208 protein-coding genes, 2 pseudogenes and 2 riboswitches (2 of these 212 running past the window's edge) are annotated in these 230,686 nt (G+C 61.9%); of the genes and pseudogenes, 119 read left to right on the top strand and 91 right to left on the bottom strand.

The genetic code is table 11. The features are described from left to right. Positions 1-329 carry the end of an FAD-dependent oxidoreductase gene (locus GH665_RS34100; protein ID WP_217361925.1) on the top strand. It extends 850 nt beyond the left edge of the window, so 329 of the gene's 1,179 nt are visible here — the last part of the coding sequence; the start codon falls outside the window, past its left edge; its stop codon occupies positions 327-329. Between the two features lie 72 nt (positions 330-401). Here the strand turns inward: GH665_RS34100 and GH665_RS34095 are convergent, their stop codons facing one another. Then, entirely contained in the window at positions 402-776 is a 375-nt protein-coding gene (locus tag GH665_RS34095; RefSeq protein WP_153141484.1) for a VOC family protein, read from the bottom strand. 492 nt (positions 777-1,268) lie between these two features. On the opposite strand from GH665_RS34095, the gene GH665_RS34090 reads away from it, so the two are divergent. Further along, positions 1,269-1,718 carry an ester cyclase gene (locus GH665_RS34090; RefSeq protein WP_153142435.1) on the top strand — a complete coding sequence of 150 codons (450 nt, stop codon included), beginning with the start codon at positions 1,269-1,271 and terminating at the stop codon, positions 1,716-1,718. 15 nt (positions 1,719-1,733) lie between these two features. On the opposite strand, the gene GH665_RS34085 is transcribed toward GH665_RS34090, so the two are convergent. Then, positions 1,734-2,255 (bottom strand): cupin domain-containing protein, encoded by a 522-nt coding sequence (locus GH665_RS34085; protein WP_174771773.1) that lies wholly within the window; start codon positions 2,253-2,255, stop codon positions 1,734-1,736. Continuing rightward, positions 2,255-2,989: an NAD-dependent epimerase/dehydratase family protein gene (locus tag GH665_RS34080; RefSeq protein WP_153141483.1), complete on the bottom strand. Its 735-nt coding sequence runs from the start codon at positions 2,987-2,989 to the stop codon at positions 2,255-2,257. Before GH665_RS34080 ends, GH665_RS34085 begins: the two co-directional genes overlap by 1 nt. Positions 2,990-3,130: 141 nt before the next feature. Here GH665_RS34080 and pdxR (GH665_RS34075) point away from each other — a divergent pair, with 141 nt between their 5' ends. Both pdxR (GH665_RS34075) and GH665_RS34070 read left to right on the top strand, forming a co-directional pair. Next, positions 3,131-4,666 carry a MocR-like pyridoxine biosynthesis transcription factor PdxR gene (gene pdxR, locus GH665_RS34075; RefSeq protein ID WP_153141482.1) on the top strand — a complete coding sequence of 512 codons (1,536 nt, stop codon included), beginning with the start codon at positions 3,131-3,133 and terminating at the stop codon, positions 4,664-4,666. 257 nt (positions 4,667-4,923) lie between these two features. Next, on the top strand, positions 4,924-6,036 hold the full coding sequence (locus GH665_RS34070) for a hybrid sensor histidine kinase/response regulator (RefSeq protein WP_153141481.1): 1,113 nt from the start codon (positions 4,924-4,926) through the stop codon (positions 6,034-6,036). 48 nt (positions 6,037-6,084) lie between these two features. Here the strand turns inward: GH665_RS34070 and GH665_RS34065 are convergent, their stop codons facing one another. After that, positions 6,085-8,634 carry a response regulator gene (locus tag GH665_RS34065; protein WP_153142433.1) on the bottom strand — a complete coding sequence of 850 codons (2,550 nt, stop codon included), beginning with the start codon at positions 8,632-8,634 and terminating at the stop codon, positions 6,085-6,087. 17 nt (positions 8,635-8,651) lie between these two features. Then, positions 8,652-9,878, bottom strand: a complete 1,227-nt coding sequence (locus GH665_RS34060) for a hypothetical protein (RefSeq protein ID WP_153141480.1) — start codon at positions 9,876-9,878, stop codon at positions 8,652-8,654. A gap of 334 nt (positions 9,879-10,212) precedes the next feature. Here GH665_RS34060 and GH665_RS34055 point away from each other — a divergent pair, with 334 nt between their 5' ends. After that, positions 10,213-10,446 carry a hypothetical protein gene (locus GH665_RS34055; RefSeq protein WP_153141479.1) on the top strand — a complete coding sequence of 78 codons (234 nt, stop codon included), beginning with the start codon at positions 10,213-10,215 and terminating at the stop codon, positions 10,444-10,446. A gap of 99 nt (positions 10,447-10,545) precedes the next feature. On the opposite strand, the gene GH665_RS34050 is transcribed toward GH665_RS34055, so the two are convergent. Both GH665_RS34050 and GH665_RS34045 read right to left on the bottom strand, forming a co-directional pair. Next, positions 10,546-11,304, bottom strand: a complete 759-nt coding sequence (locus tag GH665_RS34050) for an SDR family oxidoreductase (protein ID WP_153141478.1) — start codon at positions 11,302-11,304, stop codon at positions 10,546-10,548. A gap of 90 nt (positions 11,305-11,394) precedes the next feature. Continuing rightward, positions 11,395-12,144 carry an SDR family oxidoreductase gene (locus GH665_RS34045; protein WP_153141477.1) on the bottom strand — a complete coding sequence of 250 codons (750 nt, stop codon included), beginning with the start codon at positions 12,142-12,144 and terminating at the stop codon, positions 11,395-11,397. 120 nt (positions 12,145-12,264) lie between these two features. Here GH665_RS34045 and GH665_RS34040 point away from each other — a divergent pair, with 120 nt between their 5' ends. Continuing rightward, the gene (locus GH665_RS34040) at positions 12,265-13,197 is read left to right on the top strand and encodes an AraC family transcriptional regulator (protein WP_153141476.1); all 933 of its coding nucleotides are present in this window, start codon (positions 12,265-12,267) and stop codon (positions 13,195-13,197) included. Between the two features lie 103 nt (positions 13,198-13,300). Here GH665_RS34040 and GH665_RS34035 read toward each other — a convergent pair whose 3' ends face one another. Beyond that, on the bottom strand, positions 13,301-14,458 hold the full coding sequence (locus GH665_RS34035) for a pyridoxal phosphate-dependent aminotransferase (protein ID WP_153141475.1): 1,158 nt from the start codon (positions 14,456-14,458) through the stop codon (positions 13,301-13,303). A gap of 62 nt (positions 14,459-14,520) precedes the next feature. Here GH665_RS34035 and GH665_RS34030 point away from each other — a divergent pair, with 62 nt between their 5' ends. After that, on the top strand, positions 14,521-15,147 hold the full coding sequence (locus GH665_RS34030; protein WP_153141474.1) for a GntR family transcriptional regulator: 627 nt from the start codon (positions 14,521-14,523) through the stop codon (positions 15,145-15,147). 394 nt (positions 15,148-15,541) lie between these two features. Here the strand turns inward: GH665_RS34030 and GH665_RS34025 are convergent. After that, positions 15,542-16,507: pseudogene (locus GH665_RS34025) on the bottom strand (D-2-hydroxyacid dehydrogenase family protein); the annotation flags it as partial. 302 nt (positions 16,508-16,809) lie between these two features. Between GH665_RS34025 and GH665_RS34020 the strand changes: the two are divergent. Then, the gene (locus tag GH665_RS34020) at positions 16,810-17,715 is read left to right on the top strand and encodes an NAD(P)-dependent oxidoreductase (protein ID WP_153141472.1); all 906 of its coding nucleotides are present in this window, start codon (positions 16,810-16,812) and stop codon (positions 17,713-17,715) included. A gap of 186 nt (positions 17,716-17,901) precedes the next feature. On the opposite strand, the gene GH665_RS34015 is transcribed toward GH665_RS34020, so the two are convergent. Further along, complete coding sequence (locus GH665_RS34015; RefSeq protein WP_153141471.1) at positions 17,902-18,972, bottom strand: helix-turn-helix domain-containing protein; 1,071 nt, start codon at positions 18,970-18,972, stop codon at positions 17,902-17,904. A 25-nt stretch (positions 18,973-18,997) separates the two neighbouring features. Continuing rightward, positions 18,998-19,387: a hypothetical protein gene (locus GH665_RS34010; protein WP_153141470.1), complete on the bottom strand. Its 390-nt coding sequence runs from the start codon at positions 19,385-19,387 to the stop codon at positions 18,998-19,000. Positions 19,388-19,431: 44 nt separating this feature from the next. Next, positions 19,432-19,536, bottom strand: a riboswitch (SAM-I-IV-variant riboswitch). A gap of 144 nt (positions 19,537-19,680) precedes the next feature. Here GH665_RS34010 and GH665_RS34005 point away from each other — a divergent pair. Beyond that, a complete protein-coding gene (locus GH665_RS34005; protein WP_153141469.1) occupies positions 19,681-20,043 on the top strand; it encodes a translation initiation factor Sui1 in 363 nt (120 codons plus the stop codon). 24 nt (positions 20,044-20,067) lie between these two features. Here GH665_RS34005 and GH665_RS34000 read toward each other — a convergent pair whose 3' ends face one another. Further along, on the bottom strand, positions 20,068-20,961 hold the full coding sequence (locus GH665_RS34000; RefSeq protein WP_153141468.1) for a LysR substrate-binding domain-containing protein: 894 nt from the start codon (positions 20,959-20,961) through the stop codon (positions 20,068-20,070). A gap of 101 nt (positions 20,962-21,062) precedes the next feature. Here GH665_RS34000 and psrA point away from each other — a divergent pair, with 101 nt between their 5' ends. From psrA to GH665_RS33965, 7 genes are all read left to right on the top strand, one after another. Continuing rightward, positions 21,063-22,154 carry an iron-containing alcohol dehydrogenase PsrA gene (gene psrA, locus GH665_RS33995; protein ID WP_153141467.1) on the top strand — a complete coding sequence of 364 codons (1,092 nt, stop codon included), beginning with the start codon at positions 21,063-21,065 and terminating at the stop codon, positions 22,152-22,154. Positions 22,155-22,334: 180 nt separating this feature from the next. Further along, entirely contained in the window at positions 22,335-23,639 is a 1,305-nt protein-coding gene (locus GH665_RS33990) for an MFS transporter (RefSeq protein ID WP_153141466.1), read from the top strand. 101 nt (positions 23,640-23,740) lie between these two features. Next, complete coding sequence (locus GH665_RS33985) at positions 23,741-24,424, top strand: MgtC/SapB family protein (RefSeq protein WP_028193965.1); 684 nt, start codon at positions 23,741-23,743, stop codon at positions 24,422-24,424. 5 nt (positions 24,425-24,429) lie between these two features. Further along, positions 24,430-24,693 carry a hypothetical protein gene (locus GH665_RS33980; protein ID WP_246216457.1) on the top strand — a complete coding sequence of 88 codons (264 nt, stop codon included), beginning with the start codon at positions 24,430-24,432 and terminating at the stop codon, positions 24,691-24,693. Positions 24,694-24,757: 64 nt separating this feature from the next. Further along, a complete protein-coding gene (locus GH665_RS33975; RefSeq protein ID WP_153141465.1) occupies positions 24,758-26,929 on the top strand; it encodes a phosphocholine-specific phospholipase C in 2,172 nt (723 codons plus the stop codon). Between the two features lie 159 nt (positions 26,930-27,088). Next, the gene (locus tag GH665_RS33970) at positions 27,089-28,027 is read left to right on the top strand and encodes a S1C family serine protease (protein WP_153141464.1); all 939 of its coding nucleotides are present in this window, start codon (positions 27,089-27,091) and stop codon (positions 28,025-28,027) included. Between the two features lie 34 nt (positions 28,028-28,061). Then, positions 28,062-28,715, top strand: a complete 654-nt coding sequence (locus GH665_RS33965; protein WP_246216456.1) for a response regulator transcription factor — start codon at positions 28,062-28,064, stop codon at positions 28,713-28,715. Positions 28,716-28,764: 49 nt separating this feature from the next. Here the strand turns inward: GH665_RS33965 and GH665_RS33960 are convergent, their stop codons facing one another. Continuing rightward, positions 28,765-29,883 (bottom strand): ParB/Srx family N-terminal domain-containing protein, encoded by a 1,119-nt coding sequence (locus GH665_RS33960; RefSeq protein ID WP_153141463.1) that lies wholly within the window; start codon positions 29,881-29,883, stop codon positions 28,765-28,767. Between the two features lie 192 nt (positions 29,884-30,075). On the opposite strand from GH665_RS33960, the gene GH665_RS33955 reads away from it, so the two are divergent. Both GH665_RS33955 and GH665_RS33950 read left to right on the top strand, forming a co-directional pair. After that, the gene (locus tag GH665_RS33955) at positions 30,076-30,885 is read left to right on the top strand and encodes an AraC family transcriptional regulator (protein WP_153141462.1); all 810 of its coding nucleotides are present in this window, start codon (positions 30,076-30,078) and stop codon (positions 30,883-30,885) included. 108 nt (positions 30,886-30,993) lie between these two features. Continuing rightward, the gene (locus GH665_RS33950; protein ID WP_153141461.1) at positions 30,994-32,031 is read left to right on the top strand and encodes a threonine aldolase family protein; all 1,038 of its coding nucleotides are present in this window, start codon (positions 30,994-30,996) and stop codon (positions 32,029-32,031) included. 90 nt (positions 32,032-32,121) lie between these two features. Here the strand turns inward: GH665_RS33950 and GH665_RS33945 are convergent, their stop codons facing one another. Continuing rightward, positions 32,122-32,409 carry a DUF1488 family protein gene (locus tag GH665_RS33945; protein ID WP_153141460.1) on the bottom strand — a complete coding sequence of 96 codons (288 nt, stop codon included), beginning with the start codon at positions 32,407-32,409 and terminating at the stop codon, positions 32,122-32,124. A 362-nt stretch (positions 32,410-32,771) separates the two neighbouring features. Further along, positions 32,772-34,073: a UDP-N-acetylglucosamine 1-carboxyvinyltransferase gene (locus GH665_RS33940; protein WP_153141459.1), complete on the bottom strand. Its 1,302-nt coding sequence runs from the start codon at positions 34,071-34,073 to the stop codon at positions 32,772-32,774. A gap of 116 nt (positions 34,074-34,189) precedes the next feature. On the opposite strand from GH665_RS33940, the gene GH665_RS33935 reads away from it, so the two are divergent. Next, positions 34,190-34,993: a lipid II flippase Amj family protein gene (locus GH665_RS33935; protein WP_046571404.1), complete on the top strand. Its 804-nt coding sequence runs from the start codon at positions 34,190-34,192 to the stop codon at positions 34,991-34,993. 24 nt (positions 34,994-35,017) lie between these two features. Here the strand turns inward: GH665_RS33935 and GH665_RS33930 are convergent, their stop codons facing one another. Continuing rightward, on the bottom strand, positions 35,018-35,926 hold the full coding sequence (locus GH665_RS33930) for a LysR substrate-binding domain-containing protein (protein WP_153141458.1): 909 nt from the start codon (positions 35,924-35,926) through the stop codon (positions 35,018-35,020). Positions 35,927-36,173: 247 nt separating this feature from the next. Here GH665_RS33930 and GH665_RS33925 point away from each other — a divergent pair, with 247 nt between their 5' ends. Together GH665_RS33925 and argH are read left to right on the top strand one after the other, a co-directional pair. Beyond that, on the top strand, positions 36,174-37,667 hold the full coding sequence (locus GH665_RS33925; protein ID WP_343038779.1) for a YfcC family protein: 1,494 nt from the start codon (positions 36,174-36,176) through the stop codon (positions 37,665-37,667). A gap of 230 nt (positions 37,668-37,897) precedes the next feature. Continuing rightward, positions 37,898-39,418, top strand: a complete 1,521-nt coding sequence (gene argH, locus GH665_RS33920; RefSeq protein WP_153141457.1) for an argininosuccinate lyase — start codon at positions 37,898-37,900, stop codon at positions 39,416-39,418. A gap of 20 nt (positions 39,419-39,438) precedes the next feature. Here the strand turns inward: argH and GH665_RS33915 are convergent, their stop codons facing one another. The 4 genes from GH665_RS33915 to GH665_RS33900 all read right to left on the bottom strand — a co-directional run bounded on the left by GH665_RS33915 (position 39,439) and on the right by GH665_RS33900 (position 45,690). Further along, positions 39,439-39,843 (bottom strand): PPC domain-containing DNA-binding protein, encoded by a 405-nt coding sequence (locus tag GH665_RS33915; RefSeq protein ID WP_153141456.1) that lies wholly within the window; start codon positions 39,841-39,843, stop codon positions 39,439-39,441. A gap of 8 nt (positions 39,844-39,851) precedes the next feature. After that, positions 39,852-42,905 (bottom strand): efflux RND transporter permease subunit, encoded by a 3,054-nt coding sequence (locus tag GH665_RS33910; protein WP_153141455.1) that lies wholly within the window; start codon positions 42,903-42,905, stop codon positions 39,852-39,854. A 12-nt stretch (positions 42,906-42,917) separates the two neighbouring features. After that, a complete protein-coding gene (locus GH665_RS33905; RefSeq protein WP_153141454.1) occupies positions 42,918-44,069 on the bottom strand; it encodes an efflux RND transporter periplasmic adaptor subunit in 1,152 nt (383 codons plus the stop codon). A 115-nt stretch (positions 44,070-44,184) separates the two neighbouring features. Continuing rightward, complete coding sequence (locus GH665_RS33900; RefSeq protein WP_153141453.1) at positions 44,185-45,690, bottom strand: efflux transporter outer membrane subunit; 1,506 nt, start codon at positions 45,688-45,690, stop codon at positions 44,185-44,187. A gap of 447 nt (positions 45,691-46,137) precedes the next feature. Here GH665_RS33900 and lpxA point away from each other — a divergent pair, with 447 nt between their 5' ends. Continuing rightward, positions 46,138-46,932, top strand: a complete 795-nt coding sequence (gene lpxA / locus GH665_RS33895) for an acyl-ACP--UDP-N-acetylglucosamine O-acyltransferase (protein ID WP_217361923.1) — start codon at positions 46,138-46,140, stop codon at positions 46,930-46,932. Between the two features lie 78 nt (positions 46,933-47,010). Here lpxA and GH665_RS33890 read toward each other — a convergent pair whose 3' ends face one another. Together GH665_RS33890 and metE (GH665_RS33885) are read right to left on the bottom strand one after the other, a co-directional pair. Beyond that, complete coding sequence (locus GH665_RS33890; protein ID WP_153141452.1) at positions 47,011-48,942, bottom strand: TonB-dependent receptor domain-containing protein; 1,932 nt, start codon at positions 48,940-48,942, stop codon at positions 47,011-47,013. A 348-nt stretch (positions 48,943-49,290) separates the two neighbouring features. Next, a riboswitch (cobalamin riboswitch) is annotated at positions 49,291-49,492 on the bottom strand. A 68-nt stretch (positions 49,493-49,560) separates the two neighbouring features. Then, the gene (gene metE / locus GH665_RS33885) at positions 49,561-51,879 is read right to left on the bottom strand and encodes a 5-methyltetrahydropteroyltriglutamate--homocysteine S-methyltransferase (protein WP_153141451.1); all 2,319 of its coding nucleotides are present in this window, start codon (positions 51,877-51,879) and stop codon (positions 49,561-49,563) included. Positions 51,880-52,022: 143 nt separating this feature from the next. On the opposite strand from metE (GH665_RS33885), the gene GH665_RS33880 reads away from it, so the two are divergent. Continuing rightward, a complete protein-coding gene (locus GH665_RS33880; RefSeq protein WP_153141450.1) occupies positions 52,023-52,946 on the top strand; it encodes a LysR family transcriptional regulator in 924 nt (307 codons plus the stop codon). Positions 52,947-53,034: 88 nt separating this feature from the next. Further along, the gene (gene cobF, locus GH665_RS33875) at positions 53,035-53,799 is read left to right on the top strand and encodes a precorrin-6A synthase (deacetylating) (RefSeq protein WP_153141449.1); all 765 of its coding nucleotides are present in this window, start codon (positions 53,035-53,037) and stop codon (positions 53,797-53,799) included. Positions 53,800-53,913: 114 nt separating this feature from the next. Here the strand turns inward: cobF and metE (GH665_RS33870) are convergent, their stop codons facing one another. Further along, on the bottom strand, positions 53,914-56,205 hold the full coding sequence (gene metE, locus GH665_RS33870) for a 5-methyltetrahydropteroyltriglutamate--homocysteine S-methyltransferase (protein ID WP_153141448.1): 2,292 nt from the start codon (positions 56,203-56,205) through the stop codon (positions 53,914-53,916). A gap of 107 nt (positions 56,206-56,312) precedes the next feature. Here metE (GH665_RS33870) and GH665_RS33865 point away from each other — a divergent pair, with 107 nt between their 5' ends. Continuing rightward, positions 56,313-57,227, top strand: coding sequence for a LysR family transcriptional regulator (locus tag GH665_RS33865; RefSeq protein WP_153141447.1), 915 nt, complete (start codon positions 56,313-56,315; stop codon positions 57,225-57,227). Between the two features lie 72 nt (positions 57,228-57,299). Here the strand turns inward: GH665_RS33865 and GH665_RS33860 are convergent, their stop codons facing one another. Continuing rightward, positions 57,300-58,145, bottom strand: a complete 846-nt coding sequence (locus GH665_RS33860; RefSeq protein WP_425496062.1) for a helix-turn-helix transcriptional regulator — start codon at positions 58,143-58,145, stop codon at positions 57,300-57,302. A 111-nt stretch (positions 58,146-58,256) separates the two neighbouring features. On the opposite strand from GH665_RS33860, the gene GH665_RS33855 reads away from it, so the two are divergent. Then, on the top strand, positions 58,257-59,156 hold the full coding sequence (locus tag GH665_RS33855; RefSeq protein ID WP_153141445.1) for an SDR family oxidoreductase: 900 nt from the start codon (positions 58,257-58,259) through the stop codon (positions 59,154-59,156). Positions 59,157-59,183: 27 nt separating this feature from the next. Here the strand turns inward: GH665_RS33855 and GH665_RS33850 are convergent, their stop codons facing one another. From GH665_RS33850 to GH665_RS33835, 4 genes are read right to left on the bottom strand one after another with little or no spacing between them, the layout of a single operon-like run. Further along, the gene (locus GH665_RS33850) at positions 59,184-60,476 is read right to left on the bottom strand and encodes an NAD(P)/FAD-dependent oxidoreductase (RefSeq protein WP_153141444.1); all 1,293 of its coding nucleotides are present in this window, start codon (positions 60,474-60,476) and stop codon (positions 59,184-59,186) included. A gap of 8 nt (positions 60,477-60,484) precedes the next feature. After that, on the bottom strand, positions 60,485-61,231 hold the full coding sequence (locus tag GH665_RS33845) for an amino acid ABC transporter ATP-binding protein (protein ID WP_153141443.1): 747 nt from the start codon (positions 61,229-61,231) through the stop codon (positions 60,485-60,487). Further along, positions 61,228-61,884, bottom strand: a complete 657-nt coding sequence (locus GH665_RS33840) for an amino acid ABC transporter permease (RefSeq protein ID WP_153141442.1) — start codon at positions 61,882-61,884, stop codon at positions 61,228-61,230. The genes GH665_RS33845 and GH665_RS33840 overlap by 4 nt, the downstream gene beginning before the upstream one ends. A 34-nt stretch (positions 61,885-61,918) precedes the next feature. Further along, a complete protein-coding gene (locus tag GH665_RS33835) occupies positions 61,919-62,683 on the bottom strand; it encodes a substrate-binding periplasmic protein (protein ID WP_120347238.1) in 765 nt (254 codons plus the stop codon). Between the two features lie 154 nt (positions 62,684-62,837). Here GH665_RS33835 and GH665_RS33830 point away from each other — a divergent pair, with 154 nt between their 5' ends. Next, positions 62,838-63,662 carry an IclR family transcriptional regulator gene (locus tag GH665_RS33830; protein ID WP_153141441.1) on the top strand — a complete coding sequence of 275 codons (825 nt, stop codon included), beginning with the start codon at positions 62,838-62,840 and terminating at the stop codon, positions 63,660-63,662. Positions 63,663-63,692: 30 nt separating this feature from the next. Here GH665_RS33830 and GH665_RS33825 read toward each other — a convergent pair whose 3' ends face one another. Continuing rightward, on the bottom strand, positions 63,693-64,202 hold the full coding sequence (locus tag GH665_RS33825; protein WP_153141440.1) for a DUF1269 domain-containing protein: 510 nt from the start codon (positions 64,200-64,202) through the stop codon (positions 63,693-63,695). A gap of 56 nt (positions 64,203-64,258) precedes the next feature. Beyond that, the gene (locus tag GH665_RS33820) at positions 64,259-64,468 is read right to left on the bottom strand and encodes a hypothetical protein (protein ID WP_153141439.1); all 210 of its coding nucleotides are present in this window, start codon (positions 64,466-64,468) and stop codon (positions 64,259-64,261) included. Positions 64,469-64,896: 428 nt separating this feature from the next. Here GH665_RS33820 and GH665_RS33815 point away from each other — a divergent pair, with 428 nt between their 5' ends. After that, positions 64,897-65,301: a hypothetical protein gene (locus GH665_RS33815; RefSeq protein ID WP_153141438.1), complete on the top strand. Its 405-nt coding sequence runs from the start codon at positions 64,897-64,899 to the stop codon at positions 65,299-65,301. A 5-nt stretch (positions 65,302-65,306) separates the two neighbouring features. Here GH665_RS33815 and GH665_RS33810 read toward each other — a convergent pair whose 3' ends face one another. After that, positions 65,307-66,245 carry an AraC family transcriptional regulator gene (locus GH665_RS33810; RefSeq protein WP_246216455.1) on the bottom strand — a complete coding sequence of 313 codons (939 nt, stop codon included), beginning with the start codon at positions 66,243-66,245 and terminating at the stop codon, positions 65,307-65,309. 130 nt (positions 66,246-66,375) lie between these two features. Here GH665_RS33810 and GH665_RS33805 point away from each other — a divergent pair, with 130 nt between their 5' ends. Then, positions 66,376-67,155, top strand: coding sequence for an SDR family NAD(P)-dependent oxidoreductase (locus GH665_RS33805; RefSeq protein ID WP_153141437.1), 780 nt, complete (start codon positions 66,376-66,378; stop codon positions 67,153-67,155). 113 nt (positions 67,156-67,268) lie between these two features. Here GH665_RS33805 and GH665_RS33800 read toward each other — a convergent pair whose 3' ends face one another. The 4 genes from GH665_RS33800 to GH665_RS33785 all read right to left on the bottom strand — a co-directional run bounded on the left by GH665_RS33800 (position 67,269) and on the right by GH665_RS33785 (position 71,001). Continuing rightward, positions 67,269-68,186, bottom strand: a complete 918-nt coding sequence (locus GH665_RS33800; protein WP_153142427.1) for a sterol desaturase family protein — start codon at positions 68,184-68,186, stop codon at positions 67,269-67,271. Between the two features lie 118 nt (positions 68,187-68,304). Beyond that, the gene (locus GH665_RS33795; protein ID WP_153141436.1) at positions 68,305-69,021 is read right to left on the bottom strand and encodes a LytR/AlgR family response regulator transcription factor; all 717 of its coding nucleotides are present in this window, start codon (positions 69,019-69,021) and stop codon (positions 68,305-68,307) included. Continuing rightward, the gene (locus GH665_RS33790) at positions 69,009-70,091 is read right to left on the bottom strand and encodes a sensor histidine kinase (RefSeq protein WP_246216454.1); all 1,083 of its coding nucleotides are present in this window, start codon (positions 70,089-70,091) and stop codon (positions 69,009-69,011) included. Before GH665_RS33790 ends, GH665_RS33795 begins: the two co-directional genes overlap by 13 nt. A 49-nt stretch (positions 70,092-70,140) precedes the next feature. Continuing rightward, entirely contained in the window at positions 70,141-71,001 is an 861-nt protein-coding gene (locus tag GH665_RS33785; protein ID WP_153141435.1) for a class I SAM-dependent methyltransferase, read from the bottom strand. A gap of 234 nt (positions 71,002-71,235) precedes the next feature. Between GH665_RS33785 and GH665_RS33780 the strand changes: the two genes are divergently transcribed. From GH665_RS33780 to GH665_RS33735, 10 genes are all read left to right on the top strand, one after another. Beyond that, positions 71,236-71,745 carry a DUF1993 domain-containing protein gene (locus tag GH665_RS33780; RefSeq protein WP_153141434.1) on the top strand — a complete coding sequence of 170 codons (510 nt, stop codon included), beginning with the start codon at positions 71,236-71,238 and terminating at the stop codon, positions 71,743-71,745. Between the two features lie 210 nt (positions 71,746-71,955). Next, the gene (gene ampC / locus GH665_RS33775; protein WP_153141433.1) at positions 71,956-73,125 is read left to right on the top strand and encodes a class C beta-lactamase; all 1,170 of its coding nucleotides are present in this window, start codon (positions 71,956-71,958) and stop codon (positions 73,123-73,125) included. A 15-nt stretch (positions 73,126-73,140) separates the two neighbouring features. Beyond that, positions 73,141-73,539, top strand: coding sequence for a cupin domain-containing protein (locus GH665_RS33770; RefSeq protein WP_153141432.1), 399 nt, complete (start codon positions 73,141-73,143; stop codon positions 73,537-73,539). 107 nt (positions 73,540-73,646) lie between these two features. Beyond that, positions 73,647-74,129 carry a cupin domain-containing protein gene (locus GH665_RS33765; RefSeq protein ID WP_153141431.1) on the top strand — a complete coding sequence of 161 codons (483 nt, stop codon included), beginning with the start codon at positions 73,647-73,649 and terminating at the stop codon, positions 74,127-74,129. A gap of 140 nt (positions 74,130-74,269) precedes the next feature. Further along, on the top strand, positions 74,270-74,911 hold the full coding sequence (locus tag GH665_RS33760; protein WP_153142425.1) for a DsbA family oxidoreductase: 642 nt from the start codon (positions 74,270-74,272) through the stop codon (positions 74,909-74,911). A 501-nt stretch (positions 74,912-75,412) separates the two neighbouring features. After that, a complete protein-coding gene (locus GH665_RS33755) occupies positions 75,413-75,766 on the top strand; it encodes a hypothetical protein (protein WP_217361922.1) in 354 nt (117 codons plus the stop codon). A gap of 417 nt (positions 75,767-76,183) precedes the next feature. After that, positions 76,184-77,695: a sugar ABC transporter ATP-binding protein gene (locus tag GH665_RS33750; protein WP_153141429.1), complete on the top strand. Its 1,512-nt coding sequence runs from the start codon at positions 76,184-76,186 to the stop codon at positions 77,693-77,695. A gap of 19 nt (positions 77,696-77,714) precedes the next feature. Further along, a complete protein-coding gene (locus GH665_RS33745) occupies positions 77,715-78,740 on the top strand; it encodes an ABC transporter permease (protein ID WP_028193939.1) in 1,026 nt (341 codons plus the stop codon). 110 nt (positions 78,741-78,850) lie between these two features. Then, positions 78,851-79,792, top strand: a complete 942-nt coding sequence (locus tag GH665_RS33740) for an ABC transporter substrate-binding protein (RefSeq protein ID WP_153141428.1) — start codon at positions 78,851-78,853, stop codon at positions 79,790-79,792. A gap of 164 nt (positions 79,793-79,956) precedes the next feature. Then, positions 79,957-81,255, top strand: a complete 1,299-nt coding sequence (locus GH665_RS33735; protein ID WP_153141427.1) for an L-fuconate dehydratase — start codon at positions 79,957-79,959, stop codon at positions 81,253-81,255. Positions 81,256-81,578: 323 nt separating this feature from the next. Here GH665_RS33735 and GH665_RS33730 read toward each other — a convergent pair whose 3' ends face one another. The 6 genes from GH665_RS33730 to pdxR (GH665_RS33705) form a co-directional block, all read right to left on the bottom strand. Next, a complete protein-coding gene (locus tag GH665_RS33730; RefSeq protein WP_153141426.1) occupies positions 81,579-82,181 on the bottom strand; it encodes a helix-turn-helix transcriptional regulator in 603 nt (200 codons plus the stop codon). A gap of 399 nt (positions 82,182-82,580) precedes the next feature. After that, positions 82,581-83,027 (bottom strand): SRPBCC family protein, encoded by a 447-nt coding sequence (locus tag GH665_RS33725; protein ID WP_153141425.1) that lies wholly within the window; start codon positions 83,025-83,027, stop codon positions 82,581-82,583. A gap of 269 nt (positions 83,028-83,296) precedes the next feature. Beyond that, a complete protein-coding gene (gene zigA, locus GH665_RS33720) occupies positions 83,297-84,496 on the bottom strand; it encodes a zinc metallochaperone GTPase ZigA (RefSeq protein WP_153141424.1) in 1,200 nt (399 codons plus the stop codon). 220 nt (positions 84,497-84,716) lie between these two features. Next, positions 84,717-86,120 (bottom strand): GGDEF domain-containing protein, encoded by a 1,404-nt coding sequence (locus GH665_RS33715; RefSeq protein ID WP_153142424.1) that lies wholly within the window; start codon positions 86,118-86,120, stop codon positions 84,717-84,719. Between the two features lie 239 nt (positions 86,121-86,359). Continuing rightward, positions 86,360-89,116, bottom strand: coding sequence for a UPF0182 family membrane protein (locus GH665_RS33710; protein ID WP_153141423.1), 2,757 nt, complete (start codon positions 89,114-89,116; stop codon positions 86,360-86,362). 209 nt (positions 89,117-89,325) lie between these two features. Then, positions 89,326-90,864 carry a MocR-like pyridoxine biosynthesis transcription factor PdxR gene (pdxR, locus tag GH665_RS33705; protein ID WP_153141422.1) on the bottom strand — a complete coding sequence of 513 codons (1,539 nt, stop codon included), beginning with the start codon at positions 90,862-90,864 and terminating at the stop codon, positions 89,326-89,328. 93 nt (positions 90,865-90,957) lie between these two features. Here pdxR (GH665_RS33705) and GH665_RS33700 point away from each other — a divergent pair, with 93 nt between their 5' ends. Then, positions 90,958-91,596, top strand: coding sequence for an FMN-binding negative transcriptional regulator (locus GH665_RS33700; protein WP_153141421.1), 639 nt, complete (start codon positions 90,958-90,960; stop codon positions 91,594-91,596). 64 nt (positions 91,597-91,660) lie between these two features. On the opposite strand, the gene GH665_RS33695 is transcribed toward GH665_RS33700, so the two are convergent. The 4 genes from GH665_RS33695 to eno form a co-directional block, all read right to left on the bottom strand. Next, positions 91,661-92,389, bottom strand: a complete 729-nt coding sequence (locus tag GH665_RS33695; protein WP_153141420.1) for a hypothetical protein — start codon at positions 92,387-92,389, stop codon at positions 91,661-91,663. Between the two features lie 229 nt (positions 92,390-92,618). Continuing rightward, positions 92,619-92,825 (bottom strand): hypothetical protein, encoded by a 207-nt coding sequence (locus GH665_RS33690; RefSeq protein ID WP_153141419.1) that lies wholly within the window; start codon positions 92,823-92,825, stop codon positions 92,619-92,621. An 8-nt stretch (positions 92,826-92,833) separates the two neighbouring features. Continuing rightward, positions 92,834-93,229, bottom strand: coding sequence for a hypothetical protein (locus GH665_RS33685; RefSeq protein ID WP_153141418.1), 396 nt, complete (start codon positions 93,227-93,229; stop codon positions 92,834-92,836). 279 nt (positions 93,230-93,508) lie between these two features. Continuing rightward, positions 93,509-94,801, bottom strand: a complete 1,293-nt coding sequence (gene eno / locus GH665_RS33680) for a phosphopyruvate hydratase (RefSeq protein ID WP_153141417.1) — start codon at positions 94,799-94,801, stop codon at positions 93,509-93,511. 178 nt (positions 94,802-94,979) lie between these two features. Between eno and GH665_RS33675 the strand changes: the two genes are divergently transcribed. Further along, positions 94,980-95,849: a LysR substrate-binding domain-containing protein gene (locus GH665_RS33675; protein ID WP_246216453.1), complete on the top strand. Its 870-nt coding sequence runs from the start codon at positions 94,980-94,982 to the stop codon at positions 95,847-95,849. A 158-nt stretch (positions 95,850-96,007) separates the two neighbouring features. Here the strand turns inward: GH665_RS33675 and GH665_RS33670 are convergent. The 4 genes and pseudogenes from GH665_RS33670 to GH665_RS33655 all read right to left on the bottom strand — a co-directional run. Further along, positions 96,008-96,154, bottom strand: a pseudogene (locus GH665_RS33670) (MFS transporter); the annotation flags it as partial. Further along, positions 96,151-96,480, bottom strand: coding sequence for a hypothetical protein (locus GH665_RS33665; protein ID WP_153141415.1), 330 nt, complete (start codon positions 96,478-96,480; stop codon positions 96,151-96,153). The gene GH665_RS33665 and the pseudogene GH665_RS33670, both read right to left, overlap by 4 nt. A gap of 66 nt (positions 96,481-96,546) precedes the next feature. Next, the gene (locus GH665_RS33660; RefSeq protein WP_153141414.1) at positions 96,547-96,999 is read right to left on the bottom strand and encodes a MarR family winged helix-turn-helix transcriptional regulator; all 453 of its coding nucleotides are present in this window, start codon (positions 96,997-96,999) and stop codon (positions 96,547-96,549) included. 141 nt (positions 97,000-97,140) lie between these two features. Further along, positions 97,141-97,716 (bottom strand): TetR/AcrR family transcriptional regulator, encoded by a 576-nt coding sequence (locus tag GH665_RS33655; protein WP_153141413.1) that lies wholly within the window; start codon positions 97,714-97,716, stop codon positions 97,141-97,143. Positions 97,717-97,864: 148 nt separating this feature from the next. Here GH665_RS33655 and GH665_RS33650 point away from each other — a divergent pair, with 148 nt between their 5' ends. After that, positions 97,865-98,566: a glutathione S-transferase gene (locus GH665_RS33650; protein ID WP_174771772.1), complete on the top strand. Its 702-nt coding sequence runs from the start codon at positions 97,865-97,867 to the stop codon at positions 98,564-98,566. Between the two features lie 227 nt (positions 98,567-98,793). Continuing rightward, complete coding sequence (locus tag GH665_RS33645) at positions 98,794-99,255, top strand: CHRD domain-containing protein (RefSeq protein WP_153141412.1); 462 nt, start codon at positions 98,794-98,796, stop codon at positions 99,253-99,255. A gap of 57 nt (positions 99,256-99,312) precedes the next feature. On the opposite strand, the gene GH665_RS33640 is transcribed toward GH665_RS33645, so the two are convergent. Further along, entirely contained in the window at positions 99,313-100,005 is a 693-nt protein-coding gene (locus GH665_RS33640) for a cytochrome b/b6 domain-containing protein (RefSeq protein WP_153141411.1), read from the bottom strand. Between the two features lie 268 nt (positions 100,006-100,273). Between GH665_RS33640 and GH665_RS33635 the strand changes: the two genes are divergently transcribed. Next, positions 100,274-101,125: an urea carboxylase-associated family protein gene (locus GH665_RS33635; protein ID WP_153141410.1), complete on the top strand. Its 852-nt coding sequence runs from the start codon at positions 100,274-100,276 to the stop codon at positions 101,123-101,125. Positions 101,126-101,143: 18 nt separating this feature from the next. On the opposite strand, the gene GH665_RS33630 is transcribed toward GH665_RS33635, so the two are convergent. From GH665_RS33630 to GH665_RS33620, 3 genes are all read right to left on the bottom strand, one after another. After that, on the bottom strand, positions 101,144-101,956 hold the full coding sequence (locus tag GH665_RS33630) for a class I SAM-dependent methyltransferase (RefSeq protein WP_153142422.1): 813 nt from the start codon (positions 101,954-101,956) through the stop codon (positions 101,144-101,146). 454 nt (positions 101,957-102,410) lie between these two features. Next, on the bottom strand, positions 102,411-103,649 hold the full coding sequence (locus GH665_RS33625) for an NAD(P)/FAD-dependent oxidoreductase (RefSeq protein ID WP_153141409.1): 1,239 nt from the start codon (positions 103,647-103,649) through the stop codon (positions 102,411-102,413). Positions 103,650-103,740: 91 nt separating this feature from the next. Beyond that, a complete protein-coding gene (locus tag GH665_RS33620) occupies positions 103,741-105,111 on the bottom strand; it encodes an MFS transporter (RefSeq protein ID WP_153141408.1) in 1,371 nt (456 codons plus the stop codon). 386 nt (positions 105,112-105,497) lie between these two features. On the opposite strand from GH665_RS33620, the gene GH665_RS33615 reads away from it, so the two are divergent. Both GH665_RS33615 and GH665_RS33610 read left to right on the top strand, forming a co-directional pair. After that, positions 105,498-107,156, top strand: coding sequence for a serine hydrolase domain-containing protein (locus GH665_RS33615; protein ID WP_153141407.1), 1,659 nt, complete (start codon positions 105,498-105,500; stop codon positions 107,154-107,156). Next, positions 107,153-108,613 (top strand): M81 family metallopeptidase, encoded by a 1,461-nt coding sequence (locus GH665_RS33610; RefSeq protein WP_153141406.1) that lies wholly within the window; start codon positions 107,153-107,155, stop codon positions 108,611-108,613. Before GH665_RS33615 ends, GH665_RS33610 begins: the two co-directional genes overlap by 4 nt. 148 nt (positions 108,614-108,761) lie before the next feature. Here GH665_RS33610 and GH665_RS33605 read toward each other — a convergent pair whose 3' ends face one another. After that, a complete protein-coding gene (locus tag GH665_RS33605) occupies positions 108,762-109,427 on the bottom strand; it encodes a helix-turn-helix domain-containing protein (RefSeq protein ID WP_167531040.1) in 666 nt (221 codons plus the stop codon). A gap of 217 nt (positions 109,428-109,644) precedes the next feature. Between GH665_RS33605 and GH665_RS33600 the strand changes: the two genes are divergently transcribed. From GH665_RS33600 to GH665_RS33555, 10 genes are all read left to right on the top strand, one after another. Continuing rightward, on the top strand, positions 109,645-110,280 hold the full coding sequence (locus tag GH665_RS33600; protein WP_246216452.1) for an energy transducer TonB: 636 nt from the start codon (positions 109,645-109,647) through the stop codon (positions 110,278-110,280). A 69-nt stretch (positions 110,281-110,349) separates the two neighbouring features. Beyond that, complete coding sequence (locus tag GH665_RS33595) at positions 110,350-111,309, top strand: MotA/TolQ/ExbB proton channel family protein (RefSeq protein ID WP_153141404.1); 960 nt, start codon at positions 110,350-110,352, stop codon at positions 111,307-111,309. A gap of 11 nt (positions 111,310-111,320) precedes the next feature. Next, positions 111,321-111,749, top strand: coding sequence for an ExbD/TolR family protein (locus tag GH665_RS33590; protein ID WP_153141403.1), 429 nt, complete (start codon positions 111,321-111,323; stop codon positions 111,747-111,749). 10 nt (positions 111,750-111,759) lie between these two features. Next, the gene (locus GH665_RS33585; protein WP_153141402.1) at positions 111,760-112,191 is read left to right on the top strand and encodes an ExbD/TolR family protein; all 432 of its coding nucleotides are present in this window, start codon (positions 111,760-111,762) and stop codon (positions 112,189-112,191) included. Between the two features lie 22 nt (positions 112,192-112,213). Then, a complete protein-coding gene (locus tag GH665_RS33580) occupies positions 112,214-113,440 on the top strand; it encodes a tetratricopeptide repeat protein (protein WP_153141401.1) in 1,227 nt (408 codons plus the stop codon). 24 nt (positions 113,441-113,464) lie between these two features. Then, positions 113,465-114,997, top strand: a complete 1,533-nt coding sequence (locus GH665_RS33575; protein ID WP_153141400.1) for a M81 family metallopeptidase — start codon at positions 113,465-113,467, stop codon at positions 114,995-114,997. A gap of 131 nt (positions 114,998-115,128) precedes the next feature. Further along, positions 115,129-116,286 (top strand): DSD1 family PLP-dependent enzyme, encoded by a 1,158-nt coding sequence (locus tag GH665_RS33570; RefSeq protein WP_153141399.1) that lies wholly within the window; start codon positions 115,129-115,131, stop codon positions 116,284-116,286. Between the two features lie 129 nt (positions 116,287-116,415). After that, on the top strand, positions 116,416-118,047 hold the full coding sequence (locus GH665_RS33565; protein ID WP_153141398.1) for a serine hydrolase domain-containing protein: 1,632 nt from the start codon (positions 116,416-116,418) through the stop codon (positions 118,045-118,047). A 128-nt stretch (positions 118,048-118,175) separates the two neighbouring features. Continuing rightward, entirely contained in the window at positions 118,176-119,804 is a 1,629-nt protein-coding gene (locus GH665_RS33560) for a serine hydrolase domain-containing protein (protein WP_167531039.1), read from the top strand. Positions 119,805-119,948: 144 nt separating this feature from the next. Beyond that, the gene (locus GH665_RS33555; RefSeq protein ID WP_167531038.1) at positions 119,949-120,881 is read left to right on the top strand and encodes an alpha/beta hydrolase; all 933 of its coding nucleotides are present in this window, start codon (positions 119,949-119,951) and stop codon (positions 120,879-120,881) included. A gap of 25 nt (positions 120,882-120,906) precedes the next feature. Here GH665_RS33555 and dsdA read toward each other — a convergent pair whose 3' ends face one another. Next, a complete protein-coding gene (dsdA, locus tag GH665_RS33550; RefSeq protein WP_153141395.1) occupies positions 120,907-122,217 on the bottom strand; it encodes a D-serine ammonia-lyase in 1,311 nt (436 codons plus the stop codon). Between the two features lie 152 nt (positions 122,218-122,369). Continuing rightward, positions 122,370-124,727, bottom strand: a complete 2,358-nt coding sequence (locus GH665_RS33545; RefSeq protein ID WP_246216451.1) for a TonB-dependent receptor — start codon at positions 124,725-124,727, stop codon at positions 122,370-122,372. A 338-nt stretch (positions 124,728-125,065) separates the two neighbouring features. On the opposite strand from GH665_RS33545, the gene GH665_RS33540 reads away from it, so the two are divergent. Further along, entirely contained in the window at positions 125,066-126,538 is a 1,473-nt protein-coding gene (locus GH665_RS33540; protein WP_153141394.1) for a M81 family metallopeptidase, read from the top strand. 58 nt (positions 126,539-126,596) lie between these two features. Then, the gene (locus GH665_RS33535) at positions 126,597-127,694 is read left to right on the top strand and encodes a M14 family metallopeptidase (protein ID WP_153141393.1); all 1,098 of its coding nucleotides are present in this window, start codon (positions 126,597-126,599) and stop codon (positions 127,692-127,694) included. Between the two features lie 81 nt (positions 127,695-127,775). Here the strand turns inward: GH665_RS33535 and GH665_RS33530 are convergent, their stop codons facing one another. Next, complete coding sequence (locus GH665_RS33530) at positions 127,776-128,987, bottom strand: ROK family transcriptional regulator (protein ID WP_167531037.1); 1,212 nt, start codon at positions 128,985-128,987, stop codon at positions 127,776-127,778. A gap of 194 nt (positions 128,988-129,181) precedes the next feature. On the opposite strand from GH665_RS33530, the gene GH665_RS33525 reads away from it, so the two are divergent. The 5 genes from GH665_RS33525 to GH665_RS33505 all read left to right on the top strand — a co-directional run bounded on the left by GH665_RS33525 (position 129,182) and on the right by GH665_RS33505 (position 136,292). After that, positions 129,182-130,654, top strand: a complete 1,473-nt coding sequence (locus GH665_RS33525; protein WP_153141391.1) for an APC family permease — start codon at positions 129,182-129,184, stop codon at positions 130,652-130,654. Continuing rightward, positions 130,644-131,663 (top strand): ROK family protein, encoded by a 1,020-nt coding sequence (locus GH665_RS33520; RefSeq protein ID WP_153141390.1) that lies wholly within the window; start codon positions 130,644-130,646, stop codon positions 131,661-131,663. The genes GH665_RS33525 and GH665_RS33520 overlap by 11 nt, the downstream gene beginning before the upstream one ends. A gap of 248 nt (positions 131,664-131,911) precedes the next feature. Then, complete coding sequence (locus GH665_RS33515) at positions 131,912-133,936, top strand: LamG-like jellyroll fold domain-containing protein (protein WP_167531036.1); 2,025 nt, start codon at positions 131,912-131,914, stop codon at positions 133,934-133,936. A gap of 13 nt (positions 133,937-133,949) precedes the next feature. Continuing rightward, positions 133,950-134,156, top strand: a complete 207-nt coding sequence (locus tag GH665_RS33510) for a hypothetical protein (RefSeq protein ID WP_153141388.1) — start codon at positions 133,950-133,952, stop codon at positions 134,154-134,156. Between the two features lie 108 nt (positions 134,157-134,264). Continuing rightward, positions 134,265-136,292 (top strand): phosphocholine-specific phospholipase C, encoded by a 2,028-nt coding sequence (locus GH665_RS33505; protein WP_153141387.1) that lies wholly within the window; start codon positions 134,265-134,267, stop codon positions 136,290-136,292. Between the two features lie 88 nt (positions 136,293-136,380). Here GH665_RS33505 and GH665_RS33500 read toward each other — a convergent pair whose 3' ends face one another. After that, the gene (locus GH665_RS33500; protein ID WP_246216450.1) at positions 136,381-136,662 is read right to left on the bottom strand and encodes a hypothetical protein; all 282 of its coding nucleotides are present in this window, start codon (positions 136,660-136,662) and stop codon (positions 136,381-136,383) included. A gap of 13 nt (positions 136,663-136,675) precedes the next feature. Further along, positions 136,676-137,548, bottom strand: a complete 873-nt coding sequence (locus GH665_RS33495) for a transcriptional regulator GcvA (protein WP_153141386.1) — start codon at positions 137,546-137,548, stop codon at positions 136,676-136,678. A gap of 134 nt (positions 137,549-137,682) precedes the next feature. On the opposite strand from GH665_RS33495, the gene GH665_RS33490 reads away from it, so the two are divergent. The 5 genes from GH665_RS33490 (at position 137,683) to GH665_RS33470 (ending at position 141,756) form a co-directional block, all read left to right on the top strand. Next, a complete protein-coding gene (locus GH665_RS33490) occupies positions 137,683-138,291 on the top strand; it encodes a LysE family translocator (protein WP_153141385.1) in 609 nt (202 codons plus the stop codon). 340 nt (positions 138,292-138,631) lie between these two features. Continuing rightward, complete coding sequence (locus tag GH665_RS33485; RefSeq protein WP_153141384.1) at positions 138,632-139,405, top strand: ABC transporter substrate-binding protein; 774 nt, start codon at positions 138,632-138,634, stop codon at positions 139,403-139,405. Positions 139,406-139,551: 146 nt separating this feature from the next. Then, the gene (locus GH665_RS33480; RefSeq protein WP_153141383.1) at positions 139,552-140,241 is read left to right on the top strand and encodes an ABC transporter permease; all 690 of its coding nucleotides are present in this window, start codon (positions 139,552-139,554) and stop codon (positions 140,239-140,241) included. Further along, positions 140,238-140,951 (top strand): ABC transporter permease, encoded by a 714-nt coding sequence (locus GH665_RS33475; protein ID WP_153141382.1) that lies wholly within the window; start codon positions 140,238-140,240, stop codon positions 140,949-140,951. The genes GH665_RS33480 and GH665_RS33475 overlap by 4 nt, the downstream gene beginning before the upstream one ends. Positions 140,952-140,988: 37 nt before the next feature. Further along, positions 140,989-141,756, top strand: a complete 768-nt coding sequence (locus tag GH665_RS33470; RefSeq protein ID WP_153141381.1) for an ABC transporter ATP-binding protein — start codon at positions 140,989-140,991, stop codon at positions 141,754-141,756. Positions 141,757-141,770: 14 nt separating this feature from the next. Here the strand turns inward: GH665_RS33470 and GH665_RS33465 are convergent, their stop codons facing one another. The 6 genes from GH665_RS33465 to GH665_RS39300 all read right to left on the bottom strand — a co-directional run bounded on the left by GH665_RS33465 (position 141,771) and on the right by GH665_RS39300 (position 148,883). After that, positions 141,771-142,745: an SGNH/GDSL hydrolase family protein gene (locus tag GH665_RS33465; RefSeq protein ID WP_246216535.1), complete on the bottom strand. Its 975-nt coding sequence runs from the start codon at positions 142,743-142,745 to the stop codon at positions 141,771-141,773. Positions 142,746-143,178: 433 nt separating this feature from the next. Further along, positions 143,179-144,783 (bottom strand): TolC family protein, encoded by a 1,605-nt coding sequence (locus GH665_RS33460; RefSeq protein ID WP_153141379.1) that lies wholly within the window; start codon positions 144,781-144,783, stop codon positions 143,179-143,181. Continuing rightward, entirely contained in the window at positions 144,770-146,836 is a 2,067-nt protein-coding gene (locus GH665_RS33455) for an FUSC family protein (protein WP_153141378.1), read from the bottom strand. Before GH665_RS33455 ends, GH665_RS33460 begins: the two co-directional genes overlap by 14 nt. Continuing rightward, the gene (gene mdtN / locus GH665_RS33450) at positions 146,817-147,866 is read right to left on the bottom strand and encodes a multidrug transporter subunit MdtN (RefSeq protein ID WP_153141377.1); all 1,050 of its coding nucleotides are present in this window, start codon (positions 147,864-147,866) and stop codon (positions 146,817-146,819) included. The genes GH665_RS33455 and mdtN overlap by 20 nt, the downstream gene beginning before the upstream one ends. Beyond that, positions 147,863-148,192 (bottom strand): hypothetical protein, encoded by a 330-nt coding sequence (locus tag GH665_RS33445; RefSeq protein ID WP_153141376.1) that lies wholly within the window; start codon positions 148,190-148,192, stop codon positions 147,863-147,865. The genes mdtN and GH665_RS33445 overlap by 4 nt, the downstream gene beginning before the upstream one ends. A gap of 211 nt (positions 148,193-148,403) precedes the next feature. Next, complete coding sequence (locus tag GH665_RS39300; protein ID WP_246216449.1) at positions 148,404-148,883, bottom strand: hypothetical protein; 480 nt, start codon at positions 148,881-148,883, stop codon at positions 148,404-148,406. Here GH665_RS39300 and GH665_RS33440 point away from each other — a divergent pair. Continuing rightward, a complete protein-coding gene (locus tag GH665_RS33440) occupies positions 148,882-149,484 on the top strand; it encodes a hypothetical protein (RefSeq protein ID WP_246216448.1) in 603 nt (200 codons plus the stop codon). The two genes, GH665_RS39300 and GH665_RS33440, sit on opposite strands and share 2 nt — an antisense overlap. Before the next feature lie 160 nt (positions 149,485-149,644). Here GH665_RS33440 and GH665_RS33435 read toward each other — a convergent pair whose 3' ends face one another. The 6 genes from GH665_RS33435 to GH665_RS33410 all read right to left on the bottom strand — a co-directional run bounded on the left by GH665_RS33435 (position 149,645) and on the right by GH665_RS33410 (position 158,442). Beyond that, on the bottom strand, positions 149,645-150,664 hold the full coding sequence (locus tag GH665_RS33435; protein WP_153141374.1) for a DMT family transporter: 1,020 nt from the start codon (positions 150,662-150,664) through the stop codon (positions 149,645-149,647). Positions 150,665-150,695: 31 nt separating this feature from the next. Continuing rightward, positions 150,696-151,325, bottom strand: a complete 630-nt coding sequence (locus GH665_RS33430) for a TetR/AcrR family transcriptional regulator (protein ID WP_153141373.1) — start codon at positions 151,323-151,325, stop codon at positions 150,696-150,698. A 106-nt stretch (positions 151,326-151,431) separates the two neighbouring features. Beyond that, positions 151,432-154,080: a fused MFS/spermidine synthase gene (locus tag GH665_RS33425; protein WP_153141372.1), complete on the bottom strand. Its 2,649-nt coding sequence runs from the start codon at positions 154,078-154,080 to the stop codon at positions 151,432-151,434. A 117-nt stretch (positions 154,081-154,197) separates the two neighbouring features. Further along, the gene (locus GH665_RS33420) at positions 154,198-155,880 is read right to left on the bottom strand and encodes an arylsulfatase (protein ID WP_153141371.1); all 1,683 of its coding nucleotides are present in this window, start codon (positions 155,878-155,880) and stop codon (positions 154,198-154,200) included. A 120-nt stretch (positions 155,881-156,000) separates the two neighbouring features. Continuing rightward, positions 156,001-157,113, bottom strand: a complete 1,113-nt coding sequence (locus GH665_RS33415) for an HAD family hydrolase (protein ID WP_153141370.1) — start codon at positions 157,111-157,113, stop codon at positions 156,001-156,003. A gap of 87 nt (positions 157,114-157,200) precedes the next feature. Further along, on the bottom strand, positions 157,201-158,442 hold the full coding sequence (locus GH665_RS33410) for a formylglycine-generating enzyme family protein (RefSeq protein WP_425496061.1): 1,242 nt from the start codon (positions 158,440-158,442) through the stop codon (positions 157,201-157,203). Positions 158,443-158,741: 299 nt separating this feature from the next. Here GH665_RS33410 and GH665_RS33405 point away from each other — a divergent pair, with 299 nt between their 5' ends. From GH665_RS33405 to GH665_RS33375, 7 genes are all read left to right on the top strand, one after another. Beyond that, entirely contained in the window at positions 158,742-159,701 is a 960-nt protein-coding gene (locus GH665_RS33405) for an AAA family ATPase (protein ID WP_153141369.1), read from the top strand. A gap of 58 nt (positions 159,702-159,759) precedes the next feature. Beyond that, on the top strand, positions 159,760-160,740 hold the full coding sequence (locus GH665_RS33400) for a DUF58 domain-containing protein (protein ID WP_153141368.1): 981 nt from the start codon (positions 159,760-159,762) through the stop codon (positions 160,738-160,740). Next, entirely contained in the window at positions 160,737-161,267 is a 531-nt protein-coding gene (locus GH665_RS33395) for a DUF4381 domain-containing protein (RefSeq protein ID WP_153141367.1), read from the top strand. The genes GH665_RS33400 and GH665_RS33395 overlap by 4 nt, the downstream gene beginning before the upstream one ends. Next, positions 161,254-162,291, top strand: a complete 1,038-nt coding sequence (locus tag GH665_RS33390; protein WP_153141366.1) for a vWA domain-containing protein — start codon at positions 161,254-161,256, stop codon at positions 162,289-162,291. The genes GH665_RS33395 and GH665_RS33390 overlap by 14 nt, the downstream gene beginning before the upstream one ends. Further along, a complete protein-coding gene (locus GH665_RS33385; RefSeq protein ID WP_153141365.1) occupies positions 162,281-163,873 on the top strand; it encodes a vWA domain-containing protein in 1,593 nt (530 codons plus the stop codon). Before GH665_RS33390 ends, GH665_RS33385 begins: the two co-directional genes overlap by 11 nt. Then, a complete protein-coding gene (locus GH665_RS33380; protein WP_153141364.1) occupies positions 163,870-165,219 on the top strand; it encodes a BatD family protein in 1,350 nt (449 codons plus the stop codon). The genes GH665_RS33385 and GH665_RS33380 overlap by 4 nt, the downstream gene beginning before the upstream one ends. Positions 165,220-165,445: 226 nt before the next feature. Beyond that, positions 165,446-166,237: an MHYT domain-containing protein gene (locus GH665_RS33375; RefSeq protein WP_153141363.1), complete on the top strand. Its 792-nt coding sequence runs from the start codon at positions 165,446-165,448 to the stop codon at positions 166,235-166,237. Between the two features lie 15 nt (positions 166,238-166,252). Here the strand turns inward: GH665_RS33375 and GH665_RS33370 are convergent, their stop codons facing one another. Beyond that, positions 166,253-166,444: a hypothetical protein gene (locus tag GH665_RS33370; RefSeq protein WP_153141362.1), complete on the bottom strand. Its 192-nt coding sequence runs from the start codon at positions 166,442-166,444 to the stop codon at positions 166,253-166,255. 133 nt (positions 166,445-166,577) lie between these two features. On the opposite strand from GH665_RS33370, the gene GH665_RS33365 reads away from it, so the two are divergent. Next, complete coding sequence (locus GH665_RS33365; protein WP_153141361.1) at positions 166,578-168,416, top strand: ABC transporter transmembrane domain-containing protein; 1,839 nt, start codon at positions 166,578-166,580, stop codon at positions 168,414-168,416. 49 nt (positions 168,417-168,465) lie between these two features. Here the strand turns inward: GH665_RS33365 and GH665_RS33360 are convergent, their stop codons facing one another. The 3 genes from GH665_RS33360 to GH665_RS33350 form a co-directional block, all read right to left on the bottom strand. Beyond that, on the bottom strand, positions 168,466-169,776 hold the full coding sequence (locus GH665_RS33360; RefSeq protein ID WP_408327878.1) for an MFS transporter: 1,311 nt from the start codon (positions 169,774-169,776) through the stop codon (positions 168,466-168,468). Positions 169,777-169,828: 52 nt separating this feature from the next. Continuing rightward, the gene (locus tag GH665_RS33355) at positions 169,829-171,385 is read right to left on the bottom strand and encodes an amidase (protein ID WP_153141359.1); all 1,557 of its coding nucleotides are present in this window, start codon (positions 171,383-171,385) and stop codon (positions 169,829-169,831) included. Between the two features lie 151 nt (positions 171,386-171,536). Next, positions 171,537-172,232, bottom strand: a complete 696-nt coding sequence (locus GH665_RS33350) for a GntR family transcriptional regulator (RefSeq protein WP_153141358.1) — start codon at positions 172,230-172,232, stop codon at positions 171,537-171,539. Between the two features lie 335 nt (positions 172,233-172,567). On the opposite strand from GH665_RS33350, the gene GH665_RS33345 reads away from it, so the two are divergent. Next, a complete protein-coding gene (locus tag GH665_RS33345; protein WP_153141357.1) occupies positions 172,568-174,118 on the top strand; it encodes a hypothetical protein in 1,551 nt (516 codons plus the stop codon). An 88-nt stretch (positions 174,119-174,206) separates the two neighbouring features. Here GH665_RS33345 and GH665_RS33340 read toward each other — a convergent pair whose 3' ends face one another. From GH665_RS33340 to GH665_RS33330, 3 genes are read right to left on the bottom strand one after another with little or no spacing between them, the layout of a single operon-like run. Next, positions 174,207-174,485 (bottom strand): 2Fe-2S iron-sulfur cluster-binding protein, encoded by a 279-nt coding sequence (locus tag GH665_RS33340; protein WP_153141356.1) that lies wholly within the window; start codon positions 174,483-174,485, stop codon positions 174,207-174,209. Positions 174,486-174,534: 49 nt separating this feature from the next. After that, on the bottom strand, positions 174,535-174,855 hold the full coding sequence (locus tag GH665_RS33335) for a hypothetical protein (protein WP_246216446.1): 321 nt from the start codon (positions 174,853-174,855) through the stop codon (positions 174,535-174,537). Next, positions 174,852-175,157: a 2Fe-2S iron-sulfur cluster-binding protein gene (locus GH665_RS33330; RefSeq protein ID WP_153141355.1), complete on the bottom strand. Its 306-nt coding sequence runs from the start codon at positions 175,155-175,157 to the stop codon at positions 174,852-174,854. Before GH665_RS33330 ends, GH665_RS33335 begins: the two co-directional genes overlap by 4 nt. A 366-nt stretch (positions 175,158-175,523) precedes the next feature. Between GH665_RS33330 and GH665_RS33325 the strand changes: the two genes are divergently transcribed. The 5 genes from GH665_RS33325 to GH665_RS33305 all read left to right on the top strand — a co-directional run bounded on the left by GH665_RS33325 (position 175,524) and on the right by GH665_RS33305 (position 180,382). Next, entirely contained in the window at positions 175,524-176,255 is a 732-nt protein-coding gene (locus GH665_RS33325) for an iron-containing redox enzyme family protein (RefSeq protein WP_153141354.1), read from the top strand. A gap of 107 nt (positions 176,256-176,362) precedes the next feature. After that, complete coding sequence (locus tag GH665_RS33320) at positions 176,363-177,823, top strand: aldehyde dehydrogenase family protein (protein ID WP_153141353.1); 1,461 nt, start codon at positions 176,363-176,365, stop codon at positions 177,821-177,823. A gap of 33 nt (positions 177,824-177,856) precedes the next feature. Then, positions 177,857-178,336, top strand: a complete 480-nt coding sequence (locus GH665_RS33315) for a GlcG/HbpS family heme-binding protein (protein ID WP_153141352.1) — start codon at positions 177,857-177,859, stop codon at positions 178,334-178,336. 45 nt (positions 178,337-178,381) lie between these two features. Then, positions 178,382-179,395 (top strand): 2Fe-2S iron-sulfur cluster-binding protein, encoded by a 1,014-nt coding sequence (locus GH665_RS33310; RefSeq protein WP_153141351.1) that lies wholly within the window; start codon positions 178,382-178,384, stop codon positions 179,393-179,395. 42 nt (positions 179,396-179,437) lie between these two features. Beyond that, complete coding sequence (locus tag GH665_RS33305) at positions 179,438-180,382, top strand: ornithine cyclodeaminase family protein (protein WP_153141350.1); 945 nt, start codon at positions 179,438-179,440, stop codon at positions 180,380-180,382. Positions 180,383-180,502: 120 nt separating this feature from the next. On the opposite strand, the gene GH665_RS33300 is transcribed toward GH665_RS33305, so the two are convergent. The 3 genes from GH665_RS33300 to GH665_RS33290 all read right to left on the bottom strand — a co-directional run bounded on the left by GH665_RS33300 (position 180,503) and on the right by GH665_RS33290 (position 182,348). Further along, a complete protein-coding gene (locus GH665_RS33300; RefSeq protein ID WP_153141349.1) occupies positions 180,503-181,522 on the bottom strand; it encodes a MerR family transcriptional regulator in 1,020 nt (339 codons plus the stop codon). Positions 181,523-181,640: 118 nt separating this feature from the next. Further along, entirely contained in the window at positions 181,641-182,039 is a 399-nt protein-coding gene (gene copM, locus GH665_RS33295; RefSeq protein WP_153142416.1) for a CopM family metallochaperone, read from the bottom strand. A 111-nt stretch (positions 182,040-182,150) separates the two neighbouring features. Beyond that, positions 182,151-182,348, bottom strand: coding sequence for a heavy-metal-associated domain-containing protein (locus tag GH665_RS33290; RefSeq protein ID WP_046571345.1), 198 nt, complete (start codon positions 182,346-182,348; stop codon positions 182,151-182,153). Positions 182,349-182,531: 183 nt separating this feature from the next. On the opposite strand from GH665_RS33290, the gene GH665_RS33285 reads away from it, so the two are divergent. The 13 genes from GH665_RS33285 (at position 182,532) to GH665_RS33225 (ending at position 194,304) form a co-directional block, all read left to right on the top strand. Further along, entirely contained in the window at positions 182,532-182,957 is a 426-nt protein-coding gene (locus GH665_RS33285) for a hypothetical protein (RefSeq protein ID WP_153141348.1), read from the top strand. Positions 182,958-183,050: 93 nt separating this feature from the next. Beyond that, on the top strand, positions 183,051-183,374 hold the full coding sequence (locus GH665_RS33280) for a hypothetical protein (RefSeq protein WP_246216445.1): 324 nt from the start codon (positions 183,051-183,053) through the stop codon (positions 183,372-183,374). Beyond that, positions 183,371-184,804 (top strand): TolC family protein, encoded by a 1,434-nt coding sequence (locus GH665_RS33275; RefSeq protein WP_153141347.1) that lies wholly within the window; start codon positions 183,371-183,373, stop codon positions 184,802-184,804. The genes GH665_RS33280 and GH665_RS33275 overlap by 4 nt, the downstream gene beginning before the upstream one ends. Before the next feature lies 1 nt (position 184,805). Next, complete coding sequence (locus GH665_RS33270) at positions 184,806-186,098, top strand: copper oxidase (RefSeq protein WP_153141346.1); 1,293 nt, start codon at positions 184,806-184,808, stop codon at positions 186,096-186,098. A gap of 181 nt (positions 186,099-186,279) precedes the next feature. Beyond that, positions 186,280-187,248 carry an O-fucosyltransferase family protein gene (locus GH665_RS33265; RefSeq protein ID WP_153141345.1) on the top strand — a complete coding sequence of 323 codons (969 nt, stop codon included), beginning with the start codon at positions 186,280-186,282 and terminating at the stop codon, positions 187,246-187,248. A 331-nt stretch (positions 187,249-187,579) separates the two neighbouring features. After that, the gene (gene kdpF / locus GH665_RS33260; RefSeq protein ID WP_028193906.1) at positions 187,580-187,675 is read left to right on the top strand and encodes a K(+)-transporting ATPase subunit F; all 96 of its coding nucleotides are present in this window, start codon (positions 187,580-187,582) and stop codon (positions 187,673-187,675) included. After that, positions 187,672-189,480 carry a potassium-transporting ATPase subunit KdpA gene (kdpA, locus tag GH665_RS33255; protein ID WP_153141344.1) on the top strand — a complete coding sequence of 603 codons (1,809 nt, stop codon included), beginning with the start codon at positions 187,672-187,674 and terminating at the stop codon, positions 189,478-189,480. The genes kdpF and kdpA overlap by 4 nt, the downstream gene beginning before the upstream one ends. 13 nt (positions 189,481-189,493) lie before the next feature. After that, positions 189,494-191,629, top strand: coding sequence for a potassium-transporting ATPase subunit KdpB (gene kdpB, locus GH665_RS33250; protein WP_153141343.1), 2,136 nt, complete (start codon positions 189,494-189,496; stop codon positions 191,627-191,629). Positions 191,630-191,647: 18 nt separating this feature from the next. Beyond that, on the top strand, positions 191,648-192,229 hold the full coding sequence (gene kdpC / locus GH665_RS33245; protein ID WP_153141342.1) for a potassium-transporting ATPase subunit KdpC: 582 nt from the start codon (positions 191,648-191,650) through the stop codon (positions 192,227-192,229). Between the two features lie 104 nt (positions 192,230-192,333). Next, on the top strand, positions 192,334-193,032 hold the full coding sequence (locus GH665_RS33240) for a response regulator (RefSeq protein ID WP_153141341.1): 699 nt from the start codon (positions 192,334-192,336) through the stop codon (positions 193,030-193,032). A 119-nt stretch (positions 193,033-193,151) separates the two neighbouring features. Further along, entirely contained in the window at positions 193,152-193,367 is a 216-nt protein-coding gene (locus GH665_RS33235) for a hypothetical protein (protein ID WP_030098922.1), read from the top strand. Positions 193,368-193,373: 6 nt separating this feature from the next. Continuing rightward, a complete protein-coding gene (locus GH665_RS33230; protein ID WP_028193900.1) occupies positions 193,374-193,721 on the top strand; it encodes a hypothetical protein in 348 nt (115 codons plus the stop codon). 166 nt (positions 193,722-193,887) lie between these two features. Further along, positions 193,888-194,304, top strand: a complete 417-nt coding sequence (locus tag GH665_RS33225; protein WP_153141340.1) for a universal stress protein — start codon at positions 193,888-193,890, stop codon at positions 194,302-194,304. Positions 194,305-194,371: 67 nt separating this feature from the next. Here the strand turns inward: GH665_RS33225 and GH665_RS33220 are convergent, their stop codons facing one another. Further along, complete coding sequence (locus tag GH665_RS33220; RefSeq protein ID WP_153141339.1) at positions 194,372-194,992, bottom strand: ABC transporter ATP-binding protein; 621 nt, start codon at positions 194,990-194,992, stop codon at positions 194,372-194,374. A gap of 304 nt (positions 194,993-195,296) precedes the next feature. Here GH665_RS33220 and GH665_RS33215 point away from each other — a divergent pair, with 304 nt between their 5' ends. After that, a complete protein-coding gene (locus GH665_RS33215) occupies positions 195,297-196,607 on the top strand; it encodes an MFS transporter (protein ID WP_153141338.1) in 1,311 nt (436 codons plus the stop codon). On the opposite strand, the gene GH665_RS33210 is transcribed toward GH665_RS33215, so the two are convergent. Continuing rightward, a complete protein-coding gene (locus GH665_RS33210) occupies positions 196,525-197,646 on the bottom strand; it encodes an AraC family transcriptional regulator (RefSeq protein WP_153141337.1) in 1,122 nt (373 codons plus the stop codon). The two genes, GH665_RS33215 and GH665_RS33210, sit on opposite strands and share 83 nt — an antisense overlap. Before the next feature lie 925 nt (positions 197,647-198,571). Here GH665_RS33210 and GH665_RS33205 point away from each other — a divergent pair. Further along, positions 198,572-200,476: an AAA family ATPase gene (locus GH665_RS33205; protein WP_153141336.1), complete on the top strand. Its 1,905-nt coding sequence runs from the start codon at positions 198,572-198,574 to the stop codon at positions 200,474-200,476. 5 nt (positions 200,477-200,481) lie between these two features. Here the strand turns inward: GH665_RS33205 and GH665_RS33200 are convergent, their stop codons facing one another. From GH665_RS33200 to GH665_RS33190, 3 genes are all read right to left on the bottom strand, one after another. After that, positions 200,482-200,676 (bottom strand): hypothetical protein, encoded by a 195-nt coding sequence (locus GH665_RS33200; RefSeq protein ID WP_153141335.1) that lies wholly within the window; start codon positions 200,674-200,676, stop codon positions 200,482-200,484. 86 nt (positions 200,677-200,762) lie between these two features. Beyond that, on the bottom strand, positions 200,763-201,557 hold the full coding sequence (locus GH665_RS33195) for a sulfite exporter TauE/SafE family protein (protein ID WP_153141334.1): 795 nt from the start codon (positions 201,555-201,557) through the stop codon (positions 200,763-200,765). Between the two features lie 187 nt (positions 201,558-201,744). After that, the gene (locus GH665_RS33190) at positions 201,745-202,965 is read right to left on the bottom strand and encodes an acyltransferase family protein (RefSeq protein WP_153141333.1); all 1,221 of its coding nucleotides are present in this window, start codon (positions 202,963-202,965) and stop codon (positions 201,745-201,747) included. A gap of 41 nt (positions 202,966-203,006) precedes the next feature. Here GH665_RS33190 and GH665_RS33185 point away from each other — a divergent pair, with 41 nt between their 5' ends. The 7 genes from GH665_RS33185 (at position 203,007) to GH665_RS33155 (ending at position 210,109) form a co-directional block, all read left to right on the top strand. Continuing rightward, entirely contained in the window at positions 203,007-203,213 is a 207-nt protein-coding gene (locus GH665_RS33185) for a hypothetical protein (RefSeq protein WP_153141332.1), read from the top strand. 141 nt (positions 203,214-203,354) lie between these two features. Beyond that, positions 203,355-204,461 carry an OpgC domain-containing protein gene (locus GH665_RS33180; protein WP_153141331.1) on the top strand — a complete coding sequence of 369 codons (1,107 nt, stop codon included), beginning with the start codon at positions 203,355-203,357 and terminating at the stop codon, positions 204,459-204,461. After that, entirely contained in the window at positions 204,458-206,137 is a 1,680-nt protein-coding gene (locus tag GH665_RS33175) for a tannase/feruloyl esterase family alpha/beta hydrolase (protein ID WP_153141330.1), read from the top strand. Before GH665_RS33180 ends, GH665_RS33175 begins: the two co-directional genes overlap by 4 nt. A 138-nt stretch (positions 206,138-206,275) precedes the next feature. After that, positions 206,276-207,202, top strand: a complete 927-nt coding sequence (locus GH665_RS33170; protein WP_153141329.1) for an ABC transporter ATP-binding protein — start codon at positions 206,276-206,278, stop codon at positions 207,200-207,202. Next, positions 207,199-207,960 carry an ABC transporter permease gene (locus tag GH665_RS33165; protein ID WP_028193891.1) on the top strand — a complete coding sequence of 254 codons (762 nt, stop codon included), beginning with the start codon at positions 207,199-207,201 and terminating at the stop codon, positions 207,958-207,960. Before GH665_RS33170 ends, GH665_RS33165 begins: the two co-directional genes overlap by 4 nt. Before the next feature lie 72 nt (positions 207,961-208,032). Then, entirely contained in the window at positions 208,033-209,448 is a 1,416-nt protein-coding gene (locus tag GH665_RS33160) for an amidase (protein ID WP_153141328.1), read from the top strand. A 370-nt stretch (positions 209,449-209,818) separates the two neighbouring features. Next, positions 209,819-210,109: a hypothetical protein gene (locus GH665_RS33155; RefSeq protein WP_028193889.1), complete on the top strand. Its 291-nt coding sequence runs from the start codon at positions 209,819-209,821 to the stop codon at positions 210,107-210,109. A gap of 91 nt (positions 210,110-210,200) precedes the next feature. On the opposite strand, the gene GH665_RS33150 is transcribed toward GH665_RS33155, so the two are convergent. The 4 genes from GH665_RS33150 to GH665_RS33135 all read right to left on the bottom strand — a co-directional run bounded on the left by GH665_RS33150 (position 210,201) and on the right by GH665_RS33135 (position 214,163). Continuing rightward, on the bottom strand, positions 210,201-211,067 hold the full coding sequence (locus GH665_RS33150) for an SDR family NAD(P)-dependent oxidoreductase (protein WP_153141327.1): 867 nt from the start codon (positions 211,065-211,067) through the stop codon (positions 210,201-210,203). 11 nt (positions 211,068-211,078) lie between these two features. Beyond that, positions 211,079-212,299, bottom strand: a complete 1,221-nt coding sequence (ribBA, locus tag GH665_RS33145) for a bifunctional 3,4-dihydroxy-2-butanone-4-phosphate synthase/GTP cyclohydrolase II (RefSeq protein ID WP_153141326.1) — start codon at positions 212,297-212,299, stop codon at positions 211,079-211,081. A gap of 77 nt (positions 212,300-212,376) precedes the next feature. Beyond that, a complete protein-coding gene (locus tag GH665_RS33140; protein WP_153141325.1) occupies positions 212,377-213,180 on the bottom strand; it encodes an enoyl-CoA hydratase/isomerase family protein in 804 nt (267 codons plus the stop codon). Between the two features lie 20 nt (positions 213,181-213,200). Beyond that, positions 213,201-214,163, bottom strand: a complete 963-nt coding sequence (locus tag GH665_RS33135) for an alpha/beta hydrolase (protein WP_153141324.1) — start codon at positions 214,161-214,163, stop codon at positions 213,201-213,203. 284 nt (positions 214,164-214,447) lie between these two features. Between GH665_RS33135 and GH665_RS33130 the strand changes: the two genes are divergently transcribed. Next, complete coding sequence (locus GH665_RS33130; protein WP_153141323.1) at positions 214,448-215,629, top strand: helix-turn-helix transcriptional regulator; 1,182 nt, start codon at positions 214,448-214,450, stop codon at positions 215,627-215,629. A gap of 58 nt (positions 215,630-215,687) precedes the next feature. On the opposite strand, the gene GH665_RS33125 is transcribed toward GH665_RS33130, so the two are convergent. Further along, positions 215,688-216,038 (bottom strand): VOC family protein, encoded by a 351-nt coding sequence (locus tag GH665_RS33125; RefSeq protein ID WP_028193884.1) that lies wholly within the window; start codon positions 216,036-216,038, stop codon positions 215,688-215,690. Positions 216,039-216,392: 354 nt separating this feature from the next. Between GH665_RS33125 and GH665_RS33120 the strand changes: the two genes are divergently transcribed. The 13 genes from GH665_RS33120 to GH665_RS33060 all read left to right on the top strand — a co-directional run. Further along, entirely contained in the window at positions 216,393-217,547 is a 1,155-nt protein-coding gene (locus tag GH665_RS33120) for an LLM class flavin-dependent oxidoreductase (protein WP_153141322.1), read from the top strand. A gap of 133 nt (positions 217,548-217,680) precedes the next feature. Next, a complete protein-coding gene (locus GH665_RS33115; RefSeq protein WP_030098905.1) occupies positions 217,681-218,874 on the top strand; it encodes an acyl-CoA dehydrogenase family protein in 1,194 nt (397 codons plus the stop codon). Between the two features lie 11 nt (positions 218,875-218,885). Next, positions 218,886-220,655, top strand: a complete 1,770-nt coding sequence (locus tag GH665_RS33110; RefSeq protein ID WP_153141321.1) for an FAD-dependent oxidoreductase — start codon at positions 218,886-218,888, stop codon at positions 220,653-220,655. After that, positions 220,652-221,179 (top strand): flavin reductase family protein, encoded by a 528-nt coding sequence (locus GH665_RS33105; protein WP_153141320.1) that lies wholly within the window; start codon positions 220,652-220,654, stop codon positions 221,177-221,179. Before GH665_RS33110 ends, GH665_RS33105 begins: the two co-directional genes overlap by 4 nt. A gap of 16 nt (positions 221,180-221,195) precedes the next feature. Then, positions 221,196-222,893, top strand: a complete 1,698-nt coding sequence (locus GH665_RS33100) for an FAD-binding protein (RefSeq protein WP_153141319.1) — start codon at positions 221,196-221,198, stop codon at positions 222,891-222,893. A 20-nt stretch (positions 222,894-222,913) separates the two neighbouring features. Beyond that, a complete protein-coding gene (locus GH665_RS33095) occupies positions 222,914-223,678 on the top strand; it encodes a glucose 1-dehydrogenase (protein ID WP_030098901.1) in 765 nt (254 codons plus the stop codon). A gap of 11 nt (positions 223,679-223,689) precedes the next feature. Continuing rightward, positions 223,690-224,838, top strand: a complete 1,149-nt coding sequence (locus tag GH665_RS33090) for a ferredoxin--NADP reductase (RefSeq protein WP_153141317.1) — start codon at positions 223,690-223,692, stop codon at positions 224,836-224,838. A gap of 114 nt (positions 224,839-224,952) precedes the next feature. After that, entirely contained in the window at positions 224,953-226,629 is a 1,677-nt protein-coding gene (locus tag GH665_RS33085) for a FadD3 family acyl-CoA ligase (protein WP_153141316.1), read from the top strand. A gap of 76 nt (positions 226,630-226,705) precedes the next feature. Beyond that, a complete protein-coding gene (locus tag GH665_RS33080) occupies positions 226,706-227,602 on the top strand; it encodes a VOC family protein (protein WP_153141315.1) in 897 nt (298 codons plus the stop codon). A 93-nt stretch (positions 227,603-227,695) separates the two neighbouring features. After that, positions 227,696-228,580, top strand: a complete 885-nt coding sequence (locus GH665_RS33075) for a CoA transferase subunit A (protein WP_153141314.1) — start codon at positions 227,696-227,698, stop codon at positions 228,578-228,580. Between the two features lie 10 nt (positions 228,581-228,590). After that, positions 228,591-229,388, top strand: a complete 798-nt coding sequence (locus GH665_RS33070) for a CoA-transferase subunit beta (protein WP_153141313.1) — start codon at positions 228,591-228,593, stop codon at positions 229,386-229,388. An 8-nt stretch (positions 229,389-229,396) separates the two neighbouring features. Next, the gene (locus tag GH665_RS33065; RefSeq protein WP_153141312.1) at positions 229,397-230,287 is read left to right on the top strand and encodes an enoyl-CoA hydratase; all 891 of its coding nucleotides are present in this window, start codon (positions 229,397-229,399) and stop codon (positions 230,285-230,287) included. Next, positions 230,284-230,686 carry the beginning of an NAD(P)H-dependent flavin oxidoreductase gene (locus tag GH665_RS33060; RefSeq protein WP_153141311.1) on the top strand. Its footprint extends 680 nt past the window's final position, so only the first 403 of its 1,083 coding nucleotides appear in the window; its start codon is at positions 230,284-230,286; its stop codon lies beyond the right edge, outside the window. Before GH665_RS33065 ends, GH665_RS33060 begins: the two co-directional genes overlap by 4 nt.

The following is a 230,686-nucleotide window of genomic DNA, read 5'->3' as shown; positions in this document are numbered from 1 at the left end:
TGCGCGAATTCACTCATCCGCGTGAATTGCAGGCGCTGCCCGAGCGCACTTTGATCAATGCCACCGGCTACGGCGCCAGGGCTCTGTTCAGCGACGAGTCGATCATTCCCGTGCGCGGCCAGACCGCGCGTCTGATTCCGCAGGCCGAAGTGAATTACGCGCTCAGCACCAGCACCTTAAGCATGGTGCCGCGCCGTGACGGTTTGCTGGTTCAGGTGATCGGCGACACGGGCAATTTCAACAACAGCGACCTCACGCCCAATCGTGCGGCCTCCGAAGCCGCGGTGCGGCAGCTTGCCGAAGTCATGGCGACAATGCGCGGTACTTGACGATCAGCTTATGCCCGACCTCGACCTCGACCTCGACCTCGCCGTCAACGCGCCTTGCTCGCGCTGGAAGGTCTAGGCCTCGGGCTGATGGCAAACCACTTCGAGGTTGTGCCCGTCTGGACCAATGACAAAAGCCGCATAGTAGTTCGGGTGGTAGTGCGGGCGCGGACCAGGCGCGCCATTGTCTTTGCCACCCGCCTCCAGAGCCGCGCGATAGAAAGCGTCGACCTGCTGGCGATTTTCGGCCACAAACGCCAGGTGAAGATGCGCCGGTTTCTCTTCGGTCTGGTACAGGCACAATGAAGCCTTACCCGGTGGGCTGAGTTCGACACCGTAGGTTGGCGACCCCTCCGAGACAACAGCTACGCCGAGTGGTTCGAGCGCCTTGAGGAAGAACGCTTTGCTCGCGGCATAGTCGCTGACGCCGAATTTGACGTGGTCGAACATGAGTTCTCCAGAAGTGTATGAACCTGCGCGAGGTCTGACGTGGTTGAGAGATCACGGCGATGTTGCCACACGCAACCACAAGTGGCCACCGGTGGCGGTCGGTGGCATTCGGGGTATGGCATTCGATGGGATCAATCCGCGAGAGACGTTGGAAGCGACTGCCAGTAACTGGGTAAATCTGCCGGGAGTGGATTATCACAAAGATTCCTCGCGGCCGGTCGGCCTTTTCCAAAGCGGTCACCCGAACGATGAATTCAATCGATTGAGGGTTACTCACCCGGGAAATTTTTCGCCGACCTTGCCGACCGTGCAATCGCACGCATAAGACAACGCAGTGAGTCGAACGCGAGTGACCGCCGTCACCATAATCCGCCTGTCGATCGAGTATCTCGGCAAGAAACGGGGGGCGGGTGACTGCTTGCATCGATATTGTTGGTGCAGAGGGAAGCGATTGCGTTTCCCCTTCTCAACTACATCGATGAGGAATTCACCATGTCCAAGGAAGATGACAACAAGGCCGTTGTGGGTCGCTGGTTCACTGATTTCTGGGGCAAGACATGCAACATCGGCATCGTCGACGAACTTGCCGCCCCCGACATGCTTCTTCAATACTCGCTGCACGAACCACGCCGCGGCCGCGAGAACATCAAGGCCTTCATGACCGGTTTTCGCGAAGCTTTCCCGAACCTCAATTTCTGGGGCGCAGCCGATCTCATTGCCGAGGGAGACTATGTAGTGGGTCGCTGGGAGGGTGGCGGCACACACACCGGTCCGGCATTCGGCGATTTCCTTATTGGATCGTTGCCCGCTGCGACCGGCCGGAAAATGCACTTCACCGGCACGACCGTGCTACGTCTCAAAGACGGCAAGATAGTTGAGGAAATCGGGCTGGACGATGGCGTGACCGCGCTGCGACAGCTTGGACTCATCAACGCAGCGTGATCGACGGCGACTGGCTCAAGGGTTCGGCGGCAACACCAGCGGCCCGCAACCGGTGTCGGTGACGAAAGTCGCAAGCAGCCTCGCCGGGTGGGTCGGATCGGGATTCTCGGCGAACAGATGGAGCGCGCGCGGCGGTTCGAACCACGTTTGTCCGCTCACGTAGTCGAGGGGCGCGCCGCCCTCCAGTTGCGAGCGGATCGTCCCCTCCAATACGACGGCCGTCACCGAACCCGGGTGACGATGCGCCGGCGTAAAGCCGAGCGGTGGAAAGTCGACGATGGCCGTCGTTATCGACTTGCCCGGTGCGTCAGGCAGTGCTTCGCACGATAGAACCTTGACCGTCGAAGCAGGACGGCGCGTGGTGCGGGCATCCGGCGACACGCCAGACAGCAACGGTGCCGCGCCGCCCGCGCATAGATTCGCAATCCAGTCGATCGCTGAACGGGGCGCCGCCGGGCCGGCCATCAGCACGGACGCTACGATCGCGGCAAGCATCGTGGGCCTGCCCGACAGGTCCGGCAAAATGCGCGGGGTCATCAATGCTGCACCGATCGCCAGTCCGGCGACCACGCCAATTCACGCTTCGCCTTTGCGCTGCTGACTTCGGCGGCATCCTCCGCGATGTTGTACACGCCTGCCTTGCCCCGTTGAAGGGCAAGCATCGCCGCATACGCTGCGGCTTCAACGTGCAGCGGGCTCGACCCGGCCGCAGCATCGGCTCCGGTGCCAGGCCCGTAAATCTGCCCATACCTCAGGACTGTGCCAGTCAGCGATCTCGCCTCCAGCACATGTTGCTCGAGTGCGGCGACACCCCGCACGCTCGTACCGCGCGTACCTTGCGCGTCGATGTCGAGCGGGCAGCTTTCGTCGTAAGGCGTCGCGCCGGGCCGATATGCCCACGCAATGCTTTGCGCAATCATGCGGCTGCTGCCGGCCGAAACTGCGGCGGCGACCAGGTTTCGCGTTCCCTCGTCACGTATCCTGGCGTTGGCTGTCACCGCCTGAGCCATCCGGGCAGGGTCGAGGCCCGGGGGCAAGTCGGTCAATTGATGAATCACGGTTTGCGGCGCGATGTGAAGCAGCGCGTTGCGTAAGGCGAGTGCGTCGAATACATCGGCAACCACTGGCGTGGCACCTGCGTCCTCGAGTTTTTTAGCCCGCTCCACGCGCCGCGTGCTGCCGAACACCGTATAGCCGGCGGCAATCAGGAGCGGCACAAGCGCGGTGCCAATTGCGCCGCTTGCACCCGCTACAAAAACCCTATCTGCCATTTATCTTCTCCTCCTGTCTGCAATGGTGAATGTCTGCCACGGTATGGCGTGCTTTCGATAAAGACGACGATATGGCTTTTAATGGTCACAAAAAAGATCCATTATTACGAAATTGATTGAGCCAATCTGGAAAGAGTGACGATGCGCCGAGCCGAACAGATTGAACTTGCACTGGCGCCGCGACCGGCCGGTATGTCGCTGCAACGCTGGCTATATGACGAACTGCGCTCGGCGATCCTGACGGGCCGTCTGCTGCCGGGCGCGCGCTTGCCGTCGTCGCGCGATCTCGCCGTCCGATTCGGTTTGTCACGCGGAACGGTACTGGGCGTGTTTTCGCAACTCGACGCTGAAGGCTATCTGACGGGCGCCGTAGGACGAGGCAGTTTCGTCGCGCCGGAACTGCCCGAACTGTCCGGGCGGCATACCGATAGCGGCGATCGCTTGTCGAACAGGAAGCGCGACGGACGGTCGGTCGCTCGCGACCGCCATCGCGATACCGATGGCGGCGCTCAAGCGCGTGCCGTCGCGCTCTCGATCCGTGGCCGTCTGCTCGCGCGAAGCGCTTTTGATGTAAGCGGCCGCCCCGGTCCCGCCAGGGCTTTTCGTTCCAGTCAACCTGATCTCGATGCGTTCCCGTTCGAACTGTGGGCACGGCTGGCGGCAAGACGCGTACGCCGCACCCGGCGAGATCTGCTGGGCGACGGTGAAGCACAAGGATACCGGCCGCTGCGCGAGGCGATTGCCGGCTATGTGGGGATATCTCGTGGTATCCGGTGTACCGCCGGAAATGTCGTGATGCTAGGCAGTGTCCAGCAGGCCATCGATCTGGGCGCGCGTTTACTGCTCGATCCGGGCGACGCAGCGTGGATTGAAGATCCGGGCTATCAGGGCGCGCGTTTCGTGCTCGAAGCAGCGGGTGCGCGGGTTGTCGGCGTGCCTGTCGATGCCAGCGGTATCAATGTGGACTGGGCGCGGCAGCACGCCCCCGACGCACGTCTGGCCTATGTCACGGCCGGGCGGCAGGCGCCGTTGGGGCCGTCGCTCGCGCTCGAACGGCGGTTGTCGCTGCTCGAGTGGGCGCGGGATCGAGGCGCCGTTATCATCGAGGACGACTACGACAGCGAATACCGCTTCGAGGGCAATCCTCTGGCCGCAATGAAGAGTCTCGACGACGATGGACACGTGATCTACTGCGGCACCTTCAGCAAATTGCTGTTTCCCGCGCTGCGGACCGCGTACGCGATCTTGCCCGACCGCCTGGTCGATCCGTTCGTGGCCGCATTGTCGTTGACGGCGCGGCATGTTCCACTGGATCAGCAATCGGTCCTGCATGAATTCATCGCGGAAGGCCATTTTGGCCGGCATATCCGGCGCATGCGCATGCTGTACGGCGAACGCGCCGAAGCACTGAAGGTGGCCGCCGACCGGCATCTTTCCGGACTCCTGCATGTTCCGCGAATCATCGCGGGCCTCGATGCGCCGGCGTTTTTTCAACCCGGTACCGACGACGCCGACATGGCGCGCCGGGCGGCGCGCGCGGGCCTCGAGACGCGCCCGCTGTCGCTGTATGCGATCGACCGTCCGGCGCCGCCGGGGCTGGTGCTGGGCTTTGCGTCTGTCGACAGCAAAGCAATCGAGTCGGGGATTGTCGCTCTTGCGCGTGCGCTGGAGCGTTGACCGGCGATCCACCTGGCTGCATCGACCGATTTGCGGCATCGCGGCCGGCCAGATAGATCAGTGATATTTACCAATCGTGCCGGTTCGATCCTGCTGTGCGTCTTGCATGCCTTGCTCGATTCTGAAAATCGCTTACGATAGCCGCTGGCTTTACCCTTCAAGGGCGGCTACGCCAGGGTGCCCAATCCGGCGTATCTGATCTGATTGTTTTATTACCCGCGAATGGCTCTGTTCAAATTCGATCTGCCGGGAATTCGATGAGCGACACCATGCAAGCGCCGTTTTCCATCCTGTTCGTCGATGACGACGAGATGTCGCGCAACCACTTCGCCCGCGCGATCCGTGAGGACTACCACGTGCGTATCGCTCGAGGCGCAGACGAGGCGATGGCCGTACTGAGTGAGTACGCAGCGGAGATCGCCGTACTGGTGACCGATTTCCGCATGCCGGAGCGGCGTGGAGACGATCTGTTGCGTCAGGTAGCGCAGGAACATCCGCAAATCGTGCGGATCCTTGTGACCGCCTATGCGGACAAGGACATGCTGTTGCAGACGGTCAATACCGGTGACGTATTCCGCATTCTCGAAAAGCCGCTTCGGGTCGAAACGGTGCGCGAGGTCCTGCGGCAGGCCACCGCGCGCTACGCCGAGCGGGAAACGCGCCAGCAGCGCCTGTTGGCAATGGATGAGACGCTTGCTTTCCTCGCCCATGAACTGAATACGCCATTGGCAACGATCTCGCTCTTTGCGCGTGCTGTCGAAACCGACGTTGCCGAGCAATACGATCCGGAGCGTCAAAGGGCGATCGGCCAGGCGGCAACGTCAATGCAGAACAATGCGCAATACTGTCTGACGCTGATCTCATCTTTCTGGGCGGCCGTGCACCAGAACGGAGGCCAGCCGTTTGCGTCGGGCGCTGGAACGCGCAAGGTCAAGGCGACACAATTGATCGCAACCTTGCTCGATACCTATCCGTTTACCGCCTCGCAGGGTGACTGGATACAGGTCGACGTACAAGGGGATTTCGTCGTGCACTCAATGCCCAATTGCGTCGCACTCGTACTCTCTTCGCTGCTCTCCAACGCGTTGCGTGCGCTCGACGGTGCAACCGCGCCTTCGTTACGCTTCGAGGTCGTGGATGCCCCCGAACCGGAGATCCGCATTCGCGACAACGGTCCGGGGATTGCGCCGGAGATCAAGGCGCGTCTGTTGCAGGACCCCGTCACAACCTACGCGGGGTCTGGCGGCCACGGCATGGGCATGATTTTTTGCAACCGCATCATGCAATCTTTAGGTGGACGCCTCGGGATCGAATCCACCCTGGGTGCGGGTACGACGATAACGATGAGTTTTCCCCGTTTCAGAAGTTGAACACGCACCGCAGATACCGGGGAGCCACCCGACGGCTACACTCGGCCGCTATCCACCGCTTAGCACGTCCCGATGATCGCGACGTGCGTTCGCCGAAACGAAATACGTCTGCAGTGCGTCAGCAGTGCGTTCACCCAACATGCAAACCCATTCAAGCCAGTCAGGTTCTGAAGGCCATTCGCCTCCTACCACCCGCGGATAAATCTGCCTCGTGAACTGATACAGCGCCTTTGCCCCGATATTGCCGCTGATGCCAAGAAGGCGGTGCAATGCATCGTGTGTCGATTCGAGGTCACGAGCTGCCACACTGGCCGGGAGTCGCGCCACGAGCAAGCGAATCTGTTCAATGCCATTGAGGAACGACTGATCCAGCAAATCAAGCGTTACCAGCTCTTCGAGATGTTTCTCGTCAAGCAGACTGTCTTCCGCGATCGTTGCAGGTTTTCTGATCGGGCCAGCCGATGTTTGCGATAGATCCGCCTTCGCTGAAGCGTTCAACGCACGTTGCTGGGCAAACTGTCTGGCAAGCGACGCATACAGCGAACTGACCTGCACCGGTTTGATCATGACCTCGTTCATTCCTGCAGCGAGGCATGCCTGTACGGCGTCCATATCGGATTGACTGGTCAAGGCAATGATGGGGACGTTGACATATGAGTCGGCACGATTACGAATCAACGCAGTGACTTCCACACCGCCCATGCCAGGCATATTCAGATCCATCACGATGGCATCGATGGCGTCGTTCTCCTCCAGCCCGGCGAGCACCGCCTGCCCATGTTCGGCCTCGACGACGCTCGCGCCGCATCGCTCCAGATAGCCTTTGGCAACCAGCCTGCTGTAGGTGTCGTCGTCCGCTACCAGGATCGTCTTGCCGTCGAAGCCGTCGAATCTCTCGTTCAGATGATGCCGGCTGCCGTTTTCGAAGAGCGTCTGCAGAGTGTTGATCAATTCCACCACGCTGCAGGATTTGCTGATGAGTTCGTCCATGCCCGCTCGCCGTGCGAGGACGCGTGCCACATTGCTGGGCTCTACCGTGTAGGCCGCGATCAGAACATTCCAGTTAGGATCCTGACGGCCCGCGCGGATTTTTTCGCTGGTCGTGTAGCCGTCCAGACCCGGCATGTTGATGTCCATCAGCACGAGATCCCACAGCGTTGCCTGCCGAAGCATGCCCAGCGCCGTCTCGCCGTTTGCGGCCTCGCTCACGTTCGCGCCCAACTTCGATAGCGCGCGACGGATTCTCGCCCGTTGACCGGCATCGTCGTCGACGATGAGAATGCGTTTCCCGCTGAAAAATGGCGCGGCACGTTCAAAGATCCTGTGCTCGTGCTCCGCAACCTCGCTCTCCTGAACGGCCGGAAACTGCAGCGTGAATTGCGTAAATTTGCCGACTTCCGAGCGGCAACTGATCGTGCCGCCAAAAGCGCGCATCGCGCGCTGGCAGTAGGCCAGTCCCAATCCTGTGCCAGTCGAATTTCCCGCTGTACGGAAGGGCTCGAACAGATGCGGCAGAATGTCGGGCGAAATCCCCGGGCCGGTGTCGTGAACGATAACGGACTGCCGGTCGATCGTGAGTGTGAGCGTTGCCAATGGATGCGTGGCAATGTGATGAAGCGCGTTCTTGATCAGATTGAACAGGGTGAAAAGATAGACGGTTTCGTCGACCTTGAAAGTGAAATCTTCCAGCACCGCGAGTCTGACCTTGCTGCGTTCCTTTTCATCGCCGAAGCCGTATTCGTCCAGCGCTTTACGTGTGGTATTCGCCGCACTCAGATAGGCGCGGTAATCCGAGCGAATCGGTTTTGCGCTGACTTCGTCCAGTGTCATTGCGATAATGCGCAGGCCTCGCTCAATCGACAACTGGCCGTGAGCCACATGACGATAAAGCACGGCCGCCTGGTCGTGCGGCAACGCCGGCGACCGGTCGGATTCCGTCGTGGCGGGCAGCGCTTCTTCCACGCGATCCAGAACGTGTTTCAGCTGGCTGAGGGGATTACGCATTTCATGGGCGATCGAGCCCGCGAGGGCCTGCAAAGCCCGGTTTCGTTCGACAAAGATGCGTCCTTTGCTGATTGCATAGCTGAACGCCATGCTGCACAGAACGACAACGGGCAGCACGGCGAGATCCGACTGATTGGCCGCGCTCAGAACGATCGGAGCCGGTGAGGTGGCCACCGCGGCCAGCGTGCCGGAAAAAATACCGATGCCTATGCAGGCCATCAGCAAAAGCGGATTGTCGATACACAGGGCCATGATGAAAAGCATCATGACCTCGGTCATCATCCACATGGTGGAGAATGAATTTCTGATCGCGAGGAATGTACAAACAAACGGCAATACGTAGATCAGGCAGCAATGCCAGTAGATCAGCAGGGCGTTGTTAAAGCGCTTGGGCCAACGCGCCTGAAAGATCAACGGAATGCAGATGGCCGCCGCACTCAATCGAAGCCAGAGGTTGTCGTACGGCTGCGGCAGGACATAGGTCCAGACGACGTAGTAAATGGGGTGGCACAGGAGGCCGAGTATGCCTCCCCATCGAATTGCAAGCCGGCTTCGTTCCAGCAAATCCCGCATACTCTCGCGCGGCATCACCATCTGGCCTCCAATGACGTTCACGACCCTATCAGTTCATGTTTGCCACGACGTTGGCTATTCAGGGCGATCGTCGAACCATCTTTGCCGTGAAAAGGTCCGACCGAAAACCCGTACTTCTTCAGAAGACCGTGAGTATATGAAACAGACCACACAGGAGGGCTGCCGATGATGAAATCGGAAGCGATGCCTTCCTGCCAGGCCGCGTAGCCTTCGGCAAAACAGGTATAGCAATCGCGGGTGGTCGGCAGTCTGAACGGAAAGATGGTGTTGAGTCCGGCCGGGCCACGGGCGAAGCACTCAATATATAACGTGTGGGCGCGTGATGCGAGTTCAGCCTCGGTGCTTGCTGCCCGGGGGTGAGAATCGTCAATCCAGAACTGTGCCCGCTTGAGGTCGGAAGACGTGAGGTAGGGCACGCTGGTACTGCTGACGAGAATTGCACCATCGAACTGTGGCAATGGAGTGTCCTGACTGAATGTGTGCACCGAAACCCGGATGCGTCCCGACAGATCCGCGGCCATCAGTTCCTTGGCCTGCTCCGTCAGCAGGTTCACCTTGTCCGGCAAGTCGATCAGAACAAGCTCCTTCGGTGCATCTTTATAGAGCAGGTATTTAGCCGCGGTAATGCCGAGCCGCCCGGCAGCACCGAATAGCGCGAGCTTCGTCTTGCCGAATTCGAGCGCAAGTTCATTGCAGCAGTGGACGGCCCAGTCTTTCAGCATCGCTGCGGTGGCGGCATGTCCCGTGGTGATATGAGGCGGCTTTGTATGGCGGGGGAGTGCTCCGTAGTTGCAGGCATAGGGCGTGGAGGCGCCCATCGCCACCATGCTCAATCCCGCTTGTCTTGCCAGTTCCAGCGCGGGAAAAAATTGCGTCTCCCGAAATCGCTTGATACCGCGTGGACTCCCAAGCCACAACTCGAGAGGAACTGGACACGCAATATTGGCCCCTATGAGCTGGGAGTCCGAATAGATAGGCGATGCAATAAAAGGCTTCGCATTCCAAAGTTCCTCTTCGAATGACGCCTGTCGGTGTTTCACATTATGAAATGAAAATGAAAGCGTATCCCAGTCCGTCGCGTGAAATAAAAATCCGATGCCGCCTTGACCGGCGGGCAGGTTGTCCCGTATCTCCTCGGGATGAATGATGTGTTTGAGTGTCAAGGGCGCACTATTGGCGGGCAGGTTCAGCTTGGCCCGCTCATTGAAATGGGGTGAGATTTCCTTATGAAGAGACGTTCTCATTTGTTTTTCCTTAGGTTGAACTCACGCTGAATGGCCAGCGCAGCGTCGTAAGTCAGGATTGACCGACGATCCGTCAACTCTAGAGAAATCCGCTGCGGTGTGTCCGTCTGTTCGGTCGCATCGAGAAAGTTGCCTGAGCCTTCCGTGCATGCAATCGACGAATCGACGCTAAGCGAGCAACCGTCAACGAGTGGCGTGGAGCCTGATGGGTTTTCCAGTCTGCGAGGTCGGCACTGGATGGCAGCATCTTTGCTGCATTTCGCGATTTGCGATGATTTTTTGGCAGATAATCCGCCGTGGGGTATCCGTTCAAAATCCTGAAGAGGACGTTGCCATGAGAGTCATGCTCGGCTTGCTCGGTGTAGCTGCATTCGGCGCAGCGCTCGGTCCACTCGGCTGGCTGGTATGGCTTGCCCATACCCATGCGCTCACAACTATCCTGACCTATCAACTCGTGATTGCGGTGCTGGTCGCCTTATTGATAGGGGCGTGCTGTCTGGCGGCCAACTGCTCGTTGAATCGCCGCTCCCCCGTGCCCCCTGTCGCCCAGACTTTGCAGCGCAGGTAGGCAGCGAGCGGCGGGGAGCACGTCACCTGGCAAAACCCCGCAATCCGCGAATCATGCTCCCCGCCGGCCATTGCGACGGAACCTGTATTTCAGGTTGCATCACCACGGGATTGTTTCATTTTCCCAGCGCGTGAAGGTCCCTGTGGGGCTGTCCGGGCCCAGCAGCGCGACACGCACCGCTTCGCGAGCGCCTGCCTCGACAGGCTCTGTGCCGGCATATCCATTGAGATTCGTTCTGGTAAAGCCCGGGGAGACAGCATTGACCTTGATTCCGTCCGGCTCGAGTTCAATCGCCATGGCTACGGTCAAAGCGTTGAGAGCCGTCTTGGAGGCCGGATAGACGGGGCCGAAGATCGCACGGTAGGCGAAGGCCGGGTCCGAGTTCGCCGTCAACGAGCCAACGCCACTCGACACGTTGACGATGCGGGCACCGGGCGTCTCGCGCAAGACCGGCAGCATTGCCTGATAAACGGCGAGAACGCCGAACACATTGGTGTCCCACACCGCGCGCATTTCATCGAGCGACACATTGCTCGGGCGCGTCGTTTTGACGTACTCCTCGACGGACTGGCCAGGCAGCCTGCTCGTATTCGAAATGGCCGCATTCTGGATGAGCACGTCGAGGCGGCCAAACTCCTTGCTCACGCGTCCGGCCGCGGCTGTGATCGAAGCCTGGTCCGTCACGTCGAGTTGAAGTGCGTGGGCGTTCGGCCCAACCTCCTTAGCCGCAGCCTCGCCGCGTTCGAGATTGCGCGAGCCGACCAGCACAGTGAAGCCATGTGCCGCGAGATCCCTGGCAATCTGAAGACCGATTCCTTGATTGGCGCCGGTGACCAGGGCGACGGGTTTGTCCTGCATGGCAATCTCCTTGTGGTATTCCTTGTGTTATTGCGCTATCGCGCGCAGAAGCCATTGCCGATTTCAGTTCAGGGCAATGGCACGGGTCGGTCAGCGAACCTCGGCTGCCCATGCCTCGGCGTCGGCACCGGCGGGAATGCGCAGCGGGGACGACGGGTCGGTCGCCGCGCGCCACACGGCTTCGGCGACGTCCTGTGCTTGCGTGATCGGGGCAGAGGTATCCCCCATCCTCGCAACAACGTCTTTGGCAAGGCCGGCATAGGCTTCGTGATCGAAGCCGTGTATATGGGCGCGCGCGTTCTCGCCAAAACGGGTGTCGGGCGCACGGCCCGGCAGCACCAGGTGCGTCCGCACGCCGAACGGTTCGAGTTCCAGCGCCATCGATTCGGTGAAAGCATTCACTGCCACCTTGCTCGCGCGGTACGCGGCGAGCAGGGGCAGCGCCTTTAGCGTCACACTCGACGTTACGTTGACGATGACGCCGGCCTTGCGCTGCCGAAACTGCGGCAATACGGCTTGCGTCACGGCGATCGTGCCGAAGGTGTTGGTCTCGAAGAGCTCACGTACCGTCGCGATCGGGACCAATTCGGCCGGGGCCGCCGCACCGAAGCCCGCGTTGTTGACGAGAACGTCGATTGGGCCCGCGGCCTCGACGGCCGCGCGAATGCTTTCGGGATTCGTGACGTCGAGCGCCAGCACGCGCAGGCGGTCAGAGGGTGGCAGCAGGTCGGTGCGCGGCGTGCGCATCGTGGCGACAACCTGCCAGTCGCGAGCCAGGAAGAAGCGGGCGGTCTCGAGGCCGAATCCGGAAGAGCAGCCGGTGATCAATACGGTTTTCATAGGAATTCCGGTTACCGGCAACAGGGTTGCCGGGGTTGTGGGTATGTGTCCATACGATAGATCGCCGATCCCGTACTTGCTACAATAAAAAATCCGAATTTCATTTGCAGGAGTCCGGTGATGATCGATCCGTTAGCCGACGTCGTGATGCTGCTGCAGCCGGGTGCCCGGTTCTCCAAACTCGTCCTCGGCGCTAGCCCGTGGCGCATCAGCCGCTCGGATGCCGGCCAGCCGTTCTATTGCGCGATTCTCGAGGGCGGCTGCCGCATCGCGATTGACGGGCACGAGCCGATCGAACTCCTCTCGGGTGATTTCGTCCTGATTCCGGCGGCCTATGGCGTCGCGATGTCGAGCCTCGAGCCGCCACAGCCGGGGATCGAGACGGCGGCCCCCGTCGCTTTGGGCAACGGCGAATTCAGAATTGGCGCCCCGGGCGGCCCGATCGACGTGCGCATGATGGCGGGTCACTGCAGCTTCGGTTCGCCCGATGCGTCGCTGCTGGTCTCGCTGTTGCCGCAACTCGTGCACGTTCGCGGCGAACAGCGGCTCGCCACGCTCGTGGAGCTTGTGCGGGAGGAATCACGCGAGCAGCGGCCGGCGCGCGAAGTCGTGTTGTCGCGGCTGCTGGAAGTGCTGCTTATCGAGGCGCTGCGGTCCATGGCAGGAACGGATGCGTCGCCGGGTCTGGTCCGGGGGCTATCCGACAGCCGTCTCGCGGTCGCGATCCGCGGAATGCACGAACGCCCGACGCACGCGTGGACGGTGGCTGAACTCGCGAAGGAGGCCGCGCTCTCCCGCTCGACCTTTTTCGAACGCTTCAGTCGCGCGGTGGGCGTTGCGCCGATGGAGTATCTGCTCACCTGGCGCATGGCGCTCGCGAAGAACTTGCTGCGCCGTAACGAAGGCCGGGTCGCCGAGATTGCGCAACGCGTCGGCTACAGCTCCGCCAGTACCTTCAGCGTTGCCTTCACGCGGCACGTCGGCCGTCCGCCGACGCAGTATGCGCGCGAGGAGCAGGCGGCCGCGGCCGGGCTGCCTGGCCCGTATCAATGAACGGCTCCGTGCGGCGAGACTCCGATCGTGCGAATGATGTGGAATGCAGATTAATAGGTGACTGGCGCACGCGCGCCGTACTATTCGGCTTTATCTGACCGCCTCATGTCTGCCACGACCGGCGTACGCGCTCGCGAATGTCATGCAGGCGCGCAACGGATTCGTTGGAGAAAACGAAACGCAGATAGCGGTCCGCCCCGGGTCCCCAATTCGTCATCGGGGTAGCGGCGACCTTGCCGCGTTCGAGCAGCAGCTTCGATGCATCGGCCGGCTCCAGACCCAGCTTGCGGGTGTCGATGAGCATCGACCAGCCGCCATGCGGACGGATCACCGGCAGATCAGCAAGCGCGCTCATCAGGAAGTCGCGACGGCGCTCCCATTCCGCGACCGCTGCGGCCACGCCGTCGTCGGTTGCCGTCAGCGCGGCGGTGGCGCCGGGCATCGCGATTCCAACCTGGCACACCACGTTAGAGAGGCTCACGAGACGTACGTCGTTCATGATCGACGCGGGTCCGACGATCCAGCCGACGCGCCAGCCGATCATCCGGTACTCCTTCGAAACCGCGCCGATAGTGATGGTACGTTCACGCATGCCGGGCAAACCGGCGGGATGAATGACCTCGCGCCCGTCGAACAGGATGCGTTCCATCGCTGCGTCATAAACCAGCCAGATGCCATGGCGCTCGCAATGTGCCGTTATCGCGAGCCATTCATCCCGCGATGCGACGTAGCCGCCCGGCATCGAAGGCGACATGATCAGCAGCGCTTTCGTGCGCGGCCCGATCGCCGCGGCAAGACTGTCGAGGTCGAGCCGCCAGCCGTCGGCACCGGGTTGCAGCCGCGCGAATCTCGGCACGCCCGCGGCCAGATGCACCCGGTTGATCAGGCCGGCGTAGGTGGGATCCGTCAGCACGACCTCGTCGCCCGGCTCGAGAATCGACAGCAGCACATTGAAAATCCCCGCCAGACCGCCGGCAGAGACGATGCATTCGCTCGCCGCGTCATATGCGACGCCTGCAGCGCGGCCGACCCGGCCCGCGGCCGCCGCGCGCAATGCAGCCTGGCCGGTAAAGGGCAGGTAGCTGTTGGCCGCGTCGTCGTCGATGGCCTCGTGGGTAGTGGCCAGCGCCTGCGCCGGCGGCCGCAGGTCGGTATCGAGATTTTCAAGCCTTAGAATGTCCGCGTCGCGCAGGGAATCCGCGGCGTCGCCGATCCGGTCGACTCCAATACCAGGGATATTTCTTAGGCGAGATACCGTCACGTGGACCTCCAATATAGTTTTAATATATTAAAGTGAAAAAATCTGCAGATGGCAAGCTCTCTTTGACTTCACTCGCCGATCGCCTGCGCGAGCGCATCGCGGACGGCACCCTGGTGCCGGGGACGCAGTTGCGGCAGGATCTGATTGCGAAGGAATTCGGCACCAGCCACATTCCGGTGCGGGAGGCGTTCGTGCAGTTGCAGGCCAGCGGGTTTGTCACGATCGTGCCGAACCGTGGCGCATTCGTCTCCGCGATGACGAGGCTCGAAGCGGCCGAGTTGACGGAAATGCGGATCGCGCTCGAGCTGCTGGCACTCGACTCCGCTATCGACGCGTTCGGCGCGGACGACGAAACCGCAGTCCGCGCCATCCTCGAGCACGACGAGAATGCGCACGAGGTCGAGCACTGGTCGATCGACAACTGGGCATTTCATCGGGCTATCTATCAGCCGTGCGGCAAGCGGCATCTGCTGGAGACGCTGGAAGCAATCTGGCGCAAGACCGACCGGTATCTGCGGCTCGTCTGGCAACTGGAACGCTACCAGCGCATCTCGCTCGCGGAGCATCATGCGATCCTCGATGCCGTGCTTGCCCACGACCGGCGCACCGCGAAGCGCCTGACGAAAGCGCATATCGAGGCAGCCGGCGTCGTGATGCAGGACGCGCTGCGCGAAGCCCGGCAAGGCTGAGGCGACGAGCGGGTTCGAGCTAGCCGGGCCGGTTCGCGCCCGTTGTCGTTTCGCAGAACGTAACCAGGTCGAACTGCTTATTTTCCGTGGCTCAATTGGCCGGCGGCGAGTCCGTCCCCGGTATGCCGCGGCTGGCGCGCAGATAGGCGACGCCGGCCGGGCTGACCGTCACCTCGGCCACGCTGCCGGGTGAATGCGTGCGCGTCAGATAACCGCGCGCGCAGGCATCCTCCCAAACCGGCAGCCGTGGGCACGAGGTGCGCCAGACTTCCATCGCTTCACTGTAGGGGCGGGCGCCGGACCCAATCCATTCCAGCAGGTCGAGGATCAGCGGTTCGACCGGATCGTGCGTGTCCGTTCCGGGGTTGACGGCGTCGCGGGATACGGCTCGCGGCAGCACCTCCGGATTGACTACGTGGATGGGTTGCCCGGCTGCATAGGAGACGATCTGATCGAAGATGTCGGAGAACTGGACCTCATATTCGTCCTCCGTGACATAGCCAATATGCGGCGTGCAGACCACGTTAGGCATGCGCAATAGTGGATGCCGGGAGTCGCGCAACGGTTCTTCTTCATAGACGTCCACCGCCGCCATGCCGGGCCGGCCCGCGTGTAACGCCTGTTCCAATGCGCCCGGCGCAATCAGGCCGGCGCGACTGGTGTTGACCAGCAGTGCGGAGGGTTTCATCCTGGCCAGGTCTTCGGCCGTCACGATGCCACGGGTGTCGTTCACGAGGCGCATGTGCAGCGAGAGCACGTCGCAGGCCTCGAAGAAAGCGTGCTTGTCCGGCGCGACATCCCAGCCGTCTTCACGGGCCCGTTGCAGCGAAGCCTCCCTCGCCCAGACCAGCACCTTCATGCCGAACGCGGCGCCGTAGCGCGCGACCTCGGCGCCGATGCGGCCGTATCCGTAGATGCCGAGCGTGCGCCCGCGCAGGCTGCGGCCCACGCCCATCTGCCAGCGGCCGGCCTGCAGCGCCTGCATCTGCTGCGGAATCTGGCGCATGGCCGCGATCACCAGACCCCAGGTCAGTTCGGCCGCGGCATAGGAAGGGCTGCCGGCGTGCTGGTTCGACGACACGATCACGCCGCGTTCGGTGCAGGCGCCAATGTCGATATGCGGATAGACGCTGCGCTGACTGATCAGCCGCAGCTTCGGCAACCGGGCGATCAACGGCGCGCGGATCTGGGTGCGCTCACGGATCAGCACCAGCACCTCGGTGTCACGCAGGCGTTCGGCCAGCGCATCGACCTCCTGCACATGGTCGTTCCATACGGTGACGGTATGGCCGTCCAGTTTGTGGAAGCACGGCAGGCCCCGCAGTGTGTCGAAATAATCGTCCAGAATCGTGATGTTCATGGTGACCCCTTCTCTTGCCATCCTCTTATCCTGAGCGCCGCAGCGTGAACAGTAAAATGAAATTATTTGAGGAATTGGTGCATTTTTCTTATGAAAATCGGCTGCCCCGGCGGCAGGCATGATGGTGGCGATTTAGATAGACTGAGCGGCGTCGCCCGGCTCAAGCGACACCGTCCGGAGAGCGCGCCACAGGGTAGGTCGCCAAAGCGGCCACCCTGCTGTTGTGCCTGCGCGCTGCATCCGCAGGCGCACCGATCCACCCAACCGTGGCCACAAGCCATGGATAAGAAACGGAGACACGCATGAAAACAGGATTCATCGGCCTTGGCGTGATGGGACAACCCATGGCGCTCAACCTCGCCCGCGCGGGTACCGGACTGATCGTGTGGAACCGCACGCCGGAACGTTGCACTGCGTTGCGCGACGCGGGCGCGCAGGTTGCGGAGAGTGCCGGCGACGTGTTCCGGCAAGCCCGCATCGTGATCCTGATGATGGCGACGGATACGGCGCTCGACGCGGTGCTCGGGCGCCATACCGCGGACTTCGCGGCGAACGTCGCGCAGCACACGATCGTGCACATGGGAACGACCTCGGCCGACTATTCGCGTGGACTCGAAGCCGACATCCGCGCCGCGGGAGGGCGCTATGTCGAAGCACCTGTTTCGGGTTCGCGCAAGCCGGCCGAAGCGGGGCAACTGGTGGCGATGCTGGCGGGCGAGCCCGCAGCCGTCGAAGAAGTGCGTCCGCTCCTCAAGCCGATGTGCCATGAAACAGTGGTCTGTGGGGCGGTGCCGACGGGGCTTCTGATGAAGCTGTCGGTCAACACGTTTCTGATTCCGATGGTGACCGCGATTGCCGAGGCGTCGCATCTGGCGCGGCGCTATGGACTCGATATGAAGCAATTCCAGGCCGTGCTCGACGCGGGGCCGATGGCGAGCAACGTTTCGCGTGTGAAGGTCGACAAGCTCGTGAACGAGGATTTCACGGTGCAGGCGTCGATCCTCGACGTGCTGAAGAACAACCGGCTCGCGGCCGAAGCGGCGCGCAGTGCGAACCTCGCGTCGCCGCTACTGGATGTCTGCTTTGACCTCTATACCGAGACCGTCGAGCTTGGTCACGGTCAGGCCGATATGGCGGCCGTCGTGCACGCGATCGAAGCGCGCACCGAGGCGAGAAACAACGCCGGCAGCACAGAGGGTCAAGCCTAGTTGATGGGCGCGAACGTCAGGCCTGGCCAGGCCGGTTTGAATCACGGCCGGCCATGCCGTAGCCGTACCAAGCTGTACATCATGCGCTGCTGCTATCCGCTATCGCGGCGCTCAACGCATGATGCACAAGAGCAGGATCAACCGCGATCCGATCCGACCAGGCATGCGCTATCCGCCGGTGCACATCTATCTGAAACGCTCCTGCGCTGTTTGCCCGCGCTGGAGCAAGGGCGCGTACGCGTGCAATTCCCTTGGCGCGATGTCGAACGCGCGCCGGAATGCACGCGTAAAGCTCGACGCATCGTTGAAACCCAGCCCCGCGGCAATGTCCTGGACTTCCAGATGCGGAAAGCGCACCAGTTCATCGGCCGCCATGCGCAGCCTGCGGCGGCGGATATAAGCGGCGAGGCCGCCCTCGTGTTCAAAGAGGCGATACACGCTGGCGCGCGATAGATGCAGCGACGCCAACACGCTGTCGGGTGACAAAGCCGGATCGTGCAGATTGGCTTCGACATACCGTCGAACCTGTCCATAAACAGCAGCACGCACTGCTGCGCGGCCATTGCCGGAAAGACCCGCTTCACGGCCGAACGCTGCGGCGAGCAGTTCTATCGCAGTGACGAAGGACTGATGCGCTGCCTCCTTGCTCAGTCCGACGATTTGTTGCTTCAGCGCCACCAGATGGTCGATCAGCATCCGTGTCAGAGGTGTGGTGGCGTGAATCGAGCGGCCATGCAGCGAGGCGGCATCCGGGAACGATCTTTCCACCAGGGCGCGCGGCACAAAAAGGAGCAGTAGCCGGCCATGAAAACTCTGGATGGTGCACGGCTGATCCATATCCAGCGCGAGGATACTGGGCACTTGTGGTGTGTGCGGCGCGTCGCAGCGCGGCTTGCCGCCGAGGAACTGCGCCGGCAGTCCTTCAAGAAACACGCTGAAGCTGATGTCGCGAACGCTTTCGGTCGACACCCGGCCCAGCGACCGCACAGCCACGTTCGGCCCGGTGCGGAAGTCGAAGAAGCTCAGATTGTCGATCGTGTAGCGAGACAGCGAGGCCGCGAACGTATCCTCAGCGTGGCTGGAGGAAGGCCTTATGTCGTAGACAGGACTCATCCGCTCCTGCCAGGCCAGAAAACTTTGACTGGCGTCGCCTTGAACGCTGAACGTACTGTGCACGATGCCGGCAGCAAGCGTTGGTGGCTCCGGCAACAACAAGCGGCCAGGCGACAGGGCAGTATGCAGCGGGTCGTTGTTCAAGGCGGCGCTCGTTGCTGATTTTCATCTAGCATGTACACGCTAATTCGCGCGTGGAGCGACCGGACGGCCGATCATTTTCTACCGCCTTGCTGGAATCCGGCCGAACAAACAGGTGTTCCAGGCGAATCCGCAATACGCCGTCGAGAGCCAACAGTTTCTCGCGCAGCAATTGGGCTTGCCGTTCGCCGATATCGTCCAGAACGATCTTCTGGTCCAGGATATTGCCGCTTCGCAGCACCACGAAACTGCTGACGGAAACCTGCTGGTCTTTCAGATGTGCGGCGACCCGTGACACCACGTCCATGCTTGCAATGGAGACGAGATGGATGACGTGGGTGAGCTGGAAACCCGGCAGGTGGCGCGACCAGTTTTCTGCGTGGTCGACCGCGGGTGGTGAGGAGAGATCTTCGCGCATACAAGCTCCGGAAAGTAAGTTGGTTCGAACCGGTGCAAGCTATGCCGCTCCCGCTTCGTTGCCGTCAATCGGCCGCATCGCCCTTAAGGCTTCCACCTTGCCCGGGAAGGCAGGTTGGCGTCGGACTCGTCCGACTCTGGATGCAGGGCACATAATAGCAAAAGTGCGCAAATCAGCCAATTGGCCGCGCGCGCTCCTTGGCGTTCAATGCCGGAGCTGGCAAGAAGCGGCTCAGTCGCATTTGCTAAACTCGTTGCGGTTCCTGACCTTTCGTGTCTTTCAATAAGCCAATCATGAAGAGCAGTTCAAAAGGCGGCCTTGTCTATTCCACCGACGGCGGCCGGATGTGTCCCGAATGCAGGCAGGCGCTCGCGGAATGCATCTGCAAAACGGTTGCGAAAGCACAAACCGCGGGCGATGGCGTAGTGCGCGTGACGCGCGAGACCAAGGGCCGCGGCGGCAAGAGCGTGACGATCGTTAAAGGGTTGGCGCTGGATCCTCTGGCTCTCGCGTTGCTAGGCAAGCAGTTGCGCACAGCCTGCGGTTCCGGCGGAACGGTCAAGGACGGTGTGATCGAAGTGCAGGGCGATCATTGCGACCGGGTCGTCGAAGCGTTGAAGAAGTACGGCCACAGCGCGAAGCGGGCCGGAGGCTAGCCGCTTCATCGGCCGCTATCGCGTTTAACGCAGGGCGCCCCCAGCGTCTTTTTCGATCAGTACCTGATTGACCACCTCAAGGAACGCCTGCACGAGCCGCGCGGTTTTACGCTCGGCGAGGCAGGCGACATGCGCGTGGGTCACCACCTGCTCGCCGTGGATCGTCAGCTTGCGCAGCCGCGAATCGTCGACGTGTTCGCGCTCCGACACCGCGGCTATGCCGAGTCCGAGTATGACCGCTTCGCGTACGGCCTCGCGGCTGCCCACTTCCAGCGAAAAGTTCGGCGCGATGCCGTGCTGACGTAGTGCGTCTTCGAGTGCCTTGCGGGTCGTGGAGCCCGGTTCGCGCATGATCATCGCTTCGTCGCGCAGTTCTTCCAGACGGACGCTGCGCCGGCGCGCCAGCCGATGTGCCGCCGGCACGATGATGACCAGCGGGTGCTGCCGATAGGGCACGTAATGGAGCAGAGGGTTGGCGCCGTATTGCGCCAGCACCGCGACGTCCGTTTCATACGACAACAGGCCGCGCACGGTTTCCTCCGAGTTGCCGAGCCGGATCGATACGCGTAATCCCGGATAGCGCAGATGGAACGCTGCGACGATTTCCATGGCGTGGAGTGGTCCGACCGCGCCCACGCGGATGATCCCGGTGCTCAGACCCGCTGATTCCTTCAGAAAGTCGATGGCCTCCTGTTCGTTGCCGAACATCCGCTGGGCAATCGCGAACAGGGTCTCCCCAGCCGCGCTCAGCATGATTCGCCGGCCGCTGCGGTGGAACAACTCCACCCCGTAACTTTCCTCCAGATCCCGCACCTGGGTTGTGACAGTCGGCTGGCTGACGTGCAGCGCCCGGGCGGCGCCGGTCACGCTGCCGTGCTTGCCGACGGCGTAGAACGAGCGCAATTGAGTAAGTCGCATAGGTTGGCTCAATACATCGATCGAAAAATTTGTATTTTTACTATACATCGATGTTTCCCATAATTCATCCGTAACGAACACCCACCAAACGAGGGGAGACGATGAACGGTGTTTTCTGGAATCCAGTAGAGGTGAATTTCGGCCCCGGTTGTATCGAGCGGCTGCCCGAAATTCTCAACGGCCGCCGCGCGGTGGTCGTGACTTTCGCCGAGGCGGCGCAGCTCGGGCTCGTGCAACGTGTGCGCGAGTTGTGTGGCGATAGCGTGGTCGCGGTGATCGACGACGTGCAACCGAACCCGGACGTCACCCATATCGCCGGCATGTACCGCGACTTCTGGCGCAGGCACGAGAACTGCCCCGTGGTGGTCGCGATCGGCGGCGGCAGCGTGCTCGACACGGCCAAAACGCTGATGGTCGGTACGCAAAGCAATGAGTTCGACGAACTGCTGGCCTTGCTCGACACGGGCAAGCCGTTCACGCCGCCGCGCGTGAAATCGCTGATCACGGTGCCGACTACCGCGGGCACCGGCAGCGAAGTGACGCCGTGGGCGACGATCTGGGATCGCACGATCAAGCAACGCAAGTATTCGCTGCAACTTCCGCAGACGTGGCCGGAAGCCGCGATCGTCGATCCGGATCTCACGCTGTCGCTGCCGCACTCGGTCACGGTGCAGAGTGGCCTCGATGCGCTGTCGCATGCGCTAGAAGCCATCTGGAACGTCAATGCGAATCCGATTTCCGACGAATTCGCCGTGTCCGCAGCGCGCGACATGCTTGCCACGCTGCCGGCGCTGGTCGCCAATCTGCAGGACCGGACGCTACGCGAGCGCGCTTCGCTCGCCGCGCTCAAAGCCGGGCTCGCGTTCTCGAACACGAAGACCGCACTGGCTCATTCCATTTCGTATGAGATGACGATCCATCACGGTCTGCCCCATGGCATCGCCTGTTCATTCACGCTGCCCATGGTGCTGGATCTCGCGCTTGGAAAGAACGCGTCGCGCGATGCCGTGCTCGCGAAAGTCTTCCCGTGTCCGCTGGCCGATGCGCGCGACTACCTGACCGGTTTTCTCGAAGCACTCGGCGTGCGTACCTCGTTTTCGAGCTATGGCGTGAGCGCCGAGGAATCGGACCGGATGATCGCGCACGCCTTGAGCGGCCCACGCGGACGCAATTTCATCGCTGCCGCGGCCTGACGTTCTGGCAGCAGCGAGATAACGGGAGCAGCATCACCATACGGTGAGTGAGGAGGAAAAGAATCATCCGGTCTGGCACCGGCGTATCTTGCAGCACAACAAAAGCCGCATGAACGGCATGTGCCGAGGCAGCGGACGTCAGACGACGTCACGGGCCCGGCAACTATCAGGAGACAAGCAATGGAAGCAGTGGAAATTGCAGGAGGCGGCGCGGTGAGCGTCGACGCCAGGTCTGTAAAGTCGGTTGCCTTGGCCAGTCTGATCGGCACGACTGTCGAGTGGTACGACTTTTTCCTCTACGGCACGATTACCGGGCTCGTATTCGACAAGCTTTTCTTCCCGACCGGAAACGCTTTCGTTTCCACCATGCTGGCCTATACGGTGTACGCGGTCGGCTTTGTCACCCGGCCGCTCGGCGGAGTGATCTTCGGCCATTTCGGTGATCGCTTCGGACGCAAACCATTGCTGGTGCTCACGCTTTCCATCATGGGCGTGTCCACGTTTCTGATCGGCGTGCTGCCAACCTATGCGTCGATCGGCGTCTGGGCGCCTGCCTGCCTGCTCCTGTTGCGGCTGCTGCAGGGCATTGGGCTGGGCGGCGAATGGGGCGGCGCGGTGCTGATGGCTTTCGAGTACGCGCCTCGCAAACAGCGTGGCCTGTACGCGTCATATCCGCAGATCGGGCTCGCAATCGGTCTGTGTCTGAGCAGCGGCGTGGTGGCCGCACTGACCACCTGGCTGACGCCTGACGCCTTCCTGCAATGGGGCTGGCGGGCCGCTTTCATGGCCAGCATCCTGCTCGTCGCCGTGGGCATGTTTATCCGTTTGCGCATCGTCGAGACGCCCGCATTCACGAAGATTCGCGACACGCATGCGGTTGCGAAAGTACCGGCGCGCGAAGTATTCACCGATTACCGCAAGAACGTGTTCCTGGGTTGGGGCGCGCGCTATATCGACGGTGTGATTTTCAACATCTACGCGGTGTTCGCGCTGAGCTATCTGATCGGCATCCACCACTATGCGAAGTCGGCGATCCTCGTGGCCGTGACGCTTGCAGCGCTGGTGCTGATGTTCATGATTCCGATCGCCTCGCGCCTGTCGGACCGGATCGGCCGTCGCAAGGTGTTCGGCTGGGGCGCGCTGGCCTGCGGCCTGAGCGCATGGCCGGCCTTTGCGGTCTTTCATTACTCGACCAGTCTCGCCGCCGTGACCGCCACCATCGTGATCGTGCTCGGTGTGATCTACGCGTTCGTCTACGGACCCGAAGCCGCGATGTTCTGCGAACTGTTCGATACGCGGGTGCGCTATAGCGGCATCTCGATCGTGTACCAGGTATCGGGCATTGTCTCCAGCTCGATCACACCGCTCGTCGCAACGGCGCTTCTGCACTACGGCAATTTGCAGCCGTGGTGGATTGCCCTCTATATCGCGTGTGTTGGCCTGCTCAGCTCGGTTTGTACGTACTTTATCCGGCGCACGTTCTGAGCATCCGATCTTCACAGGACGCGATATGAATCCAGTTTCAGCCGTGGCAGTCAACGGCCGACGCTATCGGGCTGACAAAAAAAGCTAACGAGGAGGATGCGATGCCGGGCAATATCGAACTGATCGCAAGGCTGCTCTTTGCCGCGGTGCTGGGCGGCGTAATCGGATTCGAGCGGGAGCGGTTTGCGTTTCCGGCCGGCTTGCGCACGCATATGCTGGTGTGCGTGGCGTCCGCGCTCGTGATGATCGTCTCGGCGTTCGGCTTCGAGGACACCCGCTCGATGCCGAACGTCGCGCTCGATCCATCGCGTGTAGCCGCACAAGTGGTGTCGGGAATCGGCTTTCTCGGCGCTGGCGCAATCCTGCTGCGCGGCGAAGTGGTGCGAGGGCTGACAACGGCAGCGAGTGTCTGGGCCGTCGCGGGCATCGGGCTCGCGGCGGGTGGCGGACTTTACGTACTGGCGCTAGCGGCCACGGTGATCATTCTGACGACGCTCACCTGGGTCAAGCCGGTAGCGCGCCAGTTGCGCACGAAAGGCAAACTGCGCCGGGCACTGCGCCTTCAGGTGGATCGGGGCGCGATCACGCTGCCGGTGCTGTGCCGCCTGTTCGGCGAGGACGGCCCCCGGCTCAAGCACATCAGCGTTCACGAGGACAGCGACGAACAGCGGGACCTCGTGACGATTTCGCTGTCACGCATGTCCGCGGACGAATTCGTTGCTTACCGCAACATGCTCAGCGAACTGATCGGCGTGCGCGAGGTCGAGGAGATCGAAGTGCACTGACAGGCGTGATCCTGCGACTACCTCAGGCTGTCGGCGCGAGTCTGCTGATCTCCGGCTGTGGTGACGGCGGCTCGGGTAATCCGACGGCGACCTCGAGTGCGCAGCCCGCCAAGCAGGCGGTGGACGGCAGCACGGCGCCGTTGGGCGCGGGCGGAGCCGCCAGCGCGGTGCCCATCGTGCTGATGCCGGCGCCGGGACCGTGCGCGGCTTCGGGTACGACCGCGCTGCAATCGCCGCTACTGAATTCGCAGATCGACTGCGCGCCTTGAGGCAAGGCCAGAGAGCGATGACCAGCCTTGACACCTCGACGACCCACTTCACTTCGAATCGACCATGATCAGAATGAATCGCCGCACCTTCCTGCACGCCGCCGCAGCCGGAGCCGCGCTGAGCGCATTTCCTCCGGCTATCCAGCGCGCGCTCGCCATCCCGGCAAACAACGCGACCGGTACAATCAACGATGTGGAGCACGTCGTCATCTTCATGCAGGAGAACCGGTCGTTCGACCATTATTTCGGCACCTTGCCGGGCGTGCGCGGCTATAGCGACCGCTTCACGATTCCCATGGCCTCAGGCAATCCCGTCTGGATCCAGCAGGGGACCTCGGGTACCGTGCAGCCGTATCACCTCGATCCTGCTCTCGGCAACGGACTCTACGTGGGCGGCGCGCATTCCTGGAGCGATCAGCAGGCCGCATGGGACGGTGGACGCATGTCGGCCTGGCCGAAGGCGAAGAGCATTGCTGCGTCGATGGGTTATCTGGAGCAGAACGACTTGTCGTTCCACTCGGCGCTCGCCAATGCGTTTACGCTGTGTGACGGGTACCACACGTCGACGCATACCGGCACATTCCCGAACCGGATTTTCCTGTGGAGCGGCACGAATGGCGCGAACGTGGTGGGCCACCCGGTAACCAGCAACACCGGTTGGGGCTACACCGTTTCGGGCAACACGATCGGCTCGTCGAGCACGGGCCTGCCGTGGACCACGTATCCGGAGCGCCTGCAAGCGGCAGGCGTCAGCTGGAAGGTCTACCAGAACCCGACCAATAACAGCAATAACAATCAGCTGGGCGCGTTCGCGAGCTACCGCGCCGCGGTTGAGGCAATGGCAGCGAAGGGTTATACCGTCAACACGCCATACTCGTCGCCGGTGATGGAGCCGATTTCCCCGTTGCTCAAAGGCGTGGGCAACACCATGCCGGATGGCGGCTATTTGCAGGCGTTCGCCGACGACATCGCGGCCGGTACCTTGCCGCAGGTCAGCTGGATTGTCGCGCCGGCAGCCTACAGCGAACACCCGATCTTATCCATTCCGAATCAGGGTGCCTGGTATATCCAGACGCTGCTCGACATGCTCACTGCGAATCCGGATATCTGGAGCCGCACGGTTCTCCTCATTCCCTACGATGAGAACGATTGTTTCTTCGATCATGCTCCGCCTCCCGATCCGCCGTGGCGAAACAGCGACGGCACCTACCTGGGCAAGTCCACCGTCGACATCTCGAGCGAATACTTCACGATGCCGCACCTGCCGTTCGACGCCGACTCGACCTTGCCGGACGGGCGGCCCTTCGGCGCGGCGGCACGCGCGCCGATGCTGGTGGTTTCGCCATGGAGTGCCGGTGGCTGGGTCAATTCGCAGGTGTTCGATCACACGTCCACGTTGCGCTTTCTCGAGCAGCGGTTCGGGGTAGTGGAAGAGAACATCAGTCCGTGGCGGCGCACGGTATTCGGCGACCTGACTTCGTGCTTCAATTTCAGCAATCCGAACAGCGCCACGCCGACACTGGTCGCCGCGCCGACCAAGGCGCAAGCCGACGCGACCTATTCACAGCAGCAGGCTGCCGCGGGCGTACCCGTACCCACGGTTGGATCGGTGCCGTTACCCACGCAGCAATTGACATCGCGTCCATCGCGCGCGCTGCCGTACCGGCTGCACACCAGCTCAAATGTCGACACGAAGGACGGGACGGTGTGGCTGACCTTCAGCAACACCGGTACTCAGGGCGCGGTGTTCCACGTCTACGACAGGTTAAATCTTGCTGCTTATCCGCGTCGCTACACCGTGGAAGCCGGCAAGGAGATCGCCGATTCATGGAATGTCGCCGCTAACGCGCCGGCGGCCCAGTACAGCCTGTGGGTGCTGGGTCCCAATGGATATCACCGGTTGTTCGAAGGAAACGCCGCAACGGTGGCAAGCGGGCCGAACCCGGAGGTGCGGGTCCGCTACGACCATGACAACAACGCCGTCTATCTGACGATCATGAATGCCGGCAACGCGTCGGCGCAAGTCACCGTCACATCCAATGCTTATCGCAGCGACGGTCCGTGGGTCTATGCGGTTGCTGCCGGCATGCAGGTGGAACCGCACTGGACGCTGTCGCAATCCGGTGGCTGGTACGACTTCACCGTCAGTGCCGCAGAGCAGTTCGTGCGGCGGTTCGCCGGACGCCTCGAAACCGGCAGGGATGGTATTAGCGATCCGGCGATGGGGGTGGGTTGATCTCCGCACTGAATCCAGCCGACTACCCGTTCGGGTGGTGTGCGTCCGTTGTCATCCTGTCATTCTGAATGCGCTCGCCGGCAGCTTGCCGGCGCAGCATCGTGCCTGCATGGGTGCGATGCACGAACCTGGCGCGTTCCAACTGGCAGGAGAACTCACATGGAAACCTCAAGCTCCAGCGGAAATCCATTGCAGGACCTTTCCGACAATCTGGCGGGCATCGTCGAGCGCGTAGGGCAGCGTGTTGTCGCCGTGCACGGCCGGCATCGCATTCCTTCAAGTGGCGTAATCTGGCGGCGTGGTGTTGTCGTCACGGCGGCGCACACGCTCAGACACGAAGACGGGATCAAGGTCACGCTGGCCGATAACCGGACCGTCGGCGCGGTCCTCGCGGGGCAGGACCCGGGTACCGACCTCGCCGTGCTCAAACTGGACGGTGTCGACCTCGATCCGGTCGAGTCCGGCGATGCCGGCTCGCTCAAGGCCGGCCATCTGGTACTCGCGGTCGCCCGGTCCGACGGGCTCGGCGCCAGTGCGGATTTCGGCGTGGTCGGCGCTGTGGGCGGCTCCTGGCGCACCTGGCGGGGCGGCCAACTGGATGCCTTCGTGCGGCTCGACGGCGGCCTGCGTCCGGGTTTCTCGGGCGCGGCGCTCGCGGATATGCGCGGACAGGTCATGGGTATCTGCACCTCGGCGCTCGCGCGTGGCGCCGGCATCCTGATTCCGTCGGCAACCGTGGCGCGCGTCGCCGACGAACTGCTGGCTAAAGGACATGTATCGCGCGGCTACCTCGGCGTCGGCACGCAGCCCGTGAATCTGTCGGACGCATGGATCAGGAAAATGAACCTGTCGTCCGATCGCGGCTTGCTGATCGTTTCGCTTGCCGCGAACGGTCCTGCAGAACAGGCAGGCGTGCTTATCGGCGACGTGCTGATCGAACTGGATGACGAGCCGTGCCGGGACATCGAAGACCTGCACGCCGCGCTCAGTTCCGGTCGTATCGGACAGCCGTTGAAAATCGCGCTGATTCGCGGCGGCGAGCGTCAGGCGTGTGCCGTCACGCTCGGCGAACGCCCGCAACGGAATGCGTGCCGGTGAGGGTAAGTCAGGCAGTCAGGCGTCGGGTGGACAGATGGCACAGATGAGCTCGGTCCGGGTCGCGGTTATCGCCGATGCACCACAGGTGCGCGCGCGCCTGCAGGCGCTTGTCGATGCGACGCCGGCATTCGGGCTGGTGCGCAGCGCGGCCGACGGTGAAGCGCTCGCTCACGATCTGACCGGTTCGTTGCCTGATGTGATCGTCATCGACCTGGAGCCGGAGGCGAGCGACGCGCTCAGGTCCGAGTTCGATGCGGATCAGGCGCCGCCGGCACTCGTCCTGTTGACCGACGAGGCAGACAGCGACGGAATTCACGAGGCGTTGCCAGGCAACGTGATGGCGATCCTGCCGCGAGACGCGACGGCGGCCGAAATCGTCGCCGCGATCGGCGCGGCGGCCGCAGGGCTTTGCGTATTGCCGTCGGAGATCTTTGCGAGGCTGCTGAGCGGGCGCAAGCCGGCTCGTTCGATGGCCTCCTCGGTGCAGGTCGAAACGCTGACCCTACGCGAGATCGAAGTGCTGACGATGCTTGCCGAAGGGCTTGGCAACAAGGAGATCGCGCGCCAACTCGCCATCTCCGAGAACACCGTGAAATTCCACGTCTCGTCGATTTTCGGCAAGCTGGGCGCGACGAGCCGCACCGAAGCGGTGATGCTGGGCATGCGGCACGGATTCATCATGGTGTAGTACACCATGTGCGATGCCCCGCGAATCCGGGACTGGCGGAACGGGGGCGTTACTGAATGCTATGGCGCGTTTTGTAGTCGAGCGCGTAGGCAATCTTGCCGGGACTCGACGCCGTTATCGGCTGCAGCAGATCGCCGAAGGTGCCCTTCGTGTACTTCTTGCCCGCGTTGATCTGCGCGAGGCGGCCGAGATCGGTGCCGGTTTTGCCGTCGATCACCGGATCGGCCGACGCAACCATCTGCTGCGATGCATTCCACACCGCGTTCAGGTAGCCCGTATCGGCTGTTGCCGGATCGGGATCGGTCGTGCCCAGATTCGTCAGCGTGTAGCTAGAAAGCGGGAACGATGCACGCAGCCAGTCGGCCCAGTAGAACTCGAGGAAGTCCGTCGACGGCGTCGGCTTGCTGTAGCCGACGTCACGCGTGAAGTAGACGAGCGAACGGAATTTGTCGTTCTGCATACCGAGCTTCAGCCCCAGACCCGTCGGCAGTTGCGCCGGCTTGATCGCGGCGCCGTTGCCGTCCTTCAGCCGCGTGTAGCCGCGGTTTTGCATCTCCGCCCAGAACGTGTCGCCCGAGTAGGCACTCAGGTTGGCCTTCACCACTACGTGCACATGCAGTTTCGGGCCGCCGTCCGGCACCTCGTAGTATGTCGACAGGCCGTGATGGCCGTCTGTCAGGTACAGCGAGTCGCCGTTCGGGCCGATCACGACCGGGTTGAGTACCGTCGTGTCGCGCTTCGTCACATCCGTCGTCGTGCAGGTGAAGCTGGTGGAGTCGGTCAGTGTCGACGTCGCCGAATAGCCGGTCGCCGCCACACCGCCGAGACCTTCGTCTGCGCAGAAGTCGTCGAATTTCTTGTTCGGTTTGAGCTCGTAGCGGCCGAGCTTGTAGTAGATCTGGTCGTAGCCGAGTGCGGCTTGAGTCGGATGCAGATCGCCGAGCGCCACGTCGAGCATGTCGCCTGTCGAAGCTGCTTGCCATTTGCCGGGTTGAGTTGGGGGCGGCGTTGGCGTTGAGGGCGGCGTGGGTGCCGGTGCGGGCTTTGATGCCTCATCCGACGCACTGACCGGGGTAGGGGACGACACGCCACTGCCGCCGCAGGCGGCAAGGCCGAGTAATGACGACAGCGTCGCAGCTAGGGCAAATCTCGCAAGCGTGTGGGGCATCGAAGAATCGGTCAGATAGGAAGAGGCGCGCCGAGCGCGGAAGTCCGCCAGTCTGCCGATCATTTATGACAGGAAATTGAAAGTGAACTGAATGGAAAAACAAAGACGCTCGATGCTGGGATAATGAACGCTTCCCAGCGCAGCTTTCGGGGGCTGGTCTCCAGGATGCCGGCGGCGAACCCGAGGTGAGTTATGCCCGAAGAAGTCCAGTACAGCCACTCAACCGAGATCCCCGGTTTGATTCTCGGCACGGCCCGATTTGCCGAGTTTCGCTTTGAGCCGCACTATCATCTCGACTGCCATATCGCACTCGTTACCAGCGGGGTGCAACGTCAATCGTTTCGTGGGGAAGCCCTGTTGCTCACGCGTGGCGCGATCCAGCTTATGCCCGCGGGCGAGGTTCACGACGGGGTTGCTGGTGCCGACGAGTCGTACACGCTTCGAACGTTCCGGCTGTCGCCGGCGCTGCTGAACGGTCTCGGGGAGGAGATCACGGGCAAGCACTACTTTCCTTCCCAGGCCGCAGCGGTGCTGCAAGACAGCCGCCTCGCCGAGCAACTGCTCAACATGCACGCAACCCTTCAGCAGGGGATGAACGATCCGATCAGGAACGAAAGCTACGTTCTGGAATTGCTGGAGTCGCTGTTTGCCCGTTTGAAGCAGCCATCCCCCCAAACTATCGCCGGAGCTTTATCGTCGCAGCAACTGCGAATTGTTCGGGAATTCATCGAGGCGCATATTGCCGACAAAATCGTCCTGGAAGATCTGGCTCTTCTCGTGGGCCTCGGTCGATTCCGGTTCTTGAAACTGTTTAAACGCACTATCGGTATGACGCCGCATGCCTGGTTACTGCGCATGAGGCTGGAAAAGGCAGTGGCCTTGATCAATGCGAACAGGAACATGCCCATCACCGAAATTGCGCACGCCGTCGGCTTTTTTGATCAAAGCCATTTCACGCGGGCCTTTCGTGACGCGTACGGCGTTACTCCGGCTCGCTTCTGACGGCGGCGCGGCAACTTTTTACAAGGCGTTTGAGTAGCAGATCGGTAGCCTTCGGTTTTTGGCCTCGCGCCCGTCCTGGGCGGCCTCCATTTAAGGCAGAAGCACCGAATGACTACTTTCAGCTTTCTTGACGACTACAGCGAAGGCGCACATCCCGACATTCTCCGCGTGCTGACGGAATCCAATTACGTCCAGCAGGCGGCCTATGGAGAAGACTCATACTCCGCCGAGGCAACGACACTGATCAAGGCACGCCTGGGGAACACGTTCGATGGGGCGATCCATTACGTCGCGAGCGGGACCATGGCCAACATCGTTTCGATATCCAGCTGCCTGCGTCCGCACGAAGCCGTTATTGCAGTGGCCTCGGGGCATATCGTCGTCAGGGAGGCCGGTGCGATCGAGGCGACTGGCCACAAACTCATTGTTGTTCCCCCGGTAGACGGGAAGCTCACGCCCGCCAACATTGAGGCCGCGCTGGCCAGCAATGCGCATTTTCCGCACATGGCAAAGCCGCGACTTATCTATCTGTCGAATGCAACCGAAACGGGCACTGTCTACTCGCTTGCGGAGCTGCGGGAGATATCGGCGCTCGCAAAGCAACGAGGCCTGATTTTATTCCTCGATGGCGCACGCCTCGGCGCGGCATTGGCGTCCAGCAGGAGCGACGTGACATTGGCCGATATTGCTTCCCTTGTCGATCTTTTCTGGATCGGCGGAACCAAGTTGGGCGCGCTTCTGGGTGAAGCAATTGTGGTTTGCAATCCGGCGTTGACGGAAGATTTTGCTTTTCATATCAAGCAGCGCGGCGGCATGTTGGCCAAGGGGCGGCTACTGGGTATCCAGTTTCAGGCGTTATTTGGCGCTGGGAACCTGTTCCTCGACAATGCGAAGCACGCTAACGCCATGGCGGCAAAACTTGCCTCCGGGATCGTGTCAGGCGGTTACGCGCTCGAGGCCGAAACGGCTACCAATCAGGTATTTCCAGTACTACCCGATTCTGCCATTTCCGCTTTGACGCAGCACTTTGCTTTCTACGTTTGGAGAAAATCGGATAACGATCATTCCGTGATTCGCCTGGTAACGTCCTGGGCCACACCGGAACATCAGGTCGACGCCTTTTTGACGCGGCTCGCCCAACTTTGAAGTCGCGTATTCGCTCTTAAGGGTGTACAGGGCGCTTCACAAGGCTGGGAAATCGCAGATCCGGGCGCATTCTCGCGACCCGGCCGTCGCTCACGAAATCAAATACCGATTCTGTGGACCGCTGACATACTGCTTCTTGGCGATTTCGAGAACCTTTTCGCGCAACTTGTCAAAGGCGCCGAGCACCGACCGCTCGTCGGAGCCCACGTCGGGCTGCAGGTTTCTGAGCATCGCGTCGTCGACCATGAAAGTGATTTCGCGCGAGTCGTCGTACCCCCAGAAACATACGCAATGCCGGGAGGCATCGTAGCTACGGCTGGGGTTGGGGAATTGAAGCACGGCGATCAGCTTTTCTCGCACACGGCCGAGTAGCGCCACTTGCTGGCGCTGGAGTCGATCGTGGCGTAATTGGCGCGTCTTTTCTCCGCTCTCAAAGCATCCGCTGTGTCGAGGATATGAGCGCGCGTCCTGCGTTCGATGGCGTACTCGCTCTCGCTGCTAACGGCAGCCGAAGTACGTTTGAGTGGTGATCGCATGTTGGAGCCCCGAAGCAGGAGGCCGCTCATTGGCGACCGACCTCCCCACTGTATACCCTTTGGCTGGTGCCGACGTCTTTATTTGCCCGTGCGCGAGGGCGCTCAGTCTTCCGAAGCAACGATCTTGTCCGCCGGATTTCCCCGCTATGGCATTGCGCCCATGCGGTTGGTGTTAACCCGCTTGCCTGACGCTCCCTCCTTAACTCACTCGCTGCTGGTCCACTCGACATTTGCGCCCACCGAGCGCAGGTTTTCGACGAAACGCGGATGCGCGCGCCGGATCGGCAGCGCATTCATGATCTCGGAGCGTCCTTCGATGCTGGCCGCGACCATCAGCAATGCAATCGCCACACGAATAATGTAGGGGCTCTCGACGCGTGCCGGACTCAGTGTCAAGCCGCCGAACGTGATCAGCCGGTGCGGATCGGACAGGAACACATGCGCGCCGAACTTCGACAACTCGCTGGTCCAGCCCATTGCACCGTCATAGACCTTGTTCCAGAACATCGCACTGCCTTCGGCTTTTACGCCGAGCGCGACAAAGATCGGCAGCAGGTCCACCGGCAAATAAGGCCACGGCGCCGCTTCGACCTTGGTGAGAATATTCTGTGTGAACGGGCGGCGCACGTGCAGCGGGCCGTCGCTTAACGCACGCGACCAACCGTTACGATGCTCGACGTTGACGCCGAACTTCGCGAATGTCCTGTCGATCAGCGGGAACTGCTCGGGTGCGGAATTCCTGACGACGATGTCGCCACCGGTGATGGCGCCGAGCGCGAGAAACGTGGCAATCTCATGAAAATCCTCGCTGAAGCGGAACTCGCCACCGCCGAGCCGCCGGCCGCCCGTTACGCTGAGCCGCGACGTACCGATACCTTCGATGCCCACGCCGAGCATGGCGAGAAAGCGGCAGAACTCCTGCACGTGGGGTTCCGATGCTGCGTTGACGAGGGTCGACGTGCCTTGCGCGGCCGCCGCGCACAACGCAAAGTTCTCGGTTGTCGTGACCGATGCGTAGTCCAGCCAGTGATCGTTTGCAACCATGCGCCGGTCGTTACGCACGATCAGCGAATCGTCGGTGCGCGTGAGGTGGGCGCCAAACCGCTCGAACACCTCGACGTGCGGGTCGATCTCGCGCACGCCGAGCGTACAGCCCTTCACGTCGCTCTCCAGCCGCGCCACGCCGAAACGCGCGAGCAGAGGAGGGACCAGCATGATCGACGAGCGCATCTCTTCGGGCAGCTTGTGCGTTGCCGGATCGAAGGTGGTCGCATGGTGATGCAGGTCGAGAATGCCGGTTGAAAAATCCACCGACACCTCGCTGCCGAGCGTGCGGAAGATCTCGAGAATTTTCTTGACGTCGGTGATCTCCGGCACGCCGATCAGCCGCACCGGTTGATCGGTGAGCAGCGTGGCGCAAAGGATCGGCAGAACAGCGTTCTTGTTGGCGGATGGCGTGATTTCGCCGCGTAACGGGACGCCGCCGTGGACGATCAGGTTGGACATGTTCGGGAGGGTTCGAAAAGTGAGGACGTGAGGGCGATATCATGCCATTGAGCGACTGTACGTGCTGGCGAATGCCCTCCGGTAGACTATGTGCTCGCCCAACTCGCCGCGACAGCATGGACACTCAGCTTTGGATCATCTGTGGGCTTACCTTCGTCATTCATGTGATCGCGACACTGGCGTATGCGGTGCGGATCGCCGGCGTTCGCACCCGCCGGATAGCCGTGTCGTTTTCTCTATTCGGGATCATCGCTCTTGTCTCCCGAACGGCGAATTCCTTTCAGGGGCCCTTCATAGCGAAGCGGGTAGAGCTTGATATTGCCCGTCACATGGAAGGTGGCCTGCTGGGCGACTTTCGCCTTTTCCTGCTGTCCGCCACCGTGGCGAGCGTAGTGGGTGCCTGCCTGATTCCCACCTTCCAGCGTTATTTCAGCCGGGCGGTCGAGCATTTCCAGGTCAATCGCTCGGTGCCGCGTTTGCTGCTCCATATCTTCAGCCGCGGCGGCGTCAACTATATCCGGGACGGCGCGCGGTTCCCGTCCCGGCACAACGTCACCCAACTCGCAACCGGCGCCGGCGTCTCCTGGAAAGTCATCGGCCTGAACGTTTTCGCCATGGCAATCTGGACGGTCGGCGTTTTTGCGTCGCTCTATGCGGGATACCTGAAGCCGGAATTGCGTGTGACCTGTGCGAATCTGTCGTCGGTGATCAACGGTTTTGCGACTGTCGTCCTGGCGGTTGTCATCGACCCGCAAGTTTCAGTCATGACGGACGACGTGATCGAAGGCCGCGTTTCAGAAAACAGCTTCCGGCGAGCGATTACCACGCTTGTCGGGGCACGCGTTCTCGGAACGCTATGCGCGCAGGCGGTGCTGGTGCCGGCGGCATTTCTCATCGTTCGCGTTGCGGAGTTGATCTAGCGCGGCGGGCAGTGGTATTTGCCGTCATGGCAACACGATACCCGGGCCGAGTTGCGCCAACGCGAATTCCCGTACGTGGGATACGAAGGGTTTCGCCAGCAATGGGGCAGGCCGCTGAGCAGGTGTCAGCACGGCAAAGTCAGTGAGAAGTGCCGGCTCGAAGCGTTTGAACACTACGCCGGTACCACGATAGCCCCAGGCGCTGATGGCATCTATGACGGCGACCCCCGCGCCCGCTTCCACAAAAGAACAGATCGCGTGTCCAACCGGGCTCTCTATCTGAACATTGAGTTCGACTCCATGCGCCGCAAACAACGCGTCTATTTGCAGGCGTGAAGTCACGCTGCGTGGATGTACAACAAAACGCTCGCCTGCGAGATCCACCGGTGTGACCGTTTCCGTCGCGCATAGCCGGTGTCCGGCGGGTAAAGCGCAAACCATGCGCGTGGACATCAAACGCTCTCCATGTGAACTGGTGTGGTTCATCGAAAGAACGGCGAAACCGATATCGCAGCGCTGTCCCATCACCATATCCACCACAGTTCGCGACGAATGAGACGCGAGGGACACGTGAGCGTCCGGCTTGGACTTCAGGTAATCCGCGATTGCATGCGGTAGCAAAGACAGCGCAATCGAGGGCGCGGCCGCAATCTGCAGCGTGCCCCGACGAAGGTTTCTGATGTCGTCCGCCGCGCGCGAGATTCGATCGACGCCTGCCAGCGATCGCTGCACCTCTTCAAAGAGCGCCTGTCCTTCCACCGTTGGATGCAGGCGCCCCTTCACACGATCAAACAGTTTGAACGCGACCGAGCGTTCCAGATCGGCCAGCAGCCGTGTAGTTGCCGGCTGCGAAATATGAAGCATCTCGCTTGCGAGCGTTACGGTCTGGTAGAGCATCACTGCCCTGAAGGCTTCCAGCTGGCGAATCTTCATGTCAGGCTCTATAACAAAATGCTATCGATTTTGAAACAAAAAGCATTGTACAGCGCAGTTTCGACTTCGTAATCTACAGTCAATCCAACACCATCAAGGTATTGGGGCAAGAGATCGAGCTATAGCATTTTGTGCCAGACCTGCGGGTTTACCCAGAATCAATGGATCGTCTCTTCGTCAGAGCTGCGTCGCCGGGAGACAGGCGGCTTTCAGGCAAAAGGGCTTCATTCAATATTCACGGCGGTGTATGCATGCTCAAGAACACGGTAGGTCGACAGCGGATATTTCATCCGTGTCTCATCTCACTTCACAACGTGGTCACGCAATGAGTACCACCGAAATGACGAATACGGCGGATGCGCCCGGATCGAAGTCACACGGTCGTTTGCACCCAGTGTTGATCGCATTGGCCGTGATGCTGGCCGCCGCCTTGTTGACCCACCTGATCCCGGCGGGCAAATTTCAACGCGAGGGGACGCATGTGGTCCCCGGTACCTATCAGGTCATACCGAAGGAGGGCGGCCTCGCGGCGCTTTTGTCGCCGAGTGTTCCGAAGGCGAACGAATCGCCCGCTCATGCCGCCGGCGCGGTCAGTCTGTTCGCGGCCATTCCGTCAGGCTTCGTTGCGCAGGCGCCCCTGATTTTCATGTTGATGTTCGCCGGCGGCACGTTTGGCGTGTTGCGTGCCACAGGCGCACTCGACGCCGCGATCGACGACTTGCTGCATGTTTCGTCCGGAAATGCGTACGTGCTGGTGACGGGCGCTATTTTGTTGATCGCATGCGGGGCGACCTTTATGGGGTTCAGTTCCGAATATGTGGCCATCATGCCCATTGTCCTGTCGCTGACAAGGCGCCTTAAATTCCCGAATCTCGTTGCGGCAGCCATCGTCGTGCTCGGGGCCGACATCGGCTATATCGCGTCCGTCACCAATCCCAATGCGCTTGCCGTTGCACAACCGTTGGCCGGTGTGCCGATCTTCAGTGGCATCCCTTCAAGACTGGCAATTTTTGTCGTGATGCTGGGACTTGGACTGGGCTACGTCATGTTCTATCTGCATCGTCTGCCGAAGGCCGATTACATTCCAGGCGCAAAGCGGATGACGGTGCGCCAGACCCGGGTACTGATCGCACTTGTGCTGGGCGGTGGCGCGCTGGTGGCCGGCACGAGCATCTGGGCGTGGAGACATACCGAACAGGCGGCAGCCTTTCTTGCCTTGAGCCTGCTGATCTCCATGGCGGGCGGAATGCGCCTGAGTAACGCGGCGGACGCGCTGATCGACGGCATGAAAAGCATGGTGCTACCGATCATCATGATCGGTCTTGGCGGTGCCGTGGGCGTTATTCTGGAGTCGAGCCAGATTCAGGACAGCATCGTCCAGGATCTGGCAAACCTGATCCAGGGGCAACCTCATGCCGCGGTGACGGCCGGTTTGATGATTTCGGAAATGATGTTTGGGATTCTTATCCATTCCGTCTCTGCAAAGGCCGCCGTCAGCATTCCGATTCTGGCGCCAATAGCCCATCTGTCAGGCGTGAGCGGGCAGCTCACCGTAACCGCCATGCTGCTCGGCTCCGGTCTGATCAACATCGTATCGCCGACCAACGGCTTGCTACTGGCGTTTCTCGCCGCCGCCAAAGTGAACTACGTTGTCTGGCTTAAGTTCGTCCTGCCGCTGTTCATTGTTTTATGTGTTGTCGGCTTTACGGCGCTTTTCCTGCTGACGGCTTTGGGAGGATAAGACGGGACAATCATCTTCAATCGAATTGCAGCACGGCACGTTTATGTGAAGTGGCGAATCCCCTGGCTAATAAATGGAGGATAACCATCATGCACCGCGACCGCCTGCCCTGAAATAGCACACCGACCTCAATCAAGGTCCGACCACCTCTTTACCTTCCCGTCGATGCGGTTACTCGACTGCGGGCGCTCGTCGGCGGGAATCATTTCTGTACTAATGGAGTTCGAAAAGTGGAATCAAAAGTTAGCCGCCGGTTAAAACAGCCGCCCGCGAAAGAAATTATTCAGTACATTTTCCTGCCGCGTCTGAATCGCGAATTCTTTGCGAATTTCGAGCTGTTGAATCAGATCAACCTCGCACATCTGGTGATGCTCGAAGAACAGGGCATTCTCGATAAGGATGCCTCGGAACGGCTCGCGCAAGCAGTGTTGAAGATGCAACAGGATGGTCCGAACGCAGTCGAACTGGATCCCGCTAGGGAGGAGGCGTACTTTAACTATGAAGCTCATCTCATGAAGCTGGTCGGGCACGATCTGGGTGGCCGATTGCACACCGCTCGCAGCCGCAACGACATGGGCGCGACGATAGACCGGATCCGGGCTCGAAATTTCTGCCTGCGGCTTGGCACGGCATTGGCCGACGTCGCCGACGCCGCGTTGGAGCGCGCCCAGGCATTCGCCGGGTACGTTATGCCTGGTTATACCCATATGCAGGCCGCTCAGCCGATCACGTACGGATACTATCTGTCGGCACTGGTGGATGCATGGTCGCGCGACATCGAACGGCTTGTGCACGTGCTCGATACGACGGACGGCTCTCCGTTGGGTGCGTGCGCATTGGCGGGTACCTCGTTCCCCATCGACCGTTTTTCTACGAGCCAGATGCTCGGATTCAGCTACCCGCTGGCGAACTCACTCGATGGCGTTGCGTCGCGAGACTTCGCACTGGAACTGAGCGCTACGCTCTCTATTCTGATGATCACTTGCAGCCGGATGGTTCAGGACTTTTACATCTGGTCGACCCCCGAGTTTGGCTATCTGTCGTTTCCCGATAGCGTGGCGAGCACGTCGAGCATCATGCCGCAGAAGAAAAATCCGGTGGTACTCGAGTATCTGCGAGGAAAGACGGGCCACTTGATCGGCTTGACGTCGGCCGCCTTCACAACGGTCAAGTCGACGCACTTCAGCCACGCGGGCGACAGCAGCCGCGAGAGCACGAGAACCTGCTGGGAGGGGTGCGAAGAGGCACTGAAGGCACTCGAATTGATGAAGTTGCTCGTTCTGGATGTCGAGCCGAATCGGGATCGCATGGTGTCGAGAGCGGCCGAAGACTTCTCAACGGTGACAGATCTGGCCGACCTTCTGGTTCGCCGGGCCGGCACGTCGTTTAGAGATGCTCACCATATCGTTGGCAGTATCGTACGGGACGTGCTGGATCAGCGGCTCTGCGCCAGCAGTATCACGTCCGCCATGGTAAACGCGGCAGCGAGTCAGCAGCTTGGGCGGAAAGTTTCTCTCGATGAAGACGAGGTGCGGGCGTGCATGGACCCTGTGCGCAACGTCGCCGCGCGGCGATCTTATGGAGGCCCGGCTCCCGAGCTGGTATTGGCACGTATCGAGGTGCAGAAAGCGAGACTGGTGGAACAAAGGCAGGTATTCGAGGCGACGTCGAAACGCCTGAGCGACGCCGGGAATCTGTTGAAAATGCGAGTCGAGGCGCTAGTCTCCAATCGGGACCGGGTGTTGGTCTAGGTATCTGTTTCACCGATCGATCACGGCTGCGGTCCGTTTCGTATCGCCAGTTCCAGGAACCCTGAAGCCGGGTCGTGCTCCCGGGAGAAGCGATGGTCGGGAAGCAGCGCCAGCAATATCTCGGCGGTTGTACGGACCGTGCAGCCGCGCGCCACATGACCACCGGACACGCGACCGCGCGGATCGGAAACCGACATATGCAGGTGTGCTCCATCCGTTGATAGAGACCCGGCCAGCGTCAGGATTTCCAGGTCGTCGCGCAGTTCGGTCGATTCGTCGTTCCCGGCAAAGCGCAACTGGGCAACGCTGAGGCTCCCGATGCCCTGAATCACGAAGGCCGCCTGCACGCCGAGCTGGCGCAGGACGTCTTCGAGGGCGGCACGCAGGTCGTCGCCGGGAGAGAGGCGTAGAGGATGGGCTTGCATCGCGTGGTTCAGCTCGCCTCCGGCACACCCGCTTCCCGATGATGATCGGCGGCGAGAAACATATACATCGCGGGCACCACGAACAACGTGAAGAGGGTGCCGATCGACAAGCCCGTGAAGATCACCAGCCCCATCGCGTTGCGGCCCGCCGCGCCCGCACCCGAGGCGATCACCAGCGGCACGACGCCCAGCACCATCGCCGCCGTCGTCATCAGAATCGGGCGCAGCCGCACACCCGCCGCTTCTTCGAGGGCCTCGCGCTTCGATTTGCCGGCGTGTTGCAGTTCGTTGGCGAACTGCACGATCAGGATGCCGTGCTTGCTGACGAGCCCCATCAGCGTGACGAGGCCGACCTGCGTGTAGATGTTCAGCGTCGTCAGACCGACGTTGATGAAGATGAGCGCGCCGAACAGCGCCATCGGTACCGACACCAGGATCACGATCGGGTCACGGAAACTTTCGAATTGTGCCGCGAGCGCGAGGAACACGATGATCGTCGCGAACAGCAGCGTGATGACGAAACCGCCGGACTCCTGCACAAATTGCCGCGATAGCCCGGAGTAATCCGCCGAATATCCCGACGGAGCGGCTTCCGCCGTCGCCTTGCGCAGAAACGCGAGCACTTCGCCTTGCGACACGCCCGGCACGGTCACGCCTGAGATTGTCGCGGAGTTGAGCTGCTGGAAGTGGTTGATCGATTCCGGTACGACGTTGTGTTCGATATGCGCAATCGTCGAAGCCGGAATGACACTGCCGTCCGGCGTGCGCAGGTAGTAATCGAGCACCTGTGATGGATTCAGGCGGTCGGTCTGCAGGACCTGCGGAATCACCTTGTACGAGCGCCCGGCAATCGAGAAGTAGTTCACGTAGCCGCCCCCGAGCGCCGAACCGAGCGCTTGCCCAACGTCGCTCTGCGAGAGCCCGAGCGAGGCAACCTTGTCGCGGTCGACAACGAGCGTTGCCTCCGGCTTGTCGAGCTTGAGATCGCTGTCGACAAAGAAGAACATCCCGCTCGCACGGGCTTTTTGCAGGACGGCTTGCGACACTTCATCCAGGTTCTCGAAAGGCTCCGTCGTGCTGATGACGAACTGCACCGGCAAGCCCTGTGAGCCCGGCAACGGCGGAAACTGGAACGCCGCGACGCGCGCCCCGGCAATCTGATTCCATTTCTGCTGCAATTCCTGCTGTAAAGCGGTTGCGCCCTTGCTGCGCTGGTCCCATGTCTTGAACAGCACCCCGCCGATCCCCTGGTTCAGGGTTGGCGCACCGGTAAGCTGGAACATCTGCGAGTATTCGGGCAACGCTTTGGAGATGTTGAATACCTGATCGGCGTACGTCTGCATCTGCTGAATGGTCGCGTTCGGCGGCCCCTGGATCTGCGACAGGACGATCCCCTGATCTTCCTGAGGCGCGAGCTCCGATTTCGACGTCATGAACAAATAGACCGTGCCGGCGAGCAGCAACGCGCCCATCACGATAAACACGGACCAGGTGTCGAGCGTCGCGTGCAACAAGCGGCCGTAGCCGCGATGAACGCGTTCGAACTGGCGATTGACGAAGCGCGCGAAGCGCCCCGACTCCTGCTCCGCGCGGAAGAAGCGCGAGCACATCATTGGCGACAACGTCAGCGCGATCACGCCGGACACCGTCACCGCGCCGGCGAGCGAGAAGGCGAATTCGGTGAAGAGGGCGCCGGTCAGGCCGCCCTGAAAACCGATCGGCACATACACGGCGATCAGCACGACGGTCATCGCGAGAATCGGGCCGCCGAGTTCGCGCGCGGCGATCAGCGCCGCTTCGAGCGGCGTCTTGCCTTCCTCCATCATGTGACGATCGACGTTTTCGACGACGATGATCGCGTCGTCCACGACGAGCCCGATGGCGAGCACGAGCGCGAGCAGGGTCAGCAGATTGATCGAATAGCCGAGCAGTTGCATCACGAAGAACGTGCCGATCAGCGACAAGGGCATCGCGATCAGCGGGATGATGACCGCGCGCAAGCTGCCGAGGAACAGGAAAATCACCACGGTGACGATCAGCAATGCCTCGACCAGTGTCTTGATGACCTCGTAAATCGCCGTGTTGACGAAGTCGGTCGCGTCATAAACGATATCCCCCGTCATGCCGGTCGGGAACTGCTTCTGCAAGCCGGGAAAGATGGCTTTCACGCGCTTGGCCACATCGAGAATGTTGGCGTCCGGCGCGACCTTGATGCCGATGAACACTGAACGTTTGCCGCTGAACGCGACGTTGAAGTCGTAACTGTCGGCACCGAGCACGACGTTCGCGACGTCTTCAAGGCGCACGATCGCGCCGTTCTTCTGTTTGATGACGAGCTGCTTGAAGTCGTCGACGGTGTGCAGGTCGGTGCCCGCGTTCAGGTCGACGCTAACCATCTGCCCTTTCGTCGTGCCGAGTGTCGCGAGGTAGTTATTGTTGCCGAGCGCCGTAAAGACGTCGCTCGCCGTCACGCCATGGGCGGCGAGCCGCGTCGAATCGAGCCAGGCGCGCAACGCGAACTGCCGCCCGCCGAGAATTTCGGCGGTTTGCACGCCTTCAACCGAATCGAGCTTGGGCTTGACGACACGCAGCAGGTAATCCGTGACGTTATTGCTCGGCAGCACGTCGCTGTAAAAACCCATGTACATCGCGTCTGTGGTCTGCCCGACCTGCACCGTCAGCACCGGCTGTTGCGCCTGCGGCGGCAACTGGTTGCGCACCGACTGGATCTGCGTGTTGATCTCGGTCAGCGCGCGGTTCGCGTCGTAGTTCAGGCGCAGCGTCGCGGTAATGGTCGACACGCCGGTAGTGCTGGTCGAGGATAGATAGTCGATGCCCTGCGCCTGGGCGATCGCGGCTTCGAGCGGCTGCGTGATGAACCCGGCGATGGTGTCGGCATTCGCGCCATAGTAAGCGGTGCTGATCGTCACGACGGCGTTCTCGGTCTGCGGATACTGGCTGACTTTCAGGGCGGCGAGCGAGCGCAGTCCGAGCACGAGGATCAGCAGGCTGACGACCGATGCAAGCACGGGCCGCCGGATAAAGAGATCGGTGAATGTCATCGCGCGGTCTCTCTATTGTTCCTGAGGCGCCGGATTCGGATTGTCCGCCGGCTGCACGCTGTTGTTGACGATGAGCGGCGAGCCGTTCTTGAGCTTGAGCTGCCCGCTCGTCACGACCTGCATGCCGGCCTCGACACCTTTAAGAATCGCAACCTGATCGCCGCGCGTCGGCCCCGGTGTGACGAACACCTGCTGCGCGACGGGTAGCGCCTTGCCCTGCGCGTTGGGTTGCGCACCCTGCTTGACGATGAACACGGTCGCGCCGTAGGGGTTGTAGGTGATGGCCGTTTGCGGCAGCGTCAGGTAGCGCTGCGCGGTGCCCGCGTCGATCTTCACGTTCGCGTACATGCCCGGCAGCAGCTTGCGATCGCGATTGTCCACGGTGGCTTCGATCTGGATGTTGCGCGTGGCGCTGTCGACCCGCGGGTTCATCGACTGGATCTTGCCCGTGAAGGTCTGCCCGCTATACGCATTGGTATCGACCACGATGGTCTGGCCGATCGCGAGCTGGCCGAGCTGTTGCTGCGGCAGATAGAAATCGGCATAGATCGGATCGATCGCTTGCAGCGTGACGATCGCGTCGCCCGGATTGAGGTACTGCCCCGGATTGATAGTGGTGATGCCGAGGCGTCCCGCAAACGGCGCGCGGATCGTCTTCTTGTCAACCAGCGCGGCCTGTTGCGCGACCTGCGCCTTCTTGCCCTTGAGGTCGGCGGCGTCCGCGTCGAGCTGCGCCCGGGCGATGGCCTTGATGTCGTATTGCGCCTTGTCGCGCGTGTAGACCGTCTGGGCAAGTTCGGCCGCGGCCTGCAATGACTGGAGCAGCGCGACGTCGCTGTCGGCATTGAGCCGGACCAGAACTTGCCCGGTTTTCGCTTCCTGGCCCGAGCTGAACGCCACCTCGCGCACGAGGCCCGCGACTTCGGTGGTGACGTCGACGCCGCGCACGGCGCGCAAACTGCCGACCGCGGCAAGCTGCGGTTGCCAGGACTGATAGCCGGCGACGATCGCCGAGACGGTGGAGGGCGGCGCCGCGTTGCTCGCCATGAACTTGCCGATCATGTACGAGCGGAACTGGTTGAAGCCGACGAGCGCGGCCAGCAGCAGGCCGACACAGATCAGCATGATCACCATCCGCTTTGTCATCGGTTTTCTTTCGGTCATCGTTGTGTCCTTGCACGGCATGGGGCGAAGCGCCGGACGGTTCGTATCTTCGTGCCTTCGTTTCTGACTGCGGGTGTTGCCAGAAGCGGTGCAGCGAACGTTCTGCCGGATTACGTCAATGCGTTGTTGCGGCGGTGGCCGGCACGGGCTCGTTCCACCAGCCGCCACCGAGCGCCTGGAAGAGAGCGGCCGTGTCGGCGTAGCGGGATGCCTGGGCCTGCGCGAGACTGACCACCGTTTGCTGATACTGGCGTTGGGCGTCGAGCAGCGACAGATAGCTCACGCCGCCGACGCGGTACTGCCCGCGCGTGAGGTCCAGCGAATCGCTGGCGGACTGCCAGGCGTCCGTCTGCGCTTTCAGGCCGGTCGCGTCGTGATCGAGCGCGCGCAGCGAATCCGCGACGTTCTGGAACGCCAGCAGCACGGTTTCGCGATATTGCGCGTCGGCCTGTTCGTACGCCGCCTCGGCCGCGCGCTTCTGCGCACTCAGTTGGCCGCCGTGGAAGACCGGTTGCAGCAGGCCGGCACCCAGGCTCCAGATCGTGCTGCCGGCCTTGAACACCTGCGCCGGCGTCAGGGCTTCGGCGCCGTAGCTCGCGGACAGCGTGATCTGCGGATACATCGCCGCGGTCGCTACGCCGACTTGCGCGCTGGCCTGATGCAGCAACGCGTCGGCGGCGAGAATGTCGGGCCGCTGCCGCACCAGTGCCGACGGCAGGCTCACGGGCAGCGAGTCGGGCAACGAGAACATCTCGAGCCTGAATTCGGGCAATCCGGCGTCGCTGGGTAGTTTGCCGGCCAGCACGGCGAGCTGATGACGGACCTGGTCGAGTTGCTGTTGCAGCGGCGGCAGCGTGGCGCGGGTTTGCGCCAGCAGGGTTTGTTGCGCGAGTACGGCCGTGCGGCCCACGCCACCCAGTTCGAACTGTTTGCCGAGTACGCCGAGTTGCTCGTCTTCTTCCGTGGCGATCCGCCCGGTTGCGTCGATCTGTGCGCGCAGCGATGCTTCCTTGACGGCCGCGGTCACAATGTTGGCGGACATCGCGAGATAGGCGGCCTGCAACTGGAAATCCTGGTAATCGATTTGCGCGTGCAACGCTTCGAGTTCGCGCCGCGCGCCGCCGAACACGTCGAGCTTGTACGACACATTCACCGATGCGTTGTAGAGATTGAACTCATCGACGACGCCAGGCTCGCCGAACGAGATGCCGTTCAGTTTTTCGCGCGTGGCGCCGAGTTGCGCGTCGACGCTGGGCAGGAGGGTGCCGCCGGCTTGCGCCTTGAAATTTTCGCGCGCCTGCCGCAAGGCGGCTTGCGCCGCGGCGATGTTCGGGCTGTTGACGATGGCCTGGCGGATCAGGGTGTCGAGCGGCTCGCAATGAAAGAGCGCCCACCAGGCCGCGGGAATGTCCTCGCCCGGCACAAAGCGCTGGGGTAAGCCGGCAGCCCCCGGAGAAGAGGCCGTCTGCTCGGGCAGCGGCGTGGCGGTGTACGTGTCCGTAGCAGGGGCGGCAGGCGTGCGGTAGTTGGGACCGACCATGCAGCCGGTCACCGCGGCGCAGCCGCAAAGCACGACGTACAGGCGCCGCCGCCCGACAATACGCTGGTTCACGTCGATCATCGATCCACCTTATATCGCCTGCGTTTAGCTTAAGCGAGGGGAGCGGATGGGATTATGCGGACCACCCGAACTTCGATGTTTCTTGTCCTGACGGCGGAATTTATACCATGCGGCAAGAAATCTACGCGTAGCCTAGCATGGCCGATTGCTGCACGTGACGCGCGGGATGCACGAGATCACGTAGTCAGTTCGCTCGACGAGCTTTCAGACAGCAATCTGTAAGGAAGGGGCTCTGAGGGCTGGCCGAATACGGAACCCGCGAGGTGGATTGCGACGCTGGCAAAGTCGTTCACATTCATATTCGCATGGCGCGATAAGAGGTTCCGATGGCCGATCGGCAAGCGCCAATAAAGACCCATATAATCGATCGCTGAAATGAATTGGGGCTCGCTGCTCCGGCATTAAATCTGAACTGCAAGACCACGAGAGTGGCATTCCTGAGAGGTTATGTTTGTGATCGATAAAACGGCTGTCATCCATCCGACCGCGGTGATTGAAGAGGGCGCTGTGATTGGTGCCGGCGTTCGCATTGGCCCCTACTGCTGCGTTGGCGGCGATGTCGAGATTGGTGAAGGCTCCGTACTGAAGTCGCACGTTGTCGTAAGCGGCCATACCCGCATTGGCCGGGACAACATCATCTACCCGTTCGCCACGATTGGAGAGGACAACCAGGACCTGAAGTACGCCGGCGAGCCGACGCTGGTGGAAATAGGTGATCGGAACAGAATCCGGGAGAGCGTCACGATCCATCGCGGCACAGTCCAGGGTGGCGGCATTACCCGGGTTGGAAACGACAATCTTCTGATGGTCAACGCTCATGTTGCCCACGATTGCATCGTGAGCAACCATTGCATTCTGGCAAACAATGCAACGCTAGGCGGTCACGTAATTCTGGACGACTACGTAATTATTGGCGGGATGGTTGCGGTTCATCAATTCTGCATTATCGGCGCGCACGTCATGGTGGGGGGCTGTTCGGGCATCGCCCAGGACGTACCGCCGTTCGTGATTGCCCAGGGCAATCACGCTTCGCCGGTTGGTGTGAACACCACGGGGCTGCAGCGCCGGGGGTTCAGCAAAGAGGCAATACAGGCCATTCGAAATGCCTACAAGCTGCTGTACCGGAGTGGCAAGACGCTTGATGAAGCGAAGCCGGAGATCGCGGAGATCGCCTCCGCTCACGCCGAAGTCAAACCGTTTTACGAGTTTCTGACTCGCTCGACTCGCGGTTTGATTCGATAAGGTCCTGTGCGGCAATACGCAGGCTACGTCGTCGGGAGAATTGTCGCCCGACGACAGAAAGCGTGAGCCTGTTTCCGCCTAGAACGTATACGCCACCTTGCCGAATGCCGTGCGGCCGAGCGAGTTGTAACCGTATGCGGTGACGTACTGCCGGTTAAACAGGTTCGACAGGTTGGCGGAGACGGTGAGGTGCGAATTGATCTTGTAGGCGGCGCGCAGATCGACTCGCGTGTACGACGGCAGATAGGTCGTGTTGTACTGGTCGTCGAAGGTCGAGCCGCCATAAAGCAGCGAGACACCGGTGCTGAGCGCGTGCAGGTGGAATTCGTCCCACATGTGATCTACGCTCAGACTAATCGTCTGGCGCGGACGGCGGGGGAGCCACGTCTGATCGGTGACGTCCTGCGGATTCATCACGCCGACCGCGACACTAACCGGTGTCGATTTGCCGATGGTGCCCTTGTAGGACAGATCGATGCCCTGGATGTGCGCCCGCCCGATGTTCACGGGCATATTGAGCGCGGGGTTGAACGAGATCAGATCATGGACCCGGGTGTCATAAACGGCGGCCGTGAAGGTGCCGATCGAGGTCGACGCGTCCAGCGCTGCCTCCACCGTGTCGCTGCGTTCGGGCAACAGGTTCGGATTCGAATAGCCCGGATAGTACAGATCGTTAAACGTCGGCAGGCGGAAAGCATTGCCATACGAAAGCCGCGCCGTATAAACCGGCGTGATCGCATAGGCCACGGCGACATTGCCGGTATTGACCGACACCCCCTGGACAACGTCGTGGCGACCCGCGAGGAACACCGTCAGCGCGCCGAGCGTGGCCGACTGATGGAGCGAGAAAGACGAATCGTTGCGGGCCGGCAAACCTTGAGGCGCATCCACCGGCAGGAACGCCAGCTCGCGGCTGAAGTCGTACGCAACTTTTGACTCTCCGGACAGCGGCAGACCGAACAGCGTCAGTCCGCGCTCCTGATGCGTCAGCGAGGTCGTGGTGCTTAAGCGCGTCGAGTCGAACTCATCGGACGGGATGGTCGGGTTGTTCGCGTAGACGAACTGGCGGTCCGTCGCGTAGCCCACCGACTGGTCGAACTGGGTGGTCGGCGTAACGTCCAGATGAAATGCGAGGCCCGTCGTCAGTTGATGATCGAGTTGCCGGTCGGCGCCGCCTGCATTGTCGTACGACAGATCGGACTTGTGATACAGAGCGAACGCGGAGAGCGACCAGTTGTCGTGTGCGTAGCCGAGTCGCGCGTCCACGTCCTGCGCGTGGTACGGATTGCGGCCGTCCTCGTGACCATAGGCGTACGGCTGGGTCGCATCGATCCCGGCAGTGTTGTAGTCGTGCAGGCCGAGCGAGTAGGTCAGCCCCGAGAGTGCGGAGAGCGGACCCGTGGACGGGATACTGCCCGACGTGCGGAGCTGTGTGTCGAAGGTCTTGTTCGAACCGCCGCCTACCGAGACCGTGGTCCGATTCGGCTGATTGGATGCATGGTTGGTGAATAACTGTATGACGCCGCCCATCGCGTCCGCGCCGAACGAGGCGGCCGCCGGTCCCGAGATCACCTCGACGCGGTCGAACGCGGAGGTTGGCAGATCGGCCCACGCAGCTTGCCCGGTGGTCGAGGAACCGACCCGGATGCCGTCGATAAACACCGCGACCTGACTGGCCGACGAGCCCCGGATGCTGACCGCGGCGGAAGAACCTGGTCCGCCGCTTTGCGAAATGGTGACGCCAGGCAGCGTGGCGAGGGCCTGCGTGATACTCGGATCGGCTGGCGACAGACGGTCGAGATCGGCGCGCGTCAGGACCTGAGTGGTGGCGAAGCGTCGGTCGAACGATTGCGGCAGATGTTGCGTGTCGCCGCTGACGAGAATATTCGGCAGCGTGGTTTCTGCCGGAGTCTGCTCCGGCTGCTGCAACGACGTGCCGTCCGCGGCCTGTGCAACCTGCCATGCCGAGACGGTCAGGGCGGAGGTGATGATGAGTTGGCGGAACTTCATGATGAGATGTGTTCGTTCTTGCAGATTTCTGTGGGTAGAGGGCTACGGGGCTAGGGGGCCAGCAGGCCGTTTAGCCGCGTTCAAAGGTTTAACGTCTGGCGCAACAGGCTTCCAGTTCGTCGTAGCGCTTCATGCGATAGGGGACGAACGAGCCAGGCCAGGCGGCAATCCTGAAGGCGGCGAAAGCGCTATCAATGGCGATGACGCGCCAGCGCGAGGTTCCCCTTGTAGGGAACCGGGTTGAACAGCAGTGGACATGACAGATCCTGAGGCTTGGGCTGTCTTTGCAGCGGGCGACCGCTCAAGAGCGGTGCTTGCACATCGGGACACCCCGCCCGGTGCGGCTGCGCAGACCTCGGTTCGATGGCAGGTCTCCTGGCTCACGGGTCAATGTCACGTGCCGACCTTCCCGGTGCTCTGCTCCAGTGGTCATGAATGGCACGGACTCGCCGCTTACAGTTGCGGGGGCAGCCGCAGATTCGGAGCATGGCTGCTCGTACTGCGTTCCCTTTTGATCCCGGTAACGGGAACCATCAGCGCGAAGCGTACCGATGCGTCGTGGTGGCCGTCAATCACTACGGCGTTGGCGGTACGCTTCCTGTTGTTATTACGTCTGGCTTACTGGGTTGCGAGCCTTTGCCGCAGTGCCCTGGCGGCCAGCACCATGTTGGACAAGGCGGCTTCCGTCTCCGGCCAGCCCCGGGTTTTCAGGCCGCAGTCGGGGTTGACCCACAGACGCTCGGCGGGGATGACCTCGCATGCGCGTTCGAGCAGCCGCTGCATGGCTTCGACGCTCGGCACGCGCGACGAATGGGTGTCGTATACGCCGGGTCCGATTCCGTTCGGATAGGCGAACTCGCCGAAGCCGTCGAGCAACTCCATCGAAGAGCGGGATGTCTCGATCGTAATCACGTCCGCATCCAGCGCGGCGATCGACGGCAGAATGTCGTTGAACTCCGAGTAGCACATATGGGTGTGGATCTGCGTGGCGTCGGAGACGCCGCCCGCTGAAATCCTGAAGGCCCGGGTCGCCCAGTCGAAGTAGTCGGACCAATCCGCCTTATGCAGCGGCAAGCCCTCGCGGAAGGCGGGCTCATCGATCTGAATGATGCGGATGCCGGCCTTTTCGAGGTCCACGACTTCGTCGCGAATGACGAGCGCCAGTTGGAGCGCCGTGGTTGAGCGCGGCTGGTCGTCACGAACAAACGACCATTCGAGCATGGTGACCGGTCCGGTCAGTACGCCTTTCACCAGGCGGTCGGTCAACGACTGCGCATGACAGGCTGCGTCCACGATCATCGGCTCGGGCCGGTAGATGTCGCCGTAAATGATCGGCGGCTTGACGCATTGCGAGCCGTAGTTCTGGATCCATCCGTTTTCGGTGAGCGCATACCCCCAGAGCTTGTCCGCAAAGAATTCGACCATGTCGTTGCGTTCGACTTCGCCGTGCACCAGCACGTCGAGCCCGAGTTCTTCCTGTCGCCGGACGACGGTCGCCGTTTCGGCTCGCATACGTTCGAGGTACTCAAGCGCGCGCATTTCGCCGCGACGATGGGCGGCGCGAGCTTGCCGGATCGCCGGCGTTTGCGGAAACGAACCGATTGTCGTGGTGGGCAGGAGCGGCAGCTTGAGCGAGTGACGCTGCACACGGCTGCGGTCGGCGAACGGACTCTTGCGGCTAGCCATGGTATCGGTGATAGCGGCGACACGCCGCTGAACCAGCACATTGAATACCGCTCCGGAGTGGCGGCGCGACTCGAGTGCGCTGCTTGCTGCCGCGAGCGCCGACCCGGCTGCTGCCGGCAGCCCGGCGCCCGGCAGCCCGGCGCCCGGCAGCCCGGCGCCCAGATGATGCAGCGCCAGCGCAATCGTGCTCAGTTCATCGAGTTTTTCGGTCGCGAAGGCAAGCCACGATTTGAGTTCGGCATCGAGTTTCTTTTCGGACGCGAGCGTGACCGGCACGTGGGCCAGCGAGCAGGACGGCGCGATCCACAGCCGTTCGCCGCGTTGCGCGTAAAGGCTCTTGAGCGAAGCGGCAATGGCAACCAGATCGGCGCGCCAGATGTTGCGTCCGTCGATGACACCGACCGACAGGACCTTGTCCGCCGGCAGCGCCGAGCACCAGGCCTCCAGTTGCTGCGGCGCCTTGACCAGATCGATATGCACACCGTGCACAGGCAGCTTTGCGACGGTTGGCGCGTGCTCGGCGGCGGTGTCGAAATAGGTCGCCAGCAGCACCTTGATGCCCGAGTCGCCCAGCACGTTGTACACGGCGGAAAACGCTTCGAGCCAGTCCGCTTCGAGATCGAGGCAGAGCGCGGGTTCGTCGAGTTGAACCCACTCGATACCTCGCGCTTTCAGTGTGTCGAGAATGCGCAGGTAACGGATGACCAGCCTGGGCAGCAACGACAGGCGGTCAAAACCCGCCACGCGGCTTTTGGATAGCCACAGATAGGTGATGGGTCCGATCAACACCGGCTTGACCGCGAGATCCAGCGCGAGTGCCTCGTCGATTTCCTCGAAGAGCCAGTCGACGCCGCCGTCGAATGTCGTGTCGGGACCGAGTTCCGGCACCAGGTAGTGGTAGTTGGTATCGAACCACTTGGTCATTTCCATAGCCGGCTGCGCCTTGTTGCCCCGCGCCAGTTCGTGATACTGGGCGAGCGACAGGGTCTTCGGCTCGAAGCCGAAGCGCTCCGGCAACGCGCCGAGCAGGGCGGTCAGGTTCAGCATCGGGTCGTACCACGCGAAATCGCCGGCCGCGACGAAATCCAGCCCGGCGGCGCGCTGCAATTCCCAGTGACGGGCGCGCAACTCTTTTCCGACCTCACGCAGATAGGTGTCGTCGGATTCTCCGCGCCAGAAAGATTCCTGGGCGAACTTGAGTTCGCGATGTGCGCCGATGCGCGGAAAACCAGATATGTGAGTGCGGGCCATGCGGAATCCTTGAGTGAATGCCGCGTAGTGTGCAAGTCACGCTATGATTCATCAAGCGACATGTTTTCATCATCATATGAACCACATTCATATCAAGTTTTTCTCTCCTTTTCTGTACTGCCATGGCCGGCGCGGGCGGTGCCATGCTTGAACTGCGTCATCTCCGTTCGCTCATTGCGATCTCCGAATCGGACAAGCTGGTGAGCGCTGCCGAGCGGGTCAATCTCAGCCAGTCCGCGCTGTCGCATCAGATCCGCGATATGGAGGCTCACTACGAGGTGTCCTTGTTCGAACGCACCCGGCACGGACTGCGTTTTACGGCCGCCGGCGAGCGGCTGCTTGCGCTGGCGCGGGACACGGTGGCCGCGGTGGCCACCGCCGAGCGCGATCTGGTTCGCCTGAAGGGCGACGTGCGCGGCGAGCTTCGAATCGTGCTGGAATGCCACACCTGCTTTGACTGGCTGATGCCGGTCATGGATGAATTTCGCCGGCGATGGCCGGAAGTCGAAGTCGACCTGGTCGCCGGGTTCCATGCCGACCCGATGAAACTGCTGAACGAGGGCAAGGCAGACGTGGTGATCGGCTCGAAGCCCGCCACGCGGCGCAATCTGCACGTCGCACCGTTGTTCCGGTTCGAGATACAGGTCGTGATGGCCAATGAGCACCGGTTGCGCAACAAGCGGCGCGTCGGTCCCGACGACCTGCAAGGCGAGACGCTGATCACCTATCCTGTGCCGGAATCGCGTATCGACCTGATTCGCGAAATTCTGGAACCGGCGGGGATCAAGCTCGAACGGCGAACCGCCGAACTGACCATCGCGATCATGCAGCTCGTGGCGAGCCGCCGTGGCATTGCGGCGCTGCCGAACTGGGGCGTGAAGAATTACGTCGACCACGACTACGTGCTCGCGAAGCGTGTTGGCGCCGGTGGACTGTGGAGCGAACTCTATGCGGTCGCACCCAAAGGAATCGCGGGGCGGCCGTACTTCGACGATTTCGTGAGGATCGTTCGGGACATCTGCGCGGCCCAGCTCGACAGCATTGAACTGATATCCGGCAATCCGTGAGCGCCTGCGGGCGCGTCCAGCATCAATTGACATCAGCCGCGGGTGTGCTCGATCGAGACGCCCGCCGCTTTAGCCAGGAGTTGAAGTGATGAAAAAGATCCTGATCATCGGAATTGGAGCCGGGGATCCTGATTACATGACCGTTCAGGCGATCAACGCGCTCAATCGGGTCGACGTGTTTTTCGTGATGGATAAAGGCGTCGCGAAGGAGAAACTCGTCGCGCTGCGCAAGCAGATCATCGAGCGATTTATCGACGGCGACGATTATCGGATTGTCGAGGCCACCAGTCCTGAACGCAGACGCGACGACACCGATTACCGGTCGACAGTCGATGAGCTGAACCGCGACAAGCAACGCCTGTTCGAAGGCCTGATTACGGACGAACTGCACGACGGCGAAGTCGGCGCTTTCCTGGTGTGGGGCGACCCATCGCTCTACGACAGTACGATCCGCATCATCGAGGCCATTGCGCAAGACGGCCGGCACGCGTTCAACTATGACGTGATTCCCGGGATCAGCAGTGTCCAGGCGCTGGCCGCACGGCACAAGGTCCCGCTGAACCTGATTGGCCGATCGATCGCGATCACCAACGGCCGCGTGCTCGCCGAAGGCTTCCCCGCGAATGTCGATAGTGTCGTCGTGATGCTGGACTCACAGAATGCCTACCGGCATCTCGCGCATGAAGACCTGGACATCTACTGGGGAGCGTACGTGGGCACCCCCGACGAGATTCTTATTTCGGGAAAGCTGCGCGACGTGATGGACGAGATCGAGCGCGTCAGAGCGGAGGCTCGCCGCACCCACGGCTGGATCATGGACACGTATCTGCTGCGTAAGCGCGACGGCAAATGAAAGATGGCCACCGGAAGGTGGCCATCTTTCATACAACCGGCTTGCCGGTTGCGGCGCCGGCCAGTTGTTTCACGCGGTAAGCGCGGCTTGCACGGAGCGGACCGCGCATGCGCGTTAGACGCAAGCGCGCAGCTTCCTCGCCGCCGCCACCATGTTGGTCAGCGCCGGAATGACCTCTTCCCACTGGCGCGTCTTCAAACCGCAGTCCGGGTTCACCCAAAGGCGCTGTGCCGGAATGCGTTCAGCGGCCTTCTTCATCAGTTGAACGATGTGTTCTTCGGTCGGGATGTTCGGCGAGTGAATGTCGTACACGCCCGGTCCGATTTCGTTCGGGTAGTTGAAGTTGTCGAACGCGTCCAGCAGTTCCATATCCGAGCGCGAAGTCTCGATGGTGATCACGTCGGCATCCATGTCGGCGATCGACGAGATGATGTCGTTGAACTCCGAATAGCACATATGCGTGTGGATCTGCGTTTCGTCATCCACCCCATTGGCGGTGATACGGAACGACGTCACTGCCCAGTCCAGGTATTCCTGCCATTGCGATTTGCGCAGCGGCAGACCTTCGCGCAAGGCTGCTTCGTCGATCTGGATCACGCGTACGCCGGCCTTTTCGAGGTCGAGCACTTCTTCACGGATCGCCAGCGCCAACTGGTAGCACGACACCGAACGCGGCTGGTCGTCGCGCACGAACGACCAGTTCAGGATCGTGACCGGTCCCGTCAGCATGCCCTTCATCGGCTTGCTGGTGAGCGACTGCGCGTACTTGATCCATTCCACCGTCATCGCCTTCGGGCGGCTGATGTCGCCGAACAGAACAGGCGGCTTCACGCAGCGCGAACCGTACGACTGCACCCAGCCGAACTGGCTGAACGCATAGCCGTCGAGCTGTTCGCCGAAGTATTCCACCATGTCGTTACGCTCGGCTTCACCGTGCACCAGCACGTCCAGCCCCAGCGTTTCCTGCTCGCGCACGCTGCGTTCGATCTCGGCCTGCATCGCTGTCCTGTAGCCGGCTTCGTCCAACGCGCCGCGCTTGAACTCGCTACGTGCATGACGGATCGCGCCGGTCTGCGGGAACGAGCCGATGGTCGTGGTCGGGTAGGCCGGCAGCTTCAACAGGGCAGCCTGCTTGTCGGCGCGCGCCGGGTAGGTGTTCTTGCGCTGACCGAGGGCCGGGCTGATCTTCGCGAGGGCAGCCTTGACCGCCGGGTTGTTCACACGCGGTGACGCGCGACGCGCGGCAATGGCGGCGCCGTTAGCGGCCAACTCTGCCTGGACGGCGTCGCGGCCATTGTTCAACGCGCTCGCCAGCACCTTCAGTTCGCCCAGCTTTTGCAGCGCGAAGGCGAGCCACGAGCGGATTTCCGCATCCAGCTTCTGTTCGCTTTCCAGGTCCACCGGCACATGCAGCAGCGAGCACGACGGTGCAATCCAGAGGCGCTCGCCCAGTTGCTTCGCGACCGGCTCGAGCCAGTCGAGCACGCCGTTGAGGTCGGTCTTCCAGATGTTGCGGCCGTTGATTACGCCGAGCGACAGCACGCGGTCCTGCGGCAATTGTGCAATCACGGCAGCGACTTCAGCGCGCGCATTGATTGCATCCAGATGCAGGCCTTGCACCGGCAGCTTGCAAGCCAGCGGCAGGTTGTCGAGCAACTGGCCGAAGTACGTCGCCAGCAGCAGCTTGACCTTGCTGTTCGCCAGCGCGTCGTATGCGGTGACGTACGCCTGTTGCCATTCGGCGGACAGTTCGGTAACGAGGACCGGTTCGTCGATCTGCACCCATTCGACGCCTTGCGCCGCCAGCGTGGCCAGCAGTTCGGCGTAGACCGGCAGCAGGCGCGGCAGCAGGGCCAGCTTGTCGGAGTCGTCCTTGGCCTTGCCCAGTGCCAGGTAGGTCACGGGGCCGACGATCACCGGTTTGGCCTTGACGCCTTGTGCGTTGGCCTCAGCCAGTTGTTCGAGCAGGCGCGACGGGTCGAGCTTGAACTCGGTGCCGGCGCTGAATTCGGGGACGATGAAGTGATAGTTGGTGTCGAACCACTTGGTCATCTCGCCGGCAGCAACGCCGCCGCAGCACGCGCCGTGCTCTTCGGCGCCTTTGGCCGAACGGCCGCGGGCGACGCGGAAGGTGTTGTCGAGCGCATCGCCATGGAAGCCACGCACGCGTTCGGGCAGGTTGCCCAGCGTGAAGCTCATGTCCAGCACCTGGTCGTAGAAGGCGAAATCGCCCACGGCGGCGAGGCCGAGGTCGGCCTGGTGTGCCCAGTGACGCTGGCGCAACTGGGCGCCCAGCGCTTTCAGTTCGCCGAGCGAGGACTCACCCTTCCAGTAGGACTCGAGCGCGAATTTCAGTTCGCGCTTCGCGCCGATGCGGGGGAAGCCCAGATTATGTGTGGTTGCCATGGTGTCGCCTTGATTCGGTCAGGTTGCGGATCGAGGCATGCTAGCGAAGGCGTCTTATGAAGTAAAATGGTGTTAATTCAACGAACCATTAGTTTTGTTCATATACCATGCTTGAGAGAGTTCACCTGGCGATTGTTCAGGCGGTGGATAAGCACGGCTCGCTTACCGCCGCAGCAGAAATCCTGTGTGTGACGCAATCCGCCCTCAGCCACTCCATGAAGAAGCTGGAGCAGCAACTGGGTACGGATATCTGGTTGCGCGAGGGCCGCAGCTTGCGCTTGACCCAGGCGGGCCAGTATCTACTGGCGGTTGCTAACCGCCTGCTGCCCCAACTGGATCTGGCCGAGGAGCGTCTTAAACAGTACGCACAGGGCGAGCGTGGGGCACTGCGCATCGGCATGGAATGCCATCCCTGCTATCAGTGGTTGCTCAAGGTGGTGTCGCCGTATCTCGCGCGCTGGCCGGACGTGGATGTCGACGTCAAGCAGAAATTCCAGTTTGGCGGCATTGGCGCGCTGTTCGGCTACGAAATCGATCTGCTCGTCACGCCGGATCCGCTCTACAAGCCGGGCTTGCGCTTCGAACCGGTGTTCGATTACGAGCAGGTGCTGGTGGTGAATCGCGAGCATCCGCTGGCGGGCGTCGAGTATGTGAAGCCGGAACAATTGACCCGGGAGGTGCTGGTCACTTATCCGGTCGAGACAGACAGGCTCGATATCTACAATCAGTTTCTGATGCCCGCGGGCGTAACGCCCCGGCGTCACAAGGCGATCGAAACCACCGACATCATGTTGCAGATGGTGGCCAGCGGCAGAGGCGTCGCGGCACTGCCGCGCTGGCTGGTGGAAGAGTATGCCAACAAGATGAACCTGGTCCCGGTACGGCTGGGGCGAAAGGGCATCGCCAAGCAGATTTTCCTGGGCGCCCGCGAAACCGATACGGAAATTGACTACCTCAAGGCCTTCATCGAACTGGCGCGCATGCCGGCGGCTGCCTCGATCGAAGCCGGGCAAACACCGTAGTCCGAGCGGTTTGCTGCATGCCTGCCGCATGCCTGCTGTGGGCCGTGTTCGAGCGATAAAGAATGCACCGGCTCACTTCCCGGCAATGGCCGGCGTTCTCTCGATCAGTGAGCGGATCAGTTCCTGATCGACCGGGGTTGCCGGGTTGTAGACCACCATCCGAAGATCCGGCCGCCCGTCGACCGCGAACGACGAGTATTCCAGCGAGATCGGCCCCAGCACGGGGTGGCGCACACGTTTGATGCCGTCGCCGTGACTCTGCACTTCATTGTCCTGCCACATGGCGGCGAACTCAGGGCTTGCCCGGCACAGTTCGTCGACGAGCGGCGCCACCTCGGCGTCGGCGCCCGCGCGCGCGGCATCGACCCGGAAGGCGCCCACCACCATGCGGGCCACGCTGGTCCAATCGAATTGCGCGGCGCGCACGCGAGGGTCGCAGAAGATCATGCGCAAAATGTTGCGCCGTTCAGGGGGCAGGGTGGCGTAGTCGGTGAGCACGGCCGCGGCTGCGCGATTCCATGCAACCACGTCCCACGTCGCAGTCCTTAGGATCGCCGGGCTGTAGGGCAGCGCTTCGAGCAGGCGTTGCAGCCGGGGCGTGATCGCGTCGCTGCCGCGATAGCGGACTTCAGGCGGATGGCCGAGGCCGAGCAGGAATACATGTTCGCGCTCGACCTCGGTCAGCATCAGCGCTTTCGCGATGCGGTCCAGCACGTCCGCCGACGGATTGCCGCCGCGCCCCTGCTCCAGCCAGGTGTACCAGGCCGCGCTGATATTGGCGCGCTGCGCCACCTCTTCGCGACGCAGTCCGGCCGTGCGCCGCCGGCCGCCGGAAATACCGAAGGAGGCGGGATCGAGCTTGGTGCGCCGGTTCTTCAGATAGCTGCCGAGCCGGTTGCCGCTTTCTTCGTCGTTCACTTGAGCCATGCTTAACCTGTTAAGACGTATACCCGGATAATCTCACCACTTTAACAGGATGATTTTGCCTCGTAGATTGCTCCCAATCAACCTGATTTGGGAGTGTTTCACATGCGAGTCTTTGTCACGGGAGCGACCGGTTTCGTCGGCTCCGCTATTGTTCGCGAGCTGCTCGCGAACGGCCATCAGGTCCTCGGCCTGACCCGCTCGGCAGAGGGCGCGGCGGCGCTCGCCGCGGCCGGCGCCGAGGCGCACCATGGGTCGCTGACCGACTTCGACAGCTTGCGCCGGGGCGCGGCGGCGGCTGATGGGGTCATCCACACTGCGTTCAATCACGATTTCTCCCGCTTTGCGCAGAGCGCGGAGGAAGACCGGCAGGCGATCGAAGTACTAGGCGGCGTGCTCGAAGGCAGCGAGCGTCCGTTGCTCGTCACGTCCGGCACGGCGTTGCTGAGGCATGACGCCGACGCGGCGACCGAGACGGATCGTCCCCCCGTACCGTCCGACAGTTTTCCTCGTGCGTCGGAGGCGGCGGCAGAAGCGCTTGCCACGCGCGGCGTGCGGGCGAGCGCCGTGCGGCTGGCGCCGTCCGTTCACGGTGAAGGCGATCATGGGTTTGTCCCTCGGCTCATCAGCATCGCGCGCGAGAAGGGCGTGTCGGCGTACGTGGGCGACGGTCTCAACCGCTGGTCCGCCGTGTATCGGCTGGATGCCGCCCGCGTTTTCCGGCTCGCGCTCGAGCGTGGCGCCATCGGCGGTCCCTATCATGCAATCGCTGAAGAGGGAGTGCCGTTCAAGGCGATTGCCGAATTGATCGGTCAGCGGCTCGGGGTACCGGTCGTCGCCAGGTCAAAGGACGAGGCGCTGGCCCATTTCGGATGGTTCGGCAGGTTCATCGGCATGGATTTGCCGACCTCGAGCGCACGGACTCGCGAAGTGTTGGACTGGACGCCGACCGGTCCGGACCTTCTCACCGACATCGGCCAGCCGGGCTACTTCGCGCATCCCTGATTGTCAGCGCCGAATGGCTCGCCAATCTCAAGACAGCGCATCGAGCAGTCCGTACCACGCCACGCCCGCACTGATATAAAACCGCTGCAGCGCGTGAAACGGAACGGGCTCGATCGACGTGGGCGGCAGCGGTAAACCGCGTGTCGTCCCGCCGATCAAGGCAGCCAGATGCTTGCCCAAGGTCGTCGCCATCGCAATGCCGCGTCCGTTGTAACCGAGCGCGATCGTCATGCCCTCCGCCGGCAGATGCACGTGCGGCAGGAAATTGCGTGTAATGGCGATGCGGCCGGCCCAGCGGTATTCGTAGCCGATGCCCTTCAGCTGTGGAAACATCAACTGGGTGGCCCGCTCGAGATGGGCCCAGTCGGCTGCGCTGCGCGGCTCGCGAAACGGTCCACGACCGCCCATCAGCAGACGCCCATGCGCATCTTTGCGGAAATAGAGCAGCAGGCGCCGTGAATCGGAAGCCACTTCGCCACCGGGCAGAATCGTGGCGCCGACATCGTCGGGCAGCGGTTTTGTCGCGACGATAAAGCTATTCGCCGCGATCACCGATTGGGCGAGACGTGGCCACAGGCCGTCGGTATAACCGTTGCTTGCCAGCAGGATCTGTCTGGAATCGATCAGCGGGCCATGCGCCGTGCGAATTCGCCAGCCTGCCGTGCCGCGCTCGACGCTCGCGGCACGGGTTCCGCCGTGGACCGCCGCGCCTGCCGTTTGCGCCGCGCGCGCGAGGCCGCGCGCGTAGCTCAACGGCTGCACGCTGCCCGCGCGCCGATCGACCCAGCCGCCTACGAATGCGCCCGTGCCGAGCCGCCTCGATACCTGCGCACGGTCGAGCAGTTCGACCGGCGCACCGCGCGACGCCCACTGTTGCGCCCGAGCGTGCAGCATGCCGAGCAGCTTGCTCGAATGAGTAGGTTGAATCCAGCCGGCGCGCGTCGCGTTGCATTGAATGCCGTGGCGCTCGATCAGATCGAAAACCGTATCCGCGGCGCCGCCCGCCATCTGTATGAGCGCGGCACCGTCGCCTGGGCCGTAGCGCCGGATGAGTTCGTCGGGATCGTATTTCAGACCCGGTATCACCTGGCCGCCGTTGCGGCCAGAGGCACCCCAGCCGGGCTCATTGGCGTCGATCACGCAGACGCGCAGGCCCTGTTCCGCCAGATGCAAGGCCGTCGATAAACCCGTATAACCGGCGCCGACGATCGCCACGTCCACCGTGACCGAGCCGTCGAGCGGCGGCGCGTCGACAGCGGGTTCCGCCGTTGCCGCCCAGAGCGAGGGGGGCAGCGGTTTTGCAACTTCAACCAGGCTCATAGTGGTACTCAAATCCGGGATGCTTCGGTAAGCGCAGGCATCTTGCCGAGAAACTCGCGTGTGCGCGGATTGCGCGGACGTTCGAACAGATCGGCGGCAGACCCTTCCTCATGGATCATGCCGTCGTGAAGAAAGCAGACCCGGTCCGCCACTTCGCGTGCAAATCCCATTTCATGCGTGACGACGATCATGGTCATGCCGTCGTCGGCAAGCTGGCGCATCACGCCGAGCACTTCACCGACCAGTTCCGGGTCCAGTGCCGAGGTCGGCTCGTCGAACAGGATCGCTTTCGGTTCCATGGCCAGCGCGCGTGCAATCGCCACGCGCTGTTGCTGGCCGCCCGACATTTCGGCCGGGTAAGCGTCCATCCGGTGCGAGAGACCGACCTTGTCGAGCAGATGCCGGGCCCGCTCACGGGCCTCGGCACGCATTTCCTTCTTGACGAACACGGGACCCTCGAACACGTTTTCCAGCGCGGTGCGATGCGGAAACAGATTGAAGCGCTGGAACACCATGCCGATCTGCGCGCGCAGGTTATGGATCTGCTTTGACTTCGCATCGACGGGGTTGCCTTCGACGGTGATCGTGCCGGCGTCGTGCCGCTCCAGTCCGTTGATGCACCGAAGCAGTGTCGATTTGCCCGAGCCCGATGGACCGATCAGGCACACCACCTGAGCGCGTTCGACGCTCAGGCTGACACCCTTCAGCACGTGCTGATCGTGAAAGCGCTTGTGAATGGAGTCGACCTTGATCATCGTTTTCCCTTCAATCCGAGGCGGCGTTCGATTCGCCGCAAGCCATAGACGAGCGGCAGGCTGAGCGCGAGGTAGAGCAGCGCGACCAGCGTGAATACCGTCATGTTCTGAAATGTCGACGAGGCGATCAGTTGTCCGGCGCGCGTCATTTCGGCGACGGTGATCGTCGAGGCGAGCGACGAGTCCTTGAGCATCATCACGAGGGTATTGCCATACGGCGGCAACGCGATCCGGAACGCCTGCGGCAACACCACGCGCCGCATGATCATCGCGCCGCGCATGCCGATGGACTGCGCCGCTTCGATCTGCCCGTGGTCGATCGCCTGGATGCCCGCGCGAAAGTTCTCCGCCTGATACACCGAATAGGCGACGCCGAGACCGATGAAGCCCGCCTGGAACGCCGACAACTGCACGCCGAGATCGGGCAGCACAAAGTAAATGTAGAAGAGCTGAACGATAATCGGCAGCCCGCGAATCACGTTGATGAAAGTCGCGGCGGCGTTCGATACGACGCGGTTCTGCGACACGCGCATCAGCGCGAGCGCCAGGCCGAGCACGGTGCTCAGAACGAACGAGCAGAACGTGATCTCGATCGTGACGACCGCGCCTTTCAGCAGGATGGGCAGAAACTCGATGGCGTTCTGGAGGAACATGGCGAAGCGTCCTTATTCTGACAATGACGTCACGTCATTCCACCTGCCATTTCTTGATGATCTGCGTCAGCGTGCCGTCGGCCTTGATCTTTTTGATGCCGGTGTTCAGTTGCTCCAGCATCGCCGTGTCGCCCTTGCGCACGACGAAACACAACTGGCCTTTCACCGACGGCTGGTATCCGGCGACGAGACGCAATTGCGGATTCGGATTGTGCTGAAGCTGGTAGGCCAGAATCGGTTGATCGCCGAAGCCCGCCTTGATGCGCCCGAGTGCGACATCGCGCATGATGTCGGCGACTGAGTCGTAGGTCCGCACTTCCTTGTAGATGCCTTTCTTGTTCAACGCGTCGACGAACGCGGTGCCGACTTGCGCGCCCACGACTTCGCCTTTGAGGTCGTCCATCGACGTGTACTGGCCTTTGTCGTCGGCGCGCACGATCAGGCCTTCGCCGTAGGAGTACACGGTGTCGGAGAAATCGACGACCTGCTGGCGCGCCGGCGTCTTCAGCATGGCCGCCGAGATGATGTCGATCTTCTTCGTGGTCAGCGACGGAATCAGCGAGGAGAAAGTGGTTTGCTGGATCTTCACGTCGAAGCCGGCAGCTTTGCCGGTTGCGGTAATCGCATCGACCAGAAGGCCCTGGATCGAATTGCTCTTCACGTCGAGAAAGGTGAACGGCACACCGGTGGCCGTTGCGCCAATCTCGTAAGTGGGGGCGGCCACCGACAAGGCCGGCGCACCGGCGAGCAGCAATCCTGTTGCAAAGACACTGGCGAAGCGTTTGGCGAACTGGAACATGAGGTCTCTCCACGAGTTGACGACGGCCGATGGAAGTATCGGTACCCATCATTTAAAACATGATATTCGAATCAAAAATATCGACCAACGAAATTTGCGTATCGATATTCGATATGATAGAGTCAATATCAGGCTAGAACAATTGGGTGAATCCATGACACGCAAGACGCTCGGTGCACCGCCGGAAACACCCCAGGAGCCGGAAGAAACGCCGGACGCGCTGTTCAATCAGTCGCTGGAGAAGGGGATTGCGGTGCTGCGCGCGTTCAGCGCACAGCGCAGGTCGATGACGCTGCCGGAAGTCGCGGAGGCCACGTCCATTACCAAAAGCTCCGCGCAGCGCATGATCTATACGCTGGAGAAGCTCGGCTATGTGAGAAAGCATCCACGTACCCGGCGCTATCAACTGGCGCCGCGCGTGATGCAGATCGGTTTCAACTATCTGGCCGCCGACACGCTGATCGACGTCGCCAATCCTTTTCTGTCCGAGCTCACCAATGTCACCGGCGAGACGACCAATCTGACCGAGCCGGACGGCGCCGACATGGTCTACGTGGCGCGCTTCGTGTGCATGAAGTTCGTGCCGATTCACATGCCGATCGGCAGCCGTATTCCCATGTACTGCACGGCGTCGGGGCGGGCCTATCTTGCGGCGCTCCCGGAAAACGAATCACGCGCGCTGCTGCTGGGCAGCGATCGGGTCGCGCATACGCAATACACCGTGACGGATCTCGGCGAGATCGAGGCGCGGCTCGCGCTTGGGCGGCGCAATGGCTACGCGTCGAACCGCGAGGAACTGTTCATTGGGGATATGACGATTGCTGCGCCCGTGCTCGACGGGGAACGTCGGCCGGTTGGCGCGGTGCACGTCGTTGCGCCGACCAGCCGTTGGACGCCGGCGGAGGCGGAGGCGCGCCTCGCGCCCGCGGTGATCGATTGCGCGCGCGGAATCAGCAACTCGATCAGGACGCTCGCCTGAAGGCGGACGCTGCCGGTTGATCGCGAAGGCTCAGGGAAACGCAGGAATAGTCGGATCCGTTCCCTCTATATCCGCTTCCGGATGATGGCTCTTAACCAGTTCTTCGATTTCGTCGACACGGTCCTTGCCGACGTCGACCATCATCAGTAACTCCCCCTTTTCGATCGCGCTTTCAAAGCGCTTCAAACGGGTGCTTGGGATGCCGATCCCGATCATGGTCGCGGTCCATGCGCCGAACCCTGCGCTCGCCAGCGTCATCAGAACCACGACGCCGCCCGCGATCGTCAGCCCGGAGGGTGGAAAAGCCATCGCGACGAGTCCCGCGAGCATGCCCGTCACGCCACCCGCGGCAGTGCCGCGCGCCAGCGCGGGAAGCAGATCGCTGCGCTGCGTAAGCGTGGCCTCCGGCAACTGCTCCAGATGCACGTCCGGACGCGCAAGCACGTGGATATGGCGCCATTCGACGCGCTTCAGCAACAACTCGTCGATGATCGACTTCCCGCTTTGCACATCGGGCAATAGGAAATAAATGCGCCGCATGTCGGGCCTCCTATCGGAAATAATCGCCGCTCGATCCGGGGCGGCTCCGCCTCTTGCTACCGGTCCGCGGCCAGCCCCTTCAGATAGGCTTCGCCGGCGTCCTGGGCCGCGGCGCGCAGGGCGAATGTGTCGTCCGAAACCAGTGAACGTTTGACTTTTTGTGCCCCGAAGTCGACCAGCGTAATGACCCAGACATACTCGCCGGCCTGCTCGGCGGTTTGCACGAAGGCGCGTACGTCTTCACTGTTGTTTGCGTTTGCGTTCATTGCGATCTCCTGAGTAAGCGTCACGGAAAGAAAACGGCTCATGTTCCTGATGACGGCCTGTTTTATGGGAGTTTGCCGATAATCGCGCTGCCTTCTTCCTTCGCGAACGCTCGGAGCGTTTGCGTGCGGACAGTGCCGGCAGACCCAGCGCGCAGCCCCAGGCCGCGAAGCTGTGTTCATCCGGTGCTTCGACGCGCGTGATCTGAGTGTAGGCAATGCAGGCGCGGGTGGCGCCACAAAAAGTGTTTTCGTGTCCCGCGTTGCTTGCTGTTAGAACAGCACCAGGCGGCACCATAGCGTGTCCGGTTTTTCGGAAAATGTTGCAGCCTGTTTTGTGCAAGAATCGCGATTAGCCTCAATCGCAGAGGCTCAACATGCGAAACGACGATGCGACTCTTAACGCCAGGTTAGAAGTCAAGGAGACGTTCATGGAAACTGCGAGCACCCCGGAAAGACCCCAATCCGTTCGCACTGCAATGAATTGCCTTTGGTTATCGGTGGCCATTGGAGCGGTCAAACTGTTGATGGAGCTTCCCTACCTCAAGACTATCGCGCCGGCACCGTTTACGGATTTTGTGCTGATTGTTGTGTTTGCCTTGATGGTTTTCCTGATCTTCAGGATTTATGCGGGCAAGAACTGGGCGCGAGTCACCTTCCTGGTTCTGTTCGTCATTGGTATTCTGCCGACGCTTCCCACCATGCAGAGCGAGTTCGTGCGTTCGCCACTTCTTGGCACGCTGTCGATCGTTCAGGCGGGACTGCAGATTTATGCGCTTTTCCTTCTGTTCCGCAAGCCGGGCAGCGGCTGGTTTCGAAAAACCGCCGCTGCATAAAAACGCTAGGCCGTGGCGGTTTTCAATGTCTCTATGTCGCGCCGGGGCGGCGCGCCAAACATGCGCGAATATTCGCGGCTGAATTGCGACGCGCTTTCATAGCCCACCTGATAGGCCGCCGTTTCGGCGTTGGCCGTTCCTGCGGCCATCAGGTGGCGCGCTTCAAGCAGGCGAAGCTGCTTCTGGTATTGCAACGGTGTCATCGAGGTCAGCGCCTTGAACTGCCGGTGAAATGCCGACGGGCTCATTTGTGCAATGGCTGCCAGATCGTCGATGCGTATGGTCTCGGTGAATTGGTCCCTGAGCGCGTGGATCGCGGTAACGATTTTCTGCACATGACTGTTCGCCAGCACTACCGTGGCGACCTCGTTGCCGTGAGGCCCCGCCAGCATCCAGTAACAGATTTCCCGCATGATCATCGGCGCGAGAATGGGAATAGCGTCAGGCGTATCGAGCAGCCGCACCATGCGAAGCACGCAGTCAGAGAGCGGGCCGTCAAAGTCGGTGACGAAAACGCCGTGCCCGAGATGGTCTGCCGGCGTGGGCGGCGTATCGAGACATGCCATGACTTCGCGCATGATGGCCAGGTTGAATTCAATCACAACAGCGAGGTACGGTTCGGCCGGGCTGGCTTGCACGACCTTGCTGAATGCCGGCATCTCGACGCTCACGACCAAAGCTTGTCCTGCCCGGTAGTCGTAGCGCCTGTCACCGAATAGCGTCCACTTGGCGCCTTGAATGACGACACAAAGAGCCGGCTTCATGATCAGATGAGCGGGGTGCTTTTCATGATCCGAGCGGAGAACGAGTAGTCCCTCGATAGCGGTCGCGAACGGGCTCTCCTTTCCGGCCTGCTTGTCGGTATAGCGTTTGACACTTTCGATTAAAGCATTCGACATAGGAATTCCCTTTGCGCCCGCGTTGGTTCGTCCGCGTTGGTTCATGTTACTGCCTCTCGTCTCGCACGGTGCAAGCCTGAGCAGGATCAGGCAAGAAGTAGGGGAGTTAGGGCATTAAACCTCGCTGTCGGCCGGAATAAGCTTGCGTCCACTTACACCTGACGTGGAGCGCAACATGACAGCAGGACAATCAGCAGACGCCGTTTCGAAGATCGCAATCGTGACCGGCGGGAGTCGCGGCTTGGGGCGCAATACCGTGCTCCATCTCGCGAAGCGCGGTGTCGATTCCCTATTCACTTATCGCGCCAATCAGGCAGAAGCCGAAAAGCTTGTCGGCCTGGTGGCGGAGGAAGGGCAAAGAGCGATTGCGCTGCCGCTCGATACCGGAAAAGTGGCGACGTTCGATTCGTTCGTAGAGCAGGTTCGGGCGTCGCTCGCCCAGTTGGGCGCTGAGCGTTTCGATTATCTCGTCAACAACGCCGGCATTTCGCACCACGCGCCGTTTGACAAGACAACCGAGGAAGAACTGGACGCGCTCTACAACGTCCATTTCAAGGGCGTGTTTTTTCTGACGCAGAAACTCCTGCCGCTTATCAATGACGGCGGCCGCATCGTGAATATCTCCTCGGGCCTGACCCGTATCGCTTTTCCGGGCAGTGCGCCGTATGCGTCCATGAAAGGCGCGCTCGAGGTTCTGACACGTTATCTGGCGAAGGAACTCGGTCCTCGTCGAATCGCTGTCAATACCGTCGCGCCGGGCGCAATCGCCACGGATTTCAGCGGCGGCATGGTTCGCGACAATCCTGAGATCAACAAGCTCGTGGCGGATGCGACGGCGCTCGGCCGTGCGGGTCTGCCCGACGATATTGGACCGATGATTGCGGCGCTGCTGTCCGAAGATAACCGCTGGGTTAATGCCCAGCGTATTGAAGTATCGGGTGGCCTGTCAATCTAGGCGTGAATAAGGGGCGGTGAAGTCGTTTCATGACGACGCGGTTGCTAGTTATACGACCTGGGCGGATGCAGCCTGCAACTTCTTTCCGTCATCGGATACCCAATCGCTGGGTTTTACGGGGAAAGCGTGATTTCGCGGCTGGCGCCCGGTTCTGCGCGGCGCCTGAGATCTTCGGTCGTTTCGCCATTCTGATCGGGCCGCCAGCCAGGCGGCTTGACGATATAGCCCGCTGCCTCGCGCAAGGAGCGGGCGGCCAGGAGATCGCGCCATAGTGCGCGCCAGTGAGCGAATTCGACGGTCAGCAGGTTATATGTCGTCATCGGCTGGACCAGACCGTAGCGGCACGGTACGTCACGCCGTTCCGCGATGTAGGTCCCAAATAGCCGGTCGAACACGATCAGCACGCCGCCGTAGTTTCCATCGAGATATTCGAGGTTGGCCGCGTGATGCACGCGGTGTGAGGAAGGCGTGTTGAGAATCCATTCCAGCGGTCCGAGGCGGGGAATCCAGGTGGCGTGCAGCCAGAACTGATAGAGCAGGTTGAGCGAAAGAATCATCAGCACAATCCGGGGCGGCATGCCGAACAGCGGCGCGAGCAGGAAGAACAGCGTTGAACCGGTAAGACGGCCGGTCCAACCGATGCGGTACGCCGCGGACAGGTTGAGTTGATTGGGGGAATGGTGGATGGCGTGGGTGCACCAGAACCAGCGTGTGCGGTGAGCGGCGCGGTGATACCAGTAGTAGCAGAACTCCTGACCCACGAAGCACGCCAGCCAGCCGCTCCAATGATTCATCGGCAAGGTCCAGAATCTGTGTTGCCAGAACCAGTGCATTGCATTGCCCCAGAACGCCAGCGGCAGCAACCACTGCAACGGATATTCCCGAACGAGAAGGTCGATCACCGAGACCCCGGTCGCCCGCCAGTCGTAGCCGCGCCAGCCGTTGCGCACGGACAGCACCAGTGCTTCGGCCAGTGAGGAGACGAGAATCAGGGCGACGGAGAATTTGAGCAGGGTGAGCAACGCAGCCATAGCGGGATCATCCATATCGTGATGCTGGCTAGCGTAGGGTGAGGCCCGGCGATCCGCAATCGAACTGGGACGAGCCGGGTCCGCCGCGGGGCGGGTTGGCCAATCGGGCGGCCGGCAGCTATTGCTGCAAGCGTTGCATTAGCAATTCCCGATGCTGCCTGCTGCAGGGCACCTCGACGCCGCTGCGCAGAACGACGGTGGCGTCGCCCTTTCCCCGTGGCCGCACGCTGAGCACGGCAGTCAACGCCACGGCGGCGCCGCGGTGCGTACGGACAAAGGCCGGCTCGAGGTCGTTGAGCAGGGCGGCGAGCGTGCGGCGTATCAGCAGGCTTTTGCCGGGCAGATGAAGGTTGACGTAGTTGTCGGCGGCCTCCAGCCACTCGATATCGGCGCAGCGCACGATATGCGTTTGCCCGCGCTCGGTGATCATCAGTTGGGCGGGCATGCCGACGCTCGGGCGTGCCGTGCCGCGCACCGACTTGCGCAAGCGCTGCACGGCGCGCGCGAGGCGCTCGGGGTCGACCGGTTTCAGCAGATAGTCGACCGCGTGGGCGTCGAATGCCTGCAACGCGTACTGGTCGAATGCGGTTACGAAGACCACGGCGGGCGCGTCCGCCGTGGCGTCATCGGGCAGCGAAGCCGCCACGTCGAAACCGCCGACCTCGGGCATCTGCACGTCGAGGAAGATCACGTCCGGCCGCAACTGGGCAGTCAGCGTCAACGCCGTGGCACCGTTGGCGGCTTCGCCAATCACCTCGACATCGGGGAAGGCGTGAAGCATGCGCAGCAGCTTGCTGCGGGCGAGCGCCTCGTCGTCGACGATCAGTACGCGCATGGCAGCGTCATTCCAGCGATCAGGCCGCCGCCCGGCCGCAGTTGCAGGGTGAGACTTGCTTGCGTGCCGTACAGCGATTGCAGACGGTCCTCGAGGTTGCCCAGCCCCACACCGCGCCGCTCGGGCAGACGCTGCAAGTCTCCGTCGTCTTCAATCTCGATTCGCAACTGGTTCGCACTACGCTGTATGCGTATCGCGATGTGCGTGAACGCGCTGCGTTGCTCCACGACGTGGCGGAAGCAGTTTTCCAGCAGCGGTTGAAGTCCGAGCGTGGGCACACGGCAAGTCTGCGCGCTCGCATCGACATCCCAGGTAATCTGCACCCGGTCTGAGAAACGCCGCACCATGATGTCCGCATAGGCGTGGAGCAAAGTCAGTTCGTCGGCCAGAGACTGTTCGGGATGCTGGCTTGCGTCGGTGGCCGCGCGCAACAAGGTCGCGAGGCGCGTGAGCAGCATGTCGGCCGTGTCGGGATCGCTGTGGATCAGTGATGAAATGGTGTTCAGCGCGTTAAAGAGAAAGTGCGGCTGCAGTTGCTGGGTCAACTGCGCAAGCTGTGCCTGCCGTGCCAGATTCGCCTGCTGTGCGGAGCGCAAGCGCTCGGCGGCCCACGCCCGGTAGGAGCGCAGGCCGAATTGAATTCCCCCGAGCAACGCGTAAAACAGCACGAATTGCGTCACCTCGTAAGCGATGACCTCCGCCCACGGTCCGTGCCGGAACCGTACGCCAGCGAGTGCGTAGAGACCGATCCGCAACGCATACACCGCAGTGACGTAGACGGGCAGTTGCAGCGGCAGCCATGCCCAGACGCGCAGAAACCATTGCAGTGGCTGGTTCAGAAGACTGTCGAACCGGTCGGCGCGCCGCTTCTGTATGACAGCCAGCACAGTGGCTCCGAGTGCTGACGAGCCGTTGTTGACGAGCGGCTGCCACACAAGCAGTTTGCCGGACCACAAGCTTTCCTGCATCCCAACCGCCAGCATAAGCAGCCAGAACGCGATCCAGAGCCATAGCAGGCGTCGCACGCGGGGTGCGGGTCTGGATTCGCCGACGAGGTAGCTAGTGTTCACCTGAGTGGCTCATTCGCGTGATCGTGCTGGTCGGAAAGTGTGCGGGCGGCTAGGTATGCGCGACCAGCAGTTCCTCGGCATTGTTCGGCGGGCGCAGGCCATCCGTCCTGCCCTGGAAGTAGCGCTGGGTCAGATCCGCCGCCGAGACGTGCCGGGCTTCTTTAAAGCCTGCTTCACGGGCCAGCGCCTGGATATCCGGCGGAGTGAAGAAGCTGAGGAACGGCGTGCCACTTGCCCGCGCGCCTTTCTCCGCCATCTCGAGTCCGGGGCGTACTTCGGGATCGGCCAGTTCGAGCGGCAGCAGGAACGTCATGGCGAGCGTCGAGCCTGGGGCGAGGGCGGCGACTTCGCGCAGCGTGGCCGCGTTTGCCTCCCTCGTGAGATACATGCTGACGCCCGTGGAGACCACGATTGCCGGCTTGCTCTCATCGAAGCCGGCGCTTACCAGTTCGTCCCGCCAGGAACCGCCCGCCTCGAAATCGACCGGTACGAAGCGCAGCCAGTCCGGCACGCCGAAGCCGAGTTCGATCAGGCGCTCCCGCTTCCATGCCTGGGGGCCGGGCGGGTCGACCTCGAACACCTTGAGGAGGGACGCGAGCTCCGGTCTGCGTTGTGCGAAGGTGTCGAGGCCCGCGCCAAGGATCACATACTGGCTCACTCCGCGAGCCGCCTGCTCCACGACCAGATCCTCGATGAAGCGCGCCCGGGCCACGATGGACGCGCGAAACGGCCGCGTGAACTGCGGGTCCATGTCTCCGCGGGCGCGCCAGCCCTCGTCCGGGGCCAGCAGCTTAAGGCCGATGGTGTCGTCCAGCACATGCGGCAGGGAATCGGCCTCGACATGCAGCGCGCGCCACAAGGCGACGCGTGCTGCGGTGCTGTCTGGCGCTGCATCTTGCTTGTCGTTCATGAGTATCGATCCTGTTTGCTGGTTTGTCCTGGCGTGAAGCCGACCTGCCGGTACTGCCGCCGCTTGCCGCCTGGCGCCTGGTGCAGACGTGCCGCGCTCCCGCATGAGTATTCCCGCGAGGACAATGGTAATCTTCCGCCGCTCCAGTCAACAAGTTTAACGACCGGCCAGAGATTAAACCGACCGGCGCGGCATTTTCCGCGCCGGCATCCCACATCGATCGAAAGAGTGACCATGACAAGTTCCATCTACAGCGCATCCGTTCCGGTTTTCAAGCAAATGCTGACGGCATTGTCCGACGTGCTGAAGAAAGCCGAAGCCCACGTCACCGAAAAGAACATCGAGCCGAACGCGCTGCTGCAGGCGCGCCTGTTCCCGGATATGTTCCCCCTCGTGCGCCAGGTGCAGATCGCTGCCGATTTCGCCAAAGGCGTGAGCTCGCGGCTGGCTGGCGTCGAAGTGCCGTCGTGGCCCGACACCGAAGTCACGTTTGCCGACCTGCAAGCGCTCATCGCCAAGGCGTTGACATACATCGGCTCGCTCGATGCCGCGCAATTCGACGGTAGCGAGAACAAGGAAATCGTTTTGCGTCCGGGTACGCCGAAAGAGAAGAAGCTGGTCGGCAGCGCCTATCTGCAAAACTACGGTTTGCCGCAGTTCTTCTTCCACGTGACGACGGCCTACGCGATTCTGCGCCATAACGGCGTCGAAATCGGCAAGCGCGACTATATGGGTTCGTACTGATCGTAAGCGCAGGGGGCGGGCAGAAGGAAGAAGGAAGCCCGGGCGGCCGGTAGGCGGTGGAGGAGGGGTATCGCATATCACGCGATAGATTTTCTTCCCCCAGGGACAAGATATCGTCGCTAGTCGGCGGGTCGGCGAGCACGCATACTCCTTTCCCGGTGAGTCCGCCCGGACGTCACACCCCCTGCGCAAAATTGACATATTAGGGACATGAACCTCAGAGCCATCAGCGTTATCGCAACAACCCTCTTTGCCTGTGCAATCACCACCGTTAGCCGCGCGGCCGATGATCAGCAAAGCAGAATCAGTCAGACAGTGACCCGTGCCATACAACCGGTCATGGCGAAAGACAATATCGCCGGCATGGCAGTCGGGATCGTCGACGGTGACAAACACTTCGTATTCAACTATGGCCTCGCGTCGACGGAAACGAAGCAGCCAGTCACGCGTGACACCTTGTTCGAACTCGGTTCTGTCAGCAAGACCTTGACGGCGACACTGGCTTCATACGCCCAGGTGCGCGGCGATCTGTCTTTGTCGGATCAGTCGGACAAGTATCTCCCGTCTCTGCGCAATAGCCAGTTCGGCAAGGTCAGTCTGCTCAATCTGGGTACACACACGCCTGGCGGGCTCCCTTTGCAGGTGCCGGACTCGATCCACAACAACGATCAGTTGATGCAGTATTTCCAGCAATGGCAGCCCACTTATGCGCCTGGAACCTATCGGACATATGCCAATCCCGGTATCGGCGCGCTCGGTCTGATAACCGCAAAGAGCATGGGTCAGGATTTCAGCCGGTTGATGGAGAATCAGCTGTTTCCCGCACTCGATATGAAGCGCAGCTACATCAAGGTTCCCGCCAGTGCCTTGAACGACTACGCTCAGGGCTACACGAAACAGGGCGCGCCGATCAGAATGGCACCCGGAGTGTTGTCCGAAGAGGCCTACGGTGTGAGGACCACGGCTGCCGACATGATTCGCTTCGTGCAAGCCAATATGAATCTGATTCCGTTGGACCCGAAGTTCCAGCGTGCGGTTACGGACACCCATACCGGATACTTCAAAGCCGGGGCGATGACCCAGGATCTGATATGGGAACAATATCCGTATCCCGTCAAACTGCAGACACTCCTGGACGGCAATTCACCCGCGATGATCTTCAACGCAACGCCGGTCACTGCAATATCGCCGCCGCAGGCGCCTCGTGAAGACGTCTGGATCAACAAAACCGGCTCGACCAACGGCTTCGGCGCGTACATCGCATTTATTCCGCAGAAGCGGCTGGGGATCGTCATTCTCGCCAACAAGAACTTCCCCATCGAAGAACGGGTGAGCGCTGCATACCGGATTCTCACGGCGCTGGCCAACGGCCAACAATGACCAGGAAGATCTTCGATGAAAAACGCTCGCTGCCTTCTTCTCCTTCCTGCGCTCATGTGCGTTCAAGCGGTCAACGCTGCGGACAGCGCGCCGGCGGCGAAAGACACGGTTGTTCTGCAACGGGTTCCCGTTCCTGGAACCGATCGCGAAATGGGCATGGGGATTGCTGAATTTCCGCCGAACGCGTCGAAGCCGTGGCATAAGGCGACCGGCCCGGAGGTCGCGTACGTGCTCGAGGGCGAGGTGACGGTGCAGGCCGACGGTCAACCCACCCAGGTCGTTCGTGCGGGCGAGAGCTACCGGATGCCTGCCGGTGTCGTGCACGTCACCACGGCCGGACCGAAAGGCGCGAAGGTCATTGCGACCTGGGCCTGGGTGCCGGGGAAACCGTTCAATATCCGCGTGTCTAAATGACTTCGAAGTGACCTCGGAGCGACGGGAGTTTTGATTGCGAAACCGAAGACGTATCGTGCTTTGTGCAAGCCGTTGTTATCGACCGTAGTCCTTAAGGAGAGCAAGCGATGAGCCGTCCGGATTTCATCAAACACTGGACTGAACTGGAAGAACCGGATGCGCATTCCTATCGCGGCGATACCGAGAAAATGGCGCTGGACGCACCGCTTTCCGCCGCGCTTGGCATTACGCGTATCGGCATTCATCACGTGAGGCTTTTACCTGGCCGGCGGACCTCCTATCCGCACGCTGAGAGCACCGAGCAGGAGTTTGTGTACGTGCTCGAAGGCAAGCCCGATGTCTGGATCGACGGTGTGCTTCATGCACTTGCGGAAGGCGATTCCGTCGCATTTCCGGCAGGCACCGGCATCTGCCACACCTTTATCAACAATACGCAGGACGAAGTCAGGCTGATGGTGATCGGCGAACGTCCGCGTGACGACAACCGCATTCGTTACCCGCTCAACGAAGCGTACGAACGGTCTCGCGCGGACCGCTGGGTGGACTGGCCCGCAAGGCCAATCGGAGAGCATGACGGGATGCCGGACTGAAGCTTGCGCGCAGACGCGCTTCGGCTGAGGGCCGCGGCGCAGTCCTGCAAATATTGGCGATTCAGGCTAGGCTACCCTGTGGGCCGTTTTTGGGTGGTACCGAGGCGGCCGTGTCACAGGTTATTCCCGTCAGGAAAGTCATGAAACAACCGCTAACTATCGATTTTGTCTCCGATATCGCCTGCCCGTGGTGCGCGATCGGCCTCTCGTCGCTTCAGCTTGCCCTGTCGCGCTTAGGCGATACGGTCGACGCGCAGGTCACCGTGCATCCCTTCGAACTGAATCCGGAGATGGGGCCGGACGGCGAGACCATTGTTGATTATCTCGGCAAAAAGTACGGACGCACGCCGGAGCAGATCGCCGAAACGCAGGCAGCAATCCGTGAGCGTGGCGCGAGTGTCGGGTTTGATTTCGGCGCGCGCACGCATGTCTATAACACCTTCGATGCACATCGCCTGCTGCATTGGGCCGGCCTCAAAGGCAAACAGTTGCCGCTCAAACTGGCGCTGCTGCGGGCCTATCATTCCGACGGCAAGGATCCGGGCAATCACGAGGTGCTGGCGGAAGCGGCTCGATCCGTCGGGCTCGATGCCGGCGAAGCCAGTGAGGTGCTGCGAAGCGGAGCCTATGCCGACGAGGTTCGTGCGGAAGAACAGGAATACCACGCGAAGGGTATCCAGTCCGTGCCGGCGATCATCTTTAACGGTCGCTATCTGGTGAGCGGCGGACAGCCTGTGGAAACCTTCGAGCAGGTCATTCAGCAGGTTCTGGCCGAAAAGTAACGGGCCAGCGTGCCCACGACCCGTTGCGTGCAACGGGTCGTTCTGCTTCGCGCAGACGTATTACACGACACCCCACAACTATCCCGCACTGTCCCGGTCGCAGCGTCGGCGCGGAGTGTTCTGCAATTTGCAGAACGCTTCTTTTAACACGCCGATGTAATGGCGAATACGCTGTTTATTGCTCGCATCTTTTGTCTGCATCCGAATCCGAAAATATCTACGACATTGTTTAATGGTATTGTGCGCCAGCGCGTTGCGACGTCGCCGGATTCAATAGAAAAATAAAAACCCTTGTTATTGTTTCTGATCGGAGCGACTGCTTAAAGCAGTACTTTTCGAAAAACTGCTGTCACAATTCGTCAGAAGGTTGATGGCGTCATTTGCGTTCTGACTGGCTGGTAACTGAATTACCTGTATTACCGTATTACCTGTAGCACCGGCCGTATGCAGGGGTGTATGCGGCCGTCTTGATCCACGAAAACTCTCATAAATAGACAAACCATGACATTGATTCGAAAAGTATCGCTAGTACTGACCTGCACAATGATCGGCTCGCTCGCAAGCGTCGCGACGGTGGCATCGGCTCAGGGAAGCCCGGGGGATCAGTACGCTTCGATGTGTATTAGCCAAGGCGTTACCGCACCGGCTCCCTACGGCGAATCGGATCTTAAAGGGAATCCGAAGTTGCAGGACTACTGCAAATGCTTCGGCGATAAATTCGCGGAAAGAGCGATGAAGGGGGCACCGGACACGAGCAGCCCGGCGTCGCTCAAACAGACCGTCAATGAGGAGCGCGAGATGCGCAATAGTTGCCGCAAGAAATACGGTTTGCCGCAGCTTAAATTCCGCTCGTAAATCGCAAGACGATCTCCATTCAGATTACTTTCCTGCGCCATCGCCGTCTGTGGTGACGGTGATGGCGGCTTGAACTCATTCAGCATTGCCGCGCAGGCATCTGGCTTTCGGTGGCGCGCCTTTTGCGTGCGCTGAGCAGTCTCACGCCGAACCTCAAATAGTGGGAACCCGGCGCGCGATGCGTTCGCACCCGATATTAGGGAATGCCTAATTGAGCCGCCGCCGTCCAGCGGCGTAAAATCGTCGCACATCGGTTTGAGGGCACCAGGCAATGCGTCTGGCTTCTCGTTGCGATTTCCGCCGTGATTTCAGCCGCGATACCCGGCGACGCCCGGCGCAGCGGCGTCCATGGCGTTTTCAACCCGCTCCTCGCAATGGGGCCGGCGGCGCTAGCGGCATTGCCGTTCCCTCCGCGCCATGACCCCGCTCATTTCCGTCAAGCGGCTCAGCAAGCGCTTTCCCGGTGTGCGGGCGCTTCACGAAGTCCAGTTCGAACTCATGGCGGGTGAAGTCCACGCGCTGATGGGTGAGAACGGCGCCGGCAAGTCGACGCTGATGAAAATCCTCGCCGGCGTTTACACCCGCGATACCGGTGAAATCCTCTATGACGGCCAGCCGGTCGAATTTTCGAGCCCGCGCGAGGCGCAGGCCGTGGGCGTCGGCATCATTCATCAAGAGCTCCAGTTGATGAATCACCTGAGCGTCGCCCAGAACATGTTCATCGGTCGTGAGCCGCGCGGCCGTCTCGGCCTGTTCCTCGACGAAGACAAGCTCAACGCGCAGGCGCGCGACATTCTTGCCCGCATGCATGTGAATCTCGACCCGCGCGCGGTGGTCAGCACCCTGACGGTAGCCAGACAGCAGATGGTCGAGATTGCCAAGGCTTTGTCCTTCGATTCGCGCGTGCTGATCATGGACGAGCCGACCTCGGCGCTCAACGAAGCCGAGATCGCCGAGCTTTTCCGCATCATTCGCGAGTTGAAGGGCCGGGGCGTGGGCATCATCTATATCTCGCACAAGATGGATGAGCTCAAGCAGATTGCCGATCGCGTTACCGTGCTGCGTGACGGCGAATATGTGGCGACCGTCACCGCGAAAGACACCAGCGTCGAAGCGATCATCGGGATGATGGTCGGGCGAACCTTGACCGACGTGGCGCCTTCTCAAGGTGCGGCGGATAAAGGCGAGGTCGCGCTCGAAGTCAGGAATCTGAACGCCGGCCCGCTTGTCAGGGACGTCAGTTTCGCGCTTCACAAAGGCGAGATACTGGGCTTTGCGGGCTTGATGGGCGCCGGTCGAACCGAGGTCGCGCGGGCGGTGTTCGGCGCCGATCCGAGCGAATCGGGCGAGATTGTCGTGAACGGCGTGAAGGTGACGATCAGGAATCCGAGCGATGCGGTCGCGCGCGGTATCGGTTATCTCTCGGAAGACAGGAAGCGCTTTGGTCTTGCGACCGGCATGAACGTCGAGGCGAACATCGTGATGTCCAACTTGCGCAAATTCCTGTCGCTCAACTTTTTCCTGCGCCGTGCCGAGATACGCCGGACAGCCTCGCATTTCATCAATCTGCTCGCCATTCGCACGCCGTCCGCGACGCAGGAGGTACGGCTTCTTTCGGGCGGCAATCAGCAGAAAATTGTCGTGGCGAAATGGCTTGAGCGTGACTGCGACGTACTCTTCTTCGACGAACCGACGCGCGGTATCGACGTCGGCGCCAAAAGCGAAATCTACAAGCTCCTGCGCTCGCTTGCCGGGCAAGGCAAGGCGATCGTGATGATCTCGTCGGAGTTGCCGGAAATCCTGCGCATGAGCGACCGTATCGTCGTGATGTGCGAGGGCCGCATTACCGGCGAACTGCTGGCCCGGGAGGCGACGCAGGAGCGCATCATGCAACTGGCGACGCAGCGCGAAACCCTGAAAGCGGCGTGAGCCTCGAGAGGTCTATGACATGACACTGCCATCGGATACGTCGGCGCTGGGTAGCAAGGAAAGAGCCTCGGGCCTGAGAGCCCGCGTCTTCGCGCCGACCGCCGTGCAAAAACTGCTCGCCTTCGGCAGCCTGATTCTCCTGCTGGTCTTTTTCAGTTTTGCGTCGCCCGCGTTCATGCAGATGGACAACATGCTCGGGATTTTGCAGGCGACGGCGGTCAACGGCGTGCTGGCGATTGCCTGCACGTTCGTGATCATCACCGGCGGCATCGATCTGTCCGTCGGTACGCTGATGACGTTCACGGCGGTGATTTGCGGCGTGTTTCTGACCTATTGGCATTTGCCGATGTGGACCGGCGTGCTGGCCGCGATTGGCACGGGGGCGATCTGCGGGACTATTTCGGGCACCCTCACGGCGAAAATGAAAATACCGCCGTTCATTGCCACCCTGGGCATGATGCTGCTGCTCAAGGGCCTTTCGCTCGTCGTTTCGGCGGACAAGCCGATCTATTTCAGCGACACCGAAAACTTCTACCGGATCTCGCAGGATTCGCTGATCGGCTATGTGCTGCCGAACCTGCCTGTGCCGAATGCGGTGCTGATCCTGTTTTTCCTTGCGATTGTGAGTTCGATCACGCTTAACCGCACGGCGCTCGGCCGCTATACCTTCGCGCTCGGCAGCAATGAAGAAGCCGTGCGTCTTTCCGGCGTGAATGTCGACCGGTGGAAGATTGCGATTTATGGTCTGGCCGGCGCCATTTGCGGCGTTGCCGGACTGCTGATCGCCTCGCGCCTGAATTCGGCCCAGCCGGCGCTAGGTCAAGGTTACGAACTCGAAGCGATCGCCGCCGTGGTGATCGGCGGAACCTCGCTGAGCGGCGGCGCGGGCACGATTCTGGGCACGATTATCGGCGCGTTCATCATGAGTGTGCTGACCAACGGTCTGCGCATCATGTCCGTCGCGCAGGAATGGCAGATCGTGGTGACCGGCCTCATCATCATTCTCGCGGTCTATGCCGATATTTTGCGGCGCAAGAAGAGCTGACGAAGGCAAACGCCACACGGCACAAGATCGAAGATCAAAGATCAGGAAAAGGGAGCGCCAAAGGCTCCCCCAGGCTGGAGGTTGATGGCCCACTTAGGAGGAGAAACCCCATGTTGAAAAGAAGACTAATCGGTGTCGTGGTCGGCGTTGGCGCGCTCGTTGGCGGGGCGAATGTTGCGTATGCGCAGGACACCTACATCCCGCTGATTTCGAAAGGCTTCCAGCACCAGTTCTGGCAGGCCGTCAAAGCCGGCGCGGAGCAGTCGGCCAAGGAGCATAACGTCAGGATCACCTTCGAGGGGCCGGAAACCGAGGCGATGGTCGACAAGCAGATCGACATGCTCTCGGCCGCGCTTGCCAAGAAGCCTCAGGCGCTCGGCTTTGCCGCGCTCGATAGCAAGGCGGCCATTCCGCTGCTGAAGCGGGCGCAGGCCGCCAAAATACCGGTTATCGCCTTCGACTCCGGCGTCGACAGCGACATTCCGCTGACCACCTGCGCGACCGACAACATTGCGGCGGCCGCGCTCGCCGCCGACAAGATGGCCGGGGCGATCGGCGATGCGGGCGAGGTGGGTCTGATCGTGCACGACCAGACGAGCCGTACCGGCATCGATCGCCGCGACGGCTTCCTGAACGAGATGAAGGCAAAGCACCCGAACATCAAGATCGTCTCGGTGCAGTACGGCGGCGGTGACCATCTGAAGTCGGCGGAAATCGCCAAGACGATGATTCAGGCCAACCCCAATCTCAAGGGCATTTTCGGCTCGAATGAAGGCTCGGCGGAGGGTGCCGCGATCGGTGTCAAGGAATCGGGCAAGAAGCTTGTCCTGATAGGCTACGACTCCGGCAAGGAACAGAAGGACGACATCACGTCCGGCCTGATGTACGGCGCTATCACGCAGAACCCGATCGGCATCGGCAAGTGCGTGGTCGACTCCGCGGTCAAGGCGCTGAAGGGCGAGAAGTTGCCGAAGAAAGTCGACACCGGCTTCTACTGGTATGACAAGAGCAATATCAGCGATCCCAAGATTGCCGCCGTGCTCTACGACTGAGCGTCGCCGCGAGGCGCGAAGACAGAGGAGGGCGCAACGCGTCCTCTTCTTTTTCCGTCCTGCATGGCGGGGCGAGAGGGTGGCCGCAAAGAGACCGGGTGAGCGCACCCGGTCTCTTTGCTCATAGGCTGAAGTCGATCGCTGTCCAACAGGAGGGTGTTCAGATGCCCACGATCACCAAGCTGTCCGTCCGGGACATCCGCTTCCCGACCTCGCGTTCGCTCGACGGCTCCGACGCGATGAACGCCGCGCCGGATTACTCCGCCACCTATGTAACGCTCGAAACCGATTCGCCGAAAGGCTTCACTGGCCACGGCCTCACGTTCACCATTGGCCGTGGCAACGAGATTTGCGTGGCGGCGGTGCAGGCGCTGGCTCCGCTGATCGTCGGCAAAACGCTCGAGGATATCGCCGCGAACATGGGCGCTTTCTGGCGCACGCTGACCTCGGATAGCCAACTGCGCTGGATCGGCCCGGACAAAGGCGCGATTCACCTCGCGACGGCGGCGGTCGTGAACGCGGCCTGGGACCTGTGGGCCAAAGCGGAAGGCAAGCCGGTGTGGAAACTGCTCGTCGACATGAGCCCCGAAGAGCTCGTGGGTTGTCTCGACTTCCGCTATGTGACCGATGCGATTACGCCGCAGGAAGCCATCGCCATGCTGCACCGTCACGCGAAAACCCGGGGTGAGCGCGAGAAGGAGATGCTGGCGCACGGCTATCCGGCCTACACGACGTCGGCCGGCTGGCTCGGTTACGACGATGCCAAGATTCGCCGTCTCGCGCGGGAAGGCGTCGCGCAGGGCTGGACGCACTTCAAGCAGAAGGTGGGCGGCAATCTTGAAGAAGACATGCGCCGGGCTCGCATCCTGCGCGAGGAGATCGGCGAAAACCTGAAGCTGATGATGGATGCGAACCAGGTGTGGGGTGTCGACGAAGCGGTCGCGAACATGCGGCAACTGGCGCAATTCGATCCGTGGTGGATCGAGGAACCGACGAGTCCCGACGACATTCTCGGCCACGCCGCGATCCGGCAGCGGATTCGGCCTATCGGCGTCGCGACGGGCGAGCATTGCCATAACCGGGTGATGTTCAAGCAGTTGCTGCAGGCGCAGGCCATCGACTTCTGTCAGGTCGATAGCTGCCGGCTCGGCGGTCTGAACGAGGTGATCGTCGTGCTGCTGATGGCGGCGAAGTTTGGCGTGCCCGTGTGCCCGCATGCGGGCGGCGTCGGTTTGTGCGAGTACGTGCAGCATATTTCGCTGTTCGACTATATCTGCGTGTCGGCATCGCTGGAAAACCGGGTGCTCGAATACGTGGACCATTTGCATGAGCATTTTGTTGACCCGGTTGTGATTCGAAACGGCCGGTATATGCCGCCGCAACGCGCGGGCTACAGCATCGAAATGCACGCGGCGTCGCTCGATCAATATGACTTTCCCGAGGGGCCGGCCTGGCGGATATGAAAGGGGGTACGCGTGGGGCGGCTCGCTCCGCGCCGGCATGCGGTCCCGCATCACCCCTCTGATTAGCAGGGTTCGTTGGACACGCTGTTTCAGGTAGCATCGGTTCCACTATATGGGCTAGACGGCGTCGTCGGCGGTGTTCGCGGCGCGATCGTTGAGCCACAAAAAGTTCGAAGCCAGAAACCTGAGAGAAACCAATGAGAGCCCGGACAATGCGTGCAAAACCGGCGGGCTCCGCATAAGAAAAACCATTCGGCAAGGCCTGCTCGCATGATTCGCGAGTACGGCTCGCTCGCGCTCTTGCAGGGCGCGAATGATCGCGCTTACCTGTCGCCAGACGGGGCGATGCCGTTAGAAAGGTGCTTGAGCCACAGGCTCATCAAACCTGCCCGTCCCCGCACGCCGTATTTGCGGAAAATCCCGGTGATATAGGAATGGGTGGTGGAGGCGGCGAGACCAAGCCGTTCGGCGATCTGTTTTTCAGTCGCCTCCGTCAGCAGCAGTTCAACCACCTTGCGTTCGTAAGGCGCAAGGATGGACAGCAGCGCCGAGGGCCCGGCCTCCCGGCGCCGGAGTTCGGTGACGTCGCGGGCCACGCCGACACGCAGTTGCTCGTGCTCCAGCCAGCGCGCTGACCACGTGATGTAGACGTCCCTGCCATTCTTATGACGATAGCGGTTCTCGAACCCTACCCGTTTGCGCCCGGCCAATACCTCTTTGGCTTCCCGGCGCGTGGCATCCTGATCGGCCGGAACCACGAAATCGATGATGAACTGATCGACGAAATCGCCTGGTGTGTAGCCGAAGATATCCTCGCACGCAGAACTGGCATGGCGGATACGTCCCGTCTCGCTGACGAGGAAGATTGCGTCAGGCGAAAACTCCGCCGCAGTGATGACAAGGTCTTCGATGAGTTCGCTTTTCATGGCTGTGTACTGACTCCTGCGCCTGCGGATCGCGCTTGTGAGATCACCATTTCGCGTGATGTTGGGGAGATAGAAAGCAGACAGAAAGCAGCCTGGGTTGCTGAGAAAGCGTAGCGCGATAAAAATATACGGTCAATTTTGCCTGGCGGGTAGGCAGATTCATTCACGCACTGAAAAAATTTCCAGTTGCCGGACTATTTACCTGCGAACTATGACGGTTTGATTACGGCGGATCGTGGGCAAGATGCATGGCAGCGGTCGAGCATGAGCCGTTCTGCAATGCACAGGTCAATGCGGGGGGAATTCTGTTCTGTCGCCGGCCATTACGCGAAATGGCCGGTTCACTGCGCGAATCGATGAGCTGCGCGCCGGTGGCGGCGCGCAGCTGTGCCGGTTCCGTCAACCAGGGATCACGGGCTCGACCAGCTTGGCCAACTGAACGAGCGACTCCTGCCAGCCGAGGTAGCACATCTCCAGAGGAATGACCTCGGGCACGCCTTCCTGCACGACGGAGAGTTCTGTTCCGCAGGACACCTGCCGCAATGAAACGGTGACATGCATCTCGCCGGGCAGGTTCGAGTCGTCGAATCGGTCCGTGTAGCGGATCGTTTCGAACGGCACGAGTTCGATGTATTCGCCGCCGAACGAGTGGCTACTGCCGGTGCCGAAATTACGGAAGGACATCTTGTGCGTGCCGCCGACGCGGGCATCCATCTGGTGGACCTGGCAGGTGAACCCATAGGGTGGGAGCCACCTGACTATCGCATCGGGTTCGAGGAAGGCCCGATAGATGCGTTCGGGAGGCGCGCGCAAGACGCGTTGGAGGCGGACTGTTCCAGTGGTCATGGTGTGTTTGCCTTTCAGTTGAGGGGTTGAACATACCTCAACGACGGTTCGGCGACGCCGGTATCGACATAGGCCGGGATCGGGAAAAACCCGTAGACGCCAATGCGGGAGCTTTCCTCAGTGACGCCGCCGGGACTTTCGCCGGCGCCGGTTGCAAGGCCGCGCTGGTGCGCAAGGAAGCCTTCCTGTGAAAGATGGGATACCTGTTTGTTGCCTCGCAGAGATGGCGGCGCGTGCTTAACGCCACCGGCGAGCACGTCTGTGCCGTGTCATCCGCGAGGCGGTGTCCAGTCTGGAAACGGATCGGGAAAGTCACGCCACACGGTTTCCGAACGGGCAAGTTCTTCATCGCTTAACAGGCAGACATCGAACGACGCGCGCAACGACGCCTCGTCCATGCCCGTGCCGATCAAGACCAACTCCTGTTGGCGATCGCCGAAGCGCCCGTCCCAGCGGCTGCGAATCATCGCCTGCGCCTCGGGGTCCTGTGGCCACGAATATTTCGGCACGGCCGCCCACCACGTCCCCGCGCGCCCATGCCGTGAGATCGCGCCGGCCTGCGACCATTCGCCGACGGCATGATTGCGCGATGCGAGCCAGAAGTATCCTTTCGAGCGCACTACGCCGGGCCATTCGCACTGAATCCAGTCGAAGAAGCGCTTCGGGTGGAACGGGCGTCGGGCGCGATAGACAAAGCTGGTGATGCCGTATTGCTCGCTTTCGGGAATATGCTCGCCGCGCATTTCCTTGAGCCATCCGGGCGCCTGCGACGCGGCCTCGAAGTCGAACAGGCCCGTATCGAGAATCCGGTCGATCGGAACCTGCCCGAAATGGCTTTGCACAATCGACGCCCGCGAGTTGAGCACGCGGAGCACGCCCTTGAGTTGATCGATCTGATCCGCCGTTACGAGATCGGTTTTGTTCAGCACGATCACGTCGCAGAACTCGATCTGCTCGGTCAGCAGATCGACGACCGTTCGCCGGTCTTCCTCACCCATGGTTTCGCCCCGATCGGCCAGAAAATCGTGCGAACCGTAATCGCGCACGAAATTGTAGGCGTCGACGACGGTGACCATGGTGTCGAGGCGCGCGACATCGGAAAGACTGTGGCCTGCTTCGTCGCGGAAAGTAAAGGTTTCGGCAACCGGTAAAGGCTCGGAAATCCCCGTCGATTCGATCAGCAAGTAGTCGAAGCGCCGCTCCCGTGCGAGACGCTGGATTTCGATCAGCAAATCCTCCCGCAGGGTGCAGCAAATGCAGCCATTGCTCATCTCGACAAGCTTTTCGTCGATATGTGAAAGCTGGCTGCCGCCGTCGCGGATCAACTGGGCGTCGATATTGACCTCTGACATGTCGTTCACGATCACGGCTACCCGCTTGCCTTCACGGTTATTCAGGACATGGTTCAGAAGCGTGGTTTTGCCTGCGCCAAGAAAGCCGGACAGCACGGTGACAGGAAGCTTGTGCATGGGGAGAAGCCTCGAAATGATGAAAGGCAAGGCGCGTATGTCAACGCAACAACGCGACCCGGTTAATCCGGCATGTTATAACATAACATTAGCAACATGCTCAACCGGGTTCCCCGAGCCTCCCAGGCAGCTGGAGGCCCGCAGCGGTCAGGCGACCGCGTATATGTGACTATCTGGCAGGAGGCGTATCGAACCGCGATGGGTCGATCGCGAAGCGCTTTTATCCGGCCACCACCCGGTTGCGACCGTCGTGCTTGGCTCGATAAAGCCGCTCATCGGCGACTCGCAGGAGGGTGTCGATCGTGTCGCCGTCGCGGCCGAACTCGGAAATCCCGACACTGACGGTAACGGTGACCGCCCGCCCGGCTCTGGTATAAAACTCCTCGGTCGCGACCGCGCCGCGGACGCGCTCCGCGATCGAACGCGCCGCCTCCAGCGCGGCTCTGGGCAGGAGCACCATGAACTCTTCACCCCCGACTCGCGCCATGCCGTCATAGGGGCGAATGGCATCCAGGCATTTCTGCACGAATCGCTGCAACACCTCATCGCCCACCTGGTGGCCGTAGTTGTCGTTGATCAATTTGAAGTGGTCGAGATCCAGCGCTAGCAGGGAGAACGGCGCACCCTCCCGCCTCGCGCGCGCGATTTCCGCCTCCACCTGCTGGATAAACTCGCGCCGGTTCGCGGCGCCCGTCAGCGGGTCGGTCGCGGCAAGGTGCTCGAGTTTGTGATTGGTGCGCTGGAGTTCCTGCAGCGCGCTTTCCGTGCGTGCCATCGCTTCCGCGAGGCGGGCCATCAGTTCTTCCTGGCTGTAGATCGTCGAAAAGGAGCGTGTTGTGCGAAACGCCTGAACGACGCCGTAACTCAGCAGGAAAAAGCCGGCGGCGAAGATCGCGTGCGCCAGCCACCACATGTGATTCCAGGGCTTGCCGATAATGAACGCGAGGGAGGCAAGCGCGAAGGACGTGATGGAGATGCCATAGATCACCATCAGCGGCGAGCGAATGCGGCGCAGCATCAGCACCATGACATTCAGCGTGGAGAAGACGAGTGCGCCGCCTTCCATTGAGAGCCGCACGGCAAGGTCGCCCGCAATGGGCGAGTTCGCAACGATTCCGACAAGCACGTCGATCAGGACGAACACGGCGATCCACCCTAGCCACGGGCCAGGTTTCGAGCGCCGTTCGACCACGTCCGGCGCGCGGTGGTATGAGAGAAGTCCGATCAGCAACAGCACCGACATCACCAGGCGCGATGCGGGTCCATAGAGCAGGAACAGCCAGATATTGTGGTGAGCCATGCCGGTGAACGCGCCGTGCAGCGCATAGACCAGTACAAAGCCCAGGAAGCCTAAAGTCAGCCAACGCAACAGCGGCTCGCCTGACGACAGATAACAGCGCCATGTCACGTAGGTGACAAACAGTCCTTCGAGGGTTGCCGCTGCGATCGCGATTTCGTGGAATGCATGGTTTTCGAATTTCAGGCTCGGGTCCTGAAAGAAAACCAGGTAAGTAATCAGGTAGGCGGGAATGAGTGCAAAACCAACGATCAGCAAACTCGAGTAGATCCTGGTCACGATCCCGATGACGCGGGGCGGTTCTTCGACTGAGATGGTCGTGCTCATGTGCCCGTCTCCGACAAAATCGCTATGGTTTTTGCATCGCCGGGCGATTGACGCGCGAATCGCTCGGCTCGGACACTGCTTCAGGCTGTCGTGCAGAGGCAAGGATACCGCGCAGCGGGTACTTGAGTGACAGAAAATGAATTGCAGGTTTTCTGCGTGTGAAGATACTACGGCAGTTCTGGCGAAAATTTGAGTTCGTCAAAAAAAGCTCGAACCAGGCGGCGCGATGCCGCGGGAAATCATTGTCGCCCGTCCGAACGGCCGCCTCCCAGCGCCTCGAGCAGTGGCCGCAATGCATCCAGTTCCGCGCCGAAACCGCTCCAGTCACCCGCCTTCAATCGTGCGATGGCACGGTCATAGTGTGCAAGCGCTTCGCGGGCACGCGCGTCCGCCGTGCCCTGAGGCGGCGATGCAAGAGGGGTGCTTTCTTCGAACAGCGCCGCCAGCGCTTCGCCCAAGGTCTCTTTCATCACCACCCGGTCCCCATACGCTGCGATCACGCGCTTCAACTCGGGTAACTGACCCGACTCCGCGCGCAGATAGAGCGGCGAGACGTAGAGGAGGGAGTTCTCAATCGGCACGACGAGCAGATGGCCGCGAATGACGCGCGACCCCATCTGGTTCCACAGCGATATCTGCTGGGAAATCTCGGTGTTTTGCTGAATGCGCGCCTCGATCTGGAACGGCCCGTAGACGAGCTTGTCCTTCGGAAACGAGTAGACGATGAGCTTGCCGTAGTTGGGCGGATCGCAACGCGCGGCGAGCCACGCGATCATGTTGTCGCGCTGGCTGGGCACCATCGGCAGCATCAGGACGAACTCCTCGCGCGATTCGTGAGGCAGCCGCATGATCATGTAGTAGGGCGTCATCGGTGTGCCGGGGCTATTCCCACCGTCAATGCCGACCAGTTCCCGGGGAAACTGCCAGAGGTCCTCGCGATTGTAGAAAACCTCCGGTGCATCCATGTGGTAAGCCCGATATAGCTGCGCCTGAACCTGGAACAGATCTTCGGGGTAGCGGATATGTTGCTGCAGGTCTTGCGGCATCGCCGCGAGAGGCTTGAACAGACCCGGGAAGATGCGCTGATAAGTCCGCAGGATCGGATCGGCCGGATCGCTGACATAGAAATCGACCGTGCCGTTGTACGCGTCGATTACCACCTTGACCGCGTTACGGATGGTATTGGCGCCGTTGTCGAAATCCGCTTGAGCGTAGGGGAACCAGCTGCTCGTCGTATAGGCGTCCTGCATCCAGAAGAGGCGCCCGTTGCTTGTGACGAGATAGGGATCGTGGTCGAGGCGCAGGAACGGAGCAATCGTACGCACCCGGTCCTGAATGTTACGGTGCAGCAGGATGCGGCTGGCATTCGTGATGTAGCCGGTCAGCAGAATGTTCAGATCTCCGAAGTGCCACGCGAACAGACTGCGGCGCGCCATGCTGCCGATCGCAATCCCATCGCGCCCACTGTAAGTGGTGTAGACATTATCCTTGCCTTTCGGGTAGTCGAATTCGGGAACGCTGCCTTTCACGATGACATAGCCTTCACCCCCTTCGCCAAAATACAGCCGCGGCTCGCGAATCATCGGTCCGTCGTGAGCGACGGGCGGAATATCCTGCAGATAGAAAGAGGGCAGACCTTCCGGCGATTTTTCGGTGACTGGCGACATCACGACACCGTTGCCGTGAGTGAACAGGAGGTGCAGGTTCACCCAGGTCTGGGCATTCGCAGAAAGCATCGACGGCGCCAGTTCACGGGCTGACAGCATCACCTGCCGGTAGCCGGAGTCGAGCCGGTAGCGGTCGATATCGAAGGCGAGGAATTTGTAGTAAGTCCTGATCTCCTGCAATTGCGCGTAGGTATCCATCAGCGGCTGCACATCCCATAGGCGGATGTTGTCGATGGTCGCGCGATTGGCTTCGAGCGAGGTGAGACTCAATTCCTGCCCGGCCGGAAATGGCTTTACCTCGATCTGCGAGAGGCCGTAAGCCATTCGCGTTAGCGCGATATTGTGCTTGATGTAGGGCATCTCCAGTTGCAGCTCGCTCGGCTTGACATAGAAGCGCTCGAACAGCGCCGGGTAGATCACGGCGAACACGAACGAGGTGCCGAACACCAGCAGTACCGAGGCTGCGGGAATGCGATAGTCCAGCCGGCGCATATTGACCCACGAAGCGACGGCGGCAACGAGGGCGAAGCCGGTGAGTACCCACAAGACCGGAAGCACGACGTGGACGTCGGTATAGCCCGCGCCGACCACGACGCCGTTATCGCCGTACAGCAGCAAAAAACGGTCGAGTGTGTAGGACCACGCTTTCACGACGAAGAAGGCGCCGAGTAGCGCTGAAGCATGAATGGTGGCTGGGGGAGAGAGTCCGCGCGGTGGCCGCTCGAATGTGATGTCGCCGCGCAGCCCGTAGACCAGGCCCGCAACGATCGCACTCAGGAAGACCAGTTGCAGCAACCAGTTCTTGAGTACCAGATAGGCGGGCAGTGAGAACAGATAGAAGCTGATGTCCCGTCCAAAGACAGGATCGCGCTCGCCGTAGGGCACCTGATGCAGGAAGCGCAGCACCAGATCCCAGTTGGAGATGTCGCTGGCCGCGACGATCAACCCCAGGGCAATCGCGCTACCGGCAATGCTGGCGCGCCAGCGAATCCGCGGTGCGAGCTGGTCCGCCAGTTCGCTGATGAACTCCGGCGGACCTGACAGACGGGCCGCTTCCACTTGCCAGCTGCCCGGGCGTCGCGCGTAACGATGCGCGACGAATCCCGACGCGGCTATGACGCCGGCCGACGCCGCGAACACCGCGCTAAAGAGAAGTACCTTGGCGGAGAAAACCGTCCAGAAAACGTTGGCATAGCCGATTGAAGCAAACCACAACCAGTCGACTACGACACGGGTGATGCGCCCGGCAACGATCAATCCAGCCACGAAGACCGCCAGCGTGATGGCGGCGCGTCTGACGACCACGCGGGAGCTGGGTTGCGAATCCATTGCCCCTCCTTTGTCAGGGCACCACTCGTGGCCGGCGGCGATCAGGTCTGCATGAATTGCTGATCGGCCGTGAATCTGGCTGACCGCTTTGCCGATGCATTGGCCGACGCTGCCGCGCACGGTCAATGCATGATGGAGGCCATATAAACAATTGTAGTCCGGTGGGACAGCGCGCGCGGGTGCCACGGGACATTTTGCGCACCGGGATGCTAGTGAGAACGACCTTGCGTCGTTTTTTTCTTCGGCCGTTTCGCGGTATTACGCGTGACGCTTGTCGCCGCCGCGTCAATGCACCTGGCGAGATGTCGAGCGGCTATTTCAATCTCGCTGTCGGTGAACGCGCCGAGGCCCAGTATCAAACCCGGCCGGGCGTTGCCAGCCGAATACATTGGAGACACTGCCCGTACGGCAACGCCGCTTTGTGCCGCTAACGACGCGACAGCGATGTCGTCGACGCCCTCACGCAGCCAGAGCACCATGTGCATGCCTTGATCGCTGGGCTGCAACCAGGCGAGTTCCTTCGGCAGCAGTCGCTCGATGGTCTCAATGATTTGCGTGCGGCGCTCGGCGTACACGCCGCGAATTCGCCGGATGTGACGGTCCAGATGGCCTTCCGCAATGAAGGCCGCCAGCACGTGCTGATCGGCGTTCGGCGGATTGCGGTCCATCAGCACGCGCGCGCCGCAGAACGCGTCGACAAGGTAGTCGGGAACCACGGCATAACCCAGGCGCAACGATGGAAACAGAATCTTGCTGAAGGTGCCGAGATAGATCACACGGCTCGGATCGAGTCCCTGCAGCGACGGAAACGGATGGCCGGCATAACGTAGTTCGCTGTCGTAGTCGTCCTCGACGATCCAGGCATTGTGTGCGCGAGCCCATGCCAGTAGCGCGTTGCGTCTTGCCATGCTCATCGGCATGCCTAGCGGGTATTGATGCGACGACGTGACGAATGCAGCGCGGGCGTGCGCTCCGAGTTCAATGCCGGCGTCGACGTCGAGTCCTTCCGCATCGACGGGTACCCGGATCATGCGCCCGGGACGGCCGGTGCTTTCGAGGATGGCCGTGATGCCCCGGTACGCCGGGTCTTCCACCCACGCTGAGTCGTCGGCGTCGAGCAGCACCTGGCACGACAGATAAAGGCCTTGCTGCGTACCGCTCGTGATGATGACCTGGCCGGCTTCGCAGCGGACCGAGCGGGACCGTCTGACGTAGTCGGCGACGGCTTCACGCAGCGCGTGTGCGCCCTGCGGATCGCCATAACCCGCGGGGGCGCCGGGACCCCGGGCGCGCACACGGTTGCCGAGCCGCCGCCAGATATCGTCCGGCAGGGCACGGCCAACCGGCACCGACACGGCGAAGGGGGCAGCCGGTACGGCTGAAAATTGACGCGCAACCTGCGCGAGCAGGTTGGCACGTCCCGGAAGCGAAGCGGGCTCGACCGGGGACGGGCGCGCCTGGACATCGGCAGGCGGCGTCAACGAACGCGCCACGCTTGTGCCTGCTCTCGGGCTTGCCGTCAGGAAACCCTCGGCGATCAACTGATCGAATGCTTCGATGACGGTGCCACGTGCGACCTGCAAGGACGCGGCGAGTATGCGCGTGGACGGCAGCATTTCGCCTGCTTGCAGATCGCCGCGACGTATCGCATCGCGCAGCAGTTGGGCGAGTTGACGCCCTAGCTGGCCGGCCGTTCGATCCAGCGTGCCGATCGACGGAAGCTCAACCGTTCTGGGTTGCCTGGTCATTGCATTCTGGTTCAATGAGATTTGCCGAAACTGGCTCTACGAAACAAACCAGTTTAGCGCGAAAATTTTGTCATGGCCTTTAACGGATCTGACATGTACATACCTGCCCATTTCGACGAACCTCGTACTGAAGTCCTGCATACCCTTATCAAGGAGAATCCTTTTGGCATTCTGTTCACGCATGGCAAGAGCGGAATGGACGCCAATCACATTCCCTTTGAACTGAAAGCCGCAGAGGGCGCGTGCGGCGTTCTGCATGCCCATGTCGCCCGTGCCAATCCTGTCTGGCAGGACGTGGCCAATGGCGACGAGGTGCTGGTTGTGTTTCGCGCCGGGGACGCCTATATCTCGCCGTCGTGGTATCCGGGCAAGCACGAGTTTCACAAGCAGGTGCCTACATGGAATTACCGCGTGGTACACGCCTACGGCCGCATTAGCATCCACGACGACGAGCGATACGTTCGTGGGGTGGTCGGCCGCCTGACACGCACTCATGAGGCGTCTCAGCCCAAGCCATGGAAGATGACAGATAGCCCCGCCGACTACATCGACGCGATGCTGAAGGCGATCGTCGGCGTGGAGATCGAGATTACTCGCCTCGTCGGGAAGATAAAGCTGGGTCAGAACAAGGACGTGCGGGATATCCGGGGAGCCGGTGCGGCACTCAACGAGCAGGGAGAAAACGTGGTGGGTGATGCCATGCTGGCTTACGCGGAGATCAAAGCCCGGTAGCAGCGGCAGTCCTTCCCGATGGATTCATCGGGAAGGACGAAAAAACGGCTCTATTTCCGTTAGCTTAAGCCGTGGTCGACACCAGGCTTCCAACCGGTTGCATGTGCGAGTTTCCCTTGAGGTTATTCGCGAGCGTCTGCACAAACGACTGCAGCGACGTGCCCGAGCCGCTATCGCCGAGTGAGCTCAACAGAGCCTGGAAATCCGTCTGCAGTGTCGACGTTTGCGAAGACGAAGAAGGGGAATCGCTACTGGTGTCCGAGGTGTCGGACCCGGCACTCGAACCTGTCGTGCTGCCCGACCCGAGTTGCTGGGCGAGCGCATTCAGTGCCCCGCCAATATCCCCATAAGAAGACGTCACGATCGAGTTTGAGTTCGTCGAACTACTCGTGCCATTTGCGGCGGTGCTGTCGCTATTGCCCGGTTGCTGAAGCGAACCCAGTGCCTGAAACAGCGCACCGAGAAAGGCCTGCAATGCGCCGGAGACCGAACTGCCTGACGATGAATCGCTCGTAGAGGCGGTGGAAGAAACGGCGGTGGCGGCCGTGCTCGAAGAAGCCGCCGTACTCGACGTTCCCGAGGTAGCCGTGGTCGACGACGCGCTGCTGATACCCAGCGACGACAACGCCGCACCGAGTGCCGACAACAGCGGGTTCGATTCTGTCGAGCTGGTTGACGAAGACGACGAGGACTCCGCCGCTTCACGGTGGTGGCCGCCGCCGTGACGGTGAGTGGCGCCGACCGAAGTCAGGTCGGTACCGGTTGGCGAATTGCTTACACTTTGTATGCTCATGGTGCCTGATCTCCTTACGGGTTGAACACTCAGCGTAAGTGATGGCAATACTTCCAAATGCCTGGTAAGGAGGGTGTTTCCAGCCTATCTCGGCGATCGGTAAGGCGCGGAAAGTTTTGATTCGAAAATTGCCGTGCTTTTGCCGTGCTACTTCGTTGACGTCGATTCGAGAATGTGCCGGCAGCAGCTATAACGACGCTTTCCCAGCGCGCCTCCTGCGCCACGCAAGCTAGAAGCGATAGCCTATGCCGCCCAGATAAATATCGCTGTCCTTGTCATAGCCCGTCATCACACGATTCCATGACGCTCGCACGTACCAGTGTTTGGTGAAGTTATAGGCCGCCGACATGGTCAGCAACAGCGAGAGCTTGCCGCCGGTATCCGTGCCGTCCTTGACGCGGTGCGTATCGAGCGCATAGTACGGCGCGGCGCCCACACCCAGGTTCAGGGATCGTTGAAGAAACTGCGGCGCAACCAGACCTGCGCTGCCGCACCGGAGCGGGTGTTGAGTTGCGTATGGCCTTCGTTGATCCAGCTAATCGTTCCGTCGATATAGCGCCTGAAGCCATGGCGGTATTCGAAGCCATACGCGAATGCACCCGGCGAGCGCAGGCTGTTGACTTCGGTCCAGCCCGCCATCGCGGTAATCTCGTTGCCGCTCGACACGCTGTCGCTCGTGCCGCCGGTGAGCGGGCCGTGACCATTCGGCGCATCGAGCTCGTAGCCAATGCCGAACATCGCACTGAAGGTGTTATAGCTGCGCGATACGAGAATTTCGTTGAGACGGAATTGATAGAACAGGCGTTCGTCGGTAAACCACGTTGCCGTCAGACTGAACATCGGCGCCCAGCCATGACTGTCGATGTAGCGCTTATTGTCGACGGAGGCGATTGTGTCGAAGTAGTTGTAGACACCCGCACCCGCGGCAAGCGCCGGCTCCCGTCTACGCGGCGGCGCCGCCGCCGGCCCCCTATGTCGCCTATCAGCCTGTACCGATGGTGGCGCCGGCCATTGTGATCGGCTGGCGCGGCGGCCAGTACTGGGATGGCCGCCGCTGGTGGGCGCGTCGTGACTGGTATGCGCGACGCCATTGGTAGAACCATAGCGTCGCGTTATCCGTCATCGTTGCGGTGAACGGGCCGCGAACGCTGTCGCGCCGGCATAGGTTGCCTGCGAGCCCAATTCACGCTCGATACGGATCAACTGGTTGTATTTGGCGGTCCGGTCCGAGCGGGACAGCGATCCGGTCTTGATCTGGCCGCAGTTCGTTGCGACGGCGATATCCGCAATGCTGACATCTTCGGTTTCTCCCGAGCGATGCGAGACCACCACGCCATAACTCGCGCGCTGGGCTGCGCGGATGGTGGCCAGCGTTTCGCTGAGGGTGCCGATCTGGTTCATCTTGACGAGTATCGCGTTGCCGATCGATGCGCGGATGCCTTCCAGAAGCAGGCGTTCGTTAGTGCAGAAGATGTCGTCGCCAACGAGCTGGCATTGTCCGCCAAGCCGGGACGTCAACAACTGCCAGCCGGCGTAGTCATTCTCGGCAGCGCCGTCCTCGATAGACACGATGGGATACGTGGCCACCAGCCGGGCCAGGTAGTCGACCTGTTCTTCGCTGCTGCGCTCTATGCCTTCTCCACGATAGACATAACGGCCGTTGCTGAAAAATTCGCTGGACGCCGGGTCTATCGCTAGCGCGATATCGATGCCAGGTCGGTAGCCTGCTGCCTCAACTGCGTCGACAATCAGATCAAGTGCTTCCTCAGCCGAGCGCAGCGTGGGCGCGAAGCCACCTTCATCGCCGACATTCGTGTTGAACCCCACGCGCTTGAGCGCGCCACGAAGCGTGTGAAAGACCTCGGACCCCATACGTACGCTGTCGTCGAACGAGGCCGCGCCGATCGGCAAAATCATGAACTCCTGGAAGTCGAGCGGGTTATCCGCATGCGCACCCCCGTTGATGATATTGATCATTGGAACCGGCAGGACAGCCGCCTGCAATCCGCCAAGATAGCGAAACAACGAGGTGCGTGTGAAAGCAGCCGCGGCTTTCGCCGCAGCCATTGAACAACCGAGAATCGCGTTTGCGCCGAGACGTTGCTTGTTTTCGGTGCCGTCGAGCTCGATCATGGCTCGATCGAGGTCCTGCTGGGCGAGAGCCTCCATGCCGATCAGCACATTGCGCAGTTCGGTATTGACCGCGTTGACCGCCCCTTGCACGCCTTTGCCGAGATACCGCGCGGGGTCGTTGTCCCGTAGTTCGACGGCTTCGCGTTCTCCCGTTGAAGCGCCGGAGGGCACGATCGCCCGGCCTTTCGATCCATCGTCCAGCGTCATTTCCACTTCAACCGTGGGATTCCCGCGGCTGTCCAGGACTTCGTAACCGACGATCTGCGTAATACGGCTCATTTTTTGACTTCCTATCCGATAATAAAACTGTCATAAGCGATGGGCGTTGCCAATCCGCTAAGGTTGAATGAAATGACATGAATCGCGGTATATGAGTGCAAAGATACGCAATCGTGTAGCATCCGAAAATCTAGTTTTATTGCCAACTCTGTCAGTTTTTTTAACTGAGGAATTCCGGGTGCGTACACTGCCTCCGCTATCTTTATTGCGCGCGTTCGAAGCAACGGCCAGAAACGGTTCCGTGACCAGGGCAGCCGAAGAACTGCACCGGACTCACGGCGCCGTCAGTCGTCAACTGAAGCTGCTTCAGGAACACGTCGGCTCAGCGCTGTTCGACAAGGAAGGTACGGGTTTGAAGCTGAATCGGCACGGAGAAGAGCTCTACGCGTTGGTAAGCTCAGTGTTCGAGCAGCTTGAGCACGGCTATGCGAGGTTGCGGGCCCAGGTGCGCGGTTCGGGCCTGCACGTAGCGTGTAGCGCGACGTTCGCGATGCGATGGCTGGTGCCGAACCTTGCCGATTTTTACCGTGCGCGTCCGGACATCCGTATCCGCCTGTCCATGACTTCGGCCCGGGAGATACGGACCGAAGGCGCCGATCTCGTCATTGCGTGGGACCTCACTTCGTATTCGGAGGCGGACCGTTCCCGTGCAATTCCACTGGCGCCAGTCGCGTTTGGACCCGTATGCACGCCTGGATACAAGCGTTCGGCAAAATCGGGGACACGTATCACGCACGACTTCACGTCGAGTGCGTGGACGCATTGGGAGACGCAAACGGGCAGCAGAATCGGAACCGGAGGCCAGATTGCCTTTCCCCACACGCACCTTTGCATTGAGGCGGCACTCTCCGGACTGGGTGTCGCGCTTGTCGAGAAGCGGCTGGTTAGACGGGAGCTTGACGAAGGGCACCTGGTGGCGCCCTGGGGATTTACGCGGCTCCCGTTTACGTTGATGGCCTTGCCTGCGGCGGGTCGCGCGCTGCCTGCCGAACTCAATGAATTCACGTCCTGGTTGCGCAGCCGACTTGAGTATCAGGACGCCAGGTAGCGCTGTCATGCGGGTGGTCGTTTCACCTCGCTGGCCATCCAGCGCTTTCAGGTGAGCGGTGAGCGGTAGGCAAGGGCGCCGCTATGCCATAGAAGAGCGGCTACGCGATAGCTGTCAGTTCACGCGTTCTTGATGAGGAGAGCGAACCCGCGCTCTCAATGGTGCGTGAGCCGGGTCAGCACGAGCCAGCCCTGAGCGGTCCGTTGCATCCACGTTCCCACGTTGGATACCGGCGAGCCGATTGCCCACAACCGGTAGTTGAAATTCTTCAGCGACCTGAAGATGCCGGTTGCCGAGGCGCTCATGTGCGTTTGGGAGTATTGCCGCCGTGCAGTTCGCCGAACAGCCGGGCACCGAGCAGCCCCATCGCCAGGATGCCCATGCCGAATGGCAGTGCATCGGCCATCACCTTGAGTTCAAAATTGCCGACGCGGCAAACGAGAAGATAGCCGACGACGATATTGAAGAAACCCCATAGCACATTGACCGTCGATGACGACAGTCCTTTTCCCCGTGGTTTCGCGAACGGACTCTGGAAGGGTTCACCCATCACACCACTGACGAAATGAGGCACCGCATTCGAGAGAAAGGCACCGCCAAAAAAGTAACAGACGACATGCAGCCAATCCATTTCAGATGCTCCTAATGCTGAGTAGATCGATGTGTGGGATGGTTTTCATGATGTACCTGAGCGGGTTCAGAAGTCGGCCAACCGTTGCAGCAGTCCCACCGCGGCGGCGAGCGTTGCCTGTTCCTGCGCGGACAGTTGAGCCTGGAGCGCGCGGAGCAGCCAATCCTCTTTCGCTGCCCGATTCGCCTGGAGCGCTCGCCTGAACGTGGGGGTCAGGTCGATAAGTGTTTTGCGTCCGTCGGCTGGGTCGGCTTTGCCTTTGATAACGCCCAACGTCTCCAGGCCGGCAACCGTGATCCGCATGGACTGTGGTTTCACGCCCTCCGCCCGCGCCAAAGCGGAAACGGTAGCGGGGCCATCACGGTCCAGATGGAAGAGTACCGACGTCTGGGCCGACGTAAAGTCGCCGGCCTGCGAATGTTCTCGCGCGCGGCGCACCAATCTGCTCACGGAAATGCGTAGTTCGCCAGCAAGGGCGGCCAGGTCGATAGATTGGGGCGGCGATGATGGCTTGTTCATGCCACAACCATAGCAGGTATACAGTTAATCTGTACAGATTAACTGTATATATTTTTCGCCCGCACGAAAAGGCGCCACTTCTGAAGTAAGAATTGACGCGACGCGCTCCTGTCCAGCGAGAGGCGGGCGAAGATTGGAGCGCTATGCCGGCAGCAGACCCGCCACGCGATAGCTGTCAATTAACGCGTCATAGAGCGAGATATCCGAGCGGCTTCTCGCAATGAGCTGAGCGCCGGCGATGGCGGCGAAGATGGCGCGAGCCCGCCGTTCGCACTCCATGGCATTGACCACGGCTGCTGCGGACAGCACCTTGCTCAGCCACGCAACATTCACATCGGTGAAAGCCTGCACCTCTTTTTGCACCGCTTCAGGCAGATCGTCATATTCGGCGGCCATGAAGCTGCACAGGCACATGCGGTTGTCGTTCGCGAGCGCCGTGCGAAACGTGTCGGGGTACTGACGCAGACAGCGAAGCGGGTCCGAAGATTGGGCCAATAGCGCATCCAGACCAGCCGCTGAGTCTTCCCAATAACGCCTCGCTACCGCAGCGCCGAGATCGGCCTTGCTGGGGAAATGATGGTAGATGCTCGCGGCCCGGATGCCGACCTCTTCCGCGAGATCGCGAAAATTCAAGCCGCCGTAACCATGCGCCTGCGCGACCTTTTTGGCGGCCGCCAGGATGTTTTCCCTGGAGTTTGAGCTTGCGTCGTTCCTCACTGCTGCCGCCCTCGTAATCGAAAAAATGGCCGTTGACGGGGAGCATTATAGCTTCTAAAGTAAACCTACCAAGTGGCAGGTAGATTCATAACAGCATACGTTTCCACGTGATCTGTTCCTATGAAGGCAAACTGTAAAGAGGCAAGCAATGAGTTCTGACATCGTCAATCTCGACCTGAACAAACCGGCTGCGATGAAGATTTACGACTGGCCCACCGGCCCTTATCCGGCTCGCGTCCGCATCGCTTTGGCCGAGAAGAACCTGCAGTCGCGTGTTCAGTTTGTGACGGTCGATCTTTGGAAGGGCGAGCACAAGAAGGCGGAGTTTCTCGCCAGGAACTACTCAGGCACGCTGCCGGTGCTCGAACTCGACGACGGGACCTTGATTGCCGAGTGCACGGCCATTACCGAATACCTTGACGCGCTTGATGGCGCACCCACGCTGACCGGTAGAACACCACGCGAGAAGGGCGTGATTCATATGATGAGCAAGCGCGCCGAGCTGGAGTTGCTCGACGCCGTCAGTGTTTATTTCCACCACGCCACGCCGGGGCTTGGACCGGACGTCGAGATTTATCAGAACGCCGAGTGGGGGTTCCGTCAGCGCGACAAAGCCCTGAGGGGTATGCATTACTTCAATACTGTGCTGGCGAGGCAGCCATTCGTTGCAGGTGAGGTCTTCTCGATGGCCGACATTACGGTGATAGGCGGTTTGATTTTCGCGGGCCTTGTGAAGCTGGCGGTGCCTGCGGAGTGTGAGGCGCTCCAAGCCTGGTATGTCCGGATGCAGGAGCGTTCCAGCGTAAAGAACTATGTGACGATGTCGGAACCAACGGCGGCGTCCGTTTGAGCTTGCGGCCGTGGCGCGCGCGATTGGGTTGATCCGGCAATCAGGAGGAGGGGCGACCGCGCCTTTCCTGCGGCAAACCGGATATCGGGCTCCACCTGGAGTTACCGGCGGCTTGCGTCTATCCTTGTGTCACAGCTTTGGCTGGCGGCGGCGTCGTCGAGGTCGTCCGCATGCTTCGATAATGGCTGCCGCCCAGCAAGGGCAAACCCCAAAAAGGAGAAAACCAAATGTCACGATCCATCTCGCAGCGCGTTCTCATGGTGTTCGGTGGTCTGGCTCTGGCGGGCACGCTGAGCCTGGCACAAGCGGCGCCGGTCTCATTCGACGTGCCGTTGACGGGCGCCCAGCAGGTTCCGCCCGTGCAGACGCCCGGCAGCGGCAGCGCGAGCCTCACGTACGATCCCAGCACGCGGGTCGTGACCTGGAACGTCAGCTTTAGCGGATTGTCGAGTCAGGCCACCATGGCGCATTTTCATGGGCCCGCCCCAGCCGGTAAAAACGCCGGCGTGAAGGTCTGGATCTCCCAGAAAGGCACCATGGAGATGACGAGCCCGCTCAGCGGCCAGGCCACGCTATCCCCGGACGACGCCAAGATGTTCGAAGCCGGTGACATGTACATCAACGTTCACACCAAGAACAATCCGGGCGGTGAAATCCGTGGCCAGGTGGTGCCGCCGAAGAGCAACTGACGCTACCCACTAACGCCACCACTAACGCGGCACCCTGAGACCGGATTCGCAGCACGCTCAGAGATACGCCGCGAGCAGCATCACCACGGCAGCGGCTGCGCCGAGCGGCAGCAGCGCCAGCAGAGCTGGCGTCTGCCGCGGCGCGTCGATCGAGGAGGGCAGGAGCTTGTAGCCGGTTAGCATCGGACGCAGCAGGTTGTGTCCTTTCGCTATCGCATAGAGAGCGATCACGACCACGTGCAGCGCCACCGCGGCGAGCAGCACGTCCCAAACAAGCCCGTGCAGTGTCGAAATAGCATTGGTGAGCCACACGGGCACCAGTTCGCTCAATGGCCCTTCGTCGGCGATGTCGTTGTTGACGTAGAGCCCGCTCAGCGTTTCGATCAGCAGCAGCGCGAGCAGCAGCAGAACCATCCAGCCGCCGGCTGCATTGTGGCCCACCTGCACATCCGGCTCGCGGCGAAACAGGTGGCGTAAATGACGAAGTGCAGCCGTGGGCGACGCCACGAAACTGCGAAAGCGCGCGGTCTCACTGCCAAAGCAGCCCCACAACAGCCGGGAAATGACGAGAGCAAGCAGCGTCTCGCCGACCCGGACGTGCCAGTCGATCCAGTTCAGCTTCAAGGTGACATAAGCCGCCGCGACCAGCACGACCACCAGCCAGTGAAACAGCCGCACCGGCGCGTCCCAGACCAGCACCGGGCGGCGAACAGGTTGTGCCGGCCGCGTGACAGGCTCGTGAGCATCCATGTGTCGTGCCTCCGTGCGCATCATATTACCGTCTCTAACCTGTGCTCGTCGGACTCAGGAAGACGCCGCCGGACACGCGTCGTTAACGTCCTCGAATCTGACGTGGGGCCTGGCGCGTTCGAACCGCAGCACAAGCGCAGGGAGCGACTAAGGTGTAGTGTCTGAAACACGCGCAGGATGACCGATTCATTCACGACACGCCCGGATGCCGCCCGCTACCGGGTGCCCGGGCGCGGCTGTTCGCCAGTCTTATGAAGGAGCATTCAGCATGCTGAACTACCCTGCTGCCTATCAATCCACCAAGGGTTCGGCGCTTGACGTCGATAAGTCGTTCTATCAACGTGTCGCCTCACAGCACGGCACCCGCACGCTGATCGAATCGATCGTCGTGCCGATTCGTTCAGGTCGGGCGTGGACCGTGCAGGCTGGTCAAGTGTTCCGCATCGTGACGATCGAAGGTCCGCAGGTGGCCGATCTGAACATGTGGAACCTGCACAATCCGCGCGAGCGGATGTGGGCCTCGCGCACGCGCCAGTTACAGCAGGCGCATGTCAGCACGTTCGACCGTCTGTGGTCGACGTTGCCGTTCCTGCGCCCGATGGTGACGATTACCGATGACAGTCTGGCCGATTACGGCGTCGACGAGCACGGCGGGCGGGTTCACGATCTGCTCGGCACGCGGTGCGATCCCTATGTGAACCGGATGCTGACCGGCGAGGATTTCCATTTTCACTGCCACTCCAACCTCACGCGCGCGATCGCTCCGTACGGATTGACCGAGTACGACGTGCACGACGTACTGAATGTATTCCAGTGCACCGGCCTGAATCAGGAAGACAAATATTTCATGAAAGCATGCCCGGCAAAGAAGGGGGATTACCTCGAGTTCTTCGCCGAGATCGACTTGCTGTGTGCGCTGTCGACCTGTCCGGGTGGCGATCTCTCGGTGCCGATGTGGGGGCCGGACGCGCGCGATCCACTGGAAGTGTGCCGGCCGCTCGGTATCGAGATTTACCAGCTTGCGCCACAGATGCTCGAGGGATGGGCGCCGCCATCCGTTGCTGCGTACAAGGGGCAACATGGCATGACGCTGCAGCAGCCGGAGTGGAAAAGTGGTTGATGGTGATCGGACCGCAATTTATCGCGCGGCAACCTTGCGCGCGACAAAGTGGAACCATGACTCATCCCTCACATCGTCACCTTCCTGCATGTGCCGTCCCGTCGAATTTCCGAATACCGCCTCTGTGTGCAGACCCACTTCGGCAAGTTGGCGAAGCTGCGTGCCCATATCGGTGTACATGATGACAATGCCGAATTCGTGCGCAGCACAAACCCGGATCGCGTAGCCGTCGAACTCATGATTGAGAGGCGAGTAGCGCAAATAATTGAGGGTGCCGATTGCCAGCGAATAGGCGATCCTGGCAACATCGATACAGACTGAAACCGGATTGACCGACAGGTTTGGCAAGCGTAGAAGATGCAGCGGATTTTGACGGTAGCTCGGTCCGCGCAGGTTGTGGGCAGAAAAGAGTGCCAGGCCGCCTGGCTTCAGCACGCGGGTGAACTCCCGCAGAACGGCACGGCGGCCCGGGTAATCCACCGCATCGATGCCGTTGTAACTGAATACGACCAGTCCAAAGCTCTCATCGGGAAAGGCCGACATGTCGCGGGCGTCCATCTGTTGCACGCGGATGCCCGGATGGTTGCGGCGGCAGATCGTGACCATTTCGGGCGTGTAGTCGACGGCGGTGTAGTCGTTGCTTATCGCCGTTAGCAAGGCCACGGTTCGGCCCCCGCCCACGCCTACATCGAGAACTGGCTGGTGTCCCGTCTGCTGCTTCACCCAGGCGAAAGCTGCCGCCTCACCTGGATCGGTCCAGCCGCTGGCGACGGCGAACCCATTGCGCCCGCTGCGGCTGCTCCACACCGCCCGGTTGATCCGATCCTGCATGTCGGTGGAAGCCACGTTGTTTCTCGATTCAAATGTCTCCCTACCAAACTACACCTCGCAGGGGCCTGCTTGTGTGCGGTAGCTCACCGTGCCGTCTTTTACCTGACGTTTTCTGTTTACCGATTATTTACGTGCTGAACGCCGGGCTGCGGATTGGCCTTGAACCGCACTATTGCCGTTGCGTTGTGGTCACTGTGTAGGAATCCTGCTATTTCATCAGATGCAAGGAGTGTCCCTCGAACGCGCGAAGAAACTATTCAGTTCCCTGCGAAGTCGCTGTACCCCAGCCGCTCAAAAACCCTGAGCCGCCCGCGCTCGACGCCTGACACAATCGCCCCCGGCAACGCAGCATCGGTCGCGGTAGCGGACACCTAGAACATCTGACGATAGATTTCGTCGGACTGCGAGCCCACCGCCGGAGCCGCGGGCTGCACCACAATGTCGCCGGCAAAACTCATGCACTGAACCGGTTGGCACGAAACGGGTGCACGTTCACCAAGGGGGATTCCCCGGTCATCATTTCGGCAACCAGGCGTCCGGTGACGGCGCCCAGCGTAAACCCGTGATGGGCGTGTCCGAACGCCAACCACAAATCTTTGTGACGTGCTGCGGGTCCGATGATCGGCATCATGTCAGGCGTGCAGGGGCGCGCTCCCATCCATGGTTCGCCGTCGATACGTGCCGCAAGAGGAAACAGCGTGCGCGCAATGGGTTCAACAGCGTTGAGTTGTGTTGGCGTTCGGGGCGCATCACGATGCGCCAGCTCGGCGCCTGTGGTCAACCTGATTCTGCGGCGCATCGGGGCGATCAGGTAACCATGCTCGACGTCGAGCACCGCATGGTTCAGGCGCGCTTCCGGTTGCGCCGCATAGTGCATGTGATAGCCACGCTTGACGGCCAGCGGCAGGCGGTAACCCAACCGCGAGGTAACCTGTTCCGACCACGGCCCCATTGCCACGACCACGGATTTGGCTTCAATCAGTCCCTCATGGGTGTACACCGCCCACTGATCCTTGAGCGTGGTGCCGTCGCCGATGAAAAAGCGGCCCCCCAGTTGCTCAAAATACTTTGCATAGGCGGTCACCAGCGCATTCGGATCGCTCACTGAATCGGCGGCGACATATCGGAGTCCGCCTAGCAGCGAGGTGTCGAGATCCGGTTCGGTCTGGCGCAGGCGCGTGGCGTCGAGTGCATCGAACTCGACGCCGAATTCACGCTGCCACTGCTCGGCAAGACTCGTTTCTTCGTCCTGTTTGGCCGCCGTTCTAAAAATTTTCATCCAGCCGATCGGACGCAGTAACGAACTCGCGCCGGCTTCTTGCGCAAGCGCCCGGTGTTCTGTCACGCAGTGCTCGATCAGCGGGGCATAGGAGCGGGCGATGGCCGCGTGGCGGCGCGGGTGCGAATTGCGCCAGTATTGCCACAGGAACGGTGCGAGCTTGAGCATCGCTTCCGGGTGGTAGCGGACATCGGTCGACTGGTTGCGTGCGTAGCGCAGGAGCTTCTGCCATCCGCGCGGAAACGCATACGGATAGACGCCTTCGCGCTGGATCAGTCCGGCGTTGCCGAACGACGTTTCGTTGCCCGGCTGCCTGAGGTCCACCAGGGCAACTGATCGGCCGCGTTTTTGCAGGTGCGCGGCGACCGATACACCCACGATGCCGGCGCCGAGGACGATGGTATCGAACTTCATCGGTCGTTCCTTATGACGCGCTTCAGGGCCGCGCTCATGCGATTCAGTATGTTGGTGAGATCGGCGTGCTTGCCGCACTGCGCGGCGTAGCTCAGAGCGTTTCCGCGCAGGAGTCGACCGGATGTTTGCCCGTCAAACGCGGCTCGCTATAGACCCCGAACATCCAGATGGCGAAGCAGGCAATCAGCAGGGGAACCAGCGGACCCACCAGGCCCAACAGGGCAATGCGATGATGGAGTTCGACCGTGGCCGGCGCGCCTGCGTGGTAGCCGATGAGCGACAGGAGGCCGCCCGAGACCACGCCGCCGAGTGACATGCCGAGCTTTTGTGCGGACATGAACATGCCCAGGTAAAGCCCGAGGGACGGGCCGCCCTTGGCCGACTTCACGGTGTCGAGCACCGCGGCCGTCAAGGCCACACCGGCTACTGAACAGATGATGCCGTAGATCGCGCCGGCCACCATGACCACCGGTATCAAGCCACTGGCGAGGCCGGCCCAGTAGCCGATAAATGCGGCGACGGTAACGAGAAAACCTATCCGCAGCGTTCCATTGTCGCCAAGGCGGCGCAGTACCGGAACAGCAAGCGGCAGACCGAGCAGGCCGCCAACCAGCACCGGTCCCGCGAGCAGGAACAGGTCCTCGGGGCGGCGTCCAAGCAGATATTGATTTTCATAGGCAATCAGGGAGTTCAGGCAGCCTCCTGCTGTGCCGAGCGCGATGATCACGATGATGAGCGCAAGAAACGCCTTGTTACGCAGAACAGCAACGATGCCGTCACGCAGCGACATTTCCGCGGAGGATTCCGATAACGCCGCGGGATGAACTGGGGCGTTACGAACCGCGCTGTAAAACCAGGTGTACATGAACGCCATCGCCGCCACTACCACCAGGGTCATGGTCAGGTAGCCCCGCTCGCCACCGCCGCCGAAGCGGATCAGGACCGGTACGCAAACCACGAGCGCAATCGTAGTGAGGGCGGCGCCGAGATTGCCGACGGTAAGAAACTTGTTGCGCTGGAGGGAGTCCGTTGCCAGGTCCCCGGCCAGCGCGAGAAAAGTCACGCCGAAGACGGTATAGCAGGTCGCCTGCAGAATCTGCACCAGCACATAAAAGCCGGCAAGCAGCGGCTTGGAGGCGATCGCTGGGTGGAAAAAGGTGAGCGGCAGAAGCACCATCAACGCGAGCCCACTCATGATGCAGACGCGCAGACGGCCGCCCGCGCGCAACGCCAACTGGTCCGAATAACGTCCGATCGGCATGTCGACAAGGACGTCCCACAGCTTGGGGGCCGCCAGAACCATCCCGGCAAGCCACGGTTCGAGATGCACGTATTCGGTGAGGAAGTACAGAAGCAGCATGGGAACCGGGGTAGCGGCGAGCGCGTTGGCGGATCCGCCCGCGCCATATCCGCCCAGGCGCATCAGACTGATACCGCGGCTGGAATTCGAAGTAGATGACATGCCAATTCCTGTTAGGCATCCTGAGATGCAAGTGTCCTGACCGGCCGATGTCGGCACGGTGGTTTTCCTGCATAGTGCCAAATAAGAAAAATATTTACAATATGGAAAATACTTGTAGACATTTATCGGTTGTTGCCAGCGTGGCGATCGGTCCGGGTAGCGGCCGGGTGAACTGAAGGGGAAATGGTCGCTGATCGGGCGATGCGGCAGACGTGGCGGGGCTTGTGGGGCAATGCGCTGGGCTTGGGCGTGTCGCAAGCCTGCCCGGCTGCCGCTTGAGCGAGGCTGAATTTATCTGGTTTAGAAAAAATTGACTTATTGGAAAAATGGTCAATATACTGCGTGCCATCGCGCCGCTGGAGTGCGATGACCTGCGGAGAAGACGGATGGCTGACGTAGATCCAGATTCACGAGTGAGTGGCCTCGACGACATCTTTGCGCGATTCAATCGCAGCGATGCACCAGGTCTGGTGATTGGCATTGCACAACATGGCAAGCTGCTCTACCGGCGGGCGTTCGGGCTCGCGAGCGTGGAGCTGGCCGTGGCGAATACGCTGCACACGCGTATGCGCATCGGCTCGACCAGCAAGCACTTCGCCTGTTTCGCCGCGCTGTTGCTCGCCGAAGACGGAACGCTCGATATAGACGCGAGCATTCGCGTCTATATCCCCGAGTTGCCGGTGCTGGCCGGAGAACCGACGCTGCGCCAGCTCATGACGCATACCGGCGGCTACCGGTGCTACCTGGATTTGAGCGTGCTGGGTAACGTCGGCGCGATGATGGAAAAGGGCGACGCGTTCAGGTATCAACTGCAGCAGCAGGACGTGAACTTCCCGCCCGGCGAGCGCATGGCGTATTGCAACGGCGGCTACCATCTACTGTCGATCGCGATTGCGCGCGCCAGCGGCATGACGTTTGAAGCTTTCCTGAAGCAGCGTATTTTCGAACCGCTTGGCATGGTGAATACCGATTCCGTGCCGGGCGATCTCACCGTGGTGCCGGGCAGGGCCACGCCGCATGTACCGCAACCGGACGGCAGCTATCGTCGCGGTGTTCTGCCGCTGGAGGATCTGCTGGGCGAAGGCTCGATCGTTTCGACCGCGGCCGACATGCTCATATGGCTCGCGCACCTGCGCGGCACGAAGCGGATCGGCAGCGCAGCAAGCTGGGCGCAGATGCTGTCGCCGGCCCGCTACTCGAGCGGTGCGGTGGGCACTTACTGCCTTGGGCTGGAGCGGGAGAGATATCGCGGCGTCGAGGTGATCCACCATGCCGGTGCGGTGGACGGCGGCGCTTCGCAGATGATTGCCGTGCCCGGGCACGAACTCGACATCATCGTAATCACGAACGGCGCCCCCGCCAGTCCGACCGAACTTGCGTGGCAGGTGATCGACCGGCTGCTTGGCGACGAGGTCCTGAAGGCCGCATCGCCACGCGTCAAGACGGCTGGGCTGGAAGAGCTCATCGGGCGCTACTGGTCGCAGGACACGCGAACGCTTGTCGAATTACTCGACGATAAAGGCGATCTTGGCTTCAATCTGCTCAACTCAATAGCGTTGCCGGTGGTCGCCGACGAGAACCGGTATTGCGTGACGTTTCCCGGCATGGGGCCGCTCGCGTTTCGCCATGTGCAGGCGTCGCCGGAGAGCGATATGCCGGTTATTGAGTTGTCCAATTGCGGCCACGTCGACCGGCTGGTGCGCCTGCCGGATGTTGCGCCGCCTGTCACGGAATTCGCCAGCGGGCTAACTGGGGAATACGTATCGAATGACCTTGCGGCGCGCGCAACAATCGGCTTCGACGGCAGTGGGCTCACCCTGGCTGTCAGGGGCGCACGTAGCGGTTGGAGCAGCGAATTGAAGGTGATATCGCGCGAGGTTGCTGCAACCTCGGCCACGCCTGGGAAGTTGAGCGTGCCCGCGGTGCTGGTCGTCGAGCGGGACGACACAGGGAGGGTGCACGGCTTCCGTTTGAGTACCACGCGCTCGATGAATCTGCATTTCGCACGGACTAACGATAACGCGACCCAGGAGCGCGAATCATGAAAATTTTCACCACAACGCTGATCACCGAGACGAATACCTTCGCACCGAGTCCGACCGGACTGGGTGGCTACGCTTCCTTCGGGATCTATCACGGCGATGCCAGCAAGGTGGCGCCGGATGGGCTCGGAGTGGGAATCGCCGAATTGCGCAAGCTTGCGGCCGCGCAGGGCCACGTAATAGTCGAGAGCCTGTCGACGATGGCGCAACCGGCAGGCCGCACCGTACAGCGGGTATACGAGAGTTTTCGCGAGGAAATTCTCACGGATCTGCGCGCGGCGCTTCCTGTCGACGCGGTGCTGCTGATATTGCACGGCGCAATGGTTGCCGAGCACTGCGACGATTGCGAAGGAGACCTGATCGAGGCCGTTCGTGCACTGGTTGGCGACGAAGTGCCAATCGGCGTCGAGCTCGATTTGCATTGCCACTTTACCGGGCAGATGCAGCGCAATGCAAACGTCATCGTCTGCTACAAGGAATATCCCCATACCGACATTATCGAACGCCTCCGCGAAGTGTTCGCGTTGACGGTGGCGACGGCGGAAGGGCGCGTGCGTCCGGTGACCGCGGTCCACGATTGCCGCATGGTGGGTAAATGGCATACCACCACCGAACCGATAGCCGGGTTCGTGAAGCACATGCAGTCGCTGGAGGGGCGCGACGGCGTCTTGTCCGTGTCGTTCGGCCACGGATTTCCGTGGGGCGACGTGGCGGAGACGGGCGCCAGGATCTGGGTGGTCACCGACAACGATGAAGCCCAGGCTCGGCGTATCGCTGCGCAACTGGGCCAGATGCTATGGGACATGCGTGAGGCGGCGCGCCCGGCGGGATTGTCGATTGACGACGCGCTGGATCGCGCGCTAGCCGGCGGCGATGGACCCGTGGTGCTGGCCGACGTCGCCGACAATCCTGGTGGCGGTGCGCCATGCGACAGCACGTTCATTCTGCGGCGGCTTGTCGAACGTGGTATCGGCGACGTGGCGCTCGGCTGCGTGTACGACATGGGCGCGGTTCAGGTCTGCAGGGAAGCGGGTGTCGGCACGCGGCTCACCCTGCGGATCGGCGGCAAGCTGGGGGTAAGCTCCGGCACGCCGCTGGATCTGACGGTCACGGTGCGCGCGCTTACGGACGAACATCATCAAAGCATGGGCGGCATGCAACGCCCGCTCGGTTCTGCGGTGTGGGTATCGACGGATGACAACGTCGATATCGTCTTGATGACGGTGCGAGAACAAACCATTGCGCCCACTGCCTTTACCGGACTCGGCATTGATCTCGCGAGCAAGCGCGTTATTGTGGTCAAATCCGCGCAGCACTTCCACGCGGAATTTGCGCCGATCGCACGAGAAGTGCTCTACGTGTCGGCACCGGGCGCGCTAACACCTGACTTTGCCAATATCCCGTACCGCGTTCGCAGTCCCAACTACTGGCCGCGTGTTGAGAACCCATTCGCGGCGTAATTGGGCGGATACGCGAGAGCAAAACCGTGGGAGCAAAGCGTCAAGCAGGCCGGGCATGAGCCCGGCTGAACCAGGTCGCTGATCCGGCGTTGATGATTACAGTATCAGGCGGCACTACAGAGCTTCTGCTAGCGCGGAGCACTCCGGCTCATTCCTGCTTCTGAACCTGATCGATGACGCGCTGTTCCTGATCCGGATCCGTGCACACAGACAGCAGGCGGCACGAACCCTCAGATGCCGCAAGGAATGCGTGTCCCATGCTGCTATCGAAATAGACCGACTCGCCTTGCTTGAGCCGCACCGGCGCATAGAAGTCCGTGTGGAACTCGACTTCGCCTTCCAGGATGTAGATGAATTCCTCGCCGGAATGCCTGATCAGGCCGCCGAACTCGTCGGTGAATTCCTGAATGGTGCGGGCTCGCACGTCGACAATCAGCGGTACCAGTTGCTTGTTCAGCAACTCCACCGCAAGGAACGTCTCGACATAGGGGCCAGTCCGCACGGCCACGCCCTCGCCTTGCCGCTGGATGATGCGTCGGCCTGGCACCGACGGGGCAGCCTCGCTGCCCGGGCTTTCGCCGAGAAGCCCAAGCAACTCCGACATGTTGACGCCCAGGCCGGCGCTCACAAGCGAGAGCTTCTCGTAGGACAGGGAGGCCCGTCCCATCTCGAGCTTCGAAATGGTTGAAATGGCAAGCCCGGTTCGTTGGCTGACTTCCTGCAATGTCAGCCCAAGCTTGTTGCGCAGTGCGCGAATGGCCTGGCCGGGCTTGCTCGGCCCGGACAGATCGTGGGTAGCGAGATTTTTCCGCATAGGTGTTTTCCGCATAAGCGACCAGTATGCCAAAAATTTTCATTACACGAGCATTACTGTCTAAATTATTCATTGTAGAAAAAAATGTTCAATTTGGAAAATTGTTGGTGTAAGGTGTGGTTCATGCAGCGATAACGGTCTGGCTGCCATGCGGACAGACATGAGAAATGACACCCGGGGAGCGCCAGCAAGGTGCGGGTGCCTGGAGGAGAGACGAATGAAATACGCTGGTCAGCGCCACTATTCCGCCAGCCGCGTTGGCGGTATCGGATTTGTGGCACTCCTACACGTAGGGCTCATCTACATTCTGGTGAATGGTCTCGCCTCGAAGGTGATCGAGGTGATCCGCAAGCCTATCGAAACACGCATCGTCGAAGAGGTGAAACCGCCTGCACCCAAGCCGGCGATCATCTTGCCGCCTCCGCCGAAATTCGCCCCCCCACCGCCGTTCATTCCGCCTCCTGAAGTGGTGGTTCCCGTGCAGGCGCAGCAGCCGGTGATGGCGCAGCGCTCGGCCACGCCTCAGCCGCAATCCGCGGCGATGCCCGCGCCGGTAGTTGCGGCAGCGCCCGCGCATACGGTGCACACGGAAGTGGGGGTGGTTTGTCCGAATTCGCAGCAGGTCAGACAGTCGATGCGCTATCCGCGGGAAGCTCAGCGCAACAGCATTACCGGGGACGTGCTGGTGGAGTTCGTGGTGGACGCACACGGCAACATGCAGGACGTACAGGTTGTGAAGTCAGCGGACCCGCTTCTCGACCGGGCCGCGGTGAATGCAGTCAAGCAGTTCAACTGCGTCGCGCAAGGAGAGGACGTCCGTGTACAGGTACCGTTCTCGTTCAATCTGAATTGAAGGCAACGTCAAGCAATGCTGGCGGGTGCCCCCTGCCAGGTCTATGAAGAACGATCTTGGAGTGATGACATGAAGAACCCGAGTCTGGCCGCCGTTGCGGCAAGCGCAATTTTCGCCCTGACCTCTGTGGCCCTGCTGAGCGCAACCGGGACCGCCTATGCGCAGTCCGCCAGCAGCACCGCCGCCACGCCGAGCGTACAAACGAGCGCACCGCCGAGCACCGCGCCCGCTGCGCAAGCGCCGGCCGAGCAGGCCGACCAGCCCGCGCCGCCGCCGCCGGTGGCCATGACCGAAGGGGTGTCGAATCCGTATGGGCTCGATGCGCTGTGGAAGGGCGGGGACATTGTTTCGCGGGCCACGCTCGTCATTCTGGTGATCATGTCGATGGGCAGCTGGTACATCATGGTGACGAAATTCTTCGAGCAATTCCGCGCCAACCGCCGGGCACGCTCGGCCGACGAGACGGTGTGGGATGCACCGTCCCTCGAAGCCGGGGTGCAACAACTGGACGAAGCCAGCCCGTTCCGTTTCATAGCGGGTAGCGGGATCGAAGCGAGTCGTCATCATGAAGGGGCGCTGCTCGAGAAGGTCGATCTCAACACCTGGATCAGCGTGTCGATCGAACGGGCGACCACGGTGGTGTCCAACCGCTTGCAGGATGGTCTCGCGTTTCTCGCGACGGTCGGCTCGACCGCACCGTTTGTGGGTCTGTTCGGTACGGTCTGGGGTATCTACCATGCGCTGACCGCAATCGGTATCGCCGGACAGGCGTCGATCGACAAGGTGGCGGGCCCGGTGGGCGAAGCACTCATCATGACCGCAATCGGCCTCGCGGTCGCCGTGCCGGCGGTGCTCGGCTACAACTTCCTGGTGCGCCGCAACCGCTCGGTCATGGAACGGGTGCGCGGCTTTGGCGCACAACTGCATACCGTACTCCTGAGCGGTGCGGGCACGGCGACGAAGGTTTCTTCGTACTCCATTCCTGACGACGCGGCCTCAAGGCGGTCCATGAAGGCCGCAACGTCGTAAGGGAGCAGATCATGGCCATGAGTGCAGGACAAGGCAGCGAAGATCACGACGAGGTCATGTCGTCGATCAACACCACGCCGCTGGTGGACGTCATGCTGGTGTTGCTCATCATCTTCCTGCTCACCATTCCGGTCGCCACGCATACGGTGAACGTCCGTTTGCCGACGCAGACGGTCCAGCCATTGCAGACTACGCCGAAGAACATCGTGCTGGCGATCAATCGCGACGGCGACGTGTTCTGGTCGGAGCAGCACGTCGATATGCCCACGCTTGTAGCGCGCCTGAAAGAGATCGCCGTACAGCAACCGCAGCCCGAAGTTCAGATTCGGGGTGACGAGAGCGCGCGATACGAGTACGTCGGCAAAGTCGTGGTGGCGTGCGAGCGAGCCGGCATCGCGAAGGTAGATTTCATTACGAACCCGGCTACGCACGGCGGCTGAGGAGGCAGAAATGGGAATGAACATTCCAGCGGGTGGTAGTCAGGAACCCGACGTACTGGTCGAGATCAACACGACGCCGCTAATCGACGTCATGCTGGTGCTGCTCATCATGCTGATCATCACCATCCCGATCCAGTCGCATGCGGTGAAGATGAATATGCCGGTGGGTACGCCGCCGCCTGTGGTGAAAGCGCCGCCGCCGGTGGTGCAGGTTGACGTGGACTTCGACGGCACCATCAGCTGGAATGGTGCGCCGCTTGCGGACCTCGCCGATCTCGATCAGCACCTGAAGACGGTGGCGGCGCAGGCGGATCAGCCGGAGCTGCATCTCAGACCCAACCGGCTGGTGCCGTACCGTCGCGTAGCTGCGGTGATGGCGGCGGCGCAACGGCAGGGCGTCACCAAAATCGCGCTCGTCGGCAATGAGCAATTCATGCAGTAGAAACGTCTGGGGTAGGTGGAAAATGAGTCGTGGACTTAGTTCTGGACGCCTGTCGTCCGCTCTGCTGCGCACGCTGTTTCTAGCGATCGGGGTGAGTGCCGTGCTCGTCAGCAAGTCGGCGTTTCCGGCAGAGACCCTCAGGCCAGAGGTTGCCAAGCCATTGCAGACTGCGCGTGCGTTGTACCAGGCGCAACGCTACAAGGATGCGCTGGCGAGTGTCGCTCAGGCAGATGCCGTGCCGGGCAAGTCGCAATACGAGAGCGATCTCGTTGCACAGATGGGCGGCGCGGCCGCCGTTGCCGCCGGTGACTTCACGGTAGCCGCACGCGACTACGCATTTCTGATCCAGAGCGGCCGCCAGCCGGCGGCTGAACAGCAGAAGATGATGGCGGCTCTGGCGAGTCTTGCTTATCAGCAGGGAAATTATGCGCAGGCCGTGCAATGGGGCCAGCGTTACCAGAGCGCGGGAGCGGGCGATCCGCACATGAAAACGCTGCTCGCGCAGTCTTACTACATGGCAGGCAACGCCGGGGCGGCAGAAAAACTTCTCCGGCCCGCGGTGGATGCGGAGTTGCGCGCCGGCCGCGCGCCTGACGCCGACGTACTGAAACTGCTGGCGAGCTGCTATCAGAAGCAGAACGACAACGCCGGCTACACCGCGATGCTGGAACAACTGGTCAAGTACTATCCGACCCCGGCCTACTGGGGGGAGTTACTCGACCGTTTGCAGGCCGATCCAAAATTCGCGGGACGATTCGAACTCGATGTCTATCGTCTCAAGCGAGCCACCAACAACCTGGGCAGCGCCAGTGACTACGTCCAGATGACGCAGCTCGCGATTCTCGCGGGGTATGGCGCGGAGGCCTTGAGTGTGGTGAACCAGGGGTTCAACTCCGGCGTGCTGGGCAAAGGCGCGGATGCGGGGCGCGGCGGGCGGCTCAGGAATCTCGCCGCCAAGGCGGCAGCTCAGCCACAGCCGGTAGCTGCCTCAGGCAACGGTGCCGCGTTGGTCGAAACTGGCTTCAACGAGGCGCTATCGGGGAAAAGTCAGCAAGGCATCGCCTTGATTGAGACGGGTCTCGCGAAAGGCGGCCTGACGGATCCGAATGAAGCGCGCCTGCATCTCGGCATTGCTTACTACCTTGCCGGTCAAAAGGGGAAAGCGCTGAATGCGTTTGACTCCGTCGCCGGTGATGGAGCAGCGGCCACGCTGGCACGACTATGGAAGCTCGCATCGCGTAGTACGTGATTCACATAACAAGAAAAGGCCCCCATGCATAATTCAAATGCAACCCTGAGGTTTGTCGTCGGCGGTATCTGCCACGAGACCAATACCTATGCGACGGAGTTCACGGGTTACACGCAGCTACCCGACTTCATGTGTGTCAGTGGCGATGAAGTTGAAGCGGAGTATGCGGGAACCAATCGTTCGGTAGGCGGCTACATCGAGGCGGCCCACGCGTTGGGGATCGAACTGGTTTACTCGACTCTGGCGTTCGCCTGGCCGTCCGGAACCATTGGCGCGAGTGTCTACGAACAGCTGAAGCAATCCGTGCTCGCCGGGATCAGAGACGCACTCCCGGTTGATGGCGTCTTGATGGCGCCGCACGGAGCGGGTGTGGTGGAGGGGATCGACGATCTCGAAGGCGACCTGCTTGCGGCGGTACGCGAACTGGTGGGCGACAACGTGCCCATTGCATCGGTCTACGATCTGCATGGGCAGATGACGGACTCGATGCGTATCTATGGCGACCTGACGCTGCCGTGCCGGCTCTATCCGCATACGGACCTCCTTCAGCGCGGCGTCGAGGCTGTCGAACTGTTGGCCCAGACAGCCCGCGGCGCACTCGGACCGGTCACGGCAATGCACCGGTTGCCCATGCTGGGTATCGTCATGAGCACGGATGCCGGGTTTCCCGCGGCCGACGTCAACGATTTGTGCGCGCGTATCGGTGAACGGCCGGGGGTAATCGACTGCTCCTGGTTCCATGGTTTTCCCTACGCGGATATTCCCGCACCGTGCCCCACGGTGGTGTGTACGACCGATGGCGACCTTGACCTCGCGCAGCGCTACGCCGATGAAGTTGCCGACTGGATCTGGACGAACCGGGAGGCCTTCAGGCCCAAGGTCCTTGCACCGGAAGAGGGCGTCAGGCAAGCCCTGGCAGTCGAGTCAGGGATGGTCGTGATCAACGAGAGTTCGGACAACCCGGGCGGCGGTGCGCCAGGCGATGCGACGCATTTGTTGCGGGCACTTCTGGATGCGCGGTTGCCGCCGGAAACCGCATGCTTCGTGGCGATTCACGACCGGGAAGTCGCGCAACAGGCTGAGCGTGCCGGCGTCGGCGCAACGATAGAAGTCAAACTCGGCGGGAAGCTCGGCAAGATGCAAGGCGCTCCCATCGTTGCGCAGGCGTATGTCAAAGCCGTTACCGACGGCCGCTTCACGAATTTTCTAGGGTCCATGCTGGAGGGGCTTCAATTCGATCTCGGGACATCGTGCAGACTCATCATCGAGGGCGTCGACGTCATTGTTATCTCGCGTCCGACGCAGACTTTCGATCACGCGATGCTGCTGCTTCACGGCATCGATGTGAAGTGCCGCAAGATCGTTGCGCTCAAAAGCTCCAACCATTTCCGGGCGGGATTCCAGGCCCTGGCCTCCGCGATCGTTACCGTCGATGGCCCGGGACTCAGTTCAGCCGATGTCGCATCGTTTCCTCGTTCGCGCCTCGCCCAGCGCCTTTGGCCACTCGATGAAGACGTCGTGCGCGTGAGCCCCGGGCAGCTTGCGCAGCCTTCCTGAGGCGTTGGAGTTTTATTTACCCGAACCGCTCGCGCTGTTCCGGTTGCGTCGCTACGCGCCGGCAGTCGGCACCATCGCGAGCGAGTCCGTCCACGGTCGACCACCAGTTCCGACTGGATCTACATTGAACTATGAGCAGCATTCACAATATCCAGGTCCTACCGGCAGCTAGTCCGGGAAATCCGCTGACAAGCATCGATACACCCGCGCTACTGCTGGACGCCGACGCGTTCGAGCGCAATCTGGATGTCATGCAGGCGCGAGCCGATGCGGCCGGCGTAGCGTTGCGTCCGCATGCCAAAGCGCACAAATGCCCGGCTATCGCGCTCGCGCAGATCCAGCGCGGGGCCGTCGGCATCTGCTGCCAGAAGGTCAGCGAGGCGCTGCCTTTCCTGCATGCCGGTGTCACGGACATTCATATCAGCAACGAAGTGATCGGAGCCGCGAAGCTGGATCTGCTGGCGCGGATGGCATTGCATGGGCGTTTCAGCGTGTGTGTCGACCACCCGGATCAGGTGATCGCGTTAGCGGCGGCAACCGCGGGGCACGGCAGCCGTATCGACGTCTTCGTCGAAATCAACGTCGGCCAGAACCGCTGCGGCGTGGACGATGCCCGCCAGGTGTTGCAGTTGCTGGAAGTAATAGCCGCCCACGCTCAATTGACCTTCAAAGGTTTGCAGGCCTACCAGGGCGGCATCCAGCATATCCGCGATTATGCCGAGCGGCGCGATGCCGCGGGGCTCGCCGCCGCTCGCACGGCCGAGGTGGTCGACGCGCTCCGCCGTGATGGCGTGGTCTGCGCGGTTGTCACCGGCGGCGGCAGCGGCAGCGTCGAGTTCGATCTTGCCAGTGGGGTCTACACCGAAGTGCAACCCGGTTCTTACGCGTTCATGGATGGGGACTACGGTCGCAATGTCTATACCGACGCACTGCGCTTCGAACACAGCCTGTTTCTCGCCACGTCGGTGATCAGCGTTGGCAATAGCGACGCCGGACAGGTCGTGGTGGTCGACGCGGGACTCAAATCTCTCGCCGTCGATTCCGGTCTGCCGACGGTTTGGGGCGGTGACGGCATGAGCGACACCTTGCACTACACGGTCGTCAACGACGAACATGGGAGTGTGCAGATGCTCAATCGCGACGTCGTCAAACCGGTGCTGGGAAGCCAGCTTCTGCTGGTGCCGGGCCATTGCGACCCGACGCTTAATCTGCACGACGAGCTCGTGGTGTTTCGCGGTGAGCGCGTTGAGGTGATATGGCCCGTGAGTGCTCGCGGTCATAGCCGTTAGACTGGTGCCTTCGCCGGAATTTCCGGTTCTTCGGCTGGTCCGGTTTGAAAATGATTTTCCGTTGGAGATTTCTCCAACGTACAACTAACTGTTGCGCCTCTGTGGCGCTATGTCTTGTGGAGAGGCGTCATGGTGGTTCAAGCGTTGAATGTGAATGTCAGTGCTCTTGACGAGATTTTCGAGCCTTTCAATCGCAGCAATGTACCGGGCCTGGTGGTGGGCATCGCGCAGCACGGCAAGCTGTTGTACCGGCGCGGTTTCGGGCTCGCCAGCCTGGAGCATGCGGTGGCCAACACGCCGGGCACGCGCATGCGGATCGGTTCGATCAGCAAGCACTTTGCGAGTCTGCTGACGCTGCTGCTGGTCGAGGAGGGCAAACTCGATCTCGACACGCCGATCCGAAGCTACGTTCCCGAACTCACCGGCCCGGGCGGAGACCCTACGGTCCGGCAACTCCTGATGCATCGCGGCGGTTCGCGCTGCTATCTCGACATTGGCTTCCTGTGCCGCGGGTTGGCGATTGCCCCGCTGGGTACCGCGCTGGCCACGCAGGTTCGCCAGACGGGGCGCAACTTCGCGCCCGGCGACATGATGATTTACAACAATGGCGGCTATCACCTGGTTTCGATCGCGATCGAACGGGTGGGCGGCGCGTCGTTCGAGGCGCAGTTGAAGGCGCGCCTGTTCGATCCTTTGGGGATGCGCGACACCGAGTCGATCCCAAGCGACTACAGCATCACGCCGGGCATTGCGACGATGCATACGCCGGCGCCCGGCGGCGGCTGGCGGCGCGGTCTGTTTCCTTCGGAAGAGAATCGCGGCGAGGGCGCCATCGTCTCGACGGTCGACGACATGCTGCGCTGGGCTGAACATCTGCGTACGCGAGACCGTTTCGGCTCGCCCGCAAGCTGGACTGCGCTGACCGGGCTTGCCCCCTTTCCTGACGGTGCCACCGGAAGCTACGCACTGGGTTTAATGGTTCAGTCTTATCGGGGCGTGCGAATCGTGCATCACTCCGGCGGCGTGGTCGGCGGGTCGAGCCAGATGCTCACGGCGCCCGACCATGAACTCGATATCGTGATCATGGCCAATGGCGCATCCGCGTGCTATCCGGTGAAGCTGGCCGAGCAGGCGCTCGATCTCCTCCTCGCCGACCATCTGGGTGAGCGCACGCCTACGATCGCGGCGGCTGACTACAAGGACCTGCTCGGCGACTGGTGGTCTGCGGACACCGGCATGATCTACGGGCTGGTCGACGAGGAAGGTGTGCTGAAGCTGTCGCTGTGCAGCAGTCCGAAAGGGTTTCCGTTGGAGAAAGGACTGAACGGCCAGGTCGTTGCACGGGGCACCGGTGCGGGCATGGGCGATGTCGAAATCGGACTTGACGAAGCCGCGCGCGGCGCTGGCTTGACGGTCAGGTTCGGCGGGCAAGCCGCGGTCTACCGGAAGGTCGCGCGGGACACCGCTGCCGCAGAAGCTTTCGCCGAAGCGGTCGCGGGCCAGTACTACAGCGCCGACGCCGACTGCAAAGCCGTGATTGCCCGCGACGGTGAACGCATCGTGCTTCGCTGCGGCGATGCTTACGGACAAACGGAGAGTGAATTGGTTTGTCTGGGCGAGACGCTTGCATGCACTGCGTCTTCCCTCGCAGGATGGTCCTGTGCGTTGAGTTTTTCGAAGCAAGGTGGGCGAGTAAGCGGCTTCCAGCTCAACTCGGGGCGAACGCGCAATCTTTCGTTCGAACGCCGGCACGCAGACTGAGTCATGAGCCGGGCAGGCAAGCTCCGAGTGCATGGATACCCGTTTGGAAGAATCTCCAAACCGGAATGCAGCGCCATATTTTGCAAGCTATTGCGCCGCTACGGCGCCAAATCTGTGGAGAAGCACGAATGGTGGGTCCAGAGTTGAATGCGGATGTCAGCAGTGCCCTTGACGGTCTTTTTGCCCCTTTCAATCGCGGCGATGTGCCGGGTCTGGTGGTGGGTATTGCGCAGCACGGCAAGCTGCTGTACCGGCGCGGTTTCGGGCTCGCCAGTCTGGAGCATGCCGTGGCCAACACGCCGGCTACGCGCATGCGGATCGCCTCGATCAGCAAACACTTCACCGCGCTGCTGACCCTGCTGCTGGTCGAGGATGGCAAGCTCGATCTCGACACGCCGATCCGAAGCTACATTCCGGAACTCACCGGCTCGAGCGGCGACCCCACGGTCCGGCAACTGCTTTTGCATCGTGGCGGCTCGCGCTGCTTTATCGACATCGGGCTCCTATGCCGGGGATTAGCCGTGCCCCCGGTAGGGACCGGCCTTGCCACGCAAGTTCGACAAACGGGTCGTAACTTCGCGCCCGGCGACACGATGCTTTACAACAATGGCGGCTATCACCTGATTTCGATCGCGATCGAGAGGGTGGGGGGCGCGTCGTTCGAAGCGCAGCTAAAGCAACGCCTGTTCGATCCTTTGGAGATGCGCGATACCGAGTCGATCCCGAGCGACTACAGCATCACGCCGGGCATTGCGACGATGCATACACCGGCGCCCGGCGGCGGCTGGCGGCGCGGCCTGTTTCCTTCGGAAGAGAATCGCGGTGAGGGCGCCATCGTCTCGACGATCGACGACATGTTGCGCTGGACGGAACATCTTCGTACGCAAGACCGGTTCGGTTCGCCCGCAACATGGGCTGCGTTGACCCAGCTGGTGCCCTTTCCAGACGGAAGCGTCGGAGGTTATGCGTTGGGCCTGGTAGTCGAGCCCTATCGGGGTGTGCGCGTCGTGCATCACTCCGGCGGCGTGATCGGCGCGTCGAGCCAGATGCTCACGGCGCCGGACCATGGCCTCGATATCGTGATCATGGCCAATGGCGCACCTGCATGCAGTCCGGTGAAGCTGGCCGAGCAGGCGCTCGATCTCATTCTTGCCGACCATCTGGGCGATTGCGCGCCCACGATCGCGGCGGCCGGCTACAAAGACCTGCTCGGTGACTGGTGGTCACCGGACACCGGCATGATCTACGGTCTGGTCGATGATGAGGGCGCGCTGAAGCTGTCGATGTGCGGGCTAGCGCAAGGGGTGCCGTTGAGAAAAGCGGCCGATGGACGGGTCATCTTGCCAGCCGTAGGCATGGGGGAGGTCGAGCTCGGGCTGGACGATGCGGCGGGGAGCCTGGAGTTGACGATCCGGTTCGGCGGACAATCCGCGCGCTATCGAAAAGTCGCGCGAGACACCGCCGACGTCGAAGCTTTCGTCGAAGCGGCCGCGGGCCAGTACTACAGCGCCGACGCTGGCTGCACCGCTGTTATCGCCCGGGACGGCAAACGCATCGTGCTTCGCTGCGGCGACGCGTATGGGCAAGCCGAGAGCGAGCTGATTTGCCTGGGCGAGACGCTTGCCTGTCTCGCGCCTTCGCCGATGGGTTGGTGCGCCGCCTTCAGTTTTTCAAAGCAGGGCGGCCGCATGACAGGATTTCAGATCAACTTGCCGCGCACCAGAAATCTCACGTTCGAGCGCAAACAGAGAGGCTGAGCGCTGGCCGGTTTCGGCTCACGCCAGGAATACACGCGAGGTCATGAATGCCGGTGACGGGACCCGAGCCCGTCACTTTTGTTTCGCAGCAGATGGAGTCTGCGTGGTGCAGACCCTAACCAATCATTGAGGTAGATGAAGCGTATGACGCAAGCTCAGCCTGTTTCGATTCCGAATAGCCGGAAAATCGATTTTGTTTCCGGGGTTAATGGCCATGAATACTCGATCAGCGTGGCGTTGCCGATGCTGCCGGCGCCTGAACGCGGCTACCGGGTGCTCTATGTGCTCGACGCGCATGCCTATTTCGCGAGCGCCATGGAAGCGGTTCGCGCCAACGTGCATGACGTGGTGGTTGTGGGTATTGGCTATCCCAGCGATCCTGCTTTTATCAGGAAGGCCATTGAGCCGCTTGGGGCGATGCCGGGCCTGAACGAACTGACCTCGATGTCTTACGCGTTCGGCTTGAAGCGTATGTACGACCTCAGCTTGCCGGTCAGTGCCGAAGTTTTGGCTACGCAGCAGATACCGGGTTTCAATCTGACACCGGATCGGGTTGGCGGTCTCGACGACTTTCTTGCGACCATTGAAACGGAGGTCAAGCCTCGCGTCGCGGAGCTGGTCTCTATCGACAGCACGAACCAGGCGATCTTCGGGCATTCGCTGGGCGGTCTGGCTGTTCTCCACGCGTTATTCGTCGAACCGAACGCTTTCCGAACCTTTATCGCGGCAAGTCCGTCGATCTGGTGGAGCGAGAAAGCGGTGCTGGCGAACGAGGAGAAGTTTTCGGCTGCGGTGCACGCCGGTACGGCCAGTCCGCGGGTACTCGTGACCATGGGTAGCGAGGAGGAGACCCCGACCCCCGTCCCGGCCGCGCTCGCAATGGCTCAGGCCGAACTCGATGCGCGCGTTCTCAGCAACCGGATGGTCGGGAACGCGCGTGAGCTCACCGCCAGATTGCAAGCCTTGCGCGGCTCGAATGGGTATCAGGTTGAGGACTACGCGGTCTTCGCCAGGCAGGGGCATGGGCTTGCACCGTGGCCCGCGCTCGGCCGCGCGATCGACTTTGCTTTTAAGTGAGCGGAACAGGCCTTCGCCGGGCCGTTCAGCCCTGAGGAACGCCCGGCGCTTTTGCGCGAGCCTGGAAGCGCCGATGCTCCTCGGGCGGCACCAGTGATCCGCCCGTGGTCCAGATCACATGCGTCGCGGCGTTCAGATCGAGATTGCGCGTACGCAGGTAGTCACGACCGGCGGTTGACTCGCTCAGCCACGCCGGTCCCCCGACGCCCGCCACGGCTGACGGTTCAAGTTCGATCTCCATGGTTCGTTTGACAACGTGCAACTGCGTGTAGAGTTCGTCGTCGCTGACCGTGAATACGCCGGCAACTTGTGCGGCCATGAGCGGGCTCACAAGATAGGACGCCTGGCCGACCGCGAGGCCGTCGGCATCCGTGCGATTGTCGAGGCCGATGTCATACACGGACACCGGTTCATCGCAACCGGCCGCCAGTTGAACCAGCATGCAAGGAGAAGCCACGGGCTCCGCGAAGAAGCAATGCACATGCGGGCCGAACAAGGCGGTCAGGCCGTAGGTGATGCCGCCCGGCGCACCGCCTACGCCACATGGGAGGTATACGAAGAGCGGATGCGCTGCGTCGACGCGGCGGCCCGCTTCGGCAAGCTGCCTCGCCAGATGGCGGGCCGCCGCAGCGTAGCCGAGAAACAGCATCAGCGAACCTTCGTCGTCGACGAAATGACAGCGCGACATGTCCAGCGCCTGCGCGCGTCCGCCCGCAACGGCCTGGGCATAGTCGCCCTCGTGTTCGACGACCTGAACACCGCGTTGCCTCAGGCGCTCTTTCTTCCACAGTTTCGCGTCGGTGGACATGTGCACGACCGCCTCGAAACCCAGCGCCGCCGCCATCACGCCAATACTCAAACCGAGATTGCCGGTGCTGCCCACCGTGACCGTGTGCTGCGCAAACAGCGCCCGCGCAGGCGGCGAGGCGAGAAGCCGGCAATCGCCGCCGGCCTCCATGAGGCCATGTTCGATGGCGATCGACTCGGCCAGTGCCAGCACTTCGTGAAAACCGCCGCGCGCCTTGATGGAACCTGCAACCGGTAGCGCATCGTCGCGCTTGATGAACCACGTGCCCTGAGGCTTGCCCGGATCCGTCAATGCGGCTTGCAGACGGTCGGCGGCTACCAGTGGGGACTCGACCTTCCCGGCGCACGCGCTGAGTTCGGGAAACAGCTCCGCCATCAATGGCTCACAGCGCGCCAGCCGGTTTTCGGCTTCGGTGATCTGGTCCGCCGTGGGCGCGTTTGTCGGCAACGGGGAACCGGCATTCGGGTTGAGCCACAGCAGCGGTTGCCGCGATCTTAGTTCGGATAACAAATCGTTGGATTCAAACATGGACTATCTCAGTGACGCCGGCTCGAATGGGCAACGCGTAGGGCTGGGGGGCTGGGGGTGGAGCGCACCGCCGTTCGGTATGGCGGCGCGACCCGACGATACAGGCCGCGCCGCCGCGGAGACACCGGCAATCTCCGCGCCCATGATCCGCTTTAGAACGGCACGTCGATCTGCATGCCAACCGTCAGAGGCTGGATGAAGATAACCGACGCGGGTCCGCCGAGCGGAACGAAGGAACTGCCCGCTGCCTGCATGCCGCGTTTGTTGAACAGGTTATGAACAAAGAGGGAAACGTTCGCCTTGTGCAGATCGATACCGGCACGCAGGTCCGTCGTGAAATAACCCGGCATGCTGAAGTTCGGCGCAGTCTTGCTTCCAGGGAAATTCGAGTTGCGCTGCCCGATATAGGCTTCGGTCGCGCCCACGTAGGCGCGATACGAGGCGACGTTGAAGAGATAGTCGATGTTGACCGTGGCCGAGAGATCGGGGGTATTGGGCAGGCGGTCGCCCGACATGGCTCCAATGCCCACCACATCCTGGGTGAGCCGCGAGTCGAGATAGGTGAGGCCCGCGCCCAGATGCCACTGCGGAGTCGGATTCAGTGTGCCGAAGAACTCCAGTCCCCTTGAACGGGCCTTGCCGCCGTTGGCAACCACGCCGAGGGTGTTGATGATGGTGTTGAGCTGGATGTTCTTCCATTCGATATCGAATGCCGACACGGATAACGAGGCGCGCTTATCCAGGAAGTCGGCCTTGTAGCCCACTTCATAACTGGTCAGCGTGTCGGGGTTGAACGTTCCCGGCGACATTTGCCCAGTAACAGGATCGTGATAGCTCGGTTGCGGACCGCCGGGGCGGTAGCCGCTTGCGATCCGTCCGTACAGGCTGCTGTTTTGCGTTACCAGATAGCCGAGCGTAAAGAGATACGTCTTGCTCGTATCAGCAGACTGGCCCGGTTGATTTCCCGATCCGGCAAGCGGGCCCGATGCGATGGCGCTGAACGTCTGGTCGTTATGGGCAACCCGCAAGCCGGCGGTTGCGGACAATCGGCTGGTGAAGTGATAGGTCAGATCGCCGTAGGCTGCGTATTCCTTGTAGGTCGACGGAAATTGATTCGTGAGCAGATTGAGCGATGTCGTGGGCCCGGTGGCCGTGAGAGACTGATTCTGACTGCTGCGTTCGCTTGTGTAAAAAAGCCCGGCAATCCACTCGAGCTTGCGATTGGCCGGGGAGGTGAGGCGCAATTCCTGGGTGAACTTGTCCGTGGAGATAGCCAGATTCGCGGCAGCCGTGCGAAACAGCGGCGCACCGAACTGGGCGTTCAGGATGCCGGGATAGACAGCGGAGTCGTCGCTGGTCTGGCTGGAGCGTATGGTCTGATAGGCCGAAATGGCGTTCAGGCGTGCCCACCCGAAGTCGTACTCAATGTTCGCGGAATAGAGTTCGATGATCTGGTCGAACGGCTCGTCAACCAGCCGGTTCTGGGTCAGGTCGCCGTAGACCGGTTGCCGCGTGTAGAAGTTGTAATCCACGGACGCCGTGCCATCGCGCTTGATCTGCTGCGTGGTTGCGGTCAGGCGCACTGTCAGCGCATTGGTCGGCGTTACTGTCAGGGATGCGCGGCCGCCGCGGGTGCTGGCGCCGTCCACGCCTTTTTCCGGATCGCCGCCGATACGGTTCACGTAACCGCCGTCCTGCTGGTTGAAGGCGCTGACTCGCAGGGCGGCGACGTCCTGCTTGATCGGCACATTCACCACCGCGCTCTCGGTATGGTTGAGGCCGCCGTGGTCGGTGCCCGAGAACATGATGCCGGCATGACCGGTGACGCCGCCCTCTGTATCCGGCTCGTTTGTCACGTACTTCAGCAGCCCGCCCATTGCACCCGCACCGTACAGCGTGCCTTGCGGACCTCGCAGCAACTCGATGTGGTTGAGGTCGAGCAGCCCCATGTCCAGTGAAAGTTGTGAACCGGACCCATAGATCGTGCTGGAGCCGAACGGTACTTCGTCGACGTAGACGCCGACTGTCGGCGAAATGTCGGTGCCGGTCGTGATCCCGCGCATGGTGATCTGCGCATTGCCCGCGCCCACCGAGGAGAGCGATACGCCCGGCTCCTTCGTCAGGTAATCGCGCATTGACGCGTCACCCTTGCGTTGCAGTTCTTCCGAGCTCAGCGCATTGACCTGCATCGGCACTTCACGCGCCGGTTCCCGGCGGCGGTTCGCCGTAATTTCAACAGTGTTCAGGGTCGTGGCGTTTGCGGTCGCAGCGCTCTTTGCCGCTGCCTGGGGTTTGGCCGCCGACGCCGCGGTGGTGGCGCTCGCGGCGACCGGTGCCGACGCCGGCGTTGGGATGGAGGGCGCCGTTTGCGCATGCGCACACAGTACCGTCAGTCCGACAGCGGGCCCGACGAGCATCGACGCATAGCGCCCGCTCACGGGCCGCACGAGAGCGCGGCCGTTGTTGTGTTTTCCCCGCGGGGGCCTGTTCTGCTTGGTCTTTATACCCACGATGGGTCTCCTCCTTGAATTCCATGGTCTCGGTTCAACTGGCTGGAGTGGGCCGGCCGGATCTTTACCGCTCCTTGTACCGGGCCACGTGCACAAGGTAGCAAAAATTATCCTAAAAAGAAAAAGATTTTCAAAAATGGGTATTTGAGCCGTCCTGGACAACTTGGGAAAGCGCATTGTTCCGGTTGCGATCGGCGAGTTTTACCGCGCGCCACGGGCGCTTGGCGGGCTTTGAGGTAGGGGAATTTTCCTAAATGGAAATATTTTTATCGTTCTGTACAATAGGAGGCACTGGCAGGGCACTCCCCGGCCTGATGACAATCATCGAAAGAGACAAAATGAATTTCTTCATGGCTGGGCTCGACACCGAAACCAATACCTTTTCGCCTATCCCCACCGGGCGGCAAAGCTTTGAGCAGCTCCTGCTCGCCTATGGCGACGCGACGCAGCGCCAACTGAACTGCTGCTCAGCCCAGCTTGCAACCTGGAAACAGATGGCCGATGCGCGCGGCTGGACGGCGGTTGAAAGTCTCTGCGCGGTGGCGGAACCGGGCGGCATTACCAGCCGCGCCGTGTATGAAGAGTTTCGGGCAAGGATCGTGGCCGATCTGAAGGCGGCCGGCACAGTCGACTTCGTTATCCTCGCGCTGCACGGCGCGATGGTGGCCGACGGTTATGACGACGTTGAAGGCGATCTGCTCAGCCATATCCGGACGGTTGTCGGGCCGGACCTGCCGATTGGGGTGGAACTGGATCTGCACGCCCACCTCACTCCGCTGATGCTCGACAAGGCGACGGCGATCGTGACGTACAAGGAGTATCCGCACGTCGATATCGAAATTTGTGCGGCTCAGCTTTTCGAACTCGTCGCCGATACCGTAACGGGTAAAGTCACGCCCCGAATGGCGATGTTCGATTGCCGGATGCTGGGCATCTTCAGGACCCAGGATCAGCCGCTGCGCGAGTTCGTCGAAAGAATGAAAGCGATGGAAGGCGCCGATGGCATTCTCTCCGTGTCTTTCGTGCATGGTTTCCCGTGGGGCGATGTCGCGGACGTCGGCGCCAAAATGCTCGTGATCGCCGACGGCGACCAGGGCAAGGCTGCTACGCTGGCCGCGGCACTTGGCGCCGAACTCTGGAGCCAGCGCGCGGCCCTGACGCCGGTTTTCAGATCGATAGACGAAGCGTTGGATCGCGCGTGCGCTGCCGCCGAGGGCCCGGTTGTTCTGGCCGATGTGTCCGATAACGCCGGCGGCGGCGCACCCGGCGATTCGACTTTTATTCTGCAAAGAATCCTGGAGCGCGGCATCGACAATGTCATTAGCGCGCTGTACTGGGATCCGGTTGCTGTCCGTTTCTGCCAGGAAGCAGGCGAAGGCGCGAGACTGAAACTTCGCATTGGGGGAAAAGTCGGCGCCGCTTCGGGCCAGCCGCTGGATCTGGACGTCACCGTGCGCCGGCTCGCGTCCGGCATCACGCAGAGATTCGGCCTCGTTCCTATCAGCATCGGCGACGCGGCATGGGTCAGCATCGGCAACGTCAATCTGATTCTGAACACGCATCGAACGCAAGTGTTCCACCCTGAATTCATGGTCGCGCTAGGACTCGATCCGAGCCGCTTCAAGATCGTTGTCGTGAAGTCCCTGAATCACTTCCACGCGGCTTTTGCACCGCTCGCCAAAGACATTATTCACGTCGATGCGCCGGGCACGCTCGAAAGAGACTTTGCCACCCGGTCCTATACGAAGGCGGGCAGGCCGTTGTGGCCGGCGACAGACGATCCGTTTGCGGACACTCAGACGCATCACTGATGGGTTAGGGGCCGGCGTGTCCGGCATGCGCTTTCATGCAACGGTTAAAGGTCGAGAGATGACGGTACAGAATTACTTTTCAGACACCTATGTCGAAGCGCGAGAAAAATTTCTCGGCGCGTCCCAGGCGCTGGATCTCACTGTTGGGCGCGTATTCCATCCGTCCAGGCTCGGGCCTGATGGCGAGGCGCTTTCGATCGACTCAGCCCTGCTTTCGCCAGGCAACGCCCGCTCAGTGCTCGTCATCACGTCTGGCACGCACGGCGTGGAAGGCTTTTGCGGATCGGGATGTCAGGTCGGCTTGCTGAGCGACACCGATTTTCTGGCCGAGCTACGGGACAGGGCGGTCGCGCTGCTTCTCATTCACGCTGCCAATCCTTATGGATTTGCGCACCTGCGCAGAGTGAATGAAGACAACGTCGACCTGAATCGCAACGGCGTTGATTTCAGCACGGCTACCGGCGCCAACCCGGATTACCCGGAGCTCGACGCATTGCTCCTGCCCGAGACGTGGCCGCCGACGGATGCCGATAATGACGCGCTTGCCGGCTACATCCGGCAGCATGGCGAACGCAAGTTGCGCGAGACCGCGACGAAGGGGCAATACGAGGTGCCTGACGGCATGTTCTACGGCGGAACTTCGCGATGCTGGAGCACGCGTGAGATCAAGGCGATGCTCGGCGCGCACCTGCCCAACTTCGACCGTTTGGCGTGGGTGGATATCCATACCGGTCTCGGCGCTCATGGTCACGGCGAGAAAATTTTCATGCGGGACGACCCGTCTGAACTGCAGCGAGCGCGTAACTGGTGGGGCGCCGATGTCAAACAGATCGTCGATCCGCGTTCAGTGTCGGCCGTTATCGATGGACCGTTGATGAATACCGTTTACGAAGGATTCCCGACGGTCGAAAAGACCACGCTCGGCCTCGAATTCGGAACCTATGAGACGTCGCGGGTCTTGCATGCGCTACGCGCGGACCATTGGCTGCATCGGCATGCGGACGTGTCCGCTGAACAGGCGCAGCAGATCGGCCGTGACCTGAAAGACGTTTTCTATTGCGATAACGACGCATGGAAAGGCATGGCGTTCGCGCAGACGCGCGTCGTCGCGCTGCAGGCGATTTTGGGTCTTTCCGGGCAGGGCGGCCGGACATAAGTCCTGGCTGACTGGCGGTCTCATGGGCGCGGTTGAAGCGTGCCACTAGCCGATATTTCGTAGTCTGGAATCCTTGCCATCCTACGAAGTCGCGTACCCCAGCCGCTCAAAAGCCCTGAGCCGCCCGCGCTCGACGCCTAACACAATCGCTCCCAGCAACACCGCATCGGTCGCGGTTGCCGACACCGCGAACTCAGGCACAGGAATCGGCAGCCAGTCGGCGAGGTGAGCGCGGATTGTCGGTAGCAGAAGGGCGCCGCTTCGCCCGATCCCACCGCCGAGCACTACCAGCTTCGGATCGAGAATCGGAATAATCGACGCGAGTCCCCACGAGAGTTGCCGTGCTTCTTCCGCCACGCAGTCGAGTGCGCGCGGATCGCCGGCGTGGGCCGCCACGAATACGCCTTCCGCATTGGCCACCTCAAGGCCGAGCCGCTGCGCATGCGCGACGATTCCCTTCGCCGCGGCGGACACCTCGAACATTGGACGATAGATTCCGTCGGACTTCGAGCCCACCACCGGCGCCGCGGGCAGCACGGCGATCTCGCCGGCAAAACCGTGGGCGCCGCGATGCAGCCTGCCATCGGCGATGATCCCCAGCCCGACGCCCGTGCCGACCCACATAAAAACGAAGTTGTCGACGCCGCGCCCCAAGCCGTGCTGCTGTTCGCCCAGTGTCGCCAGGTTGATGTCGTTCTCAACCAGCAGGTCGGCGTCGAGCGCTTCCCGCAGCGATGGAATCAACCCCACGCGCTCCAGATCCGGCAGGTTCGGCGCGAGACGCAGCCGGTCGCTTTCCGCATCCAGCACACCTGGCGAGCCGAGTATGGTCGCGAGAACCTCGCTCTTCGAAATGTGCTGCTCTTCAAGCATCGCGCCGACCAACTCGACGATTCGGGCGACCAGCCGTTCCACGCGGGCAGGGGTGCGTTTGTCGAGCCGGGCCACTACCGCCCCGGTCAGATCGGCGACCGCGCCCCGGATCCATTTGGCGCCGACGTCGATCGCGACCACGAAACCCGCTCGCGCGCGCGGCGCGTAAAGACGCGGCGAACGTCCCGCGCTGCCGCCGCGCACGCCCGTCTGCTCGACGAGCCCCAGCCTCTCGAGATTGCCGAGCGCGGCCGTGACCGTCACCTTGGACAGCCCGGTGCTCTCCGCTAATTGCGGACTGGAGGCGGGGGCCAGCGACAACAGATGCTGATAGATGGCCCATTCGTTGCCCTGGCGGACGAACGCGGGACCTCGGGTGACGGTGACTGTCGGCCTGCTGTTCTTTCGATGCGCGTGCATGGGGCGTCTGGTTTCGGGATGGCCGATCCTATCAACGACTGTCCGGCTGGGCAAGCCGCTCGCCGTCGATGCGGGTCGAAAACATTTTTGATGCGATTGCATTAGTAAAGAAAGTTTCCTATCATTCGCAAAAAAACGGATGGACCCCCGGAGCATCTGACTATCAACGCGGCGCACGCCGCAAGGAGACATACATGAGCGATTCTGCCTGGCAGGAGCCGTCCTCAACCGCGCTGGCTGGGGCGGCCGAGCGGCCGGTGACCGATGCGCCGCATTTCCACCGCTCCGTCGGCCTGTTTTCGGCGACCGCGGTGAACATGATCCAGATCTGCGGCGTCGGCCCATTCCTGACCATCCCGGCGATCGTGGCCGTGATGAATGGGCCGCTTGCCGTCATCGGCTGGATTTTCGGCGCGGTGCTGGCCATGGCGGACGGCCTGGTCTGGGCGGAACTCGGCGCGGCGATGCCTGGCGCGGGCGGCACCTATCTCTACGTACGTGAAGCGTTCCAGTACCGCACCGGCAAGCTGATGCCTTTTCTGTTCGTCTGGACCGCGATGCTGTCCATTCCGCTCATCATGAGCACGGGCATCATCGGCTTTGTTCAGTACCTGGGGTTCTTCCTGCCGAATCTTCCGGCGTGGCAGACGCACGCGATCGGCGTCGTGGCGACCGCGCTGGTGGTCCTCGCGCTGTATCGGCGGATCGAATCGATTCGCGCGTTGAGCACGGTGCTGTGGATCATCATGATGCTGGCGGTCGGGCTGACCATTGCCGCCGCGTACTCGAACTTCCATCTGAGCCTTGCAACGACGCTGCCGCCCGATGCGGGCGATCCCGGCAAGTTCTTCATGGGCCTCGGTGCGGGCCTGATCATCGCCATCTACGACTACGCCGGCTACAACACGACGGCGTACATGGGCGATGAACTGAAGAATCCCGGCCGCGTCATGCCGCGCTCGATCATCGTTTCGATCATCGCCATGATGGTCCTTTACCTCGCCATGAATGTCGGCGTGATCGGCACGGTGCCATGGCAGGAAGTGGCCAAGTCGACCTCGGTCGCATCGCTCGTCGTGTCGCGCAACTGGGGGCATGCCGCAGCGGCGATTGTCACCGTTCTGATCCTGGTGGCGGCGCTTGCTTCAGTTTTTGCAGGACTGCTCGGCGGCTCACGCGTGCCTTTCTATGCGGCTCGCGACGGAGTGTTTCTGGCCGCATTCGGCAAGCTGCATCCCAGGCACAACTTTCCGCATATCGCTTTGCTGGTGATGGGTGTGGTCACTGCGGCCGGAACGTTTTTCGATCTGACGGCCGTGATCAACATGCTGGTCGCCGTCGCGGTGCTGCTGCAGTCGGTGGCGCAGATCGCGGCGTTGACCGTGCTGCGCCGCCGTCAGCCGAACTTGCATCGCCCGTATCGGCAGTGGCTCTATCCAGTGCCGAGCCTCGTTGCGCTGGTGGGTTGGCTCTATGTTTTCTATGCAACCGACCGTCAATCCCAGTTGATGTCGACCGGCTGGCTCATCCTTGGGCTGATCGCGTTCCTGATCTGGGCGCGTGTCGCGCGGCAATGGCCGTTTGGCCCGAAGCCCATCCGCGAGGTGTATCTCGAACGCCAGGCGGACAACATTGCAACAGTGAATAGCGAAGCGCATGCACGTTAAAGACCTGACTGAAATTCAGCGCACCGGCGCTGATGTTGATGTTGATGATGATCCAAACGGATTCCTGCTGGCCATCGATTTCGGTGGCACCAAGATTGCCATGGCGACCACCACGCCAGCAGGGCAGCGTCTTCATGAAACGGAAATTCCGACCCTGGCGGAGCAGGGCGCGGAGGCCGTCATGCGGCGCATGTTCGAAGCAGCGAGGGCGCTGATTGCGAAGACGCTTGCCGGCGTGGAACGGCGGTTTCTGGCGGTGGCCGCGGTTACCCCCGGCATCATCGAACCCGACGGCATCCGGCTCGCGCCGAACAATCCCGGTTGGGACCAGCTTGCACTCCACGATGTGCTGCGCGCGGGCTTCGCTGCCCAGTGCGTCACCGTCGAAACCGACGTCAAAGCCGCTGCACTGGCGGAGGCGCGCTGCGGTGCGCTTGCCGGCGTCGATTGCGGCCTGTATCTGAACCTGGGGACGGGATTGGCAGCGGCTGCGGTGATCGATGGAAAAGTGCTGCGTGGCGCGAATGGCGCGTCGGGCGAGATCGGCTACCAGTTGCGTGGCGTTTCGGACGAAGTGCTGTTCGCCGATGGCGGCGCGTCGCTGGAAGACTTCGTTTCCGGCCGTGCGATTGCCGATCGCGTGAGCATTCTGCTAGGACGAAACGTCAGTACGCACGAGGCGTTCGCGTTGCAGGACTCGTTGCCCAACGTGGCGGCGCTGATCAAGGACGCATTCGCGTGCCTCGCGAGGCACGTCGTCAATCTGACGCTGATGCTGGACCCGTCGCGGATCGTGATCGGCGGCGGAATGGCGCGTATCCCAGGCATTCCTGACGGTATGCGTTCGCTGCTGGCGCGAGCCGTGCCTTATCCGCCAGAAGTGGCGATTGCCGCTTTCGGTCACGGTGCCGCCTTGCAGGGCGCGATTGTGGCCGCGAGCGATGCGTGGGCATTGCGCCGCTCGCCTCCCGGTCACTCGCCGTTGCGCGAAGTTGCGTCAGCGATGTAGTTGTGGCCCAGCGGCGAGCCTCGTGCCGTGACCGTTGCCGGTCATCTGGTTTGCCCCGCCTCCCGCGCGCGTTTCCCATGTCGGTTTGACACTGATATGTCAGATAAGGAGTTGTAAGGAAGTTGTTGTTTTGTTGCGTATTGTTGCGTTGTGTTGCAATTATCTTTGTGTACAGTCCGTAGCTCTTCAATCACCCGCTGACGCCCGGCATGGAACCGTGCCCCGTCAGCTCTGTCTGGGAGCGACGGATGACGGACCAGAAACAACGCAGGTGGGGCAGTGCGATTGCCGTCTTAACGGCATTGGCGTGTTCTTTCGGGTTGGCAGGATGTGGCGGTGGTGTCGGGAGTTCTTCAACACCGGCCGTCGCGCAACCGGCTGTTCCGGGTACACCGGCCGGCACCGCCAGTCAGAAGGCATTGGTGATCGGCATTTCGGGGGTGCAGTACACCGCGCTCCAGCAGGCGATTGCCCAGAAGACGGCGCCGAATCTCGCCAGGCTTGCCATCGTGCCCGCGCTGGCGGGTGGCGTGAGCGGCACGACCACGCAGCAGGCCACGCTCGCCGGCCCCGGCTGGGCCACCGTGCTGACCGGCACGTGGGCCAACCGTCACGGCGTGCGCAGCGATTACGCTGGCCAGGCGATCCAGGCGGACACGCTGTTCAAGCGCATCAAACAGGCGGGCAACTGGAAAACGGCCACCTTCGATAGCTGGAGCACGTTGAATGCTCTGTTGTCCCCGGCGATCTCCGCTGGGTACGTCGATACAGCGGTGGATTGCGCGGGAGTCGATAGTTGCGTGGTCGACGCCGCCAGCAAATCAATTAATACCGGTAGCGCCGATCTGGTGTTCGCGAACCTGACTGGACCGGCTACCGTCGCAGCCAGTTCCGGCCTGCAAGCCGGCTATCCGAACGCTCTTGCGACCGCTGACCAGAAAGTCGGCCAGTTGCTCACAGCCATTGCGGCGCGGCAAAGCCAGTCTGGTGTCAACGAAAAGTGGCTGGTGATGGTCACGACCGATCAGGGGCTCGACTCGACCGGCACGGAAAGCGGCTTGCCGCTGCTCTCGAATGAGACTGCTTTTATTGCGTCGAATCAGCCGCTGACCGTGGGCGGGACAACCACCGCGCCCGGCGCTATCGCTGCCGCACCCACGCTCGCACAACTCGCCACCGGCGCAACCCAGGCCGACGTGACGCCGACCGTACTCGGCTGGTTCGCGATCCCGTCTGATCCGCTCACCTACGCCATCGACGGAACCACCTTGCTCAGCGGCAGTGCGCCGCGTGCGCTGAGCTCGACACCAGGCGCCGATCAGGCGAGCCTCGCGTTGTCATGGGTGGCGCCGGTCACGGCGCCCGCGCAATACCAGTTGTACCGCGACGGTACGCTGATCGCGACCTTGCCCGGCAACGCGACGTCTTACGTCGACAGCCAGCTCGGCAAAACGGCCAACGGCATCTATACGTTCAACTACACCCTCGTTGCTGGCACCGCAGCGCTTTCGTCGCTCGCCCAGATCAGCTACGTGCAGCCGGTAATGCTCGACAGCACGCTCGCCAGTGGCCTGATTCACTTCTTCTCGTTCGACACCGGCCTCGCCGATGCGATCACGCCCAGCGTCTCACTGCAACAGTTCGATCCGGCATCGACCACGACCGAATCGCTGGTTGCCGACAACTTCAGCGGTAAGGCGATGCAAGTCGCGTCGCTGAACAGCGCGTCCAACGCCCTGAACGGCATGAAGCTCGCGGACGACGTCAGCACGCACGCGCAGTTCTCGATTGGCTTCTGGTTCAACTCGGATGATAGCCAGGGCGACTCGCCGGCGATCGGCAACAAGGACTGGAATTCAGGCCGCAATCCAGGCTTCGTGATCGCGCAGGAAAACGGCTCGTTCGCGTTCAACATCGGCGACGGCAGCAACCGCGCAGATACGTCGCTTCCCTTCACGAAGAATGCCTGGGTGTACGTGGCGATCACGGTTGACACCGTTGCGCTTACCGCGACGGCTTACGTCGACGATCCGATCTATGGCTTGCAGAGCGCTCCGCTAAGTCTCGCCGGGATGAACGTGGCCAAGATCGCAGGCATCTATTCAAGCATCGGCCTGAACGAAGATGCGCTCGGCAACTACTACTCAAGTGGTAACGGTGCGTTGGGCACGATGACCTACAACGACCTGGCGATGTGGAACAAGGTGATCACGCAGCAGCAGGTGCTTTCGCTGTTCGCGTCGAAGCGATCGCTGGCTTCACTGTTGCCTTGAACGAGGAGATCCGATGAACCGATATCAATCACGGGTGGATCGCTCCGCCCTTATCAGGTGCTGCGGCGCGGCTGCGATGGTGCTGCTGCTGGGCGCGTGCGGCGGCGGCAAAGGCGACGCTCCGAAGAGCACTGCATCGACCCCGCCTGCGGCGAGTCAGCCCGACGCGGGTGCATCGACTCCCGCGGTAGCGAAATCGACGCTGCATTGCGCACCGTGAAGCACGCCAAGGCGACAACTTAAAGCACCCGATGAACACCCCGCGCGCAACGCCTGCTCATTGCCTGCCAGCGCATTGCGCGCGCTCTGATTTCTCCAAGGTGACCTGATGAAAATTTCGAATCAAAGACGTCAGTTCCTGCGTCTCGCGGCCGGTTCAGTCGGCGCATCGGCGGCTGCTTCGATGATGCCTGCGCTGATCCGCGACGCACTGGCGACACCCGCCAACAACACCACCGGCACGATCAACGACATCCAGCACATTGTCGTGTTCATGCAGGAAAACCGCGCGTTCGATCATTACTACGGCACGCTGCGCGGCGTGCGGGGTTTCAACGACCGGATGGCAATCACGCTGCCCAACGGTAACGCGGTGTGGAAACAGCCATACCCCGGCAATCCGGACGGCTATATTCTGCCCTTCCACATGGACTCGACGACTACCAGCGCCATGTGTGCCGACGCGCCGGCGATGAGCTACCCGACTGACATCGCGATGTGGAATAACGGTCTCTACAATGCGTGGAACACGGCACGCGCGCCGGGGCTCGGCATGAGCTACTTCACGCGCACCGATCTGAACTTCTACTATTCGCTCGCTGACGCGTTCACGATCTGCGACCAGTACCATTGCTCGGTGTTTACGGCGACCAATCCGAATCGTCTGCATCTGTTTAGCGGCAGTAACGGCTTGTCGGTCGGTCAGCCGCCGACGCTCGACAATACGGAGCCCACACCGGGTTTCAACTGGCCCACATTAGCCGAGACGCTCGAAGCCGCGAACATCAGCTGGAAAGTCTATCAACAGACCGACAACTTCGACGACAACGCGCTCGCGTGGTTTCAAAGCTTCAAGACCGCGCCGGCCGGCAGCAACCTCTACAGGAAAGGCCTCGCGACCGTCCCCGACATCGCGCAGGCATTCGCCGCCGATGTCGCCGCGGGCACCTTGCCGCAGGTGTCGTGGATCGTTGCGCCGGCGGCGCTGTCGGAACATGCGAACTATCGCCCCTCGTACGGCGAGGATCTGACCGCGCGTCTGCTGGCCGGACTCGTCGCGACGCCGGACGTCTGGTCGAAAACGGTGTTCCTGCTGAACTACGACGAACAGGGCGGCTTCTTCGATCACGATCCACCGCCAACACCGCCCGGCTCCGCAAGCGAAGGCAAGACCACCATGACGACCACCGGCGAAGTCTACGGCGGCCAGCCGATCGGTCTCGGCTTTCGCGTGCCGATGACGGTGATTTCGCCGTGGAGCAAAGGCGGCTACGTGTGTTCACAGGTGTTCGATCACACGTCGGTGATTCAATTCATCGAGAAGCGTTTTGGCGTGCATTGCCCGAACATCAGTACATGGCGTCGCGCGGTATGCGGCGATCTGACCGCTGCGTTCAACTTCGGCAGTCCCGACACGGTATGGCCGTCGCTGCCGGACACCAGTGGCTACGTCGCCGCGGCGAATCTGCAATGCAGCACCTTGCCCGCGCCGACGATTCCGTCCACCCAGTCGATGCCGAAACAGGAACCGGGTACCCGTCCCTCGAAGGCATTGCCGTATGAGTTCCATGCGAGCGCGCGCGTCGATCCGTCGACGGCGGCGCTGTGGTTGATCGTCGCGAACGGTGGCGCACAAGGTGCGGCGTTCTCGGCGTACGACATCGCGACACCGGCGAATCCGCCGCGCCGCTATGCGGTCGATACCGGCATGCAACTGACGGACTCGTGGAGCGCTTCGGCGTTGACCGGCACGCAATATGGCCTCGCACTGCGCGGCGCGAATGGTTTCTTGCGGCTATTTGCCGGCGACGTGGCGGCTACGGTGGGAACCACGGCTGCCAATCCGGAGATTCGTGTCTGCTACGACGTCGCCAACAGCGCCGTCTATCTGACGCTGATGAATAGCGGCGCAGGCCCGTGTACGTTCACGGTGGTATCGAACGCCTATCGAACCGACGGCCCTTGGACCTTCACGGTCGCCGCGGGTGCGACGGCGGAAACGAGCTGGCCGGTGGCATCGAGCGGGAACTGGTACGACTTCAGCGTCATGGTCGACGTGCAGCATGCGTTTTTGCGGCGCTTTGCGGGGCGGCTCGAAAACGGCAGCGATCTCATCAGCGATCCGGCTGCTGCGTAGGCGTTTGCACGCATAAGGTCCTGGTTGCCTCGGAGCGCTCATGCGAGCGCTTTTTCCGTTTTGCTCGCAACGCCGGTGTAAACGGTTTTCACACAGCAGATAAGAGCGCTTGGGCCTGCTTGAGAAGCGCGTGTGAGGCGGCAAACTCGTTGCGTCCAGCCATGGTGAGTGCTGCGTGGCCGGTGCTCGCAAACAGTGCGTCGTCGGATGTCGCGGGCGCATTCAGAGCGGGACCTGTGTGCTCGTACTGACGAAAGAACGCGAGCATCTGGAAAGCATCGGACTGCAGATTCTGTGGGCCGGCCCTGGCTAGAATCTCAGCGGCCGCTGCCAATTGCCGGGTGGCCGCGAGGAATTCAGCGCGCTCCATGACATCAGTCTCCTTATGCTTCCGACAACAGCCACGTGCGGAATGCAGCGGCGTTTGGGCGGTTCAATACGGCTGGCGGATAAACCAGCCAGTAGCTGTAGTCGTTGGGCAGCACAATGTCGAAAGGCTGTACCAGGCGGCCACTGCGAAGCTCGTCCTGAGCGAGCATGAGGCGGCCTAACGCAACCCCCTGTCCATCCACTGCGGCTTGCAATGCGAGGCTGGCGTCGTTAAACGAAGCGCCTGTCTCCATGTCGAGCCCATGCACCCCGGCCTCGTCACACCAGTGTTGCCATGCCTGTCTCGGTGTGTCGTGCAGCAAACGGACGTGGCGCAGGTCAGCCGGAACCCGAATGGCCGGCGGCCCATCAGCGAGCTTCGGACTGCAGACCGGACTCAGCGTTTCCCGCGCGATCAGGTCGGCCCTCAGACCTGTCCATTTTCCGAGTCCTGAGCGAATGCCTAGATCGAAGCGTTCGGTGGCAAACGGCCAGACGTCCGCCGAACTATCGAGACGTACGTCGATGGCCGGGTGCAAAGCACGGAATGTTTCAAGACGCGGCACCAGCCATCGCGAAGCGAACGACGGCAGCACGGTAATGCGCAACGGCCGCTCATCGGGTTCCATGAGGCGCACGGTTGCCGCCGCGATGCGATCGAGCGCACCTGCCAGTTCCGGAAGATAGGTTTCACCTTTGGCGGTGAGCTTCAGCGCATGTCCTCGGCGCTCGAAAAGGCGCACGCCCAGCCACGCCTCGAGTTGACGGATCTGATGACTGATGGCCGCCTGCGTCACACAAAGTTCGGCGGCAGCACGGGTAAAACTCAGATGCTTCGCCGCGGCCTCGAAGGCCCGCAGCGCACCGAGCGGGGGCAGGCGTCGCATGGATTGGTCGATTACTTCATCTTATCGAGAGCATGAAGATAACCCGTTTGTGACCCGGGAGGAAGTCGCTTCTAATCACACACGTCCTGGACGGGCGCGCTGTTCCCAACGGTTTGCCGACATAAGGTTTATTCATGATTTCATGGAACATCTGGATCCTGTTTTTTGGCTACACCGTACCCATGGTGGTGAGCCCCGGGCCTGGCAACACAGTTCTCGCGACCGCCGGCGGCCGCTATGGCGTGGCGGGTTCGATTCCATTCTGGGCCGGCTTCGAATTGGCGAATCTGGCGCTGTGCGTCATCTATGGAATGGGTTTGGGGAAGGCCTTGCATGGCCACCCTGAAATCCAGATGCTGCTCAAATGGGCGGGTACCGTCTATCTGCTCTACCTCGCCTGGGGATTTTTCCGTTCATCAGCCAGATCGTCGAGCAGCGGCGAAGGGGAGGCTGTGCGGCTGCGCGCCGGGGACGGATTTCTATCCGTAATCTTCAACCCCAAGATTCACTCGATGATTCTGGTGATGTTTTCCCAGTTTCTCGATTCCGCTCAATCGCTGCCGACGCAGGTCTTTCAACTCACGGCCGCCTTTCTTGTCGTGTGCGTGGCTTGCCACTTTCCATGGATAGCCGGCGGCCAGCTGATTCTCCGCCGGTTTCAATCAGCACGTGCGTTGCGGATTCAAGGGTGGGTGTTCGGCAGCTGCATGATCCTCGTGGCGCTTTATGTCGCGTTCAGTTGACACCAGAATAATGCTGTCTAGACAGCTTGAGGAGGAGATGGCAAACCCTGAATGTATATACAACAAAGACGGCTTACGTAGAGGTAGCACCGCTTCAGCTTATCGCAGGTATTTGTAAACTCCCGTAAATTCGAGCGTAGATCGTGCGTCATGCGCGCAAACCCTAGTTGCGATGTCGAAAGACGACTCGCTACTATGCTGTCTATACAACATATGGTGATGCAGCAACACACGAACAAAAACCATCCTGTCTATACAGGATCGTCGGGTAGAACCCACGGTTTAGGGACAGCTCACCCCTGCACCGTTCAGCGCCTCGAAGTCCGTCTCTGGAGAGTTTATGAAGAAGTTTGTTCTGTGCCTCGCGCTTGCCGCCATTGCAACCGGTGCGTATGCGAAAGACTGGTCGACCGTGCGCTTCGGCGTGGATGCCAGCTATCCGCCGTTTGAGTCCAAGGGCCCGGACGGCAAGCTTGTCGGCTTTGACGTCGACCTTGGCAACGAAATCTGCGCGCGTTTGAAGGCCAGATGCGTGTGGGTTGAAAATGACTTCGACGGCATGATTCCCGCGCTGAAGGCGAAAAAATTCGATGGCGTGCTGTCTTCGATGTCGATGACGCCGCAACGCGCGGAACAGGTTGCGTTCTCGTCGAAACTGTTCAACACGCCGACGCGCCTCGTCGCGAAGGCGGGCTCGCCGCTGCTGCCCACGCCGCAATCGCTGGCCGGCAAGACGATCGGGGTCGAACAGGGCACGATCCAGGAAACCTACGCGAAGACCTACTGGGAGCCGAAGGGCGCAAAGGTCGTGCCGTACCAGAACCAGGATCAGGTCTATACCGACCTGCTTTCGGGGCGCCTCGACGCATCGCTGCAAGATGCGGTGGAAGCTGAAATCGGTTTCCTGAAGACGCCGCGCGGCGCAGGCTTTGCGTTCGCCGGCAAGGATATCGTCGACGAGAAGGTCCTGGGTAATGGCGCGGGCATCGGCATGCGCAAGGAAGACGCCGACCTGAGGGTGAAGATTGACCAGGCGATCGCCGACATCATCAAAGACGGCACCTACAAGAAGCTCGAGAAGAAGTACTTCGACTTCGACGTCTATGGCGGCTGAGCGGCAGCTCAGCGCTTTTCTCCCGGATTGACACGATCCACTCGCCGCGCGGCGGCGCGGCGTCTATCTGTTCAAGTTTCCGAAACCGGTGGCGCGCAGCAACTGCGTTGCGCGATCAAACGCCTCGCCATGAAGGATACCTAAGCATGTCTTTTCACGGATTCGGCCCGCTTCTTCTTGCAGGCATGTGGGAAACGATCAAGCTGGCAATGTTGTCGCTGGCCGCTTCGTTCCTGCTGGGCCTGGGCGGCGCCGCGGCGAAACTGTCGCCCAACCGGGTGTTGTCTCGCATCGGCACGATTTATACGACGCTGATTCGCTCTGTTCCCGACCTCGTGCTGATGCTGCTGCTGTTCTACGGTATTCAGATCCTGCTCAATAATCTGACCGACGCGCTGGGTCTCGATCAGATCGACATCGACCCGTTTGTTGCCGGTGTCATCACGCTCGGTTTTATCTACGGCGCTTACTTTACCGAGACATTTCGCGGCGCCTTTCTCGCGGTTCCGCGAGGGCAACTCGAAGCAGGTTTTGCCTACGGCATGAGCTCATGGCGCGTATTTAGCCGCATCATGTTCCCGCAAATGATGCGCTTCGCCCTGCCGGGTATCGGCAACAACTGGCAGGTGCTGGTCAAGGCCACCGCGCTGGTTTCGATCATCGGTCTCTCCGACGTGGTCAAGGCGTCTCAGGACGCAGGCAAGAGTACCTTGCAGTTCTTCTTTTTCACGTTGACAGCAGGGGCGATCTATCTTGCGATCACCACCGTGTCGAACCTTGTTTTGATCTGGCTGGAAAAACGCTATTCGATGGGCGTACGGAGGGCCGCGCTGTGATTGAACTCGTCAGGCAATACTGGCAAAACTATCTGTACACCGACGGCTATCATTACAGCGGTCTTGTCATCACGTTGTGGCTGCTCGTCGCTTCGATCGGGCTGGGTTTCTGTCTTGCGGTTCCACTTGCCGTTGCCCGCTCGTCGCGCAACCGCTTTATCTCCGGACCGGTCTGGCTCTATACCTATGTTTTTCGCGGCACACCGCTCTACGTGCAGTTGCTGCTCTGCTATACCGGCCTCTACAGCCTCCAGGTCGTGCACTCGCACGCATTGCTCGACGCCTTCTTCCGTAGCGCGATGAATTGCACCTTGCTCGCGTTTACGCTGAACGAATGCGCGTATGCCACGGAGATATTTGCAGGCGCGATCAAGGCGACGCCGTATGGCGAGATCGAGGCCGGCCAGGCCTTCGGCATGTCGAAATTCAAGCTCTACACCCGTATCGTCCTGCCGTCAGCATTGCGGCGAGCGCTGCCCAACTACAGCAACGAAGTCATCCTGATGTTGCACGCCACCACGCTCGCTTTCACCGCGACAGTACCTGACATTCTGAAAGTGACGCGTGACGTCAACTCCGCAACCTACGCTTCTTTCCAGGCATACGGCATTGCTGCGCTGCTGTATGCCGCGATCGTGTTTACGCTGGTATGGGCGTTTCGCCGGATGGAAACACGCATGCTCGCTTTTCTGAAGCCGCAAGGGCATTGAGCCAGGCTACCCGCAGCCAAGATGGAGTGTATCGAGCATGTATAAGCTGATTGTCGACGATCTGCACAAGAAGTTTGGTGACAACGAGGTCCTGAAGGGCGTATCGCTCAAGGCAAAGGCCGGCGATGTCATCAGTATCATCGGGTCGAGCGGCTCGGGGAAAAGCACCTTCTTGCGTTGCATAAATTTTCTTGAGCAACCTTGCTCCGGGCGTATCACTGTCGACGCAGAAGAGATTCAGACGAGCCGTGACAGAAAGGGCGCATTGCAAGTGAGCGATCGCAAGCAACTGCAGAAAATGCGCGCCAAATTATCGATGGTGTTTCAGCACTTCAATTTGTGGGCGCACATGACCGTGCTCGAAAACATCATCGAGGCGCCGGTCAGCGTGTTGGGTTTGAGCCGCGCCGAAGCGCAGACGCGGGCTCGCAAGTACCTGACCAAGGTGGGCCTCACGGCCGCCATGGAGAACAAATATCCGTCGCATCTGTCAGGTGGTCAGCAGCAGCGGGTGGCCATTGCGCGCGCATTGGCGATGGAGCCCGAAGTCATGCTGTTTGACGAGCCCACTTCCGCACTCGACCCGGAGCTGGTCGGCGAAGTGTTGAAAGTCATGCAGGCGCTGGCTGAAGAAGGACGCACGATGATCGTGGTCACGCATGAAATGGGCTTTGCGCGCAACGTATCGAATCACGTGGTCTTTCTGCACAAGGGCAAAATCGAAGAAGAAGGTAATCCGCAAGAGATCCTGGTCAATCCGAAAAGCGAACGCTTAGGGCAGTTTCTTTCTGGCAGCCTGAAATAAGGGTGCGGAATCGCTCAGTGCCCCAGCCCGCTCCGGGCGATCTGCTGCTCGACATACTGAGCGAACAGCGCATGCAGATGGGTCGTCGGATGAAGGTCGTCGGCGAACATATAGGTCTGGTCGGCATTGGCTGCCACGTAGGTCGCCGGTGAACACAGCAACGCCGTGTCATCCGGTGTTTTCGTGGGGTCGCAGGCTTGCGCGGTGTTGGCCACGGTGAAGCCGTTGGCCTGATAGTTTGCGATGATCTGGTCGACCCATGTATAGGCGTCGATCTGGATGACCTTGCCTTGCAGGCCGTTGGTCTGCAACGCAGTGTTCAGGTCCGCGTTGAAAAGTTGCGATAACTGGGTCAGATTGGCCCCGCCGTCGGAGGAGGCGATGCCTTTAGGCGACAGGCCGATGTTGGGCACATTGACCACCACCACATGCGTGGCGCCGTTCTGAACGATCTGCCCAACCAGCTGCGCAAGCGTGGATGCCGCGGTCTGCACGGTCGGCGCCGCGGCCGGCAGCAAACCGGCGCGAAGCACGTCGTTTGCGCCGGCCCAGACCAGCACCAGCTGATTGGAATTGAAGCTTCCGTGCGCGTTCAGATAGCTCGAAACCTGCTGATTGACCGGCATTTCGACATTGCCGATCACGTCGGAAAGAAAATCGTACATGTTCGCCGGCGTGGCCACCGTGGAGCCACCCTCTGCGTAGCCGAAACCGCCTTGCGCGCTCAACTGATGGCCGATATCGATCGTGAACGCGGCGCTTAGCGAACCGCCGTAGTATTGGGCGACGTCCTGATCCCACACTTGCCCTGGATTGGTCGTGAAACGTCCGCCGCCGACCGCGCTGGCAATCGGCGCATAAGTGCCGACGTCCGACAGGCTGTCGCCGAACGAGACGACTTGCAGATTGACGCCGCCCGGCGGCGTAGCCGTGCTGCCGCCGCTACTCGAACTGCTTCCACCGCCGCATGCGGCAAGCAGTGAAATCATTGCAGCAAGAATTGCAATACGTACCGTACGTACCGTACGTACCGTACGTACCGTACGTACCGGACGTACCGGACGTACCGGACGTACTGTATGTGCCGCGTCGTGAATTGCTCGCATAGCGCCTCCGCTGCGGGTCGGCCGGGCAGGTGCCCGCACGCGGCGGGCACCTGCCCGCCTGTCCGTCGCCTTGCGACAGGTATCTCCATGTAGCAAAAAGCGTGCACCGTTGTTGACGGGTTGTCGATGCTGCCGCGTGCCTGGAATGTCGGCCTGATGTAAGGTCAATCGCGTTTGCGCGTTTGCTATATTGGCCGGAGCGGCGAACCCAGTCTCCCCTCAATGTCGAGGTACACCGGCTGGCCGTAGTGTCCTCGCACAATGGCCGATTACCAGACCTGTTCTGCCGTGGATCGCGATTCCCGCCGACCACGACTCACCAGCTGTCGCGCATCGGAATCGACTCGATCGATCCGGTCGCCAGCGCGAGCGCCGCCGCAGCCGCCAATGCACTGCTGTAACTATCCGCGTCCGCGTTCTTCGCTGCGAGTAATTGATTCTGTGCGAGCAGCGCGTCAGTGATCGAACCGACTCCTTGCCGATAAGCGTCGAACGCGGCGTTGTAAGTCGTCTGCGCTGCGGCGAGCAGTTCTTTTGCCGCGGCCTGCGCGGCAAGGCTCGTCTGCAGCGTATTCTGCGCGGCGACGATTTGCCTGACGGCTTCTTCACGGCTTCGGGTAAGACGGGTCGACGCGCTGTCGGCATCGTTGCGCGCCTGCGCGAGCACCGCCGACCGCAAGCCGCCGTCGTACAGCGGAATCGCCACGCCGACGATCACGCTGCCGCCGTAGCGGCCGCCGCTCAGGTTCACCGTCGGCAGTTGCTGGCCGATAGCGGGAACCGCCGAAATCGACGAACTACCGGTGTTGTACGCACCGTTCGCCGAGAGGAATACCTTCGGCATGAAGTCCGATTCGGCTGCTTTCACTTTCGCGAGATTGACCCGTTCGGCCGCATAGGCGCTCAACACGTCCGGGCGTCTCGCGATGGCGGTCGACACGATCTGGTCGATCGAATCGTTCGTCATGGCCGGGAGCGTGTGCGCCGGCATCTCCGCGATCTTGGGCTTGGAGAGCGGGGAAATCCCCATCGCGGCAATCAGTGCGAGATAGCTGTTGCTTTCGGCGCCCTGGGCCTGGACGAGCGCGAGCCTGGCCTGTGCGCGATTCTGGTTGGCCTGCGCCACCTCGATGACCGTGCCGATGCCGTGCTTGTAGCGCGACTGTGCCGCGGCCAGGATCGCTTCGGCATTGCCGAGGCCTTGCTGCGTGGTGGCGATGCGGGCGCGCGCGGCCTGGTACGTGTAGAACGCGACGCTGACGTCGAAAATGATCTGCTGGTGAACTGCGGTGAAGGCGATGTTCGCCATCACCGATGCCTGCGAAGCGGCCTCGACGCGGGCGGCGCGGCCGCCGAAATCGAACAGCAGCCATTGCAGCGCAACCACTGAAGTCATGCCGTGCCCGGTTGCGCTTGACGACGAATCGCCGAGCACGGAGCTGGTCGAATTATGGAGCCCGGCGTATTGGCCCATCGCCGCGACCGAAAGTTGCGGAAGGTACGCGCTCTTCGCGATGCCGGCTGCGAGCGCGACATTGCGCGCGTCGTTCCACGCGATGCGGGTCAGCGGGTTTGCCGATTCAGCGAGATCGATCAGTTCGGGCAGGTCGTAGGCATGTGCCTGCTCCAGTGCCGGTGGCGGCGGTACGGCGGCGAGGGCCGGATTCGCCGGGAGTTCGTAGCCGCGAGGGGAGCTGGCCGATGCGGCGGCTGGTGCAACCGGGCCAGCTGAAGCAGCCGACCCGGCAGCCGACCCGGCAGGCGCCTTTGGCCCAGGCACGATGGCGCCGGCCGCATCCGTCTGCGGTTGCCACGGACGGTCGGGGCTATCAGGCGCCATGTCCAGCGACGACGTGGCGCATCCGGTCAAACCCGCGGCGGCCAGGATCGCCAGTGCGAATGAAGGGTTAAGCCGGCGCATGAGTGGCGAGTCCCTTCGCTGCGTCGTTCAACGCAGCGTGTTCGAGTTGAGTGAGGCGTGCATCGCCGAGATGATGCAAAGCGATACGTGTGTCGTCATCGGCTGTTGTTTCGGGCAAGGCCGCACTGGAGGCGATGGGCAAGGCCGCGTCGTGTTCCGGCTCATCCACGACCCGCTTGAGCCAGTGCTCAACCATGGCATCGCCCGGTCGACGCTCGGCGAGCAGGAACATCGGCCCTTCCAGTGCATCGAGCCTGGCCAGCGCGGCGCGGCGTTCAGCGATCCACTGCGCGTCGGGGCGGACCCACGATGGCTCGTAATGCATCAGCGCGAGGTCCTGTTCAAGCGCGCCGCACTGAGCCATGACGCTTGCGGCCTGGGCGCGGCGCGTGACGGCGTCGGGCAGCGCGGCGAGCCGCGCCCACTGCTGGCGCAGCGTGGCGAGCCCGGAGTCGACACGCGCGGCCACGGTGACCGGCCACACGCGCGTGAAAATCAGATAGACGACCACATTGCCGATCAGAATCCCGATCGTGCGATCTCGCGCGAGCGTCAGATCGTAGCCCGGCGCTGCGCCCTGCAACACGCACATGAAGAACACCAGGGCGATCTGGAAGCCGGCATACGCAATCCGTGGCGAACCGAAAGCGATCCACGCCGACAGCCATGCGCCGATCAGCACGAGCGTCATCAAGCCGGCGACGGACGTCAGCACCGGTGTCACGAATACGATGGCCGCGATACCGAGCACGGCGCCCACGAGGCAACCGGCGATCCGCAGCGTCATCTTCTCGACGGTCTCGGCGGTGGTGCCGAGCGACACCATATAGACCGTGATGAAGCAGGTGTGGATGCCGGGCCAGTTGATCTGCGAATAGAGCAGATAGCAGAACATGGCCGCCACGGTGGTTTTCAGCGCGTAGCGGACGTGATCGGGATTGCTGAATGCATCCGGGAGGAAGAACCCGCCGCGCTTGCCAGCGGGAGGCTGTGTGGTGCTGGCTTCGCGTTGAGCTTGGGGTTGTGCTTCGGCTTCGACTGCGGTTTCGGCTTTGTCTTTACTTATTGCATCGGTGTGTGCTTCGACCACCGCGAAGCGGGTGATCGCATCCTGCAGATCTTCGACGACGATCCTCGCAAGCGGCGTCAGGTCGGCCGTGCCAGGCAGGCTGAGTTCAATGTCGACCGGATAGCCGCCCGCCTCGAGCATCCGGGCCATGTTTTCCAGCGTTGCGGCGATCGGCGTGGCGAACGATGCCGGCAGCCGCGCCGACGGTTCGCGCGCCGCGAGATCCGCTGCGACGAGGAGCGCCAGGGTCGACGACACGGCTTGCCGCAGCGGCGCAACATCGGCACGTACCGATGAGCCGTCGACGACCGAAAGTTTGAGCCACGTGCCGATCTCCGCATCGCCTTCGCGCAGGCATGCGCTCAGCGCGTTGGCCGTCGCTTCGGGTTCGACGAGGCTCTGCGCCGTGAGCCGCAGACGCTTCGCCAGCGCGCGGCCGGCGAGCTTGCGCGGCGACGGCGCGATCAACAGGTTGACGCCGATCGATACACCGATCGGAATCGCAACCATCAGCCACGCGTAGAGCAGGGCGCGCGTCGCCACTTCGCCGAACGGAACGCTGCCGAGTTCGTCCAGTGCAAAGCCGACGATCATCGCGATGATCGCGCCCACCGGCCGCAGCTTGCTCGCCGAGGTCACGAACAGGAGCCCGAACGATAGTATTGCGATGCATGCGACCCGCCACATGGGATCGTCGAGCGCAAACATGGCCACTACCATGACGACCGCGATGATCAACGAGACCAGCACGAGCAGGGCCGAACCCAGCACCACGCTCAAGACCCGGTCGGGCCGGTTCAGAAAGAACACCACGTAGGCGGAGATCGCGGCTTCAGGCGTGCCGTATGCGCTCGTTACAAACGCCGTCAACGCGCAGATCAACGCGATGCGGGTTGCCATTGCCGCGCGCCCGGGATAGGGCGCGAGCAGCTTCAGGATATCGGCGGGGCCCGGTCGGGCGATGTCACCGGCAGGCTGCGCCATGCCGGACCTCGACTATCGCACTCGCACCGATCCGCACCAGCCGGGCGGCCGGTTCGTCGAGCCGCACCCGCACGGGAAAGCGCTGGGCGACCCGCACCCAGTTCACCGATTGCTGGACAATCGGCAAGGTGCGCGGCAGGTTGATCCGGTCGGAATCAGCCACGCCAGCGCTGATGCCGACCACCTCGCCGCGAATCGCCTGGCTGCGGTCGATCATGGAGTACACGGTTGCGCAATCGCCCGGCTGGATTCGCGCGAGCGCGCCTTCGCGGAAGTTGGCGACAGCGAACCATTCGTCCGCGTGGACCAGCGTGAAAATCGATTGATGCGGTGCGACGGTCTCGCCCGCCAGCACCGATAGCCCGGTAACGAAGCCATTCTGCGGCGCACGCACGACGGTGTCTTCCAGGCCGCGCTGCGCGAGTGCGAGCGCGGCTTCGCGCGCATGCACGGTGGCGACGGCGCCGGCCTCGTCGCCGATCGTCTGCGCGGTGGCCTGCTTCTGCTCCTGCGCCTGTTTGAGCGATAGCGCCGCATCGTGTTGCGCGACCTGCGCCTGATCCAGTTGCTGGACCGGCACGTAGCCCTTCGCCACCAGCGGCGTGAGCCGTTGCACGGTGCGCGAGGCCAGTTCGTAGTTGTGTGCCGCTTTGCCGGTCTGGTCGCCGGCAATGGCCGCATTGGCGCGCTCGCCGACCAGCGACCTGCGCCGCGTATCGAGCGCCGCGCGAGCCACTTCGAGATCGGCCTGGGCTTGCGCGACCGCCAGCCGGTAAGGCACGGGATCGAGCTCGAAGAGCACGTCGCCCTTGGCGACCCGCTGGTTCTCCTGCACCGGCAGCCGGATGATCCTGCCGCCAACGGGCGATGCGACGCGGACGACGTCGGCGTCGATCGTGGCGTCGTCGGTGGAGGGGAAGCGGGTGGTCCGGTCATAGCCGTACCAGGCCGCCGCGATGCCGAGCACGACGATCACGGCCGCGATCACGCGGCCTTTGACGGAGACTTTGCGCAAGCCGGCGATTTTCATAAGAGCTGTCCTGTTCCCGAAAGCCAGAAGAGCACGGCGACCGTCAGACCGATTGCCAGGCACACAGAGAGCTGATACGGGACGATCTGCGCCCACCCCGTGGAGACGAAGATCCGATGGGCGATGACGGCACCGACGAATCCGGCTACCGCGCTCACTAGCCAGAGCGGGAAATAGGCGCCGAAGATTTCATACGACGGCGCGCCACGCAGCGCGCATCCCTGCAAAGACAGGCTCAGGGTAAGGACGGTCGCGACGGCCGGAAGAATCGGCGCGCGGTGCGCGAGCGAGGCGCGGACGCCTCCAGGTTTTGGCTTGAACGGCATTGCGGCGTCGCGAAGAGTGTGAATGCGTTAGCGGAGCAACGGGATCACGGCACTTTACCAGTGCGCCCGTTTCGTTTCGACTCTTTCCCGCGTGCCGGTTTGGTGCAGCGGCTATTGCCAGTCATTTGCCGGTTCCAGATCATTGATATTCATGCATATATCCGTATTTGAAGCGGGCGCGCGCTATGCGTTGCGAATAATACGCATCGTCTCAGTGACAGCGTGAATCGAAAAAAATGCTTTCCGTCAAGTCTGCGTTATCGGAAAGCCGTTCTTCAATAATTGTTAAAGACTTTTCTTTCGCTGCCGTATACAAGATTGCGCGATTTTGCGCAGGGTAAATCGAGATCCAACCAATCATTTTGCGGCATTGAGAATCCGCACTCTGAACTAATAAAATGAAAATGAAATCAAAATCAAAATCACTTCTACTCGTTTCAATGCTGGGGTCATTGATGCTTGCCGCGTGCGGCGGCGGAGGCGGCGGCGATAGCAGCACGCCGACCGCGCAATCGGCCAATACGCCGGCCGCCGTTCCGGCATCGACGCCGGCCGCCACACCGGCTTCGACGCCGGCGCCGGTCTTGACCGGTGAGGCACTGCCGAGTCTGAGCGCTCCGCAGGCCGGTTCGACGGCCGCTACCGGCAACGGTTCCGAAGGCATCTGGACACAATCGGGCGCGTCCAGCATGACGGCTTTCCTGGACCCGGCCGGCAATCTTTCTTATATCAGCGGCGTGTTCTCTTTCGTCATGGGGACCTTCTTCGGAACGATCTCCACGACAGCACCGAACTGGACGTTGAACAGCGGCTTCGAGACGTTCAGCAGCCTTAGCTACGCGGCTAGCCTCGGAAGCGGCACATTCGCCGCGAACCAGACCTTCACGGGCAGCTATACGGCCAATAGCAAGGTCGTGAATCTCGCGTTGAACTACGACCCGGCGAATGCGCTCGCGGTCACCCAGTCGAGCGTCGCGGGCACGTGGGCACAAGGTCAGACTACGATCACGGTCGACAATGCCGGCGGCTTCACCGGCACGATTCAAGGTTGCGGTGTTGCCGGCACGCTGGCGCTGACCACGCCGGGCTCCAGCAAGAACCTGTATACGATGAGCCTGACGGGCACGACGGCCGGCTGCTCGTTGCGCCCGGGCACGACCTACACCGGCAGCTCGGCGATCACGTTCCTGCCCGTTTCCGGCAGCACGACGTTGTACAAACGGAGCATCGTCTATCTGTTCAAGGCGACTGACAACACGCTGGTCGGCTACGGTCAACTGACGAAGCAATAAGGCGGTTCGCGGCCACGGCGCGCGTTGGCATGCCGTGGCCCACGGTGGTCCGTCTGCGGCCTCCCGGGTTGGCCGGCTGCATCAGGCAGGTGTCAAGGCACCAGGGCGTCAAGATGGCAAAGGCCAGCCTTCCGACTTTGGGTGGAACGTGTTTGGCGCGCTAATTTTGCGGCACAGGCCGCCGAGCCTGGCGTCGCAAGTAGAGATTGTTGAAAATCAGCGCGGCGCCGGTCATGCATGCGCCGGCGATTTGCCAATGTCCCGGGACCACACCGGTCAGCGAAGACACGACGAAAGTCGTCACCGGTAATACGTCCATGAACAGAACGCCGTTGAGCGGGGTGAGAATCCTGTTACCCATGTTCCAGAACAGGATGGCGAGAAAGCCGGCGATTGGACCCATATAGAGAAGGTGCGGGACGATTGCGTGCAACGCGCCTGCCGATGGCACCGGCACAACGTGAAGCGCAAACAGCAACACGTTCAGTCCAATAATCGTGGTGAGTCCGAGCCAGGTGGTGATGGTCGTGTATTTGAGTGCGGACCAGTTTTTGAAGTGAGATGCGCTAAAGGTGTATATCACCCAGCACAGCGCGCCGAGAACGATTAACGCATTCGCCGAATAATGCTGCGGTTCACGCAGAACGGCTGCGATATTCCCTTTGGTCACCACAAGCGAGACGCCGGCGAACGACATCAGGATAAATAGAAAAGAATAGAGTGGCGGCCGGCGTTTGCGCACGATCGCGTTGACGAGCAGGCCCATCATCGGCTGCGTCGCCATCATGATCGAGGCAGTCAGCGCGCCTTCGCGCCCCGCCAGTTGCTGCCCCAGAAAGACGAAGGATCCGAATCCGCAAAAGCCGACCGATCCGAGCAGCCACGCCAATGCCAGCGATTCCCCATTCGCCTTCAGCGCGTTCGTGCCTTCTCTCGCCAATAGCAGGGCAAGGAACGCTGCACCGGCGATCAGGTATCTGAGCGACGTGAACGTGAACGGGTCGACATGCACGAGGGCGCTCGTCATCACGGGAAACATGATGCCCATCAAGACGGTCGCCAATACGCAAAACGCGACGCCCTTCCAGTAGCCGCCATGGTTCGACTGCGCAGCCTGGCTAACCGGTTGGGCAGCAGCGGCCGGCACCGGCGTGGCCAAAAATTCGATGGATTTATTCATGAACGATCGTTCCAGAAATAAGCAAAATTTTTTAGACCAGCGCTCGCATCGTCATGTCGACGATCGACACCAGTTCGCTCTTACTGACATTCACTTTGCCTAGTACCCGCAAGCCCTGAACCATGCAGAGCAGGAAGTTGCCGACAGACTGCTCGTCGAGCTCCGCGCTGAATTCCCCCGCCTGCTGGCCCCGGACCACGGCGGCCACAAGATGGGAGGCGATACGTCTCAATGTGGTTTCGATGTGCGGGCGCAAAGCCTCGTCGGCCGGCAGCATCTCGATGGCGGCGTTCGTGATGAGGCATCCGTGGCGTCCCGACAGTTTGCTGGCGACCTCGGTGTAATGCAGCAAAGCCTCGCGAAGTGCTTCCCGCGGCGGCAGATCGACGGCTAGCCGTTCTTTCAGGCGAGCAATGGCGCCTTCCGCGTAACGGTCGAAGGCAGCGACAAGAAGCCCGTGCTTGTCGCCAAACGTGCTGTAGAGGCTGGCACGGAAAAGACCCGTGGACTGACATAAGGATTCAATCGACGTGGCATGGTAGCCCTGTTCCCAGAAGACTTTGCCGGCAATTCCGGTGACTTCGTCAAGATCGAATTCGCGCGGCCGTCCACGTTCGGACAGCGGCGTGGAGGGGCGGGTAGAAGAGGAGGGGCGTCTCATGGTGAAACTATATTAAGACTGATCGTTCTTAAATTCAAGTGCGATCGGCAGCAGTCGAAAAGACGGCGCGTCTGTCGAGCCCGGCTCACGTACGCTTACGCGGCACCTAGTTAGCGTCGCCGATGAGCCACCGGTAGTAAGCGTTGTCCGGGTCCGCGCGCACGGCATCGCCGATGTCCTGCGCCCAGGCGTGCCGGTCGCCTTTGTAGGCATCCAGTCCGGCCGAATAGAAACTCTGCAATGCATTGCGCGAGTTTTCCATGGCGGCGCGCAATGCATCGTCGGCACCTTGCAATGGCGGGGCCGTTCGAAGTGCCAGCAGGTGGGTCAGCGTCGTAGGGAAGGCGTCCTCGCGAACCCACGTGGCGTATTCGATGCGCGGCTGGTCGTCGGTCACCGCTTGGGCGTCCGCGGCGTAGTACGCGAGGCCGGCGCGGTCGGTGATCCAGGTGGCCAGCAGCGCCGCCGGCGATGCAATGCCTACTTCTCGCAGTGCCGCCGCGACCTGCGGTTGCGCGAAGCGCGCTTCGATTCGCGGCACGTCCAGTTCGAGCGGCTGCATTGAGCCGACCAGCATCATCTCGTGCAGCTCCGTGGTCCACAACGCGGCGTGCGGAAACACCTGGATGAAACTCTGGATCAGCGAGCGCGTGTCCTCTTCATTCTGGGTCGGCAACGGCAGCCATTGCGCGACGATGCCGCCTTGCTGCAAGCGCGACGCCGCCAGGCGGTAGAAGTCCGTGGAGTACAGATTGACGATACCCGCGGCCGAGGGCGGCGGCGGCTCGAGCGTGATCAGGTCGTAGTGTTCGGCATTGCGCAGCAGTTCGCGCCGTCCATCACGCATGCGGATATCCATGCGCGGATCGGTGCTCATCGCGTAATTGCCCTTGAACTGCGGCGCGGCGCGCACAACGGCTGGCAATAGTTCAGCGACCGTGCGGTGTTCCAGCCCAGGCCAGGTGAGCAGCGCACCGCCGGTGATACCGGTGCCGAGTCCGATAACCAACGCCGTACGCGGGGTCTCGCGATGGATGATCAAAGGCAGTAGCGCTTGCAGGCGCATGTATCGGAGCGAACTCAGGGTGTCGCCGGAGTTGGAGACACCCTGAATATAGAGCCGCCGGAATTGCCGCTGGCCGGCATGTTGTTCGACGACGGCCACCGTGCCTCCCGCGCTCTCTTCGTAGAAGCTCAGATTGCCGCCGCGTGAGTCGGCGAGCAGGGTGGCGAGCCGGTCGGATGGCGTCACGATCATGGTGACGAGCGCGAGCACGGCAAGGACCGGTACGCTCCAGCGAGCGAACGGCCGCACGTCCGGGCCGCGCAGCACGGCGGCGAGACTGACGGCGGCCGCGAGGATGGCAAGCGCCGCGAGCGTGTGAATGAGGCCCAGCTTCGGGACGAGCACGAAACCGCTCAGCAGGGTACCGGCGATCCCCCCGGCGGTATTGAGCGCCACGACGGCGCCGACGTCGCGCCCCGTGTGACGGTTGTCCACGTTGAGACGCAACGCGAAGGGGAAGGCCGCGCCCAGTAGCAGAGTAGGGAGAAAAACGATGCATAGGGCTGCTACGGCGAAGCCCGCGCACATGGCCGTCAACAGACTGCCGGTGGCACCGGATACCGCATTGCGCACGAGACTTTGCCAGTGCAGCAATGCGTTGCCCAGCACGGCGATTTCCAGCAGCGCGACCAGTCCGGCCGATACGATCAGCACCGCGAACGCGCCCCACGGATCGCGCGTCCGATCGGCATGACGCGACGCCAGTGCGCTGCCGAGCGCGAGGCCCAGCAGATAGGTGGCCAGCACCACGGCGAAGGCGAAACTGCGCGTGCTGATGAACTGCACGATCACTTGCGACCATACGACCTCGTAACCGAGCGCGACGCCGCCGGCGATCGCGTAGAGCGCGAGCGCAAGGCGGCCCTTCGACGCGAGCACGGGAGCCGGTGAGGACGCGCCATGCGTGACATCCCCGAAAGACTGCCCTGAAGCGATGGCCGGTGCGGACGACCCGGCTGCCGGCACCAAAGCCTGCTGGGTGCGCCCGAGCAATGCGGCAACGAGTGCCGCACCGGCATTCAGCGTGGCCGCGGCGCAGGCACTGCCCAGCACGCCGAGCCAGGGGATCAGGACAAAACTCGCGGCCAGCGTGCCGGCAATCGCGCCGGCCGTATTGGCTGCATAAAGACGGGCGCCGGCGCGGCCTATATTGGCCGCGGCGGGGCACAGCGCGCGCATCAGCACGGGCAGCGTGCCGCCCATCAGGATGGCGGGCAAGCCGACCAGGACGAAGGGGATGGCCCACGCCAGCGGTCCGATCCGATCCTGCAGCAACGCAAACGGTGCGGCGGCGTGCGGCAGCAGCCACGTGCTGGCGACGGCCAGCACCAGCACGCCCGCTTCGAGCAGCGCGTACAGACGCAACGGTCGAAGAAGCCGGTCCGCCAACCTGCCGAAGACCCAGCCGCCTAATGCAAGACCCGCAAAAAAAGCACTGACGCCGGTGGTGACGGCTTGCACCTCAACGCCGACCACCAGCGCGAGTTGCTTGATCCATAAAACCTGGTAAATCAGCGACGCTGCACCGGAGGCGAACAGCAGCAGCAACGGCCACGCAATCTGCAAACGCTGATTGGCGGCGTGGTTGCCGGTCTCCTGCAGGTGTGTGTCGTCGCGACGCTGCGCGCGTTCATGTGCACGGCGCTCACGGCGTGAGCTTTTGGCACGGTTGGCCAGCGTTTGAGTCATGGGGCGATGTGCGTCGGGAGAGGGTGAACTGATTCCGGACCGGTTTGACGTGGCTTGAAGCGCTTGCGTCCGCCGGCCGAAGCCGGCGGACGCAACTGCACGACATCACACTACGTCTTACTCGAGTCCGCGCTTCCTGAAGGACTCGTCGATCTTCTTGTCGACCTGTCGGCGCACGCCGTCCACGCTGAAGCTCGCGGGCCGCTGGCTTGGCGGATAGTCGACGAAGCTCTGCAGGAACGTCGACGCTTTCATGGTGGCGATGCCGGTCAGATAGGCGTTCTTCGTGAGCCAGTCGTTGTACTGATCCGACGTGATATCCGCGCGCTCATAAGGATCCATACGCAGGTTGAAGATCTTCGGCAGACGCAGACAGACGAACGGGTCCTGCCAGATGTTCAGGTTGCCCTTCGCGCGCTGCTCGCAGAAGACCGCCTTCCACGCATTGCCGTCCTGATCCCAGCGCATCGCGACCAGTTGTCCGTCGTCGTCGAAATAGTAGAACTCGGTACGCGGGTCCTTGGTGGTCTGCCCAGTCAGGAAGGGCAACTGGTTGTAGCCGTCGAGGTGAACCTTGAAGTTCGCGCCGCCCGACTTGGGTGCCCATCCCTTCAGGAGCCGGTCCTTCACGCCGCCGTCGCCGGCAGCAGCGAGCAGGGTGGGGAACCAGTCGAGCCCCGAGAACATCTGGTTGGACGTTTCGCCCGGCTTGATATGGCCCGGCCATCGCACCATCGCCGGGACCCGGAATGCGCCCTCCCAGTTGGAGTCCTTCTCGCTGCGGAACGGTGTGGTCGCCGCGTCAGGCCACGAAAATTGATTCGGCCCGTTGTCGGTCGTGTACACGACGATGGTGTTTTTGGAAATATTCAGATCGTCCAGCAGCTTGAGCAGTTTGCCGACGTCCTGATCGTGCTCCCACATGCCGTCGGCGTATTCATTGCCGGGCATGCCGCTCTTGCCTCTGAATTCAGGCCGCACGTGCGTGAAGACGTGCATACGGGTGTAGTTCATCCAGACGAAGAAGGGCGTGCCGGTCTTCGCCTGCTTGCGGATGAATTCTTCCGCATGAGCGCCGGTTTCGTCGTCGATGGTTTCCATCCGTTTGGCGGTGAGCGGGCCGGTGTCCTGAACCTTGCCGTCGGACGTGCTGTGAATGACCCCGCGCGGCGAGAAATTCTTGACGTACGGATCGTTCTTATCCTTTGGCCAGTACGGACGTTCGGGTTCTTCTTCGGCATTCAGGTGATACAGGTTGCCATAGAATTCGTCGAAGCCGTGGTTGGTGGGCAGGTACTCGTTCTTGTCGCCCAGGTGGTTCTTGCCGAACTGGCCGGTCGCGTAGCCGAGCGATTTGAGCGCTTGCGCAATCGTGATATCGCCTTTCTGCAAACCGACCGGTGCACCTGGCGCGCCGACCTTGGACAGCCCCGTGCGCAACGGCGTCTGGCCGGTAATGAACGAAGAGCGCCCCGCCGTACAGCTATTTTCGGCGTAGTAGTCCGTGAAGATCATTCCTTCATTAGCAATGCGATCGATATTGGGCGTTCTGTAGCCGACGACCCCACGCGTGTACGCACTAATATTCCCTTGCCCGACGTCGTCGCCGAAAATCACGAGAATGTTGGGTTTCGCCGATGTTTTGGCGGCCGGTGGTGGTGCGCTCGTGGGCGCCGGTTTGGCCGGCGCCTGAGTCTGCGCGGGCGCGTTGATGGATGGAAGAATCAATGCAGCGAACGCGGCAAGTGCGATAACTGTCGCCCCGGCTGCGTAGCGCCCCTTTCGCAGGAACATTCTCATCGTGTCGCTCCAATGGAGTTGACTTCGGTTCACCCGTTACGCGTTCCTTGCGCGCGGGTTGCCTCGTCGCGGCCGCAACCTGTACGCGGCTCGCGCTCTCTCGCGTCCTCAAGCGTGTGTCTATTGCTTCGGCGCGGGATAGATGGTTTTCCAGTCGTCCTTCATGCTGACCACGGTCCAGCCGTCGGCAATCGCTTCGTCCCAGGCCTTGTCGAGCTTGCCGATCTTCGATGTGCGGTCGTACGCGAATTCGCGCACGGCGTCGTCGTGATGCACCAGCAGCGCGAGGTGCGGGCCGCTGCCGGACGCGGTGTACTGCAGCATCTGCAGATCGCCGTCCGAGTTGCCGAATGCGAGAATGGGCTTGCGGCCGATATTTCGATAGATGCCGACCGGCTTGCCGGGACCGTCGTCGACGAAATCGATTTTCGGCTGACGCACCAGCGTGCCCTGACCGTCACGCAGCTGGTATTGCACGACCTGGCTCGAACCGATCACCTGATCGGGCGGAATGCCGTACGCCTTCTCGACCCACGGCCGCATGAATTCGATCGTGCCGCCCGACACGATGAAGGTCTTGAAGCCGTTGGCGCGCAGATAGGCGAGCAACTCGAGTTGCGGCTGATAGACGAGGTCGGTGTAGGGGCGGTTGAATTTCGGATGCCGGGCGCTGGCCAGCCAGTCGCGGATGGTCTTGTCGTACTCGTCCACGGTCATGCCGCTATTGGCGAGCGCGACCAGTTGCAGCACCTGCTTCTGCTGGCTCGCGAGCGCGGCGTAGTCTTTGGCGACCAGTGCCTTGAAGGCCGGATTGTTCTTCCATTCGGGATGCTTCGGCGCTGCGGCTGTCACCTGCTCGAGCATGAAGGCGAACTGGAAATATAGCGGCTGCTCGCTCCAGAGCGTGCCGTCGTTGTCGAACACGGCGATGCGCCTGTCGGGCGGCACATAGTTTGGCGAACCTTCACGGGTGACGTCGGCGACGAACTTCTGGATGGTCTGCCGGGCCGCTCCGTCGCGCCACGATGGCAGCGCGGCGCTCGAATTGACGGCCGGCGGCGCTGCGTTTGTACTGCCGGGCGTCGTGCAGCCGGCGGTACCTAGCGCGACGCCGAGTGTGAGCAGGGCAACGCCGAACGCCGACCTGAGCGTCGATCTGAACACCGACCTGAACACCGGGCGGATGGTGTCCCTCGCGGATTGCGTCCACCTCGATTGATAGTTCGACTGCATCCGACCTCCATTCCGTTTGCACGATTTCACGACCCGCGAGCGATAGCCCGCGGGGGAAACGCGACCAACTCAAAGGGGCAGTGCGTTCTAGCTTCCGTCCGCGCCTACTGCGCGGGCCGACGCTTGATGTGCAAGCGGTTGCTTCCAGGTGTCTTCGTCCATCACCAGACGAAAACCGAGATGCGACATGCTGTTGTAGGGGTCGGTGCCGCGCCGGGCGCTCGGACGGTAGCTCAGGCAATAGGTTTCATTACAAAGGAACGAGCCGCCGCGTGTCACGCGCTTGGGGGCGTTCACGGGCACGCCCTGATCGGCTGGGTCCCATGAGTCACGCGGGCCGGCCGGGTTGTCGATTGTGCTGGTGCTCACTGCTTCACGCCGGAACTGATCGGCGCGATACCAGTCGGCCACCCACTGCCAGGCGTTGCCAGTCATGTCGGAGAGTCCATAACCGTTCGCCGGGAAGGTGCCGACCGGACTCGTGCCGAGCGCACCGCCCGCCTTGGGGCTGACCACCGGGAATGCCTGCACCTGCTGGCCTTGCCAGACGTTGGCCATCTGCTTGCCGTCCGGCGCGAACTGATTGCCCCAGGCGTACGTGGCCTGTTCGAGTCCGCCGCGCGCGGCGAACTCCCATTCGGCTTCAGTGGGCAGGCGTTTGCCGACCCATTTTGCATAGGCCTGCGCGTCTTCGTAGGAAACCTGAACAACTGGATGATCGTCTTTGCCGGTGATATTGCTATCCGGTCCGGTGGGATGACGCCAGTTCGCGCCAGGCACATAGCGCCACCATTGCGAATAGTCTTCGAGCGGCACCGGATGATTCGTGCCGACGAAGACCATGGCCCCCGCAACCATGGCGCTATCAGGCGGACGTGGCGTGCCGGGCGGCAATTGCACCTTTAAGGTGTCCCAATCGGGCTTCTTCTCGGCGGTCGTGATGTAGCCGGTCGCTTCAACGAATCTCCGGAATTCGGCGTTCGTGACGTGATGACGGTCCATCCAGAAACCATGCACGCGTACCTTGTGCGCGGGACGCTCGTTGGGTTGTGCCTGCTTTGAATCGCTGCCCATCAGGAACTGTCCGCCGGGAACCCAGGCCATGCCGAGCGGACCATGCGCTCCGTCGCCATAGACGACTTGCGCATGAGGTTGATTGTGCGAAGTGACTGCCCAACTGACTGCCGCGCCGACGCATGCAGGAAGCATGACGAGAAGGCTGCCCCACAGGAGTAGTTTGCGATAGCGCGTAGCACGCACCGGGTTCGCGGCAGGCGTGCCTGTAGAGCGGGCAGCCGTTACCGTGCCTCGTTTTCCTGAACTCATCATCCCTTCTCTCTCAGGTGAAGCTGCTGGCCCTTTATCAAACGCGGCCAGTTCTCATTGGCACTGAAGAAATTTAGCGATACGGAATAACGAATGGCGCCGGCAAGCGATGCGCCGGATGAAGCTTAACAAAACGTAAGAAGCAGGCTAGCAATTTTTCAAACACATTTCACGCTTTTTTTTTTGTAGACGCGAAACTTTGACGGAATAGCGCTCGTGCATTACCGTGTTTGACGGCGAGTATTGATACCCAGGGACACTCAGGTTGTTCCACCATCAAAAGAGCGGGGAAATCGAGAGCCATGCGCGAAACTGTCTTGCGCTTTGAATCGAGCGTCAATGAAGCCGTAGTGGGTCAGCAAGCGGTGGTCCGCCAGGTATTGATCGCACTGCTGGCCGACGGCCACGTGTTGCTCGAGAGCCTGCCTGGACTTGCCAAAACGCGTACCGTCAAGGCGATTGCCACACGGCTCGCGGCCACCATGAGCCGCATTCAGTTCACTCCCGACCTGTTGCCGTCCGACATCACCGGCGCTGAGACGCTGCTGCAAAGCGGCACGGAGCGCACGCTGAGCTTTCAGCCCGGCCCGATCTTCGGCAATCTGATTCTTGCGGATGAAATTAACCGGGCGCCGGCAAAGGTTCAATCCGCATTACTTGAGGCAATGGAGGAGAGGCAGATATCGGTGGCGGGGAAAACCCATCGGATGGCGGATCTGTTTCTTGTAATGGCCACACAGAATCCGATTGAACAGGAAGGCACTTATCCATTGCCTGAAGCGCAAATGGACCGGTTTCTTTTTAAGGTGCTGATTACATATCCGTCGCCACAAAGTGAGACCGATATGTTGCGCTTGCTTCGGCGCGAGAGCGGTAACGCTGCCGAGGTGCCCAATGTTCTCGCACAGGATGTCATTTTTGCGGTGCGTGAGGAAATCAGGCAGATCGCAGTTGCGCCGGCGATCGACGACTACATTGTGTCGCTCGTCAATGCCACGCGGCATGCCGGCGAGCTCGACGCCGACCTGGGCAAGTGGATCGAAATCGGTGCGAGCCCGCGCGGGTCGATCGGCCTCGACCGCGCGAGCCGCGTGCAGGCCTGGCTGCAGGATCGCAAATTCGTCACGCCCGACGACGTGCGCGCCGTTATTCATCCGGTATTGCGGCATCGGCTGATTCTGTCTTATGACGCCAATGCCGAGAACGTCAGCGCCGACGCCGTGGTCGACCGGCTGATCGAAAAGGTTGCCGTGCCGGCCTGACACATGGCGCATAGTGCATGGCGCAACAAGCAGCGTCGCATCGACGCGAGGAATCGCCGTGGTCTCGAGGTCCGAATCTGCAAACGCTGCAACGTCAGCCGATGGCCGTGTGTATGTCGACGCCGCACATCTGGCGAAGCTCCAGTTTCATGCGCGCGGGCTGAGCTTTATCGCGCCTGCGCCGGTATCGAGCGTGCTGTCGGGCAGTCACGCGTCGCGTTTGCGTGGGCGTGGGCTCAATTTCGAGGAGATTCGCGCCTACCTGCCCGGTGACGATATCCGTCACATTGACTGGAAGGTCTCGTTGCGTCTCGGCAAGCCGCAGATTCGCGCCTATACCGAAGAGCGTGACCGGCCGCTGCTGGTGGTCGTGGATCAGCGCATGAGCATGTTCTTTGGGTCGCGCCGCGCGTTCAAGTCGGTAGTGGCCGCTGAAGTGGCCGCGCTTGCCGTGTGGATGGGTTTCACGGCCGGCGACCGGGTTGGCGGCGTGCTGTTCAACGATAGCCGGATCGTACGGGTGAAGCCGCTGCGCAGCCACAGCCGGATCAACGTTCTGTTCGGTGCGCTTGCCGCGATGAATCGCGCGCTGCATGCCGATAGCGAAGCGCGTACCGATTACGCTCAACTGAATGCGGCGCTCGAAGGGGTGCTTCAGTTAGCCGGTCACGACTACCTGATTTGCATCGTCAGCGATTTTGCCGGCGCGAACGAACGCACGCAGCGGCTGTTGCGGCAACTGTCGGTGCACAACGACGTCGTCGCGGCAATGATCTTCGATCCCTTATGGCAGCGTATGCCCGAACATCGCGCGCTGGTGGTCAGCGAAGGGCGTCTGCAGGTGGAACTGCGTATCGAGCAGGAGCGGATCCGCGCGCCGCTGTCGAGCCTGTTCAATGGCCGCACCGCCGAAGTGGCAGAGTTGCTGCGCTCAAGCGGTGTGCCGCTGATGGCTCTCTCGACGGCGGAGCCGACGGTCGACCAGGTGCGGCGCCTGTTCGGCCAGCGCGCGCGACCGGCTACGGGAAGCGGTCTATGAGCGGCACGTCACTTGTTCCACCTGATTCGTCAGGACAACTCAAGCCGCTGCAGGAACTGCCGCTGCCGGAAACGGTGTCGTATGCACCGCATACCATCGGCTGGGTGTTCATTGCCGTCCTGCTGCTGGCGGCATTAGGCGTGGCGCTCTGGTTTGGCTGGCGCCGTCGCGAGAAACAACGCTACCGGCGAGTCGCACTCAGCGAGCTGGCGAGCATCGAAGCCCGTCTCGCATCCCCCCACGCGGATCGCGAACAGCGCGCGAACGCGCTTGCCGCGATACCGCGCCTGATCAAACGGACCGCGCTCGCAGTCGCGCCACGCGAGCAGGTCGCCGCGCTGACCGGTGGCGAATGGCTGGTGTTTTTGCAACGCACGCACGGCCGCTTCGACGCCGGCAGTGGCGCGCTGCTCGAACTGGCGAGCTATGCGCCGCCTGACGTGGTTGCTGGAATCTCCGACGGCGATGCGGCAGCGCTGATCGGCCATACACGCGACTGGATCGAACGTCATCATGTGGAAATTTGATTTCCCGTGGCTGTTCGCACTGCTGCCGCTGCCTCTTTTCGTGTGGTGGCTGGTGCCGGCGTACCGTACCCGTGCTTCCGCGGTGCGCGTGCCGTTTTTTCATGAAATGGCGCAGGCGGCCGGCGAAAAACCTGCACCCGGCGGCGTGCGGCTGCGCCGCAACGGGTTGCAGCGTCTACTCATGCCGCTGCTGTGGGGCTTGCTGGTGATCGCCGCAGCCAAACCCGTTTATGTCGAAGCGCCGATCGTGCGCGAAGAACCCGCGCGCGATCTGATGCTTGCCATCGACCTGTCAGGCTCGATGGCGACGCGCGATTTCGTCGATGCCACCGGCGCCCGGATGGACCGGTTCACTGCGGTCAAGCGCGTGGTGGCCGATTTCATCGCGAAGCGCAAGGGCGATCGTCTCGGCCTTGTCGTGTTCGGCGACGCGGCCTATCCGCAAGCCCCGCTCACGCTCGATCACGCCGCCGTGCAGATTCTGCTCGACCAGATGCAGATCGGCATGGCGGGACCGCGTACCGCCATCGGCGATGCAATCGGCCTGACGGTCAAGCTGATGGAGAACTCGCCGGCGCCGGAGAAGGTGTTGATCCTGTTGACCGACGGCAACGATACCAGCAGCGCGATTCCTCCCGAGAGAGCCGCCGCGATAGCCAGGGATCATAAATTAGTGATCCATACCATTGGAATTGGCGACCCCGATACGACTGGCGAAGACAAGGTCGATCTCGATGCACTCGCACGGATTTCCAATGTTACCGGCGGCCGTGCGTTTCGCGCGCTTGGCCGGCAGCAGGATCTGGCCGACGTCTACGCCACGCTCGACAAACTCACGCCTGAGAAAGTGAAGCGCGAAATTTACCGGCCGCAGCGCGATTTCTACTGGGTGCCGGCTGCTCTGGCGGTGGCGATTTTCGCGCTGTATCACGTGCTGGCGCTGCTGATTGCGATGCTGCGCGCACCCCGTCGCGAGCAGCCGCCGGAACGCGCGAGCCTGCCGGAGGTCCGTCGTGGAAATTGATCTGACGGCCTTTCATTTTGTGCGGCCGGGATGGTTGCTGCTACTGATTCCCGCCGTGCTGCTGCCGCTCGTCTGGTTCCGCCGCAATAGCGTGCGGGCGCGCTGGCGCAACATTATCGATCCGGTGCTGCTGGAACATCTGATCGTCGGCGATACGAAGCGCCGCGCGATTCAGCCGGTTCACACGCTGGGTCTGCTGCTGGGCATCGGCGCACTTGCGGCAGCGGGGCCAACCTGGCAGCAGGAGCGTCCGCCGTTCAATCAGGACAAGGCGCCACTCGTCGTCGTACTTGAACTGGCACATTCGATGGACGCAACCGATGTCGCGCCCACGCGGCTCGAGCGTGCGAAACAGAAAGTGCTCGATCTCGCGAGGGCGCGCAAAGGCGCGCGCACCGGTCTGGTGGTGTTCGCCTCGACGGGCCATCTCGTTGTGCCGCCCACCGAGGACCCGGCCATGCTCGACCTCTATGTACCGGCGCTGTCGCCTTCGCTGATGCCGCACGACGGCAAGAACGCGACAGCCGGACTCGACGCGGCCGAGCGGCTTCTGGCGAGCGATCCCACGGCGGGCACGATCGTCTTCATGAGCGACGGCTTCGATACGAACCAGACCGACGCATTCGTGCAGAAGGCCAGAACGCTGCGCCATCAACTGCTATGGCTTGCGGTCGGCACGGCAAATGGTGGCCCGATACGGGGTCCCGACGGCATGATCGCGATGGACCCCGAAGGCCACCCGCTGATGGGCACCTTCGATGCCGACGCGATCCGCAAAGTCGCGGACGAGGCCGGCATTCCGCTCGCCAGCATGCGCGTGGATGATGACGACGTGGTGTGGGTCCAGCATCGCGCGCAGGCCTATCTCGCACAAGTGGAGGAGTCGAAGATCGTGCCGCGCTGGAAGGAAACGGGCTACTGGCTCGTCGTTCCGTTGCTGCTGCTCGCGCTGTGGAGTTTCCGGCGCGGCTGGAGCGTCAAGTGGCTTCCGGTCGTGCTGATCTCGCTCGCCTTCAGCGCGCTTCCCCGTGACGCCGAGGCTGCCGGATGGCGTTGGATCGATCTGTTCGCGACGCACGATCAGCAGGGCCGCTGGAATTTCGAGCATGGCGACTACAAGGCTGCAGCTCAACGCTTCGACGATCCGATGTGGAAAGGGCGCGCGCAATATCTCGCGGGCGACTATGCCGGCGCCCTCGAGAGTTTTTCGCGTCTGAAGACACCGCAAGCCTATTTCTACATGGGCAATACGCTCGCGCATCTCGACGATTACGCCGCCGCCATCAAGGCCTATGACAACGCCTTGAAGCTTCAGCCCACACTGCGTGAGGCCGCGGCTAATCGCACGTTCCTGCAGCGCCTGCTCGCAAAAGACGAACAGGATGAGATGGACCCCGAGGAGGACCCGCCCGATCAGGTGCAGACCGACAAGAAGAAAGGGCGCGGCACGTCGACGGTGATCGAGGGGGCGCCGCGTCCGAGCGAAGAGGTCTGGATGCGCAATCTGAATACCTCACCTGCGGTTTTTCTGCAGCAGCGCTTTGAGGCCGAATCCGATGCAAAGGGAGCGGGCACGCCATGACAGCGGTTTTCCGGCAGCTTCTGCGTGGCATTGTGTGGCTCGGCGTGGTTTGCGCTTTAACCTCGGCCTTTGCCGATCCCGCGCCACGGACCATGGTGCGTGCGCATCTCGAACCGGCCGGCCCGGTGGTCGCGGGCAGCGAGGTCAAGCTGGTCGTCGATCTGCTGACGACCGGCTGGTTTACCGAGGCGCCGAACTGGCCGCTCTTCACTGTCGCCGATGCAATCGTCAGTCTGCCGGACGAACAGGCCGACAACCTTTCCGAAGACATTGGCGGCGTGCGCTGGTTCGGCGTGAGCCGCGCCTATCGCATTGCGCCTCAGGCGGGCAAGACCTATGACATCCCGCCGTTCGCGATTACCGTCTACCCGGGCGGCATGAGCACCCCGGTACAGCTCATGACGCCCGCGCTGAAACTCGTGGCGACCTTGCCGCCGGGTGCTGAAGGCATGAGCGTGTTCTTTCCGGCCACGAAGCTCACGGCCACGCAGAAAATCGAACCGTCGACGCAGCAGCTGCGAGTAGGCGACTCGATCACGCGAACTATTACGCAAAGCGCGGCGGCCACCGAGTCGATGCTGATTCCACCCGTCAGTCTGGGCGAGGTCGACGGATTGAAGCGTTACGCGAAATCTCCCACCACTCGCAACATCGTGCAGGACCGGGTTGGGCTGGTCGCGGGTGAGCGAACCGACAGCGTGACCTACATTGCCGATCACAGCGGCCGGTTCAAACTGCCGCCCGTCACAATCGAATGGTGGAACACGAAGACGCAAAAGAAAGAGACGATCGAGTTGCCGGGGGTGACGTTTTCTGCGTCCAGCGCGCACGAGAAACCCATCTTCGAGATCCCCGCCGATGTGATGAGCCAGGGTCTGTCGCATCGGATCATTGTGATTCACAGCGGGCAGCTGATCGCGGGCTGCGCCATTGCGCTGGGTCTGTTCCTGGTGGTGTGGGCACGTGGGCGCATCGCGCTGTTCCTGCGGCGCGCAAAGCAGCGGTTAAGCGACGCGCGGCAGCAATGGATCGGGAGCGACGCTGCAGCATGGCGCAAGTTGTGCACAGTGGCTCGCAAGGGCGAATGGCGGCAAGCGATTCCGGCCTTGTATCGCTGGATGGATCGAAGTGGGGACTTCGGCCAGCCGGCGCGGCTGGAAAACCTTCCTCGCGCCGATAACCCGAAAATCGCAGCGCTGGCTGACGCGGTGACCGTGCATTATGCCGGCGGTGTTGCGCGCGGATTTCGCTGGAAGGAGACCGAATCGGCACTGCGGCGCATCTGGAAAGAGAGAAAGTTTCAGCAGCGTGAAAAGAGGCCGCTTCCGCCACTCAACGAGTATTAGATTGAGAAATAGAAATGCATCTCGAACGATTGTGCTCACGAGAGCGTACGAGGCGCGTTTAGAATACGCCAGCTACCGGGGTGATCCGGTCGCGCAAAGAGATTCAGAATGAATTCATATCGCATAGGCCAGTGCGATTCATAGAGAGCAGTTGTTCGTCGGCGGGCAAGCCGCGCGAGGCTGTTGATAACCGGTAATCGAGCTTTCATCAAGGAGCCGCCGACCCATGCAAAGTCACTACAATCTGGGGTTAGTCGTCGTTTCTCTCATCGTCGCGACGCTAGCTTCCTTCACCGCCATTGATCTTGCCGACCGGCTTTCCCTGCTGACTTACGCTCGCGCCCGCCACATATGGCTGGCGGCCGGCGCGTTGGTGATGGGCATCGGCATCTGGTCAATGCACTTCATCGGGATGCTGTCGTTTTCTCTAAGCATTCCGATTGGCTACGACTTCGCTATCACCTGTTATTCGCTCGTTATCGCCGTACTCATCTCCGGTTTTGCGTTGCATGTCGTCACGCAGGAACGTCTGAAGCTGTCCCATCTGCTCGTGGGCGGAGTCTTGATGGGCTTTGGAATCGCCGGCATGCATTACATGGGAATGGCCGCGATGTTGATGAACCCGGCGATTAGTTACGAGCCGGGTATTTTCATTGCATCGATTGTCATTGCAATCGCAGCTTCTACCGCGGCGCTGTGGGTCGCACACACGCTGCGCCACGGCGACCAGCACCATGTGATGCGCAAGCGCGTTGCGGCGGCCTGTGTCATGGGCGCGGCGATCGCAGGGATGCATTACACGGGGATGGCCGCGGCGAATTTCCCGGTTGGATCGGTTTGCGGTGCGGCGAACGGCGTCAAGCCTGAATGGCTCGCGGCGGCCGTCATTCCGTTTACGTTCGCGATTCTGCTTGTGACGTTGCTGCTTTCCCGTCTCGATGCCCGAGCCGAGTTTCTCGCCAACTCGGTTGCCCGGCTCAATGAGCAGATCGATCGCTTGCGGGGCCCGATACCTTGAGCGGGCGGCCGCGTTCTAGCGGCGCCCGCTGCGGCCCCACACGTAGCGCACCCAACGCTGCCACCGGCTGCGCTGCGGCGCGATAGCGTGGTGCGAGGCCTGCTCTTCGCGGTCCCGTTCAACGCTTTTCTGCACCTGTTGGTGAATCTGGCGCAGCGTCATGCCACCTGGGCCTTTCAGTTTGTCGGGATCGGTGTCGTCTGTCATGGCCATGGCCTCGTGCGGATGAGTCGACTCGATCTTGATACAGATGGATAGTCGCGGCAAGCACGTTAGAGCCGCCTTCAAACCCGCAGGACTGGCACAATCTGGGTGACCTCCGATTCGCTTGGGAATCTTCATGCCAGATGCTGTGCCGTCCTCACCGCCTTCACCGTCTTCGCCAGCCTCGCGGCGTATCGGCCCTTTGTTCGCGTTGTTTCCCTTCCTGCGGCCCTATGCCGGCCGCTGGGCGCTCGCGTTTCTTGCGCTGGTGACCTCGGCGGGCGCCACGCTGGTGTTGCCGGTAGCTTTCAAATACCTGATCGATCGCGGCTTCGCGAGCGGCGAGCGGGCGCACATCGATCGCTATTTCTTCGCGCTCTTCGTCGTTTCGCTGGTACTTGCCGGCGCCACCGCGGCACGTTTTTATCTCGTGTCATGGCTGGGCGAGCGGGTTACGGCGGACTTGCGGCGTGCAGTCTATAACCACGTGCTGGGGATGAGTCCGCAGTTCTTCGAGACCACGCAGACCGGCGAGGTGCTGTCACGACTCACCGCGGACACCACCTTGATCCAGACGGTGGTGGGCACCAGCCTGTCGATGGGGCTGCGCAACTTCTTTCTGCTGAGCGGCGGCCTGACGATGCTGGCGGTGACGAGCCCGGTGCTATCCGGCTACATCATCGCGACGCTGATCGTGGTGGTCGCGCCTATCGTGATCTTCGGCCGGCGCGTGCGGCGGCTTTCGCGCGCGAGCCAGGACAAGATCGCGAACACGAGCGCGCTGGCGGGCGAGGTGCTCAATGCCATGCCGACCGTGCAGTCCTATACGCAGGAGCCCTTCGAGACACGGCGTTTTGCCGGCGCGGTGGAGGCGGCCTTTGAGACCGCGCTCACGCGCATTCGGGCACGCGCGTGGCTGACCGCCGTGGTGATCGTGCTGGTGTTCACCGCCATCGTGTTCGTGCTGTGGCTCGGGGCGCAGGCCGTGCTGGCCGGGCGCATGACGGCGGGCCAGTTGTCCCAGTTCATTCTCTATGCGGTGTTTACGGCCGGCGCCGTGGGAGCGGTCGCCGAGGTATGGGGCGATCTGCAGCGCGCCGCCGGCGCCACCGAGCGCCTGCTGCAACTGCTGGCGGCGCGCTCGCCGGTGCAGGAGGCCGGGACCACGGTTGCGCTGCCGGCGCGAGGCGAGGGCATTCGCTTCGACAACGTCAGTTTCTCGTACCCGTCGCGTCCTGGCATTGCCGCGCTTTCCGCACTGTCTCTCGATGTTCGTCCGGGTGAGCATGTCGCCCTGGTCGGGCCGTCCGGGGCCGGCAAGACGACGTTGTTTCAACTGCTGTTGCGCTTTTACGATCCGCAGTCCGGCAGCATTCTGATCAACGGCGTCGCGACGCGTGACGTGCCGCTCGTCGAATTGCGGAAAGAAATCGGCGTGGTGCTACAGGAATCGGTGATCTTTTCAGGGAGCGTGCTCGACAACATCCGCTACGGCGCGCCGGATGCCACCTTGGCGCAAGTGCAGCGGGCTGCCGATATGGCCGCCGCGGCCGGCTTTATCGAAGAATTGCCGCAAGGCTACGATACTTTTCTCGGCGAGCGTGGCGTGCGACTGTCGGGTGGACAGCGCCAACGCATTGCGATCGCTCGCGCGATCCTGAAGAATCCGCCCATCCTGCTGCTCGACGAAGCAACCAGCGCGCTCGATGCCGCCAGCGAACGGCTGGTACAAAAGGCCCTCGACAATGCCGCGCAGAACCGCACCACGCTGGTCATCGCGCACCGTCTCGCGACCGTGCAGCAGGCTGACCGCATTGTCGTGCTGGAACAAGGCCGTATCGTCGCGCAGGGGCGGCACGCCGAGCTTTTGCTGAGTTCGCCGCTTTATGCCCAGCTTGCGGCCCTGCAGTTCGGCGAGCCGGCGGGGCTGGCTGCACAGCGGGGCGCGGTGGGCGATCCGGTTGGGTCGGCTTGAAGAGCGTGAAGAGGCGAACGCGACGGCTAGTGGGTCAGCCACAACGGCGCTACCGACCCGCTTCGCGGTGCGGTGAAAGCGAGGTTACCGTCATGTTCACGGGCTCCACAGCGTCAGCTGCGACATCGTCAAGCCGGATGCCGTTCGTTTCCGGCAACAGCCACGCGGCGATGATCACGCAGAGATAACCCACTCCTGCCACCAGGGGGATGGACCATCCTAGCGACAGGTGCCCCGTGCTTAACCATCCCACACCGAACGGGAAAACCGAACCGATCACGCGCCCTACGTTGTAGGCCACTCCGTAGCCGGTGGCGCGGATTTCATTCGGATAGGTTTCCGAAATGGTTGCGGCGATTCCGGAGAAGGTCCCTTGCATCAGCACGCCAAGCAGGAATCCCAGCAGCAGCATCACCGTACTGGAGGCCGGTATCGCCATGTAGGCGAGGCCCATCGTAAACGCGCCCGCCGCGAAGATCATGTACGTCAGCCGCCGGCCGATACGGTCCGACGAGTAAGCCCCCAGCACATAGCCGACAAACGAGCCGAGAATCATCACGGTCAAATAGGTGCCGGTGCCGAAGATCGACAGACCGCGCTCGGATTTCAGATAGGTCGGCATCCACGTCGCGATCGCGTAATAGCCGCCTAGCATGCCGCCTGAGAGCAGGCTGCAGAGCACAGTCTTGCCGAGCAGCGGACCGGCAAAAACGCGGCGTAGTCCAGCCGACATCGCCGGTGTGCCGCGCTGTTCGAGGGTACGCGCGAACGAATCCGGTTCTTGCAGATTGCGCCGCAAATAGATCACCAGCAAAGCCGGCAGCACGCCGATAAAGAAGCAGCTGCGCCACGCCCATTGCGCAGGCAGCCACGAAAACGTCGCGCTGTAGACGAGCGCGGCAGCGGCCCATCCAAACGAATAGCTGCTGGCCGTAAAACCGGAATATTTCCCCCGATGCGCCGGATTCCTGATCATCTCCGTGACCAGCACCATGCAGAGTGACGATTCACCGCCGAATCCCAGGCCTTGCACCATGCGCAATACAGTGAGTTGAACCGGTGAATTGGCGAAGCCGCACGCAAAGCACGCAAGCGCAAAGAGCGCGATGGTCCAGCGCAGGATCCGAACGCGTCCATAACGATCGGCGAGCAACCCGGCACCGATGGCGCCGACCAGCGATGCGATCAGCGTGTACGTGACGATGCCGCCGGCCACCGCCTTGTTCATATGCCATGTCGTGACAAGGACCGGGATGAGAAACGAGTAGATCATGAAGTCATACACATCGACGGCATGACCCATGAACGCGCCGGCAAAAGCTTTCTTTTCGTTGCCCGATAGTGATTCGAACCAGACCATGATGGATGAACTCCGTAGCGAACTAATTCAGTGATGGCAGCCGGGATTGGGGTCAGGCGAGGGCGCTGCGCAACTCAGGCGGTGCGAATGCGTAGCCGGCGCCTTCGAGCAGCGCCGCAACGCGCAGCGAACGCAAGTCGTGGTAGAGCGGGGCAACGATCTGGACGCCGATGGGCAGTCCGTCGGCAGTAGTCCCGGCCGGCACGACGGTCGACGGTAATCCGCACAGGCCGGAGTGACCCGCCCAGAACAGTTGCGTCGTCATTGGCTGAGCCCGGCCGTTGACGTTCAAGGTGCGCTGCCACGGTGGGCCCGCCTCGTCGAGAGGAAACGCGGCGGTGGCGGCAACCGGGCAAAGCAGGACATCGATATCGCTGAACAACTGCTGCCATGCTTCACAGAACGTCTCACGCAGCGCTTGCAGGTTCAACCATTCCCGGTGGCGCAGCGCGGTGCCGACGTACTGCAGTCCTGCATAACGCGGGTCGTCGGCTGAAACTGTTTCGCTAGCAGCGAGCGCGGCGGCGAAGGCGCCGTCGTCCAGGTAATGGGACGTCGAGGCGCGCAGAAGCAGGATGTAGGTACGCAGCAACTGGGCCGCGTCCAGCGCCGGGCGCGCGTCCCAGATCACGGTGGCGCCGGCTTGCTCCAGTTGCTTGCCCAACTCGACGATGCAACGCTCGACCGGCCCGTCGACCTCGGCGAGCGGGTGATTGGCGAGCACGCCAAAGCGGAACGCGCGCAATTCGGCCTGCTCGCAAGCGGGCAGCGTCAGACGAATGGCGCTGGCCGCTGCCCCCGCCGGACCTGCAATCGTGTTCAGCACGAGTTCGAGATCCCGCGCCGAACGCGCGAGGGGGCCGCCCACGTTGATGTCGGGCACGGCCATGCCGCCGCCTAGGCCATGGCCTTTCAGCGAGACGATGCCGTGCGTGCTTTTGTGGGAGAAGACCCCGCAAAAATGGGCCGGATTTCTGATCGACGATCCGATGTCGGAGCCGACGTCGAAAAATGACATGCCGGCACACACGGCTGCCGCGCTGCCGCCGGAAGACCCGCCTGGCGTCCTCGTCGGATCGCGCGGATTGCGCGTCGTTCCGTACACGTCGTTGTAGCTCTGCCAGTCGCGCAGGTAAATCGGCACGTTGGTTTTGCCGAGCAGCACTGCGCCGGCATCGAGCAGGCGCTTGACCACGTCGGAATGGGTGCTCGCCACGTTGCCGCGATGAGCCGGATCGCCCAGTGTGGTCGGCCATCCGCTGACGTCGAACGACTCTTTGATCGTGAAGGGGATACCGTGCAGCGGACTGCGCAATTGCCCGGCGCGGCGTTCGCGATCACGATCCCGGGCCGCGGCGTAGCCGGCCTCGAAGTCGGACACGACGATTGCATTCAGGCGCGCATTGTCAGCCTGGAAGGCCGCTTCACACGAAGCGGCCAGCGTTACAGCATCCACCTCGTCGTTGGCCATTGCTTCGACCGCCTGGCAAAGCGTCGCGTAGCGGTAAGGATTGGGGTTGCCGCGCGGCGCTGAAGCTGGCGCGGGCGGCAGGGGACTGGCTGAGATGGAGCCGATGGGGCAATCCGGCTGCAGTATGGTCGGTGTCATGGGACCTGCGGACAAAAGTTTGGTGTTGGTATTCTGTATACCGTTAATCGCCAAATTTAGTCTGTCAAGTCCCTGTCAGCCAGAAAGCCGGCAATGAAAGGAAAGTGCGCGCGGCGCCGGGCGCCGCGCGCATTAACACAGCATGGGACGCCTAGCGCGCGTTCCTGTCGAGATAGTGCTGGGCGGCGCGCATGACGTGCCGCTCAGCGAGCAATGCCGACAGGGTCGCGTCGCCAAACTGAACCGCGCGCAGGATCGCCGCATGTTCGTCCCACGTCAGCCGGACCTCTTCGTCGCTCGGTTTGATGAACAGGACGCGGGTGCGGTCGCGCAGCGAACGCATCAGATCGGCCAGAATCATATTCGCCCCCGCGGCGTAGAGCAGGTCGTGAAAGCGTGCGTTCAATTCCAGCAGGCCGGCGGTTTCACCCGCGTCTGCCTTGGCCTTGCCCTCGGTGAGCACTTCCTCGATCTTCTGGATCAGTTCCGGCGTACGGTGTTCGGCCGCAAGCCGGGCGTTGAGCCCTTCGAGAGTGGCGCGGATCTGGATCATTTCGCGCGCGTCGGATGGTTTGAGCGATGCCACGACCGCGCCGTGCCGCGGCCGAACCTCGACGAGTCCTTCGGAGGCCAGCGCGCGCAGCGCTTCGCGCACAGGCACGCGCGACACCTCGAGCTCTTCGGCCAGGCGTCCTTCAACCAGCCGCTCGCCAGGCGCATAGGCGCCGGACAGGATTGCTTCGCGCAGCCGTGCCACAACGAGCTGTGACAACTGCTTGTGCATGATGGGCGCGCCGGAAGGCTCGTGCGCTCCGGCCACTGCGGACATCTCCGCTTCGGTATTCATAGGGGTCTCCAACGGTCTTGCTGGTGGCGATGTCGTGCCACAAATTCTACCTCAGCGCCGACCGGGGAATACTGTAGACCTTATACCTTCTTGATCCTCATGCGCTTTGCCGGCACGGCGATTGAGCTACCCCGAGCGGATTGGAAATGCGTAAGAATTTACTCGCTATTTTTGTATACATTGTACTTTCAACAATCAATGAATAGAGTTCGTCCGGGTAAACGCCGTGCTCATCGCCGTTGCTCTTACTCAGTACAGTACATAGTATACCAACGAGTCTCTCAAACCTTTCAACAATCTGCTCACGCCAGCCGCTCGCGCTATCAGGAGAAGTAATGGAATCTCACGTCGTCCTTACCTCGGCGCATTGGGTCTATCTGTGCGGGGTTGTCGCCATCATTGCGACCCTCGTGTTCAGGGCCAATGTCGTCGCGCCCGCCATCCTCGCCACCTTTGCGACGGTGCTGGCCTTTTCCGGACACGTGTCCGCCGCGTTGGAGGCGGTCTTCTTCGCGCCGCTCACCGCCGCCCGGGAGCTCTTCAATATCTTCCTCGTGATCTCGTTGATGACGGCGTTACTCAATGCGCTCAAGCGGATCAACGCCGACATCAAGATGGTTCAGCCATTCCGGGCCGTCATGGTCAATGGGCACGTTGGCTTCTTCGTGCTGGGTTTCGTCAGCTATATCCTGTCGCTGTTCTTCTGGCCTACGCCCGCAGTGCCGCTGATCGCGGGCATCCTGTTGCCGGCGGCCATTTACGCGGGCGTGCCGCCGCTTGGCGCGGCGCTGTGCATCGGCATCGCTGGGCTCGGCACGGCACTGTCTTCGGACTATGTGATCAAGGTCGCTCCGGGCATCAGCGCGAAGGCCGCAGCGGTTGCGATGCCGGCGGTTGCCGATAAGGCGCTGTTGCTTTCGCTGATTACCGGTGGCGTCGCGTTTCTGATCGCATACCTCAAGATCCGCAAACAGATCCAGACACCTGACGCGCGGCATCTGGAACGCTGGGAAGCAACCCAGGTCACGGCCAATTCGGTGGTCGTGGTGGCTGCGCCGAGCCGCGCGCGCATTCGGCGCGGCAAGTTGCAACATGCCTCCGTGGGCGACGGTGGTCAGTCAGGAATCCAGACGACTTCGCGTATGGGCATGACGGCGCGCGATCTGCTCACGCCCACTCAGGAATGGTGGTCGAAGTGCTTTGCGATCGTCATTCCGGTCTCCTTCCTCGCGATCGTGGCCTATATGGTGTTGCCGCATGTCATACCCGGCTTCAAGGGTGCGAGCGGAGCGGCAGCGGCGGCGCTGGTCGGTGGCGTGTCGGCGTTGCTGATGGTGGCTGTCGCCGCCGCGCGCGATTATCGATCGATCTGCCGCAGTACCGCCGAGCACGTCACGGAAGGTTTTGTTTTCTCGTTTCGAGCGATGAGTTCGGTGCTGCCGATCGCTGGGTTCTTCTTCATCGGCGTCGCAGGCACGGCAGCACCGATTCTCGGCTTACCGGCTGGCACGGCGGCGCCCGGCCTGCTTGCCGATCTGGTGAAGGCGGGCGAGGTCTACATCCCGCACAACGCATTTTTTGTCTCGTACGGGATTCTCCTTGCCGGGATGGTCACGGGTATCGACGGTTCGGGGTTCGCAGGCTTGCCGTTGACGGGCGCGTTGGCCGGTGCGTTGGGCCGTACGGTGGGTTTCGATGTGTCGACGCTGGCGGCGATCGGTCAGATGGGATCGGTGTGGACGGGCAAGACGCTCACTGCGTGGTCCGCGCTTGCCGCGGTGGCGAGCTTCGCGCGGGTGCCGGTGTTGCAGGCCGTGCGTCATCTGCTGGTGCCGGTGGTGGCGGGATTGCTGATTTCAACGCTGGTCGCAATCGTGATCTGGTAGCGGACCGGGCGTCGATCGCGCCGCGCTGGCGGCGCCGAAAGTCCTGCGCGCCGGCGACCGGTGCACAGGACTATTCGTTAAGGAGGTTTTACCAGGACACGCTGATATCGCCATTGACGAACGTCTGGCAGGCCATGCGGTAACCATTCTCGATTTCCGCTTCGCTGAGATGACGTTTTTCCTTGTCCTTGACGCTGTCGGTGTGCTCGATACCGCTTTCGATCCTGCATTTGCAGGTGCCGCACAGACCGCCGCCGCATTTGAACGGAATACCGCCTTTTTCGCGTAAAGACACGCGCAGCAGATTGCTATCGGGCGGCGCGTTGACCGACTTGTTGTCGTTGCTGAGGAAAGTGATCTGGATCATTCGGAGACCTGTGTTTCGTTTGCTGTGCGGAACCGGGGCGGCGCCGCTGTTACCGCCGAATCAGCTGCGCTTCGGCGTTGCCGTGGCCCGCGAGATGCTGCAGTGCTTTGAGTGCGGCATCGCGCGTCGCGAATTTTTCAAGGAATCTGGTTGGAACAAGATTGACGACGGGCGGCTCGGTTTCGTCGATCACCTTGATCTTTGTCTCCGCGCTCAGCGCGGCGATCACGTGGGTCGCAATATGCCGTCCACAGTAGACATAGTCATAGGTGTCGAGTGTCACGATGTTTTCTACCGCTTCGCTCCGGTATTGGCCTGGCTTACTGGTCAGGATGACGTACATGCTGGTTGCCCCGGCGTGTTGGTTCATGCTGCTTCGAGATCGCCCTGCACGAGTTCGATGTCGTGCTCGATCCAGAGTTGGCACGCAAGTCGATAGCCTTGTGCCAGCCGTTCGCCCAACTGCTTCTTCTCTTTCCAGTTGGGGGGCGGCAGATGCTCCGCGCCTCCAAGCACGAGACAGGCGCACTTCGAGCACTTGCCCATTCCACATTCGTAACGCAGATGCGGATAAGGGAATTGCTTGATGCCGGCGCGGACGACAAGGTTGGTGTTCTCCTTGACCTCGCCCCGATGAACCTCGCCGTTCCGGTGAAATACGACTATTGGCATGACGCTCTCTCCATGAATCACTGACCGGCGGTGCGCTCGATGCATCGAAAACATTCGCCAGTGCCGATTGTAGTTGAATGATTGGGATATAGTATACCGAAATTGCTTGGCGGCACACTGCGACCAAAGCAAAGGATGAGAGTCCTGTTGCCTTGCAGGTTCTCTGCATGCCGTATGGAGCAGGGCTGAGCCAGGTTTGTTTGACCCGATCGACGGATGGCGCGTACATCGGGTGCTACTCAGTCAAAATAAAACGGTATACAGTATCCATATGCGGCGCTAAACTTAATCCACAAATTTCCCGTGCCCGACGGCATCCGGGCCTTCGTCCGCAAACCTTTGTTTCCTATCTGTCAGGAGCTTGAAATGGCTGAATTGATGAACCGTGATGAATTCCGCACCGCACTCGAGGAGGCCATCAAAGGCAAGAGTGCAAACAAGGCGCCGTTCAGCATCGCGTGGGCGAGCGGCAAGCTGAGCCGTGCCCATCTCGCGCGATGGGCCGAAAATCACTATCACTACGTCGGCCCCTTTGCTGACTACCTGGCCTACATCTACGCGCGCACGCCGGACCACCTCACCGAGGCGAAGGATTTCCTGCTTGCCAACATGTACGAAGAGGAGATTGGCGGGGACCGTCATACCGATCTGCTGATCCGCTTTGCCGAGGCGTGCGGCACGACGCGCGAACGCGTGGTCGACCCGGACAACATGTCGCCGACCACGCGCGGTTTGCAGGCATGGTGCTATTCCGTGGCAATGCGTGAAGATCCGATCGTCGCGGTGGCGGCGCTGGTGGTCGGGCTCGAATCGCAGGTGCCGTCGATCTATCGCAAGCAGACACCCACGCTGCGTGAGAAGTATCACTTCACGGACGAAGAGGTGGAGTTCTTCGATCTGCACATTGTGTCGGACGAGATTCACGGTGAGCGCGGTTACCAGATCGTGCTCGAACAGGCGAATACGCCCGAGTTGCAGCAGCGCTGCCTGAAGATCTGCGAGATCGGTGCGCAGATGCGTCTGCTCTACACCACCGCGCTCTATTACGACTACGTCGAACAGGATCTGGCGCTGCCGGAACTCGCGCTGGCGAGCTGAGCGTACTGCGGCGCAGGCATCACGTTCTTGCACCGCTTTTCTGTAAGCACCCGTTGCGGCAGTGCGATCGCCTGATCGCCGTCGCAGCATCCGTACAGGTATCCGTCATGAGCAATCCGGCAACATCCGAGTTCAGGAATCACATCGCGGGCGAATGGACCGCGAGCCTCAGTGGCCGCACGTTTGCTAACGTGAATCCCGCCGACACGCGCGACATTGTCGGCCGCTTTCAGGCATCGACGCTCGACGATGCCAACGCGGCGCTCGCTGCGGCTTCGGGCGCTTTTGCAGCCTGGCGGCGCACGCCGGTCGTGCAGCGCGCGAAGGTCCTGACTGGCGCGGCAGCATGGCTGGAACACCATGCAGACGTGTTCGCAGAAGAACTCACCCGCGAGGAGGGCAAGCCGCTCGCGCAGAGCAAGGACGAGATTCTTCGCTCCGCGCAGGTGCTGCGCTTCTATGCAGTGGAGGGGCAGTCGTTTTCCGGCGAGACCTTCCCGAGCGACGACCCCGACATGACCGTTCATACGCAGCGCGAACCACTCGGCGTGGTGACAGTCATTACACCGTGGAATTTCCCGATCTCGATTCCGGCACGCAAGATCGCGCCGGCTCTGATTGCGGGCAACACGGTGATCTTCAAGCCTTCGTCCGATGCGCCGCTGATCGGCTACCGGCTCACCGAAGCGCTGGTGCAGGCGGGCATTCCCGCTGGCGTGCTCAACTACATCACGGGGCGCGCATCGGAAATCGGCGCGGCGCTGACCGAAGCGCCGGTTGTGCGGGCGGTGTCGTTTACCGGTTCCACCGCGGCGGGCGAACAGATTCACCGTGCGGTGCCGCTCACCACGCGCACCCAGATGGAGCTGGGCGGCAAGAACCCGCTCATCGTGATGGACGACGCCGATCTGGACCGCGCGGTCGATCTCACGATCAAGGGCGGCTTCTCGCTGACGGGTCAGGCATGCACCGGCACGAGTCGCGTGCTCGTGATGCAGAACGTGCGCGAGGCATTCACCGACAAGTTACTGGCCAAGGTGAAGCAACTCAAGATCGGCAGCGGCCGCACACCGGGCATGGACCTCGGTCCGCTGGCAACGCAGAAGCAACTCGACACCGTGCTGGCCTACATCGCGTCGGGCAAGGCGGAAGCCACGCATCTATACGGTGGCGAGCGCCTTGGCGGGCCGGAATATGACCACGGTTATTACGTGACACCCGCGATCTTCACGGACGTCACTCAGCAGATGCGCATTTGCCGCGAGGAAATCTTCGGGCCGGTCATCGCGATTGTGACGGTGACCAGTTATGAAGACGCGATTGCCAAGGCGAACGACACCGAATACGGCTTGTCGGCGGCGATTGCCACAGCCAATCCGCGCCATATGCACCGTTTCGCCGAAGACATCGAGGCGGGCACCGTAAAAATCAACCGCACCACCACGGGCAATGCAATCAACGCGCCATTCGGCGGCCTGAAGCGTTCGAGCACATCGACTTTTCGCGAATCGGGCCGTGGCGGGCTGGAGTTTTATACGCAGATCAAGACGGTGTATCGGGGCATCTGACCGATACCGTTTCGTTATACAGAGGACATCACAATGAAACAGGTATTTCGACTGGAACTGGCCGAGGCACGCGAGATGATTCGTGCCGCGATCGCTCGGGCGCAGCAGATCAATGTGCTCGAATCGATTTGCGTCGTTGACGACGGCGGTTATCCGCTGGTGCTCGAGCGGATGGACGGCGCCCGCATCACCGGGCCGCAGATCGCCTGGAACAAGGCGTTCACAGCCGCCGGTCATAAACGTTCCACTCATCTTTTCACCACGCCGCCCAACGGCCCGGCATTGCCGGGGAACGAAGCATTCGGCATCCAGTGGAGTTTCGAGGGCAAATTTGCCGCCTTTGTCGGCGGCTTTCCGGTCGTTGTCGACGGCCAGGTGATCGGTGGCATCGGACTTAGCGGCGGCAACGGCGAGCAGGACACCCAGTGTGGGGTCGCCGCCTTGCAGGCGCTGCACGAACTGCTTTCGGCACAGGGCCATAGCGTGCTGGTGGAAGCCGACATCAAGAAGTGAGCCGACGGCCCGTCGTCCGGATGATCTCGTCATGAGGTAGCGTTCATGTCTTATCAGATTCAGGTACTCGAAACGGGCGCGTGCTTCGCAGCGGAGCACGACGAGTCGCTGCTGAGCGCCGCACTGCGCGCGAACGTGGCGCTTGCCCACGATTGTCAGTTCGGCGGTTGCGGCACGTGCCGCATCAAGGTGCTGGGCGGCACGCTCGACTACGAAGAGTTTCCACTCGGCCTCACGCCGGAGGAGGCCGACGCGGGGTTTGCGCTCGCCTGCCAGGCGAGGCCGCGCAGCGACATGGTGATCGGTGCGGGTCACGGTGGAGCTCCGGCTTCGGAGCCCGCGCGGCACGCGGCCCGCATCAGCGGAATACGCGCGCTGAGCCGCGATGTCACCCATCTCACGTTGATGCTGCCCGCCGAGGCCGCGCTTCGGTATCGCCCGGGCCAGTACATGAACGTGCTGCTCGAAGATGGCAGCGGCCGGAGTTTCTCGATGGCATCGGCGGCCGAAGGCGGGCAGATCGATTTTCACGTGCGCAAGATTCCCGGCGGCCACTTTACCGATCGTGTGATCGCCGGGCTCAAGGTTGGCGACAGCCTCGAGGTGGAACTGCCGCTGGGCACGTTCCGCCTTCACGCGGAAGACTACCGGCCTCTGCTGATGGTGGCGACCGGCACCGGTCTTGCGCCGCTCAAAGCCATGCTCGAATCGTTGATGGACGATCCCGATTGCCCGCCTGTGAGCTTGTATTGGGGCGGGCGCACGTCGGCCGATCTCTATTTTCATGATGAGATCGCCCAATGGGCGCAGCGCCTCTACGAGTTCCGCTATGTGCCCGTGCTGTCGCGGGCGGATGAGCGCTGGGCGGGCCGGCGCGGCTATGTGCAGCACGCAGTGTGTGACGATTACGCCGATCTGTCGGAGCACGCGGCGTATCTGTGCGGCTCGCCGGCCATGATCGCCGATGCGAAACGGGCGTTCATCTCGCAGGGCGCGAGCATCGATCATCTGTATGCGGATAGTTTTACTTTCCAGCACGCCCCGGCAACCGTCGAATAACAACCTGACGCGTGCCGCACCGGCATCAAGGAGACCTTATTCATGATTCATTTGAGCGATGCGCAGATCGACGAGCTGGTCCATTTCGATGAGGCCATTCCTGCGCTCGAGGAGGCCTTCCGCGCATTGGCGCAACGTCGCGCGGCAGTTCAGCGCCGTGTGCGCACGGAGGCGGGCGCAGTGAAACTGTCGACGCTCGGCGCCGTATTGCCGGATGCCGGTGTGACGGGAGCGAAGGTGTACACGACGATCAACGGGCGCTTCAGCTTTTCGATCGTGCTGTTCTCGACCCTGGACGGCAGTCTGCTCGCCACCCTGGATGCCAATGCGCTCACTCGCATCAGAACGGCGGCCACGACGGTCATCGCGGTTCGCGCGTTGGCGCGCGCCGATGCGCGAACGGTGGCGCTGTATGGAACGGGGGTGCAGGGACAGGCTCATGCTCAGGCGCTTGCCGAACATACAGGCTTGTGCTCGTTCAGGATTGTCGGACTCGAAGGCGTGGAGGCGCTGTGCGACCGGTTAAACAGCCGTTACGGAGCGCGCGGTATCGAAGCGATACCTGCCGACGCGGCGAACGCCGTGCGCGGCGCCGATGTGATCGTGACCGCGACCCGTGCAACCGGTGCCTTGTTCGACGGCGCAGCGCTCGCGTCCGGCACGCTGATCGCGGCGATCGGCTCGAGCCTGCCGACCACACGCGAACTCGACGACGCGACGCTTTCGCGCGCGGCTCGCATCGTTGTCGAGTTGCGCGAACAGGCAAGGGAAGAGGCCGGGGATCTGGTGCAGGCCGTGGCGGGCACTTTCGACTGGAGCGAGGTCGTCGAACTGGGCGATGTGCTCGACGTGAGGGCGGCGGGGCGCGTCCACGCACACGACATCATCGTCTACAAGGCGGTCGGCATCGGCTTGCAGGACATCGCACTTGCCGGACTCGCCTATCGGAAGCATGTTGCGCGACACGCGGCAGAGCGTTGCGCGTGAGCGCCAGTCAGGTGATGGACGCGTTCGATATCCACGAGGAAGCCATTGCGCATACTTCGCTATGAAGTTCGTGCGCATGGTCCCCACCGCGTATTGCTCACCACACCGCACCGCACCACCTCAATGCGGCTGCGCGATCTCCAGCGCATCGCGAAGATAGGCGAGCATGGCCTGATCGATGCCCGTGCCCGCCAGGATCGCGGGTTCGTTCTCGTAGGCGGCGCGCAGTTTCCGGTGAGTTTCCGGGTCCGGGCCGACATAATCGTTGAACAGGTCCATCCAGTGCAGCGCGAGCTTTTGAACCGATGGCTCGTGAGCGGTTTTACCGCTTTCCATAGCGCGCCGGATTTCCGCGACGAGACCCGGCCACTCGGAGACGTAACGCTCGTCTCCGTCACGCATGCGTTGCAGTTCCTGCGGTGACAGGTATTTTGCATAGAGCGCGAACTTCGAGTGTCTGATAGCCCGTGTCATATACGCCATCAACTCAGTCGTAATACCGCTTTTCACCTGCAGCGACGGTTCATTGCGATGCATGGTGTCGAGCTTCGAAAGCAGACTCGGATCGCCGCCGGTGTAATCGGCCACCAGCGAGGTCCAGCGCTGCGCCAACGCCTGGGCCTCGTTGCTTTCGACAGGAATGCCGCGATCCATCAGCGCGTGCACCGCCTGAATCAATGCCGGCCAGTCGGCCGCCCCGGCGCTCTTGTTCGAACGAAGCTGGTTCTGCTCTTCCTGCGTAAGATATTTATCTTGCATGGTCATCAACTCCAACGTGGTTAGCCAGTCGGCAAGATCGGGTTCTTCTCCCGTCATCAACTGCCCGCGCAAACGATAAAGCCTGTCGCGCAGGTCGGTTGCCCGATCGATCTGTCGAGTCAGCGCTGCGATCTGCTGCTCGACAACCGAAGCGAGGGAGGAGTCCGGTCTGGCCAGCAAGGCTCCGATGTCGGCCAGCGACAGGTCCAGCCGCCGCATCGCCTGAATCTGGTGCAGCCTGGCGATGTCGTCGCGGTTGTAGAGCCGGTAGCCCGAATCGGAGCGGGCAGAAGGCGTGAGCAAGCCGATTGCGTCGTAGTGATGAAGCGTGCGTACCGTAATGCCGGATCGCCTGGCTAGTTCACCTACTTTCAGCAGCATCGAAATTGCTCCTTTCTTCATGCCTGCATGGAGACTAAAACCTGACGTTGCGTGAGGGTCAAGCAGGGCATTGAAACTTCTAAACGTCAAAGTGTTGAGGCGGCAATCGTACCTGTTGTCACTTGTCGCCGTGCTTCGCCTGCCAGCGCTGCATGAACGCGATCTCCTCGTGTTGCGCCTTGATAATGTTGCGGGCCAGGCGTTTCAGCTCGGGATCCTTGCCGTATTTCAGCTCTACCTGGGCCATTTCGACCGCGCCCTGATGGTGCGGGATCATATGCGCGACGAAGTCCTTGTCGGCATCGCCCGTGTAGGTCGGTGCGTCCATGGCCTGCATCATTTTCTCGTCGGCGTCCTTGAAAGCCTGGGTCGACGCACTCGATCCGGTGTCCGCCGGGCCGGACATGTCCATGCCGGGCATCGACGCCGCCTGCTGCGCGTGGACGGGCGTTGCCGCGACAACGAATGCCATGCCGCTCACAACGCAAAGGGCACGGAATGCGCGAAGATTTTTCATGTTTTTCATATTGGGTGTTCCGTTTGGGACAAGGGGATATCGGACGGCCATGAATGATGCTGCGAACAGGGGGCGCGCGCAACGCATCAGACATGGCCTGATGCGCTCTGTTCAGGTCCTGAGCGAAGCATGAAAGCCCGCCGCCTCGATTGCCTCGATGACGCGTTGCGGTGGCAAGCTCGACGCGACCTTCACGATTTTAACGGCGACATCGACGTCGAGCTTCGCCGCGGGGTCGAGGCCAGTCACTGCACGGGCAATCGCATTGGCGCAGCCGCCGCACGTCATATCCGGGATTGCGAATTCCATTTCCTACCTCCAGTGTGAAGTCAGAACCTGAGCTTGGACCTTCCCACGGCGGGAAGGTCAAGCGTATCTATCCTTGTTCATGTTGTCAGCGGCCGTGAACCCTCGGGGTGCAAAAAAAATGGCCCGGGCCGACCCGCTTCCTGCCTTACAGTCTTCTTAATCAGCGTGCTAGACTCCGTACCCATGTCTTACTGGCGCAAACTTTTCCTCGTCGTGCTGCTCGCGCTGAGCCTTCCGGTTCAGTCGTTCGCGGCCGTCTCCATGAAATGCGAGTCCTCGCAGATCGGTGGGGAAGGGGGGGGCATGCATCGTCAGAATGCCAGTGAGATGACCCATCAGCATGGCGGAGCCGAAATGATGATGGCCGCTAGCGGCCATGATGACGCCAGTGTGCAGGCCCAGAATCACAGTCATCCGGGCGGTGCGCATCATGCTCACATCTGCCCGGCTTGCGCGTCCTGCTGTTTCGGCGGTGGTTTGCCGGCCGATTCGTTAGCGGCGATATCCGCCGCCGTTGTTCCTTTCGCCGTACCTCTTCCTCCTGCAGCCCGCGTCGCGTCGTTTCTGACCGACGGCATCGAGCGACCTCCCCGAATCTCTGTCGTCTAGTTCTTTCGCAGCGTGATGCTGCGATGTTCAATTTCGCCTTGATGGCCGCACGTTGCACGTCGGCCGTCCAGGTGGCATACGACGAGAAAATCAATGCGAACGTTTATTGCGGCGCTGCTCGGCGCGACGGCAGTATTGCCGGCGCTCGTGCACGCCATGCCCACACGTCCCGATCCGGCGGATCCGGCGGCATCGGTTCCTGCTGTGAATGTACCGTCAGTCTTTGCGGACTATCGACCTTACCGGGAGCAGAAAACACCCGGCTGGCAAGCGCTCAATCGCGCGGTGGCGAGTCCATCCGGCGGGGCCGGAATGAACCACGGTCAAATGCATTCGGGCAGTGACGCTGATGATGATGCCAACGATGGCACCAACGATGACCAGTACGGCGCCCATCACGAGGAGCCGGCGAAATGAAGCGCACTCCCTTTCCAGATAGCCGCTTTATCGCCGCCGTCACCGTGCTGGTGTTTCTCACCGGCTGCACGACGTTTTCGAAGGACGGCGGCTTCGACACTGTTTCCAACACGGCATCGCAGCGGCTTGGAAAAGACGCCGTGCTGGTGAGAACGGACGAAAACCGCAGCGCTGTAACCCGGCGTACGCAAGAACTGTTGTCCGGGCCACTCAGCATGGACGACGCGGTCCAGATCGCACTGCTGAACAACCGTGGATTGCAAGCCTCGTACAGCGAACTCGGCATTGCCGAGGCGGACCTGGTGCAGGCGGGACGGTTGCCGAATCCCGGCTTCACATTCAGCCGTACACACGGGGGCAGCGATCTGAGCATCAGCCGCACGTTCACGCTCGGCCTGTTGAGCGTGCTGACGCTGCCCTTGGCGACACGCATTGAAAGCGGCCGTTTCGAGCAGACCCGGCTGCTCGCGGCGGATGCCATGCTCAAGGTCGCCGCCGACGCGCGCCGTGCCTATATCGGTGCCGTCGCGACGAAGCAATCGGCTGCCTACGCGGAGCAGGTGAAGGACTCGGCGCAAGCCGGTGCCGAGCTCGCGCTGCGCATGCAGCAGGCCGGCAATTTCAGCAAGCTCGACTACGCGCGTGAGCAGGCCTTCTACGCGCAAGCCGTCGCGCAACTGGCGAAGGCGCGGCAACAGTCCGTATCCGCGCAGGAAAAACTCACTCGTACGATGGGCCTATGGGGTTCGCAGGCCCGGTATGACCTCCCCGAGCGTCTGCCCGACCTGCCTGCAACCCGGCCCGAGTTGCCGGATCTCGAGCGCTTCGCGATGGAGAACCGCCTGGACATTCAGGCCGCGAAGCTGCAGACGCAAAGCGTGGCCCGTTCTCTAGGCCTGAGCCGGGCAACACGATTCATCAATGCGCTCGATGTCGGGTATCAGAACAACTTTACGAGCTCCGATGGCCGCGAGCAGGGCTACGAGATCAGCGTCGAGATTCCGGTCTTCGACTGGGGCGCCTCGAAAGTGGCGCGCGCCGAAGCGATCTATCTACAGTCCGCGAACCGCGTCGCCGAGACCGCGATCAATGCCCGCTCCGAGGTGCGGGAATCGTATTCGGCCTATGTGACGAACTACGACGTAGCGAAGCACTATCGCGACGAAGTGGTGCCGATCCGCAAAACCATTTCGGACGAACTGCTGCTTCGCTATAACGGCATGCTCGCGAGCGTATTCGAACTGCTCGCCGATTCGCGCGACCAGATCGGCGCCGTGAACAGCGCGATCGACGCGCTCAGGGACTACTGGCTCGCGCAAACCGATCTGCAACAGGGGCTCGGCGGCCGTCTGCCGCCTCTCGCAATGGCCTCGGCGCCATTCGCATCCACGGCGCCGCAAGCGTCATCCACCGATTCTGAAGGGCAATGACATGGTGTCTCGTCGAAATTTTCTCAGCGGCTCCGGCGCCGCGTTGTTGGGGGCGGCACTGGTCAGCAAGGCCGGCGCGGCATCATTGCCCGAGGCGCCCACGATGATCACCGCCGCGATGCAGCCACCGCTCGCGCCGCCGGGTGGGCGGCCATATATGCCCGTTGCCACGTTGAACGGCTGGTCGCTGCCGTGGCGCATGAAGAACGGCTGGAAGGAGTTTCATCTGATTGCCGAGCCGGTGGTGCGCGAACTCGCGCCGGGCATGAGTGCTCATCTGTGGGGCTATAACGGTCAGGCGCCGGGGCCGACCATCGAGGCCGTTGAAGGCGACAAGGTTCGCATCTTCGTGACCAACAGGCTGCCGGAGCACACCACGGTTCACTGGCACGGCATGCTCCTGCCGTGCGGCATGGACGGCGTCGGCGGTCTCACGCAGCCGCATATTCCGCCGGGGAAGACTTTTGTCTATGAGTTCCAGCTGGAGAAGCACGGCACGTTCATGTATCACCCGCACGCCGACGAGATGGTGCAGATGGCGATGGGCATGATGGGCAGCTTCATCGTTCATCCGAAGGACCCGGGCGTCATGCGGGTGGATCGCGACTTCGTGTTCATCATGTCCGCGTACGACATCGACCCAGGCAGCTTCACGCCGCGCGTGAACGAGATGACCGACTTCAACATGTGGACGTGGAATGCCCGTGTGTTTCCGGGTATCGATGCGTTGCCGGTGCGCGCCGGCGATCGCGTGCGCATTCGCGTCGGCAATCTGACGATGACCAATCACCCGATCCACCTGCACGGCTACCATTTCGAAGTGGTGGGAACGGACGGCGGATGGATTCCGCCCTCGGCGCGCTGGCCGGAGGTGACCGCGGATGTCGCCGTCGGCCAGATGCGTGCGATTGAGTTCACCGCGAACCGGCCCGGCGACTGGGCGTTTCATTGCCACAAGTCCCATCACACGATGAATGCGATGGGGCACCAGGTGCCGAACCTGATCGGCGTGCCGCAGCAGGACCTCGCGAAGCGTATCAACAAGCTGGTGCCCGATTACATGGCGATGGGCAGCACGGGCGGTTCAATGGGTGGCATGGAAATGCCGCTACCCGACAACACCCTGCCGATGATGACCGGCACAGGACCGTTCGGCGCGCTCGAAATGGGCGGCATGTTCAGCGTCGTGAAAGTGCGGGAGGGGCTGGGGCGCAACGACTATCGCGACCCGGGGTGGTTCAGGCATCCGGAAGGAACCGTTGCGTACGAATACACCGGCGAGCTGCCTGGTTGAGTTGGCGGCGCGGCATGCCGATCCAGGGAAAACCTTACCGATTCTTTGTGCGCTAGCTCACCAAGACGGGCCGAACCTTACGTGAGCTGACTTCTTGAAATGCTATGCTGGGTCGTCCGTTCCTTCGCAGTCAAACAGGTCCGTGCCATTTCAAAGAATACCTAATTAATTAGGAGTCGGCATGTTGAGAAAGGTGGTCGATCGGGCGAAACAGATCCGACGCAGCGAGGGATTCAAGCATTCCGTGGCCATGCCGCGCCGGCTCTCACTTCACGCCAGGCAACGTTTGAACAGGGGCGTTTTCTCCATCGAGATTCAGGAGAACTCCGGGTTTTTCTCCGTGATGCAGATGGTCCTGTTTATTCTGATGTATTGCGACGAGAAATGCCTCACCCCGTGCATTAGCGCGCGCGGTGGGCTGTATGGCGACGCCGAGGGGAAACTGGACTGGTTCTCGGTTTTCTTCGAACCAGTGCGTCCCGCCTCGGGTGTTGCGGTCACCCATAAAGTGAGGACGTCGACGGTTCGCGACCTGGTCCATCTGGGCTTTCGTCAGCGTTATGAATGCCTGCTTCAACTCAGGAGCGCAAGCGAACTGTTCTTCGCCCACTATCGGCCGGCCGCGCGTATCCTCGAAGAAGTCGACGCGATCTGCCGCAAGCTCGGGATCGGCGCGTCGACCCTTGGCGCGCATTTCAGAGGAACCGACAAGACTCTGGAGGCCGTGCCGGTTTCCTGGGGAAGCTTCTGCCGGCAGGTGGAATCGGCGCTCGCGGAAAATCCGCACCTCGACCATATTTTCATATCGAGCGACGAACAGGCGTTTATCGATTTCTTTATCGCGTGGCCGTTCGGCAAGCCGGTCACGGTCGCACCGGCAAAACACCTGGCATGCGGCAGCACACCCGTTCACTTCAGCGGCTATCCCGGACTCGAGATTGGCCGCGAGGCGCTGCTTTCCAGCCTGCTGCTCGCCAATTGCGGGTTTCTCGTGAAGACGCCGTCTTACCTGTCCGCCTGGTCGAAGATCTTCAATCCCTCCCTTCCGGTGAAACTCGTCTCGCCACCGCGCCCGGACGCATTCTGGTTTCCCGACAGCCGGCTCTGGCTCGAACAGGCCGCGCACGATAAGGCGGCTCAGGCGGCATAGGCTGCGCGGTCTGCCGCTTGATCTGCCGCGTGGTCCGTTTACACCGCCTGATTTCAAACGGCGGTACGAAAATCCGAAAGTCTCCCGACAGGACCGTGCCGCTAAACCGGCGCGGCGCTCCCTGCCTTCCGCTCCCGCCATATTTACGAAACGCGGCTAAGTCTTAACGCTGTGTTTACGCGGATTTTCCTAGATTTCACGGTACAGGAGTCCCTTGTGGAGACTGGGCCATGGATCTGCTTTATCTCATCGCAATCGTTGCGTTCGGCGGTCTCGTTGCGGCCTTCGTAATGGGCTGCGACAAGTTGCACCGCGCACCTGGAGGCCGTCCATGACTACCTGGATGACCTGGCTCGCCGCGGCCTCGACGCTGATTCTGTTCGCTTACCTCGTGTATGCACTGCTGCGCGCGGAGGCTCTCGAATGAACTTCAACAACCTGGTTCAGCCCGGCGTTTTCATCGTCGTGCTGATCGCGCTCGCCATACCGCTCGGCCGTTACATGACCGGCGTGGTGGACGGTTCCTCGGTGGCCGTGCGCCGGCTCGGGCGGCCGATCGAAACCGCGTTCTACAAGCTCGCCGGGGTCGACCCCAGCGCCGAAATGTCGTGGAAGCACTATGCGCTGGCCGTGCTGGCGTTCAATACCCTCGGTGTGGCCGCAGTGTACGGATTTCTGCGTCTGCAGCAATGGCTGCCTGCGAACCCGCAAGGCTTCGGACCGATGACACCCGACGCCGCCTTCAACACGGCGGTCAGCTTCGTGACCAACACGAACTGGCAGGACTACACGCCGGAATCGACCGTCAGCTATCTGACGCAAATGGCCGCGCTGACGGTGCAAAACTTCCTTTCGGCCGCCACCGGCATTGCTGTCGTGGTCGCGTTGATTCGCGGTTTCGCGCGCCATACGACGGCGACGATCGGCAATTTCTGGGTCGATCTGACGCGTATCACGCTGTATATCCTCGCGCCGCTCGCAACGGTGATTGCGCTTGTCCTGATCAGCCAGGGCGTGATTCAGAACTTCAAGTCGTACGAAGACGTGCCGACGCTGCAGGTGACGACGTATCAAACGCCGAAGACCGACGCTCAGGGCAATCCCGTCAAGGACGCCAAAGGCAACCCGGTGATGGTGGACAACAAGGCCGACAAGCAGACCCTCGCGATGGGGCCGGTCGCGTCGCAGGAAGCGATCAAGATGCTCGGGACCAACGGCGGGGGTTTTTTCAACGCCAATTCCGCGCATCCGTACGAGAACCCGACGCCGTTTTCCAACTTCGTGCAGATGATCTCGATGCTGGTTATCCCGGCTGCGCTGTGCGTGGTGTTCGGCCGGATGGTGGGCGACGCGCGTCAGGGCTATGCCGTGCTCGCGGCAATGACGATTGCTTTCGCGCTCGCCTGCTGGGGTGAGATTTCGTCGGAGCAGAACGGCAATCCGCTGTATGCGTCGCTGCATGTCGATCAAACAGCGTCGGCCACGCAGCCCGGCGGCAACATGGAAGGCAAGGAAACCCGCTTCGGCATCGCGCAATCCGGCATCTTTACCGTGGCGACCACCGCCGCGTCGTGCGGCGCCGTGAATAACACGCACGATTCACTGACGCCGATGGGTGGCTTCGTTCCGCTCCTGTTGATTGAACTCGGCGAGGTGATCTTTGGGGGCGTCGGCTCGGGTCTCTACGGCATGCTCGTGTTCGCGTTGCTGGCGGTGTTCGTGGCCGGTCTGATGATTGGGAGGACGCCGGAATATATCGGCAAGAAGATCGAGTCGTACGAGATGAAGATGGTGTCGATTGCCGTGCTGCTCACGCCGCTGCTCGTGCTGGTCGGCGCATCGATCGCCGTGCTGACGGCAGCCGGCGTGGCGGGCATCGCCAATCCTGGGCCCCATGGCTTCTCCGAGATTCTCTACGCCTACAGTTCTGCCGCCAATAACAACGGCAGCGCGTTCGCCGGCCTCTCGGTCAATACGCCGTTCTACAACAGCACGCTGGCCTTCGTCATGTGGTTCGGCCGCTTCGGCTCGATTGTGCCGGTGCTGGCGATCGCCGGGTCGCTGGCCGCCAAGAAACGCATCTCCGCCACCGCCGGCACGCTGCCGACGCACGGCCCGCTGTTCGTGGTGCTGCTGCTCGGCACCGTGGTGCTGGTCGGCGCACTTACGTACGTGCCGGCGCTGGCGCTCGGCCCTGTGGTTGAACATCTGATCATGGTCGCGGGACATTGACTGAGAGGACAGCATGACTAACGGACTCCAACCGCCGGTTCATCAGCCGGGCAACATCGGCCAGGCGCGCAATGCCGCGCGCTCGATGTTCGACCCGGCGATTGCCCGGCCGGCGCTCGTCGATTCGTTCAGGAAACTCGCGCCACGTCATCAATTGCGTAATCCGGTGATGTTCTGCGTGTACGTCGGCAGCATTCTGACCACCATTCTGTGGATCGCGGCGCTCGGGGGACAGGCCGAGGCGCCCGCCGGTTTCATTCTCGCGATCGCGCTCTGGCTGTGGTTTACCGTGCTGTTCGCGAACTTCGCCGAGGCGCTCGCCGAGGGCCGCTCCAAAGCGCAAGCGGCTTCGCTGCGCGGCGCGAAGCACAACGTGATGGCGAAGAAGCTGCAGGAGGCGCATCCCAAGTCGCCGATCCGCATCACAACCGCGACCGAACTGCGTAAAGGCGATGTCGTGCTGGTCGAAACCGGCGATGTGATTCCGGCTGACGGCGAGGTCCTCGAAGGTGTCGCGTCGGTCGACGAATCGGCGATCACGGGCGAATCCGCACCGGTGATCCGCGAGTCGGGCGGTGATTTTTCGTCGGTAACGGGCGGCACGCGCGTGCTGTCGGACTGGATTGTCGTGCGGGTCACCGTGAACCCGGGCGAGGCCTTCCTCGACCGCATGATCGCGATGGTCGAAGGCGCGAAGCGTCAGAAAACGCCGAACGAAATCGCGCTGACGATTCTGCTGGTCGCGCTGACGCTCGTGCTGCTGTTCGCCACCGCAACGCTGTTGCCGTTCTCGATGTTCTCGGTCGAGGCCGCGAAAGCAGGGCACGTGGTCACGATCACGGCGCTGGTCGCGTTGCTGGTGTGTCTGATTCCGACCACCATCGGCGGCCTGTTGTCGGCGATCGGCGTGGCCGGCATGAGCCGCATGATGCAGGCGAACGTGATCGCCACCTCGGGCCGTGCCGTGGAAGCGGCGGGCGACGTCGACGTGCTGCTGCTCGACAAGACCGGCACGATCACGCTCGGCAATCGGCAGGCCTCGGCTTTCACGCCGGCTCCGGGTGTCACGGAGGAACAGCTTGCCGACGCGGCGCAACTGTCCTCGCTCGCCGACGAAACACCGGAGGGGCGCAGCATCGTCGTGCTGGCCAAGCAGCGCTTCAATATTCGCGAGCGCGATATGCATGCGTTGCAGGCGACCTTCCTCGCCTTTAGCGCCCAGTCGCGGATGAGCGGTGTCGATCTGCCCGAGCGGGAGATCCGCAAGGGGGCGTCCGATGCGATCAAACACTACGTCGAGGCGCGCGGCGGCCGGTTTCCCGCGGAGCTGACCGCGGCGGTGTCGGAGATCGCGCGGCGTGGCAGCACCCCGCTGGTGGTCGCGCAACATGATCGCGGCGAGGGGGCCGCGCGCTGCCTGGGCGTGATCGAGTTGAAGGATATCGTCAAGGGCGGTATCAAGGAACGCTTCGCCGAACTGCGCAAGATGGGTATCAAGACCATCATGGTGACGGGCGACAACCGTCTCACGGCCGCCGCGATTGCAGCCGAAGCAGGCGTCGACGATTTCCTCGCCGAAGCCACGCCGGAAGCGAAGCTCGCCACGATCCGTTCGCACCAGGCCGAAGGCCGCCTCGTCGCGATGACCGGCGACGGCACTAACGACGCCCCGGCGCTTGCGCAGGCGGACGTGGCGGTGGCGATGAACACCGGTACGCAGGCCGCGAAAGAAGCCGGCAACATGGTCGACCTCGATTCGAATCCGACCAAGCTGATCGAGATCGTCGAGATCGGCAAGCAGATGCTGATGACGCGCGGCTCGCTCACCACGTTCTCGATTGCGAACGACGTCGCCAAGTACTTCGCGATCATTCCGGCGGCGTTCGCGACGACCTATCCGCAACTGCGCGTGCTCGACGTGATGCATCTGAGCTCGCCCTCGTCGGCCATTCTGTCGGCGGTGATTTTCAATGCGCTGATTATCGTTGCGCTGATCCCGCTGGCGCTCAAGGGCGTGAAATACCGGGCGCTGGGCGCGGCGTCGCTGTTGCGCCGCAATCTGCTGATCTACGGACTGGGCGGAATACTGCTGCCGTTCCCGTTCATCAAGCTGATCGATATGGTGCTGAACGTGTTCGGCTGGGTCTGACCCAATAGAGTGAAGATCATGAAAACGCTGCTTCGTCCGCTGCTCGTTCTGTTCATCCTGATGACCGTGATCACCGGGGTGATCTATCCGATCGTTGTGACCGTAATCGGTCATACGGCCTTCGCGGCGCAAGCGAACGGCAGTCTGCTCGAGAAGAACGGCAAGACCGTCGGCTCCGCGCTGATCGGTCAGCAGTTCGACGCGCCGGCCTATTTCTGGGGCCGCCTGTCGGCCACCACGCCCCAGCCCTATAACGCGCAGAACTCGGGTGGTTCGAATCTCGGCCCGACCAACCCCGCACTCGCCGACGAAATAAAAGGCCGCCTCGACGCGTTGAAGGCAGCCGGCAACGACATGTCGCAACCGGTGCCGGTGGATCTGGTGACGTCGTCGGGCAGCGGGCTCGATCCGGAGATCAGTCCGGCGGCGGCCGCCTATCAGGCGGCGCGCGTGGCGAAGGCTCGCGGCCTGACGGTCGATCAGGTGAACGATCTGGTTGCGCGTAACACGTCGGGGCGGCAGTTCGGCCTCTTTGGCGAGGCACGCGTGAACGTGCTGAAACTCAACCTCGCTTTGGACGATCTCAAGCCGATACATTGAACCGGTTGTTTATTGCTGCTCTTTATTGCTGTTCAATCATTTACGGAGACCCCGCCTGGACGTTGGCCGCTACCTCAACGGGGTGCTGCCGACGTGGCACATTCATGAGCGATCCCACCGTAACAGTCGTTGTGATCGACGCTGACAAAGCCATCCGCCGCTTCGTTCGCAGCAGCCTCGAAGCGAACGGCATGAGTGTATTCGAAGCGCAGACCGGCGCACAGGGCCTCGCACAGGCGGCGACGCGGCTGGCGGATCTCGTCATCGTCGATCTGAGTTTGCCGGACATGGACGGCATCGAGGTGATCCGTGAGTTGCGCGGCTGGTCGGCGATGCCGGTGATCGTGCTGTCGGCGCGAAGCCGCGAGGAAGACAAGGTAGCCGCGCTCGATGCCGGCGCCGACGACTACCTCACCAAGCCGTTCGGCCTGCCGGAACTCAGCGCGCGGATTCGCGCGCATTTGCGCAGGCAGGCCAACGGCGACAGGGTCGGCACGCCTCAGGTTCAGTTTGGTTTGGTCACGATCGATCTCGGTGAGCGAAGGGTGGTGCGCGGCAGCCACGTCGTCCATCTCAGCCCCACCGAATATCGCCTTCTGTCCGTGCTGGTGCGCCATCCCGGGCGCGTACTGACGCATGAGCAACTGCTCGGCGAGGTGTGGGGGCCGTTGCGAATCGACAATCACCATTACCTGCGCATCTACATGGCGCATCTGCGCCACAAACTCGAACGCGACCCGGCGCATCCTGAACACATTGTCACGGAGGCCGGCGTGGGGTACCGGCTGGTCGGCGTGCGGTGAATTTCACAGGATTTTTATGGCGCCGGCGGCAATCGTTTCCCGGTCTTTACGGTGTCGTCCGTATAGTTCAAATCTGGCATACCGCCGTAAGAATGAGTCCGCGAATTGAAAGAGGATGTATGGCATTCAAGCAAACAAAGGGTAATGTGACCGTCGAGGCGTGCGTGTTCCCCGCACCGGGCCACATGTTCAAAGGCGCACTGCGCGTAACGACCACGCGGCAAGACAGGCAGATCCAGCAGGTTACCGGGCGTGGCTGCGGCCGGCCGATGCGCGATTGCGCCGCGGCACTGGCCTTGGCCGAAGCCGAAGCACGCCGCATGCTCGGGGTTTGAGAATCGATGACGCCCTCAAGACCCGCCATGATATTCAGGGGGATGTGCAAGGTCGTCGCCATCGCCTTCGTCACCAATCAGGTTCTCACGACTATCTTTACGTACGTCGCGCAGCAACTCGACGCCGCGCTGCCCCATGAAACGATCTGGCTTTTCAGTTGCGTGACATGCGGGTTGCTCACCCTATGGTTGCAATCCGACGCGCGGCGCGCGTTCGGTTTCGCACGCGAGAAGGGCTTCGTGAAGACGGTTGGCGAGCGCAAGCAGGAGTTGCAGATTGCCGAGGATTGTCCGAAGCGGTGGCTGGTCATTCTGCATATCGAACTGAATCCCGCGGCGATACAGACATCGTGAGAACGCGGTACGCCGCAGTGGAATGTGCCTGCATGCGGACACATTCCACTGCGGCGTGCTTTAGCGTGATGATTTTTACATGGCATTTTTTTACACGACACTTTTTACACGACATTAACACCGCATTGGCTAAGCTAAAAGTACAAGCTACCTGCCGGAGTTCTCGATGATACGAATGCTGATTCCTGTTCTCGACCATGGCGGCGCGATAGAGGCCGCGCGCTACGCGGCCTTCATGTTTCTGGAGCGTGGCGTAACCGAAGTCGAATTGCTGGAAGTACTCGAGCCGGTCGATCAGGGGCGCGCAGCAGCCTTCCACACCCGAAGCTCACTGGTGCGGATGGAAAAGCAGGCCATGCTGAAAGCGTTGATCGACGCTCGCACCATACTGGAAGAAGCCGGTGTGCCGTACCACTGGAAACGGGTATTCGGCCACCGCACGAAAGCCATCGCCGACTACGCGGCAAGCACCCAGCCCGACGTGATGGTGATCGACGCAAGCCAGATGGGCTTCTTTAGAAGGCTGGCCGTGTTCGCGTCTCTATCGAGGCGGACCCCCACGCCCGTCACGATGGTTCATTGAATTACCCCACGTTCATCGGCAGCAGCACCATCTGCTTGCCATGCCGGTGCAGCCACCTCGCGCTTATTCAATCCTTACCCAGGCCGGCAAAGCAGAGGGTTCTCGCCTCGCAGGCCTGCGTAAATGCGAGGTCGTAGCTCGAGAAAAAGACGGTGCGGGTTTCAGCGAGCGTTTTAAACAGATCGACCAGAACCGCGCGCGCCGACGCGTCGAGTCCACCAACCGGTTCATCCGCGATCACGACTTTCGTGTCGCCGAGTACCGCCCCCGTGAGAAAGATCTTCTTGCGCGTGCCGAACGACATCTGTTCGAAGCGCTTGTCGAGATGCGGTTCGAGCCCGAAGCGATGGGCGAGATCGAGCGTGTGAGCGTCGAGCACCGTGTTTCGCTCCGACGCCACACGATTCAGATACGCGCGGCCCGTCTGGTCGGGATAGGTCATGCAGTCTTCCGGCACATACGTGAGCACGGATTTCGCCCGATGCGGCGCGCTGCGCAGTGAGTGGCCGCCGAGCCACACCTCGCCCGTGTCGGGTTCGATCGTGCCGGCGAGCATGCCCAGCAACGTGGATTTGCCACTGCCCGATTCATCGTTGAGCGCCACGCATCCTGCTGCAGTGTCGTAATGCAGGTGCTGGAAGAGGAGGCGTTCGCTATAGCGTTTGCTGAGGTTCTCGAATCGAAGCATGGGAGCGGAGTGTATCTGCCGAAGAACGTGCCGCACGCGCTCACGCAGAGTGCGATTTCGCGCGGTGCGGCGGCTCGGGATTCATCGGGAAGTTGGTGGTGTGCAAGTGTAGCAGCGCGCCTCAGGGCACTGCCCGGCGTTTGGACGGCACTGGACAGTTGCGCCATCCGCCGGCGCAGTTGCGCGCAAACATCGGCGTAAGCGGTGTAAAGTTGAGTCTCTTTGCGCCGTTAAGTAAAAGAGCTTCATTTACATTCCAACAATTTCCCGAATTTCTCGACGCTCTCCTCGTCGAGCGCAATCCATGCAAACCGCTGCCCGCGAAGGGACTCCGCCGTCCCGCGCCGAACTCAGACGTATCGTCACGGCGATTGTCGTTGGTAACGGCTTCGTCGCGTACGACTTCACTGTCTATAGCTTTTCCGCCGTCATAATTGGTAATCTTTTTTTTCCTTCGGTTAATCCCGCGTCGTCGTTGCTGCTCTCGCTCGCCACCTTCGGTGCGGGTTTCGTGATGCGCCCGCTCGGCGCGATCATGATCGGCCACGTCGCCGACACCCGTGGCCGCAAAGCCGGCCTCACACTATCGCTAACCCTCATGACCGTCGGCACCTGGTTGATCGCGTGCCTGCCGGGCTACGCGTCGATCGGTCCGGCGGCGCCGGTATTGATGGTGCTCGCGCGCCTGATGCAGGGGCTGGCAGCAGGGGGGGAGATTGGGCCTGCGTCGGCTTCGCTGATGGAGTCGGCCGCTTACCGGCATCGCTGTTTCATGGTGAGCTGGCGCGGCGCGAGCCAGGGTGCGGCCGCGTTCGCCGCCGCGCTGGTCGGGGCGAGCATGACAGCGCTGCTGTCGCCTGCCGCGATGCAGGACTGGGGGTGGCGCATTCCGTTCGTGCTGGGAGGGCTGATCGGGCCGGTTGGCTGGTATTTGCGCCGCCGGATGCCGGCGGCCGCGCCGCTGCCGCGTGCGCGGCTCAGCCCGAGGCGCATGCTCACGGAACATCCTCGTCCCATCATTTGCGGCCTGCTGATGATGGCGGCGCCTTCGGTGGGCATCTACCTCACCGTCTTCTATATGCCGGCTTATCTGGTTCGCACGCTGCATCGGCCGGCGGCGATCAGCCTGTTGACGGCCTGCCTCTCCGGCCTCGTGATTCTCGTCGTGACGCCGCTCGTGGCGTACGTGGCCGATCGCCTCGCGAGCCGCAAGACGCTGCAATACGCGGCACTCGTGGCCGCGCTGGCGGGCACATGGCCGGCATTCTGGGCGCTGGTTCACGGCGTGGGCGATGTCGCTGCGCTCGTCATCATCACGGCATACGTCGCGCTTGCGGTCAACAATGCCGGCCCGGCTTCCGTGCTGATGATGGAAGCGTTTCCGGCGCATCGGCGCGCGGCCGGACTGGCGGTGATTTACAGCTTCGGGGTCGTGCTGTTCGGCGGATTTTCACCGTTCCTTGTGACGTGGCTGATCAACCGGACGGGCGATCCGATGGTTCCCGCGTGGTATCTGATGGCCGCGACCCTGCTCACGCTTGCTGCGCTGCGGGCATTTCCCGAGGCAGAAATGCCCCGCGCGAGTGTTGCCCGCGCTTCGCAGTCAAGGCCGTAAGCTCGCCCGCGCCGTGGTGCTGCAGGACCAGCGCGCGCGCCCGCATATCCTGCGGGCTCATGTCGAAGGCGCGGCGAAATGCGCGGGTGAAATCGGACGCGCTCTGGAAGCCGAGTCCGTACGCGATATCCGTCACCTGGAGATGTGGGAAACGGACTAGTTCGTCCGCCGCTTCCCGCAAACGGCGATTGCGGATGTAGGCGCCAAGGCCGCCGTCGTGCTCGAACCAGCGATAGATGGTGGCGCGTTTCAGTTGCAGCGCCTGAACCACGCTGGTTGGCGTGAGCTCGCTCTGATGCAGATTAGCGTCGACGTAGCGCCGTACCTGTCCCATCACGGCAGCTTGCAGCGCCGCCCGGCTCGCACCCGTCAGACTTGCCTCTTTGCGGAACGCGGCGATCATCAGTTGGGCGCCTGTATGGAGGGCGTCTGCTGCGGCGACCGGGTCGAGCGTGGGGATTTCCCTGGCGAGCGCCGCCATATGGTCCAGCACGAGACCGGTCAGCGGTGAGCCCTGCGGAACGATCCGGCCGTGAATGGCCGAACCGTCGCCCAGTTCCTCGTCCACGATCGCGGCTGGCACGAACAGATTCAGGAGCCGGCTTTCGGGCCGTTCGGCCCGAAACGGCTGGTTCATGTCGAACGCGACGATGCCCTGCACCGAACCCGGCGCACTGCGTTTCTTGCGAACCCCCGTTACTTCTCCGATCTCGCCTTCCACGCACAGATGGAAGACGTAGTCGCGCCGCGAGTCCGTGGAGACGCGCGCGACTGAGCGTTCCAGCCGCAATGCTTGCGTGCGGCAATCCGTAAATACCATGCCGCCGACCGCGTACAGATCGATCTCACCGCGAAATCCCGCCACGATCTGTTCCTTCGACGGTGGTACGTCGACCACATGTCCCACACGCTCGCGCCAGCCGAGAAATTGTTCCTCGATTGGGAGTGCATGCGTGCTGAAGCGGCTCGCGGAAATAGCGGAGCGCGATTCGGCTGCGGCGGCCGCGGCCAGATGTGGCGGCAAGGTGCGCTGATTCATGAATTGACGGTGCGAATGAGGGGCGCGGTCCCGGTGAAGTAAGCGGCGGTAACCAGGTATTTAACACGCCAAACGTCCAGAACTGAGACGTATGGTAAAGCGTATCAAAAAACCTGCGGTATTGTCGGATGATTGGCTGCGAATCGTTTTCATCTGCTGTTTAATGAATCCGTTTATAACAGAACAGGCCGCAGCGGCGAATAGCCGTTTGAATCTGTCGAAGGGAAGGGTTGCGAGGATCGGGGGTAGTTGCAGGAGAGCTGACCGGTGCCACAAGGTACCGGCAATAAAAAAGACGGACCTGAGAGTGCGGTGAAATGCGGATGGGCCCATAGAGGCCTGCCAGACAGCCGCGAAAACGTTGGGCGCCTTGCCCATCGTACGTTCGGCGGCGTGATGTACGCGCCGCCGGACTTGGCCGAGCGACCGGTCGGGGACTGCCACTAACGTGTCGTCCCCGCCGGGCGCTCGCTCGGTTAACTTCCTCCGCGCGCCGCGCGAAAGCCGTTTATAGCCATCCGCCGTGTCTGGATGAGTGTCTCTAATAATCCACGCTTTACTGTCATTCTGACCGCTTTTAAATAGGGCGCGGTTACTTTCAGATCTGAAGAATACGCAGGGAATATAGCGCTGATAAACTGTGCGCCGGAGCAGCCGGGCATCGCTTTAGCGCGCCGATTGCTCCCTGAATCCGACGCTATCGAACGTCGGATAGACGGTAGAAACAGGCCTTTTCTGCAACACGGAATGAGTGGCCAGCCGGTATGCTAGCCGGCGGGTTGGCTGCTAAAAGGGACAAATGCTTTGGTGTCCTTCTTTCCGCGCACGCATGGTGCCGCATCAGCCGATCTCCCCCCATCAGCCTCTACCACCTGATTTTGACCAGTATCGAAGGCCTGCCTTGGCCTGTTTTTGGAAGTGACTCATGAAGCCGGGAAAGAATTCGCTTGAGAAAAGACGCGTACGCAAGATCGCCATTGCGGTCGGTGCGGTACTCGTCGCCATGTTGCTCGCCTTGAGCATGTGGGCTTACCAGCAGCGCGACGGGCAGGCCAATCCGGCGCTCACCGGCATTGCGAGTCAGATGCGTCACGATCCCTCGGCGTGGACACACGAAGAGAAAGACGCGTCGCAAATGCTGCGTGACGTTCGCGCCGCCAACGTAACCGCGATCGGCGTGAGCCCCAATGCGATTCTGGTGTCGACGCGCGAGGGCGCGAAATACTTCGTCACCGACCATAACGCCACGTTCTCGCACGCACTGCTGCTCGGCGAACCCAAAGCCGATCAGGCGGCGTCGTATCAGCTCGTATGGTTGCCCGACGCCGATATCCGGACCGGTGCGGCACGCTGGGTGTCGATATTCGGCCTGTTGCGCGACACGATCGGTCTGCTGCTGCCGTTGTTGCTGATCGGCGGCATGGTGTGGTTCATGCGCCGCGAGATGAAGGGGGGCGCTTCGCTGCTCACCAAGGCGCCCACGCTGTGTTTCGACGACGTGATCGGCGCGGGGGAAGCCAAGGCGGCGCTCGCGGACATCCGCGGCTATCTGTCCGATCCGAAGCAATTCACGTCGATGGGCGTGCGCGCACCGTGCGGCATTCTGATGGTCGGCGGCCCGGGCGTCGGCAAGACGCGGCTTGCGCAAGCGCTCGCCGGTGAATGCGGCGCAAACTTCATTTCGATCACGGGCAGCTATTTCAGTGCGAAGTACTACGGCGTCGGCATCCAGAAGGTCAAACACCTGTTCGAGCTCGCACGCAAGAATGCTCCCACGGTCATCTTCATCGACGAAGCCGACGGCCTCGCCAAGCGCACGGATACCGGCGGCGGTCCCGTCGAAGCGGAGAGCAATCGCATCATCAATCAGTTGCTCGCGGAGATGGACGGCTTTGCTTCCAACGAAGGCGTCATCGTCGTTGCGGCGACCAATCACCCCGACAATCTGGACGAGGCGTTGCGCCGTCCGGGCCGCTTCGACCGCACCGTGCAGGTCCGTTTGCCCGACCGCGAAGAGCGCGCGAAAATTTTCCGCTTCTACGCGCAGAAACTGAAATCGAAAGCCGCGGATATCGACTACGACCAGCTTGCTCGCCTGACCACGGGGCTTTCTCCGGCCACTGTCGCGATGGTGGTGAATCAGGCAGGGCTGGTCGCGCGCAAAGCGGGCGAGACGGAAATCGCGTCGAGGCATTTCATGGAGGCGATCAAGATCGCGCGCATCGGCGACGTGAGCGGCGCCGAACGGGCGCTGAGCGAGGACGAACGCACGCGGATCGCAGTGCACGAAGCGGGGCACGGACTGGTTGCCGCACTGCTCGGCACCGGTGTGCTGGAAGAGGTCACGATCTTGCCGCGTGGCGGCGCCCTGGGTGTCGCGCTGATCACGAAGGCGCAGGACAAGCACCTGTACCGCGAAACTGAAATTCGCAACGAGATTCAGGTTTTGCTGGGCGGACGCAACGCCGAAATTCTCACGTTCTCCGAAGCATCGAGTGGCGCTGCATCGGATCTGCAGGAAGCGTCGCGCATCAGCCTCGACATGGTGTCCAGGTTCGGCTTCAATCGCGACGGCGATCTGTTCAGCCTCGCGGCGCTGCCCTCGCAATACGCGGGCCTGCAAATGAAGAACGCCATAGAACACGCCAACGTGCTGCTCAAGGAATTGAACGAGTTGTGCTACGGGCTGCTGCACGCCTATGAGCCTGTCCTACGCGCGATTGCCGACGAGCTGCTCGAACGGGAGACCGTTCCTGGCGAAACGGTTTACCGGTTGATCAAGGAGCACAAGAGTGCGCTGAAGATCGTCCACGAGCCGGCCGCCGCCTGAGCAATTTACCCGTCACGCGTCGTCTGCGTGGGGCGCGGGGGTGCTGTTTCGCCTTTTTGCGGTAATGGCTTATCGAGACCCGGTTCGACCGGCGTGGGGATGGCGTCGCCAATCGGCTTGGACACCTCGGTAGGCGGGCTGCCCGGATCTTCATCAGGCTTGCGGGCCGGCTCATTCGGGGGATTTGCCTTGGTTGCCAAAAGGGCTCTCCGGTTGACTGCGGTAAGCAATGACCAGCAAGGCGCGTTCCACGGCCTGAATTGACCGCCACACGCAACCCGAACCCTTATAAAACGCCTGATTTCCAGATCATTTGCGCGGCGGCTGCCAGAACGAACAGCAGAACCAGGACCCGAAACGCCGCCGGCGGCAAGCGGTCTCGCAGCGGCCGCACCAGTAGCATGCCGACGATCACCGGCACGCTCGCACACGCCGAAATGATCAGATCGCTCCAACTGGCATGCGCGCCGCCACTGAACGCGGCAACCAGCGTGATGATCGACACCACCAGGATAATCGCGATCTGCTTGGTAAAAGCTTTCCCCGTGGCGCCGGTGGCGATCAGATACATCGCCAGCAAAGGCCCCGGCACCGAGGCGATACTTTCCATCACGGCCGCGCCGAATCCCAGCACGAAGCCCGCCGGTTTCGCCCACGCCGGCGACAACGTCAGCCGCGGCGACAGCAGCAGGAGGAGTGCCGCAACGATCAGCAAGGTGCCTGCGGCAGCTTGCGCGCGATGCGGCGCCAGCGAGATCAATACGCTCACGCCGACAATATTGCCGACCACCGTGCCGATCAACGGCGCAGCAATGCGCCGGACCGTCGGCAGCATGTCGCCGCCTTCCAGCGCCTGAGGAATATTGCCGAGGATGATCGGCATCGACAGCAACAGAACGGCCTCTTTGATCGGCATGAACTGGCTGAGGATCGGCATCGCCACCAGCGGTACGCCGATACTGACTACGCCCTTGACCATGCCGCCCAGCAGCAGCGCCGCAATGATGCCAAGCAGCGCGTAGAGACTGAGCGTCTGCAGGCTCGCGCCAAGCACGCCGTCGGCAAAACTGAAATGAAACATCGTTGGTGTCCGCGAGCCAACCGCGCGGACCAGGTGCAGCGGCGTTCGCGGGCAGTGGCTTGTTTTTATTGTTCGGCCTGTTCAGTGCCCGCGTGTCGCAAGGATCGAAGCAGCCGGCTAAGTGAGGCCGCATGATACCGTGCCTGCGTTCAAACCGCATGAAGGCATATCGTAAGCTTCTCTGCATTCAAATCGCATCTGACGTGACATCTTCATCCTTCCGTGCACGCTCGTTGCGAGCGGCAGCGGAGGTTGCAACTGAGGCGGCAGGCGAGGCGGCAAGCGCCGGCACTCTCTGCGCGCTGGCCCGATCCGTCGTGTCAGTCCGCGTGTGCCTTGTTTTCAGGCGCAGAATCGGTGCCTCGATCAACCGCCAGGACAGCACGGCCAGCGTCAGCGAAATCAGGAACGACGCGACAATTCCGGCGGCGTGCGCCCAGACCGGTACGACGCCACCGAAGAGCGCCGTGGCGTGGCGGTTGCGAGTCAGGTCCGGAATCAGGTTGTGATAGAGATAAAAGCCGTAGCTGATGCGCCCGAAGTTCACCAGCCAGCCGGTTTCAAGCAGACCGATCACCACTGCATTGCGGCAGCACGCAATCGAACCCACAAGCGCCGCGATACAGACGCCATACACGGCGTTGACCATCGTGAAGGCAAGCGGACTGTGCAACTGGCTCCACCTCGGCTCGGTCGCGCAAAACCCCACAAGGCACACACTCAGTACGAATAGCGTCATGCCATGTCCGAGCACGGCGCGTAGGCGGCTCGCTTCTCTTGCGATCATCAGGCCGCCCATGCCGCCCAAAGCCAGTAGCCAGAAGTTGGTTAGCGGATGCGTATAGATGGTGATTTCCTGCCACTGTGCCGCGCGCATCGCTAACAGCGAGACCAGCCCAACCGCGACGATCGCGAGACACACCGCACGATGCCGTCGCGCCGTAACCAGCAGTAACAATGGCGCGACCACGAGATAAAACTGTTCCTCGATCGCGAGACTCCAGAGATGCGAGTACCGCCCTGGCCAGTAATGCAGCACGGAGCCGATCCAGAAGTTCGACAAATAAGCGAAATGAAACGGCATGCCGTCCGCCAGCTCAGGACTTGCCATGCCCAGCGCCATCAGCACGCACATCACCGCCAGCATCAGGTAGTAAACCGGAAAGATGCGCAACGTGCGGCGGAACAGGAAGCGCTTCAGTTCGGTGCCGAATCCGCTGCCGTTTCTCTCGATACGTGTGCGTTGGGCGGACAGTATGCCGATGATCAGAAAGCCGCTCAGCGCGAAAAAAATCCACACGCCGAGGTGGCCGATCTCACCGATTTCACCGAATAGACGGTGCTGAAAAAAGACCATCAGGACTGCAATCGCGCGCAATCCGTCGAAGCCGGCGATCCTGTTGTTCATGGGGGTTGTCTTCCAGCGGAAATGCATAAATTCATCCTACGATGAAAAAAAGCGAAAAAAATCGCGCGCTGGAATATGTGATTTTTTTCAGCTGCCTTCAGTTGCCTTTACCGATCGCACTCGCGCCGGACACAGTAAAAGCCGCAAAACTTGCTGCAAGGTTTTCCGTCAACCTCGCGCGCGACGAGCCAGTATTACGGCGTACCGACATCCGAATTTCAGATTGCTGCCGCCTCGCATGTGTTTAAAGGGTGGTTGTCAGCGCGCGTGGATGGCGCGCACGGGTTCGGTGGGAACGATTTATTGTCATGGAGTTCCTAACAGGAACAACGACATATACCGGCCTTCTACGGCGCCTGGCAGGCACGCGCCATCTTGCGAGATACAGAATGGACATTCGTCGCGGACGCTCGATCGAAGTGGATTTCTTCCGTGGCGTCGTGTTGATCGTCATCGTGCTGGACCACATTCCCGGTAGCACGCTGTCGCATCTGATGTTGCACACTTATGCATTGTGCGATTCGGCGGAAGTGTTCGTATTCCTCGGCGGCTATGCGTCGGCAGCGGCGTATACGGCGGTGCTCGCGGGCCGCGGCGAAAGCGCGGCGGCAATGCGCTTCGTCCGGCGCTGCTGGGAGATCTACCGCGCCTATCTGTTGACCGCGGTGTTGACCCTGCTGTCCGGTGCCGTTCTCGCGCTCTTGCATCTGAACCAGCCGATGATCGACCTCACGGGCTGGCAGCCATTCGCGGTTCAGCCGCTGCACGCGGCGTTCGATATTGCCGTGCTGCGGCGCCAGCCGTATCTGTCCAGCGTGCTGCCCATGTACGTGATCTTTGCGCTATGCGTGCCGCTCGTGGTTCCGCTGGCGCGCCGGTCGTCGCTCGCGGCGCTGGGTCTGAGCCTGACGGTCTGGTCGCTGGCCCGGCCGCTGGCCGCGCTATTGAGCATTGACGACGTGGCCGACTGGGCTTTTAATCCGTTTGCGTGGCAACTGATGTTCGTGCTTGGTATTCTGTGCCGGGTGCAGCCCGTCAGCGAGCGCTTTCACGCCACCCGTACGGCGCACTGGCTCACACGCGTCGCGGTGGTCGCCGTGCTGGCCTTCGCGATCGTCAAACTCTTTATACTGACGCAGCCATTGCCCGGCGTGCTTAAACAGAACCTTTCCGTGGAACGCGTGATCAACTTTGTCGTTATCGCCTGGCTCGCCGCGCAGTTCGTGCGCGCGGGCAGCATTGCGTGGCTCGCACAGCGGTTGCCGGCCGTGGTGACGGTCGGCCGCACCGGGCTGGTATGTTTCGTCTCCGGCACGCTGGTATCGCTGATCGTCGATACGGCGACACCGCATACGTTCCACGGCTTTCGCGGCACGCTGATCGGCCTCGGCGGCGATCTGGTTGCCATCGGTGCAGTGCTGATGATCGCGCGCGGCTGGAGCGACTGGAAAGGGCAGCAGTCGCGCACGGCTGCCAGACGCGCGCGTTACGGATGAGGGCGCGTGCGGGCCTGGTGCGCCATGTGAATTTGACGCGAGGTTCGCGCACGCTGCTCATAGCCGTCGGCGCGATGCTGTGCTTGAACGCCCCAGCGGCATTCGCCGCGGCCAAGGACGCCCCGCTCGCCATGCGCTGCGCGGAACTCGCGGGCGCCGTGCTGCCCCCTGAGCTGATCGCCATACCCACAGCCGGCGTGCTGATCGAAAGCGCGGCCATGGTAGCGGCCACCGCGCCCGGCAATCAGCAGGGCGGCGAATATTGCCGTATCACCGGCCGTATCAAAGGGCTCAAGGCCACTACACCCGATATCCGCTTCGACCTGAATTTGCCGCGCCGCTGGAACGGCCGCGCGTTGCAGATTGGTGGCGGGGGCTATAACGGCGTGGTGGTGAGCGGCACGGGCGTGATGCCGTTCTCACCGGATCGCGCACCGCTCGCGCAAGGCTATGCGACCTTCGGCGACGACTCCGGGCATGTGGGCAATTCGTCACTCGCGGTCTTCGGCCTCGTGGATGAAGCGGTGACAAATTTCGGCTACGCGCATCTGAAGAAAACGCACGACGCCGCGCTCGCGCTCGTTGTGCGTGCCTATGGCCGGCCGCCGCAGCGGATGTATTTCGCCGGCGGCTCGACGGGCGGCCGCGAGGGCTACACGGTGATGCAGCGCTACCCGGACGACTACGACGGCGTGATCGCCAATTCCCCCGCACTTAATTTTTCCGGCGTGCGATTGATGGGCGTGAAGCTCGGCCAGGCGGAATACGCGACGCCCGGCGGTTTCATCCCGCCGTTGTTGCTCGAGCACGTGTATGAACGCACGGTTGCGGTGTGCGACCGGCTCGACGGCGCGGCGGACGGCATCGTCAGCGACGTGGCCGGCTGCCGGCAACACGAAGCGGAAATCATCGCCTCTTTGCGCTGCGCCGGACGAACGCCCTCGCACGACGAGTGCCTCAGCGACGCGCAACTCTCCACCTTGCTGCTAATGCGCGACGGCTTGTCGTTACCCTACAAGCTGGCGTGGGGCGTCACCGGCTATGCCGGCTACAACGTCTTTCAGGGCACGCGGCTGACCGGCCTGCTCGGGCTCGCGCATCAACCCGAGCGTTTGCCGGTGCCGACTTTCTTCGCCAACGGTTACCTGTTCGCGCAGGGCGACGGCTACGTCCGCTACTTCGTGACGCGCGACGAGGCGTTCGATTCGCTCGGATTCGACCCATCCCACCCCGGCAAGTATCGCGGACAGCTTGTCGCACTGTCGCAGACGATCGGCGCGATGAATCCCGATCTCGCACGCTACATCGCGCACGGCGGCAAGCTCATCACACTGCAGGGCCTCGCCGACGAAGTCATCAGCCCGAACCAGACGATCGCCTACTACGAAGCGTTGATCGATCGTTTCGGCGTCGATCAGGTCGATGCATTCATGCGGCTCTACATGGTGCCGGGCTTTCAGCATGGCAGCGGTGTGTTCATCCCCTCCGTGGATCTGCTGGGCGCCCTCGACAACTGGGTGACGCGCGGCGTATCGCCCGAAACGCTGACCGCCACCGATATCGCGGCCGCCACCAATGGACGCTCGCGCCCGTTGTGCCGTTATCCGCTGTTTCCCCGCTATAGCGGCAAGGGCAATGTGAATCTGGCCAGCAGTTTCGCGTGCGCCGAGCCCTGACGGACCCCGCCTGACGGTTTTTCCGGATTATCGGGGTTATGCTGCACGCTTTCCCACTTTCAATTACATTGCGGGTGCGGCCGCATATTCGCACCGCCCCCTTCCAATCAAAAACCGGTGTCTGCCATCGTCGAATCCATGCAGCCAATCGTCTCGGTCACGAATCTGTCGAAAACCTATGCCACGGGTTTTCATGCACTCAAAAACATCAATCTGGCGATCAACCGCGGAGAAATCTTCGCCTTGCTAGGCCCCAACGGCGCGGGCAAAACCACCCTTATCAGCATCATCTGCGGCATCGTCAAGGCGAGCGAGGGCAGTGTGACGGTGGACGGCCGCGACATTGCGGAGGACTACCGCGGCGCGCGTTCGCTGATCGGCCTCGTGCCGCAGGAGCTCACCACCGACTCGTTCGAAACCGTCTGGGCGACCGTCTCGTTCAGCCGCGGCCTGTTCGGCAAGCCGAAAAACCCCGCTTACGTCGAAAAGGTCTTGCGCGATCTGTCGCTGTGGGAAAAGCGCAATAGCAAGATCATTACGTTGTCGGGCGGCATGAAGCGCCGCGTGCTGATTGCGAAGGCGCTCTCGCACGAGCCGCGCGTGCTGTTTCTCGACGAACCCACGGCGGGGGTCGACGTCGAGTTGCGCCGCGATATGTGGAAGCTGGTGCGCTCGCTCACGGCCAGCGGCGTGACGATCATTCTCACCACGCACTACATCGACGAGGCCGAAGAAATGGCTGACCGCATCGGCGTGATCAATGCGGGCGAGATCATGCTGGTGGAAGAGAAGACCGCGTTGATGCGCAAGCTCGGCAAGAAGCAGTTGACGCTGCAACTGGAGAGTCCGCTCGCCGAAGTACCCCCGGCGCTGGGCGGATATGGGCTGGATCTTGCCAAGGGCGGCAACGAGTTGATCTACACGTATGAAGGCGACGGCGGCCGCACCGACATCATCGCACTGCTCAAAGCGCTCGACGACGCCGGCATCCGCTTCAAGGATCTGCATACGACACAAAGCTCGCTCGAAGACATCTTCGTCAGTCTGGTCCGAGGTAACCAATGAACATTTACGCAATCCGCGCGATCTACAAGTTCGAGATGGCGCGCACCTGGCGCACGCTGATGCAGAGCATCATCGCGCCGGTGATTTCAACCTCGCTTTACTTCGTCGTATTCGGTGCGGCCATCGGTTCGCGTATCAAGGAGGTGGACGGTATCAGTTACGGCGCGTTCATCGTGCCGGGTCTGATCATGTTGTCGCTGCTGTCGCAGAGCATTTCGAACGCGTCGTTCGGCATTTACTTTCCACGCTTTACCGGCACGATCTACGAATTGCTGTCGGCGCCGGTGTCGTATCTGGAGATCGTCGTGAGTTATGTGGGCGCGGCGGCCACCAAATCGATTCTGCTCGGGCTGATCATTCTGGCCACCGCCGGCCTGTTCGTGCCGCTGCAGGTGCAGCATCCGTTCTGGATGATTCTGTTTCTGGTGCTCACCGCGGTGACCTTCAGTCTGCTCGGTTTCATTATCGGCATCTGGGCGGATGGCTTCGAGAAACTGCAACTTGTGCCGCTGCTGATCATCACGCCGCTCACGTTCCTTGGCGGAAGCTTTTATGCGGTCAATATGCTGCCGCCGTTCTGGAAGGTCGTCACGCTGTTCAATCCGATCGTCTATCTGGTCAGCGGATTTCGCTGGAGCTTCTATGGCCTCGCCGATGTGGATGTCGGTGTCAGCCTCGGCATGACCGCGTTGTTCCTGGCGGTGTTTCTCGCGATCGTCGCGTGGATCTTCAAGACCGGGTATCGGCTCAAGAGCTGACCGTTCTGGCGGTGCAAACGCACGCGGCATGCGAAACTGACGGGCATCCCCACTTCGGAGCCGATAGCTGCCATGTCCGTCGATTTGAGTCTTATTGAGCGAAGCGCGTGCGAAATTGTCGATCTGCTGCGCGAGGAGGCCGTCAGTCCGCACGATCTGCTCGACACGCTGGCCGCCCAGGCGGCGCGCGTCGAACCGCGGGTCAACGCGTTGCCCACGCTGTGTTTCGAGCGTGCCCATGCCCATGCCGATGCGCTGCTGAACAAGCCGGTCGCCGAGCGCGGTCTGCTATGCGGGCTGCCGGTGCCGATCAAGGATTTGACCGATGTCGCCGGGGTACGCACCACACGCGGTTCGCTCGTCTATCGCGACCGCATTCCGGAGACATCCGACGCTGGCGTGACCTTGCTTGAAGCGCGCGGCGGCGTGGTCTATGCGAAATCGAACACGCCGGAATTCGGCTCGGGCGGTCATACGTACAACGGCGTGTTCGGCGTGACTCGCAATCCGTGGGACCTGTCGCGCTCGGCGGGCGGTTCGTCCGGCGGCGCGGCGGCCGCGTTGGCATCGGGCACCGCATGGGTCGCGCAAGGTTCCGATCTGGCGGGGTCGTTGCGCACGCCTTCGGCGTTTTGCGGCGTGGTGGGCATGCGTCCCACGCCGGGGCGCGTGTCGTACGGGCCGGCTGCCAACCCGTACGAGACCATGAGCGTTCATGGGCCGATGGCGCGTAATGTGACGGATGTCGCACTGTTACTCGATGCGATGTCCGGCGAGCTTGCTTGCGCGCCCTTGTCTCTGGGCGACCCGGCGACCTCGTTTCTGGATCATGCACGCAGTCCGCGGCGGCCGGTGCGAGTCGCGTTCAGCGAAGGGCTGGGTATCGCGGCGGCCGAGCCGGAAATTCTCGCGATCTGCCGCAAAGCGATGGACCGCCTGGCCGCTTGCGGCGTGGGAGTGGATGAAAGCGATATCGATCTGAGCACGGCAACCCAGGCTTTCCATACGCTGCGCGGTATTTCGTACGCGGCGAACTATGAAGAGGTGCTGGCGCAGCATCGTGATGTGCTGAACCCCGACGTGATCTGGAATATCGAGTTCGGCCTGCGGGTGGATAACCCCGCGATGCTCGCCGCACAGCGCACGCGCAGCGCGTTGTTCCACAAGATGAACGCGCTCTTGCAGCGGTACGACGTGTTGATCTGCCCGGCCTCCATCGTGCTGCCGTTCCCGGTGGAAGCGCGCGATGTCCGCGATGCCGCCGGCCGGCACTTCGAGACGTACATCGATTGGCTCGCGATCACCTACGCGTTGACGCTCACCGGCATGCCGGTCATCGCGATTCCGTGCGGGATGAGTGCGAGCGGCTTGCCGGTCGGCATTCAGATCGTCGGCAAGCCGCGCGGCGAGGCGGCGTTGTTGTCCGCTGCGCGTGCGATCGAAGATGCTATCGGGACGTGGTTTGCGGGTAGGCCGCAAACGGCCTGACAAGCACGCCAGCATGCTTAATGTGGGGACGTGACGGCGCTTGCCGTCACGGTTTCCGTTCTCCGCCGCAATAGTTTCCTCGCGATTCCTTCGCCGCTTTCTCCGCGACATCCTGCGCATTTCCTTTTCGCGATCCCACCGTCGGTCCGTCGGCAGACCTGCTGTCAGCCCTCTCCGGCAATCCCCTTAGTCCATCCGGACGATGCCCGCATGCCTCCGATCGCCGTCAATGACGGTATGAACCGGGAGCGGCGCGACGAGGTTTTTTGTCCGTCGTATCGAGGCGCACAGCTGCGCGGCAGGCGTTTGAGCCGCGTATAGGGATGGGGACAAGCAGGATGAGGACGGGTGTGATGCGGGAGGAATGCAGATGAAATCCAGAGTTCAGCGGGATGGACTGGTTGCCGGTTTGCTGGTGGCGATCGGTGTGGTCGGCGTATCCGTGCGGCAGCTCTACGCATGCGCCTGGAGCGACGAGTTTCCCGGCATGGTGTGCACGGCCGGATCGTCGCTGTCGCTGTTTCTGGGCATCACCGGATTGGCCGCGCTGGCTGGAAGAATCTGGGCGCGCCGCTCGGGTGCGGACGAACAGTGTTTCACCTTCCTCGGCGCGGTGGGCGGTGCGGCGCTGGTGTATGCGATGGTGGTGAGCGGTTTCTAGCCGCCCGTACCGTACGCCACGACACGACACGAAGTGGCACGGCACGGCGGGGCATTCAGAACCGCCGTGCCGACCGCACCGGCGTTCTGTATCAGGCCACGATCGCCGGATGCGCCTGCACCGGGCCGCCTAACGCCTCGCGATGCGAGGGCGGCTGGCGACCGTCGAGTTCAGTGATGCCGTACTCGCGCGCAAGCTCGGCGCCGACCAGCACCAGGCCGGATTTCTGTTGACGTTGCGGGTCGCGATACAACGCGTCGATCAGGCGTCCGGTGAATTGCGGGGTCTCGGCGAGTTCGCTGAAACCGGCATATTGCTCGGGATGCGCGGCGATCACGCGCGCGGTGCGCTCGGTTTGCAGCATGCCCATCCAGATGGAAACCGCTGCAACGCCATACGATTTCAGATCGACCGCCATGTCCTTGGCGAATTTGTCGACGCCCACTTTCTGCGCCCCATACGCCGCGCCGTGCATATAGCAGCTCGCGCCGAACGAGGACGTGAACGCGATCAGCCCATCGCCTTGCGCGGCCATCAAACGCGCGGCGTGCCAGCTCGCGACATAGGCGGAGCGCAGACCCACATCGAGAATGTCCACGAGGTCCAGCGGTTTCTCCCAGAACGGCGCCGGGCGAATCAGTTCGTCGTGCAGCGCCGTGGCATTGTTGACGAGGATGTCGAGGCGCCCGCTGTTGTGCCGGATGTAATCGAATACTTCGGCTACCTGCCGGTCATCGGCGTGATCGCAGGTCAGGGCGATGCCCTTGCCGCCGAGCCTGTCGATTTCGATTGCCGTGGCGTGCACCGTGCCGGGCAAGGGCGCATCGCCTTCGCGCTGGGTGCGTCCGGTTACATAGACCGTTGCACCCGTTGCGGCGAGGGCGAGCGCGATACCCTTGCCGGCGCCGCGGGAGGCGCCGGTGACAAGAGCGACATAGGGCTGATTAGGTTGAGTCATCGGGGTAGTCGTCATGAAGAAGCTTCGAGTTCGTACGATGCCGGTTGAGCGCTTGTCTGCAGCACCGCGGTGGATCGAAGAGCCGGGGGTTTCAGTGGCACGTCAGCCCTCGGCGCGCCAGACATGCGGTCGAACGCGTGCGGGTTTTCCAGGTCCGCTTCGCCAAGCGGAATGAACGCCATGATTTCCAGTTCGTGCCCGGACAGCGCCGGCAGCCTGAATGGACTCGACAACACATTCAATCGACGCACACCGAGGTCGCGCAAAATCTGCGAGCCAATCCCGGAGAGTCTGCCGTCCCTGCGCGCCGGCATGCTGTTGTTGCCGGTCATGGCATCGGTTCGCATGTCGCAATCGAGCAGAACCGCCACGCCGCATCCCGCCGCATCGATTTTCTGCAGCGCCGCGTGCAACGGCCATGAATGCGCGGAGGGTTCCGCATCGAGCAGGTCGAGCAGCGAGAAGCATTCGTGCACGCGAGTGAGCACCGGCACATGGGGCATTGGCGTGCCGCGCACCAACGCCAGATGCGTGGATTGACGCACGGTGTCGCGATACTGAATGGCGCGAAACGGTCCCCACGGCGTGTGCAACGGTCTCTCGCCGACACGTTCGACGAGCGACTCGTGCGTACTGCGATAGTGGATCAGATCGGCAATCGTGCCGATTTTCAGGCCATGGTGTTCGGCGAATTCGATCAGTTGCGGCAGACGCGACATGGTACCGTCGTCGTTCATGATTTCGCAGATCACCGCTGCGGGCGTCAGGCCTGCCAATGCTGTGAGATCGCAACCCGCCTCGGTATGTCCGGCACGCACCAGCACGCCGCCCTGACGCGCCGCGATCGGAAATACATGGCCCGGTTGCACCAGATGCTCGGCGCGCACGTCCGGCTGAATCGCCGTGCGGATCGTGTGCGCGCGGTCGGCAGCGGAGATGCCGGTGGTGACGCCGTGCGCCGCCTCGATGCTGACCGTGAACGCGGTGCCGTACTGCGTGCCGTTCTGTTCCGCCATCGGCGGAAGCTTCAGGCGCGCGCAGTGCTCGGCGCTCAGAGTCAGGCAGACAAGGCCGCGGCCAAAGCGCGCCATGAAGTTGATCGCTTCGGGCGTGACGTGGTCGGCTGCGATCAGCAGATCGCCTTCATTCTCGCGATCTTCCTCGTCGACCAGAATGATCATGCGGCCGGCTCTCAGCTCGGCGACGATTTCGTCGGTAGTGGCCAGTTTCATGGGTTTATCCCTGTGCTACTGCTGTTGCTGCTGTTGTTATTGCGGTTGCCGCGTTTAAAAAAGCGAAGAAAAAACGCTTAACGTGCGCTTGAGCCGAATACAGGTATGCGCTTCTCGAAGAATGCGTCGACACCTTCACGGAAATCCTCGCCTGCCGCGCAGTGCAGAAAGCTGCGCTGCTCCGCGTACAGATGCTCGGCGAAGCTGCGCTCGGGTGCGTGCAGGATCAGATTCTTGGTTTGCGCGAATGCATCCGGCGAGAGCGCACCCATCCGCTTTAACAGCGAGCACGTTTGCGCGGCGAGTTCGTCGTCAGGTACGACCCAGTTGACGATACCGGCCCGCAGAGCTTCATCGGCGCTATGCCGTTCGTCGAGATACATCCATTGCGCGGCCTGCTTGGTGCCGAGCGCGCGCGGTAACGTATAGGTTGCACCGCCGTCGGGGGAGGTGCCGATGCGGCTATATGCCGACGTGAACGTCGCGCTCTTCGCGGCGATAGCCAGATCGCAGGCGGCGACGAGGCTCAGGCCGAAGCCCGCCACCGCACCGTTGATGCTGGCGATCACCGGCTTGCGTGAACCCGTGACGGTTTCGACCACGGTTTGCGCGAGCCGCACGAGTGTGCCGATCGAGCGGTCTCGTACCACGGGCTTCGCATCGAGCGCGGTGCGCATGGTCTGCAAGTCGCCGCCCGCCATGAAGGCGTTACCGGCGCCGGTCAGCACGATCGCGCGGATCTCGTCGTGGTGAGCGAGGCGTGCGAGCTTGGCGTTCAGCTCGTTGGCCATCGCTTCGTTGAGGGCGTTCAGCGCGTCGGGGCGGTCGAACGTGAGCGTCGCGATACCGTCTTCGGCCGCGAGGCGGATTAATGCAGTCATGTCTTTTCTGGTGAACGGAGTCAGGTGTTCTGGACGTGCAGCGCATGGCGCAAGGCGCGCGCTGCGATCGTGAGTGCCGGGTCGGCCGCGTCGAGCGCACCGAGCAGACTGGCGAAGCCGTGCATCTGTCCCGGCCAGCGCAGATGGGTTGTAAGCACACCCGCTTGCGCGAGACGCGCTGCATAGTGCTCGACCTCGTCGCGCAATGGGTCGTACTCGGCGCTAATGATGGTGGCGCTGGCTGTACCCGCGAGATCGGCAACGGCGAGCGGACTGGCGAGGGGATCGGCGCGATCGGCGTCCGGTGCGAAATATTCGCTTTTGAACCAGCGCATCATGTCCGCCGTCAGCAGATACCCGTCGCCCATCGATTCGTATGAAGGATGCTCGGTGGCGCAATCCACCACGGGATAGAACAGTACCTGATGCGCGATATTCACCGCGCTATAACGCAACTGTTGCGCGACTACTGCCGCCAGATTGCCGCCGGCGCTGTCGCCCGCTACGGCAAGCGCGCCGGGCCGCACGCGCAAATCACCTGAATTGGACGCCGCCCAGCGCACGGCGTCGCACGCGTCGAGCGCGGCGGCCGGAAAGCGTGCTTCGGGCGCGAGCCGGTAATCGACCGATAGCACGACCGTTCGCGCGCGTTGCGCGAGGCAACGGCAAATGTTTGCGTGGGTATCGAGCCCGCAAGAAATGAAGCCACCGCCGTGAAAGAAGACGGTAAGCGGCAGCAGGGTATTGCTGTTGCCATGCTCATCGGCACTTTCCAGCGCAGGCCGGTAGAGGCGCGCGGCAATCGGGCCGCTGGCGGTCGGAATCGTCAGATCTTCTTCTGCCGCGACGGAGTCGCCCGGTGCAAGACCGCCGCCCGCGGCGAGCATCGCACGGTATGCGGGCACGGTGAGTTGCGCGAAATCGAGTGGGGGCATGCCGGCGAAAGCGGCGAGCACGGCCTGCGCCTGAGGATCGAGCGCCATCGGGTCTCCTGAGAATGTGATGAAAGCGGCTATACCGGGTATAGGCGATACGGCCGTGCCGGACCCGAATCGCGCTGCAAATCAGGGCATTCGGCGCGCACGCCGCAACACTGAATGCATTGAAGCGCGGCGGCTTCAAGGGAGCATCGTCCGATTGGACGAGAGTTCGTTCGCACGCTCAGCGAAACTTTCGTCAGCTAAGTACTTCCCCCGATGCCAGCAAGCAGATCGGCCCTTAAGCTTGGCGTCGCGATGCAAAGTCGCATGGAGGACGGAGAGTGTTGATGGAGACAAAATGGGCCCCTGAAGAGGGCCAGGCCATGAGTGAACTGGCCGAGGTGAGCGTCGCGCAGTTCAGCGAGCTGACCGCGCGCATTTATCAAGGGGCGCTGGAAAGCACGCCGTGGGCCGGCGCGCTCGAATTGATCCGCACCTCGCTGGGCGCGAGCTATGCCACCCTGATTCTGCGTTCGCCCTCGAGCGACCGGCGCGGCCTGATGGTGCACGCATCCGAAATGGGCTCGGGTGTGCCGGGTGAAGCGTCATACAACAACTACTACTATTCGCTCGATCCGTTCGTCGGTTTGCCGGCGGATCGCGTGGTCACTGTCGACGAAGTATTCGGCGACACGGGCTGGCTCACCAGCGAACTCTACAAACAGTTTCTGAAGCCGGCCGATATTCGCTACATCATGGGCGCCGATCTGCGTACGGAGTCCGGCGTGGAATGCCGGTTTCGCGTGTGCCGCAGCCACGCTTCGAAGCATTTTTCCGCGCGCGACAAGGCGTTTTGCGCGTTGTTGCTGCCGCATTTGCGACGTGCGGTCGAATTGCATTCGCGGCTCGATATCGTGGAGTCGGAGCGTACGCTGTATGCGAGCGCGATCGACCGGATGCTGGTGGGCACCGTGACACTCGACGAGAGCGGTGCGATCATGCGCACCAATAGCGTGGCCGACGAGATTCTTGTTCAGGGCAACGGCTTGCGTATCGTGCATGGCAACGTCGAAGCGACCGATGCGCAGGAGAACCGGAATCTGCAACGTCTCGTGCGTCATGCGCTGATGGGGCACTTCGGCACCGCCGCGCCGATTGTCGAAGCCATGCCGATCACGCGTGGTTGCGACAAGCCGAAACTCGGCGTGCTGGTGCGCACGATTCCGCTCTCGGACTGGTCCGAGGACAACAAACGCCGCCCGGCAACGGTGCTGTTTCTGCGCGATCCCGATCGCAAATCGCAGGGCTCGCAGGAGATCGTACGCAAGCTGTTCGACCTCACGCCCGCGGAGACCTCGCTTGCCTTGCTGCTGACCAACGGGTTGACGCTGGAAGAAGCCGCCGACGAATTGGGTATCAGCAAGAACACCGCGCGGGCCCATCTGCGGGCCATCTTCTCGAAGACGGGCGTCACGCGCCAGGCCACGCTCGTACGCATTCTGCTGGGCAGTGTGGTGCCGCTTGGCTGAAGCCGGTTGAGACAACGTGTGCCGCGCCTTTGTCAGGCGTGGCACACGCTCCACGGCTTTAAACCGCGCGCTTCTGCGACAACACCAGTAACGCGCCGTTCTTATCCTCCAGCACCGCACGCCATTCGTGCGGCCCTTGCTGCACCGGCACGCGCACTGACGCACCCGCCGCGACCACCCGCGCCATCGCTGCGTACAGGTCGTCGGTTTCGTCCACGCGAAACACCAGCGCCGCGCGTTCGACGATCCGTTCCTCGCCTGCCACCAGCGCGACGCTCAGCGCGCCACCGTCGAGCGCGCAATAGCGCTCGCCGTCACGAAACTTCACCGTCAAACCTAGCCCGTCGACAAAGAGCGGCAGCGCCGCATCGATCGTCTCGACCGGGTACAGCATCATCGAAGCCTTCATTGCATTGCACTCCCATCAGTTGAGCAGCGTTGTCTAGCGGCCTGATCGTAGCGTCACGGATGCACGCTGTACGAGGTCCAATCGGACTAGCCCGGCTATGAAAAAAGCATCGCGAAACTTGCGGCTGGGAATATGGAAAAAACGCGGCAAAAAAACCGCAAAACACACGGCAAACACGCCTTCGATCAAAGCTTCTACGGCAAAGCACGCACCGTTAATCCAAATAGACGATGCCGCGCCGCACGCGCGAACTGAAACTTCATTCCGTGGACCGTCACGATCATCGTAGGAATCGGTGGGTCGGGAGCGGACCGCCCGTTTCAGCACAGTCCAAAATTCATGGAGACGCACGCAATGAAGTTTTCTCTGATTTACGAAGCCCAGACCACGGACGCTTCGCGGGAAGGCGATCACCGGGTATTCAAGGAGACCGTCGAGCAGGCGTTGCTCGCCGAACAGATGGGTTTCGATACTGTCTGGTGCGTCGAACACACCTCGCTGACGAACTACGCGCATATGAGCGCACCGGAAACCTTTCTCGCTTATCTGGCCGGCCGCACGACCCGTATCGGCCTCGGCCACGGCGTGATCTGCCTGCCGCCCGCGATGAATCATCCGATCAAGGTGGCCGAACGCGTGGCCATGCTCGACATTCTGTCGGGCGGCCGCGTGCATTTCGGTGTCGGCAAAGGCGGCAGCCAGCAGGAAGCGGGCGCGTTCGGCTACGACCTCGCCGAGCTGCAACCGATGATCGACGAATCGATGTACCTGGTGCCGAAGATGTTCGTGCAGGACGAGATCGAGCATGACGGTAAATACATCAAGATTCCTAAACGGCCGATTCATCCGAAACCGTTTCAGGACCCGCATCCGCCCATGTACATGGCATGCACCAACAACGACGGCCTGCTGCGCGCCGGCCAGCGTGGTCTCGGTGCGCTGGTGCTCGGTTTCGGCGGCCCCGATGAAGTCGCGAAGAAAAACGCGCTGTATCGCGAAGCCTGGGCGACCCGCAAGGCCGAGGACCAGGTTGGTTTCCGTCCGACGCAGCATCTGGCCGCACTGTGCCCGACCGTGGTGCTGAGCGACGGCCAGCAGGCTCGCAAGATCGGCATTCGCGGTCAGCGCTATTTCATGGAGTCACTGGCGTACTGGTACACCGGCGGCGAGCGTCCGAACCCGGATAGCTGGGGCGACGACCTCGTGAAGGGCAATACCGGCGAGATGGTGATCCGTTCGCGTTTCGCGTCGGAAGAGGTGGTGGTCGATTTCAGCGATCCGGCACTGTCGATGATGAACCCGAATCACGCTTACGGCACCGTCGACGATTGCATCGGCTATGTGGGCCGTCTGATGGAAGCAGGTGTGGATGAAGTGCTGTTCCTCTGCCAGATGGGCACGGTGTCTCAGGAAGCGCAACTCGAAACGATCCGCAATATCGGCGAACACGTGATTCCGTACTTCAACCGGCTGAAGAGCGAGAAACAGCAGGCACAGGTTGCTGCCTGACGTTGCCGTGTAACAACGGGCGAGACGGGCGTCGCTAGTCTCTTCAGACGATGCGACGCCGCGGCTGGCGCTCGAAGATGAACCCAACAAAACAGGCGCGATATCCATCTTGCGCGCCATCATGGAGACAGCCGTGCATCGCGACAACGATTCGAACGCCCTTGCAACCGAACTGATCGCCCGCGCCGAAGCGCTCGCACCGGTGCTTGCCGGGCGCGCCGCGCAGGCCGAGGCGAATGGCCGGATTCCCGCCGAAACGCTGGCCGATTTTCAGGCCGCGGGTTTTTTCAAGGTGCTTCAGCCGAAGCGTTATGGCGGCTACGAACTCGATCCGCAGACCTTCTTCGAGATTCAGATGGCGGTGGCGCGCGGTTGCATGTCGACTGCGTGGGTGTACGGCGTGATCGGCGTGCACAACTGGCAACTGGCGCTGTTCGACGAACGGGCGCAGCAGGACGTGTGGGGTAAGGATCCCGCCACGCTGATCGCATCGACCTATATGCCGGTGGGACGTGTGACGCCGGTTGAGGGCGGCTTCCGGCTGTCCGGGCACTGGAAGTTTTCGAGCGGCAGCGAACTGTGCGAGTGGGTCTTTCTCGGCGCGCTGGTGCCGCCGGCGAAAGAGGGCGAGCCGCCGGAATACCGCACTTTCCTGCTGCCGAAAAGCGATTACACGATCGAACAGGATTGGGACGTGCTGGGCTTGCGCGCAACCGGCAGCCACGACATCGTGGTGAACGATGCGTTCGTGCCGGACTATCGCACCCACAAGGCGATCGACGGCATGATGGGCACGAGCCCCGGTCTTGCAGTGAACGACGCACCGCTGTTCCAGTTGCCGTTTGCGCAGATTTTCGTGCGGGCCGTGTGCACTGCGTGCATCGGCGCATTGCAAGGCGCGCTGGACGACTTCACGTCTTACGCGGCGACACGCGTGAGCGCCAACAGCGGCGCGAAAACCACCGACGATACCGGCGCGCAAACCGCCTGCGCCAATGCAGCCGTCGCTATTGACGAAATGAAAGTGCTGCTGATGCGCAACTTCGCCGAGCTGCTCGCGGCGGTCAATGGCGGCGCGGCGGTATCGATCGAACGGCGCGTGCATTTCCGCTATCAATCCGCGCAGGTGGCCGAACGCTGCGCGCAAGCTGCCAACGCGCTGCTGCGCTACGCGGGCGGTAACGGCATTTATAACCGCAATCCGTTGGTGCGGCGCTTTCTCGATCTGCATGCGGCACGCGCGCACTACGCGAACAACCTCGATCGTTTCGGCCAGAATCTCGGCGCGGTGATGCTCGGGCGTCCGAACACGGATTTCTTCATCTGATGGATGGCGCCATGAGCCAACAGCAAACGCAGAACTACGTGTTCGACGTGGTGGTGGTCGGCTCCGGCGCCGGCGGCATGCTGGCCGCCTGCCGCGCCGCCGACCGTGGCCTGTCCGTTGTGGTGCTCGAAAAGAGCGACGTGTACGGCGGGACTTCGGCGGTGTCGGGCGGCGGTATCTGGATTCCGTGTAACCACCATATCGCCGGGATGGGTGTCACGGATACGCGCGAGGCTGCACGAACCTACCTCGATGCCTGCACGCAGGGCGCGACCGCGAGCGACCGGATCGACGCCTATCTCGACACGGCGCCCGAGATGCTGCGCTACCTCGAAGCGCACACGCCGGTGCGTTACGAGTCGTTGCCGAAGTACGCGGACTACTTCCAGGGCCTGCCTGGATCGATGCCGGGCTACCGCGCGCTCGATCCCTTGCCGGTGGACGGTGCGTCGCTTGGCGAAGAATTCGTGCGTTTGCGGCTGCCTTCACCCGGGACGCTGATCGGCGGACGCGTGGCGGTGACGTCGAAAGAGGCGCACATCCTGCTGTCGAAAGCGCCGGGTTACATCGGCTTGGCGCTGAAGCAGTTCGGCCGCTACTGGTTCGATCTGCGCGCGCGCAGCCGCTCGCGGCGCGACCGGCGCCTGACGCTTGGCAACGCGCTGGCAGGTGGCCTGCGCCGCGCCTTGCTCGATCGCGACATTCCGTTGTGGCTCAACGCGCCGATGACCGAATTGCTCGAAGCGGATGGCCGCGTAACGGGCCTTGTGGTGGAGCGCGAAGCGCAGACCGTGCGTGTGCTTGCAAGGCGCGGCGTGATTCTCGCGGCCGGCGGCTTCGAGCGCAACCAGGCGATGCGCGAGCGCTATCTGCCACATCCCACGCAGGCACAGTGGAGCGCGACGCCGCCGAACAACACAGGTGACGCGATTGCAGTCGGTCTGAAACTGGGTGCGCAGACTGCGTTGATGGAACACGTGTGGGGCGCGCCGACGATCCACGTGGATCATGAGGAAAAGCAGCGCGCGCTGTTCGTCGAGCGCAATCTGCCGGGTTGCGTGGTGGTCAACGGACTCGGCAAGCGTTTCGTCAACGAAGCCGCGCCGTATTCGGAGTTCGTGCCGGCGATGTATCGCGACCACGCGCAAACCGGTGCGTGCGTGCCCGCGTGGATGGTGTTCGACGCGCAATTTCGCCGGAAATATCCGTGCGGACCGATCATGCCCGGCGCGATGATGCCGGATAACCGTATCCCGGCGGCATTCCGTTCGCTGCTCCACAAGGCCGATTCGGTCGATGCGCTGGCTGCAAAGATTGGCGTCGATGCGCAAGGCTTGCGCGACACCGTGGCGAAGATGAATCGCTATGCCGCGACCGGTATCGACGAAGAATTCGCCAAGGGCGGTAACGCCTTCGACACCTACTATGGCGACCCGGGCGTCAAGCCGAATCCGTGCCTCGCGCCGATTGAAACCGGACCGTTCTACGCCGTGCGTATCGACGCGGGCGACATCGGCACCAAGGGTGGCCTCCTCACCGATGCCCGCGCTCGTGTGCTGCACGCCGACGGCACGCCGATTGCCGGGCTCTATGCAATCGGCAATACAAGTGCGTCGATGATGGGCGCGAGCTACCCCGGCGCGGGCTCCACGCTCGGACCTGCCATGACCTTCGGCTACATCGCCGCGAATCATCTCGCCGACGGCGGCGATGATCGCGACAGCGGCCCCTCAGAACCGGCACGCACTGCCAGCAAAGAACTTCGCGGAGTCACGCCATGACCGAACTCACTTCTGCACACCCGTTGCGCGCCGACATGCTGCTGGCGATGCGCCGCCTTGCGCGCTCGGTCGCTGTGATCAGTTGCAGCGATGGCGAACGGCGCTATTCGATGTCGGCCACCGCGGTCGATTCGCTATCGACCGAACCGCCATCGCTGCTGATCTGCATTAACCGCACGTCGTCGATTTTTCCGCCACTCGACAAGGGCGCGGCGTTTTGCGTCAACGTGCTCTCGGCGCAGCATCAGCACATTGCGATCGATTGCAGCGGACGCCTCAAAGGCGAGGAGCGCTTCACGACCGGCAACTGGCAAAACTCCCAGCAGGGCGTGCCCTATCTGCACGACGCGCAGGCGAGCCTGATCTGCACACAGGACGGCCGCTTCGATTACGGCACGCATGCAATTTTCATCGGGCGGGTCGAGCAGGTGCTGATCAGCGGCGAGGTCGATCCGCTGGTGTATGTGGACGGCGTCTATACCACTGCTGCTGCGCCCGCGCCCGCGCGCTGTGCAGCGGCCTGATCGGATCCGCCGCGTGATGCAAAGCCCTTCGTTTGCCCAGCCGGAATCGGCCACGCCGGTCGAAGCACCACTGGTTGTCGACGATCCCGCCTGTGTGCGTTGGGACGATGTCTGCGACGTGCTGGTGGCGGGCTTCGGTGCGGCGGGCGCCTGCGCGGCGCTGGAAGCGGCGGCGGCCGGCGCGAAAGTGCGGATCGTCGAGCGTTTCGAGGGTGGCGGCGCGAGCGCGAAAAGCGGTGGCGTGGTCTACGCGGGCGGTGGCACACGCTATCAATCCGAAGCGGGCTACAGCGACACACCCGAAGCGATGTTCGCGTACTTGCGGCAGGAAGTGGGCGACGCGGTATCCGCGGCGACGCTCAGGCGTTTTTGCGCGGGCAGCGTCGATATGCTGCGCTGGCTCGAGCGCTTCGGTGTGCGCTTTGCCGCGTCGGTGCCGCCGCGCAAGACCTCGTACCCGCAGAACCGCTACTACCTGTACTACTCGGGCAACGAAGCCGTGGGTGACGCCGTGCGCGAACATCCGCCGGCACCGCGTGGGCACCGGGTAGTCGGCGATGGCATGTCGGGGCGCGTGCTGTACGACACGCTGCGGCGCGCTGTGCAAGCGCAGCCTTTCGTCGACACGATGTGCCATGCCAGCGTGCGCAGGCTGGTTACCGACCGCGGCGGGCGGGTGATCGGCGCGCAGGTCTGGCAGGTGGCGCCAGGCCGTGCGCAGCGCGCTCATCGGCGGCTCGCGCGCTGGGCCGAGCGTCTGCATAACGGCATGCCCGCGTGGGCCGACCGCTTGCGCGCCGCGCTGCATCGCGTCGAGCAGCGCGCGGGCCGGCTCATCACGATCAAGGCCGATGCCGTGGTGCTGAGCACCGGTGGCTTCATCTTCAACCGGTCGATGGTGGCGCACTACGCGCCGCGTTATTTACCGAACTGGCGTCTGGGCACCACAGGCTGTGACGGTTCGGGCATCCGGCTCGGTTTGTCCGCCGGTGGCGTGGCCGAGCGGCTCGAACGGGTGTCCGCATGGCGCTTCATTAACCCGCCCTATGCGTGGGCACAAGGCTGCGTCGTGGATCGACGCGGCGAGCGTTTTTGCAACGAGGAAGTCTATGGCGCGGCGCTCGGTCACGCCATGTGCGAAACGCGCGACGGGCACGCGTGGCTGATTCTCGATGCGCGGCTCGTCAAGCAGGCGCTCAAGGAATGCTTGCGCGGCAAGCTGTGGGCGTTCCAGAGCGTGCCCGCGATGCTGTTGATGCTGGCAGGCCGCAAGCGCGCGTGGTCGCTGGCCGGTCTGGCCGCACGCATCGGTTGCGATCCGGTGGTGCTCGGGCGAACCGTCGATACCTACAACCTGGGCGCGCTTAACGGCATCGACCGTGCATTCGGCAAATCCGCCGCGATGTTGCAGCCGCTTATGTATGGACCTTACTACGCGATCGATATTTCATCGGACAGCCGCGTTTTCCCGTGCCCGTCGATCACGCTGGGCGGCCTGCGAGTCGACGAGACGAGCAACGCGGTGCTGTCGGCGCAAGGCACGCCGATCGAAGGTTTGTTCGCCGCCGGCCGGGCCGCGTGCGGCCTGGCTTCGAATCACTACGTGAGCGGCCTTTCGCTCGCGGACTGTATCTGGTCCGGCCGCCAGGCGGGCCGGGCCGCAGCGGGCGTGGTTCACGCGAACGCCGCCCATTTCCTGACTGAAACTGACTGACACTGAAAGAGAGAATGAAGATGGGAGACAGACTCAAAGGCAAGATCGCCGTCGTGACGGGCGCTGCGAGCGGCGTCGGCAAACAGGACGCGTTGCTGTTCGCCCGTGAAGGCGCGCGTGTCGTGCTCACCGACGTCAACGAGGAAGCCGGCCGCGAAGTGGCTGCGCAGATCGGCGACGCCGCACTGTTCGTGCGCCACGACATCTCGTCGGAAACCGGCTGGAACGATGTGTTCGGCGCGGCGCAAACGACCTTCGGCACGCCGGATGTGCTGGTCAACAACGCCGCGGTGCTGTTGCTCGGCAGCATTGAAGACACCACGCTCGAACAATGGCAGCGCGTGCTGCGCATCAATGCCGAAGGCTATTTTCTCGGTTGCCGCGCGGCAGTCAAGGCGATGAAGGAGAAGGGCGGTTCGATCGTCAACATGTCGTCGGTGGCGGCGTTGGGCGGACTCGGTATGTTCTGTGCCTATTCGGCCAGCAAGGGCGCGGTGACGGCGATGACGCGTGCGATCGCCGCGCACTGCAAGCAGCAGGGCTACAAGGTACGCTGCAACACGATTCACCCGGACGGCATTCTCACGCCGATGACCGCGCCGTTCTTCGGTGCAGCCGAAGAAACTCGCGATGCGCTCACGCAATCGGTCGATCCGCACGGTCGTATGTGTCTGCCGGAAGACATCGCGAATCTGGTGCTGTTCCTTGCGTCCGATGAATCTCGCTTTATCAACGGCAGCGAGTATCGGATCGACAATGCGCAGATGATCATGGGCATTGCCTGAGTTCGCACGTCATGGCCGATTCGCGTTTTCACCGGCTCAAAGTGGCGGACGTGATCGCGGAGAGCGCCGACGCGCGCTCTTTCGTGTTCGATCTGCCACAGGCGCTGCACGATGCCTTCAGCTATCGCCCGGGGCAATTTCTCACGCTCAAAGTGCCGTGCGCGGATGCCGTCGTGCAGCGCTGCTATTCGCTCTCGAGTGCACCGGGCATCGACCGCGCGCCGAAGATTACCGTCAAGCGGGTGCGCGATGGACGCGTGTCGAACTGGATGTGCGACAGCATTCAGCCCGGCGACGAGCTCGACGTGATGGCGCCCGCGGGCGTGTTCACGCCGCGTTCGCTCGACGGCGACCTGCTGCTGTTCGCGGGCGGCAGCGGCATCACGCCGGTGCTGTCGATCGTCAAGTCCGCGCTGGTGAACGGGCGCGGCATGCTGACCCTGATCTACGCGAATCGGGACGCGCAGTCGGTGATTTTCAGCGAGGAACTGCGGCAACTCGGGCAGCGGCACGCGGGAAGGTTGCGGGTGATTCACTGGCTCGACAGCGTGCAGGGCATTCCGCAGCAGCGTCATCTGGAAGAACTGGCGCGGCCGTGGAGCACGCAGGAATGCTTTATCTGTGGGCCGGCGCTGTTCATGGAGAGCGCACTGGCAGCCATGCTTGCGCTGGGCTTGCCACGAGCGAAGGTACATGTGGAGCGGTTTGCTTCGCTGCCGGATCTGCCGCGTGAGCCTGGGGTGTCCGACGGGTCCGGAATGTCCGGAGTATTTGGAACGACCGGCTTGCCCGAGGCACGTACCGCATCCGCTGCGCCCCAACCGCACGACCTGCCCTTAGCCTCTGATTCAGCCCAACCGGCTTCCAGGCCGGCTTGTATCGCCAACGCCGCAATTGAGACCGTGCTCGACGGCAACACCTTCACTTTCACCTGCGAAGCCGGTGAAACCCTGCTCGACGCCATGCTGCGCGCCGACGTGCCGGCGCCGAATTCGTGCCGCAGTGGCTTATGTGGCGCCTGCATGTGCCGGGTCGAGACCGGCAGCGTGAACCTGAACGCCAACCACGTGCTCGATGCGGCCGATCTGACCGACGGCTGGACGCTCGCCTGTAGTGCGATACCTGCCAGCGCGACGCTGCGCGTGGTTTTCCCCGACTAGGTTCGCGGTTCGCACGTGCGGCTCTCGTGTGTTGCGCCCGCCGCGAACCGCATCCATCGAATTCATCCTGACATTCTCCCCCTACCTGAAGGCCGAGGTTTCTCGGAGACACTGATGACGCTCAACCACATCCTGACGACGCCCGCGCTGATCGCGCGCGGCGCCGCGCGCTACGGCACGCGCACCGCGATCGAAACCGTTCAGGGCAACCTGAGCTATGCGCAACTGGACGCCGCGCGAATCGAAGCGGCGCGCGCGTTGATGAGCTGCGGCATCCAGCCGGGCGAGCGTGTCGCGATCTGGGCGCCGAACATCGCCGAATGGATCGTGGCGGCGCTTGCGATTCATAGCGCGGGCGCCGCGCTGGTGCCGATCAATACCCGCATGAAAGGTCTGGAAGCCGCGGCGATTCTCGAGGACAGCGGCGCGCGGCTGCTGTTCTGCTGTGGCACCTTCCTCGGCGATTCGTATCCGGCCATGCTGGCCCCGCACCGTCCCGCGGCGCTTGAACGGATCGTGGTGTTCGACGGCCCGGTAGCGGAAGCGGGCGGCGCCGGCGACGAGACTTGGGAGGCATTCCTGCTGCGCGCGGCCGGCACCGCGATGCACCTGTTCCGTACCCGCGAGGCGGACGTGCGTCCCGACACGCTGATGGACATCATGTTCACGTCCGGCACGACGGGGCGTCCCAAGGGCGTGATGACCACGCACGGCCAGAACTTGCGAGCGGTTCACGATTGGGCGCAGATCGCGACGCTGCGCGAAAGCGACCGCTATCTGATCGTCAATCCGTTCTTTCATGCATTTGGCTACAAGGCCGGCTGGCTCGCGGCGTTCGCGAGCGGCGCGACTGTGCTGCCGCATCTGGTGTTCAACCCGGAGCGCGTGCTCGAACGCATTGTCCGGGATCGCGTGTCCGTATTGCCGGGGCCGCCGACGCTGTATCACGCATTGCTCGACATGCCGGACCTGGCCACACGCGATCTGTCGTCATTGCGGGTCGCGGTGACTGGCGCGGCCGCGATCGCGCCGAGTCTGATCGAAAGGATGCGTGCGCAACTGGGCTTCGAAACCGTGCTGACGGGCTATGGCCTCACGGAGTCATGCGGGTTTGCCGCGCTGTGCCGCGGCGGCGACGACGCGCAGACCATCGCCAACACATCGGGACGCGCGATGCCCGGCGTGGAGATCCGTATCGCCGACAGTAGCGGCGCGGCGCTTGCCTGCGGCGCAACAGGGGAAGTTCTGATTCGCGGCTACAACGTGATGCAAGGCTACTTTGGCCAGCAGGACACCACCTTCGACACGATCGACAGCGAAGGCTGGCTGCACACCGGCGACCTCGGCACGCTCGACGCGCGCGGCTACCTGCGCATCACGGACCGGATCAAGGACATGTTCATCGTTGGCGGCTTCAACTGCTATCCGGCCGAGATCGAACGGCTGTTCAGCGCGCATCCTGCGGTGGCGCAGGTCGCGCTGGTCGGCATCCCCGACGAGCGGCTCGGCGAGGTAGGGCATGCCTATGTGGTGCTGCGCTCAGGTGAGCACGCGAGCCCGGAAGAACTGACCGACTGGGCCCGCAAAAACATGGCGAACTACAAGGTGCCGCGGCATGTCACGCTGGTCGAGCAGTTGCCTGTCAGCGCGGCTGGCAAGGTGCTCAAATACCGCTTGCGCGAGGCCGTCCGAAGTGACGTTGGAAGTGAGGTCGGAAGTGCGGTCCGAAGCGACGCTGGAAGCGGCCTCGAAAACCACCGAAAAACCGCGCAAAACACCGCTGCAAGCTAGTCCCAACAGACGATGTTGGCCACCCTCCGGAGCGCCAGAATAAGCCTGACAACAACAGCTTCTGGAGGAGTCGGAGATGATCGATGTACGGGCTTTAGGCTACGTCGTCGTGCAGTCGGCGGATGTCGACACATGGCGCGGCTACGCGGAAAACGTGCTGGGCATGCAGGCGCAGGACGCAACGGATGGCGCGCTGTACGTGAAGATGGACGAGCGCGATTTCCGCTACCTGATCGTACCCGGCGAAGCCGATCGCTACTTCGCGTCGGGTTGGGAGCTGGCCGATGCGGCCGCGTTCGACGACGCCATTCGCAGCCTGGAGCTGGCCGGCGTGGAGCCGATCCGCGCCAGCGCGCAGGAAGCCGCGCTGCGCCGCGTGCAGGCAATGGTGTGGTGCACCGATCCGTCCGGCAACCGGCATGAGTTTTTCTGGGGCGTGCGCGCCGATTTCCGCCGCTTCGTTTCGCCGCTCGGCGTGCCCGGTTTTGTCACCGGCGCGATGGGCCTCGGCCATGCCGTGCTGCCCGCTCCGCAATTCGACGCGACCGACACATTCCTGCGCGACGTACTCGGTTTCGAACTGTCCGACATCTTCCGCGTGCGCTTTACCGACGACCCCGCCGAACCCGAAAAGCGCATCCACTTCCTGCATTGCAGGAACGCGCGGCATCACAGCCTCGCGATCATGGATCTCGCCGTGCCGTCCGGCTGCATCCATGTGATGGCTGAAGTGGACTCGATGGACGAGGTCGGCCGCGCGCTCGACCGCGTCGCCGCACATAGCGTGAAGCTCTCTGCCACGCTCGGTCGTCATTGCAACGACCACATGGTCTCGTTCTACATGAAAACCCCAGGTGGCTTCGATCTGGAATATGGCTACGGCGGCCTGACGGTCGACTGGACGCAGCACAACGTCTACGAGGCGACCCGCGTGAGCCTGTGGGGCCACGATTTCAGCGTTGGATTCCGTTAGGCCGTAATGAGCGATCAGGGTGACCTGGTCGACCTCGTAGCAAACCCGCGGCGACCCCGTGGAAAACACGCAGCAAACCCGCAGGAATAACGCATGAAACCACTCGACAAAGCACTCAGCGCACGCGACGCCGTCGCGCAACTCGCCGACGGCATGACGATCGGCATCGGCGGCTGGGGCCCGCGCCGCAAGCCGATGGCCCTCGTGCGCGAGATTGTCCGCTCGAATCTGAAGGACCTCACCGTGGTTGCGTATGGCGGCCCCGACGTCGGGCTGCTGTGCGCGGCAGGCAAAGTCCGCAAGCTGGTGTTCGGTTTCGTCTCGCTGGATGTGATTCCGCTCGAACCGCATTTTCGCCGGGCGCGGGAACAGGGCGCGCTCGACGTCTGGGAACTCGACGAAGGCCTGCTGCAACTTGGCCTGCGCGCAGCGGCGGCACGGCTGCCATTTTTGCCGACCCGCGTTGGCCTCGGCACCGACCTGTTGAAACATGCGCCGCATCTGCGCACCGTGCAATCACCTTATGGCGATGAAACGCTGCTGGCGATGCCGGCGCTCGAACTCGATGCGGCCTTGCTGCATGTCAATGCCGCGGACAGGATGGGTAACACGCGCATCGACGGTCCCGATCCGTTCTTCGACGCATGGTTCGCCCGCGCGGCGAAGAAGTGCTTCGTCAGCAGCGAAACACTGGTCGATTCGCTCGCGAGCGAGGACCTCGATCTCGCGCGCCGCAACACCTTCGAACGATCGCTCGTGAGCGGCGTGGTGCACGCACCGTGCGGCGCGCATCCCACCTCGTGTGCGCCGGCTTACGGCTGGGATCTACCGCACCTGAAGGCGTATTGCGCGAGCGCGGAAGATCCGCAGCAAACCGCGGCCTACCTGAGCGACGTAGTAGGCGCCGACGAACCGGGCTATCTGCAACGTGCAGGTGGCCGGTCCCATGTGGCGGCGTTGCCGTTGCCGATTCTGTAATGGAGCGCAAATGAGCGACTCTCTCGATTATTCCCTCGCCGAACTGATGATCGCCGCGGCGGCGCGAGTCTGGCGCGATGACGGTGAGGTGCTGGCAACCGGCATCGGTACGGGGCCGCGTCTGGCCGCCGGTCTTGCTCGCCTCGCCTACAACGCGGGTCTGATGCTTACCGATGGTGAAGCCTGCCTCGTGGAAAGCCCTGTGCCGCTAGGACCGCGAGAAGCGGGCTACCGCGTGCAGGCGTCCGGTCTGATGACCTATGAGCGCGTGTTCGATTGTGTGTGGCATGGCCGGCGTCACGCGCTGGTGATGCCTACGCAGATCGACCGCTTCGGCCAGGCCAACATTTCCTGGCTTGGCGACGACTATGCACGCCCGAAAACGCAATTGCTCGGGGCACGTGGCTTTCCCGGCAACAGCATCAATCACGCGAACTCGTTTTTTGTCTCTGGCCATGGCAAGCGCACGTTCGTGGCCGGTGAAGTCGACATGGTGTGCAGCGTGGGCTACAACCCGGCGCGCGAAATTCCCGGCATGCGTGCGTTCACCGACCTGCGCAGCGTGATTACCGATCTGTGCGTGATGGATTTCGGCGGTGCGAACCATGCGGTGCAGGTGCGCTCGCTGCATCCTGGCGTGAGTTTCGACGAAGTGCAGGACGCCACCGGTTTCGAATTGCGCGCGCATCCCGAGATGCAGGTGACGCCGCCGCCTGGCGCCGACGACCTGCGCATCGTGCGCGCGCTCGATCCGCACAACCTGCGTGCGGGCGTCGTGCGCAACAACCCCGCGCCGCGTCGCGTGTGAGGGACATCATGCAAGTCACCCACGAAAACGTTGTCGACTATCGCGTGAACGACGGCATTGCCACGCTCACAATGAATCGTCCCGAGTACCACAACGCGCAGAACTCGAAGATGACGTATGCGCTCGACGCGGCGTTCAAGCGTGCGTCGAACGACGATGCGGTGAAGGTCATCGTACTCGCCGGTGCAGGCAGGCATTTTTCGGCGGGCCACGATATCGGCACGCCGGGCCGCGACATCGATCAGTCGTTCGAGCGTGCCTCGCTCTGGTACGACCATGTCGGCAAGGAGGGCGGCGAGTTTCTATACGCCCGCGAACAGGAGGTCTATCTCGGCATGTGCCGCCGCTGGCGCGATCTGCCCAAACCGACCATCGCGATGGTGCAGGGGGCATGCGTAGCGGGCGGCCTGATGCTGGCCTGGGTGTGCGACCTGATCGTCGCATCGGAGGACGCATTCTTTTCCGATCCGGTGGTGCGCATGGGCATTCCAGGCGTCGAGTACTTCGCGCATGCATATGAACTGAATCCGCGCATTGCCAAGGAGTTTCTGTTTCTCGGCGAGCGGATGGACGCGGCGCGTGCCTATCAGATGGGTATGGTCAATCGCGTCGTGCCGCGCGAGCGTCTGCAGGACGTCACGACCGAAATCGCTGCGAAGATCGCGCGCATGCCGCGTCTCGGCCTGACGCTGACCAAGCAGGCCGTGAATCACGTCGAAGAGTTGCAGGGCAAGCGCGCGGCGATGGATGCGGCGTTCGCCTGGCATCACTTCGCGCATGCGCACAACGAACTGGTGAGCGGCGACAAACTGGGTGGCTATGACGCGCGCAAGATGGCCGAGTCGCAGCGGCCTGGCGGCGCGCAGGAGAACGGCAAGGCCGACGGGGAGGCCGCATGAGCGCGACGCTGCATACGCCCCTGTGCGACTTGCTTGGCTGTCGATATCCGATCGTGCAGACGGCGATGGGTTGGGTAGCCGATGCGAGACTCGTCGCCGCAACCTGTAATGCGGGCGGCTTCGGTTTTCTCGCCGGCGCAACGCTGGAAGCCGAACGTGTGGAAGCGGAAATCCTGCGTGTGAAGGAGCTGACGGACAAGCCGTTCGGCATCAACTTTCATATGTTCCAGCCGAACGCGGCGCAGGTAGTCGATCTGGCGATCAAACACCGGCTGCGGGCGGTGAGTTACGGCCGCGGGCCGGACGCAAAGACGATCCGCCGCTTCAAGGATGCGGGCGTGATGTGCATTCCCACCGTAGGTGCCCCGAAACACGCGGCCAAAGCGGTCGAGCTGGGCG

The sequence above is a fragment of the Paraburkholderia agricolaris genome (genome assembly GCF_009455635.1).
GTDB classification, from domain to species: domain Bacteria; phylum Pseudomonadota; class Gammaproteobacteria; order Burkholderiales; family Burkholderiaceae; genus Paraburkholderia; species Paraburkholderia agricolaris.
Note: the sequence above shows the minus strand (reverse complement) of the source record. Positions and strands in the feature narration are given on the sequence as shown.

Coding starts and splice junctions, on each gene's coding strand:
- GH665_RS34095 (WP_153141484.1), bottom strand. CDS start 776: ATGTTCGACCACGTCAAATTCGGCGTCAGCGACTATGCCGCGAGCAAA.
- GH665_RS34090 (WP_153142435.1), top strand. CDS start 1,269: ATGTCCAAGGAAGATGACAACAAGGCCGTTGTGGGTCGCTGGTTCACT.
- GH665_RS34085 (WP_174771773.1), bottom strand. CDS start 2,255: ATGACCCCGCGCATTTTGCCGGACCTGTCGGGCAGGCCCACGATGCTT.
- GH665_RS34080 (WP_153141483.1), bottom strand. CDS start 2,989: ATGGCAGATAGGGTTTTTGTAGCGGGTGCAAGCGGCGCAATTGGCACC.
- pdxR (WP_153141482.1), top strand. CDS start 3,131: ATGCGCCGAGCCGAACAGATTGAACTTGCACTGGCGCCGCGACCGGCC.
- GH665_RS34070 (WP_153141481.1), top strand. CDS start 4,924: ATGAGCGACACCATGCAAGCGCCGTTTTCCATCCTGTTCGTCGATGAC.
- GH665_RS34065 (WP_153142433.1), bottom strand. CDS start 8,634: ATGGTGATGCCGCGCGAGAGTATGCGGGATTTGCTGGAACGAAGCCGG.
- GH665_RS34060 (WP_153141480.1), bottom strand. CDS start 9,878: ATGAGAACGTCTCTTCATAAGGAAATCTCACCCCATTTCAATGAGCGG.
- GH665_RS34055 (WP_153141479.1), top strand. CDS start 10,213: ATGAGAGTCATGCTCGGCTTGCTCGGTGTAGCTGCATTCGGCGCAGCG.
- GH665_RS34050 (WP_153141478.1), bottom strand. CDS start 11,304: ATGCAGGACAAACCCGTCGCCCTGGTCACCGGCGCCAATCAAGGAATC.
- GH665_RS34045 (WP_153141477.1), bottom strand. CDS start 12,144: ATGAAAACCGTATTGATCACCGGCTGCTCTTCCGGATTCGGCCTCGAG.
- GH665_RS34040 (WP_153141476.1), top strand. CDS start 12,265: ATGATCGATCCGTTAGCCGACGTCGTGATGCTGCTGCAGCCGGGTGCC.
- GH665_RS34020 (WP_153141472.1), top strand. CDS start 16,810: ATGAAAACAGGATTCATCGGCCTTGGCGTGATGGGACAACCCATGGCG.
- GH665_RS34010 (WP_153141470.1), bottom strand. CDS start 19,387: ATGCGCGAAGATCTCTCCTCACCACCCGCGGTCGACCACGCAGAAAAC.
- GH665_RS34005 (WP_153141469.1), top strand. CDS start 19,681: ATGAAGAGCAGTTCAAAAGGCGGCCTTGTCTATTCCACCGACGGCGGC.
- GH665_RS34000 (WP_153141468.1), bottom strand. CDS start 20,961: ATGCGACTTACTCAATTGCGCTCGTTCTACGCCGTCGGCAAGCACGGC.
- psrA (WP_153141467.1), top strand. CDS start 21,063: ATGAACGGTGTTTTCTGGAATCCAGTAGAGGTGAATTTCGGCCCCGGT.
- GH665_RS33990 (WP_153141466.1), top strand. CDS start 22,335: ATGGAAGCAGTGGAAATTGCAGGAGGCGGCGCGGTGAGCGTCGACGCC.
- GH665_RS33985 (WP_028193965.1), top strand. CDS start 23,741: ATGCCGGGCAATATCGAACTGATCGCAAGGCTGCTCTTTGCCGCGGTG.
- GH665_RS33975 (WP_153141465.1), top strand. CDS start 24,758: ATGATCAGAATGAATCGCCGCACCTTCCTGCACGCCGCCGCAGCCGGA.
- GH665_RS33970 (WP_153141464.1), top strand. CDS start 27,089: ATGGAAACCTCAAGCTCCAGCGGAAATCCATTGCAGGACCTTTCCGAC.
- GH665_RS33965 (WP_246216456.1), top strand. CDS start 28,062: ATGGCACAGATGAGCTCGGTCCGGGTCGCGGTTATCGCCGATGCACCA.
- GH665_RS33960 (WP_153141463.1), bottom strand. CDS start 29,883: ATGCCCCACACGCTTGCGAGATTTGCCCTAGCTGCGACGCTGTCGTCA.
- GH665_RS33955 (WP_153141462.1), top strand. CDS start 30,076: ATGCCCGAAGAAGTCCAGTACAGCCACTCAACCGAGATCCCCGGTTTG.
- GH665_RS33950 (WP_153141461.1), top strand. CDS start 30,994: ATGACTACTTTCAGCTTTCTTGACGACTACAGCGAAGGCGCACATCCC.
- GH665_RS33940 (WP_153141459.1), bottom strand. CDS start 34,073: ATGTCCAACCTGATCGTCCACGGCGGCGTCCCGTTACGCGGCGAAATC.
- GH665_RS33935 (WP_046571404.1), top strand. CDS start 34,190: ATGGACACTCAGCTTTGGATCATCTGTGGGCTTACCTTCGTCATTCAT.
- GH665_RS33930 (WP_153141458.1), bottom strand. CDS start 35,926: ATGAAGATTCGCCAGCTGGAAGCCTTCAGGGCAGTGATGCTCTACCAG.
- GH665_RS33925 (WP_343038779.1), top strand. CDS start 36,174: ATGCATGCTCAAGAACACGGTAGGTCGACAGCGGATATTTCATCCGTG.
- GH665_RS33915 (WP_153141456.1), bottom strand. CDS start 39,843: ATGCAAGCCCATCCTCTACGCCTCTCTCCCGGCGACGACCTGCGTGCC.
- GH665_RS33910 (WP_153141455.1), bottom strand. CDS start 42,905: ATGACATTCACCGATCTCTTTATCCGGCGGCCCGTGCTTGCATCGGTC.
- GH665_RS33905 (WP_153141454.1), bottom strand. CDS start 44,069: ATGACCGAAAGAAAACCGATGACAAAGCGGATGGTGATCATGCTGATC.
- GH665_RS33900 (WP_153141453.1), bottom strand. CDS start 45,690: ATGATCGACGTGAACCAGCGTATTGTCGGGCGGCGGCGCCTGTACGTC.
- lpxA (WP_217361923.1), top strand. CDS start 46,138: ATGTTTGTGATCGATAAAACGGCTGTCATCCATCCGACCGCGGTGATT.
- GH665_RS33890 (WP_153141452.1), bottom strand. CDS start 48,942: ATGAAGTTCCGCCAACTCATCATCACCTCCGCCCTGACCGTCTCGGCA.
- metE (WP_153141451.1), bottom strand. CDS start 51,879: ATGGCCCGCACTCACATATCTGGTTTTCCGCGCATCGGCGCACATCGC.
- GH665_RS33880 (WP_153141450.1), top strand. CDS start 52,023: ATGCTTGAACTGCGTCATCTCCGTTCGCTCATTGCGATCTCCGAATCG.
- cobF (WP_153141449.1), top strand. CDS start 53,035: ATGAAAAAGATCCTGATCATCGGAATTGGAGCCGGGGATCCTGATTAC.
- metE (WP_153141448.1), bottom strand. CDS start 56,205: ATGGCAACCACACATAATCTGGGCTTCCCCCGCATCGGCGCGAAGCGC.
- GH665_RS33865 (WP_153141447.1), top strand. CDS start 56,313: ATGCTTGAGAGAGTTCACCTGGCGATTGTTCAGGCGGTGGATAAGCAC.
- GH665_RS33855 (WP_153141445.1), top strand. CDS start 58,257: ATGCGAGTCTTTGTCACGGGAGCGACCGGTTTCGTCGGCTCCGCTATT.
- GH665_RS33850 (WP_153141444.1), bottom strand. CDS start 60,476: ATGAGCCTGGTTGAAGTTGCAAAACCGCTGCCCCCCTCGCTCTGGGCG.
- GH665_RS33845 (WP_153141443.1), bottom strand. CDS start 61,231: ATGATCAAGGTCGACTCCATTCACAAGCGCTTTCACGATCAGCACGTG.
- GH665_RS33840 (WP_153141442.1), bottom strand. CDS start 61,884: ATGTTCCTCCAGAACGCCATCGAGTTTCTGCCCATCCTGCTGAAAGGC.
- GH665_RS33835 (WP_120347238.1), bottom strand. CDS start 62,683: ATGTTCCAGTTCGCCAAACGCTTCGCCAGTGTCTTTGCAACAGGATTG.
- GH665_RS33830 (WP_153141441.1), top strand. CDS start 62,838: ATGACACGCAAGACGCTCGGTGCACCGCCGGAAACACCCCAGGAGCCG.
- GH665_RS33825 (WP_153141440.1), bottom strand. CDS start 64,202: ATGCGGCGCATTTATTTCCTATTGCCCGATGTGCAAAGCGGGAAGTCG.
- GH665_RS33820 (WP_153141439.1), bottom strand. CDS start 64,468: ATGAACGCAAACGCAAACAACAGTGAAGACGTACGCGCCTTCGTGCAA.
- GH665_RS33815 (WP_153141438.1), top strand. CDS start 64,897: ATGGAAACTGCGAGCACCCCGGAAAGACCCCAATCCGTTCGCACTGCA.
- GH665_RS33810 (WP_246216455.1), bottom strand. CDS start 66,245: ATGAACCAACGCGGACGAACCAACGCGGGCGCAAAGGGAATTCCTATG.
- GH665_RS33805 (WP_153141437.1), top strand. CDS start 66,376: ATGACAGCAGGACAATCAGCAGACGCCGTTTCGAAGATCGCAATCGTG.
- GH665_RS33800 (WP_153142427.1), bottom strand. CDS start 68,186: ATGGCTGCGTTGCTCACCCTGCTCAAATTCTCCGTCGCCCTGATTCTC.
- GH665_RS33795 (WP_153141436.1), bottom strand. CDS start 69,021: ATGCGCGTACTGATCGTCGACGACGAGGCGCTCGCCCGCAGCAAGCTG.
- GH665_RS33785 (WP_153141435.1), bottom strand. CDS start 71,001: ATGAACGACAAGCAAGATGCAGCGCCAGACAGCACCGCAGCACGCGTC.
- GH665_RS33780 (WP_153141434.1), top strand. CDS start 71,236: ATGACAAGTTCCATCTACAGCGCATCCGTTCCGGTTTTCAAGCAAATG.
- ampC (WP_153141433.1), top strand. CDS start 71,956: ATGAACCTCAGAGCCATCAGCGTTATCGCAACAACCCTCTTTGCCTGT.
- GH665_RS33770 (WP_153141432.1), top strand. CDS start 73,141: ATGAAAAACGCTCGCTGCCTTCTTCTCCTTCCTGCGCTCATGTGCGTT.
- GH665_RS33765 (WP_153141431.1), top strand. CDS start 73,647: ATGAGCCGTCCGGATTTCATCAAACACTGGACTGAACTGGAAGAACCG.
- GH665_RS33760 (WP_153142425.1), top strand. CDS start 74,270: ATGAAACAACCGCTAACTATCGATTTTGTCTCCGATATCGCCTGCCCG.
- GH665_RS33755 (WP_217361922.1), top strand. CDS start 75,413: ATGACATTGATTCGAAAAGTATCGCTAGTACTGACCTGCACAATGATC.
- GH665_RS33750 (WP_153141429.1), top strand. CDS start 76,184: ATGACCCCGCTCATTTCCGTCAAGCGGCTCAGCAAGCGCTTTCCCGGT.
- GH665_RS33745 (WP_028193939.1), top strand. CDS start 77,715: ATGACACTGCCATCGGATACGTCGGCGCTGGGTAGCAAGGAAAGAGCC.
- GH665_RS33740 (WP_153141428.1), top strand. CDS start 78,851: ATGTTGAAAAGAAGACTAATCGGTGTCGTGGTCGGCGTTGGCGCGCTC.
- GH665_RS33735 (WP_153141427.1), top strand. CDS start 79,957: ATGCCCACGATCACCAAGCTGTCCGTCCGGGACATCCGCTTCCCGACC.
- GH665_RS33730 (WP_153141426.1), bottom strand. CDS start 82,181: ATGAAAAGCGAACTCATCGAAGACCTTGTCATCACTGCGGCGGAGTTT.
- GH665_RS33725 (WP_153141425.1), bottom strand. CDS start 83,027: ATGACCACTGGAACAGTCCGCCTCCAACGCGTCTTGCGCGCGCCTCCC.
- zigA (WP_153141424.1), bottom strand. CDS start 84,496: ATGCACAAGCTTCCTGTCACCGTGCTGTCCGGCTTTCTTGGCGCAGGC.
- GH665_RS33715 (WP_153142424.1), bottom strand. CDS start 86,120: ATGAGCACGACCATCTCAGTCGAAGAACCGCCCCGCGTCATCGGGATC.
- GH665_RS33710 (WP_153141423.1), bottom strand. CDS start 89,116: ATGGATTCGCAACCCAGCTCCCGCGTGGTCGTCAGACGCGCCGCCATC.
- pdxR (WP_153141422.1), bottom strand. CDS start 90,864: ATGACCAGGCAACCCAGAACGGTTGAGCTTCCGTCGATCGGCACGCTG.
- GH665_RS33700 (WP_153141421.1), top strand. CDS start 90,958: ATGTACATACCTGCCCATTTCGACGAACCTCGTACTGAAGTCCTGCAT.
- GH665_RS33695 (WP_153141420.1), bottom strand. CDS start 92,389: ATGAGCATACAAAGTGTAAGCAATTCGCCAACCGGTACCGACCTGACT.
- GH665_RS33685 (WP_153141418.1), bottom strand. CDS start 93,229: ATGTTCAGTCTGACGGCAACGTGGTTTACCGACGAACGCCTGTTCTAT.
- eno (WP_153141417.1), bottom strand. CDS start 94,801: ATGAGCCGTATTACGCAGATCGTCGGTTACGAAGTCCTGGACAGCCGC.
- GH665_RS33665 (WP_153141415.1), bottom strand. CDS start 96,480: ATGGATTGGCTGCATGTCGTCTGTTACTTTTTTGGCGGTGCCTTTCTC.
- GH665_RS33660 (WP_153141414.1), bottom strand. CDS start 96,999: ATGAACAAGCCATCATCGCCGCCCCAATCTATCGACCTGGCCGCCCTT.
- GH665_RS33650 (WP_174771772.1), top strand. CDS start 97,865: ATGAGTTCTGACATCGTCAATCTCGACCTGAACAAACCGGCTGCGATG.
- GH665_RS33645 (WP_153141412.1), top strand. CDS start 98,794: ATGTCACGATCCATCTCGCAGCGCGTTCTCATGGTGTTCGGTGGTCTG.
- GH665_RS33640 (WP_153141411.1), bottom strand. CDS start 100,005: ATGGATGCTCACGAGCCTGTCACGCGGCCGGCACAACCTGTTCGCCGC.
- GH665_RS33635 (WP_153141410.1), top strand. CDS start 100,274: ATGCTGAACTACCCTGCTGCCTATCAATCCACCAAGGGTTCGGCGCTT.
- GH665_RS33630 (WP_153142422.1), bottom strand. CDS start 101,956: ATGCAGGATCGGATCAACCGGGCGGTGTGGAGCAGCCGCAGCGGGCGC.
- GH665_RS33625 (WP_153141409.1), bottom strand. CDS start 103,649: ATGAAGTTCGATACCATCGTCCTCGGCGCCGGCATCGTGGGTGTATCG.
- GH665_RS33620 (WP_153141408.1), bottom strand. CDS start 105,111: ATGTCATCTACTTCGAATTCCAGCCGCGGTATCAGTCTGATGCGCCTG.
- GH665_RS33615 (WP_153141407.1), top strand. CDS start 105,498: ATGGCTGACGTAGATCCAGATTCACGAGTGAGTGGCCTCGACGACATC.
- GH665_RS33610 (WP_153141406.1), top strand. CDS start 107,153: ATGAAAATTTTCACCACAACGCTGATCACCGAGACGAATACCTTCGCA.
- GH665_RS33605 (WP_167531040.1), bottom strand. CDS start 109,427: ATGCGGAAAAATCTCGCTACCCACGATCTGTCCGGGCCGAGCAAGCCC.
- GH665_RS33600 (WP_246216452.1), top strand. CDS start 109,645: ATGAAATACGCTGGTCAGCGCCACTATTCCGCCAGCCGCGTTGGCGGT.
- GH665_RS33595 (WP_153141404.1), top strand. CDS start 110,350: ATGAAGAACCCGAGTCTGGCCGCCGTTGCGGCAAGCGCAATTTTCGCC.
- GH665_RS33590 (WP_153141403.1), top strand. CDS start 111,321: ATGGCCATGAGTGCAGGACAAGGCAGCGAAGATCACGACGAGGTCATG.
- GH665_RS33585 (WP_153141402.1), top strand. CDS start 111,760: ATGGGAATGAACATTCCAGCGGGTGGTAGTCAGGAACCCGACGTACTG.
- GH665_RS33580 (WP_153141401.1), top strand. CDS start 112,214: ATGAGTCGTGGACTTAGTTCTGGACGCCTGTCGTCCGCTCTGCTGCGC.
- GH665_RS33575 (WP_153141400.1), top strand. CDS start 113,465: ATGCATAATTCAAATGCAACCCTGAGGTTTGTCGTCGGCGGTATCTGC.
- GH665_RS33570 (WP_153141399.1), top strand. CDS start 115,129: ATGAGCAGCATTCACAATATCCAGGTCCTACCGGCAGCTAGTCCGGGA.
- GH665_RS33565 (WP_153141398.1), top strand. CDS start 116,416: ATGGTGGTTCAAGCGTTGAATGTGAATGTCAGTGCTCTTGACGAGATT.
- GH665_RS33560 (WP_167531039.1), top strand. CDS start 118,176: ATGGTGGGTCCAGAGTTGAATGCGGATGTCAGCAGTGCCCTTGACGGT.
- GH665_RS33555 (WP_167531038.1), top strand. CDS start 119,949: ATGACGCAAGCTCAGCCTGTTTCGATTCCGAATAGCCGGAAAATCGAT.
- dsdA (WP_153141395.1), bottom strand. CDS start 122,217: ATGTTTGAATCCAACGATTTGTTATCCGAACTAAGATCGCGGCAACCG.
- GH665_RS33540 (WP_153141394.1), top strand. CDS start 125,066: ATGAATTTCTTCATGGCTGGGCTCGACACCGAAACCAATACCTTTTCG.
- GH665_RS33535 (WP_153141393.1), top strand. CDS start 126,597: ATGACGGTACAGAATTACTTTTCAGACACCTATGTCGAAGCGCGAGAA.
- GH665_RS33530 (WP_167531037.1), bottom strand. CDS start 128,987: ATGCACGCGCATCGAAAGAACAGCAGGCCGACAGTCACCGTCACCCGA.
- GH665_RS33525 (WP_153141391.1), top strand. CDS start 129,182: ATGAGCGATTCTGCCTGGCAGGAGCCGTCCTCAACCGCGCTGGCTGGG.
- GH665_RS33520 (WP_153141390.1), top strand. CDS start 130,644: ATGCACGTTAAAGACCTGACTGAAATTCAGCGCACCGGCGCTGATGTT.
- GH665_RS33515 (WP_167531036.1), top strand. CDS start 131,912: ATGACGGACCAGAAACAACGCAGGTGGGGCAGTGCGATTGCCGTCTTA.
- GH665_RS33510 (WP_153141388.1), top strand. CDS start 133,950: ATGAACCGATATCAATCACGGGTGGATCGCTCCGCCCTTATCAGGTGC.
- GH665_RS33505 (WP_153141387.1), top strand. CDS start 134,265: ATGAAAATTTCGAATCAAAGACGTCAGTTCCTGCGTCTCGCGGCCGGT.
- GH665_RS33500 (WP_246216450.1), bottom strand. CDS start 136,662: ATGGAGCGCGCTGAATTCCTCGCGGCCACCCGGCAATTGGCAGCGGCC.
- GH665_RS33495 (WP_153141386.1), bottom strand. CDS start 137,548: ATGCGACGCCTGCCCCCGCTCGGTGCGCTGCGGGCCTTCGAGGCCGCG.
- GH665_RS33490 (WP_153141385.1), top strand. CDS start 137,683: ATGATTTCATGGAACATCTGGATCCTGTTTTTTGGCTACACCGTACCC.
- GH665_RS33485 (WP_153141384.1), top strand. CDS start 138,632: ATGAAGAAGTTTGTTCTGTGCCTCGCGCTTGCCGCCATTGCAACCGGT.
- GH665_RS33480 (WP_153141383.1), top strand. CDS start 139,552: ATGTCTTTTCACGGATTCGGCCCGCTTCTTCTTGCAGGCATGTGGGAA.
- GH665_RS33470 (WP_153141381.1), top strand. CDS start 140,989: ATGTATAAGCTGATTGTCGACGATCTGCACAAGAAGTTTGGTGACAAC.
- GH665_RS33465 (WP_246216535.1), bottom strand. CDS start 142,745: ATGATTTCACTGCTTGCCGCATGCGGCGGTGGAAGCAGTTCGAGTAGC.
- GH665_RS33460 (WP_153141379.1), bottom strand. CDS start 144,783: ATGCGCCGGCTTAACCCTTCATTCGCACTGGCGATCCTGGCCGCCGCG.
- GH665_RS33455 (WP_153141378.1), bottom strand. CDS start 146,836: ATGGCGCAGCCTGCCGGTGACATCGCCCGACCGGGCCCCGCCGATATC.
- mdtN (WP_153141377.1), bottom strand. CDS start 147,866: ATGAAAATCGCCGGCTTGCGCAAAGTCTCCGTCAAAGGCCGCGTGATC.
- GH665_RS33445 (WP_153141376.1), bottom strand. CDS start 148,192: ATGCCGTTCAAGCCAAAACCTGGAGGCGTCCGCGCCTCGCTCGCGCAC.
- GH665_RS33440 (WP_246216448.1), top strand. CDS start 148,882: ATGACGGCTTTCCTGGACCCGGCCGGCAATCTTTCTTATATCAGCGGC.
- GH665_RS39300 (WP_246216449.1), bottom strand. CDS start 148,883: ATGCTGGACGCGCCCGATTGTGTCCAGATGCCTTCGGAACCGTTGCCG.
- GH665_RS33435 (WP_153141374.1), bottom strand. CDS start 150,664: ATGAATAAATCCATCGAATTTTTGGCCACGCCGGTGCCGGCCGCTGCT.
- GH665_RS33430 (WP_153141373.1), bottom strand. CDS start 151,325: ATGAGACGCCCCTCCTCTTCTACCCGCCCCTCCACGCCGCTGTCCGAA.
- GH665_RS33425 (WP_153141372.1), bottom strand. CDS start 154,080: ATGACTCAAACGCTGGCCAACCGTGCCAAAAGCTCACGCCGTGAGCGC.
- GH665_RS33420 (WP_153141371.1), bottom strand. CDS start 155,880: ATGAGAATGTTCCTGCGAAAGGGGCGCTACGCAGCCGGGGCGACAGTT.
- GH665_RS33415 (WP_153141370.1), bottom strand. CDS start 157,113: ATGCAGTCGAACTATCAATCGAGGTGGACGCAATCCGCGAGGGACACC.
- GH665_RS33410 (WP_425496061.1), bottom strand. CDS start 158,442: ATGATGAGTTCAGGAAAACGAGGCACGGTAACGGCTGCCCGCTCTACA.
- GH665_RS33405 (WP_153141369.1), top strand. CDS start 158,742: ATGCGCGAAACTGTCTTGCGCTTTGAATCGAGCGTCAATGAAGCCGTA.
- GH665_RS33395 (WP_153141367.1), top strand. CDS start 160,737: ATGAGCGGCACGTCACTTGTTCCACCTGATTCGTCAGGACAACTCAAG.
- GH665_RS33390 (WP_153141366.1), top strand. CDS start 161,254: ATGTGGAAATTTGATTTCCCGTGGCTGTTCGCACTGCTGCCGCTGCCT.
- GH665_RS33380 (WP_153141364.1), top strand. CDS start 163,870: ATGACAGCGGTTTTCCGGCAGCTTCTGCGTGGCATTGTGTGGCTCGGC.
- GH665_RS33375 (WP_153141363.1), top strand. CDS start 165,446: ATGCAAAGTCACTACAATCTGGGGTTAGTCGTCGTTTCTCTCATCGTC.
- GH665_RS33370 (WP_153141362.1), bottom strand. CDS start 166,444: ATGACAGACGACACCGATCCCGACAAACTGAAAGGCCCAGGTGGCATG.
- GH665_RS33365 (WP_153141361.1), top strand. CDS start 166,578: ATGCCAGATGCTGTGCCGTCCTCACCGCCTTCACCGTCTTCGCCAGCC.
- GH665_RS33360 (WP_408327878.1), bottom strand. CDS start 169,776: ATGGTCTGGTTCGAATCACTATCGGGCAACGAAAAGAAAGCTTTTGCC.
- GH665_RS33355 (WP_153141359.1), bottom strand. CDS start 171,385: ATGACACCGACCATACTGCAGCCGGATTGCCCCATCGGCTCCATCTCA.
- GH665_RS33350 (WP_153141358.1), bottom strand. CDS start 172,232: ATGAATACCGAAGCGGAGATGTCCGCAGTGGCCGGAGCGCACGAGCCT.
- GH665_RS33345 (WP_153141357.1), top strand. CDS start 172,568: ATGGAATCTCACGTCGTCCTTACCTCGGCGCATTGGGTCTATCTGTGC.
- GH665_RS33340 (WP_153141356.1), bottom strand. CDS start 174,485: ATGATCCAGATCACTTTCCTCAGCAACGACAACAAGTCGGTCAACGCG.
- GH665_RS33335 (WP_246216446.1), bottom strand. CDS start 174,855: ATGAACCAACACGCCGGGGCAACCAGCATGTACGTCATCCTGACCAGT.
- GH665_RS33330 (WP_153141355.1), bottom strand. CDS start 175,157: ATGCCAATAGTCGTATTTCACCGGAACGGCGAGGTTCATCGGGGCGAG.
- GH665_RS33325 (WP_153141354.1), top strand. CDS start 175,524: ATGGCTGAATTGATGAACCGTGATGAATTCCGCACCGCACTCGAGGAG.
- GH665_RS33320 (WP_153141353.1), top strand. CDS start 176,363: ATGAGCAATCCGGCAACATCCGAGTTCAGGAATCACATCGCGGGCGAA.
- GH665_RS33315 (WP_153141352.1), top strand. CDS start 177,857: ATGAAACAGGTATTTCGACTGGAACTGGCCGAGGCACGCGAGATGATT.
- GH665_RS33310 (WP_153141351.1), top strand. CDS start 178,382: ATGTCTTATCAGATTCAGGTACTCGAAACGGGCGCGTGCTTCGCAGCG.
- GH665_RS33305 (WP_153141350.1), top strand. CDS start 179,438: ATGATTCATTTGAGCGATGCGCAGATCGACGAGCTGGTCCATTTCGAT.
- GH665_RS33300 (WP_153141349.1), bottom strand. CDS start 181,522: ATGCTGCTGAAAGTAGGTGAACTAGCCAGGCGATCCGGCATTACGGTA.
- copM (WP_153142416.1), bottom strand. CDS start 182,039: ATGAAAAATCTTCGCGCATTCCGTGCCCTTTGCGTTGTGAGCGGCATG.
- GH665_RS33290 (WP_046571345.1), bottom strand. CDS start 182,348: ATGGAATTCGCAATCCCGGATATGACGTGCGGCGGCTGCGCCAATGCG.
- GH665_RS33285 (WP_153141348.1), top strand. CDS start 182,532: ATGTCTTACTGGCGCAAACTTTTCCTCGTCGTGCTGCTCGCGCTGAGC.
- GH665_RS33280 (WP_246216445.1), top strand. CDS start 183,051: ATGCGAACGTTTATTGCGGCGCTGCTCGGCGCGACGGCAGTATTGCCG.
- GH665_RS33275 (WP_153141347.1), top strand. CDS start 183,371: ATGAAGCGCACTCCCTTTCCAGATAGCCGCTTTATCGCCGCCGTCACC.
- GH665_RS33270 (WP_153141346.1), top strand. CDS start 184,806: ATGGTGTCTCGTCGAAATTTTCTCAGCGGCTCCGGCGCCGCGTTGTTG.
- GH665_RS33265 (WP_153141345.1), top strand. CDS start 186,280: ATGTTGAGAAAGGTGGTCGATCGGGCGAAACAGATCCGACGCAGCGAG.
- kdpF (WP_028193906.1), top strand. CDS start 187,580: ATGACTACCTGGATGACCTGGCTCGCCGCGGCCTCGACGCTGATTCTG.
- kdpA (WP_153141344.1), top strand. CDS start 187,672: ATGAACTTCAACAACCTGGTTCAGCCCGGCGTTTTCATCGTCGTGCTG.
- kdpB (WP_153141343.1), top strand. CDS start 189,494: ATGACTAACGGACTCCAACCGCCGGTTCATCAGCCGGGCAACATCGGC.
- kdpC (WP_153141342.1), top strand. CDS start 191,648: ATGAAAACGCTGCTTCGTCCGCTGCTCGTTCTGTTCATCCTGATGACC.
- GH665_RS33240 (WP_153141341.1), top strand. CDS start 192,334: ATGAGCGATCCCACCGTAACAGTCGTTGTGATCGACGCTGACAAAGCC.
- GH665_RS33235 (WP_030098922.1), top strand. CDS start 193,152: ATGGCATTCAAGCAAACAAAGGGTAATGTGACCGTCGAGGCGTGCGTG.
- GH665_RS33230 (WP_028193900.1), top strand. CDS start 193,374: ATGACGCCCTCAAGACCCGCCATGATATTCAGGGGGATGTGCAAGGTC.
- GH665_RS33225 (WP_153141340.1), top strand. CDS start 193,888: ATGATACGAATGCTGATTCCTGTTCTCGACCATGGCGGCGCGATAGAG.
- GH665_RS33220 (WP_153141339.1), bottom strand. CDS start 194,992: ATGCTTCGATTCGAGAACCTCAGCAAACGCTATAGCGAACGCCTCCTC.
- GH665_RS33215 (WP_153141338.1), top strand. CDS start 195,297: ATGCAAACCGCTGCCCGCGAAGGGACTCCGCCGTCCCGCGCCGAACTC.
- GH665_RS33210 (WP_153141337.1), bottom strand. CDS start 197,646: ATGAATCAGCGCACCTTGCCGCCACATCTGGCCGCGGCCGCCGCAGCC.
- GH665_RS33205 (WP_153141336.1), top strand. CDS start 198,572: ATGAAGCCGGGAAAGAATTCGCTTGAGAAAAGACGCGTACGCAAGATC.
- GH665_RS33195 (WP_153141334.1), bottom strand. CDS start 201,557: ATGTTTCATTTCAGTTTTGCCGACGGCGTGCTTGGCGCGAGCCTGCAG.
- GH665_RS33190 (WP_153141333.1), bottom strand. CDS start 202,965: ATGAACAACAGGATCGCCGGCTTCGACGGATTGCGCGCGATTGCAGTC.
- GH665_RS33185 (WP_153141332.1), top strand. CDS start 203,007: ATGAAAAAAAGCGAAAAAAATCGCGCGCTGGAATATGTGATTTTTTTC.
- GH665_RS33180 (WP_153141331.1), top strand. CDS start 203,355: ATGGACATTCGTCGCGGACGCTCGATCGAAGTGGATTTCTTCCGTGGC.
- GH665_RS33175 (WP_153141330.1), top strand. CDS start 204,458: ATGAGGGCGCGTGCGGGCCTGGTGCGCCATGTGAATTTGACGCGAGGT.
- GH665_RS33170 (WP_153141329.1), top strand. CDS start 206,276: ATGCAGCCAATCGTCTCGGTCACGAATCTGTCGAAAACCTATGCCACG.
- GH665_RS33165 (WP_028193891.1), top strand. CDS start 207,199: ATGAACATTTACGCAATCCGCGCGATCTACAAGTTCGAGATGGCGCGC.
- GH665_RS33160 (WP_153141328.1), top strand. CDS start 208,033: ATGTCCGTCGATTTGAGTCTTATTGAGCGAAGCGCGTGCGAAATTGTC.
- GH665_RS33155 (WP_028193889.1), top strand. CDS start 209,819: ATGAAATCCAGAGTTCAGCGGGATGGACTGGTTGCCGGTTTGCTGGTG.
- GH665_RS33150 (WP_153141327.1), bottom strand. CDS start 211,067: ATGACTCAACCTAATCAGCCCTATGTCGCTCTTGTCACCGGCGCCTCC.
- ribBA (WP_153141326.1), bottom strand. CDS start 212,299: ATGAAACTGGCCACTACCGACGAAATCGTCGCCGAGCTGAGAGCCGGC.
- GH665_RS33140 (WP_153141325.1), bottom strand. CDS start 213,180: ATGACTGCATTAATCCGCCTCGCGGCCGAAGACGGTATCGCGACGCTC.
- GH665_RS33135 (WP_153141324.1), bottom strand. CDS start 214,163: ATGGCGCTCGATCCTCAGGCGCAGGCCGTGCTCGCCGCTTTCGCCGGC.
- GH665_RS33130 (WP_153141323.1), top strand. CDS start 214,448: ATGGAGACAAAATGGGCCCCTGAAGAGGGCCAGGCCATGAGTGAACTG.
- GH665_RS33125 (WP_028193884.1), bottom strand. CDS start 216,038: ATGAAGGCTTCGATGATGCTGTACCCGGTCGAGACGATCGATGCGGCG.
- GH665_RS33120 (WP_153141322.1), top strand. CDS start 216,393: ATGAAGTTTTCTCTGATTTACGAAGCCCAGACCACGGACGCTTCGCGG.
- GH665_RS33110 (WP_153141321.1), top strand. CDS start 218,886: ATGAGCCAACAGCAAACGCAGAACTACGTGTTCGACGTGGTGGTGGTC.
- GH665_RS33105 (WP_153141320.1), top strand. CDS start 220,652: ATGACCGAACTCACTTCTGCACACCCGTTGCGCGCCGACATGCTGCTG.
- GH665_RS33100 (WP_153141319.1), top strand. CDS start 221,196: ATGCAAAGCCCTTCGTTTGCCCAGCCGGAATCGGCCACGCCGGTCGAA.
- GH665_RS33095 (WP_030098901.1), top strand. CDS start 222,914: ATGGGAGACAGACTCAAAGGCAAGATCGCCGTCGTGACGGGCGCTGCG.
- GH665_RS33090 (WP_153141317.1), top strand. CDS start 223,690: ATGGCCGATTCGCGTTTTCACCGGCTCAAAGTGGCGGACGTGATCGCG.
- GH665_RS33085 (WP_153141316.1), top strand. CDS start 224,953: ATGACGCTCAACCACATCCTGACGACGCCCGCGCTGATCGCGCGCGGC.
- GH665_RS33080 (WP_153141315.1), top strand. CDS start 226,706: ATGATCGATGTACGGGCTTTAGGCTACGTCGTCGTGCAGTCGGCGGAT.
- GH665_RS33075 (WP_153141314.1), top strand. CDS start 227,696: ATGAAACCACTCGACAAAGCACTCAGCGCACGCGACGCCGTCGCGCAA.
- GH665_RS33070 (WP_153141313.1), top strand. CDS start 228,591: ATGAGCGACTCTCTCGATTATTCCCTCGCCGAACTGATGATCGCCGCG.
- GH665_RS33065 (WP_153141312.1), top strand. CDS start 229,397: ATGCAAGTCACCCACGAAAACGTTGTCGACTATCGCGTGAACGACGGC.